The sequence below is a fragment of the Streptomyces graminofaciens genome (genome assembly GCF_030294945.1).
In the GTDB taxonomy this organism is placed as follows: Bacteria; Actinomycetota; Actinomycetes; order Streptomycetales; family Streptomycetaceae; genus Streptomyces; species Streptomyces graminofaciens.
In genome coordinates this window covers 5,745,758-5,976,443 of record NZ_AP018448.1, presented here as the reverse complement: position 1 = coordinate 5,976,443, position 230,686 = coordinate 5,745,758, and the positions used below count along the sequence as shown (strand labels likewise).

Below are 230,686 nucleotides of genomic sequence, written 5' to 3'. Positions count from 1 at the left end.
CGGTGTCCAACTTGTCTACACCACAGGTCTCTTCGACGAGAAAGCGCTGGGACAGTTCCCCCTGATCATCCGGCTGCGTAACGACGCCGACCTGAGGGCCGCGCGCAAGTACCTGGTCGTGGACGAAGTGATCCGGAATCACCTCGACCGTCTCCCTCCCGAAGACGGCACCGGGCGTCTGTCTGCCGCCAGGGTCTTCACCCGCGAGGCGAGAGGTGCCCGAGCGTGACGCAGGAGACACCGGCGGAAGCGACCGGGCCGTCCCGACGGGAACGTGAACTCCTCGCGCGCCTGCGCCAGTGGGCAAAGGACAACAAACGCAGCACCAAAAGCAAGACGCAGATCCCACTGGACGCCGTTCTGCATACCTTTCGGACTGTCCCCAACCGCAACCCTGAAGGGGAGTTCGAGTCGGCCGTACTCGACAACTGCCTGAAGATCCTGGAACGGCATGGCTTGATCAAGGTTTTCCAGGAGAGGACGTCCGAGAAGGTGTCTCTGCCGGTCAAGATCTGGCTCCTGCCCGAGGACCGTCCCGTCCGTGCCGAGGAACCGATGCCACGCTGGCATCACGAACTCAACTGGCTCGCACGGGAATGGCAGCGGGCCACTCCCAAACAGCGGGCCGCCTACACCGCCCTCAACCTGTGGCGCAAAAGCGACCCGGACCTGTTCGCCGTACCTATCCGCGAGCGCGCCCTGGAGATCTTCGGCACCTTTGGCTCCGAGGCCGACTTCCCCATGCCAGAGAAGACCTTCGACGAGCTGAAGTCCGGACCCCTCTTCTCTGATCCGGACCGGCTCGACGAGGTGATCCGAACGTTCCGGCCGCCCCCACCCCTGCTCACCGAAACCTTCCCCCTGGAGGAAACGGACGGCCGGTACTGTCGGGTCGGCACCGGTGACGTCCTGCTCGTCGTCGAGAACTCGACCACCTGGTGGTCCCTCGTCGAATGCCTTCCAGGACAGCACCGTCTCGGATACGTCGCCTGGGGACTTGGCGGCACCTTCAGAGCTTCGGTCCGGGCCATCACCGAGGAACATCGTGTCTCGGATATCCGCTACTTCGGCGACCTCGACCTCAGCGGCGTACGCATCCCGCTGAAGGCCTCCCACACGGCGTCACAGCTCGGCCTGCCTACCGTAAAGCCCACCGAAATGTTGTACGAAGCGCTCTTGGGTCAGGGCCGACCCCGTAACGCCAAGGAGGCTCCGGCCAGCGCGGCGGAAGCCGCACAACTGGCGAACTGGCTTCCCGAACAACTTCGGGCGGACACCGTGGGTCTTCTCATGGAGGGCAAACGACTTGCTCAGGAATGGGTCGGATACCGCTACCTGAAACGGAATACGGACTGGTACACGGACGTTCGTTGACGGGTCCGGAGCCTTCGTCACTCTGACCGGGTTTATTCCAACGAGGGTGATAGCCCGGAGTCCTCTGATGCGTCCGTGGCGCCGCGGAGGTCTGCCAGGATCCGCCGGATGTCCGCGGCCAACGTCGCGGGTGTGACGACCCTGCCGGCTCGAACGGACAGAGCCCCCGGAGCATCAGGCGGATCAGCCTCCACCAGGTACCCCACTTCCGTCAGAATGCCGAACAAGGCCGCGTGGAGATGACGCCGGGCGGCTTCCTGTGCGCGGTCTGCCGGACCCATGGGCCAGCCCCGTAGCTGTTCGTCGGCGGCGGCGCGGCGCAGACTGCGGGAGACGAACCACTCCACGCCGACCGACTCGCCGCGATCGGTCACCACGACGCCATGGGCGCGGTAGCGGTCGTCGTTGTCCGCCTCGGGTAGCCCGGCCGCCGCCAGAAGCGTCCGGATCTCCAACCGCAGCGGTCCGCGGCCTGGCGGCTGGAGCCGATGCTGAGCACTTGTCACGAGGCATACTCCTTGGTTGGGAGAATAGTCATTCGACGAGAGTGATGATGCCGTCAGGAATCCAGCCTTCGATATATCCACGGAGGAACGGGCCGAGCTCGCGCGGGTGTACATCGAATTTCTCGTCCTCGACATTCGACAACGGATGCCAGGCGTAATCGACGGTCGTGACAACACGTGCGCGGGCACGAAGACTGAACGATCGCATTTTGCTGCGACGGACTACAAAGATGCGTGTCGATTCATCCAGCCTGTCTCGCGCCGGTAGCGGGTTGTAACGTCCGACAACCGGAGTACGTGCTAGGAACCAGTGCGAGAAGAGTGAGTCCAGAACATGAATGACAGAGAACGGTGACGGCAGGAGGCGGATTACGCGGGAAGCGACAGGCCGCCACGAGGGGTCACCGTGAACCCTGCACAGCAGTACACGCTCTTCGCGATCAATCACAGCCAGGGCGGTGTGCAGCGACTTATTTCGGAATGCGGTCCTCATGCCCCTGAGCATCGACCGGAACCAGCGCATACGCCCTCGCTGAGCCGGAAAGGAATGAAGCCGAGAAAACGAAGCCATTCATTGAAGTGGGGCGCTTGCAACGACGGCGCCTGGCAGCTGATGCTGCAACGTTGGACGGTGCGACCGAGGACGCGCCCTGACCTGCAGCGATCAGCTGAGCGTTTCCGAATCGACGGGTGTGCGTTCCGGAGCGATCTCCTGGCCAGCCGCTGACCTGCGGCGACGGAGTTTTCTACAAGCCCCACGAAGGCGGGGGCTTGTGGAAACCTTGCTGAAAATCCAGGCGTCGGATTTTCGACGAGGAGCACAAGCCCGCTGGTCAGACGTGGTGCGACGCTATCCGCAGGGTCACCCGAGCGAACAGCGCGACGTACCAACGACCGACCAAGGACAGCCTAGCGGATGCGCGCAAGCGAGAGTCCTCTGTATAGGAGTAGGCGAGTGGAGCGGCACGCGAGACCACATCTGACTGACTGAGTGCCGTTGGACCGTTCTGCTCTCTACGTACGTTTGAGCTGACGGTGCTGTTCACGAGGCCGGGTGGGTCCGGGGTTCGTATCGCGGGCACGGCCCCTGACCGGGCCCTCGCATGTGCATGACGGTGCCTGCCCTGACCGATGCCCGCCCTGACCGGGCCCCTCACATGTGCACGACGGGTGCGGCGTCGGTGTCGGTGGCCGGTACGCCGTGCCGGTGGAGGACGGCGGTGGTGATCAGATGGAGTGGTTGTGCCAAGCGTGCCGTCGGAGGTTTGGCACATGACGAGGCCCCAGGTGAAGTGGTGCGGAGTGAGGGGCAGTTCGGTGTCGAGGGGCGGGACGGCTGCGTTGATGAAGCTCGCGATCGAGGGTGATGACGGTCACCGCCCGGTCGGCGCGGGGCGGCATGGAAGCAATGGCGACGCTTTCTCGGAGACGGGCTGTCATGGGCCTGCTGAGGAGCCGAGCCGAGCGCCGAGCCGTGTCGAGCCGTGCCGTGCCGAGCCGTGCCGTGCCGAGCCGTGCCGAGTCGAGCCATCAGGATGCCTGCCGGGGACGTCAGGGGTGAAGACCCCGGTTCGGGGCGTGGAGTTGGTGACGGGGGATCAGAGGGTCTTGATCATGCCGCCGTCGATGACGTACTCGGCGCCGAGGATGTTGCCGGCGAGGTCGGAGAAGAGGAACGCGATCAGGGCCGCGACTTCGTCGGGTTCGTTGACGCGACCGCTGGTGATGTTGAGGGCCTGTGGCATCTGCTGGAGGAGCTCTGCTTGCTGGTCGATCATGGAGGTGCGGGTCACCCCGGGGGTGACGGTGTTGACGCGCACACCCTGGGGGCCGAACTCTTCGGCCAGGGACTTCCCGAGTGAGGTCAGGGCCGCCTTGGCCGCACCGTAGGGGGCTGGGCCTGCGCCGGGCTGGCGGGCCACGACGGACGAGATGTTGACGATCGCGCCGCGGCGTTCGATCAGGCTGGGCAGTGCGGCCCGGGTGGCGCGGACGGTGCTGAGCAGGTTGAGGTCGAGGAAGCGGGCCCACTGGGTGTCATCGGTCTCGAGGAACCCGGGGACGGCTTCTCCGCCTCCGACGTTTTCACCAGCAGGTCGATGCCGCCCAGTTCCGTGAGGGCGCTGTCCAACAAGGCGGTGACGCCTTCGGCGGTGCTCAGGTCCGCCGAGACCGTGAGCGCCCCGGTTTCCTTCAGTTCGGGCGTGATGGTGCGGGCGGCACCCATGACGCGGACGCCCTCGGGCGATCAGCGTGCGGACGTTGGCCAGTCCGATGCCGCGGCCGGCGCCGGTGACCACTGCCGTCTTGGAGGTGAGATGGAGGTTCACGATGCTCCCTGTCTTGCACTGCCGTACAGACATGGGCGAGGAAGAGTTGCTCGCGGTGGCACGCCGGAGGCGCGAATCGGGGTGGTATCTCTCAGCCGGGGCTGCTCTTGCCGTGCCTCCAGTAGCCGAGGAAGGAGACGTCGGACTTCGGGACGTCCTGTTCCTTGACGAGGTGGCGTCGCAGGCCGGTGGGAAGGCCGCTCTCGCCTGCCACCCAGCAGTAGACGCGTCGGCCCGGGGGGAGCTTCCAGGACGATGTGACCGTCCGCAGGGCCAGTTGTCCCGGGACGGCGGTGTGGTCGTCGCGGGGCAGCCAGTGGACGGTGACTCCGGCGGGTGCCGCGACCGGTCGGATGTCCTCGCCGGTCGGCGCTTCCAGGTAGGCGTCGCCGGTCAGATCGGGTGGTGACTGTTCCAGGATGGACAGGAGGGCCGGTACGGCGCTCTCGTCGCCGACGAGCAGGTGGGACTGGGCGGTCGGCGTGGGGAGGTAGCCGATTCCTTCGGGGAACAGCCCGACCGGGTCTCCGGGGCGGGCGTGGGACGCGAACGCCGATGCGGGGCCCGCGCCGCCGTGGTCTCCGTGGTCTCCGTGGTGGCCGTGCACGACGAACTCGATGTCCATTTCGCGCGCTTCGGGGCGGAACGCGCGCACGGTGTAGAGGCGGACCCAGGGGCGGACGGCCGGCCGCATGAGCATGAACTGGGCCAGCCAGCCGTTGTGGGAGGCGGTCGCCATGGCGAGTTCCCGCTGGCCGTCGCGGCGGAAGAACAGCCGGCAGGCCTGGTCGAAACCCATGGGGTCGAAGTCCGCCAGGTCGTGGCCCTGGATCGTGAGGGTGATGAAGCTCGGGCTGGTCCGTTCGGTGCGGGTGACCTCGGCGCGGAGCATCCTCCGCCGGGTCGGTGACTTGTGTCGGGGCATGGTGGAGCTCCCGGTGGTGTGGGTCAGGCGGGGTGCGCGAAGGCGGGGAGGAGGACTTCGTCCGTCAGGCGTTCGAGGAACCCCTCGGTGACCGGGACGTCCGCCACGAGAATCCGATTGATCAGCACGCCCTGCGCCAGCTCGCTGAGCCAGGACGGGTCCGCGTCGGAGCGCAGCTCACCGCGGCCCTGTGCCGGTCGATGACCCGAGGCGGGCATGCGGCTCCTGGAGCGCTGATCCGGCCCGCCCGCCTCCGGCACGGCACGCCCACGAGGGGAACGTTCCGACGAGGTGGCCGCCATCGACCATCGACGCCCTCGGCACCGGGAAACGAAGTCGCCCTTGTCCTCACCCCCTTGAGGGCGCCGGACCCCGGTATGCACGCGAAGAGGGCCACGACCGGGTGTCGTGGCCCTCTCACGGGGTCTGAGGGGGAGCCCTGCCTCTGCCGGCGTGGCCGGGAGACTCAGCGGGAACCGCCGCTGGTCACGCCTTGCCGAGCAGTCGCCAGATCTGGTTCTTCTTGGTGGTCAGGGCGCTTGCCGCATCGCATGGCCATTGGTGGACGAGGGCGCCGACTGCCGTGGAGATTTCCTTGACGTCGACGCACTTGCCGCTGTTCACGGCGACGAGCTGGTAGTCGTGGCTGTTGCCGAGCGCGGTCACCGGGTTCAGCGTGAACCGCTGGTTGGTGCCCCCGTGGCAGGTCCACTGCTGGACGGCGGCCCCGTTGGCGGTGGAGTAGGCGGAGATGTCGAGGCATTTGCCGCTGGAGTGGTTGACGACGGTGTAGGTGTTCGTGGCGCCGCTGACGGGGTGGAAGTCGAAGATCTGCTCCTGGCCGTTTCCGCAGGTGTCCTGCTGGTACTGGGTACCGTCGGCGGTGGACTTGGCGGGGTCTTCGAGGCAGAGCCCGCTGTGCTGGGCGACGGCCGTGGACGAGAAGCCGGACGAGGCGCCGATGTGCAGGTTCTGGGGCGCGAAGGAGACCTCGTCGAGGTGGGGCGCGGAGCTGGAGCGCATGGGCTGTCCGATGTCGCTGCCGCCGCCGGAGTAGACCAGGCCGATGGTGGTGCCGTCGTAGTTGTAGAGCTGTGAGGCGGTGAACTTGACGGTGTTGGCGCCCTTGGTGAGGGTCACGGGGACGGTGTAGTCGTTGAACTGGTTCCAGTGCAGGGTGCTGGCGAAGTTGACGCGCTTGGCGGCACCGCCGTTGACGCTGACGTCGGCGTGCTCGGCGTACAGGTCGGGGTTGTAGTGGTTGGAGGGCAGTTCCTCGGCGTTGGCGTACCGCATGGTCATGGCGTACGTGCCGGCCTCGGGCGCGTCGACGTCGAGGGTGAGGGAGTTGGCGGTTCCGTTGCCGATGCCGGTGACGACGCCGCCGTTGGCCTGGCTGTAGGTGGTGTCGGCGGCCGCGGTGCCGGCGAGGGTGCCGTCCTCGGCCTGGTAGGTGACGACGTTGCCGGTGGTGACGGCGTCGGTGGCGCTGAACGGAGTGACGGCCAGGCGGTCCAGGGCGAGGGTGCCGCCCGTGCCGGTCACCTTGACCTTGTTGATGCCGCTGTTCAGGTGGACCCGGTTGGTGGAGGTGGACCAGGCACCGGTCGTCGCGCCGGAGAGGGTCTGGTCGTCGGCGGTCTTGCCGTTGACGGTGAGGTCGGCCTGGCCCGTGTTGCGGTAGCGGGCCGTCAGGTCCGCGTAGCCGTCCCGCTCGGAGTAGACCCAGAACGTCGCGGACTTGCCGGAGGTGAGGTTCACCGCGCCCGCGCCGGACTGGCTCTGGGCGGTGTAGGTGGTGGTGCCGTTGTCGGAGAGGTTGGCCTGCTCGGCCTCGTAGAGCGTGGTGCCCTGGACGTCGGCGTCCTTGTACCGGAGGTCGATCTTGTCGACGATCGCGTCGCCGACGGTCTTCGCGCCGTTGTCTCCGGTGGTGGCCAGGGTGATGGTGTGGCTGCCCGCGGTGAGGTGCACGGTGGTGTCGTCGTGCCCCCACACCACCCACTGGAAGCCCACCGGTATGTCGATCCTGCGCGAGGGGCCGCCGTCGACCCGCACGTACACGTTCGTCGGGCCCTTGACGTCGGCGTCCTTGGCGTAGCTGTTGCCGAACACCGACAGGTCGTAGTCGCCGGTCGTGGGGACGGAGACGGGGAAGGAGATCACCGTGGTGGAGCCGGTGCGCAGGCCTCCGACGTCCTTGGTGCCGGAGGTGGCGAACTTGTCGAGTCTGCTGGTGGTGCCCTCGGTGTTGATGTTGTAGCCGCTGCCGCTGAGCGTGGCGTTCTCCGCCTCGTACGAGGCGGACCAGGTGCTGTCGGAGGCGGTGGTGGAGCCGCTGCCGCCCGGGGAGACGATCACCTGGTACGCGGACATCGCGTCGAGGGTGACGGGGACGGTGATCGAACCGTCGGAGCCCACGGCGACGTCGGCGTCGGAGAGCCGGGTCGGGGTGGCCGCCGCGCCGATGTAGCCGCTGTAGCGGTCCTGGAAGACGCTGACGTGCACGGTGCTGCCGAAGACCGCGGGGTCGATGTTCTTGATGACGGTGTCGGAGTCACCGCTGGTGCCGCCCCCGGCGAGGATGACGCGGGCCTGCTTCTTGGCCGTGTCCAGACTTGCCACGCCCTGAAGGGTGTACGCGGCGTTGTCGGCGGCGCCGGTGACCTTGGCGGTGTTGCCGCTCATGGAGCTGTACCAGTTGTAGAGCCACCACTGGGCGTTGGGGGTGTTCTGCGCCGCGGCGGAGTCGCCGAGGTTGCCGTTGATGTTCCAGTACGGCAGGTTGCCGTCGACCTTCTTGTCCTCGATGGCTGCGATCCACTGGACCATCTGGCCGGGGTCGGTCAGGTGGTAGCGGTGGGCGTACTCGTTGAGGTTGACGGTTATCGGGGAGGTGATCCCCGCAGCGGTCTCCACCGCGCGGTAGGAGTCGACGGTGCTGCGGACCTCCGCCGGGCTGCCCAGGGTGTGCCAGGTCACGACGTCGGGCAGGCAGTTGTTGGCCTTGCAGTAGGTGAGGAAGCCGCTGAGGGATGAGGAGCTGTAGCCGGCGGTGTTGGGCCCTGCCAGCCGTGCCTCGGGCCAGAGGCCCTTGATGAAGTTGTAGGTCTGGCGCCACTCGGCGTTGAAGTTGGCCAGCGCGGTCGAGTTGGTGCGCATGCCGCTGAACCAGTTCAGGTCGGGCTCGTTGTAGGGGACGAAGACGATGCGGCTCGCGTACGGGCTGGCCTTCGCCTGCTCGACCTGGGTCTTCATGGTCGCTTGGTAGGCCGAGTAGCCGGCGCGTTCGTAGTTGGCGCGGTACACGTCCGTCATATAGATCAGGATGTCTTTGCCGCCACTGTCCACGAAGGGCTTGGCGATCTCCAGCGCGTCCGAGCCGGGGTGCTGCTGTCCGTCCTGGTACTTGGTGTTGGTGGTCTGGAGCCCCATCCCCTCGATGAGGTTGTTGGTCGGTACGTCCGGGCCGTACAGGCCGTACAGCGCGCCGGAGGCACCGCCGTGGAAGGCTCCGGTGGTGGTGCCCAGGTCGACGGTGAGGGTGGGGGTGGCTGCGGAGGCCTGCGTCGCCATCACGGTGGTGGCGCCGGCTATGACGGTGAGTGAGAGCAGCGACGTGGTGATGCCGTGGAGAAGGCGTCTCCTGGCCGAGCGTCTTTGCCCGATTCTTGGCATGTGGTTCTGTCCCTTCAGGGGTACCGCTGGTTGTTGCCGCGCCGGCCCCCGTGCCGGACGTGTGGGTGGGTTGTCGCTCGCGGGTCAGGCGATTGTGGTGACGGCGGTGACAGTGGTGCCGGTCTCGACGTCCGCGCGGCGGTGGTGGTCGCGGGCGAGCAGCAGATAGCTGCTGGCGGTCCAGGTGTAGGCGCGGTCGCGTAGTCCCTGGCCGGTCAGGGCGTCGAAGTTCTCGGCGAAGCCCGAGGTTTCGCACAGGGCGCGGAAACGGGCGCTGATCTCGTCCGCGAGGTGTTCGTGCCCGGCGCGGCGCAGGCCGTCCTCGATGAGGACGGTGGCCGGGGCCCAGATCGGGCCGCGCCAGTAGCCGTCGGGCTCGTAGTGCGGAGAGCCGGGGTGTTCGGTCGCCAGGCCGAACGAGGTGAGGTGGGTCTCGATCCGTTCGGCCAGCCGGTCGTGGACTTCGCGGGGCAGGCGGTCGCCGAGCACGATCGGCATCAGGTCGAGCAGGCTGGCGCTCCGGGAGGGGGCGCCGCCGTGGGCCGGGCGGCTCAGGAACCGTTCGCCGTCCCACAGCTCGTCCAGCAGGGCCGCCTGGATGGCGTCGGCCGTCTCGGTGCGGCGCCGGGCGTCGTCAGGGAAACCCAGTTCGCCGGCCAGCCGGGCCAGTTCGTCGAGCTGGAGGATCAGCGTCGCGGCGAGGTCGGCGGTGACGGCCACGCGGTCGGGGTCGAACGTGGTGGCGTTGTCCCAGCCGCTGTCGTTGCCGTGCTGGTAGTGGGGCAGGGCGGCGCCGGGTGCGCGCCGTGCGGTGAGCCAGAAGTCCGTCCAGCGGGTCAGTCTGTCGTACGCCTCGGTCAGCTGCGCCGGGGTGAGCGGCTCGGGGAGCCGTCGGCGCAGGTGGCCGAAGGCCCAGCCGTGGATGGGCGGTTTGACGAAGTTGTAGAGGACCTCGGAGTGGGTGACGGAGTCGGGCAGGGACCCGGCCTCGTCCTGGTGGTCGAAGGGCAGCGCGAACTGGTCCCAGGCGAGGCCGGGAGCCCCGGGGGCCAGGGCGAGGGCGTTGAAGCAGTGGTCCCAGCTCCACACCTTGTCCATCCAGTGCTTGGACATCAGTACCGCGGGCCGGGTGACCAGACCCGCCGGGAGCACGGTCGCCGACCACACCACATAGGCGGCGAGTTCGGCGGCCGGGGTGGCGGCCGAGCGCCACGGGGCGGCCGTGTCGACGAACTCGCCGAACGACCGCCGCGCGGCCTCCATGACCTCGCCGAACGTCGACGACGAGCGGAAGGGCAGTCGCGCGCTGTCGAGCTCCTCGACCGCGACCTCCCACGAGCCGTCGGCCTCGGCGGTGACCGTGAGACCGCGCTCCCCCGCGCCCAGGGCCTGCGAACCGGACACGTCGGCGACCGTCCCGGACAGCACGGTGATCCGGTAGCGGCGCCCGGTCTCGTAGGAGGTGAACACATGCGCGTCGTCCACCGGGTCGCGGTAGAAGTAGGTCCCACTGAACGGGGTCAGGGCCTGTGCCGCCGCGCTGATACCGAACCCGAGACCGGTGCCGTGTACGCGTACGGTGTCCGGCGACTCGTAGGCGAGGTCGATGCGCCCGTCCGCGGCGGTCCAGCTGAGCAGGCCCGGTGTAGCCCGGACGGAGGTCTCGGCCCGGTCGCCCGTCGCCGCGTCGAGGGGGACGAGGCGCAGGACGGCGTGCATGCCGTTCTGGTGCGAGACGAGGTGGAGGTCCTCGGCGCGTGTCTTCTCCGCCAGCACGGGAGAGATGCCGAACCAGGATCCGTGCGTGCTGAAGGGGATGTCGTGAACGGAGAAGGCCGGGCCGGACGGTGCGGCGGTCATGGAGGCGGCACTCATTTCTTGAGCGGAGGGGGCGGCGTTCTGCCGGGTGGGGCGGCGGTGCTCGCGCGGCGGCTCATGAGGAGCGCGGCCGCAGGCGGGCGGTCCGGTGTCAGTCCTTGACGGCACCGGCGGTCACGCCGGCGGCGACGTACCGCTGGGCGAGGACGAGGATCACCGCGGCCGGCAGTGAGGCCACGACGGCGGTGGCCATGATGGCGTTCCACTGCTGGTTGTTGTTGCCGATGTAGTGGTAGATGCCGAGGGTGATCGGCTCGTGGGCGCCGCCGTTGACCAGGGTGCTGGCGAAGACGAAGTCGGACCAGGACCACAGGAACGCGAACAGGGACACCGTGACGATCGAGTTGCGGCTCATCGGCAAAACGATCGACCAGAAGGTGCGCAGGGGCCCGGCTCCGTCGGTCTTCGCGGCCTGGAGCAGTTCGCCGGGGATACCGGACATGAACGCGGTGAATATGAGTACGGCGAAGGGGACGGCCAGGGTGGAGTCGGCGACGATCAGGCCGGGAACGGACTGCAGCAGGCCGAGGCTGAGATAGATGGCGTAGAAGCCCATCGCCATGATGATGCCGGGGATCATCTGGGCGGCCAGCAGGACGAAGTTGAGGATGCCGCCGCCGCGCGGGCGCAGCTTGGCCAGCGCGTAGCCGGCGGGTGCGGCCAGCGCCACGGTCAGGGCCACGGTGCCCAGGCCGATGACGAGGCTGGTGCCGAGGTAGGGCAACTGCTGGTCGACGACGGCCCGGTAGCCCTCCAGGGTGGCATGGGCGGGGAACAGGTCCGGCGGGCTCTTGCGCATGTCCTGGTCGGGGGTGAAGGACACGTTCAGCATCCAGTAGACCGGGAAGAGCATGACCGCGGTCAGCAGGAGGCCGATCGCCGTTTTCCCCCAGGTACGGCGGCGCCGGTTCAGGACTGTCTGTGCGCTCGTCATGACAGCGCCTGCTTTCGCTGGACTCGGACGTAGACCAGGCCGAAGACCAGGGCGGCGACGACGAGCAGGTTCCCGACGGCCGCGCCGGGGCCGAAGGCGGGCAGCAGGTTGCCGAAGCCGAGCTGGTAGGACCAGGTGGCGAAGGTGGTGGATGAGTCCGCCGGACCGCCCTTGGTCATGATCCAGATGATGTCGAAGACCTTGAGCGTGTAGACCAGGCCCAGCAGCAGGGTGATCGCGGACACCGGACGCAGCAGCGGGAAGGTGATCCGCCAGAAACGCTGCCACGCGTTCGCTCCGTCGAGCGCGGCGGCCTCGTACAGGCTCGCGGGGATGGACTGCAGCCCGCTGTGGAGCACGACCAGGTTGAAGGGGATGCCGATCCAGATGTTCGCGATGATCACCGAGGCCAGCGACCACGACGGCGAGGTCAGCCAGTTCACCGGGCCGATGCCGACGGCGTGCAGGGTGGCGTTGACGATGCCGGAGTCGCTGTTGAGCATCCACGACCAGGTGGAGGCCGACACGATCAGCGGCAGCAGCCAGGGCACCAGGAACAGGGCCCGCAGGGTGGCGGAGAGCCGGAAGTGCTGGTGGAAGAAGACCGCGAGCGCCAGCCCGATCGCGTACTGGAAGACCAGGCACACGGCGGTGAAGACCACGGTGTGGAGCAGGGCCGGGGCGAAGGTCGGGTCGTCGAAGACGGTCCGGTAGTTCGCCAGGCCTGTGAACGGCGCGTCGCCCCGGACGAAGGAGCGGACGGTGTAGTCGCGCAGGCTCAGGTCGATGTTGCGGTAGAGCGGATAGGCGTAGAAGAGGGCGAGGTAGAGGGTCACCGGGGCGAGGAATCCCCAGGCGGCCCACTGCGGGGAGGTGGGACGGCGCCGGGTCGTGGCGCGGGCCCGGGGCGGGGCGGCGGTCGCCGCCCCGTTCCGGTCGAGCACCGGCCGGCGGTCCGGCAACTGTGTCGTGTGCTTCATCGGCTGGCCGGAGTCCTGGTCACTTGATGGCGGACTGTGCCGAGCCGAGCGCGTCCTTCGGCGACGCCGACCCGCTGAGGGCGGACTGGACGGCCTTCCACAACTGCTCGGAGATCTTCGGGTAGTTGGTGCCCAGGTCGTCGCTGGTGCGTCCCTTGGCCGCCCTGACGGCATGGACCCAGGGCTCCAGCTCGGCGTTCGCGGCCACCTGCTTGTCCTGCACTTCGTTGGTGGGCGCGACGTAGGAGAGGGTGGTGTCGGTGGCGAGGAGGTTGTCGGCGCTGGTCAGGCAGGTCACGAGCTTCTGGGAGGTGGCGTAGCGGCCGGTGTCGCCCTGGACCGGGACGGTGACGAACTCGCCCCCGGTGGGGGCCGCGGCGTTGCCTCCCGAGACGCCGGGGATGGGGATGACCCCGTAGTCGAAGCCCGCCTTCTCGGCGTTGGCGAGCTGCCAGGTGCCGTTCTCGGCGAAGGCGTAGTCGCCGCTCGCGAACTCCTGCCAGCTGGTCGTCTGGGTGTTGTTGATGACCGAGTTGGGGGCGTAGCCCTTGTCCAGCCACTTCTTCCACAGCGACAGCGCGGAGACCGCCTCGGGCGAGTCGACGTCGGTGAGCCGCGCTCCCGAGCCCCAGAACCACGGCAGGAACTGGAAGCTGCCCTCCTCCGTACCGATCGCCGAGAACGTGATGCCCTTCTTGCCGGCCTTCTCGACCTTCGCCAGCGCCGCCGTCAGAGACTTCCAGTCCTTCACCGAGGCGATGTCCACACCGGCCTCCTTGAGCACCTCCTTGTTGTAGTAGAGGGCGAGGGTGTTGGCGCCGATCGGAGTGCCGTACGTCTTCCCGTCCGACTGGCCGGCCCCGAGCAGGTTGGCATCCACCGTCGAGGTGTCGAGCTTGTTGTCATCGGTCGTGGTCAGCACGCCCGCCTCCGCCAGGGTGGACACCACCGGGTTGTCGACGATGAGGACGTCCGCGGAGTTGTCCTGCTGCGCCGCCAGCAGCGCCTTGTTCGTCAGGTCACTGGTGTCGAACGCGGTCCGCTTGATCTTCACCCCGGCCTTGGTGCCGCAGCCGTCCAGCAGCTTCGCCCACGCCGAGCCCTTGTCGAACTGCGGGTACGGGTCCCAGATCGTGTACGTGCCGCCGTCCGCGGCCTTCGTGGAGGTGCCGCCCGAGCCGGAGGAGCAGGCGGTGGCACTGGCGGTGACGGCGACGACGGTCAGGGCTGCGGCGGTGAGACGCCGTCCGGCAGATCTGTTCATGGCGTGTTCCTCATGGTTTTTGGCACAGGTGTGCCCTGGGATCGGCACAGGTGTGCCCGGGGAGGGGTGATCGGGGGCTACTGGGCTCGCCGAACCCGGGCGGCGAGTTGCTCGGCCGGCCGGTGCGGGGTTACGGAGAGTGAAGGGGAGAGTGAAGGGGAGAGGGAAGGGAGGAGGGAAGGGGCGAGGGCGCGGGGTGAGGGTGCGGGGTGACGGTCAGGGGTGCTTGGGGGCGCCGAGGTCCGGAGCGGGGTCGGCGGGCCTGGTGCCGGTGGGCGCGGTGCTCGCCCGCAACGAGATCGGCGGCGCGAGCAGGTGGTGCCGGGCCGGTGTGTCGGGGTGGTCGAGCCGCTCGACCAGCAGGTCGACGGCGAGGCGGCCCATCTGCTCCGCCGGTACGTCCGCCGCGGTGAGCTGCGGCGTCACCGTCTCCGCCCACCGGCTGGCCACCACTCCGGTGACGGAGAAGTCGCGCGGGACGTGGCGGCCGGCCTGGGCCAGCCCCCGGTAGAGGCCGCCGAGCGCGGCCTCGTTCAGGGTGACCAGGGCCGTGGTGGCGGGGTCGTCGTGCAGGATCCGCTCCAGGCAGGCGAGGCCCGAGGCGGCGTCGTCCCCGCAGCAGTACGTCCGGACGGTGAGCCCACGTTCCGCCGCCGCCTTGGTGAACCCGTCCAGGCCCCGGTGGGCGGACTCGTACCCGGCCCGCAGGAGCTGCTCGGGCCGGTTGACGAAGGCCACCCGACGGTGGCCCAGGTCCGCCAGATGGTGCACACAGGCCGCCGCCAGCGCCGTGTGGTCCAGGCCCACCCACCAGCTGCCCTCCGGGTGGGCGGTGCGGCCGATGGCGACGGAGGGGAAGTCCACCGCGGTGAGGTGGTCGATCCGGTCGTCCCGCAGCCGGATCTCCATCAGGATCGCGCCGTCGACCCGCCGCTCACCCAGCAGCCGCTGGAACGAACGGTCGCTGTCCACACCGCTCGGAGAGAGCAGTACGTCGTAGTCGTAGGCCGCGGCGGCCTCGGTGACGCTGCCGATGAAGTCCAGCTGCATGCCGGTGTAGTGGTTCCCGGCCGGCGGGAAGACCAGACCGATGGTGTTGGTCCGGCCGTTGGCAAGGGCCCGCGCACTCGCGTTGGGCTGGTAGCCCAGCTCGTCGATGACCCGCTGGATCTTCTGCCGGGTGTCCTCGGACACCGGGCGCTTCCCGCTCAGGGCGTACGACACGGTGCTCCGCGAGACACCGGCCCGCTTGGCAATCTCACCGATGTTCACGGGCACTCCTTGCTGAGAGCGGTCGAATCGGTTCGATGATTCCAGAGAACGAGATCGGACGGAACGCGATCGTCGAACCGGTTCGCGTGAAGTGAAGGTAGGAGCAACCCGGACGGGTGTCAACGCCTCGTGCCGAATTTCTCGTAACGGGCCGGAAACGTCAGTCGTGGACGTGCGATGCCTGCCGCGACCTGCTCTTTGCCTGACTCTCCAGCAGGTCAAAGGCCAGATGCGACGGGTCGGAAGCACCCTGATCCCCTCCGGGGCGACTGTCCGTGTGCGGCCGGCGGGATCCGTGTCGAGGGTATTGCTGGCCGGTTTCCTCGGTGCTAGCTTCCTCGAACCGGTTCGATGAGTATCGAGGGGTCGGGGCCATGACCGCTATCGAGGCGTCACCCAGACATCGGAGCGTCGCCGCAGCCCTTACCCCCTGTGCAGCCGCCGCCCGAAGCTCCCCCTCCGGGCGGCGGCTGCCACCGAGTGACCGTCGCCCTCGTACGTGGCGGCGGGTGCCTCGCTGATTCGGCACACCACGGACCACCACGGGCCACCACGGACCGGCCCCGTACGTGCGGAACGCATCGGATCCAGCGTCCGAGAAGCCACGGAATCCACGGAGACCTCAGTGCGACAAGGAAAAAGAACGATGGCAGTCGGCACCGCGGTGGCGGCCGTCGTCACCACCATGCTCGCCGTACCGTCCGCCGGCATGGCCCGGGCGGCGGAACCGGAACGGCTCGTCATCGATCTCGCCACTGACACCGGTGCCTTCCACGGGGGTGCCAGCGGCTCGTTGTACGGGGTCTACGGCGACGGAGCGCCGAGCCGCAACCTCATCGAGGGGATGCATCTGCGCACGGTGTCCACCAAAGCGCAGGACGGTCCGCAGCACCCCGGCGCGGACGCGCTGGAGATCCTGCCGCCGTTCGTGGACTCCGGCGGCAAGGACGTCTACATCTACATGACCGACATCTACCGGGGCTTCCCCTACGAGTGGCCCGGCGCGGACGGTCCCGCGAAGCTCGCCGACTTCAAGGAGAAGATCAAGAAGCAGGTCCGGCAGGTCCTGACCACGGGCGACTACAAGGACCACGTCGTCTACGTCCCCTTCAACGAACCCGAAGGGAACATGTTCGGAACCGGCGACTGGAGTTACAACAGGACCTCCTGGCTCGACGACCCGAAGGACTTCTTCGCGGCGTGGAAGGAGACCTACCGGCTCATCAAGAGCCTGGACCCGGACGCCCGGATCGCGGGCCCGAACACCTCCCTCCTCTTCGACCAGGTCAAGGGCTTCCTGCAGTACGCCAAGGCCAACGACGTCGTCCCGGACGTGATGACCTGGCACGAGCTGTCCAGCCCCGCCGCGGTCCGCACGAGCGTGGCCAAGTACCGGCAGTGGGAGCGCGAGGTCGGGATCGATCCGCTGCCGATCAACGTCAACGAGTACGGCCACAACTACCACCTGTCCGTGCCCGGCCAGGTCGTCCAGTGGGTCTCCGCCATCGAGGAGTCGAAGATCGACGCCGACCTGGCGTACTGGAACATCGACGGCAACCTCAACGACTCCGCCGTCGACGCCAACAAGGGCAACGGCCAGTGGTGGCTGTTCAACGCGTACGGGCAGATGTCCGGGCACACGGTGAAGGTGACCGCTCCCCATCCGAACCAGCAGTACACGCTCCAGGGCGTGGCCACGCTCGACGACGAGAAGAAGCAGTCCCGGGCCCTCTTCGGCGGCAAGAGCGGCGACGCGAACGTCGTCTTCGAGAACATCGACCCGAAGCTGTTCGGGAAAACAGTGCACGCCACCGTGCAGGAGATCCCGTGGACCGGACAGGTCGGCGACTCGGCCCAGCCCCTGCGGCTGGCCGAGCAGGAGGTCGCGGTCGGCTCGGACGGCACGGTGACGCTGCCGATGACGGGCATGAACGCCATGTCCGCGTACCAGGTCATCCTCTCCCCGGGCGGAAACGGCGGGAAGCCGGCCACACCCTCGACGAGCTGGCGCACGACGTACGAGGCGGAGAACGCCACCTACACCGGCAGCGGCTACTCCAAGAACGGGCCTGAGGGCAGGCCCTCCGACGTCGGCAAGTTCGCGACGTCCGGCGACTACAACGTCGGCGGTCTGCGCACCGGCTCCGACGGGGTGCTCGCCTTCGACGTGGACGTCCCGAAGGACGGCACGTACGACCTGAGCGTCTTCGCCAACTCCTACAACCTGTACGACCTGGTGAAGGAACAGGGCCCCACCAACGTCTTCCTGCGCGTCGACGGCAAGGACCCGCAGGAACTGCGGCTGCCGCTCGGCTACAAGTGGGTGGTCTGGGGCCACACCGACACCACCGTGAAGCTGACCGCCGGCAAGCACCGGATCACGCTCTCCGCGAAGGACACGGACCTGGGCGTCACCAAGGGCGACGCGATCATCGACAAGATCGACCTGGCCCTGCGCGACGAGCACGTGACCCAGCCGGCGATCTACGAGGCCGAGTACGCCACCCTCACCGGAGCCCGGCCCGGCTACACCTACCCCGGCGCTTCGGGCCCGGGCGCGGTGGCCCTGTCCAAGCGCGCTTCCGCGACCTTCTGGGTCTACTCACCCGCCGACGGCGAGTCGACGGTGTCCGTCGACCACCTAGGCGGTGGCAAGGCGGGCCTGTCGCTCAACGGTGAGGAGCTCGACCTTCCCAAGATCGGAAGCGGTGGGCCGGGTACGGACACGGTCAAGATGTTCCTGTCCGCCGGCATCAACAAGATCACCGTCACCGGCGCCTCCCGCGAGCTGGTGCTCGACCGGCTGCGGGTGTCGCCGTCGAAGGGCACTCTGGTGCCCACCGTGTACCAGGCCGAGGACGGCACACTCTCCGGAGCGGCCAGAACGACCGACCAGTACACCTTCGCCACGAACGGGAAGTCCGTCACGGACATCGGCAACGGCACCGCCAACGCCCTCACGATCGACGTGGTGGCTGCCAGGTCCGGGCGGCACGCGGTCACGATCCGCTACTCCAACGCCGAACAGGCACCGGCCACCCACTACAACCCCGACCCGATCGCCCGCCACGCCGACCTCTCGGTGAACGGCGGCCCGGCCCGCAGGGTGTTGTTCCCGACGACCTTCCACTTCAACGACTTCCGGGATCTGACCGTCCCCCTCACGCTGAAGAAGGGCACGAACCGGATCACCTTCACGGCGGAGGAACTGCCGGACTTCGACGGCGACACCTACAACCGGTACGACCAGCGATCCCCGTACGCACCGGTGATCGACCGGATCGCCGTCACACCGCTGACGAAGGGTTAGTACTCGGCATGCGCGGGGGAACACCAGGCGCCGATCCGGAAACCCCGGTCGGCGCTTGGTGTCCCACGGTCTGCCGGCCGATCTTCCTCGCGGGTTCGCATGTCCGGTCTCCGGGGCGTTCGCATGCCCGGTCTCCGGGGCTTCAAATGCTTGGCCTTCCCGCAGGGGCAAGCCCTAGCATTGCGGCCGCATACCGGATGACGTTCGGGATTTCGAACCGAAGCGCCGGCTGCATACGAGAGCGGGGGGTGAAGCCAATTGTCTGCCGTGATCGAGGCGCGCGGGCTGTCCAAGGTGTTTCACACGACCGTGCGCGGGGCGGGGTTCGCCGGTGCGATGCGGTCGCTCATCAGTCCGGAGCGGGTGGCCAAGGCCGCGGTGCAGGACGTGACATTCAGTGTGGGCGGCGGGCAGTTGCTCGCTTTGCTCGGGCCCAACGGGGCCGGCAAGTCCACCACCATCAAGATGCTCACCGGGATTCTCAGGCCCACGTCCGGTGAGGCGGTCGTCGCCGGCGTCGTTCCCCATCGGGACCGTGAGCGCAACGCCCGTAACATCGGGGCCGTCTTCGGGCAGCGGACGCAGTTGTGGTGGGATCTGCCCGCTCGGGAGTCGTTCGCCATTCTCCGGGACATCTACGGGGTTCCGGAGCAGCGGTTCCGGGCCCGGATGGACGAGTTCGACGGGCTCCTCGAACTCTCCGAGTTCTGGGACACCCGCGTCCGGCATCTGTCCCTCGGCCAGCGCGTGCGGTGCGATCTGGCCGCCTCGCTCCTGCACGATCCTCCCGTCGTCTTTCTCGACGAGCCCACCATCGGCATGGACGTCGTGGTCAAGGAGCAGGTACGGCGGTTCCTGCGGCACCAGGTCGAGGAGCGCGACCGTACCGTCCTGCTCACCACGCACGACATGACCGAGGTCGCCCGGCTCGCCGAGCGCGTCGTGCTCATCAACCACGGGCGGATCGTGCTCGACGGGCCGCTGGAGGAGATACGGCGGCGGTTCGCAAGCGGCACGTGGCAGGTTCGGGTCACGCTCGCCGATCCGGGCGACGCCGAGCATGGCGTCGATCCCGCGGTGCTGCCCGGGTTCGAAGGAATCGCCTTGGTGCGGCAGGAAGGGCCCCGCCTCGTCTTCGGGCCCGACGGGCCGAACGCGCCCACCGTCCACGAGGCGCTCAAGGCGATCATCGCGCGCTTCCAGGTCGCCGACCTCGCCCTGGAGGAGAACGACCTCGAGGACGTCATGCGCGCCGCCTACCTCAGCGAGTTGCCCGCGCAGGACGATCGGGGCGTCGTCGACGCCGCCTCCCAGGGGCGTGGCTGAGCCATGGCCACAGCCACCGCCACCTCTGCCGAAGGCACCGGCACCCGCGTCTCGCGCGCCCTGCGCATCGCCTGGATCACCCCCCGCGGCGAGCTGCTCGCGCCGCCCCGGATGACCGCCACCGCCGTACGGCTGTTCGTGCAGGTGTGTCTCGTCGTCTATCTCTGGCGCGGGCTGTACGCGAACACCAGCAGCAGCGCGGGGCTGGACGAGACCCAGGCCGTCACCTACGCCGTACTGGCCGTACTGGCCTCCCGGATCCGGGGGCTGGACCGCCAGGCGGGGCGCGACATGGTGATCCAGCATCTGCACTTCGGCACGATCGTCTACTGGTACCTACGGCCGATGCGGCCGCGCCGGTACTACGCCCTGCGCGCCCTCGGCGACCAGCTGTACGGCTTCGGCTGGGTCCTCGCCGGATACGTGCTGTCGCTCGCCGTGGGAGTGGTCGCGCCGCCCGGGTCGGTCGCGGTCGCGGGCGTCTTCGCGCTCAGCCTGCTGCTCGGTCAACTCGTCCTGTACTACGTGATGATGCTCGTCGACCTGCTCTGCTTCTGGACGCTGCGCAACGAGGCCGCCCTGCTCATCATCGTGTTCGCGCAGAACCTGCTGTCCGGCGTGTACGCGCCGCTGTGGTACTTCCCCGACTGGTTCATCACCCTCAGCACGTATCTGCCGTTCCAGTCGACGCTCGGCGTACCGCTCTCCATCTACATCGGACGGATCGACATCGGTGACGCCTTCGCGCAGATGGGCATCCAGGCGGTCTGGATCGTGCTGCTCGCCGCGCTGACCCGCCGGCTGTGGGACCGGGCCGGCCGACGCGTCGTGGCGCAGGGAGGCTGAGGAGAACGTGAGTACCGACACGAGTACGCCGTCGCAAGGAGCCATGCACGCCTGGCGGGTCGTCTGGCGCGTCACCAAGCTCAACTTCCGGGCCCGGCTGGAATATCGGGGCGAGTTCCTGATGAACGTCGCGATCGGAGCCATCTGGCAGGTCTCGATCATCGTTTTCGCCTCGGTGCTGCTCACCCGGTTCCCGGGGCTCGGCGGCTGGTCCAGCTCCGACGTGCTGCTCATCGCGAGCATGCGGATGCTCGCGCACGGCCTGTACGTGCTCTTCCTGGGCCGGATCCAGTACATGACCGTCCTCGTCCAGGAGGGGGTCGTCGATCCCTGTCTGATCCGTCCGATGCCGGTGTACCGGCAGGTCCAGCTGACGTTCTTCCCGGTCAACGCCATCGGTGACCTGGTCGTCGCGGTCGGTCTGTTCGTCGCCGCGATCCAGCGGAGCACGCACGACTGGACGGCCGGGCGGATCACGTACGTGGTGGCGGGAGTGATCGGCGGGATGCTGGTCGAGGCCGCGATGTTCACGGCCCTGGCCGCCGCCGCGTTCCACTTCCCGGCCACCTCGTACTGGGCCCAGTGGCTGGAGGAGCTGATGGGGACCTTCGGCAGCTACCCGCTCAGCATCCTGCCGAAGATCGCCTCCGGTGTGTTCACCTTCGTGGTGCCGCTCGCCTTCATCGCCTACTTCCCGGCCGGGGTACTGACCGGGCACGGCGGCACCATGGGCGTCCCGGAGGCGCTCGCCGCGGCCTCGCCGTTCATCGGCCTGGCCGCCTTCGTGCTGTCACGGCTGCTGTGGAACTGGAGCCTGAGCCGCTATACGGGCGTCAACGGGTGAGCGGGCGGGGGGAGTCGGAGTCGCGGCCCTGAACCGGGTCGTGCCCCCGGCTCACGAGGCCGCCGTCACCTGAGGCGCGTCTCCAGCCCGTCCAGCACCCGCTCCAGCCCGTACTGGAACCCCTCGTCCCGGGCCGTCCGGGGATCCGCCCCGCGCTGGTCGGCGTAGCCCTCGCGGAGCAGCGGATAGTCCTGGGCGGCCTCCTCGGCGGCCGGCCACAGGCGTTCGACCGCGGTCCGCTCGTCCTGGCCGCTGCGGGCGAGGACGTTGAGCCAGGCGGCCTCGCTGGTGGCCATGCCGGTGACGTACGCGACGAGCGTGGAGAGCGCCCGGTCGGCCTCGCCGACCGGGAAACCGGCGCCGGTCAGCAGGCGCAGCATGGCCTCGGAGATCCGCATCCAGTTCGGGCCGAGGTACGACATGCCCAGCTCGCCGAGGACGGAGGCGAGCCAGGGATGGCGCAGGATCGTCGCGCGCAGGCTGTGGGCGAGGCGGGCCGTGTCGGTACGCCAGTTCGCCGGGCCGGGGGAGTCGGGGACCTCGATCTCGCCGTAGATCTCGTCCACGGCCAGCTCGATCAGTTCGTCCTTGTTGGTCACGTGGCGGTAGAGCGAGGTGGCGCCGGCGCCCAGGCGGCCGCCGAGCTTGCGCATGCTGAGCGCGTCGATGCCCTCCTCGTCGAGCAGGCGCAGGGCCTCGGCCACGATCTGCTCCCGGCTCAACGCGGGCTGCTCCCGCCCGGTCCGGGGCCGGGTCCACACCGACGGGAACACCTCCCGCTGCTTGGCCTTCGCGGCCGGCTTCTCGGCTGGCATCGCCGGGTCCTCTCCTGTGGGCGGCTGCTGACGATCACCGTAGCGCACGGTATTCGCGGGGTGCGTACGGGTGAGGGGTTCAGCGTACGGTGTTCGCGCGTGTGGGGTTTCGTCGGCGGGTTCGTTCGGCGGGTGCGGGTGCGGGTGCGGGTGCGGGTGCGTCGTGGTTGCTCGCGCAGTTCCCCGCGGCCCTGAGGGGGTGCGGCCCCAACAGGGCTGTTACGCGTCCGCCACCCTTCTGAACCTTCCCGCCACCCTCAGCTCCGCCTCCACGCGGGCCACCGTCGCGCGCAGTTCCGGCAGGACCTCCGTCACGCACTCCTCGACCGTGCGCCGGCTGCTGTGCATCGCCACGTTGACGGCGGCCACGGTGCGGCCGGAGCCGTCCCGTACGGGGACGGCGATCGAGCGGAGCCCCTCCTCCAGTTCGCCGTCGACCAGGGCGTACCCCTCGGCCCGTACGCGCTCCAGGACGCCCACCAGTTCCCCGCGGTCCGTGATCGTGTGCGGGGTCAGCGCGGGCCGGGCCTCCGGGAGGCGGGCCTCCGGGAGGAGGTGCGCCAGCATCACGCGGCCCAGCGACGTCGCGTACGCCGGCAGCCGCGTACCGACCGTGATGTTGACGCTCATGATGCGGCTGGTGGCGACCCGGGCGGTGTACTGGATCTCGTCCCCGGTGAGGACCGCCAGCGACGCCGAGTCCTGGACCCGGGTGGAGAGTTCGGTCAGGTGCGGGGTGGCGATCCGGGGCAGCGGCAGCATCGACAGGGGCGGGAAGCCCAGGGCCAGTACGCGAGGTGTCAGGCTGAACGTCCGGTCGTGCGAGGCGACGTACCCCAGGTGTTCCAGTGTGATCAGGGCCCGGCGGGCCGTCGCCCGGGGGAGCCCGGTGGCCTGGGCGACCTCGGTGAGGGTGAGGTCGGCGCGGCCCTCGTCGAAGGAGGTGACCACCGTCAGTCCCCGGGCGAGGGACTCGATGAACTCCCGGCCCAGTTCCTGCTTGGAGGCCCCGGTCCAGGCGGCCAGACCGGAGGGCGCGCCGGATGCCGCGGCCGGTCCGGTCGCGCGCAGCCGCTGTTCCATCTCCGCCACCGCCGCCCGCAGCCGGGGCAGCAGCGCCGAGCGCAGGGAGTCGACGGTGTGCCTGCTGGTATGGCTCACCACGCTCGCCACGCACGCGACCCGGCCGTCGCGCGGGTCGCGTACCGGCACCGACACCGCCACCAGCCCCGGCTCGATCAACTCGTCGTCCAGCGCCCACCCTTGCGCCCGCGCCTCCTCCGTGCGGGCCTCGAACCCGTCGTACGCCCCGGCGCGCGGCGGTACGGCCGGGAAGCCGTGCCCCTCGGGGTCGGCCGTGCGCCTCTCCCGCCAGCGGGCCCACTGCGCCGGTCCCCACTCGGCGGCGAACAGCGGTCCCGGCGCGGTGCGTTCGGCGGGGAGCAGGTCGCCGATGCGGAAGCTGAGGGACATCGCGCGGCGACGGGTCGCCTGGTGGATGAAGCGGATGCCGTCCTGGTCGCCGACCGCGAGCGAGACCGACTCGTCCAGCTCGTCGGCGAGGGCGTCGGCGTACGCGTCGAGGAGGCGGGGGAGACGGATCGCGGCGAGGTAGGCGTTGCCCAGCTCCATCAGGCGGGGGGCGAGGGACGCGTCCCGGCCGTCCAGCCGTACGTAGCCCATCCGGGCCAGCGTCGCCGTGATCCGGTCGACGGTCGAGCGGGCGAGCCCGGTGGCCTTCTCCAGGCCGCTCAGGCTCAGCGTCCCGTCCGCCTCGGTGAGCCGCCGCAGCACGGTGATGCCCCGTACGAGGGGGGCGACGGCCTCGGGGGGCGCGGAGGCCTGGCGGGTGGCGTTCGGGAGCATGGGGTCACGGTAATCGGTCCGGGTCGGGCGCCCATGAGCTCGGGGGTGGGGTGCGTAGGCGGGTGCGGGTCGCGTGTGGTTGCTCGCGCGGTTCCCCGCGCCCCTCGGAAGCACCGGCCTTCTCTCCGGAGGAGTCACCCCTGGTCCCCGGAGGAGTCATCACCCCTGGTCCCCGGAGGAGTCACCCCTGCTCCCCTGAGGAGTCACCCCTGCCGCGTCACCCGTACCCGGTGGTTCCCCGAGGCGTCCGTCCCCGTCACCGTGATCTCGACGCCCGCCCGTACGTCCCGGAAGGTCTCGCCGGGGACGAAGGGCGCGTCGGACAGTTCGGCGTGCACGTTGGGGCTGCGGGTGCAGCCTCCGCTGTCGTGGCGGGAGTCGTACACCTTGATGGGCCCCTCGCCGGTGTCCACGTCGGCGTCGACCCGGTAGACGAGGACGCCGGGCCGGCACACGGCGGCGTCGTTGCCGGCCCGGGTGCGCAGCTCGACGGCGTACGCGGTACGGGAGGAGAGCGGGACGACGACCAGCTTTGCGCCGCCGGGTTCGGCGAGCGGGGTCAGCGTGTACTCGACGCTCCCGCCGGCGGCCACACAGCTGACCTGCGTCCCGTCCAGCCAGCCGAGCTTCCACTTGTGCCAGCCGAGCAGATCGTTGTCGACCCCCCAGTCCTCGCTCATGATGTCCCAGTGCCCGACCGCGCCCCCGCCCTCGGGTGTGTAGAGGTCGGGCAGCCCGAAGACATGGCCGTTCTCGTGCGGGAGGACGCGGTAGCCGGTCTCCGCGTACGAGCCCGAGCCGTCGTCCTGCCGGCTGTAGACGAACGACGCGTTGGAGATCGGGACCCCGTCCGCGACCGGCGCCTCCCTGTTCCCCGCGAAGGTCACCGACAGGACGGTGTCGAGGGCGGAGGGGCCCGCGTTCGGGGTGACGAGGACATTGACGAGGTCGTACGCCTGGAAGTCCACGACCGGGTCGGCGACCGCCACCATGTCCCGGACGAGCCGCCGGTACCCCGGCTCGAAGGGCGCGCCGCGCTCTATGCCGTACTCCTCGAAGGGGCGGGGCATCCGCAGCCAGTCGGTGACCGGGGCCTCGGGCCGGTAGTCGACACGGCCGTAACTGCTGGTCCTGAACCACTTCTGGGTCTGCGGGGCGAACTCCGCGAAGCGGTCCATGGCGCTGCCCTCGCCGAGTGCGTCGGAGAAGTCGACCATCAGGTTGAGGGCGCGGACCGTGCCGGTGGAACGGGAGTAGCCGGGCGGGGTCGGGATGCCCTCCGACATCTGGGTGCCGAGCCGGCCGCGGATCATGCAGGGACCGAGCGCCGAACCGCGGGCCAGGGCCGTGGCCCCCGCGGCCGTCGTCGTCTCCTTCGCCAACAGATGCCCGGTGCCTGCGGAGGTGCTGACCGCGAGCGTGAGGACGGTGACCGAGGCGAGCGCGACGACGCGGCGCGGGCGTATCCGGCGCCCTACGGACTGTGGCTTTCGCGAGTGCGGCTGCTGCATGCAGGGGCCCTTCGCTCCACGGCAGCCGCCCGTGCAGAGGCTGCGCCCTTCAATCACCCTGTGCCGAAGGGGTGCGGGGGCGCGCGCTGGATGGGCCGAACGTGGGCACCGGTCCACGACCCGACCGGGTGGGACTCAGGACTCCGACGAAGTGGGACTCAGGACTTCAACGAAGTGGGACTCAGGACTTCAATGAGGGGGCCTCAGGACTCCAATGAATGTGACCCAGGTCACGTGAAATCACTTCCGGGCGGGAAATAACCGGGGACCTGTTCCCCGTTTAGACCTGTGTCCGAGCGAAACGGGGACTCCATCCCCGGATGGTCGCCCTGAAGATGGTCGAGAACCGAGGAGTACGCCGTGGAGACCGCCACCCCCGTGCAGCGCAAGGTGTCCCGCCCGCGGGCCGACGCTCTGCGCAACCGGGAGCGGATCGTCACCGCCGCCCGGGAGATGTTCGTCGAGTTCGGCCCCGAGGTGCCGCTCGACGAGATCGCCCGCCGGGCCGGGGTCGGCAACGCCACGCTGTACCGCAACTTCCCGGACCGTGACGCGCTGGTCCGTGAGGTCGTCTGCTCGGTGATGGACCGTACGGGGCTGGCGGCGGAGGTCGCGCTCGCCGAGACCGGCGACGCCTTCGAGGCGCTGTCGCGCTTCGTGCACACCTCGGCCGACGAACGGATCAGCGCGCTCTGTCCGATGGTCCAGAGCACGTTCGACAAGCACCACCCGGATCTGGAGGCGGCGCGCCGGCGGCTGGAGGAGCTGGTCGGCGAGGTCATGGAGCGGGCCCGGGACGCCGGGCAGCTCCGCGCCGACGTCGGTGTCGGGGACCTGATGATCGCCGTCGGCCAGCTCAGCAGACCGCCGGCCGGTGTCGCGTGCGAGGGCGTCGACCGCTTCGTACACCGCCATCTGCAGCTGTTCCTGGACGGTCTGCGGGCCCCGGCCCGCTCCGAACTGCCCGGCACGGCCGTGACCGTGGAGGACCTGCGCCGGGCCTGATCCCGGCCGCCCCTGAACCCACCAAGACAGCGCGCCGGCGCCCCAGCGTCTCGGCGCCCCGGCGCCCCGACCTCCGGCCGTCAACGTCGACGAGTCGTCCCTGACCGTTCCTTGTTCTTGTTCGTCCCTTCTGTTCGCCCTTTCTGTCGCTCTTCCTGCTCGTTCTTTCCATTTCCGCGTTACTTCCGAAGTCCTGAAGTGGGTACCCCCATGTCTGAAACAGTCCGAACCGTCCCCGAGTCGGTGGACGACTCGCACTCCAACCGCTGGAAAGCGCTCGTCTTCATCGCGCTCGCCCAGCTGATGGTCGTGCTCGACGCGACCATCGTGAACATCGCCCTGCCGTCCGCCCAGCAGGACCTCGGGATCTCCGACGGCAACCGCCAGTGGGTCATCACGGCGTACGCGCTGGCCTTCGGCGGCCTGCTGCTCTTCGGTGGTCGTATCTCCGACCTGTGGGGCCGCAAGCGCACCTTCGTCACCGGTTTGATCGGTTTCGCCGGTGCCTCGGCGCTGGGCGGCGCGGCCACCGGTGAGGCGATGATGCTGGGCGCCCGCGCGCTCCAGGGCGCCTTCGGCGCGCTGCTCGCGCCCGCCGCGCTCTCCCTCCTCGCGGTGATGTTCACCGACGCGAAGGAGCGCGCCAAGGCGTTCGGCATCTACGGCGCGATCGCGGGTGGCGGCGGCGCCGTCGGTCTGATCCTCGGCGGCTTCCTCACCGAGTACCTGGACTGGCGCTGGACGTTCTTCGTCAACATCCCGTTCGCGGTGATCGCCGCGGCCGGCGCGTACTTCGTCATCCGTGAGCCGCAGGGCGGCCGCAACCGCTCGCCGCTCGACATCCCCGGCGTGATCCTGTCCACCCTGGGCCTGGTCTCGCTGGTCTACGGCTTCACGCGCGCCGAGTCCGACGGCTGGGGCGACTCGATGACGATCACCCTGTTCATAGCCTCGGCGGTGCTCCTCGCGACGTTCGTGCTCGTCGAGTCCAAGGTCAAGGCCCCGCTGCTGCCGCTGCGCGTGATCACCGAGCGCAACCGCGGCGGTGTCTACCTCTCGCTCGGCCTCGCGATCATCGCGATGTTCGGCCTGTTCCTCTTCCTGACCTACTACCTGCAGATCGTGAAGGGATACTCCCCGGTCAAGACCGGTTTCGCCTTCCTGCCGATGATCGCGGGCATGATCATCGGATCCACCCAGATCGGCACCCGCCTGATGACCCGGGTCCCGCCGCGCCTGCTGATGGCGCCGGGCTTCCTGGTCGCCGGTCTCGGCATGCTCCTGCTGACCCAGATGGAGATCGACTCCTCGTACGCGGGTCTGCTGCTGCCGGCCCAGCTGCTGCTCGGTCTGGGCATGGGTACGGCGTTCATGCCGGCGATGTCACTGGCCACGCACGGGGTCGAGCCGCGGGACGCGGGTGTCGCCTCCGCGATGGTCAACACCTCGCAGCAGGTGGGCGGTGCCATCGGTACGGCCCTGCTGAACACGGTCGCCGCCTCGGCGACGACCGCCTACGTCAAGGACCACATCGCCACGGCCACGTCCAAGCCGGCCGAGCAACTGGTCGAACTGCAGGGCATGGTGCACGGCTACACCAATGCGATCTGGTTCGCCGTCGGCATTCTGTTCGTGTCTGCCACGATTGCGTTCACTCTTGTCAATACGGGTAAACCGGACATGGGTTCGAGTGCGGCGGGCGAGGGTGCGGAGGACGAGCTGAGGGTGCCGGTGGTGGCCCACTGACGTCGCGCCCCATGGGGGCGCCCTAGCGCAGCCATGGCAGGTCCGCACCCGCTTCTTTCGGCTGAAGGCCCTCGGCGATGATCTCCATGATCTCGCCGAGGGCCTTCTGCTGTGCGGGGGTGAGTCGGTCGAAGAGGGCCTGGCGGACGGCGGTCACATGTCCCGGCGCGCTCCTCTCCAGCGTCTCGTAGCCGGCGTCGGTCAGTACGGCGAGCTGCCCCCGCTTGTCGGTCGGGCAGTCCTCGCGCCGCACCCATCCGTTCTTCTCCAGCCGGGCGACGGCGTGCGACAGCCGCGAGCGCGTGATCTTCGTGTGCATGGCCAGCTCGGTCATCCGCAGCCGCCGCTCCGGTACGCCGGAGAGCACCACCAGTAGGTGGTAGTAGAGGTGCGGCATGCCCGCGTCGCGCTGCAGCTGTCGGTCGAGATGGTCGTCGAGAAGGGTCTGGGCCTGCACATATGCGAGCCAGGTGCGCTGTTCGTCGTCGGTGAGCCAGCGGGTTTCGTCGTCGGCGGATGCGGAGTTCATGACCCCACTGTACGAGCACCCTTCTTGAAAATTGAACTATAGAGATGTAAGGTGAAACGAGAAATATTGAGACTTCAATAACTGGGGAGTACTGAGGAGTCTCAAGTGATCCGAAGTATCTGAAGCATCTGAAGTGCCCGAACAGTCGCAAGTGCTCGAAGAGTCTGAAGCGACCGCAGCCGCCCACTGGGGCGTGTGTGAACGCATATGCCGTGTGTGCTGTGAGTGTCGCGTGTATTGAGGGAGTCACCCCTATGTCCGCGTCCGCCGCCGCCACGGTCACCGAGGAAAGCCCCGCCGTGGAACGCATGCCCGCCCTGTACCTGAGCCACGGGGCCCCACCGCTCGCCGACGACCCGATCTGGCCCGGGGAACTGGCCGCCTGGTCCGCGGACCTGCCGCGCCCCCGGGCTATCCTCATGGTCTCCGCCCACTGGGAGGAGGCCCCCCTCGCCCTCGGCGCGGTCGAGACCGTCCCCCTGGTTTACGACTTCTGGGGCTTCCCCGAGCACTACTACAAGGTCCAGTACGGTGCCCCTGGCGCCCCCGAGCTGGCGGCCTCGGTCCGCAAGCTCCTCCGGGCCCCCGGCATCCCCGTCCAGGACATCCCGGACCGGGGCCTGGACCACGGGGCGTACGTCCCCCTCGTCGAGATGTTCCCCGAGGCCGACATCCCGGTCCTCCAGATCTCCATGCCGACCCTGGACCCGGTCCGCCTGATGGACATCGGCCGCAAACTGGCCCCCCTGCGCGACGAGGGCGTCCTGATCGTCGGCTCCGGCTTCTTCACCCACAACCTGTCCGCGCTGCGGCACCCCGGGACCCCGTCCTGGTCGACGGAGTTCGACGACTGGGGCCACCGGGCACTGGAGTCCCGCGACTGGGACGCCCTGCTGGACTTCGCCCGCAAGTCCCCGGCGAGCCAACTGGCCCACCCCCGCACGGAACACTTCGCACCGCTGTTCGTGACCATGGGGGCGGCGGAGGCGGCGGGCGAGCTGGACGCGCAGAAGTCGGTGATCGACGGGTTCTGGGGCGGGCTGGCGAAGCGGTCGGTGCAGTTCGGCTAGCCATGGCCGACCTGCCGCCTTCCCTTTGGGCGCGGGGGAGTTGCTCCTACGCTTGACCGCGTGACGGAGCAGGGCGGGACGCACAACAGCATGGCCGGCGGCGCGATCCACGGCGGGTTGACGCAGGCGCACACGGTGAACAACTACTACGCGGCGCCTCCGCCCCCGGTGGAGGGGGCGGGGGACGCGCCTCACGACTGGGCGCGGGAAGTCGCGGGCTCCCCGCTCTGGGAGCGCGTACCGGAGGGCCGGGACCGTGACCCGGTACGCGCGGCGGCCTGCGACATCGCCTCGGCGCTCGCCGCCCTGCACGACGAAGACGCACGGGAACTGGCCGACGACCCGTGGTGGGACCAGGCGTTCGCCGTCCGGTTCCACGGTCGCGTCAGCCAGTTGGTGCCGGCGACGGCAGCCGCGGCCTGGGACTTCCATCCCGTGGAGGTCGCGCTGCTGACACTCACCCCCTTCCTGTCCCAGACGCTGTGGGTACGCACGGCGGCACGGCGGCTGGACGTACGGCCCACGGACCTGCGGCTCACAGAGGCCAAGGAAGATCGCGGCGCCTTCGAGAAGTTCTTCGACGACGGACACGAGCGCCTGGCACGACGCGCCTCGTACGGCCGGCCGGGAGCGAAGTCCGACATCGGGTGGTGGCTGTTCCACCAGTGGCTCGACCAGGACACCCGTGTCCGCAGGGCCCAGGGAGGCGCGTACAAGGACCTGGTGGCTCAACTGCCTCTGCGCGGTGACTACTTGAAGGATCTGTTCGGCCGGGCTGTCATCGGGCGACTGATCCAGGGCCTGCGTTCACCCCTTTGGGAGGCGTGCGACCGTCTCGGGCAGTTCGAGGACGACTTCACCGTGGGGGGATGGCTGCACGACCCGCAGAAGGTGCGCGTGAGGCGTCTCGCACTGCTGCTGGGCGCCGCCCGGGCCTGCGCCCTGGATCTGCCCGCACTCCCCGAAGACCTCGTGGAGAACCTGGGCATCCCGGAACGGGTCGACCTGCGGGAGCTCCGGGAGACGACCGTGCACCGGGCCGTCTGGAACGACGACCACGGGCCCCTGGTGCTGGTGGCCGACTGCCGGCACGAGGCGGCGGTCGAGGCCCTGCGGCGGCACGTGGCGCACGTCGACGAACTTCTCGGCGACATCCACCGGGCGACGTGGAACGTGGAGACCCTCCAGCCACTGCGCACCCTGCCGCAGCGGGCTTCCGCGGAGCGGGTGAAGCCGGCCCGACGAGAGGACGGCCAGCCCGAGTTCGGGAGTTACGGCAAATTCCATGTCGACCCCCGCCGCGTCCAGAACCTCCTGATGGGCGACCAGCTCTACCGCAGCCCGGGCCTCGCGATCCGCGAGCTCTACCAGAACGCCCTGGACGCCTGCCGCTACCGCAAGGCCCGCACCGACTTCCTCGCGCTGCGGGGCGGCACCGCCCCGGACGACTGGAAGGGCGAGATCGTCTTCGAGCAGGGGGTGGCCGAGGACGGCCGCCCCTACCTCGAGTGCCGTGACAACGGCATCGGCATGGGCGAGGCGGAACTCATGCGCGTCTTCGCACGTGCCGGCACCCGTTTCACCGACCTCACGGACGTACGCAACGAGCGGAGCGAGTGGGAGGACGCGGGGATCCGCATGTATCCCGTGAGCCGCTTCGGTATCGGGGTGCTGAGCTACTTCATGATCGCCGACGAGATCGAGGTCGTCACTCGCAAGCTCGCCGCGAACCTCGACTGGACCGAACCCTGTTTCCAGGTGGCGATCTACGGCCCCAACCACCTCTTCCGGATCCGGGAGTGCCGTGGACGCAAGGAGCCGGGGACGACCATCCGGCTCTATCTGCGTGACAACGCGCCCTCCTGCGTGACGGAATTGACGCGGTTGCTCGGGGTGGCGGAGTTCGACACGAGGGCGGAGCACGGGGCCCGGTCGGAGAGCTGGCCGGCTGGTGTGTACCGGTCCCACGAGGAGGGGCACCACGACCGGGCGATCGAGGCATACGGCCCGCTGGTGCCCGGCCCGCAGGCCGAGGGCGCCGATGTCCCGTCCGTGGTCTGGTGCAATTCCGGCGGCGCGGTGCTGGTCGACGGGATCCTGACCACCCCCGTCGTGAGACGTGCTGCTCTCGCGACCACCTGGGCCGAGAGGCGGATGCATTCGTATACGGGGAGGGGCAAGACGCTGCGCGGTGCCGTGGTGAACCTGACGGGGGAGCGTGTGCCCAAACTGTCCGTCGACCGCCTCCAGATCCTCGGTGATGTGGCTCCGGACGTGGCGGACCTGCTCGGCGCCGCAGTGGGCCACCTGGTCGCCTCCGACTCCGAACTGCTCGATTTCAGCTGGATCGCGCATGTGGCGGAGACTCATCTCAAGGTCGCCGACATCATCGTCGAAGGCGTCATGGCGGCCGACCGAGAGCTGAGGCTGCCGGACGGACGGACTTTCCGGCCCGCGGTGGTGGGGTGCCTGCCCCAGGACGCGGACTTCCTCGGATGGGTCAGGAGCCGGGAACGCCTCTCCCGGCCTGTGCCGGATGCGGTACTGCTGTGGCGCCTTCTGGCCCACGGTGAGGCGGGGCCGCTCATGGAACTCGTCCCGGAACTCGGGGAACCGAACCGTCTGTTGCCGGCCCGGCCGTCGGACGTGGCCGTGTGGGAGGCGTACGACGAGCCCTGGGACCGGCCCGGATATGTCCTGGCGACCGCGGCCGATGTCGGACTGTCCGCTCGCGAGTTCGCCAAGCGCGCCGGTGAACTGGTTGCGGCGGACATCGAGCCCGACCGCTATCCGGTGGACACTCCCGATCCGAACGATCTGGCCGTCCTGAGCCGTGACCTGGACGGCCACGGGCCGTGGCTCTCCCGCACCGACCCGGTGCCCCTGCGGCACTTTCTCCGGGCCCACGTGAAACTCGACCTGGCCATCTCGCAGATCGCCGAACGCCTGGCCAGGTACGGCTTCGTCGTCTCCGCGGCCGACACATTGCCCGACCGTCCGGCCGGCACAGAGCTCCGCCTGCTGCTCGGTCCGGGGCAAGGCGACGGAGCCTGGCCGCAGGGCGACACCGAAGTCCCTCCGGGACATGTGCTGTGGGTGGCCGAGGACACAGGCCTTTCCGTTTCGGAGGTGTGCCACAGGTTGCGGGAGCGCGGTCTGACGGTCGTCGAGCCACCGGAGCGCCACGGGGCTCATGACACGAAACTACTCACCGAGACTCTCGACACGACGTCGCCGCATTGGTTCCGCCTGGGCGACGAGGTGTCCTTCGATCACATCAAGCAGGCTTCGAAGACCTGCCGGATGAGCGTGGACGATGTGATCGCGGTGCTCGGGACCTATGGGCTGCAACTGGTGAAACCACGTCGCACGGAACTGACCCCCCTGGACCGTGAGCTGCTCGGCTTTGCCACCAGCACGGACTTCGAGCACGGGTGGATCCTGCCTGACAATGTGCAATTCAGCGATGTCATGGAGGTGGCGGAGGCCACCGGGCTGTCCTGGGCGGCCACGGCGGACAGACTCCGAGAGCTGGGCGTGGTCTGTCCACTGGTCTTTCCCGAAGAGCTGTCGGCTGAGGACGCGGCCGCCCTCAACGTCAATCTGGATCTCTGGAGGAGCCGCAACACCCGCCAGGTGGACGTCACCACGGTGGATCTGCTCATCACCGCACGCAGGCTGAGGATGCCCGTGGGTGACACCCTCGCGCTCCTCGAGTCGTACGGCCTCAGAGGCCCCGACCACGAACTGCCGGACATCGATGACCTGCACAGCGCCCTCGTTCTGCTGAGCAGGGACCTTGACGGCAGATCGCCCTGGATCTTCCCCGACACACCCGTCCCGTTGAGTCACATCGTCGCCGCATCGAAAACGCTCGGCATCACCGTCCTCCAGGTCGCCGACCGCCTGCGCGGCCTCGGCATCGACGTGCCGGACGTCGCCGAGACAGTGCGCGCCGCCGTGGCGAGACTGCCCCGTTCCGCCGGCTAGCACCCGGGAAGGTCAGAGCTCCTTCTCGTACCAGGCCACATCCCAATACCGCCCGAACTTCCGCCCGACCTCCCGGTACGTCCCCACGTACCGGAACCCGAACCGTTCGTGCAGCCGGGTCGACGCCTCGTTCGGCTGGGCGATCCCCGCGTACGCCCGGTGCAGGTCCTCCCCGGCGAGGGCCTCGAACAGGGCCTTGTACAGGAGCGTGCCCACGCCCCGCCCGCCCGCGTCCGGCGCCAGGTACACCGACACCTCCACCGACGTGTCGTACGCCGGCTTCGCGCGGAACGCGCTGCTCGTGGCGTAGCCAAGAATCCGCTGTGAGTTTGCCGTGGTGGCAACTATCAGGCGATGCCGTCCGTCTTCAAGGTGGGAGAGAAGCCAAGGGCGGCGCTCTTCCGGAGTGAAGACCGCGGTATCGAATGTGATGGGCGTCTCTCGGATGTAGTGGTTGTAGAGGTCGGTGAGGGCATCGAGGTCCGCCTCGACTCCTGCTCTGACCTGCACCTCTGTGAGCTCCAGCGACATCCCGCCTCCTCGTGTGGCGGCACAGGGTACTGCAAGATCATAAAAATAGTGGGACTGCTTGGGAATTCTGTCCTGATTCCAGTCGTTGTTTCCATCGGATGCCGGGCACTCGGGAGAGTGTCCGAGCGGCCACCAGGACCAGTGCAGGACCGGACACGACCCTGCAAGCCCACCATCGCAAGGGAGCACGCATGGCAACCCGTGCCGTCGCCGCTCGTCGTTCGTCCGCCTCCGGCGGGAGCGACGCGGCTCGCAGCGTTCGCGCCTCTGGCGGCGAGATCGCCGACCGCGACCTGGTCGGCATGTACCTCGACGAGATCGCGCGTACACCGTTGCTCGACGCCGCCAGGGAAGTCGAGCTGTCCGAGATCATCGAGGCGGGTGTGTTCGCACGGCAGATCCTCGACGGCGAGGCGGAGGCCAAGGCCGACGCCACCCGCGAGGAACTCGAGGCCCTCTTCGCCGAGAGCGAGCGGGCCAAGGACGTCTTCATACGGTCGAACCTCCGGCTCGTGGTGGCCGTCGCCCGGCGCTATCCGCGCAGCGGACTCCCCCTGCTCGACCTCATCCAGGAGGGCAACGCCGGCCTGGTCCGCGCGGTCGAGAAGTTCGACTACCGCAAGGGCTTCAAGTTCTCGACGTACGCCACCTGGTGGATCCGCCAGGCCATCACCCGCTCGATAGCCGACCAGTCGCGAACCATCCGGCTGCCCGTCCATCTGGTCGAGGAGCTGGGCCGGGTCCGGCGCGTCCAGCGCGAGTTCAACCGCGAGCACGGGCGCGACCCCGAGCCCCAGGAGATCGCGGCCGAGCTCGGCTCCACCCCGGAGCGCGTCAGCGACGTCCTCGACTGGGCCCGCGACCCGGTCTCCCTCAACATGTCGGTCGACGACGAGGGCGAGACACAGTTCGGCGATCTGCTGGAGGACACCTCCGCGGTCTCCCCGGAACAGTCCGTGCTGACGCTGCTGCGCAGCGAGGAGCTGGACACCCTCATCGGGCGCCTCGACCAGCGCACGGCCTCCATCATCAAGATGAGGTACGGCATCGAGGACGGCCGTGAGCGCACCCTCACCGAGGTCGGCAAGGAGCACGGCCTCACCCGTGAGCGGATCCGGCAGATCGAGAAGCACGCCCTGCTCGAACTGAAGAAGCTGGCCCAGAACACCGGATTCGACGCGGCGGCCTGACACCCGCCCGGCGAGCCGTTCAGCAATAGCGAGCCGTTCAGTGGAAGGTGGTCCCAGTCCCGTCGACCGGCCCCCGGGCCGACCGACGGTCGTCCCGACGACCGACCAGACCACCTTCCACGTGGACGCTCGCACGGCACGCGAACCGTCGCACATCAGCCACAACCCGGGCACGGTACGTCCACAGGTTGGCCGTACTACGCCGCTTCAACCCCGCGCTCCGGGGGCACAACACTTCCGGGCCCATGATTCCACCGGGCCCGGAGCCGAGAGGCCCGGGACCCGGAGTTCGAAGAGGGCGTCGGGGCGCCATGCCACAGTTTGTGCAGCCGTACGACGACGTATCAGCCCAGCCCAGCCTCGTTCCGTCCCGTTCCTTTCCGTTTCGTTACGACAGCACCTTCCGGGTCGCGCCCTCGCCGGCCCCACCGAAGCCAAGTCCCGACGCTATCCCCCCAGCGCCGGGACTCTCCCCGAGTCGGGCTTCGGCGCCCTCCCCCCGGCGCCGGAGCCCGACTCCACGTTCGGCCCGGAGCCCGACTCCGCGTTCGACAGCGGCTCTATTCGGCCGCCCCACCCGCCGCCCGCGTCAGCTTCGCCCCCAACTCCCTCACGTACTCGATCAGTTCCGGCGGCTCGTGCACCGTGAATTCGCAGCCCGCCATGGCCAGCCGTACCGCCAGCCACTCCACCGACTCGCTCGCGGTGGCCCGCAGCCGGCAGCTGTGCTCGTCGACGGGGGCGGGCGGACCCAGCCAGGCCGGAATCCGGGTCGCCATGAAGGCCGCCGACGCGGCGAAGGTGACGTCGAACGTGTACGTGTCCTGCCCCCTCCGGTACATCGACTGCTTCAGATACTCCTCCGCGCCCCCCTTCGGCAGCTCGCGCGGCGCGAACCGGGCGCCCGTGGCGGACGGGGCGGCCACCCGGTCGACACGGAAGGTGCGCCAGTCGGCGCGGTCGAGGTCGTATGCGACGAGGTACCAGCGGCGACCGGTCGAGACGAGGCGGTACGGCTCGCAGTGGCGGCGGGTGTCGGCGCCGTCGCCGGAGCGGTAGTCGAAGCGGAGGCGCTCGTGGCCGGCCACCGCCGAGGCCATCACCGTCAACGTCTCGGGCGTGACCGTCGCGCCGTCGCCGCTGGTCAGCGGGGTCGTGGCGGCCTGGAGCGTGGTAACGCGGTGGCGCAGACGGGAGGGGAGGACCTGCTCCAGCTTGGCCAGGGCCCGTACGGAGGCCTCGTCCACGCCCTCGATCGCGTGCCCGGCCCCGGCCCGCAGCCCGACCGCGATCGCCACCGCCTCCTCGTCGTCCAGCACGAGCGGGGGCATGGCCTTTCCGGCCACGAGCCGGTAGCCGCCGTCGGCGCCCTTCGTCGCCTGCACCGGGTAGCCCAGCTCGCGCAGCCGGTCGATGTCCCGGCGGACCGTACGACGCGAGACCCTCAGTCGGTCGGCCAGTTCGCCGCCGGGCCACTCGCGAGGCGTCTGGAGGAGCGAGAGGAGTTGAAGGAGCCGGGCGGGGGTGTCGATCGTCATGGACGCAGCATGGCGCACGACTAGGACATGGTCTGACCTAATGGGCCTCTAGCTTCGACACATGACCTCAAGCGAGCCCATCCGCGAAACGCCGGCCGACAGCCGCGCCCCGAAGGGGCACGGGGAACTGCGCGCCCAGCCACGGACCACCCGCGGCGACGACACGACAACCACATCGACGGCGCCCGACCCGGCCTCCCCGAGCGGAGCGCGATGGTTCGCACTCGCCATCGTCATGACCGCCGCCTTCATGGACCTGGTCGACGTGACGATCGTCAACATCGCCATCCCGTCCATCCAGCGGAGCGCCGGCGCCTCCGTCAGCCAGATCCAGTGGATCACCGCCGGTTACGCCCTCGCCTTCGCCGCCGGGCTCGTCACCGGCGGGCGACTGGGCGACATCCACGGCCGTAAGCGGATCTTCCTCATCGGTATCGGCGGCTTCACCGTCGCCTCCGCGCTGTGCGGCTTCGCCGCGAACCCGGAGATGCTCGTCGCCGCCCGCATCGTGCAGGGCGCCACGGCCGCGCTGATGGTCCCGCAGGTGCTGTCGATCGTGCACGCGACCTTCCCGGCGCACGAACGCGGCAAGGTGTTCGGCCTTTTCGGCGCGATCGTCGGCCTCGCCGCGGTCTCCGGGCCGCTGCTCGGCGCGCTGCTCACCGAATGGAACCTCTTCGGCCTCGAATGGCGTGCGATCTTCCTGATCAACCTGCCCGTCGGCATCGCCGGCCTCATCCTCGGCAGCCGTTTCATCTCCGAGTCCAAGGCCCCGAAGGCCCTACGGCTCGACCTCGTCGGCGTGGCCCTCGTCGTCCTCGCCCTGATGCTGCTGCTCTACCCGCTCATCCGCGGCCGCGAGCTGGACTGGCCGCTGTGGGGGTACGTGGCCATGGCGGGCTCGCTGGTGGTGTTCGCGGCGCTGGTCGCGTACGAGCGGAGGAAGGCCGTCCGCGACGGGTCCCCGCTGGTCGAACTGTCCCTGTTCAAGGTGAAGAGCTTCGCCGCCGGCATCGCCGTGCAGACCGTCTTCAGCGTCGGCCTCGGCGTCTTCTTCCTCGTCTGGACCCTCTACATGCAGAACGGCCTCGGCTGGAGCGCGATGCGGGCCGGTCTGACCGGCGTCCCGTTCTCCATCGCGGTCTCGACGGCCGCCGGACTGTCCGTCCAGAAGCTCGTCCCGCGCTTCGGCCGCAAGGTCCTCCAGGCGGGCGCGCTGCTGATGGCGGCGGGCGTGCTGCTCTACCTCGCGGAGTCCGCGCGCCACGGCCTCGCCATCACCTCCTTGCAGATGGTGTTCCCGCTGGTCGTGATGGGTCTGGGCATGGGTCTGATCGTGGCCCCGCTGACGGACGCGATTCTCTCCGGGGTCCCGCGTGAGCACGCCGGTTCCGCGTCCGGGCTGATCAGCACGGTCCAGCAGACGGGCAACGCGCTGGGGCTCGCCCTGGTCGCCGTCGTCTTCTTCGGCCGGGTGCCCGACCATGTCCTGCCCGCCGAACTCGGCTCCGCCTTCGTAGACGCGTTCGAGTACGCGCTGGGATGGGTCGCGCTGGTGATGGTGGCGATCTTCCTGTTGATGTTCGCGCTGCCGAAGCGGGCGGGGGCGGTCGAGAGCGGGGAGCGCGAGGAGACGGTTCATACCGTCGGTGCGGCCGGTGCGGCCGGTGCGGCCGGTGCCGTCGACGCGTTCGAGGGTGAGAAGGGCGAGCGGGAGTCGCAGCTCGTGCACTGACCGGCAGCTCGTGTGCGGAGGGGTGGTAACGGACGGGCCCGGCACCTGGGATGACAGGGGTGCCGGGCCCGCCGTTTCTCTCCCTGGGCCCGTTTATGTCTGAGTAATGCCCGAACCTGTTTACTTTTTGGAAATCCGGGCGTAGCCTCCAGCCGAAACCACAGAATCGGGCATCGGTCGGAGGCGAACGGACATGTACGCACCGGAGCGGCAGCAGGAGATCCTCCGGCTCGCCCGTGACGGCGGCCGGGTGGACGTGGTGTCGCTGGCGGAGGAGTTCCAGGTCACCGCGGAGACCATCCGGCGCGACCTGAAGGCCCTGGACCGGGCAGGTCTCGTCCAGCGGGTGCACGGCGGCGCGATCCCGGCCGGGCGACTGGACTTCGAGCCCGACCTCGCCGAGCGCGAGGGCACCGCGGCCGACGAGAAGGACCGCATCGCCCACGCCGCCCTCGCCGAACTGCCCACCGACGGCACGGTCGTCCTCGACGCCGGTACGACGGTCGCGCGCCTCGCCGCCGCCATCCCGCTGGAGGCCACGCTCACCGCCGTCACCCACAGCCTGCCGATCGCGGCCCGCCTCGCCGACCACCCGGGCATCCAGCTCCACCTGGTCGGCGGCCGAGTCCGCCACCGTACGCGCGCGGCCGTCGACGCCTGGGCCCTCAGGGCCTACAGCGAAATCCGCGCTGATGTGCTTTTCGTGGCGGCGAACGGTTTTTCCGTCGACCATGGCCTCACCACTCCTGACCTTGCCGAGGCCGCCGTGAAGCGCGCGGCGATGGCCGCGGCCCGCCGTGTGGTGCTGCTCGCCGACTCCGCCAAGCACGGCCAGGAGCACTTCGCCCGCTTCGGCGACCTGAGCGACATCGACCTGCTGATCACCGACAGCGGGCTGAGCCCCGAAGACGCCACCGCGATCGAACGCGGCGGCACGGAAGTGCTGCGGGTCCCGGGCACTGAACCCATCAGCGGCTCCGCCGCGGGCCGGACCACCGGCCGGAAAGACCGCCGATGATCCTCACCGTCACCCCGAACCCCTCCCTCGACCGCACCTACGAGGTCCCCTCCCTCGACCGCGGCGAGGTCATCCGGGCCACCGGCGAACGCATGGACCCGGGCGGCAAGGGCGTCAACGTCTCGCGGGCGGTCGCCGCCGCCGGCCGCCGGACCGTGGCCGTACTGCCGCTGGGCGGGGCACCGGGCGCGCTGGTCGCGGACCTGCTCGACGCGCAGGGCATCGAGGTCGCACGGGTGCCGGTGGCCGGGGCCACCCGATCCAACATCGCGCTCGCCGAGGCCGACGGCGTCCTGACGAAGATCAACGCACCGGGCCCCGAACTGTCCGCCGCCGAACAGGAACTCCTCCTCGAGACCGTGCGCGCCCAGTCCGCCGACGCCTCCTGGATCGCCTGCTGCGGCAGCCTCCCGCGCGGACTCGCCCCGTCCTGGTACGCCGAACTCGTCGCCCGCGCCCACGCCTCGGGCACGCGGATCGCACTGGACACCTCGGGCCCGGCCCTGCTGGCCGCTCTCCGGGAACGCCCGGACGTGGTGAAGCCCAACGCCGAGGAACTGGCCGAAGCCGTGGGCCGCCCGCTCGCCACCGTCGGCGACGCGGTCAAGGCCGCGGAGGAACTGCGGGAGATGGGCGCCGCCGCCGTGCTCGCCAGCCTCGGCGCCGACGGCCAGATCCTCGTCGACGCCTCGGGCGCCTGGTTCGGCAGCGCACGCGTCGGCACCGTACGCAGCAACGTCGGCGCCGGCGACTCCTCCCTCGCCGGCTTCCTGATCGCCGGCGGCAACGGCCCCGAGGCCCTCGCCTCAGCCGTGGCCCACGGCGCGGCTGCCGTCCAACTGCCGGGCAGCGTCATGCCGGCCCCGCAGGACCTGGACCTGGCCGCAGTGACGGTCACGGCTGAGGTGCCGGTGGATCGGGAACTGCGGGAGGCGGTGTTGTGAGCGAGGAGTCGGGAACGAACGTTCGTTTTGCGGATGGGGTTGGCGTGGGGGTCGGTAGCGGGGCCGGGGGTGATAGCGGGGCTGAGGTCAGGGCCGGGGTTAGGGCCGGGGTCAGGGCCGGGGTCAGAGCCGGAGTCTCGCGAACGAACCTTCGTTTTGCCCGGCTCGGCGGCGCTGCGCTCGCGAGTCCGCGAACGAACCTTCGTTTTGCATCACCTTCCCCAGCGGAGCCGGCCCCGAAGCGGCGATACCTCCCCTTATCCGCCGCAGCCAAGGGCAGGCGGGGCTCTCCCCGCCCCGCCTCCGCCCCGCTTCTCCCCGCGCCGGCCCCCATGGCCCGCGCCCCCCACACTTCCGTCCCCACCCCCGCCCACCGCACCCCCCGGGCGATACGCGTGCGAAGGAGCCCGCGATGAGCGAGATGATCACCGCGGACCTGGTCGACCTCGACCTGTCCGCCGACAACAAGGAAGCGGCGGCACGTGCCCTCGCCGAGCGCATGGTGGCCAAGGGCCGGGTCATCGACCTGGACGGTTTCCTCGCCGATGTGGCGGCACGCGAGGCCCAGATGCCGACCGGTCTCGACGGCGGTATCGGCATCCCGCACTGCCGCAGTGAGCACGTCACCGAGCCGACCCTCGCCTTCGGGCGCAGTGCGGCCGGTATCGACTTCGGCGCGGCCGACGGTCCGGCCGACCTGATCTTCCTGATCGCCGCTCCGGCGGGCGCGGACGACGCGCACCTCACGATCCTGTCCTCCCTCGCCCGCCAGCTGATGAACGCCGAGTTCACGGACGCGCTGCGCGCGGTGGACGACGCGGCCCGCGCCGCCGCGCTCATCCGGGGCGAGGACGTGACCGAGGGCACCACAGACTCCGCGGCGGCGTCGGGCGGAACGGCCTCCCCCGACGCCGCCGCGGTCAGCACGAACGCGGCCGAGGCCTCGGCGCCGGAAGCCACGGACGAGCCCGCCTCCGACGCGAGCCGCCCCTTCCATATCGTCGCCGTCACCTCGTGCCCCACCGGCATCGCGCACACCTACATGGCTGCCGAGTCGCTGGAGAACGCGGGCCGGGACGCCGGTGACGTCGAGATCGTCGTCGAGACGCAGGGCTCGGCCGGCTTCACCCGGCTCGACCCGGCGGTCATCGCCGCCGCCGACGGCGTGATCTTCGCCCACGACGTGCCCGTACGCGAGAAGGACCGGTTCGCCGGGAAGCCGACCGTCGACGTCGGCGTGAAGGCGGGCATCAACCGCCCCGCCGAGCTGATCGCCGAGGTCCGCGGCAAGGCCGAGCGCGGCGAGGTCACGGCCGCCGCCCGCCCCGGCTCGCCCGTCGAACGCGCGGGCGAGCCCGGCGAGGGCTACGGCACCAAGCTGCGCAAGTGGCTGATGTCCGGCGTCAGCTACATGGTCCCGTTCGTCGCGGCCGGCGGCCTTCTCATCGCCCTCGGCTTCGCGATCGGTGGCTGGGAGATCAACAAGGCCAAACCGGTCACCGAGCACTTCGACTGGCTCCAGGTCGACAGCTGGGCGGCCTTGCTGTTCCAGATCGGCGCCGTCGCCTTCGGCTTCCTGATCCCCGTCCTCGCCGGTTACATCGCGTACGGCATGGCGGACCGGCCGGGTCTCGTCCCGGGCTTCGTCGGCGGCATGATCGCCGCCAACATCAACGCCGGTTTCCTCGGTGGCCTGGCCGCCGGTCTGATCGCGGGCTCGGTGGTCCTCGCCATCCAGCGGATCAAGATCCCGCCCGTGCTGCGCGGCATCATGCCGGTGGTCGTGATCCCGCTCGTCTCGTCGATGATCGTCGGCTTCCTGATGCTGGTGGTGATCGGCAAGCCCATCGCCGAGGCCCAGAAGGGCATGACGGACTGGCTGAGCGGCCTCTCCGGCAGCAACGCGATCCTGCTCGGCGTCCTCCTCGGCCTGATGATGTGCTTCGACCTGGGCGGACCGGTCAACAAGGTCGCGTACGCCTTCGCCACCGCCGGTATCGCCGTGCAGGACCCGAGCGACTCCGCGATGAAGATCATGGCCGCGGTGATGGCCGCCGGTATGGTCCCGCCGCTGGGTATGGCCCTGGCCACCACGATCCGCAAGAAGCTGTTCACCACCGCCGAGCGCGAGAACGGCAAGGCGGCCTGGGTGCTCGGCGCCTCCTTCATCTCCGAGGGCGCGATCCCGTTCGCCGCCGCCGACCCGCTGAGGGTCATCCCGGCCTCCATGGCGGGCGGCGCGGTCACCGGCGCGCTGACCATGGCGTTCGGCTCGACCCTGCGTGCCCCGCACGGCGGTGTCTGGGTCACCCTGCTGATCGGCAAGCCCGTCCTGTACCTGCTGGCCATCGCCATCGGTACGGCGGTCACGGCCGGCCTGGTCATCGTCCTGAAGGGCATGCGCAAGACCCAGCCCGACGGCGCGGCGGCCGAGTCGGCGCCCGCCGCCAAGGCCGAGAAGAAGGAGCCGGTCGCGGCCTGAACGCCCCCGACCGCGCGGACCGGTCAGGTCACGCCCTGACCCCGCCCCCATGACCGTACGACGGCCGCAGCCCCTCCCCGAGGGACTGCGGCCGTACGCGTTCCCGCAAGCCTCCGCCCGCGTACGCGTTCCCGCTCACCTCCGCGTACGCGCCCCCGCGCACCCTCGCGTACGCGCCCCTGCGCACCTCCGCGTACGAGTGTGACCGCACGCCTGGAACAGCGCCCCCCGCGCCCCCTTGATTACCTTTACAACCCCTGTGAGTTGTACGCCGTACCTGCGAGATACGTCACGATCCGGGCTCAAAGTCCCGTCCGGTGGTGTCTACTGGACGGCATGCCTGAGCACGTGTCGATCCTCCAGCTGGTGGGCGTGGTCGCCCTCGCCCTGGCGGCGGTCATCTGGGTCGCCGTGCTGGTCCGTGTCCTGCGCCGCGATCGTGAGGTGCACCGCGGCCGGTTCGTCGCGATGGCCCGCCGCCGGGGCGGGGGCCTGCGCGCCCTGCCCCATCCGCGCCGGAAGGGCCCGCACGTCGAACATGTGGAACTGACCCCGGCGGAGCAGGACACCTTCGCCCTCCTGGCCCGCCGCCTCAGCGACGACCGGCTGTAGGAGACGTAGGCGCCCTCCAACACTCCGGCGGTTACCCGACACTCCCGGCCCGCCGCTCCATCGCGTCCCGGGCCGCGTCCTCCGTCACATACACCTCGCACATGTGGCGCCCGTCCGGCGTGGCCGTGTGCTCGACCTCCCACAGGGAGATCTCCCGTCCGTCGCTGAGCAGGAACGCGTGTTCGTAGAGCGAGAAGCTCATCCCGGGGCGGCCGCCCCCTGGGGGGCGGTTCGGACGGCCGAAGGCCTGGGTGATCTCGTGTGCGAACGCGGTCCGCAGCAGCAGAGTGGCCAGCTCTCCGTCGGGAGGGTCGGGGTTCTCCGCGCGGCGCAGCAGCCGACGGGCGTGGTCCGCCGAGTCATCCGGCACGTACTCATGGCGGGGCTCGGGGAACGCGGCCAGCTCCACCATGGGCGGCAGTTCGAAGTCGGGCGTGTCCGGCGGCAGTGGAAGCCGTGCGGTGGCGGCGCGCAGCTCCTCCTGGTCCGTGTACACCTCGTGCTGGGTGTCACTGCCGAGGGCCGTGTTGTGCACCAGCTCCCACAGGGTGAGCGCGGAGCCGTCCACGAGGAGCCAGGTGTGGCGGTACGTCGCCCGGTGCAGCCCTGAGCTGTAGTGCGCGGAGTGCAGCGAGCTGTCGTGCGCCAGCGCGCAGTCGAGCTGCCGTATGGTCTCGTCAGGAAGTTCGAAGGAGTTCAGGGCGCGGCCGAGGAGTCGCGCGAGGTGCTCCTCCGGAGACTCGGGCGACTCGGGTGGCTCGTACGCTGCCGTCTCGTACGGAACGCTCAAGGTTTCTCCCGGCGTTGCTGCATGTCACCTTGTGGGTGCATACCGTAGCCCCTCGGTCGGACATCATGTCCGGGAACCGAGAAAACGTACGCCCCTTGAACGCTCGGGCCGCGCGATTCGTTCCCGCGCGGCCCGATGAACTCTCGGAGTCCTGCCCCGCAAACCCGCTTGTCAGTCTTCCGCAAACCCTTGTCAGCCTTGCTGCCAGGCGCTCCACGACAGGTTCCAGCCGTTGAGGCCGTTGTCCGGGGAGACCGTGTCGTCGGGGGAGTTCTTGACGATCACCACATCGCCGACGAGGGAGTTGTCGAAGAACCACTTGGCGATCGTGTCGCCGTTGGCGCCCTGGACGTCCGCGAGTCCGACGCAGCCGTGGCTTGTGCCCTGCTGTCCGAAGGGCGGATTCGACCTGTTGTACCAGTAGTTGCCGTGGATGAAGGTGCCCGATGTGGTCAGTCGCATCGCGTTCGGCACGTCCGCGATGTCGTACTCACCGCCGAAGCCGACCGTCGACCCGTTCATCCGCGTCTGCTTGAACTTCTCCGAGATCACCATCTGCCCGTTGTACGTCGGGTTCTGCTCGCTTCCGGCCGAGATCGGCACGGTCTTGATGGTCTTGCCGTCCCGTACGACCGTCATGGTCTGCGTGTTGACGTCGACCGTGGAGACCTGCGAGCGCCCGACCGTGAAGGTGACCGTCTTGTCCTGCACGCCGTAGAGGCCGTTCGCGCCCTCCACGCCGTCCAGATCGATCTTCATCGTGACCTTGGAGCCGGCCTTCCAGTACTCCTCGGGCCGGAAGTCGAGCCGCTGCTCCCCGAACCAGTGCCCGACCACCTCCTGACCGCTGCTCGACGTCACCGTGATGTGCGACTTCACGGCCTTCTTGTCGGTGATCGCCTTGTCGAAGGTGAACGACACGGGCATGCCGACGCCGACCGTGGTGCCGTTGTCGGGGGTGTACGTCCCGATGAAGCTGTTGGCCGTCGAGACGGTGGTGAAGATGGAATTGGCCGCCGACGTCTTGCCGTCGGGGTTCTTCGCGGTGGCCGAGATCTGGTACTTCGTACCGCGCTCCAGCTGCTCCTTCGGCTTCCAGGACCGCCCGTCCGCCGCTATCTCACCGGGTACGGCCGTGCCGCTCTCGGTCGCGGTCATCTTCACCTCGGTCAGCTTGCCGCCGCCGACCTTCACCCCGGTGGTGTTGATGGACGCGCCCGTCGAACCGTCCTTCGCCGAGATCGTGATCGTCGCCGCCGAGTCCTTGGCGGACTGCCCCTTGCCACCGCTCCTGTTGTCGGCCTTGGCGTCACCGCCGCAGCCGGTGAGGGTCAGCGCACCGACCACCAGGACAGCGCAGGCCACCGTCGCCCGCCGTACCGCAATCTTCGGCCTCGTCACGATCTGCTCCAACTTCTACGCGTCCAGGTGATCTATGCGATCCGCTCCCTTACGTCGGGGAAGAGTGAGCCGTGCCCGAGAGGGTTCCCGCCGGCCACGGCTCAGGGCATCACGTGACAGAACCGGGACAATTGCCGACCGGGGCCCGGGTGGTGCCGGCCGCTGCCGCGCAGCCTGCTCCCCGTTCGGTCTGCTTCCCGGCCGTCTACTCCTCGGCCGTCGCCACGGTCACCGCCGAGACAGGGGCACGGCGACGGCGGCCGGCGGCGGGAAGACACTCACGGTGTGCTGCAGCGTGGCGGCACGACGCCCAGTTCGAAGAACCTGCCATTGAGCCAGCCGCCCAGCGCACTCATCGTTCTCGTTCGCCGCGGGTGCTGCCAGGATCACCTCATGGATCTTTCCGAGGGCTTGGCCGACTGGACGGACTGGGACGGCGCCGCCTTCCTGGTGGGGCGCTCGCTGGGCATCTTCGACGCGTCCGAGACGTTCCCCGAGACCAAGCACGTGTTCTGGACGGACAACCCGCTGGGGAACGCCCTGCACGAGGTGCTCCTCCAACTCGCCGCGGCCGGCGTGCTGGAGCGAAGGGAGGAACCGGACGAGCAGTTCCGCCGGCCCTAGGGCGTGTTTCGAAAGTGGCGTCGTCCGCCCGGAGGGCGGGGCCCGCAGCGTCTGGTGCGGTGCATCGCAAGGCGGAGGGTCGTCCGCGTACTGGGTGTACGCGGACGATCCCGACAACGCGGCGAGGTGCCGTGCCAGGCGTCGCGGGGCAGACGGGACTTTCGAAACACGCCCTAGCCGTACAACTCCCTGTACGACGGCCACACCCCGTCCGGACCCTCCGCCGACTCGGCCGCCCGCACCGCCCGTACGATCGCCCGCGTCACCAAGTCGGCGCCCGCCGCGAGGAGTTCGTTCAGGGCCAGCGGGTTTTTTGATGCCAGCGGTCTGGCCGCGGTCGCCAGGGTGAACACCGTGTCCCCGTCGTTGAGCAGATGCACGGGGCGTACGGCCCGGGCGATGCCGTCGTGTGCGGTGCCGGCGAGTTTCTGGGCCTGGGCGCGGGTTATGTCCGCGTCGGTGGCGACCACGGCCAGCGTGGTGTTCAGCGAGGGCGCGGTGTTCTTCGCGGCGGCCTCGGTGAGGCGTCGCCTCGCGGCCTCGTGCACCTCGGCCGCCGGATACGCCGCCCGGCCCTGGAACAGTTCCCCGTACAACACCCCCGTCTCCGGATCCACCACCGAACCCCGTGCGTTGACCACCACCAGAGCCGCCACCGTGATCCCCGAGTCGAGCACGGTGCTCGCGGTGCCGACGCCGCCCTTGAACTGCCCCGCGACCGCCCCCGTACCGGCGCCCACACACCCCTCCTCGACCGGGGCGCCCGGCCCGCTCGCGGCGGCTGCCTCGACCGCGGCCCGGCCGGTGGCCGCGTCCGGCCTGGCCCGGAAGTCGCCGCCACGGCCCAGGTCGAAGACACAGGCCGCCGGTACGACCGGGACGACATGCGCCGGATCGGGTCCGACCCGAACCCCGCGCCCGCGCTCCTCCAGCCAGGCCATCACCCCCGACGCCGAGTCCAGCCCGTACGCGCTGCCCCCGGTCAGCACGACCGCCTCGACCTTCTGCACCAGGTTCCGCGGGTCGAGCGCGTCCGTCTCCTTGGTGCCGGGGCCGCCGCCGCGCACATCCACGGCCGCGACCGCGCCGCCCTCGGGGGCGAGCACGACCGTGGTGCCGGTGAGCCAGCCCGCGCCGGTCCGGGTGGCGTGGCCGACCCGGAGGCCGGCGACATCTGTCAGAGCGTCGACTGTGACTGTCATGGGGTCAGTGTGATCCGTGCGGGTGGCTGTGGCATCGGGAGCGTCCAGAGCACCCGGGGGCACTGTGAGCCTTGGCTGCCTGCGGGGGCGTCAATCGGCTGCTGTCGCCTCCTTCTCCGCTCCCTCTTCCCTCTGGACCATGCGGGCGGTGAGCGTCGTGCCGGTCGCCACCGTCGCCGTCAGCGCCAGGCCCGCCGCGAGCACCGCCCAGTGGCCCAGGAACGTGCAGGCGATCACCACCAGCGCGGAGGTCGGCAGAACGGCCTGCTGGAGCGTGCCCACCTTGTAGTGGCGGGCGTGCAGCACCCACACGCTGAGGAGATAGAGCGCCGTCGGCAGGGTCACCGCGGCGGACGCGGCCAGCGTGGAGATGTGCGCCTTGTGGACGGCCTGTTCCACCGAGACCTCCAGACCGGCGCCGATCGCGGCTGCCGAGGCGAAGATCAGATAGTGGCCGTAACCCCACAGGAAGCTCTCCTTGCTGGAGCGCAGATGACCGTGGATCGGTACGACGAAGTAGATCCACCACGCCGAGAACACGATCAGCAACCCGCCCACCGCGATCGGCAGCAGCTCGCCCAGCGCGTCGTTCTCGGCCACGGCCGACTTCACCGCGACCGTGGCCGCCAGGATCGTCTCGCCCAGCACGATGATCGTGAACAGGCCGTACCGCTCGGCGATGTGATGCGGATGCCAGGAGGTGGTGTGGTCCTTCTCCGCGTACACCGGGACGCACAGTTCGACGATCGCCATCACCAGGAACAGCCAGGGCCGGCCAGTCTCAGGCAGGACCAGCAGCCCCACCCAGCCGATCTGGCAGAGCAGCACGCCGACCGCGTACCGCAGCGCCATGACGCGCTCCCCGCCCCGCGCGGACCGCGCGGCCCGCAGCCACTGCGAGACCATCGCCAGGCGCATGATCACGTAGCCGAGCCAGACCAGCAGGAAGTCGTGCTCCTCGAAGGCCCGGCTTACGCCGGCTGCCAGCACCAGCACACCGGCTATCTGGACGAGGGTCACGATCCGGTAGAGCACGTCGTCGTTGTCGTAGGCCGAGGCGAACCAGGTGAAGTTCATCCAGGCCCACCAGATCGCGAAGAAGACCATCGCGTAGTTGAGGATGCCCTCGGCCGCGTGCGCCTCGGCGACGGAGTGCACCAGCTGGACGCCGGCCTGGGCGACGGCGACGACGAAGCACAGGTCGAAGAAGAGCTCCAGGGGTGAGGCGACCCGGTGCTCCTCACCGCGTCCCCGCGAGACCAGTTTGCGGAGCGGCCCACCGCCGGGGAGGGGTGTCGGACGGGTGTGTGGCCCCGGGGAGGGAGGAGGCGGTGGGGAACTGGGCGTCATGGGGCCAAGCACACCAGAAAACCTGACGGAATTCTCGCGCAGGTGTTCACAGGCGCGCTTGAGGGGCGGGGCCGGTCGTACCTGGTGGCCGGGGCCGCGAGGCCCGGTTCGCGGCGTGGTGCCGCCCTCTTCGGTGGAGCAGAGGGATCCGGTCGGTGCCGGGCGACGGCTGTCCGCGGGGCCGTACTCTGGAGGCATGAGTACCGCTCCCGCACCCGAGCCGCGTGACCCCAAGGCCGCGCTGGTCTTCGACGACCCGCTGAGCCGGCCGTCCTCCGACGACACCGACCACGGGTGGGGCGAGCGGCCCGGCGGTGACAGCGACAGCGCGGCCGACCTGAAGCGCTTCCTCGACGAGAAGCCGCCGCACCACATCTGAGGCGGCCGGCTCGAACACCACCGCCTCCACCATGCCCGGCATTCTCGGGCGGCCGCTGTGAGTCGCTCGGCTACTCGCGGTCGTGGCCCGAGCCTCGCTGGGCCACCAGGGCGTCGCGGATCTCCTTCAGGACCTCCAGCTCGGTCAGCTCGATGACCTCCTGGGTGCCTTCCTTCGCCTTCCGGCGGGCCTCCTGGCGGGCCAGGTACTTCGACATCGGCAGGACCATCAGGAAGTACACGACGGCCGCGGTGATGACGAAGGTCAGCGTGGCGCCCAGCACCGAGCCCCACAGGATCGGGACGCCCTTTGTCACCGTGCCGTCCGGGGCCACCTCGCACGGGTGCTGCAGACAGGAGCTGTAGCTGTCGAGGTTCTTGGTGCCGATCGCGCCGACCAGTGGGTTGATGACCCCCTTCACCACTGAGTTCACGATGTTCGTGAAGGCCGCGCCGATGACCACGGCCACGGCCAGGTCGACGACGTTCCCCCGCATCAGGAAGGCCTTGAAGCCCTCCAGGATGTTCGGCTTCTTCTTCTCGATCACCACGAGGCCTCTCTGCGCAAGCTGCGGAACAAACGACTCCGCAAACTACGTCAGAGCATGGTCGATGTGTCCAAGGGGGTCCCCCTGATGAAGGACTTGGAGACCCCGCGAGCGCAACTGCCCTGCGGGGGCGGCCTGGTGAGGTCAGCACAGCGTCACCGCCAGACGCGCGGTGGCGCCCGCGCCGGCCAGCCGGGCCGCTGTGGGCCGGGGTACGGACAGGACGACCAGCGCGCCGCTCTCCGTGGCGCTCGCGCGCGGGACGTCGGACACCCGGGCCCCGCGTGCGACCACCCTCGCCTCGCCGCCACCCGGCGTGGACTCGCCGGCCGCGATCACGTCGACGCGGTCGCCGGGGCGCAGCAGCCGTACCGTCGCGCCGTCGGCGATGCGTACTGGTGCCGCCACCATCTCGACGGTGCGGCGCTCGGGGAGCGGGTCGGCCACCGGGTGGCCCCGGACCCGTTCCGCGTCACCCGGCCCCGCGCCCGCCGCCAGCAGTGCCGTCGCGATCACCGCCAGGCCTGCGGCCACGGCTCGCCTCCGGCATCGGACGAGCCGTCGCAGCCGGTGGGCTCCGCCTTGTACCCGTAAGGGGGCGAAGTGCGGTACCTCGGAGGTGGGAGGGGTGTCGGTGCCGGGTGGGCCGGCGGCCCAGGACGGGGTGCGACGTGCTGAGGGTGCGTAGGAGGGGACGTGCGCGGGAGAGAGGGACATGAGGACCACCACCTGGTGCGTGAGATCGGCTTGCGGTCCCACGATGAGGGGGTGCGGCGGATCGTGCTGGAGGCCGTGGACTACTGGCCGGTTGTGGAAAACCTCGCCACTCGAACGACGAATTCCGCCCCCGCCGCCCCTACCCGATCCCGTCCCCTGGGGGCGGCAGCCCCCAGACCCCCGCTGTCGGCCTGAACGGCCTCGTCCTCAAACGCCGGACGGGCTGAGGGGCCTGGGGCGGGTGGATCGTCTGGGGTGGGGGTGGGGTGTTGGCCTTGCGGCCTCGTCCTCAAACGCCGGACGGGCTGAGGGCGCCTGAGGGCGCCCGAGGCGGGGTGGGTTCCGGACGGGGTGATGCCCCCGGCCCCTACGGCAGCGCGAACCCCGGATCCATCCCGCCCAGCGCCTTCGCGCACAGGCAGTCCCGTGGGGCGTCGGCGGGAGGGAGCGCGGCGACCGCGTCGAAGAGGACGCCGCGCAGGCGGTCGACGTTCGCCGCGAAGACCTGCAGGACCTCCTCGTGCGAGACGCCCTCCCCGGTCTCGGCGCCCGCGTCGAGGTCGGTCACGAGGGTCAACGAGGTGTAGCAGAGCTCCAGTTCGCGGGCGAGGATCGCCTCGGGATGCCCGGTCATGCCGATCACGGACCAGCCCTGGCCCCGGTACCACAGCGATTCGGCGCGGGTCGAGAACCGGGGCCCCTCGATGACGACCAGGGTGCCCCCGTCCACCGGCTCCCAGTCCCTGCCGCGCGCGGCCTCCAGGGCGGCCTTGCGGCCGACGGGGCAGTACGGGTCGGCCAGCGAGACGTGGACGACATTGGGGACGGTGCCGTCGGGCCTCGGCAGACCGTCGAAGTACGTCTGCGCCCGTGACTGCGTACGGTCCACCAGCTGGTCCGGTACGAGAAGGGTTCCCGGGCCGTACTCCGGGCGCAGCCCGCCCACCGCGCACGGGGCGAGCACCTGGCGTGCCCCGACCGAGCGCAGTGCCCACAGGTTGGCGCGGTAGTTGATGCGGTGCGGCGGCAGATGGTGGCCACGGCCGTGTCGGGGGAGGAAGGCCACCCGGCGCCCGGCGATCTCGCCGAGGAAGAGGGAGTCGCTGGGCGGACCGTACGGGGTGTCCACCTGTATCTCGGTCACGTCGTCGAGGAAGGAGTAGAACCCCGAACCACCGATGACACCGATCTCGGCCGACCCCGCCGAGGCCCCGGAACCCGCCTGGGCCACCCGCTCCACCTGCTCCGTGTTCGCCATGCCCGCACCCTAGCCGGGCCTCCGCGAACACCGCCCGCGCATTGGCGGAACGACACCCGGCCCCGGCGGAACACCGACCGGCCCCGGGAGACGCCAAAGACCCCGTCGCCTGAAGACGACAGAGTCCCTGAACGGGGTGGCTGACGGAGTGGCTACGCGGCCGAGCTGCTGCTCGTGGAGGAAGAGCCCGAGGACGACGACTTCGAGTCGGACGAGGACGACGAGGACGACGTCGACGAAGTCGAGGACTTCGCGTCCGAGGACGACGACGCCGGCTTCGACGACGCCGGGCTGCTGCTCGACGACGAGCCACGGCTGTCGTTCCGATAGAAGCCGGAGCCCTTGAAGACGATGCCGACCGCGGAGAACACCTTCTTGAGGCGGCCATTGCAGCTGGGGCACTCGGTCAGGGCGTCGTCGGTGAACTTCTGCACCGCTTCGAGGCCCTCACCGCATTCGGTGCACTGGTACTGGTACGTCGGCACTGGTTCTTCCTCCTGGCACTCTCACTCGTTGAGTGCTAACGATCGTCCATGTTAACCCGTGCCGCCAACGAATGGAGTAACGCACGTCACCTGCCACGGGCGGCGGTCGGGGCTTGACCCCCACGAGAGCCTTCTGGCGCAAGTGGGAAGCCGTGTGAGCGGTGGATTCACAGTGACCCGTTCCACGGAGAAGTCACAGGTCACATCTCACCGATCGCGACAGGTTCGCGACGGGCCGCGTGGCGGGTGACCATGCGGGTCACGCGCCGCGGCGCCAGCCGCCCGCGCAGCGCCACCAGGGTCGCCAGCGCCAGTGCCGTACCGGCCATCGGCACCAGGAACCCGGCGCCGTCCCACAGCCGGTCCTCCAGCTGTCCGGCGACCGTCACGGCGGCCGCCTGACCGAGGGCGACCGCGCCGGTGAGCCAGGTGAAGGCCTCCGTGCGGGCGCCGGCGGGGACCAGGGAGTCGACCAGTGTGTAGCCGGTGATCAGGGTGGGCGCGATGCACATGCCTACCAGCAGGCCGAGCGTGGCGAGGACGAGCACCGAGTCGGCGGTCCACAGGGCGGAGGCCACGAGCGCGAGTGCCGTGTAGCCGACGATCAGGCGCCGCTGTGGGGCCACCTTCCAGGCGATCGCGCCGCAGACGATGCCCGAGAGCATGTTGCCGGCCGCGAAGACGCCGTACAGGACGCCGTTCATGCCGGGCTCGCCGATCGACTCGGAGAACGCGGCGAGTGAGACCTGCATACCGCCGAAGACCGCGCCGATGCCGAGGAAGGTGGCGATCAGAACGCGCACCCCGGGGACCGAGAGGGCGGGAGCGTGCTCCACGCGCGCGTGCGGCGCGGTGGCCACCACGGGCTGCGTGCTCTTCTGCGCGGCGAACAGCAGACCGCCGACCAGTGTCAGCGAGGCCTCCGTGACCAGGCCCGCGGCCGGGTGCACGGTGGTGCACAGCGCGGTCGCCACCAGCGGGCCGAGCACGAAGGTCAGCTCGTCGGTGACGGACTCGAAGGCCGCCGCGGTGGTCATCAGGGGCGAGCCCTGGAGCCTCACTCCCCAGCGGGCGCGGACCATGGGCCCGATCTGCGGCACCGAGGCCCCGGTCGGCACGGCGGCGGCGAACAGCGCCCACAGAGGGGCGTCCATCAGCGCAAGCGTGGTCAGGGAGAGGCCCGCGACGCCGTGGACGAGGATCCCGGGGATCAGGACGGCCCGCTGGCCGTGGCGGTCCGCCAGACGGCCGCTGTACGGCGCGAACAGCGCCATCGAGACACCGGTCACGGCGGCGACGGCGCCGGCCGCCCCGTACGAGCCGGTGGTGTGCTGGACGAGCAGCACGAGGGAGATCGTCAGCATCGCGAACGGCTGGCGCGCGGCGAAGCCGGGGAGCAGGAACGTCCAGGCGCCGCGCGTGCGCAGCAGTTGCCCGTATCCCGGGCGGGACGTGTCGGAGGTGACCGTGGATGCCACGGCCCGTGCCTTTCTGCCGCCTGGTAGCGCGCCCGTGCGGGGGGCGCCGAGAGCTGTCCTCTTGCGCTACTGCGGTAGATGCCGGCGCCCCTTCGAAAAGGGCGTCCCGGCCGCCATACGTTCGCGCCAGCTCTGCTTCAGACAGAGTTGGTTCGATCAAGTGCGCCTTCATCGTACAGGGACATGGGGCGGGTGACCTGTGAAAATGAGCACTATGGCGGGCCCCGCCTCTGATTCAGGAGGGTGTGAACGGTACGAACCTGCCGTCGACCCGGTCGCCGGCCCCCTCGCCTAACTCCGCGACGCGCCGTTCCCGGCCCCCAGCCACCCCGCCAGCTTTCCGCCCTGGCCGACGGCCCTCAGCCGCTTCTCCGCGGCGTCCCGGACGGGATCGGTGGCGACCACCAGCAGCTCGTCGCCGCGCCGCAGCACCGTGGACGGCAGGGGGACGAAGGACGTGCCGTCGCGGACGACGAGGGTGACGGCGGCGCCCGCGGGCAGTCGCAGTTCGTTGACCTCGACGCCGTGCATCCGGGACTTCTCCGGGATGGCGACGGACAGGAGATGGCCGCGCAGGCGCTCCAGGGGGGCCGACTCGATGCCGAGGTCGGCGGCCTCCGGGTCGCCGCCCAGGCGGAGCTTGGCGGCCAGCCACGGCAGTGTCGGGCCCTGTAGGAGGGTGTAGACGACGACCAGGACGAAGACGATGTTGAAGATCTGGCGGTTGGCCTCGACGCCCTCGACCATGGGGATCGTCGCCAGGATGATGGGCACCGCGCCGCGCAGTCCGGCCCATGACAGCAGTGTCTGCTCACGCCAGGGCAGCCGGAACGGCAGCAGCGCCACGACGACGCTCAGCGGCCGGGCCACCATGGTCAGCGCCAGGCCGATGACGAGCGCGGGCCAGATGTCGTCGCCCATCTCGTGCGGGGTGACCAGCAGGCCGAGCAGCACGAACATGCCGATCTGGGCGATCCAGCCGAGCCCCTCGGCGAAGCCGCGCGTGGCCGGCCAGTGCGGCAGCTTGGAGTTGCCGAGCACCATGGAGGCCAGGTAGACGGCGAGGAATCCGCTGCCGTGGGCGAGCGCGCCGGCGGCGTACGCGGTGACGGCGATGGCCATGACGGCGATCGGGTAGAGGCCGGAGGCGGGCAGCGCCACATGCCGCATCGCGTAGGCGCCGAGCCAGCCGCTGGCGAGGCCGATCGCCGCGCCGATGGCCAGCTCCAGGGCTATTTTGCCGATCAGGACGTACCAGTGTTCGACCTGCCCCGTCTGGGACAGCGAGACGACGAGGATGACCACCGGGGCGTCGTTGAAGCCGGACTCGGCCTCCAAAGTGCCCGTCACACGCGCGGGGAGGGGGATTTTCCGCAGGACGGAGAAGACCGCGGCGGCGTCCGTGGAGGAGACCACCGCCCCGATGATGAGTGACTGCCGCCACTCCAGCCCGATCAGGTAGTGCGCGCCCGCGGCCGTGACGCCGACGCTCACCGCGACTCCGACCAGCGCCAGCGAGGCGGCGGCAGGCAGAGCCGGTTTGATCTCCTTCCACTTCGTGCCGAGGCCACCCTCCGCCAGGATCACGACGAGGGCCGCGTAGCCGATGACCTGGGTCAGTTCGGCGTTGTCGAACTGGATGTCGCCGATGCCGTCCTGGCCCATCGCGACGCCGATGCCCAGGTAGACGAGCAGGCTGGGGAGCCCGCTGCGCGACGAGATCCGGACCGCGGCCACAGCGACGAGCAGGACGAGCGAGCAGACGAGCAGGAGCTGGTTGAGGTGGTGAACAGTCAGCGGCCGTTCCTTTCTCGCCGATCCGGACCCGCGCGTCAGGGTGCGTGGGTCCGAGCTGTGTATGGGGTTGGAGCGCCGGAACCGAGTCCCCGGGGCGGGGTCCACGCGTGCGTGGACCTGCGAAAGCCGATCACGGAAGCAGGTGTGCTGCGGTTACTTCAGCGCCAACACTTCGTTACCTTACCTAACTCTTGACGATTTCTTGACGCTCCAGAGGGCAAGATCGAACGTCCGTCCGCGCCAGTTCTCGACTCCGCGTCAAGTCGTGTCGGGCCCTGCGCCTATGGTTGCTCCAGCGTTCAGTACAAAGCACAGCCCGACCTGCCGCTCGTGTTAGGACAGCAAGGACAGCGATGCCCCCCAACACCACCGCCTCCTCCGGCCAGCAGTCCGGCAAGTCCGGCAGGAAGAAGGGGCGGAAAGTCCGACTTCTCCTGATCATTCTGGTCCTGGCCATCATCGGAGGCGTCGGTTACGGGGCGTTCTGGTCGGTCAGCACCGTCCGCGCCTCCTTCCCGCAGACCAAGGGTTCGATCACCCTGGACGGCCTGTCCGGGCCGGTCGACGTCAAGCGCGACGGCTACGGCATACCCCAGATCTACGCCTCCTCCGACGAGGACCTGTTCATGGCGCAGGGCTACGTCCAGGCGCAGGACCGGTTCTACGAGATGGACGTGCGCCGCCACCTGACGGCCGGCCGCCTCTCGGAGATGTTCGGTGAGAGCCAGGTCGACAACGACGAGTTCCTGCGCACCCTCGGCTGGGACCGCGTCGCCGAGCAGGAGTACAAGAGCACGCTCTCGGCGGAGACGAAGAAGTACCTCGACGCGTACGCCAAGGGGGTCAACGCCTACCTGTCAGGCAAGGACGGCGAGGACATCTCCCTGGAGTACGCGGCCCTGGGCTTCGTCAACGACTACAAGCCCGAGAAGTGGACCCCGGTCGACTCGGTCGCCTGGCTGAAGGCGATGGCCTGGGACCTGCGCGGCAACATGCAGGACGAGATCGACCGCGCTCTGATGACCAGCCGCCTCGGCCCGAAGCAGATCGCCGATCTGTACCCGGCGTACCCGTACGACCGGAACAAGACGATCGTGCAGACGGGCTCGTACGACGAGCTCACCAAGACCTGGACCGACGGCTCGACGCCGAGCCAGGGCACCGCGGGCACCCCGGGCGCCGCGGGCACGCAGAACGCCACCGGCTCCACGCAGGGCACCGCGGGCACGGGAACGACCGGGAGCACCGCGGGGACCTCCTCGGACTCCTCGGCCGTCACCACCCAGCTGACGGGCCTCTACAAGGTCCTGGAGGACATCCCCGACGCGGTCGGCGTGAACGGCAACGGCATCGGCTCCAACTCCTGGGTCGTCTCCGGCGACCACACCATCACCGGCAAGCCGCTGCTCGCCAACGACCCGCACCTGTCGGCGACGCTGCCGTCGGTCTGGTACCAGATGGGCCTGCACTGCAAGGCCGTCACCAGCAAGTGCCAGTACGACGTCGCCGGCTACACCTTCGCGGGCATGCCCGGCGTGGTCATCGGCCACAACGGGAACATCGCCTGGGGCATGACCAACTCCGGGGTCGACGTCACGGACCTCTACCTGGAGAAGCTCACCGGCGACGGGTACCAGTTCGGCGAGAAGGTGCTGCCGTTCGACACCCGTGAGGAGACCATCAAGGTCGCCGGGGGCGAGTCCAAGAAGATCGTCGTCCGCACCACCAACAACGGCCCCCTGCTGTCCGACCGCAACGACGAGCTCGTCAAGGTCGGCAGGAAGGCCGAGGTCGACCAGGACGCACCCGACCGCGGCGACGGCTACGGCATCGCCCTGCGCTGGACCGCCCTGGAAGCGGGCACCTCCATGGACGCCGTCTTCGCCATGGACAAGGCCGCGAACTGGACCGACTTCCGCAAGGCCGCCGCCCTGTTCGACGTCCCCTCGCAGAACCTGATCTACGCCGACACCAAGGACAACATCGGCTACCAGCTGCCGGGCAAGATCCCCACGCGCGGCAAGGGCGACGGTTCGGTGCCGGCGCCGGGCTGGGACGCGAAGTACCGCTGGACCGGGTACATCGACCAGGACGAACTGCCCTACGAGTACAACCCCAAGCGCGGCTACATCGTCACCGCCAACCAGGCCGTCGTCGACAAGAAGTACCCGTACACCCTCACCACGGACTGGGGCTACGGCACGCGCGCGCAGCGGATCTCCAGCCTGATCGAGTCGAAGATCAAGGACGGCGGCAAGATCTCGTCCGACGACATGCGTCAGATGCAGATGGACAACAGCAGCGAGATCGCCAAGCTGCTGGTGCCCCTGCTGCTCAAGATCGACGTCGACGACAAGCACGTCCGCGAGGCGCAGAAGCTGCTGGAGGGCTGGGACTACACCCAGGACGCCGACTCGGCGGCCGCCGCCTACTTCAACTCGGTGTGGCGCAACATCCTCAAGCTCGCCTTCGGCAACAAGCTGCCCAAGGAGCTGCGGGTCGAGGGCCAGTGCCTGTACGTCGCGCCGGTCGACACCACCGGGCCCGCAGACGCGAACCAGGCCGTGCGCGAGTGCGGTCAGCGTGACGCGGACCAGGCGCAGCCGGACGGCGGCGACCGCTGGTTCGAGGTGGTCCGCCGGATCATCGACGACGAGGACAACAACTGGTGGTCCACGCCGAAGACGCGCACCCAGACGGCCGCCGACACCCGTGACGAGCTGTTCAAGCGGGCCATGCGCGACGCCCGTTGGGAGCTGACCGCCAAGCTCGGCAAGGACATCGACACCTGGAGCTGGGGCCGGCTGCACCGCCTGTTCCTGAAGAACCAGACGCTCGGCACCGAGGGCCCCGACATCGTGCAGTACCTGCTCAACCGCGGCCCCTGGAAGCTGGGCGGCGGCGAGGCCACGGTCAACGCCACCGGCTGGAACGCGGCCGGAGGCTACGAGGTCGTGTGGGTGCCGTCGATGCGGATGGTGGTCAACCTCGGCGACCTCGACAAGTCCAAGTGGATCAACCTCACCGGCGCCTCCGGGCACGCCTACAACGCCCACTACACCGACCAGACGGACGAGTGGGTCAAGGGCGAGCTGCTGACCTGGTCCTTCTCGGAGAAGGCGGTCGACAAGAACACGAGTGACACGCTGCTGCTCAAGCCGTAGCCAGTCACCGGCTGCCGACGGAAACGGCCTCCACGCACGCGTGGGGGCCGTTTTTCATGCGCCGGTCATCTGAAGCGCCGCACCCCCGAAGGCGTCACCACCGCGTGCACCGGACGGTCGTGCGGCTCCTCGGGGACGCGGTCCACGACCTCCGAGTCGTACAGCAGGACCACCAGGGCCGGGTCGGCGCCCGCGCGTTCGAGGCGGGCCAGGACACGGTCGTACGAGCCGCCGCCGCGGCCCAGGCGCATCCCGCGCGCGTCCACGGCGAGGCCCGGCAGCAGGACGGCGTCGGCGCCGGTCACGGCGTCCGGGCCGAGCCGCTCACCGACGGGCTCCAGCAGGGCCATCCGGCCACCGCCGTGCTGCACGCGCGCGAGGGAACCCTCGCCCTCGTACGCGCCCCAGTCGAGGTCGTTGTCCGCCAGCAGGACCGGCAGCAGGACGCGCACCCCGCGCGCGCGGAGCGCGTTGAGGAGCGCGAGCGTGCCGGGCTCGCTCCCCACGGAGACGTACGCCGCGACCGTGCGCCCATGCGCCAGCTCGGGCAGGTCCAGGGCGCGGGCGGCAAGGGCCTCGGCCGTTCTCCGGACGTCATCGGCCGTCAACCTGCCTCTCACCATGAGGAACTCTTTGCGCAACATTCGCTTGGCAGGCTCCGCTCCGGGACCCATCTGACTCACAGGTTGCTCCAGTACCCTTCGTAATCGGCTTATATGAGAGCGAATTAACCGGAACCACAGATTCTTCATAAAGGCACCGGATAAGGTTGCGGGCATGACTGAGGCGAACCCCAGGATCAGCAAGGCTGTCATCCCCGCCGCGGGTCTCGGAACCCGCTTCCTGCCGGCCACCAAAGCCACTCCCAAGGAGATGCTGCCGGTCGTGGACAAGCCGGCGATCCAGTACGTGGTCGAAGAGGCCGCGTCGGCGGGGCTGGACGATGTCCTGATGATCACCGGTCGGAACAAGCGGCCCCTCGAGGACCACTTCGACCGCAACTACGAGCTGGAGTCGGCCCTGCAGAAGAAGGGCGACGCCGGCCGACTGGCCAAGGTCCAGGAGTCCAGCGACCTCGCGACCATCCACTACGTCCGCCAGGGCGACCCCAGGGGCCTCGGGCACGCCGTGCTCTGCGCCGCACCGCACGTCGGCCAGGAGCCCTTCGCCGTCCTCCTCGGCGACGACCTGATCGACCCCCGCGACCCGCTCCTCAAGCGCATGGTCGAGGTCCAGGAGCAGAGCGGCGGCAGCGTCATCGCGCTCATGGAGGTCGCACCCGAGCAGATCCACCTCTACGGCTGCGCGGCCGTGGAGGCCACCGAGGACAGCGACGTCGTCCGGGTGACCGGCCTGGTCGAGAAGCCCGACCCGGCGGACGCCCCGTCCAGCTACGCGGTCATCGGGCGCTACGTCCTCGACCCCAGCATCTTCGGGATACTGCGCAAGACCGAGCCGGGCCGCGGCGGCGAGATCCAGCTCACCGACGCCCTCCAGCAGCTCGCCGCGGACGAGAAGGTCGGCGGTCCCGTGCACGGCGTGGTCTTCAAGGGCCGCCGCTATGACACCGGCGACCGTGGCGACTATCTGCGTGCCATTGTCAGGCTCGCATGCGAACGTGAGGACCTGGGCCCGGACTTCCGGACCTGGCTTCGCAGTTACGTAGCCGAGGAGATGTAGCCACTTTGAGCAGCGCCGCCACCCCCGCCACCGACCCGGACCACCTCTGGTCGGTGACCGAACACCTGGAGGACATCCTCGCCACCGTCCACCCCCTGGAACCCATCGAGCTGCAACTCCTCGACGCCCAGGGCTGCGTCCTGGTCGAGGACGTCACGGTGCCGCTGTCGCTGCCGCCGTTCGACAACAGCTCGATGGACGGGTACGCGGTGCGGGTCGCGGACATCGCGGGCGCGAGCGAGGAGTTCCCGGCCGTGCTCACGGTCGTCGGGGACGTGGCGGCGGGCCAGGCCGAGCAGGTCCAGGTCGGCCCCGGCGAGGCCGCCCGCATCATGACCGGCGCCCCCCTGCCGCCCGGCGCCGAGGCGGTCGTCCCCGTGGAGTGGACCGACGGCGGCCTCGGCGAGGGCCCCGTCTCCGGGATGCGGGCCCGCAGCGCGAGCCCCGAGGGCGCCACCGGCCAGGTCGCCGTCCACCGCGCCGCCGAGGCACGCGCGCACGTACGCGCGAAGGGCAGCGATGTGAAGGCGGGCGACCGCGCCCTCGCCGCCGGCACGATCCTCGGCCCGCCGCAGATCGCCCTGCTGGCCGCCATCGGCCGCGCCTCGGTACGCGTGCGCCCGCGCCCGCGCGTGGTGGTGCTCTCCACCGGCAGCGAACTGATCCCGCCGGGCGGCGAGTTGGCCACCGGCCAGATCTACGACTCCAACAGCTTCGCGCTGACCGCCGCCGCCCGCGACGCCGGGGCGATCGCCTACCGCGTGGGCGCCGTCGCCGACGACGCCGAGACGCTCCGCTCCACCATCGACGACCAGCTCGTCCGCGCCGACCTGGTGGTCACCACGGGAGGCGTGAGCGTCGGGGCGTACGACGTCGTCAAGGAGGCCCTGGAGTCCGTCGGCGACGAGGACGAGGAGGGCGCCGGCATCGAGTTCCGCAAGCTCGCCATGCAGCCCGGCAAGCCCCAGGGCTTCGGCACGATCGGCCCCGACCACATCCCGCTGCTCGCCCTTCCCGGCAACCCCGTGTCGTCGTACGTCTCCTTCGAGATCTTCGTCCGGCCCGCGATCCGTACGCTGATGGGCCTGACGGACGTCCACCGGCCCACGGTCACCGCCACCCTGGACGCGCCCAAGGCACTGACCTCGCCCGCCGGGCGCCGGCAGTATCTGCGGGGTTCGTACGCCGAGGGCAGGGTCACCCCCGTAGGGGGCGCGGGATCGCACCTGGTCGCGGCCCTCGCGCAGGCCGACGCGCTCATCGTGATCCCCGAGGGCGTCGAGTCGGCGGAGCCCGGTACGGAGGTCGAGGTCGTCCTGCTCGGCTGACCGGCCGGGTGCCGGCACGGTGTCGCTCGGCCGACCGGCCGGGGGAGCGGGTGGTCCTGCTCGGCCGAACCGCCGAGGGTGGCGTACCGTGTCGCGCACAACAGGCCGCGCGCCGCACCGCGCCGGGCCCGGACCGGGAGCGCCACACCACCATGAGTACGCCGCAGGACCGACTGACCCACATCGACGAGGCGGGCGCCGCGCGCATGGTCGACGTATCGGGGAAGGACGTGACCGCGCGCACCGCCCGCGCCAGTGGCCGCGTCCTGATCTCGCCCGAGGTGGTCGAACTGCTCCGGGGCGAGGGCGTCCCCAAGGGCGACGCTCTCGCCACCGCGCGTATCGCGGGCATCATGGGTGCCAAGCGCACCCCCGACCTCATCCCGCTCTGCCACCCGCTGTCGGTGTCGGGCGTCAAGCTCGACCTGTCGGTCGCGGACGACGCGGTCGAGATCCTCGCCACCGTGAAGACCACGGACCGCACGGGCGTCGAGATGGAGGCCCTGACCGCGGTCTCCGTCGCCGCGCTCACCGTGATCGACATGGTCAAGGCGGTCGACAAGGGGGCGGTCATCACGGACGTGCGCGTGGAGGAGAAGACGGGCGGCAAGTCCGGCGACTGGAGCCGGTCATGACAACCTCACCGCATCCACCCACCGGGAGCGCGCCGGTCGGCGACGCCCCGGCCTCCCCTTACCGCGCCCTGGTCGTGACCGCCTCCAACCGGGCCGCCGCCGGGGTGTACGAGGACAAGGGCGGGCCCCTGATCGCCCAGGGGCTCTCGGGGTTCGGCTTCGCCGTCGAGGGCCCGCAGGTCGTGCCCGACGGCGACCCGGTGGAGGCGGCGCTGCGGGCGGGCGTCGACGCCGGGTACGACGTGATCGTGACGACCGGCGGTACGGGCGTCTCGCCGACCGACCGCACCCCCGAGGCGACCCGCGCGGTGCTCGACCACGAGGTGCCGGGCATCCCCGAGGCGATCCGCGCGTACGGCCGGGAGAAGGTGCCCACGGCGGCGCTCTCCCGGGGCCTCGCCGGAGTCGCGGGCCGCACCCTGATCGTCAACCTGCCCGGCTCCACCGGCGGGGTGCGGGACGGCCTGGCCGTCCTGGCGCCCCTCCTGATCCACGCCGTCGACCAGATCCGCGGCGGCGACCACCCGAGACCGGCCGTCGGCGAGCGCCCCGCGGCCGACGCTGACCCCTCCGGACCCCATGGGGGTGCGAGCTGAACAGCCCATCCTGGCCTGTCGTGCTGACGGACGGCGAGGTCGTCCTGAGGCCCATAAAGCTGCGCGACCAACGGGCCTGGCGCGAGGTCAACCGGCGCAACCGGGACTGGCTGCGGCCCTGGGAGGCGACGATTCCGCCGCCCACGCCCAGCGGGCCCATAGCGCACCGGCCGACGTACCGTCAGATGGTCCGCCATCTGCGCTCGGAGGCGCACGCGGGCCGGATGCTGCCGTTCGTGGTCGAGTACCAGGGGCGGCTCGTAGGGCAGTTGACGGTCGCCGGGATCACCTGGGGCTCGATGTGCTCCGGGCACGTCGGCTACTGGATCGACGAGTCGGTCGCCGGGCGGGGCGTGATCCCCACGGCGGTCGCGCTCGTCGTCGACCACTGCTTCCGGACCGTCGGGCTGCACCGCATCGAGGTCTGCATTCGCCCCGAGAACCGCCCCAGTCGGCGGGTCGTGGAGAAACTCGGATTCCGCGACGAAGGGATTCGTCCACGATATCTTCACATCGACGGTGCCTGGCGTGACCATCTCGTCTTCGCGCTCACCGCCGAGGAAGTGCCCGAGGGCCTGCTCGGCCGCTGGCAGCGGGAACGGGCGCGGGACGCGGCGCCGGAAGGCCGCAACAACGGTAAATGAAATAAGTGTTCGAAATATTCGTATCATTGGTGATCGAGTCGAAGCGGTCTCGGTGCGTTAATTTCACGCTCTCGGCAGCCTGCTGATCGCATCGGTCACAAAAAAAGCTCGAAATATCAGCCGGATCGTGCGACACACCGGCCCAATTGGCCGATGGCCTCGCGGAAACCCCTCTACGGTGTGAGGCGTGAGCAGCAGCGGCCTCATCTACGCAGTCATCGTCGGGGCCTGGGCCGCCTACTTGGTGCCGATGTGGCTCCGTAGGCAGGACGAGCTGAACGAAGCCCGTCCGACGGAACGCTTCAGCACCGCCATCCGGCTGCTTTCCGGCCGGGCGGGGATGGAGCGCCGATACGCCAAGGACCTGCGGGCGCGCTCCGCCGACGAGGGGGAGCCCAGCGCCGATCCGGACGCCGTCACCGACTCGGTGGACGTCCGGGCCTTCGCCATGCCCCCGTACAGGGCGCAGACGAAGGCCCAACTCCCGGTGGAGCGGGGTGAGCCGTCGCAGCCCGGGGTGTCACCGCAGCAGGGCGCACGCCAGGCGGGCAGGGCGGCAGCGGCGTCGGGTGCGTCAGGTACGTCAGGTGCGTCCGCCGGGTCCGGTGCGGCCCACGCTTCCGCCGCCCAGGCCGCCCAGGCCGCCAGCAAGCCCACGGGCAAGCCCACCGGTAAGTCCGCCGCGAAGCCGGCCGGTAAGTCCGCCGCCAAGCCCGCTCCCGCGAAGCGAGTATCCGGCGCTCGCCGAGGCTCCTCGGCGGAGGCCAAGGCACGGGCCCGGCGCTCGAAGGCGCTCGCGCGCCGACGGCGTACGACCGTGATGCTCTTCATGGCCTTCACGCTCGGCGCGGTCGTCGCGGCGGTCGGCGGGGTCGCGTTCCTGTGGGCGCCCGCCGTACCGGCGGTGCTGCTGAGCGCGTACATCGCGCACCTGCGTGTCCAGGAGCGGCGGCGGTTCGCCTTCACCATGGACCGGCGGCGGGCCGAGGTGGCGGCGCAGCGGCTGAGGGAGAGCCGGCCCCGGCGGCGGCCGCAGCCCGAGCCGGACCTCGACGAGCCGGAGGACGGACCCGAGTCGGAGGAGACCAGGCCCGACCTCACCGCGCTCGCCGCCGACCGCCGTGCCCTCGTCGAGCAGACCGACCACGCCGAGTGGGTCGACCAGCAGCGCGAGCGGCAGCGGCGACCGGGCCACGGCGACAGCTGGGACCCGGTGCCCGTGCCGCTCCCGACGTACGTGACCGCGCCGGTGGCCCCTCGGAGCACGTCCGACGTGGACCTCGGGGCGCCGGACGCGTGGAGTTCCGCGCGGTCGAGTTCGGCCGACCCGAACGGCTCCTCGCGGGAGCCGGAGGAGCCGGAACCCGACGCCGACGAGCACCCGGAGGTGGCCGGCGCCCCCGACGACGGCCGCTCGGACGCCCGCCGCGCGGCCTCCGCCCGGCGCTCCCGTGAGCGGGGCCGCACACCCCTCTTCGACCAGTACGAGGACGGCGACCGGCCCCGGGCGGCGAACGAGTGACCCGGCGTCGCCGTCGGATTTCCTGCTCCGCTGACCAGCCGGGAACGGATTTCCAAGCACCCGGATCGGGATGCTAGAGTTTCACTCGTTGCAAGGGCCTGTGGCGCAGTCCGGTAGCGCACCTCGTTCGCATCGAGGGGGTCTGGGGTTCAAATCCCCACAGGTCCACGCAGCTCGAAGCCCCAGTCGGTGAACACCGACTGGGGCTTCGACGTGTTGGCCGCGGGTTTCTACAGGGCCTTCGCGAAGCAGCGGCTCAGCGGGCTGTCGCGGTAGTAGCCGAACTTGGGGCAGAGTTCGTAGCCGCTGGAGGCGTAGAGGGCGATGGCCTCCGGCTGCTTGTCGCCGGTCTCCAGGACCATGCGGAGGCGGCCGGCCGCGCGGGCGTCCTCCTCCAGGGCGGCCAGGATGCGGCGGGCGAGGCCGAGACCGCGGGCCTGGGGGACGACGAACATGCGCTTGAGCTCGGCGTCGCCGTCCAGATAGCCCTCGGGGTTCGTCTCCTGGGAACGCCAGCCGCCCGTGGCGACGGGGCTCTCCGAGTCGTCGTACGCGATCAGATAGAGGCCCGAGGGCGGGGCGAACATCGCCGGGTCCAGATGGGTCTCGTCGCCGCCGTCGCCGTAGCGCACCGCGTACTCGGCCTGTACCTGGTCGTTGAGCTTCACGGCGTCGGGATGGTCGAACGGGACGGGACGTATATTCATGTTGATTATCGTATATCCATGCGCTCGGCTGTTGTCTGCGCGTCCCAGTGTGCCGGTATCGTGCCGAGGTGCTCACTGTGACCTCTGTAAATGTGAACGGGCTGCGGGCCGCCGCCAAGAAGGGCTTCGTGGAGTGGCTCGCCGACACCTCCGCCGACGCGATCTGTCTGCAGGAGGTGCGCGCCGAGCCGCAGCAGCTGAGCGAGGGGGTGCGGCAGCCCGACGGGTGGCATGTCGTGCACGCCCCGGCCGCCGCCAAGGGGCGCGCGGGGGTCTCCCTCTACACCCGGCGTGAGCCCGACCGGATCCAGGTGGGCTTCGGGTCGGAGGAGTTCGACGACAGCGGGCGCTACGTCGAAGCCGATCTGCCGGGGGTCACGGTCGCCAGCCTCTACCTGCCCTCCGGGGAGGTCGGCACCGAGCGCCAGGACGAGAAGATCCGGTTCATGGGGGAGTTCCTCGCCTACCTGAAGGAGCTGCGGGAGCGGGCCGCCGCGGGCGGACGGGAGGTCGTGGTGTGCGGAGACTGGAACATCGCCCACCGCGAGGCCGACCTCAAGAACTGGCGCGGCAACACCAAGAACTCCGGGTTCCTGCCCGAGGAGCGGGAGTGGCTCGGGAGGGTGTTCGAGCCGGATGACGGGGGGTACGTGGATGTGCTGCGTGCGCTGCATCCGGACGCCGAGGGGCCGTACACCTGGTGGTCTTACCGGGGGCGGGCCTTCGACAACGACAGCGGTTGGCGCATCGACTACCAGGTCGCGACACCGGGGCTCGCCGGCAGGGCGGTCAAGGGGGTCGTGGAGCGGGCGGCCACGCATGGGGAGCGGTGGTCGGATCACGCGCCCGTCACCGTGGTCTACGAGTGATCCGTCACTGACGGGGCGACCAACGTCACAGGTCTGCGACGCACCACGCCGTGCGGCACCGGTTGTTCGATTGCCGTGCGGAAATACTCATCCCCAGGAGGCGGTACTTACCCGTCGGATGGGGGAGACGTGCGGGGGCAGGAACGGGGCGACCACAACGAGCTCAGCGGCGTCGTGCACGGTCCCAGCGTGCAGGCCGCCGTCGTGTACGGCGACGTCCACGTCCGTACCGGCGATCCGGCCGCATCACAGCCGCGCACCCCGCTGCCGTGGCAGCTCCCGCCCCCGGTTCCCCTCACCGCCCGCACGGCCGAAGTCGAGCGCCTGGAACACCACCGGGCCTCCGCCGCCCGCCGGGGCCATCCCGTCCTCGCCACGGTGAGCGGACTGGGCGGGGTGGGCAAGACCGCCCTCGCCCTGTCCTGGCTGCACAGGCTGCGCCCGGATTTCCCGGACGGCCAGTTGTACGCGGACCTGGGCGCCCAGTCGCCGGCCGGGCCCGCAGATCCCGCCGAGGTGCTGAGCGGATTCCTGCGTGGCCTGGGCGTGCCGCCCCGGCAGGTGCCCCACGGTCTGGCGGAACGGGCGGCGCTGTACCGCTCGTTGACCGCCGAGCGCGCCGTCGTGGTCCTGCTCGACGACGCGGCATCGGCGGCCCAGGTGCGGCCGCTGCTGCCGGGCGGCTCGAACGTCACCCTCGTGACCAGCCGTCGGCGGATGTCCGGACTGGCACTCGAGGGCTGCTATCAGATGCAGTTGGAGCCACTCGCCCCGGAAGCGGCGATGGAGCTGCTCGCGGCGACCCTCGCCGACGATCGGGTGGCCACCCAGGCCGACGACGCCCGGGCCCTCGTAGGTCTGTGCGCCGGGCTGCCGCTCGCCGTGCGCGTCGCGGGAGCCCGGCTCGCCGCCCGGCCGGGCAGACGGATCACCACGATGGTGCGGGCCCTTGCCGCCGAGCAGGGGCGGTTGGACGCGCTCGCGATCGACGGCGACCACGGCGTACGCGCCGCGCTCGACCTGTCGTACCGGGGGCTGCCCGAGACGGCGGCCCAGCTCTACCGGCTGCTCGGTGTCCACCCGGGAAGGGAGTTCGGGAGCGCGGTGGCGGCGGCGGTCCTGGGGCGCGGGTCCGCCGCCGACGGGCCGGGGTCCGCCGCCGACGGGCCGGGGTCCGGCGCCGTCCTGCCCGATGTGGAGCGGTCGCTGGAGAACCTGTACGACGCCAATCTGCTGATCGACGTGGGCGAGGACCGCTACCGATTCCACGACCTCGTCCGGTTGCACGCCACCGAGAAGGCCGCGCAGGACGAATCCGAGGCGGGACGGGCCGCCGCGTTCCGCCGTATCGCCGACCACTATCTGGCCACCGCGACCCGGGCGGAGAAGGCCGTCGAGCCGTACCACCCTTTGCGTGAGCGGTCCTACGGTCCCGGTCCGGTGGTCGAGGGGGACCCCGGCCCCGGCCCACGGGCGGCGTTGGACTGGCTGGAGCGGGAGCTGCCCCAGTTGATGGCGGTGATCCGGCACGCCAGGGCGGCGGGCGCGGCGGCCGCCTGCTGGCAGCTCGCCGATGCCATGGGGCCGCTCTTCATCCGCCGCAAGCACTACGACGAGTGGCACGCGGTGTACGAGGAGGGGCTGGTCGCGGCGCACGAGGTGGGCGACACACAGGCCGCGTGCCGGATGCTGACGTCCGGGGGCCAGGGCGAGCTGGGGCGTGGACGGCACGAGCGGGCGCTGGAGATGTTCGAGGAGGCGGCCAGGCTCTTCGCCTCCGTCGGGGACCTCCTCGGCCATGCCCGTACGCTCAACTACCGCGGACTGGCTCATCAGCGCCTGGGGCAACTGGACGAAGCAGCCGTGCTGTTCGACCGCGCGGCCGTCGAACTCCCGAGGCACGGGGACGAGCGGGCGGGTGGGCTCGCCCGGCTCAACGCGGCCGACATCGAGCTCGCCCGCGGCCGGCCTGAGCGGGCCGCCGAAGGTGCCGCCGCGGCACGCGCCGCGTTGGTGGCCGTGGACGACCCCTACAACGCGGCACGTGCCACCACCCTGCTCGGCCGGTCCGCCCTGCTCCGGGGCGGGCTCGACGAGGCGGAGCGGCTGCTCTCCGGAGCACTGGCCGATCTCGGTGCCGTGGGAGCCGATTCGGAGACGGCCCGTGCGCTCCGGGCCCTGGCCGAGGTCGCCGAGGGGCGTGGGCAGCGCGCCCTCGCCCGGCAGCGCTATCACCAGGCGCTCGCCCTGGCCGTCGCGGCGAACCAGCCAAGACAAGCCGACGAACTGCGTGCGCGACTGCGGCTGCTGGGCGAGGACGACGGGGCCGACTGACCGGGCCGACGCGGGACGGCAACCACCGTCGCCCGGCGACCGGGCCTGCGGTACGTGGCGGTTGGACGGTTGTTGCTTGGTGGCTGGGCTGGCGGTCTCTTGCGGTTGGACGGTTGTTGCTTGGTGGCTGGGCTGGCGGTCTCTTGCGGTTGGACGGTTGTTGCTTGGTGGCTGGGCTGGTGGTCTCCTGCGGCTGGACGGTCGTCGCCTGGTGACCGGGCTGCCGAACTTTGGCGTCTGAACCGCCGTCGTCTGGCGACCAGGCTGCTGTACCGCGGGCCCGGACGGCCGTCTCCGGTGACCGAGCCGCCGTCGCCGCAACCGAACCGCGGTAGGGAACCGCCGGCCCCCGTGCCGCGACACCGTGCTGCCGCGGGCACCGTTCACCGTGCGCCCGTCACCAGCCAGGCATACGCCAGTGACGCCCAGACCGGCCACGGGCACACGGCCGCGTGCCGCTCGGTCAGGACCAGCCGTAGCGGCACGCGCCCGTGCGGGCCCACGCGCAGCCAGCAGCTCCCGGCCCCGGTGTGCACCGCCACCACCGCCGCGCCCGGATTGGCGGCGGCGAGCTCGTCGGCCGCACCGTTTCCCGCCCCCGGCGCCACCAGCACGTCGGCGAGGGCGGGCCAGGGCGGCGGGGCGGGCAGTTCCACCCGCAGATGCTCGTCCACGGCCGCCGGACCGCCGTCCGGTCCCGGCGGTGTGACGCGGACGTACCGGGCCCACGGCCCCGGCGCCCGCCGCGCTGCCGTACTCACGGCCTGGCACCCCCCGGCTCGCCGTACCGCAACAGGACCGGCAGTGCCGCTGATTCCGGCGCGGGGCGGGCGACCGGGGCGCGCAGGCGCAGCTTCCGGTACAGCAGGGTGCGCATCCTTCGGGCGAACAGGCCCGGCTCCGAACTGATCCGGGCCGCGACCCGCGCGTACCGGTCCGGGCGGTACGTGGCGGAGCTTCGCCGCAGCTGGCGGAGCAGAGGCCGATCCGCGTCGATCCGGGGTGCCAGCGAGCGCAACTCGGCCATCGGTGAGGAGGGATCGAGGTCGGTGTCCGGGGAGCCGGCGGTCAGCAGGCGGGCGCCCGTCATCGTCCCGTACAGCGACACGGAGCCGTGGTCTCCCACGATGTAGTCGGCCGCGACCAGGGCGCCGCACCACTCCGCGTGCTGGCTGACCAGTCCGACGCCACAGCGGCTCAGCCCGGCGAACGCACTGCGGATGTGCCATTCGCTGTGGGCGTTCCAGACGTTCGAGTGGAGCATGACGACGATGCGGAAGTCCTCCCGGGGGAGTTGGGCGGCCAGCTGCTCCAGCAGGTCCCAGTGGCGGCCGAGAAGCGAATCGGGCCCCCAGGTAGAGCAGACGAGCACCACCTCCTGGCGGGGTGCCGCGCCCAGTGCAGTCCGGTACAGGTCCCGCGCGGACAGGCTCGCCGCGACGCGGTCGTAGCAGGGGTCCCCGACCACCTCGGCCACGGGCAGCGCCTCGGGGCACTCCCGGCCGAGGCGGGTGCGGTCGTCCTCGTGGGCCAGGACGATCGCCGCGGGCACCACCACCCCGTCGCGGACCAGCCACTGCCGGCCCAGCCCGTACACCTCGCGCAGCGCGGGCAGACGGCCGCGGCGGCCGTCGGGCACGGAGATGCGCCGGTTGTACGAGGCGCCGTGCGGGAGCACGATCACCGGCACGTTCAGTTCGTGCAGGCTTCCGTAGCTCGCGGCCAGCGCGAGGTCGAAGCGTGTGTGCACGGCCTGGCCCCACGGCACGACCAGGGCCCTGGTGTCCTCGAGGAACTCGTCCACGCCGTGGTTGAAGACGTCACCGGCCACCGTGAACAGGACCTGCACCCGAGGGTCGCCCTCCAGCAGCCGGACCGCGTCCAGCAACCGCCGGGCGGAGGTCACCGTGTGCACGACCGCGAGCACCCGCTTGCGGATGCGGAAGGTCGCCCAGCGTTCGACATCGAGACGCAGCGGCACGGCAGGGCGCCGGTCGGCGTCCGGCATCAGCAGGCTCATGGGAACTCCCCCGTGTGGCAACCGAGTTGAGGTGTGCGGCCGGTATGTCGTGCGCGGCCACGGCTCAGGTCTCCCCGGGTGTTTGGACGGCGGGCTTGCAGAAAACTTGCACTTCTCGGACGCCGGTCTCCTGCCCGGCTCTGTGCGCCCCTTCGCGCGACTGTGCGCCCTGCTTTACACCTCTGTTCCATCCGTCGAGGTGGCGACAGTGAGACATGAGGTGGACTGGTGTGCGACCCGTCGGGTGCCCCGTGCGGGAACCGCCGACGCGAGAAAAGCGCATCGCCGGGACAGCGGCGCCACACCTGGAAATTCGCGCCCCACCTGAAGAGTCGCGCCCCACCTGAAAAGTCGCGCAACGCCTGGAAGAAGCGGAACCACCTGGGGGAAGTGGTGCACCTTCTCGCGCTCGGGCCGCTCGAACTGTGGCACCGGGGACGGCAGTACCCGCTCGGATCTCTGAAGGAGCGCAGGGTGCTGGCGGTCCTGCTGTACGCCCAAGGGGATCCGGTCGCCTTCGACACGCTCCTCGAGCGCGTCTGGGACGACGACGAAGTGCCCGTGACCGCCGTGGAGACCCTGCACACCTATCTCTCCCGGCTGCGCACCCGGCTGCGCCGCGCCGTCGGTGATCTGGCGCGGCTGGAGCGTCCGTCCCCGCGCCGCTACCGGCTGCGTGTCCAGCACACGGACGACGTGGACTTCGTCCGGCTGCAACGGCTGCGTGCCGAGGCCCGGGCGGCTGCCGGGCGCGGTGACCGGGAGTACGCCGTCGGTCTGCTGCACACCGCCGAGTCGCTGTGGCGGGGGGAGCCGTTCGCGGAGTTCACCGGCGACTGGGCCGCCTCCGCCCGGGCTCGGCTGACCGAGGACCACCGTCGGATCCGGGAGGAGCGCATCCGGCTGGAGCTGGAACTGGGCCGCCACGCCGACCTCCTGGGCGAACTCCACGAGCTCGTCTCCCTGAACCCCTTGGCCCAGCAGGCGGTAGCCGCCCTGATGCTGGCCCTGTACCGGTCCGGCCGGGACGGCGAGGCCCTGGCCCTGTACCGCACCACGCGGCACCGGCTCGGCGAGGAACTCGGCATCGACCCCGGCACAGAACTACAGGAGCTGCAGGTTCGCATCCTCGGCCAGGACCCCGCCCTGCGGGAGCACAGCCCGGCGACCGGTGTGCCGGGGAGCGGCCAGGGGGGTGCCGTGCGGGCGGCGGACCGTGCGGTCGGCCATCCGGGGAGCAGCCTGCCGCGCGACACCAGGGATTTCACCGGCCGCACGAGCGAGCTCGACATCCTGCTCGCCGATCCCGTTCCCGAGGGCAACGGGACGGCGCTGCCGGTCACCGTCGTGCACGGTATGCCCGGGGTGGGCAAGTCCGCGTTGATCGTGCATGCCGCGCACCGGATGCGCGGCCGCTACCCGGACGGTCAGTTCTATGTGGACCTGCGCGCCTACAGCGATCAGCCGCCCTACGATCCCGCGGACGCCCTGGCGTTTCTGCTGCACACCGTCGGCGTCCCCGATCCGCTGCCGGTCACCCTGGACGAGCGGACCGCGCGCTGGCGTGAGTGGACCGCCCAGCACCGGGTGCTGGTCGTGCTCGACAACGCCCGGGACGCCGAACAGATACGGCCGCTGCTGCCCGGCTCGCCGGACTGCCACGCGATCGTGGCCAGCCGCAACCGGCTCTCCGAGCTGGACGGCGCCACCTCGCTGCATCTGGACGTGCTGTCGGTGTCCGAGGCAGGTGCGCTCTTCGCCCGGATCGCGGGGGCGGCCCGGGTCTCCGACACCGGGGTCCTGCGTCGCGTCGTGGAACTGTGCGGCCGTCACCCGCTCACCGTGCAACTGCTCGCGAGCCGGTTCCGCCACCGGGACACCTGGGACCTGGAGTACGTCGCGGACCGGCTGGACGGGGCCACCGACCGGCTGGACGAGTTCGACGAGCGGGTCGCGGCCGCCCTGCAACTGTCGTGCGCCGACCTCGACGTCCCGGCACGAAGACTGTTCCGCAGGCTGGCACTGCATCCGGGTCCCGACATCACCCTGGAGGCCGCGATGGCGCTGTCCGGGGACGTCGAACCGGGCGCGGTGCGCCGAGCGGCGGATGCCCTGCTGGACCGCCACCTCCTCGACGAACGGGTCCGGGACCGCTACCAACTCCATGACCTGGCCCGCGCGTTCGGCGGTCGCCTGGGTCGCCGGGAGGAACTTCCGGCCGAGCGTCGCGCGGCGCTGCGGCGCCTGATGTCGTACTACGTCACGGCCGCGGACCGGGCGGATCGGCTCGCCCACCCCCGGCGCCGCAGGCGACCTGTCCCGCCGGAGCTGACGGCACCGATCACGCCCGGTTTCACCATGGGTCCACACGCCGAGTCCGCCGCCGACGAGGCGTCGGTGTGGTTGACGGTGGAGCGCGGAAATCTGCTGGCCGTGGCGCGTACGGCCGCGGGGGAGTTCCCGGAGTTCGCCGGTCTGTTCCCGCACGTCCTCGCGTACTCCCTGCAGCTCTGGGGCACGCACCGCATCACCGCCGAACTGCACGCCGCCGCCCTCACCGCACTCCGCTCGGGCGAGGACCGGCCGGCGCTCGCCCAGACGTTGGTGGAGCGGGCGAGCGTCCTGGCCCGGGAGAACCACGGCGCCGCCCTCGCCGCCGCGACCGAGGCGCTGAGCCTGTTCGAGGGCCTCGACGATCCCCGGGGCCGTGCCGACGCCCTGTTCGAGATCGGCCGCGCCCATCTGGGGGCGGGCCGAGGTGAGGCGTGCTTGCGGGAACTGGCCCGGGCCCTTGTGCTCTACCGCGCCGTCGACGACCGGCGCGGGGTGGCGGCGACGCTGAACGTGCAGGGTACGGCCAGGGTGCACCGGGCGGAGTACGCCGAGGCGACGCACTGCTTCCGGACCATGCTGGACATCAACCGGGAACTGCGCGACCGCCACGGCGAGGCCCTCGCTTGGAACAACCTGGGGGACATCCGGCTGGCCCTGGGGCTCCACGAGGAGGCCGGCGATCACTACAAGCGCGCTCTGGCGCTGATGCGCGAGGTCGGGGGCAAGAAGGAGCTCGCGATCCTCGACACGAACCTCGGTGCCGTGTACAGCGCCACGGGGCAGCCGGGACGCGCGCTCGCCTGCTTCCGGCGGGCCCTTGCCAGCCACCGGGCCGGCGGGGACGCCATCGGTGAGGTCAACGTCCTCATCTGTCTGGGCGAGACCTGCGCGGGTGCCGGACGCATGGAGGAGGCCCTGGCCCACTTCGGGGCCGCGGAGGAGGTCGCCCGCCGTATTGACAATTCGTATGAGAGGCAAAGGGCTCTCCTCGGAATTGCTGACACGCATTACAGGGAGAGGCGGTTGGGTGCTGCGCTGGACACGTATCGGAACGCGCTTTCTATAGCGCGCGAGCACAGTTATTCGCTGTGTTCGGCGCGGGCGCTGGCCGGTATTTCCCGGGTGCATCTCCGTATGCGCAACTTCCCGTCCGCCCGGGCCCACGCGCAACGCGCGCTGACGGTCTACCGGAGGCTGGGGACGGACGGGGAGGCTGCTGAGCTGCACCGTCTGTTCGACGAGTGGGGTGCTACCGGCTCCTGAGAGCCGCTGGGGCTACCAAATGCACTCGGCGAACGCGGAGGTCATGTTCATGACCGAAATAGCAGCCGTGGCGACGAGGACGGAAAACGTGCGCACTTCTCTCCTGATTAGAGTGGGTGTACGAAGTGAGAGCGTCTGATCGATGATTCGTGGAAACATTAGCCGATGCGAGGGCGTGGCCGAACGATTCTTCTTCCTCGAACGAGTGAATTTGGGCGCCTGCGGCCACCTGCCCTGGCTTTATGTATTTGTCGACTGTTGTAGCCGCCGGTCCAGCGCCATCGACAACTCCGCCTCCGCCACGCTCTTCGCGAGGGGGCGTAGGCGTGCGAGGTCCTCGGTCGTGTGGCCGGGCTGGGTGAGGATCAGGTCGGTGAAGAGGGCGGCCAGGGCGTCGGCGTGTTCGCGTACGCGGTGGGCCGTCGCCAGGACGTCGGCCAGGGGGATGCCCTCGCGGACCAGGGCCGCCGAGACGTCCAGCAGCCGGCGGCTGACGTGGACGATCTCGCCGCCGTCCGTGGCGAGGTAGCCGAGGTCGAGGGCGGCGGAGAGGTTCTCCGAGGTCGCCTGGTCGCCGAAGTGGTCGGCGAGGTCCTCGGGGGAGAGGCGGACGGGGACCTCTTCGGTGGGGGCGCCCAGGCCGAGGAGTTCGGCCACGTTGCGGCCGTGGTCGAAGGCCTCGGCCAGCTCGGCGATGCCGCTCAGGGTGTGGCCGCGCTCCAGCAGGGCGGCGATCGTGCGCAGCCGGGCCAGGTGGGTGGCGTCGTACCAGGCGATACGGCCCTCGCGGCGGGGCGGCGGTATCAGCTTGCGCTCCCGGTAGAAGCGCAGGGTGCGGACGGTGATGCCGGCCTCTCGGGCCAGCTCCTCCATGCGGTACTCGTGTCGCTCGCCGTCTTCTGCCACGTCGGCACCCTATGACGTCGGTGGCCATCTCTACCGCCGGTAACGCCTACCCCCCAACCCCTACCCATCGGTACGGGCCTGCTCTACGCTCCCCATTGCGCCAGCGATCACTGGCAGTTTTGTACGGCAAGGGAGGCGTCGCCAATGGCCGAGGACGAGCGCGAGCATGTGCGGGTCGCCATCGTCGGGTCCGGGTTCGGGGGGCTCGGGGCCGCCGCGCGGCTGCGGCGCGAAGGGGTCACCGACTTCGTCGTGCTGGAGCGGGCCGGCTCCGTGGGCGGCACCTGGCGGGACAACACCTACCCGGGGTGCGCCTGTGACGTGCCGTCGCACCTCTACTCGTTCTCCTTCGCGCCCCACGCCGACTGGCCGCGCACCTTCTCCGGGCAGGAGCACATCCGGGCGTATCTGGAGCAGGTGACGGACCGCTTCGGGCTGCGGCCGCACCTTCGGCTCGACACCGAGGTGAAGCGCATGCGCTGGGACTCGGCACGGCTGTGCTGGGAGATCGAGACCAGCGGCGGACGCCTCTGTGCCGATGTCGTCGTCTCCGCGACCGGCCCCCTCTCCGACCCCAAGGTCCCGGACGTCCCCGGCATCGGCACCTTCCCCGGCAAGGTCTTCCACTCCGCCCGCTGGGACCACGACTACGACCTGCGCGGCAAGCGCGTCGCCATGGTCGGCACCGGCGCGTCGGCGATCCAGATCGTGCCCGCGATCCAGCCCGAGGTCGAACACCTCACCCTCTTCCAGCGGACCCCGCCCTGGGTGCTGCCCCGCGTCGACCGGGACATCAGCGATGTCGAGCGCCGACTGCACCGGACGCTGCCGTTCACCGCGAAGCTCCGGCGCGGCTTGCTGTGGGGCATCCGGGAGGTGCAAGTCCAGGCCTTCACCAAGTATCCGAGCGGACTGGGCCCGGTCGAGCGGATGGCCGAGCGGAACATCGCCCGAGCCGTCAAGGACCCGGCCCTGCGCGCCAGGCTCACCCCCGACTACCGCATCGGCTGCAAGCGGATCCTGCTGTCGAACACGTACTACCCGGCGCTCGCCCGGGAGAACGTGGACGTCCTCGCCTCGGGGCTCGCCGAGATCGACGGGTCCACGCTCGTCGCCGCCGACGGCAGCACCGCCGAGGTCGACGCGATCGTCTTCGGCACCGGCTTCCACGTCACCGACATGCCCATCGCCGAGCGGGTCGTGGGCGCCGACGGCCGTACCCTCGCCCAGGCCTGGGCCGAGACCGGGATGCGGTCGCTGCGGGGCGCCTCGGCCGCCGGGTTCCCGAACTGGCTGACGATCATCGGGCCCAACACGGGCCTCGGGAACTCCAGCATGATCCTGATGATCGAGTCCCAGCTGAACTACATGGCCGACTTCGTACGGCAGTTGGACGTCCTCGGCGGCCGTGCCGCGCTGGACGCCCGCCCCGAGGCCGTACAGGCCTGGAACGACCGGGTGCAGGAAAGGATGAAGCGCACGGTGTGGAACACCGGCGGCTGCACGAGCTGGTACCTGGACGCGAACGGGCGTAACACGACCGTCTGGCCGGGTACGACCACCGAGTTCCGCAGCGCCACGCGGCGCGTGGACCTCGCGGAGTACGAGGTGCTGCGGGTGCGCGGCAGAGACAGCGACGACACGAAGGTGGAGGTCGGAGCGTGACCCGACTGATGCATGTGAAGCACGGGCCCTACGCCCCTCCCGTCCCCGCACGGGAGTTGACGGCCCTCTCCGCCGACGGGGCCCGGCTGCACGTCGAGGTGCACGGCCCGGACGGGGCGCCCGCGGTCGTCCTCGTCCACGGCTGGACCTGCTCGACCGCCTTCTGGGCGGCGCAGCTGCGCGATCTCGCCGCCGACCACCGGGTCATCGCCTACGACCAGCGCGGCCACGGCCGCAGCCCGGCGAGCGAGACGTGCGGCGTGGACGCCCTCGCCGACGATCTGGAGGCGGTGCTCGCGGCCACGCTCGCGCCCGGCGAGAAGGCCGTGCTGGCCGGGCACTCCATGGGCGGCATGACCCTGATGGCGGCCTCGGCGCGACCGGGCTTCCGGGAGCACACGGCGGCGGCGCTGTTGTGCAGCACGGGCAGTTCACGGCTGGTCGCCGAGTCGCTGGTCGTCCCGATGAGGCCCGGGCGGGCACGCACCTGGCTCACCCGGAAGGTGCTCGGTTCGCGGGCGCCGCTCGGGCCGGTCACGCCGATCGCCCGCCGGATCCTCAAGTACGGGACGATGGGCGCCGGTTCGGCGCCGGACATGGTCGAGGCCTGTGCCCGGATCGTGCACGCCTGCCCGACCCGGGTGCGGTACGCCTGGTCGCACGTCCTCGACTCGCTCGACCTCGACCACGGCGTACGGGAGTTGACGGTGCCGACGGCCGTCGTCGTCGGCACGTGTGACCGGCTGACCCCGCCGGTGCACGCGCGGGCGCTGGCCGCCGCCCTGCCCGACTGCGTGGGCCTGACCGAACTGCCGGGCATCGGACACATGTCACCGGTGGAGGCACCCGAGCTGGTCACCAAGCGGATACGGGAGCTGTCGGCCGCGCATCTGACCAGTACGCAAGGCGAGTTGGAGGAGGCAGGGGCATGAGCGCAAGCAGTGCGTTGGAGGGGCGGGTCGCGGTCGTCACCGGGGCAGCGCGGGGCGTCGGCGAGCTGCTCGCCCGGAAGCTGTCCGCGCGCGGGGTGAAGATCGCGCTGGTCGGGCTGGAGGCGGAGGAGCTGAAGCGGGTCTCGGAGCGGCTGTACGGCGGTGGGGGAGCGTACTGGCACGCCGATGTCACCGACCAGGAGGCCATGGCCAGGGTCGCGGAGGAGGTGAAGGAGCGCTTCGGCCGGGTCGACATCGTCGTCGCCAACGCCGGTGTGGCCGGCGGCGGGCCCTTCGCCGAGTCCGACCTCGACTCCTGGCGCCGCGTGATCGAGGTCAACCTCGTGGGGTCGGCCGTGACCGGGCGGGTGTTCCTGCCGGCGCTGATCGAGAGCCGCGGCTATCTGCTCCAGATCGCCTCCCTCGCCGCGATCACCCCGGCGCCGATGATGTCGGCGTACTGCGCCTCCAAGTCGGGCGTCGAGGCGTACGCGCACTGCCTGCGCGCCGAGGTCGGGCACAAGGGGGTCGGCGTAGGGGTCGGGTATCTGTCATGGACCGACACCGACATGGTGCGCGGCGCCGACCAGACCGACGCCATGCGTGAGTTGCGGCAGCGGCTGCCGTGGCCGGCCAACAAGACGTATCCGCTGGGCCCGGCCGTGGACCGGCTCGTCGCCGGCATCGAGCGCCGGTCGAGCCATGTCTACGGCCAGTGGTGGCTGCGCGGGATGCAGGGTGTGCGCGGATATCTGCCGGGGATCATCGGGGCGGTCGGGCCGCGGGAAATGCGGCGGTTCGAGGGGCGGTTGAGCGGGATTCCCAAGGGGCTGGTGGGGGCGGGCGGCGCCGCCGACGAGCGGCAGCGGGGGGCCGGGGTCTGAGTCCGTGCGTCGTGAGCCGCGTACGAGGTTGTCGTGCGCGGCCGATGTGCGGGGCTGTCGTGCGGGGCTGTCGCACGGGGCTGGGGTGTGGGGCAGCCGTGCGTGGCTCGGCTCAGGACACCGCGAACTCGGTGATGTCGCCGGTGGTCACGGGGGCCTCGGTCGCCGGGATCTGCTCGAAGCCGTCCGCGTTGACGGAGAGGTCCTGGTCGGCGACGCGTGGCACGCCGGCCAGGCGCAGCCTGACCTTGCCGCCCGGGGGCAACGCGGCTGGCCGCGCACGTCGGCGGGGCTGTACCCGGGCGCGGTGAGCGCCCCCGTGAACGCTGCGTAATCGATCGAAATGCGAGCTTTGTCCGAGCGTGTTTGTCTGGTCGAAGCCCGATCCCCTCACCCACAACTGGGAGTGAAACCACATGGGCATGAAGGACCAGTTCCAGGACAAGGCCGAGCGGCTGAAGCAGCAGGCCAAGCAGAAGCAGGGCAAGCAGCAGGGCCAGCCGGGCCTGTCCGAGGACGAGCTGCGCGAGCGCGCTCAGCGTGAGCGTGAGCAGGAGACGCAGCGCGGGCGGGAGCCGCAGCGGGAGCCGCAGCGCGGGCGTCAGTCGGAGACTGAGCGGCTGCAGCAGGAGGAGCAGGACCGGTTCGACCAGGACTACGACATCTAGTCGTTGAGCCCTGGCTTCGGCTGGATGACGTGGGGTGCCCTTCATTTGATGGAGGGCACCCTGCGTTTTTGGTCTGCCGTGGGTGTGTTGTCGGGTGCGTGCGGGTCGGCGGGTGCGGGTCGGTGATGCGGCCAGGCGGCGGAGCCGCAGAATCTGATCTGCGGCTCCGCCGCCTGGCTTCAAGCACGCGGCGGCAGCTGTGGCCTTGCCCGGTTCGGTACGTTCTTGTAGTCCGGCGGAGTGGCGACCTCTGTGGAGTCCAGGAGGTCCAGGGCCAGTTGGACCGCCGCCGACAGCTGGGTGTTTCTGCCTTCCGCCCAGTCCAGGGGTGTGCGCAGGACCTCCAGGTCCGGGGTCACGCCTCGGTTCTCGATGGACCAGCCGTACGCGTCGAACCAGGCCGCGTTCATCGGGACCGTGATCACCGTGCCGTCGCCGAGGCTGTGGCGGCCGGTCATGCCGACGACGCCGCCCCAGGTGCGCAGGCCCACGACCGGGCCCAGCTTCAGCAGCTTGAACGCCGCCGTGATCATGTCGCCGTCGGAGGAGGTCGCCTCGTCGGCCAGGGCGACCACCGGGCCGCGCGGCGCGTTGGAGGTGTACGACACCGGCTGGGCGTTGCGTGTGAGGTCCCAGCCGAGGATCGTGCGGGTCAGCTTCTCCACCACCAGCTCGCTGATGTGGCCGCCCGCGTTGCCGCGTACGTCGACGATCAGGGCGGGCCGGGACACCTCCAGCCGCAGGTCGCGGTTGAACTGGGCCCAGCCCGAGCCGCCCATGTCCGGGATGTGGAGGTAGCCGCAGCGGCCGCCGCTCAACTCCCGTACGACCGCCCGGCGTTTGGCCACCCAGTCCTGGTAGCGCAGCGGGCGTTCGTCGATCAGGGGGACCACGGCCACGCGCCGCGACCTGCCCTCGCTCTCCTTCTGCGTGAACGTCAGCTCCACCGTCGTACCGCCCGCGCCCGCCAGTAGCGGATACGGGCCCGCGACCGGGTCCACCGGGCGGCCGTCCACATGGGTCAGGACGGCGCCCTCTCTGATGCCCGTGCCGGCGAGGGGCGAGCGGGCCTTGGAGTCCGAGGCGTCGCCGGGGAGGACGCGGCGGACCGTCCACCCCTCCTCCCGGTGGACGAAGTTGGCGCCCAGCAGGCCCTGGCGGCGCTGGTAGTGGGGCGGGCCCTCGTTGCGGCGGGCGGGGGACACATAGGCGTGCGAGGTGCCCAGTTCGCCCAGGACCTCCCTGAGCAGGTCCGCGAACTCGTCCGGGGACGCGACCCGTTCGACCAGCGGGCGGTACTGGTCGAGGACCGCGTCCCAGTCGATGCCGCTCATGCCCGGGTCCCAGAAGTACGCGCGGATGAGGCGCCCGGCCTCCTCGTACGACTGCCGCCACTCCGCCGCCGGGTCGGCCTCGTGCAGGATGCGCCGCAGGTCCAGCCAGACGATCGTGTCGCTGTCGCCCGACTCGGTGGACGGGACGGCCCGCAGGTCGCCCTCGTCGACCACGACCAGCCGCGTTCCGTCGCCGCTCACCGCGAACCAGTCCAGATGCCCGACCAGATCGGACTTCTTCGCCTTGCCGATGGTGAAGTGTTCGAGGGTCGGCCGCCCGGTCATGTCGTCCGGGTTGGCGAACGTCTCGCCGAGCGCGCCCGAGATCGGCCAGCGCAGCCAGACCAGACCGCCGCCCGCGACCGGGTGCAGCGCCGAGTACTTGGAGGCGGTGACCGGGAAGGGCGTGACCCGGTTCTCCAGGCCCTCGATCTCGACGATCACCGTGCCGCCGTCCGCGCTCTCCTCGTCCTCCAGCGGGTCCAGGCCCCCGGCCGCCGGACGCCCCTCCGGGTTCAGCGCGAAGGGGGAGGGCGTGGCCGAGGAGAGCGGCACCAAGTAGGGCCTGCAGCCCAGCGGGAAGGACAGGTCGCCGGTGTGGACGTCGTACACCGGGTCGAAGCCCCGCCACGACAAGAACGCCAGATATCTGCCGTCGCGGGTGAACACCGGGTTCTCGTCCTCGAAGCGGCCATTGGTGACGTCGACGATGAGACGGTCCTTTATGCGCGCCATCTTGATCTGACGGAGGGAACGGCCGATACCCGGATGCGACCAGGTCAGCCAGGCGCCGTCGGGCGAGAAGGCGAGGTCGCGCACGGGCCCGTTGACGGACGCGATCAGCTCGATGACCTCGCTCCCACCGTTCTGGCCGTCCCCGGCCTCGTTCCCGTCCGCGTTCCCCTCCCCCTCTCCGTCCCCCTCCCCCTCCCCGGCCTCGTTCCCGGCCGCTTCCCTCGTGTCGAGGACGAGCAGGCGGCCGTCGTCCGCCGCGACGGCGAGGCGTTCGCCGCCCGGGTCCGACACCAGTTCCAGTACGCGGCCCAGCGCGCCGGAGGCGAGGCGGCGGGGCTCGCGGTGGCCGCTGGCCCGGGGGAGGTGGGCGATCTCGATCGCGTCCTCGCCGTCCGCGTCGGTCACGTACGCCACCTGGCCGCCGGAGCCCAGCATCTCGGGGAGGCGGACGCGTACGCCGGGGGTGTCGGCGATGGTCCGGGCCGGGCCGTCGCGGTGCGTGAGCCAGTACAGGCTCCCGCGTACGACGACGGCGCTCGCCCGGCCCGTCTCGTCGACGGAGATGCCGTCCACGTGCTGGGCGGCCGGGACCTGGTACGGCCGCCGGCCGGTGCGTGGGCCGCCGAGCGTCACGTCGAGGCGGCGGGGGACGGCGTCCGGGGAGAGGTCGTCGACGATCCACAGGTCGCCCGCGCACTGGTACACCACCCGGGTGCCGTCGCCGGCCGCGTGCCGGGCGTAGAAGGCGTCGTGATCGGTGTGGCGGCGCAGGTCGGAGCCGTCGTACGCGCAGGAGTAGAGGTTGCCGACGCCCTCGTGGTCGGAGAGGAAGGCGATCCGGCCGCCGACGAACATGGGGGAGCTGATGTGTCCGTCGAGATCGGCCAGCAGGCGTTCCCCGTGCAGCCAGAGGCGGCCCATGGCGCCGCCCCGGTAGCGCTTCCAGGAGGCCGGTTCGTGGGGCGGGGTGCCGGTGAGGAGGAGCGTGCGGCGCTCGCCGTCGATCTCGGCGGTCTGGATGTCGGCGACCGGGCCCCACGGCAGCTTGCGGCCGGGTTCGCCGTCGAGGCGGAGCTTGTAGGCCCAGGTGAAGTACGAGAAGGGCTCGCCGTGGGAGGCGACCGCCAGGATCTGCCCCTCGGGAGTCCAGCCGCAGACCTGGGTGTCCGGGCTGCCCCAGTGGGTGAGCCGGCGGGCCGGGCTGTCGCCGTCCACCGGCGCGAGATGGATCTCGGGGACGAGGTTGCGCCAGCTCGTGTACGCGATGTGGCCGCCGTCGGGCGAGAAGCGCGGATGGGCGACCTTCGTACGGTCGGCGGTCAGCCGCCAGGCGCGGCCCCGGCCGTCGAGCGGGGCCAGCCAGAGGTCGTCCTCGGCGACGAAGCAGAGGCGGTCGCCGCTGAGGTGGGGGAAGCGGAGGTAGCCGGGGTTTCCGGGGTTGCCGGTGGGGGTGGTGCCGGTGGGGGTCTCGTGCGGGTCGCTCACCCTCCTCATGGTTTTCCGGGCCGGAGGCACCGGCAACTTGTGGAACTGGGTGGGGGGTGCTCGCGTGACCTGCTTTCCCCCCGTGACCCAGGTCACGGAGGCGTGGCGAACGAAACCGTTTCGTTTCGTAGACTCCCGGGGTATCTTTGTGAACGTACGAAACAGTTTCGTTCGCGGGGCTGGGTCGTCCGGAAGCCCGTGCCCCTGGCGTGCGACCGGTAGCCTGGTCACCTCGAACGTGCAGACGGAGTAGGGGGAGTGGGATGACTGAGACCGCGACGGTGCGCCGCAGTCGGCTCACCCCCGAGCGCGAGGCCGAGCTGTACGCGGCCGTGCTCGACCTGCTCCGCGAGGTCGGCTACGACGCCCTGACCATGGACGCCGTGGCCGCCCGCACCCGCTCCAGCAAGGCCACCCTCTACCGCCAGTGGGGCGGCAAGGCCGAACTGGTGGCGAAGGCGATCCGGTCCGGCAAGCCGGGCAACATCTCCGACGTCGACACCGGGTCCCTGCGCGGCGATCTGCACGCCCTCGTCGCCCGCGAGGACGACTGCGCCATGGAACAGAACTCCGCCCTGATGCGTGGGCTGTTCATGGTGGTGCACGGCAACCCCGACCTCCTGGCGGCGTTCCGGGAGCATCTGGTCAACCCGGAGATGTACGAGTTCCGGCGGGTCGTCCAGCGGGCGGTCGACCGCGGGGAGGTCCAGGCGGACAACCCGGCGATCGATTTCACCGTGCACATGCTGTTGGGCGCGTTCGCCACGCGGACCATCCTCGAGGAGCGCCCGCCCACGCAGGCCTACCTCCGTTCGTACATCGACGCCGTGGTCCTCCCAGCCCTCGGTGTACCGACCGACTGACGTCCACATCGCCGCGTAGCCACCACCACCCGGGTGGCTGAGCCGTACCTGACGCGACCGCTCACGTCGTCGGGCCGATCACCCCTGCCCTTCCCCATCACCCCTGGCACGGGCTGATCACTCCTGCCCTCGCGCACGTCCACGATCTGAACGGGAGTACGCCTCCGTGGCCACATTCCTCTACAAACTGGGCCGAACGGCCTTCCGGCGACGACACTTCGTAGCCCTGGTCTGGGTGGCGCTGCTGACCCTCGCGGGTGTCGGCGCCGCCTCCGCGCCCTCCGCGGGCTCGACCTCCTTCTCCATCCCCGGCACCGAGGCCCAGAAGGCCTTCGACCTGCTGGACCAGCGCTTCCCCGGCACCAGTGCCGACGGCGCGACCGCACGCGTCGTCTTCAAGGCGCCCGACGGGCAGAAGATGAGGGACGCGGGCAACAAGGCGGCCGTCGAGCAGACCGTCAAGGAACTGCGGACCGGCTCCGAGGTCGTCTCCGCCACCGACCCGTACAAGACCAAGTCGGTCTCGAAGGACGGCACGATCGCGTACGCCCAGGTGCGCTACGAGGTCTCCGGCATGGAGCTGGAGGACGCCTCGAAGGACGCCCTGGAGGACGCGGCGGCGGGCGCCCGCGACACCGGGATGACCGTCGAGATCGGCGGTGACGCCCTCCAGGCCGTGCCGCACACCGGCTCCACGGAGATCATCGGCATCGCGGTCGCGGCGGTCGTCCTCGTCATCACCTTCGGCTCACTGGTCTCCGCCGGGCTGCCGCTGCTGACGGCGCTCATCGGCGTGGGCATCGGCGTCTCGGCGATCACGGCACTGGCGAGCACGCTGGACCTGGGCTCGACGACCTCCACCCTGGCCATGATGATCGGCCTCGCGGTCGGTATCGACTACGCCCTGTTCATCGTCTCCCGCTACCGCGCCGAACTGGCCGAGGGCCGCGACCGCGAGGAGGCGGCGGGCCGCGCCACCGGCACGGCGGGCTCGGCGGTGGTCTTCGCGGGCCTCACGGTCGTGATCGCGCTGGTCGGCCTCTCGGTGGTGAACATCCCGATGCTGACGAAGATGGGCATCGCGGCGGCGGGCACGGTCGCCATCGCCGTACTGATCGCCCTCACCATGGTCCCGGCGCTGCTCGGCTACGCGGGCAAGAAGGTGCAGCCGACAGGGCACAAGGCCAGGTGGATGGGCGGCGGCAGGCGGGCGGAGCAGGTTTCTGTCGAGAAGCAGGCGGCGAAGCCCAACCTGGGCACGCGCTGGGCGAGCTTCGTGGTCCGCAGGCCCCTCGCCGTCCTCCTCGTCGGCATCGTGGGCCTCGGCGCGGCGGCCATCCCGGCCTCCTCGCTCGAACTGGGCCTGGGCGACGACGGCACCCAGCCGACCTCCACCACCCAGCGCCGCGCCTACGACCTCCTCTCGGAGGGCTTCGGCCCAGGCTTCAACGGCCCGCTGATGGTCGTGGTGGACGCGAAGAACGCGGACGACCCGAAGGCCGCCGCGACGGACGTCGCCGACGAGATCAAGGACATGAAGGGCGTCGCCTCGGTCACCCCGGCGACGTTCAACAAGGCCGGCGACACGGCGATGATCACCGTGATCCCCGACTCCAAGCCGTCCTCGGTGGCGACGGAGGACGTGGTCCACGAGATCCGCGACGCGGGCGCCGAGATCAAGACGGACACGGACGCGAACGTCCTGGTCACCGGCGCGACCGCGATGAACATCGACGTCTCGCAGAAACTGAACGACGCACTGGTCCCGTACCTGGTCCTGGTGGTGGGCCTGGCGTTCCTGCTCCTGATCGTGGTCTTCCGCTCGATCCTGGTCCCGCTGAAGGCGGCCCTGGGCTTCCTGCTCTCGGTCATGGCGGCGCTGGGCGCGGTCGTCGCGGTCTTCCAGTGGGGCTGGCTGGCGAATGTGCTGGGCGTCGAGGAGACCGGCCCGATCATGTCGATGATGCCGATCTTCATGGTGGGCGTGGTCTTCGGCCTGGCCATGGACTACGAGGTCTTCCTCGTGACGCGCATGCGCGAGGCGTACGTCCACGGCGAGACCCCCGGCCAGGCCGTGGTCACCGGCTTCAAGCACGGGGCGAGGGTGGTGACGGCCGCGGCGGTCATCATGATGGCGGTGTTCGCGGGCTTCATCGGTTCGAGCGAGTCGATGGTGAAGATGATCGGCTTCGGTCTGGCCATCGCGGTCTTCTTCGACGCCTTCGTCGTCCGCATGGCCATCGTGCCCGCGGTCCTCGCACTGCTCGGCAAGAAGGCCTGGTGGCTCCCCAAGTGGCTGGACCGCGCGCTCCCGAACGTGGACGTCGAGGGCGAGGGTCTGCGCACGAAGGACGAGGTGGAGGAGAGGGAGCTGGTACGCGCCTGAGGCGGACCCGACTCCTGATCAGAACGGCCGGTGAGGGCCCCGTGGGGACGGGGAGCCCTCACCGGCTCTTTTCGTACTTGCGTAGGAAACTGATCGTCTGCCCGACGACCCTTCCGACGAGGAGTGCACCAGTGGCCGACGACAACCGCGTTGGACCGCCGAACTTCGGCACCGAACGCGAGATGCTGCGCGCGTTCCTCGACTACCACCGGGCGACGCTGGCGATGAAGTGCGAGGGCCTCACGGACGAGGAGCTGAGACAGCGGTCGATGCCCCCGTCGACGCTTTCTCTGCTGGGCCTGGTGAGGCACATGGCGGAGGTGGAACGGGCTTGGTTCCGCCGGGTCTTCGAGGACGGAGACGCCCCGATGGTCTGGTCGGACGAGATCGGCTTCCAGGCGGCGTACGACGCGAGCGCCTCTACCCGGGCGGAGGCCTTCGGGGCGTGGGAGGCGGAGGCGGAGAACTCACGCCGAATCGAACGGGAGGCGGACTCCCTGGACTTGGCGGGCCACCAGCCGAGATGGGGTGAGGACGTCTCGCTGAGGATGGTCATGATCCACGTACTCCTGGAGTACGGCCGCCACAACGGCCACGCCGACTTCTTGAGGGAGGGGGTGGACGGAACGGTGGGGGCGTGAGCGGGCCGGATGAAACCCTGTTGTCGATGGGGCGGCGGCTGGATAGGAAGAGGCCATGACTGGACTCGGAGCCGTGTTCCGCCCCCAACTGCCCCCCGAACGCATGCGCGAGGTCGCCCGCCTCGCGGACGAGACGGGCCTGGAAGAACTCTGGCTGTGGGAGGACTGCTTCAGAGAAGGCGGCATCTCGGCAGCGGCGGCCGCCCTCGCCTGGACGGAACGGGTGCGGATCGGAGTGGGCCTCCTGCCCGTCCCCCTCCGCAACGTGGCGATCACCGCGATGGAAGTGGCGACGCTGGAGCGCATGTTCCCGGGCCGGGCGATCGTGGGGGTAGGACACGGAGTACAGGACTGGATGGCGCAGGTAGGAGCGCGCCCGGAATCCCCCCTGACCCTGCTTCGCGAGCACCTCACCGCACTACGCGCCCTGCTGAACGGCGACCGGATCACGACGACCGGCAGATACGTGACCTTGGACGACGTGGCTCTCGACTGGCCCCCGAAAGGCGAGGTCAAGCTCCTGGCCGGCGCGACGGGCCCCCGCACCCTGCGCCTCTCCGGCGAGGCAGCGGACGGCACCATCCTCCACGCGGGCACGCCCCCGGAGGGCGTACGCAGAGCGCGCCGACTCATCGACGAGGGCCGAAAGTCGGCGACCCGCACGGACCCCCACAAGGTGGTCGTCTACCTCCTGACGGCGACGGGCCCGGACGCGGTCACCCGCTTGCGAGCCGAGCTGACCGCCGAGGGCCTGTCCTCGGTCCCGAACCTGGGAGTCTCCGGGGACGCGGCGGCGGTGGCGAAGGCCGTGGAGCGACTGACGGACGCCGGCGCCGACACGGTGATCCTCCAGCCGACGGGCGACGAACCGGACCCGGAGGGGTTCGTACGGTGGGTGGCGGAGGAGGTACGGCCGCTGGTGGTGTGACGTCGGGGTCGGTTCCGCCTACTTCTGCGGGTAGCGCGGCAGCCCATCCGTCGAGATCGTCCAGTCGCCGATGGTGACGTCCTCGCCATGGACGAAGTCCTTGCGGGTGGCCCAGCGGGGGCCGTCCGGGGTGGAGTGCATGTCGGTGAGGACGGCGCCTTCGCCGGTGCGGGGGTCGAAGATCGCGTAGATGGGGATGCCGAGCAGGGGGTAGTCGCGCAGCTTGGTGACCCAGTCGTCGTCGGGGTTGGAGCGGGAGACGACCTCGGCGGCGTAGATCGTGCGGGGATCGAAGGTTCCTTCGACCTCCATGTCGGCTTCAGCGATCACCATCACCTCGGGGCGTCGCATGATGCCTTCGGACTCGCCTTCCACGTCCGGCTCACCGGTATGGGCCACGATCTCTTCCGGCATCACCTTTTCCAGGCGCTTCCGAAGGCGCAGCACGGTGAGCTCGTGCGGCCCGATGGGCGACATCATGTCGTGGACGATCCCTTCCTTGGTGATCTCGAACTTGCCGGGGAGGGTGTCGTCCATCGACTGAACGAAGTCCCGCATGGCCCGGTACTGGTAGGTAGGCCCTCGGGTGGGAGGTCGGTGGTGAGGGCGTGGCGTACGGCCGTCGGGCCGACGTCGCGTTGCAGCCAGGCCGCGACGCCCGGGGCGAGGTGGTTGGTGTCGCAGGCGGAGAGGAACAGACGGGGGTCTCGGTGGCGGAGGTCCGCGAGCAGGTCGGTGGCTGTCCGGAGCAGGGTGGGGGAGGGATAGGCGGGTTGGGGTACGGGGGGTAGGGGCTTGCGGGGTACGCGCTCGCGCTTCTTCGGGGCGGGCGGGTGCGTCGGTGTGGGTGTGGGTGTGGGTGTGGGTGCGGGTGCGGGGCGTACCGGGTCTGCGCTCGGCTCGGTTTCTACGTCGGCCTCCGCCCTGCGGCCCGGCTGGTTGCAGGAGGTCGTCCGGGTGATGATCTGGCCGTTGGGGGTGCGTACGTGTTCGCGGCGCAGGTAGCCGTGGGTTTCCAGTTCGCGCAGGGCGGCGGCGACGCGCGCCCTGCTCTCCGGGAAGCGGTCCGCGAGGGTCCTGATGTCGACGTGGGAGTTCTGCGGAAGCGACTGGATGTGCACACCCAGTCCGATCGCCAGGCCGGACAGTTCCGGGTGCTGGGCCAGATGGTTGCCGACCACCGTGAAGCGGGTGGTGTGGCGGGTGTGGTCGTGGATCAGACCGCCCCCGGAGTGGCCGGAGTGGGGCCGCCGGTGCGGGTGGTTGTTGCCCGCAACGCGGGACCGGGCGCGCGAGGGCGCGCTAGGGTGCTGCGTATCCATCGGGAAGCTCCTACTTCCTCGGTGGTCAGGCCCTCGCATTGGGATTGCCGTCCCGGCGGGGGCCGTCGCATGTCTGCGGTTGTTTGTGGGGGTTGTGCTGCGCTGAGCGTAGAGGTATCAACCGACCCGAAATCCAGCCGAGTTGGCGATGTTCACCCGCGAGGGTGAGTTTGCGCTCGGCGGGGCGGGATGGGGTGGGGCTTGGTCGGGTTCTCTCACTCCGGTAGTCCTTTGGCTTTGATCGCCCACGGCACCGGAGCCCGGGTTTCCGGCTTCCGGTGGCAGAACGATTTCCGCCCAGACCGTCTTGCGCGGCCGCAACCCCTCCGCCAGGCCCCAGCGATGGGCCAGCGCGTCCACGATGACCAGACCCCGGCCCGTCTCGCTGTCCGGTTCCGCGTCGTGTCGGACCTGTGGCAGCCGGTCGTCACGGGTGTCCGTGAGTTCTACGCGCAGGGTGTCGGCGATGACGTAGAGGGTGAGGCGGAAGTCGCGTCCGGGTACGCGGCCGTGGGTCGCCGCGTTCGCCGCCAGCTCGGCCACGATGTGCTCCGCCGGGTCCAGCGGCAGCCCCCAGGTGCGGAGTTGCTCCGTCGCCAGCAGACGGGCGAGGCGGGCGCCGCGCGGTGTGGGGGACAGCAGCACGCTGAAGGTGGGGATGGGGGTTTCCTGGTTCACATCACTCAGCGTGGCCGACTCCGCCTGCGGTGACCTGCCGTGACGCCTGTGCGTACGGGAACTGTCCGGGCTTTGTCCCGCCTTGTCTCGGCTGTCCTGGGTGTCGTACGGGTACGGGTGCGCGTTGGAGGTGGACATGAACGACGTTGCGGAAGAAGCGGGTTGGGATGTCGAGCCGGGGGACGAGATCGCGTCCCTTGTGGAAGCCGTGGGGCGCCTGATGCGGCACTTCCGCGAGGCCGCAGGCCTGCGGGCGGCCGACTTCGCCGAGGCACTCGGGTACGGCGAGGATCAGGTCCGGAAGATGGAGCGCGGGGTACGCATTCCCCGGCCGGAGACCCTGGACAAGGCGGACGAGGTGCTGGGCGCGCGGGGAAGCCTCAAGGCGTTCAAGGAGGACATGAGGAGGGCGCGCTACCCGAAGAAGGTTCGGGAGCTGAAGGCTCTGGAGGATCGGGCGGTCGAGGTGCTGCTCTACAGCAACCACAACATGCATGGCTTGTTGCAGACGCAGGAGTACGCGCGGGTGTTGTTCGAGATGTGGCAGCCCGCGTACTCGCCGGACGTTGTGGAGCGAGAGACCGCCGCACGCATCGCCCGTAAGTCGATCTTCGAACGAGAGCCCGCACCAACGCTCAGCTTCGTCCAGGAACAGGTGACACTGGAACGCCCCTACGGTGGGAAAATGGTGCTACGCCGACAACTCGAACACCTGCTGGAGGTGGCGCGGTTGCGGAACGTCACGTTGCAGGTCATGCCGACCGACCGTGAGGAACACGCCGGGACGCACCCCAAGGACCTTCATACCCTTGAGTTGCGGTATGGCATGATCCGAGCCCAGGCTCTCCCCCCCTAGGGAGTCGCTGGACTTCATCGAGCAAGCGCTGGGGAGACTATGAGCGCCACTGAACTCCACTGGTTCAAGAGCAGCTACAGCAGCTCAGGCGAGGCCGGCGACTGCGTCGAAGTAGCCATAGCCCCCACCAGCATCCACATCCGCGACTCGAAGAACCCCGCCTCCCCCCACCTCACCCTCACCCCCACCCCCTGGGCCCTCTTCCTCAAGAACCTCTCGGTGGACTGAAAGCAATCGCACAGCAATCGCTCATAGCATCTGGCGCATTCCATGACGGGAACCCGAAGAGAACGCGCAGGCACACCATGAGCGAGAAGACCCGCAGTCACAGCCACGGCCACCATCACGACGACGAGCACGAGATCGACGGGGGGCTCGCCCACGACATCCCCATGTTCGCCCGCCGCCGCATGATCAGACTGCTGGCGGGCGCGAGCATGGCCCCGCTGTTGGTGGCCTGCGGTTCGGATTCGGATGACTCGGCGTCGTCCTCCTCGGGCTCGTCCTCATCGGGTTCGTCCTCGTCCGGCTCGGACTGTGAGGTCATCCCGACGGAGACGGCCGGCCCGTACCCCGGTGACGGTTCGAACGGCCCGAACGTGCTCAAGGAGAGCGGAGTCGTCCGCAAGGACATCACGAAGAGCTTCGGTTCGGCGAGCGGTGTCGCCGAGGGCATCCCGCTGACGGTCACGCTGACCGTCGTCGACCAGGCCTCCGGCTGCGACACCCCGAAGGAGGGCGCGGCCGTCTACCTCTGGCACTGCGACCGCGAGGGCCGGTACTCCCTCTACTCCGAGGGCGTCACCGAGGAGAACTACCTGCGCGGCGTCCAGGAGACGGACGAGAAGGGCCAGGTCACGTTCACCTCGATCTTCCCGGCCTGCTACACGGGCCGCTGGCCGCACATCCACTTCGAGGTGTACGGCAGCCTGGACGACGCCACCGCCGCCCAGAACATCGTGGCGACCTCGCAGCTCGCGTTCCCGAAGGACGTCTGCGACACGGTCTACGCGACGGACGGCTACAGCCAGAGCGTCAGCAACCTGGGCCAGCTCTCCCTGGAGACCGACAACATCTTCAGCGACGGCTACGACCAGCAGCTCGCCACCCTCAAGGGCGACACCGACAAGGGGTACACGGCCACGCTGACCGTCCCCGTGTAGCCCTGGCGACCGGTGTCAGCCCCTGACCGGCGTCGCCATGTACGTCCGCCGCAAGAAGCGGATCAGCGTCTTCGAGTCGAACTGCATCACCGCGACGCCCTGCGCCGAGTGCAGTTCCATGACCGCCTGGACGCGGCCCAGGGGCCAGATGCGTACGTCTCCGGTGCCGGTCGGGGTGCGCAGGCCGCGTTCGAGGAGGTCACGGGAGAAGGTCCACTCCTGGGAGCCGGGCAGGTCGACGTGGACGGCGGCGGGCTGGGCGTCGTCGGGGTCGTAGCGGAAGAGGACCGGGACGGTGTCCTGGGCCTCGGGCGAGTCCGTGACGACATGGGCCCGGGCGTACTGCTCGACGACTACAGACATCGATCGGCTCCTCACGCTGCGTTACCCGAGCAGGGGGCGGAAGCTATGCGTCCGCTATCCGCTTTGTCTCTAATGTCGCATATTTTCGTTCGTTCGCTTCCGGAGCGTTCCCGGGTGCCGTTCCGGCAAGCCGGTCGCTAATCGGCAACTACGCGCTCTTGCGAAGGGATTGCAACAAGGCTCTATCATCGTAAGGTTCCAGCCAGCCGTGGCTTGGCCCCGACCGAGGAGAGCGAGCCCTCCATGCACGTGCCCGACGGATTCATCAACGCACCCGTCTCGGCGGTCGCCGGAGTCGTCGCCGTCGGTGCCGTCGCCGTGAGTCTGCGCGGGGCGCGGCGCGAGCTGGACGAGCGGACGGCGCCGCTGGCCGGGCTCGTCGCCGCCTTCATCTTCGCCGTGCAGATGCTGAACTTCCCGGTCGCCGCCGGGACGAGCGGGCATCTGCTGGGCGGGGCACTGGCCGCGATACTCGTGGGGCCGTACACGGGTGTCCTGTGCGTGTCCGTCGTGCTGCTGATGCAGGGGATCCTCTTCGCGGACGGCGGCCTCACCGCGCTCGGTGTCAACATCACCGTCATGGCGGTCGTGACATCCGTCGTCGCCTACGCCGTCTTCCGAGGACTGGTCATGGTGCTGCCGAGGACCCGGCGCTCCGTCACCGTCTCCGCCTTCGTGGCCGCGCTGCTCTCCGTGCCGGCCGCCGCCGTCGCCTTCACGCTCGTCTACGCGATCGGCGGCACGACCGACGTACCGATCGGGTCCGTTCTCACCGCCATGGTCGGTGTGCATGTGCTGATCGGCATCGGCGAGGCCGTGATCACCGCGCTGACCGTCGGCGCCGTCATCGCCGTACGGCCCGATCTCGTGCACGGGGCCCGTGGGCTCACCGCGCCGCTGAAGCTGCGGGTCGGCGGCGAACTCGTCGACGCGCCAACAGCGCGGCCCACCCCCGTCGCCGCCCGCTCCCCCCGCAAACTGCTGCTCGCCGGGCTCGGTGTCTCCCTCCTCCTCGCCGGGTTCGTCAGCTTCTACGCCTCCGCCAACCCCGACGGGCTGGAGAAGGTGGCAGCCGACAAGGGCATCGACGCCAAGGTCGAGGACCACGCCGCCGCCGACTCCCCCCTCGCCGACTACGGCGTCGAGGGGCTGACCGACGCCCGGCTCTCCAGCGGTCTCGCGGGCGTGATCGGCGTCGGCGTCACCGTCGTCGCCGGCACCGGCGTCTTCTGGGCCGTACGCAAACGCCGTACCGACCAGGCCGCCGCCACGCCCACCTCCGTGCCCAAGAGCGTCGCCTGAGGTGGGCGCGGGTCACGCACACAAGCTCTACCGGCACGCGCACTCGCCCGTGCACGGTCTGCCGCCGCACACCAAACTCGCGGCCGTCTTCGCCTTCGTCGTGGTGGTCGTCTCCACGCCCCGGGAGGCGGTCTGGGCGTTCGGGTTCTACGCCGTACTGCTGGGCGCGGTCGCGTACGTGGCCCGCGTGCCCGCCGGGTTCGTGCTCCGGCGGCTGCTCATCGAGATCCCGTTCGTCGGGTTCGCCGTGCTCATGCCGTTCGTGGCGCAGGGCGAGCGCGTCGAGGTCATGGGGCTGTCCCTCAGCGTCAGCGGGCTGTGGGGCGCCTGGAACGTCCTCGCCAAGGGCACGCTCGGCGTCGCCGCCTCCGTACTCCTCGCCGCCACCACCGAACTGCGCGAACTCCTCCTCGGCCTGCAACGCCTCAAACTGCCGCCGCTCCTCGTCCAGATCGCGTCCTTCATGATCCGGTACGGAGACGTCATCACCGACGAGATGCGGCGGATGCGGATCGCCCGCGAGTCGCGCGGCTTCGAGGCGAGCGGCGTACGGCACTGGGGCGTGCTCGCCAAGTCGGCCGGGGCGCTGTTCATCCGCTCCTACGAGCGGGGGGAGCGCGTGCATCTGGCCATGATCAGCCGGGGGTACGCCGGTGCCATGCCCGTCATCGACGAGGTGACCGCGTCCCGGGCCCAGTGGTCGTACGCCCTCACCCTTCCGTTCGCCGCGCTCCTCGTATGTCTGTTGGGATGGACCCTGTGACCGCCACGACCTCCGCCTCGCCTGAGGGCCCCTCACTCGAAGTCGCCGGGCTCGCCTTCGCCTATCCCGACGGCCACCAGGCCCTCTTCGGCGTCGACTTCACCATCGGGCGCGGTGAGCGGGTCGCGCTGCTCGGGCCCAACGGCGCCGGCAAGACGACCCTCGTGCTGCACCTCAACGGCATCCTCACCGGCGGTGCGGGCACGGTGACCGTCGCCGGGCTGCCCGTCGGCAAGCGGCACATGGCGGAGATCCGGCGGAAGGTCGGCATCGTCTTCCAGGACCCGGACGATCAGCTCTTCATGCCGACCGTGCGGGAGGACGTGGCCTTCGGCCCGGCCGCGGCGGGAATCAAGGGCCCCGAGCTGGAAGCGCGCGTGGACAAGGCCCTCGGGCAGGTCGGCATGGCCGAGTTCAAGGAGCGGCCGCCGCACCACCTCTCCTTCGGTCAGCGGCGCCGGGTGGCCGTGGCGACCGTGCTCGCCATGGAGCCGGAGATCCTCGTCCTCGACGAACCCTCGTCCAACCTCGACCCGGCCTCGCGCCGCGAACTCGCCGACATCCTGCGCTCGTTGGACGTCACCGTCCTCATGGTCACGCACGACCTGCCGTACGCCCTCGAACTGTGCCCGCGCGCACTGATCCTCAGCGAGGGCGTGATCGCGGCCGACGGGACGACCGGTGATCTGCTCGCCGACGACGTGCTGATGCGGGCGCACCGCCTTGAACTGCCATTCGGCTTCGACCCGCGCTCGGTCACGACGAGTCGCTGACGACAGGTAGGTGTTCACTTCGGTAACCGGTAAAACCGGTTACCGAAGTGAACCAGGGTAGATGCCGACCGGTGGGCCGTCGCGGACGGCGTCCGTGACAATGTGGGGCCGTGACGAATCAAGAGGACGCCGCGTGGCGCGGGTCGCTGCTCCTCGACGAGCAGTTGTGCTTCGCGTTGTACGCGGCCCAGCGTGCGGTCACCGCCGCATACCGCCCGCTGCTCGACGAACTCGGCCTCACCTACCCGCAGTACCTGGTGATGATGGCCCTCTGGGAGCGCGGCGAGAGCACGGTCAAGGAGCTGGCGGGCGCCCTGCGGCTCGACTACGGCACGGTGTCGCCGCTGCTGAAACGGCTGGAGGCGGCGGGGCTGCTGAGCAGGGAGCGGTCGGCCCGCGACGAGCGCTCGGTGCAGGTCACGCTCACCGGGCGCGGTGAGCAGCTCCGCGAGCGCGCGGTCACCGTCCCCGGCACGCTGTTCGCGGCCACCGGGCTGCACGGCGGCGAGGTGGCCCGGCTGCGCGAGGAGCTGTGGCGGCTGGCGGAGCGGGCGGCGGAGGCGGCCGGACGCTGACCGCCCACCGTGGGTTACCCGCGGTTACTACCCCCCGGTAATGAATAACTGCCTACCGCTCGGTACCTTGTGCACGATGTACTTGCGTGCGCTTGTTTCTGGGGGAGGCCGATCATGACCGACGACGCCGTAGCTGACACCCGTCCCACGAAAATCATGTACGTCGCGGAGGCCACCGCGCACGGCGGCCGCGACGGCTACATCACCAGCCAGGACGGCCAGATCGAGCTGAAGGTCGCGATGCCCCCGCAGATGGGCGGCGACGGCAACGGCACCAACCCCGAGCAGCTGTTCGCCGCCGGGTACAGCTCCTGCTTCCACAACGCGCTCGTCCTGGTCGGCCGCCGCGAGGGCTACGACCTGACCGGCTCCACGGTCGCCGCGAAGGTCGGCATCGGCCCCAACAAGCAGCGCGGCTACGGACTCGCCGTCGCCCTCAGCGTCTCCCTCCCGGTCATCGACCAGGGCATCGCGGCCAAGCTCGTCGACGCGGCCCACCAGGTCTGCCCGTACTCGAACGCGACCCGCGACAACATCGACGTCACGATCCTGCTGGGCTGAGGAATCGAAGGTCTCGTACCCGTGTTGCACTCGATGTCGTGAGTGCGAGCAGGCAGGGAGTACGGGCGTGGTGGACGTGAGCGGCCTGGTGGCCGACGGTTTCGAGCCGGTCAGGGACGCGTTCGTACGCAACTTCGACACGCTCGGCGAACGGGGCGCGGCGGTCGCCGTCTACCGCCAGGGCCGCAAGGTCGTCGATCTGTGGGCGGGCACGCGGGACTTCGACGGGGACCTGAAGGACGGTGGCGCGCCCTGGGAACAGGACACCGCGCAGATCGTCCGCTCGGCGACCAAGGGTGTCGCCGCCGCCGTACTCCTGCTGCTGCGCCGACGCGGGGAGCTGGACCTGGACGCGCCGGTCGGGGAGTACTGGCCGGAGTACAAGACGGCGGGCAAGGAACGGACGCTGGTGCGCCACCTGCTCTCCCACCGGGCCGGCGTCCCGGTCCTGGACCGGCCGCTGACCCCGGCGGAGGCGGCCGACCCGGCGCTCGGCGCGGCGGCGGTCGCCGCGCAGGCCCCCGTCTGGGAGCCGGGCACGGACCACGGCTATCACGCGCAGACGTTCAGCTGGCTCACCGGCGAACTGGTCAGGCGGGTCTCCGGGCGCGCGATCGGCGACTGGATCGCGGACGAGATCGCCGAGCCGCTGGGCCTGGACCTGTGGGTAGGGCTGCCCGCGGAGGAGGCGGGCCGGGTGGGCCGGGTCGGCCAGGTCGAGGCGCCGGTGGCGGCGGGCGCCCTGAAGACCCGCCCCAAGCGGTCGGTCTCCGAGGCCTACAAGGACCCCGGCTCCCTCACCCGCCGCGCCTTCGCCGCGATCACACCACTCCCGGACGAGAACGACCCGGCGTACCGCGCCGCCGCCCTGCCCGCCTCCAACGGCATCGCCACGGCCGCCTCCCTGGCCCGCTTCTACGCCGCGCTGATCGGCGAAGTCGAGGGCGGGACACGGCTGTTCGACCCCGAGACCGTCGAACTGGCCCGGACCGAGCAGTCCGCCGGCGCCGACCGCGTCCTCGTCGTCCACACCCGCTTCGGCCTCGGCTACATGCTCCACGGCACGGCCTCGCCCCTGCTGTCCCCCACGTCCTTCGGCCACCCCGGCCGAGGTGGTGCCCTCGGCTTCGCCGACCCCGAGTCGGGCCTCGCCTTCGGATACGTGACGAACGGCTTCCGCAAGAGCGTGACGGCGGACGCACGGGCGCAGGCGCTGGTGCGGGCGCTGCGGGAGTCTCGCGTCTAGAGAGGGCGCGCCCCTGGGATCAGAAGAGGCGCGCCCCCGAGGGAGGTGGGGGCGCGCCCCGTGAAGGGCGAGGGGAACCGCGCGAGCAGCCACATACGGCCCGCAGTCGCCGTATCGCAGTCCCCACCGAGTCATAAGGCGCCCGGTCCCCCTGCGGAGCTTCCGGCGGAGCGTCCGGCGGCCGGATCGGGCCAGGGCTCCCCCGAGTGTCCTGGCCCGTTCCTCCTGATCCGGACGACCGCCTTCCGAAGCGGCGAACACCAGCATGCGTCGCAGACCGGCGCATGTCGTTGCCTCTCGCTACACAGCTACTTGGCGGAGAGTGAACGATTCACGGAGAAGGAACCGGGCGGGGGAGACCCGGACAGTCGGCAGCCCGGGGCCGCGCCCCGGGCCCCGGGCTGGACACATGGGATCGGTCAGAGCGCTATCGAGTGCGACGTCCTGCCCGAGGCGTCGTCGATCTCGCCGTGTGCCTTGGTGAGCAGTTTCATCGCCAGCTCGTTGAGGGCCCTCGCCCCCGCTATCTCCTCGCCGACCCGCGGCTGATTGGAGTCGGAGCGGTGGCGGCTGGCGTAGCCGTTGGCCCGTACCTCGTTCCCGTCGGGAAGCCGTACGAGGGCCGCCGCCCGTGTGCGCTGTTCGTCCTCCTCGAATTCCAGCTCGACATGCCATCCGACAGCGGTGTGCATCATGACGATCACCTCCGGAACCGCTTCTTCCAGAGTGCTCCTCCGGGCCCGCCGACGCACGGGCAGGAGGAGGGGAGAACCCGGCGTACTCACGTCTACCCGGCCCGCAGCATCAGGCCGATCCCCACCACCAGCAACCCCGCCGCCACGATCCGGGGAGCCCCGAACCGCTCCTTGAAGAACACCGCACCGATCGCCGCGCCCACGATGATCGACGACTCGCGCAGCGCCGCGACGGGCGCCAGCTCCGCCTTCGTCTGCGCCCACAGGACGAGGCCGTACGCCCCCACGGACAGCGCGGCGCCCAGCAACCCCACCGCCGCGTACGGCCGCAGCCGCGCGACCGTCCCGCCCCGCCAGCGCCAGAGCGCGTACGCCGGGATCGCCAGCCCCTCCAGCGCCATCAGCCAGGCGATGTAGCCCGGGGCGGACCCCGAGGCCCGTACGCCCAGACCGTCCACCACCGTGTACGCCGCGATCGACAGGCCGGTGGCCAGCGCCGCCCCGATCGCCGCCCAGTGCGGCCTGCTGCCGCGCATGCCCCACAGCGCGACCCCGGTCAGCCCGGCGCAGCTCACCGCGATGCCGGCGGCCGCCAGGCCGTTCGGTACCTCGTGCGCGAAGACGGCGGCGAGGACGGTCACGACGAGGGGCGCGGAGCCGCGGGCGAGGGGGTACGCCTGCCCGAAGTCGCCGAGCCGGAACGACGTCATCAGGAGGATGTAGTAGCCGAGGTGGATCACCGCGGAGGCGATCAGATACGGCCACGCGCCGGCCGCCGGTACCGGTACGAACGGGATGGCGACGAACCCGATGAGCGCGCCGCCGCCCGCGATCAGCGTGAAGCCGACCAGCTTGTCCGTGATGCGGTGGGCTATCGCGTTCCAGCCGGCGTGGGTGACCGCGGCGAGCAGCACCGCCGCGGTGACGACGGGCGTCACGCGCTCTGCTCGCGCACGTCCACGAGGTTGCCGTCGGCGTGCGCGATCAGCGACTTGGGGTCCATGGGGAAGACGGTGTACGGCGTACCGGCCGCGGCCCACACCACGTCGTGCTCCAGCAGCGAACGGTCGGCCAGTACGCGGGTCTTCGTCCGGTGGCCGAAGGGCGGGACACCGCCGATCGCGTACCCGGTCGTCTCCCGTACGACGTCGGCCCTGGGCCGGGTCACCTTGTCGGCGCCGAGCTCCTGCCGGACGCGCTCGACATCGACGCGGGAGGCGCCGTCCATCAGGACCAGAACCGGGACGCCGTCCGCCGCGAAGATCAGGGACTTGCAGATCTGGCTCAGCTCGCAGCCGATCGCCGCGGCGGCCTCGGTGGCGGTCCGGGTCGCCTCCGGGAAGCGCCGGACCTCACCGAGCAACATCCCCAGCCCCAGCGTGTCGAGTGCCTCGGCGAAACGGGGGTGGGCTCCGGAGTCGGCGGTGTCCTGCGAGGGGTTCGTGGTCATGCCGGGCACGCTAGCGGTGGGGGCGGTGAGGAGGCGACCGAGTTCCGCGTGCGCGACAAGCCCGCACCTGCCCGCAGCCGATGAACCGGCCCCCCTCTCAACCACAGAGACGGCACTGGACCAATCTGATCCATCTCGCCCACCATCGGCGCATGACAGTCAACGACCGCGCCTTCCTCATCCTCCACGGCTGGCAGAACCACCGCCCGGCCACCCACTGGCAGCACTGGTTGGCAGACCGGCTCAGTGATCTGGGCCACGAGGTCGCCTACCCGCAGCTCCCGGAACCCGACGACCCCGACCTGGAGCGATGGCTCGCCGAACTCGACGCACTGCTGGGCGAGTTGGAGGGCAGATCCATCACCGTGCTCTGCCACAGCCTGGCCTGCCTGCTGTGGCTGCACGCGGTCGCCCGTGAGGACGTCCTGCCCGGCCGGAACATAGACCGCGTCCTCCTCATCGCCCCACCCTCCGCCGACGTCGCGCACCGGAACCCGGAGATCGCCGAGTTCGCCCCGCCCCCGCTGACGCCCGCCCGACTCGCCGAGGCCGCCGCGTACACCCGCGTCGTGGGCAGCGACAACGACCCGTACTGCCCGCGCGGCGCGGCCACCGAGTACGCCGAACCCCTGGGCCTGCCCGCCGACGTAATCCCGGGCCAGGCCCACCTCAACCCCGACGCGGGCTACGGCGACTGGCCGTCACTGCTCGACTGGTGCCTGGAGCCGTCGGCGGAGACGTACGAGAAGGCGGCCGTCGAGGGCCGCGGCTGACGACGGTCAGCCGCCCGCGCGCAGCAGCGCCGCCACGATCGGCCCCGCCGACTCACTGCCGTGGCCGCCCTCCTGGACCACCCCGGCGGAGGCCAGATCGCCCTTCCAGGCCGTGAACCAGCCGTTGGGCTCCTCCTGGCCGTCGACCTCGGCGGAACCGGTCTTGGCGCCGTAGTCGGGGCCGAGACCGGACATGGCCTCGGCGGCCGTGCCGTACGCCGCCGTGTACCGCAGGAGTTCGGTCAGCTGGGAGCGGACCGTGGCCGACAGGGGACGGGAGGCGGTCGCGAGGGCGCGGCCGTCGACCGACGGGGAGACGAGATACGGCTGCTTGAAGACGCCCGTCTTGGCCGTCGATACGACGGACGCCATGTTCAGCGGGTTCATCCGCACCCCGCCCTGGCCGATCAGCGACGCCGCCATCGGGGCCGCGCTCTGCACCGGCACGGAGCCGTCGAAGGTCGGCACGCCGATGGCCCAGTTGTTCATACCGAGGCCGAAGACCTGCTGGGCCTCCAGGGTCAGGGAGTTGTCGTCGAGTTTCTTCGCCTGCGAGATGAAGGCCGTGTTGCAGGACCGGGCGAAACTCGCCTTGAACGAGCCGTTCTTGATCTCGAACTTGTCGTCGTTCTGGAACTTCCAGCCGCCGTACGAGGAGTACTTCGGGCACGGGTGGACCTTGTCCGCCGAGGCCAGCCCCTTGTCGATGAGCAGCGCGGACGACACGATCTTCATGGTCGAGCCGGGGGCGAGGGAGCCCTGGAAGGCCGTGTTGAAGTTCGGGTTGGAGTTCGCGACGGCCAGGATCTCGCCGGTCGAGGGGCGCATCACGACGACCGAGGCCCGCTCGGTGGCGCCGACCCGCTTCTCGGCCTCGGCCTGGAGGGTGGGGCTGAGCGTGGTTCTGACGGTGCCCGGCGTGCCCTCGCTCAGCTCCAGCAGCGTCTTGTCGGCGGTCTTCTTCTTGCCCTTCTCGGCCTTGGCGCGCACGACCCGCAGCTCGATGCCCGCCTTGCCGCCCGCCTTCTCACCGAACTTCTCCCGCAGCCCGTCCAGCACCGTGCCGAGCGAGGGGTACTTCTTCGTCGTCATCTCGCCGCCGTCCCGGTCGAGGGCCTTCACCGGAGGCGTGCCCGCCTCGCCGGTCACCAGCCGGTCGCCCTCGGCCAGCGCGGGATGGACGACGGACGGCTGCCAGCTCACCACCGGCTCGCCGTCCTTCCTCGCCCGTACGACAGTGAGGGAGGACTCGTAGGCGAGCGGCTTGCTCGTGCCCTTGTAGGCGACCGTGCCCTTGACGGAGAAGGCGACCTCGTCGCCGGCGCGCTTGCCGCGGGTCAGCTTCACGTCCTTGACGTGCGCGTCCTTGGTGAAGCCGGTCAGCGCGGTCTTCGCCGCCGCCGAGTCGTCGGTCGCGGCGGCGGCCTTGGCGGGGCTGCCGCCCTGCCAGGCGGTGAGGAAGGCGGTGGCGGCCGTACGGACCTCGGAGGCGGACAGCGGGCCGGTCTTCACGGCCTTGGCGTCACCGGCTGAACCGACCTCGGCGACCGCGCCGCCGCCGAACACGTAGTACACGGCGAACGCGCCACCGCCGAGCACCGCGGCGGCCATCCCGCCCAGTGCGAGCGGCCGCTTCGACTTCGCCGCCGACGTCCGCTCGGCGACCCGCCTTCTCTTACCCACGCTCCCGACCTTCCACTGCCCCCGACCGCCCCACACGCCTCCAACGAGGCTCCCCACAGTAGAGTCCCGCACCGACAGGGGTGACGTGAGCCACGGAAGTCTCATATGCCGGGCAGAGGAGGGCGCCTTTCGAACGGACATGGCAACAGCGCCCTCCAGAACAGGTCATCCCGCCCGCAGCACATCCACGACAACGGGCCCGGCAGCCTCGCCCCCGCGCCCACCGCCCTCCACCATCGCGGCGGCGGCCACATCCCCCCGGAACCCGGTGAACCAACTGTCCGCCGACGCCTGCCCATCCACCTCCGCGGAGCCGGTCTTCGCCCCGATGTCGCCAGTCAGCTTGGACATCACCGGCTGAGCGGTCCCCTGCGTCGCCGTAAGCCGCATCATCTGCTTGAGCTGCGCGGACGTGCTCTGCTTCAGTCCCTTCGCCGTGGCCAGATCACGATCGTCCAGCTCCCGCGAGACGAGATACGGCTGCCGGAACTGCCCCGTGATCGCGGTCGCCGTCACCGACGCCATGTTCAGCGGGTTCATCTGCACCTCGCCCTGCCCGATGGCGTTGGCGGCACGGTTCGGCCCGGTGGAGGGCGGCACGCTGCCGTCGAAGGAGGTGATGCCGGTCTGCCAGTTGTCCTTGCCGAGCCCGAATCGTTCCTGGGCCTCCTTCGTCAGCGAGGCGTCGTCCAGCGGCTTCTCGTCGATGAGCTTGATGAAGGCGGTGTTGCAGGAGCGCATGAAGCTGTTGGCGAGGGTGGCCTTCGGGGTCTCGTCGGCCTTCAGGCCCGGGAGGTTGTGGAAGGTCTGGCTCTGCCACATGGCGGTGTCCGGGCAGGGCGCGGGGCCGTTCATCGAGGTCACGCCGTTGTCGATGAGCATCGCGGCGGTGATGATCTTCATGGTGGAGCCGGGGGCGACCTTCCCCTCGAAGGCCGCGTTGAAGGCGTCCTTCGTACGGTTGTTGGCGACGGCCAGCACCTGGCCGGTGCTGGGCTGCACGGCGACGACCGACGAGTCGGCGTACTTCTTCACGGCCTTCTCGGCGGCGGCCTGCGCCTTGGCGCTGATGGTGGTGGGCAGCTTGCCGGTCTTGCCCTTGGCGAGGGTGAGGAGCGTGGTGTCCGCGGCCTCGGTCGTGGTGTGCTGGATCGCCAGCTCGATGCCGGGGGTGCCGCCCGCCTTGTCGCCGTATCGCTCGCGCAGGGTGTCGAGGACCGGCCCGAGGGAGGGGTACTTCTCCTTGGTCAGTTCGGCGCCGTCACGGTCCACCGGCTCGATGGGCGGGGCGGCGGCCTCCCCCGTGAACAGCACGTCGCCCTTCTTCAACTCGGGGTGCAGGACGGACGGTTGCCAGTCCACCAGCGCCCGCCCGGTGGTCTTCCCGCGCACGACGGTGAGGGACGACTTGTACGTGAGCGCCGCGCTCTTGCCCTTGTACGCCACGGTGGCCTTGACGGAGAACGGAACGGTCCGCTTGCCGGCGCCGGTGGGCGCACCCGCCTCGATCTTCACGTCGTCGATGCGCGCGGTGTCGAAGTAGCCGGTGAACATCCTTCCGGCGTCACCGGCGTTGTTCGTGTACGAGGACGCCGTGACCGAGTCGCCCTTCTCCCAGGCCGCGAAGAACTTCTCGGTGGTCTCCTCGACCTCGTCGCCACTGGGTGGCCCGGTCCGTTTCTCCGCACTCGTACCACCGTCGCCGAGCGCGTCCACGAAGTTGTACGCCCCGTACCCGGCGCCCCCCACCAGCGCCACGAGCACCCCGCCGACGATGGCGATCTTGACTCCCTTGCGCATCTCGCGATTCCTCCCCGTTGCTTCCCCGTTGGTGCCCTTGCGGACGGTTTCCGAGTATTTTGAACACGTTCAGAAATGCTCGATCGGGGTCACTGTAGGCAGGGGAGGTGAACGTGGGGGCGGGTGTTCGCTGTGTGTTCCCCGATTGTTAGATCAGCATGGGGCGACCGGGTCGGGATGCGACCTGTGTGGCCGAAGCGCACGGTGGTACCAAAGGTGCGTTTTTGGGAGGTGATGATTATGCGACGCTTGTTCACCAGTGCGACCTTGGTCGCCTCGCTCGTCCTGGTGGGAGGCGTGGGAGGCGTGGGAGGCACGGCCGCCGCGGCGCCCCAGGGCCCCGTCACACACGGCAGCCGGGACATCTGCAACTTCACCATCAGCCGGCCGACCCTCAAACTCGGCTCCTCGGGCCCCGCCGTCCGGCAGGCCCAGTGCTACCTGAACCACTCCCTGACGGGCCCCGACCTCACCCTGGACGGCGTCTTCGGCCCGGTCACCGACGCGGCCACGAAACGCTTCCAGGCCTGCGCGGGCATAGTCCGCGACGGTGTCGTCGGCGCCCAGACCTGGTCCTTCCTCGTCTTCTGGGCCAACTCGACGGCGTTCGCGTGCTGATGCCCGGCTGTCGCCAGGGATCGCCCGGCCCGGGCCGGTCACCGCGCTGCCGCGGTCACGACTTCTCCTTCTTCGCCGGAGGGTAGGGGCAGTTCCAAACACCGGTGCTCTGGACTCGGATGGACTCGATCGGCTTGGTGCCGGGCAAGGTCTCCTTGAAGCCCGGAGCGTCGCCCAGCAAGTTCTGCAGCACTGTGTCCGAGGATCGCGGCAGCAGGAAGACGTGGATCCAGAAGTACGTGCCCTTGTGCTTCTGCCCTTCCCCCACACCGAACACCGGGGTGTGCCACGTGGCCTGCCCCTTGGTCTGAACCACCCGCTGCAGGTTGTAGAGGTTCGCCGGGTCGGCCTCGCCGTCGATGTCGAAGTTGTTGGCCACCCATAGCTGGTATCCCTTGGGCATCTTGCCGACGCCGGACACGGCGATGCATGCCTTGATCTTCTCGGTGTCCGGTCCGGGGACGGTGTCTCCGACCTTCGTGACGTCGATGCCCTTCGTGGGGTCGCCGCTGGGCTTCGCGTCCGCCTGTGTGGGCTTGGGGCCGGGCCAGACGAGGACGGCGACGACGCCGGTCAACGCCGCCAGCAGACCGATGACGAGTCGGTGCAGCAGCGTGGAGTGCGAGGCGGGGGACAGCCATCGCCAGGCTCCGAGGGCGAGGGCTCCGCCGATCACGAGGGCGCCCGCTGTTCCGAACCAGTCGGGGAGGGTCGCGTAGTGGTCCGCGACCAAGGCTCCGGCGCCGAGTACGACCCCGGTGACGCTGGCGATCGCGTTGATCTTGTCAGCTGTTGATGTGCTCACACGTGAGTCTTAGCGTTCGCTGTGGGGTGTTCACACAGCTTGTGCGTGGCTGTGGCGCGCGTGTGACGTTTTCACTACTGATCATCTTTTGGCGGTCGGCCGGGGCGGCCAAGGAGGACCCGGCCGGATGCCAGGCCCCCTTGGTGTGACCGCCCGGCTAGACCCACGTATCCAGCCACATCCGCGACCGCCACGAGTCGATCGGGATCGGCTGGCCCGTGTACAGCGGCCAGAAGTAGATGAAGTTCCAGGCGATCAGGAGGACCAGGACGCCCGCGCCCGCCGCTCCCGCCACTCGGCGGCGTTCCGTCGCGCCGGGTGGGCCCAGGATGGCGCCGATCATCATCGTGACCGCCAGGCAGAGGAAGGGGAGGAAGACGACGGCGTAGAAGTAGAAGATCGTGCGTTCCTGGTACATGAACCAGGGGAGGTAGCCGGCCGCGACGCCGCAGGCGATGGCGCCGGCGCGCCAGTCGCGGCGGAAGAACCAGCGCCACAGGACGTAGAGGATCGCGAAGGCCGCCGCCCACCACAGCAGCGGAGTGCCGAGGGCGAGGACCTCGCGGGCGCACTTGTCGGCCGTGCCGGTCGGGCAGCCGTCCTTGCCGGGCGCCGGGGCCTCGTAGAAGAACGAGACCGGGCGGCCCATGACGATCCAGCTCCACGGGTTCGACTGGTAGTTGTGCGGGGACGACAGGCCCACGTGGAACTGGTAGACCTCGTACTCGTAGTGCCACAGGCTGCGCAGCCAGTCGGGCAGCCAGGTGAAGCTGCCGCCCTTGCCGTCGGTCGCCGCCCAGTTGCGGAAGTAGCCGCCCGTGCCGTCGTCCGGGGAGAGGATCCAGCCGGTCCAGGAGACCAGGTAGGTCGTGATCACCACGGGGACCGTGGAGAGGAACGCGAGGCCCAGATCGCGCTGGAGCGTCGCGATCAGCGGCTGGCGGGCACCGGCGATCTTGCGCGCCGAGTAGTCCCACAGGACCGTCATGATGCCGAAGAACACCAGGAAGTACAGGGCGTTCCACTTGGTGCCGAAGGCCAGGCCCAGACAGAGGCCAGCCAGCCAGCGGTACGGGCGCCAGCCGAGGCGTGCCGTCTCGGCGATCAGGGAGTTGGGGCGTACGACTCCGTCCGCGTCCACGGGCAGCGCCGCCGCCAGCCGTTCCCTCGCCTTGTCGCGGTCGATCAGCAGACAGCCGAACGCGGCGAGCACGAAGAACATCAGCACCTGGTCCAGCAGCGCCGTGCGGCTCATCACGAAGTGCAGGCCGTCCAGCGTCATCAGCAGGCCGGCCACACAGCCGAGGAACGTCGAGCGGAAGAGCCGGGCGCCGATCAGGCAGAGCATCCACACCGACAGCACACCGAGAAGGGCCGTCATGAAGCGCCAGCCGATCGGGTCGAAGCCGAACATCAGCTCGCCCAGCCCGATGACGTACTTGCCGACCGGCGGGTGGACCACATACGCCGCGTCCGTCGGGATCGGCACGTCCCCGTTGTTCTGGAGGATCAGCTGGTTGGCGTTCTTGGCCCAGTTGACCTCGTACCCGCGGTGGACGATCGCCCACGCGTCCTTGGCGTAGTACGTCTCGTCGAATATCACCGCCTTCGGGCTGCCCAGGTTCCAGAACCGCGTCAGCGCCGCGACGATCGTGACCAGGACGGGGCCCGCCCAGGACGCCCAGTGGCTGATCGCGCGGCCGGAGATCTCCGGACTCAGGCCGAACATCGCCCAGACACGTGAGCTGGGCAGGGCGTACGGCGGCACCAGGCGGTCGCGGACATCGCTTCTCGGCGGCGCCGTGTAACCGAATCGGCGCAGCCGCTGCTGCCACGACGGCCGCTGCTCTTCGGGGGCCTGGCCCTGCCGGGTGTCCGTGGAGGACGCGGTACTCGTCACCGCGCCATCGTAGGGAACAGCGCTGTGGGAGTCCCGTGCATGGGCTTTGTGGGGGACAGATGGGCACCCCTGGGAGGATGGGGGCGTGACAGGAACCCTTGTGTTGGCAGGCACCCCCATCGGCGACGTCGCGGACGCCCCGCCCCGGCTCACGCAGGAGCTGGCGGCCGCGGACGTGATCGCCGCCGAGGACACCCGGCGGCTGCGCCGGCTCACCCAGGCGCTGGGCGTCCAGCCGGGCGGGCGGGTGGTGTCGTACTTCGAGGGCAACGAGGCGGCGCGTACGCCGGAGCTGGTCGAGGCGCTGGTGGAGGGGGCGCGGGTGCTGCTGGTGACCGACGCCGGGATGCCGTCGGTGTCCGACCCCGGGTACCGGCTGGTGGCCGCGGCCGTGGAGAAGGACATCCGGGTCACGGCGGTTCCCGGACCCTCTGCCGTGCTGACGGCTCTGGCTCTGTCCGGGCTGCCCGTCGACCGGTTCTGTTTCGAGGGGTTCCTGCCGCGCAAGGCGGGGGAGCGGCTGTCGCGGCTGCGGGAGGTCTCCGACGAGCGGCGGACTCTTGTGTACTTCGAGGCTCCGCATCGGCTCGACGACACGCTCGCGGCGATGGCAGAGGTCTTCGGCCGTGAGCGGCGGGCCGCGGTGTGCCGGGAGCTGACCAAGACCTATGAGGAGGTCAAGCGGGGGGCTCTCGCGGAGTTGGCCGAGTGGGCCGCTGAGGGCGTGCGGGGCGAGATCACCGTCGTCGTGGAGGGCGCCCCCGAGCGGGGTCCTCAGGAACTCGACGCGGAGGAGTTGGTGCGGCGGGTTCGGGTGCGGGAGGAAGCGGGGGAGCGGCGTAAAGAGGCGATTGCTGCGGTGGCTGTTGAGGCGGGGGTGCCGAAGAGGCAAGTTTTTGATGCTGTGGTCGCTTCTAAACACTCTGCGTCGTAGGGGTTGTGCGGCGTTTTCGCGTGCGGTTTGTTTGTGGTTGCTCGCGCAGTTCCCCGCACTCCTAAAGGGGTGCTCATCTGCGCCTATTGCCGCTCAATGCGCCCCATGGCGTGGTAAAGCAAAACCGAGAAAGGCAAAGGCCGGACCTCGTATATGAGGGCTTCCCACAAGGGAATTCCAAATCGGCTTCAACAGTCGGCAGGTCGCGTGCGCTCGCCTCCCGAGAGGCGTCCACTGGGTGATGAGGGCGCAGTCGTCCTCGTCCAGCGGACAAGAGGAGCTGGGATGACCGAGATCGCAGAGCGGGCCGTACTCCGGGAAACCGCCACCGCCGTCGTCCACGAGTCGTATTCCTTCGCCTGCATGCGCTGCGGGCACGGCTGGGAGCAGTCGTACGAGATAGAGCACCACAACGACGCCCAGGGGCGCGACTTCGTGATGTACGTGGCCGAGGGCCATGTCGTGCCGTCCCCGCTTTCCCGGCCGACCTGCGAGAACTGCGACGGCCATGTCGTGCGCATCATGCGGGCGGGACAGGTGTCGCATGTGCGTGAGGCCGCCGCCCGGCCGCGCCCCGTACCCAAGCCGCGCGTGGCCGGGACCGAGGCCGGTGCCGAGACCGACACGGCCCAGGTGCCCAAGGAGCACCACCACTGGCACCTGTCCGACCTCCTCCACCCGTTCCACCGCAAGGCGAGCTGAGCACCTCCGCCGGTCGTGACGGCATGCCCCGTTCGTAGGATCGGGGCATGCCTTCGAACGACCAGAGCGGTAAGAGCGCCACCGACAAGAACGCCGCGCCCCCGCCGCCCGAACCCCTCCGCGTGCCCGTCGCCGACTCGCACACCCACCTCGACATGCAGTCCGGCACGGTGGCGGAGGGGCTCGCCAAAGCGGCCTCCGTCGGGGTGGCGACGGTTGTGCAGGTCGGCTGCGACCTCAAGGGCTCCCGGTGGGCCGCCGAGACGGCCGCCGCGTACGACGCCGTCCACGCGACCGTCGCGCTGCACCCCAACGAGGCCCCGCGCATCGTGCACGGCGACCCGGACGGCTGGTCCCGGCAGGGCGCGCGCGAGCCGGGCGGCGACGCCGCGCTGGACGAGGCCCTCGCCGAGATCGACCGGCTGGCCGCGCTGCCGCAGGTCAAGGGCGTCGGCGAGACCGGGCTCGACTACTTCCGTACGGGGCCCGAGGGCAAGGCCGCCCAGGAGCGGTCCTTCCGCGCGCACATCGAGATCGCCAAGCGGCACGGCAAGGCGCTGGTCATCCACGACCGTGACGCCCACGAGGACGTGCTGAGGGTGCTGGAGGAGGAGGGCGCCCCCGAGCGGACGGTCTTCCACTGCTACTCCGGGGACGCGGAGATGGCCAAGGTGTGCGCGGCGAACGGGTACTTCATGTCCTTCGCCGGCAACGTCACCTTCAAGAACGCCCAGCATCTGCGGGACGCGCTCGCCGTGGCCCCGCTCGAACTCGTGCTCGTCGAGACCGACGCGCCGTTCCTGACGCCGGCGCCGTACCGCGGACGGCCCAACGCCCCCTATCTCATTCCGGTCACGGTCCGCGCGATGGCGGCCGTACGGGGCCTCGACGAAGACGCGCTGGCGACGGCGATCGCGGCGAACACGGCGAGGGCGTTCGATTACTGAGGGGTCACGGCCGGGTCGTCTCCACTGCGCCGTTCGAGGGGCGCAAAAAGATGATCAGTGGCCCGTGTCGCGACACAGGGTGACCACGTTGCTTGGGAGGGTGACGACCGTCCGCTAGGTTCACGTCGCCCGACCCGGATCCCCCTGGAGCGTGTCGTCGTGAGCAACGTGCAGTCTTCGCAGTACGAGGCTTTTGGCCCCGATGTGCAGCAGGTCTACGGCGGGGAGGAACCGCACAGGAGTCCGCACAGCGCCGAGACGCTGCCCTACGGGGTGACGACCGGGGCGTCCAGAGGCCACGAGGGCACGTACGAGGACACGTACCGGCCCGCCTACGAGAGCGCCGTCCTCCCCGAGCAGAACGGCAGAGGTGGTGGCCGCCGGGCGGCCGGGCGGCGCAGACGGGCCGCCGCCGAGCGGCCCACCGCCCTGCGACGGCTGGTGCCGCAGGCCCTGGTCGTGGCGTTCCTCGCGGGCGGGACCTCCGCGTTCGTGGCGAAGGACAAGGCGATCGAGCTGATCGTCGACGGCAGGCCGCGCACGCTGCACACCTTCGCCGACGACGTGAGCGAACTCCTCGCCGACGAGGGCGTTGCCTTCGGCGCCCATGACGTCGTGGCACCCGCCCCCGGCACCGCCCTCGCCAGCGGCGACGAGGTCGCCGTCCGCTACGGCCGTCCCGTGTACCTCACCCTCGACGGCCATCGGCGCCAGGTGTGGACGACGGCCGGGACGGTGGACGGGGCGCTGCACCAGCTCGGGGTGCGTGCGGAGGGCGCGTATGTGTCGACCTCCCGCTCCCGGCGGATCGGGCGGGACGGGCTGGAGCTGGACGTCCGTACCGAGCGGACCGTCACGGTCATGGCGGACGGGCGGGCGCGGACGATCCGGACGAACGCGGCGACCGTGGGTGAGGCCGTGGAGCAGGCCGGGGTCACCCTGCGTGGGCAGGACACGACCTCCGTGGACCGGGCGGGCTTTCCCCGGGACGGGCAGACGGTGACCGTGCTGCGGGTGGTCGGATCGCGCGAGGTGCTGGAGGAGCCGATTCCGTTCGAGGTGCGGCGGGAGGACGATCCCTCGCTGTTCAAGGGCACGGAGGTCGTGGAGCAGGCCGGGCGGAACGGGGTGCGGAGGATCACGTACGCGCTGCGGACCGTCAACGGGGTGAAGCAGAAGCCGCGGCGCATCCGGACCGAGGTGGTGCGGGAGCCTCGGGAGCAGGTGGTGAAGGTGGGGACGAAGGCGATGCCGACGTCGGTGGCCGGGGCGGACGGGTTGAACTGGTCGGGGCTGGCTGCCTGCGAGTCGGGGGGCCGGGCGAACGCGACGGATCCCTCCGGGACGTACGGCGGGCTCTACCAGTTCGACACCCAGACCTGGCAGAGCCTCGGCGGGAGGGGGCGGCCCCAGGACGCGCCGGCCGCGGAACAGACGTTCCGCGCGAAGAAGCTGTATGCGCAGCGGGGGGCGAGCCCTTGGCCGCACTGCGGAAGGCGGCTGCACGACTGAGGGGCCTCGGGTGGGGGTGCCTACGAGGTGTGGGGTGCCTACGAGCTCGGGTGGCCTGGGGACGTCGGCGGGTGCGGGTTCGTCGTGGTTGCTCGCGCAGTTCCCCGCGCCCTTGAAAAGCGCGGGGCGCGGCCCCGGCTTCCAAGGGCGCGGGGAACTGCGCGACCAGGCCCCACCCACCCGCACTCGGCGACGCACCCGAGCCACCGGAGCTCTCCCCCGCCCCCGTACCCTGGTCCCGTGAGCAGCCCCTCCCCAAGCCCCTCCCCAAGCCCCTCCCCAAGCCCCTCCCCAAGCCCCTCCTCCGACGCCCTTCTGGGGCCCGCCGACGTCCGTGAACTCGCGGCAGCGCTCGGCGTGCGCCCCACCAAGCAGCGTGGCCAGAACTTCGTCATCGACGCGAACACGGTCAGGCGGATCGTACGGACCGCCGACGTTCGCCCGGACGACGTGGTCGTCGAGGTCGGCCCGGGGCTCGGCTCCCTCACCCTCGCCCTGCTGGAGGTGGCGGACAGGGTCACCGCCGTGGAGATCGACGACACCCTCGCCGCCGCCCTCCCGGCCACCATCGGCGCCCGTATGCCCGACCGCGCCGACCGCTTCGCCCTCGTGCACTCCGACGCCATGCACATCACGGAACTCCCCGGCCCGGCCCCGACCGCCCTCGTCGCCAACCTCCCGTACAACGTCGCCGTCCCCGTCCTCCTCCACATGCTCGACCACTTCCCGAGCATCGAGCGCACGCTGGTGATGGTCCAGGCGGAGGTCGCCGACCGGCTCGCCGCCGGACCCGGTTCGAAGGTGTACGGCGTGCCGTCGGTCAAGGCGAACTGGTACGCCGAGGTCAAGCGCGCCGGCGCCATCGGCCGCACCGTCTTCTGGCCCGCGCCCAACGTCGACAGCGGGCTCGTCTCGCTCGTGCGCCGTACCGAGCCGGTCAAGACCACCGCCACCAGGGCCGAGGTCTTCGCCGTCGTCGACGCCGCCTTCGCCCAGCGGCGCAAGACCCTGCGCGCCGCCCTCGCCGGGTGGGCGGGATCGGCGGCCGCCGCCGAGGCCGCCCTCGTCGCCGCGGGCGTCTCCCCGCAGGCCCGCGGCGAGGCCCTCACCGTCGAGGAGTTCGCCGCCATCGCCGAGGCGGTACCTTCTCGGGGGACATCCCCCGAACCCCCGAAGGAGCCCACCCGCTCGTGAGCGTCACCGTCCGCGTCCCCGCCAAGGTCAACGTCCAGCTCGCGGTCGGCGCCGCCCGCCCCGACGGCTTCCACGACCTGGCCAACGTCTTCCTCGCCGTGGGCCTGTACGACGAGGTCACCGCGACCCCGGCCGGGGAACTGACCGTCACCTGCGAGGGGCCGGGTGCGGGTCAGGTGCCCCTGGACCGGACGAACCTCGCCGCCCGGGCCGCGATCGCGCTGGCCGCGCGGCACGGGATCGAACCGGACGTCCATCTCCACATCGCCAAGGACATCCCCGTCGCCGGCGGCATGGCCGGCGGCAGCGCGGACGCGGCCGGCGCCCTGCTCGCCTGCGACGCGCTCTGGGGCACGGACGCCTCCCGCGAGGAACTCCTCGACATCTGCGCCGAGTTGGGCAGTGATGTGCCGTTCAGCCTGGTGGGCGGGGCCGCCCTCGGCACGGGACGGGGCGAGCAGCTCCGCGTGCTCGATGTCGGCGGGGAGTTCCACTGGGTCTTCGCCGTCGCCGACGGCGGGCTCTCCACGCCCGCGGTCTACCGGGAGTTCGACCGGCTCAACGCGCACACCGACGTGCCCGAGCCCGTCGCCTCCCAGCGACTCCTCGACGCCCTCGCCAAGGGGGACGTGGACGGCCTCGCGAGCCTCCTCCCGGACTCCAACGGGCTTCAGCCCGCCGCCCTCTCCCTGTTCCCCGAGCTCACCGACACCCTCGCCGCGGGCCGCGCCGCGGGTGCGCTCGCCGCGCTCGTCTCCGGGTCGGGGCCGACCACGGCCTTCCTGACCGGGGACGCGGAGTCGGCGCACACGGTCGCCGAGGGACTCCTCGCCTCCGGGACCTGCCGGGCGGCCCGCGTGGCCGCCTCACCCGCGCCGGGGGCGACCGTCGTCTCGTGAGGCCCGCGAACCCCGGGTACTCAGACATGGGTTGAGTACGTGCGCGCTGACGGCAGGCCCGCTGTCGGCGCGACCGTACTCCCATGACCGCAAGCGTGAGCGACCTCGCCGCCGCCACCCCGTCCACCCGTGACCGGTATGTCGACCTGCTCCGGGTCGCCTCCCTCGGCACCGTCGTCCTCGGCCACTGGCTGATGGCCGCCGTGACGACCGGCGGTGACGGAAAGGTCGAGGTGGGCAATCTCCTCGCCGTCGAGCCGGGGTTGCAGATCCTCACCTGGGCGCTGCAGATCATGCCGGTGTTCTTCTTCGTCGGCGGTTTCTCGCACGCCCTGTCGTATCGGTCGCTCAGCCGGAAGTCCGGCGACGGCCACGCCCTCTACCCGGCCTTCCTCCGCGCCCGGCTCCAGCGGCTGCTGCGGCCCACCATGGTGTTCATCGGGGTGTGGGGTGCCGCCGCACTGCTGCTGCAACTCCTCGGCGCGGGCGGCGGGTTGCTCGACGTGGCGCTGCGGCTCGTGGCGCAGCCGCTGTGGTTCATCGGGATCTATCTCGCGATGGTCGCCTTCACTCCGCCGCTGCTCAGGCTGCACGAAAGGTACGGGTGGGGCGCGTTCGGCGGGCTCGTCGCGGCGGCCGCCGCCGTCGATCTCCTCCGCTTCGCGCTCGATGTGCCCTTCGTGGAGTTCCTCAACTTCGCCTTCGTCTGGCTCGCGATCCATCAGCTCGGGTTCCTGCGTGCCGACGGGCGGTTGACCCGGCCGTACCTCCTCGCGGGGGCCGGGCTCGCGGGGGCCGCGCTGCTGGTGGCGTACGGGCCGTATCCGCTGTCGATGGTCGGGATGCCCGGCGAGAAGGTGTCGAACATGGCGCCGCCGACCTTCGCGCTGCTGTGCCACGGGATGTGGCTGGTCGGCGCGGTGGAGTGGGTGCGCGGGCCGGTCGCGCGATGGCTGGAGCGGCCCAAGGTGTGGCGGGCGGTCGTGGCGGCCAACGGTGTCTCGATGACGGCGTTTCTATGGCATCTTTCGGCCATGCTCGGGGTGTACGGCGTGCTGCTCGCCTTCGACATCCCGCTGCCGGTGCCCGCGTCGGCGGGCTGGTGGGTCCAACTGCCGCTGCGGATCGTGTGCGCGGCCGTGCTCACCGCCGTACTCGTGGCCGCCTTCCGGGGGTTCGAACGGCCTGCCGCGCATCGGCGTCCGGCCAGTTCAGCGGCGCATTCGGGGCCTGCAGCCGCTCTCGGTGTCACCCTCTGCCTGTTCGGTGTGCTCGGGCTGTCGATGGTCGGTTTCGGCGGGCTGCTGGAGGGGCGTACGGCTCTGCTGATCGCCGTGCGGGTGACCGCGCCGGCGGCCGTGGCGATGACGCTCGTGGGGTGGCTGCTGGTCGAACGGGCCGGGCGCGCGGGGCGGTCGAGGGTGTGAAAGCGCGTCCCGCTTTCGCCCCGCGTTCGGGCGACGCGCATCTCGTGCATGTCCGGGTACGCGGGGGCGGGGTCCCTCACGCCGCCGGGTTTCCGGTCGGGCCTGGGCGGTCCGTTGCTTGTGGGCCCGCGCGTCGAATTGCGGCCCTCACCCGACGGAGGCGTCGCCGCAGCCGTCCGCCGAGTAGAGGGCGTGGCTTGATCGGCGGGACCGTCAGCCGGTCGTGCCGCTACCGCGAGGGTCTGGCCCGGGGTCCGGGCCCGGTTCTGGATCTGGCCTCGGTTCTGGGTCCGGCTCCGGTTCTGGGTCCGGCTCCGGCTCTGGTTCTGGCTCCGGTTCTGGGTCCGGCTCCGGGTCCGGCTCCGGTTCTGGGTCCGGCTCGTGTTCTGGCTCGTCGTCCTGGGGCTCCGGGCGGAGCAGCTGCCATGAGTAGTGAAGGGCCAGGACGAGGGCCGGGAGCATGAGGGCCGCCGGTGCGAGGCTCCACCATCCCAACCCCATGGTGGACAGGATGATGGTCACGACGCCGAACGCGAGCGAGGCGACGGCGGTGACGCTCAGATGCGACAGAATCCGCTCGCGCGGCCGGGCCAGGTCGGCCTCCACGTGGCGGCGTGCCTCAGTGAGGGCGGCACGGTACGCATCCTCGTGTGCCCTCAGCAGAGCCCAGTCACTGTCGCTGACGCGCGGCATCGACCGGGGCATGGGAGGTTCACCGGATCGCCCGCGTGACCAGGGCAGTCGCGCCATCGAAAGCCTCCCTACCCCAGCGCGTAGGACGCCGCGAGAATGTTGGCCAGCGACTCCATGAGTGGGACGTGGTGATCGATGAAGTCCGAGTAGCTGGGTGCGTCGACCGAGAGTATGCCTATCTCCTTGGTCCCATGGATGACGGGAACGGCGATGACCGCCTTGTATCCCGTACCTGCGGGGACCAAGTAGGAGTGGTCCACCTGGATGCCGTCGATCCGGAAGGTCTTGCCGCCTCCGCCCAGGATTTCGTTCTTCATGTGCGCCGCGCCGGTAGGGTCGATGGTCGTCCGAGGAGTCCGGTACCCGGGAAACGTGCCCTCCAGTGTGAAACCACCCGTCGTGGCGTCATACAGATAGAAGCTGCACCGGGCCCGAGGGATGAAGCTCGGGCCCACCGGCGGAGCGGTGAGGGTGACTGCCCCGGCCAGGACCTGATCAAGGATTTCCTTACGCCTCTGCCGGAGGTCGGAGGCTGTCTGGGAAGGTACGGAGGAAGGCAGCGGGGCTGCGGTCGCGTAGAGCTCGGTCAGCTCTTTGAGCGTGTCGCTCAGTGGGCGAAGCCTTGTGGAGTACAGCTGAGTCATGTCCGCCTCTGCCCGGATGGCGCGATCCTCGGCCCGCTCCTTGCCCTTCTCCACCAGGCGTTTCTCGAAGTGCGTGATGAGGACGACGCCGAAGGCGGAGATGCCGGCTATGAAAGCCCAATCCTTCTTGTCGCTTCCTGTGGCCCCATCCGCCCACACGGAGACGACGGCAACGGCCACACCGAGGGCTGCGGAGAAAAGGAGGAAAAGATACTGAATGCCTCGCTTGGCCAACCATTGCTTCATTCGTGCCTGCAACTCCACGATCGTCAAGGGTCTGCGCTGCAGAATCCCACAGTCCCTGTACGAGTGCCCGGAGTTGACTCCTGGAACTGCCTGCCGACAACATCTCCAGCGCACCGACGACGCCTCTGTCGGCGTAGCCCGGCGCGGCTGCCGAGAACCCGGCGTCCACGGTATGACTGAGGCCCGTCCGCTACAGCGCGGACGGGCCATCACGGCGATGGCGCCGGGCGCCGTTTCCCCGAAAGGCGGGCTATCGGTTGGCCAGCCGGTCGAGGTCCTCCTGGGTGCCGTTGAAGACGTCCGCGGTGACCGGGGCCTTGATGCCGTCGAAGAGCGCGGAGGCGGTGTACTGCCACATCAGCCAGGTGCTCGAGCCGTTCGGCAGCGGGGGCGCGGTGATCGACGTACGGTAATCGGCCAACTGGAGCGGATACGCGGCCAACGCGGGGGTCGACCCCATGCAGGCGTCCAGGAACGACTTCTGGGTGTAGATGATCGGTTTCCGGCCGAACGCCGCCTCCACCTTGTCCAGCCAGGCCGTCACATCGCCGACCGTGGCGTAGGGCGGACAACTGGCGGTGCCGTCGTCCGTGCGCTCCAGGTCGAAGACCGGCGGCAGATCACCGGGGCGCTGCCCGGTGTAACCGGTCGCGCGCACGGCCTCGATGAACCGGTCGGCCTGGGCGGCACCCGTGTCCGGGGCCGTGCCGGTGTAGAAGTGGTACGGCGCGACGGCGAGGCCCGCCGCCCTGGCGCCGTCCAGGTCGCTCGCGAGGTACTCGTCGGTGACATTCAGGCCACGGGTGGCCTTGACGGTCGCGAACTCGACGCCGGCGTCGCGCAGGGAGTTCCAGTCGATCGGGGCGCCGCCGGGGTGCTGGTACTTGGCGGTGTCCACGCCGTCGATGGCGTAGCCCGCCGGGCGGGGCGGCTCGCAGTACGTGTTCCGGCTCGACCAGTCGACGAGTTTCGCCCACGTGTTGGGCCCGATGATGCCGTCCGCGGTCAGGTTGGCGCACAGCTGGAACTCGACGACCCGGTTCTCGGTGCCGCCGCCGAAGTCACCGTCGATCTGCAGCGGCGGGTAGTGCCCGGGCTCCATCGCCAGGTTCAGGCGGCACTGCGCCTCCTTGACGTCGACGCCGTTCGCGCCCCGGCGCAGGGTCGGACGCGCGCTGGAGTGCCCGCACACCGACGCGTTCGGGGTCTCCGCGACCCCCTCGGACACACAGGGCTCGGGGTGGGCCGCCCGGCGGTTCAGGGCGGCCCAGGTCTGCACACCCATGATCCCGTCGACGGGGAGCCCCGCACACCGCTGGAAGTCCACGACCCGTCTCCCGGTGGCCTGCCCGAAGGAGCCGTCCACCTGGCCCGGTGTGTACTTGCCCGGCTTGGTCGCCAGGTTGAACTGACACTGGGCCTCACGCACCGCCGGGCCGGTGGATCCCTGCACCAGCGCCGGCTGCGAGGCGCTGTGGCCGCAGACGGCGACCCCGGCCACGGCCGCGGCGTCGCTCCCGGCCGCGTCGGCCGTCGCCGTGCCCAGCAGCATCAGAGCCAGCGTGCCGGTGAGGGCGAGTCCCTGTCGTAGTGTCCTGCGTCTCATCGATCTCTCCCAGGTTGTCTCATTGCTCTCTTCCCTGCCTGCCGTGACACACGACGCTGCTGCCAAACCTCCTTGCCCGTAAGGCCACTTGTGGCACATTGATGGCGACGGAACGCCGACCACGTTCCGACCCGGCAGGGGGGATCGCGATGACCCGCTATGAGGAGGCCGAGCGGTTCGCCGCCCGACTGCGCGCGCTCAGGGAGAGAGCCAACTACAGCTACGAAGCACTCGCACAGAAGACCGGCATCAGCCGGTCCAGCCTGCATCGGTACTGCGCGGGCTCATCGGTCCCGCAGGACTACGGAGTGGCCCACCGCATCGCCACGGTCTGCGGGGCGACCCCCGCGGAACTGCGCGAGCTGCACCGGCTCTGGGCCCTGTCCGACGCGGAACGGGCGACGAGCGACGCCCAGGTCACTCCAGCCACGGAGGAACCGGAGCCCGACGAGCCGCCCCAGGAACCGGTCACCGGGGAAACGCGCCCCGCGGCGGAGACGGAAACCGACGAAGAGCGCCCCGAGACGACCGAACCGGCCCCGTCACCAGAGCCCCCGGCCCCCCGCAGGACGTGGCTGCCGAGGGGCCGTCGGCTCACCGTCGTCACGGCCGTCGTCACCGTCGTCGTCCTCGGGATCGTGGCATGGGGGATGTCCATGGTCTCCTCGCACGGCAAGAAGGCGGAGGCCGACGACGACCGGGTGCTGTTCTCGGCCGCCTGTCGGCCCGTGATCGGCATGGGCCAGCAGGACGAGTGCGTCAAGGAGACCCAACAGCTGCTCCGGCGGCGGGGCGCCACCATCGGCGTGGACGGCATGTTCGGCCCCGAGACACTGCGCCGGGTGACGGCCTTCCAGGTGCTCGCGGGCATCACCGTGAACGGCGTCGTCGGCGACCCCACGAAGAAGGCCCTCTACGACTCCAAGGTCCGCCTCGACACCTGGTCGCCGGAGAAGGCCCGTAAGCGCATCCGCGAGGTGTTCACCGAGGTGCCGGACGACGCCGTCGCCATCGCCGACTGCCAGTCCTTCCTGGACCCGCTGCACATCCTGCCGAACACCAACGGCACCAGGAACTGGGGCCTGTTCCAGATCTCCGACACCCGGCTGCGGGAGCTGGGCGGCACCCCGCGCAAGGCGCTGGACCCCGAGTGGAACATCCAGGCCGCCAAGAAGCTGTGGAGCCGCGACCACGACTTCCACGACTGGCCCCACTGCGAGCGGGCCCTGCACCAGCCGTCGCCGTCACCGTCGAAGTCCTGAGCGTCGGGCGGACACGCGCCCGCCCGACGCTCAGGGCCGGTCCCCCGCACCGGCCCTTACAGGTTCTAGAAGTTCGCCACGCACCAGTTGGCGAACCGCGCGAACGCGGCCTTGGAGCCCGAGCCGAAGTCGCCGTCGATCGCGCCGGTGTAGCCCCAGCTCTCCTTCAGGAAGCGCTGCAGCGCCCTCTTCGTGCCGTCGCCGGGGTCGCCGTCGATCCCGGCGGTGTAGCCGTGGTACTCCGCGAGGAAGCGCTGCATGGCCTTCCAGCTGTTGGTGCCCAGCTCCCCGTCGATCGCGCCGGTGTAGCCCCAGTACAGCTTCAGCCAGCGCTGGACGCCCTTGGCCTGGTTCGCGGTCAGACCGAAGTTCTGCGTCGCGAGGATGGTGGCGTCCTGGGCGGCGGCCGCCGCCGGCTTGGCGGCCGCGCTCTCCGAGGCCGCGAAGCTGGTGCTCGCGGTGGCGAGGCCGCCGGCCGCGATCCCGATGATGGCGGTGACGCTGACGAGGGACCTCGTCAAGATGCTCGGTCGCATGTGCATTCCCCTCTGGGTCGGTCGTGGGACGTCGTCCCGTTGAAGCCGGGCCAGACGCTGGCAGAGCGCTCCGACCCCGGGCAACGAAAACCCGTCCCGCTGGGACGGCGGGACACCGTCGACCCCGTGAGCTGGGCACTTCCCCGACCTGCTGGGACGCCGGTGGGACGGACGGGACCGAAGCCCCTGCGGGGTGACGGCTCGACGGCCGGACGCCCCCGCCACGTACCCTGGAGGGTCGATCGTCCCCGTGGCAGGAGAGAAATGGCCGTCAACCTGGTCAATGTCGAGAACGTCAGCAAGGTGTACGGCACCCGTGCCCTGCTCGACGGCGTCTCCCTCGGCGTCTCCGAAGGGGACCGCATCGGAGTCGTGGGCCGCAACGGCGACGGCAAGACCACCCTCATCCGGATGCTGGCCAAGCTGGAGGACGCCGACACCGGGCGCGTCACCCACTCCGGCGGCATCCACGTCGGCGTGCTCACCCAGCACGACTCCCTGGACCCGGCCGCCACCGTCCGGCACGAGGTCATCCGGGACCTCGCCGACCACGAGTGGGCGGGCAACGCCAAGATCCGCGACGTACTCACCGGGCTTTTCGGCGGCCTCGACCTGCCCGGCTTCCCGCAGGGCCTCGACACCGTCATCGGCCCGCTCTCCGGTGGCGAGCGCCGCCGTATCGCGCTGGCCAAGCTGCTCATCGAGGAGCAGGACCTGATCGTCCTCGACGAGCCGACCAACCACCTCGACGTCGAGGGCATCTCCTGGCTCGCGAACCATCTGCGCGAGCGGCGCTCCGCGCTCGTCTGCGTCACCCACGACCGCTGGTTCCTCGACCAGGTCTGCACCCGTATGTGGGACGTGCAGAAGGGCGCGGTCTACGAGTACGAGGGCGGCTACTCCGACTACGTCTTCGCCCGCGCCGAGCGTGAGCGCATCGCCGCCACGGAGGAGGTCAAGCGGCAGAACCTGGTCAGGAAGGAGCTGGCCTGGCTGCGCCGCGGCGCCCCCGCCCGTACGTCGAAGCCGCGCTTCCGCGTCGAGGCCGCCAACGAGCTGATCAAGGACGTGCCGCCGCCGCGCGACACGAGCGAGCTGATGAAGTTCGCCTCCTCCCGGCTCGGCAGGACCGTCTTCGACCTGGAGGGCGTCACCATCCAGGCCGGACCCAAGGTGCTGCTCAAGCACCTGACCTGGCAGCTCGGCCCCGGCGACCGGATCGGCCTGGTCGGCGTCAACGGCGCCGGCAAGACCTCCCTGCTGCGCGCCATGGCCGAGGCCGCGCGCAGCGAGGGCGAGCGGCAGCCGGTCGCCGGGCGCATCGTCACCGGCAAGACCGTCAAGCTCGCGTACCTCTCCCAGGAGGTCGCCGAGCTCGACCCCACCTGGCGGGTCCTCCAGGCCGTGCAGCAGGTCCGCGACCGCGTCGACCTCGGCAAGGGGCGCGAGATGACCGCCGGGCAGCTCTGCGAGACCTTCGGCTTCAACAAGGAGAAGCAGTGGACGCCGGTCGGCGACCTGTCCGGCGGTGAGCGCCGCCGCCTGCAGATCCTGCGCCTGCTCATGGACGAGCCGAACGTCCTCTTCCTCGACGAGCCCACCAACGACCTCGACATCGAGACCCTCACCCAGTTGGAGGACCTCCTCGACGGCTGGCCCGGGTCGATGGTCGTCATCTCCCACGACCGGTTCTTCGTCGAGCGCACGACCGACCGGGTGTTCGCGCTGCTCGGCGACGGCACGCTGCGGATGCTGCCGCGCGGGATCGACGAGTACATCGAGCGTCGGCACAAGATGGAGGAGGCCGCGGCCGCCTCGTCGGCGGTCGCCGTGAAGCCCGTCGCGGAGAACGCGGTCTCGGCGGCCGACGCCCGGGCCGCGAAGAAGGAACTCCAGAAGATCGAGCGGCAGTTGGACAAGATCTCCGAGAAGGAGACGAAGCTGCACGACCGGATCGCCGCGAACGCGACGGACTTCGCGAAGGTCGCGGAACTGGACGCCGAGCTGCGGGCGTTGGCCGGTGAGCGGGAGGAACTGGAGCTGCGCTGGCTCGAACTGGCCGAGGACGCGTGAGCGATTCCGCGTATCCCCAAAGGGGGCGCGCACGTCTCGTGAAGGGGGCGTGAAGGAGCGTAACGGAGGCATTACGGGGCGGTTCTCCCTTGGGAACAGGGGAGCGACCGGCCCCGTGCGGGGGCGCGTCACAGTGATAGAAAGAGCCGTCTGAGAACAGTCTGACGAGTCTGACAAGCTTCACCACGCGTGACCACGGGTGGCTCGAAAGCAGCGAACAGGGGGAAACGCGCTGATGACTCAGCCACCCGAACAGCCGCCGCACGGGGGCTACGGCGGCTACGGAGCTCCGCAGAACCCACCCCCGGCACAGCATCCACAACAGCCGTACGGCTACCCGCAGACCCCGCCCCCGCAGCAGCCCCAGCCCGGCTACGGCCATTCGCAGCAGGGCCATCCGCAGCAGCCCGGACCCTACGGCCAGCCGGCCCAGCCGGGGCCGTACGCCCAGCCCGGCCCGTACACCCCGCCGCCGCAGCCCGGTTACGGCTACCCGCAGGGCCAGTACGCGGGCGCGCCCACTCCGCCGCCGCCCGCACCCGGTGGCTCCAAGAGCCCCTTCACGGGCCGGACCGCGGCCGTCATCGCAGCGAGCGTGGCCGCGCTGATCGTCGCCGGTGTGACGGTGTTCGCCGTGACCCGTGGCGGTGACGACGAGAGCAAGAAGAAGCCGGTCGCCGAGAAGAGCGACGGTCAGGACGAGGAAAAGGCCTCCGACGATCCCTCCACGCCCGTCAACCAGGGTGACGGCAAGGGCGACGGCGCCGATGAGAACGTCGACGTCCGCGAGTACAACGCGGACCGCAAGGCCGGCGAGGCGAAGATCCTCATGTACAAGAGCGCGCCGGACGCGCCCGGTGCGGGTGCCAACGCCCCCGGCATGTGGGTCACCGACAAGGTCGTGGTGAAGCCGGCGTACAAGCAGCTCTTCGCGTACAACGTCGTCGACGGCGACCCCGCCTGGGACCCGATCGAGTTCACCGGCAAGATCTGCGACGTCACCGCGGACGCCACCGCCGACGGCCATGTCGTCGTCGCCTACCAGCACGGCACCGGGGACAACGCCAAGTGCAACCAGCTCCAGGAGATCGACCTCGCCACGGGGGAGAAGGGCTGGAGCATCGAGGTCGAGGAGGGCGGGTTCCTCGACAGCACCTACAGCGTGGCGCTGGTCCGCACCGGCGACACCCTGCTCGTGGGCCGCTCGCAGTCGGCCACCGCGTACGACGTGACCACCGGCAAGAAGCTGTGGGACAAGAAGGAGTACGGCCAGTCCTGCTACCCCGACGGGTTCGCGGGCGGCACCCGGCTGGTCGTGGTCTCCTCCTGCGCGGTGACCAGCGACAAGGAGCACGACGAGGTCCAGGAGCTGGACCCGAAAACGGGCAAGGCCAAGTGGACGCGGAAGATCCCCAAGGGCTGGAAGGTCGAGCGCGCCCTGTCGGTCGACCCGCTCGTTCTCTACCTCACCAACGAGGAGGAGAACACCTGGAACATCTCCGCGTTGACGAGCGACGGCCGGACCCGCTCGCAGGTCAAGATCGACGACTCGCTCGCCGAGACGTGCGAGAACTATCTCCTGGAGCGCAACCTCGTGGGCTGCCCGGGCGTGACGGCCGATGCCGGCACCCTGTACCTGCCCACCGCGGAGAAGAACGACGCGAACGAGATCGTCGCGGTCGACCTCTCCACCGGCAAGGAGAAGTGGCGGGTCAAGTCCCCGGCCGGCGCTCCGCTGGAGGCGATCCGCGTCGAGGGTTCGCAGCTGATCGCCTACGCGCAGGCGGGGAACGACGCGGGCGGCCGGGTCGTGTCCGTGCCGACGACCGGTTCCGGCCACAAGGCGACGACGCTGCTTCAGATGCCGGAGAGCACCGCGAAGATCGAGAGCGACTTCTACTCGAAGGCGATCGACTACGTGGACGGGCGCTTCTACATCTCCACCACCTACCTGTCGGGCGACGACGAGTCGAAGGAGAAGTTGATGCTGGCCTACGGCAAGTGACGCGCCTGGCTCACGCGGCGCCCCGCTTGGTTCACGTGCCGCACCTGGTCCAAGTGGCGCACCACCGCCTGGCGGAGGTGCCGCGCCACCAGGCTCAGGTGCCGCACCACCGGGCGCACGTGCCGCGCACGGCCCAGTGGCGCGTCCGGCTCAAGTGACCGCCGCGGGCCGCCGCTTGGGCTTTCCCGTCTCCGTCCCCGCACTCCACCCTTTCGCCGAGATCCGCTCCGAGGTATCCACGTCATGACCCAGCCGCCGCCCCCGCCGAACCAGCCGCCGGGCCCGCCCCCGCAGCAGCCCCCGGCCCAGCCGCCCGCCCAGCCCCCGGCCCAGGAACAGCCTCCGGCCCAGGGACAGACCCCGGCCCAGGCGCAGCCCCCGCAGGACGCCCCGCCGCCGGGCGGCTTCGGCGCGCCCACCCCGCCGCCGCCCGGCGGCTACGGCGCCCCCACGCCCCCGCCGCCCGCACAGGGCCCGGGCTACGGCTACCCGCAGGCACCGCAGGCACCGCAGGCCCCTCAGCCGACCGCCCCCACGCCCCCGCCCCCGGCGCAGGGCCCCGGCTACGGCTACCCGCAGACCCCGCCCCCGCAGCAGCCCCAGCCCGGCTACGGCTACCCGGGCCAGCCGGGGCAGCCCGGCCAGCCGGGTCAGCCGGGCCCGTACGGGCAGCCCGCGCAGGCCCCCTACGGCCAGCAGCCGGGCCCCTACGGCCAGCCCCCGCAGGCGCCCTACGGGCAGCAGCCGTACGGCCAGCAGGGACAGCAGCCCTACGGCTATCCGCAGCAGACCGTGCCGATGCAGCCGCAGGTCGGGCAGGTCCCGCCCGGCAAGGGCAAGAAGCTGAACTCCACGGCGGTCATCATCACCGCGGCGGTCGCCGTGATCGCGCTGATCGTCGGCGGCGGTGTCTTCTACGCCAAGTCCCAGGGCAAGGACGACGACAAGAACAACACCGCCAGCTCCGAGGGCACGACCGGCGGCAAGGACGACCCCAAGGGCGACGACGGCGGCACGTCCTCGTCCGGCGGCGGCTCGTCGACCGGCGGGGTCGAGGTGCCGACCGACGCGCAGGAGAAGGTGCCGTCCAGCACCAGCGGCAAGGTCCTCTTCCAGGTGCCCGCGCACGAGATCAAGCAAAAGGGCCAGATCGACACGGTCAAGGGCTCCTGGCTCACGGACACCACCTACGCCAAGGCCGCCGTCAACAAGATCATCGGTTACGAGCCGGGCACCGGTAAGACCAAGTGGACGCTGGACCTGGCCGGCCAGACCTGCGCGGGCTCCCGTGAGATCACCACCGAGAAGATCGCGGTGGTGGTGACCGAGGAGGCCAAGCGCAAGAACAAGGACGACCGCCACCCGTGCACGGTGGTCACCGCGTTCAACGTGGAGACCGGCAAGGAGGTGTGGTCGAAGAGCGCCGAGGTGAGCGGTACGAAGGTGCCGTTCGGCGAGGTCACCATCTCCTCGACCACGGTCGCCGCGGCCGGCGGCTTCTCCGGCGGCGCCGCCTTCGACGTCAACACCGGCAAGGTGCTGTGGTCCCCGAAGGTCAACGGGTGCGAGGACGTCGGCTACGCGGGCGGCGCCCAGCTCGTCGCGGTCCGCAAGTGCGGCGACTACGGCGAGGAGAAGTACGAGGTCCAGCTGCTCGACCCGAAGACGGGCAGCGTGAAGTGGACGTACAAGCTGCCCGCGGGCATCGACAACGCCAAGATCATCTCCACCCAGCCGGTGGTCTTCGGTGTGGACTCGACCGACGACGCCTACCTGACCGGTACGAGCGACATCTTCTCCCTCGACGACAAGGGCAAGCTGCGTACGAAGATCGCGCTCCCGGAGAAGAAGTACGAGCACACCTGCACGGACCGGGGCGTGTGGAGCTGCAAGGGCGTCGTCGTCGGCAGCGACAAGGTGTACCTGCCGACCAAGGAGCACGACGGCACCGGCACCTACAGCACCACCAACGAGATCGTCTCCTTCTCGCTGGCCACCGGTAAGTCCACGGGCGACCGTGTCGACGCGGGCGACGACTACGAGCTGTGGCCCATCCGCATGGACGGGCCGAACATCATCGCCTACAAGGACGCCCCGTACGACAAGGGTCCGCAGGTCGTCTCCATCGACGCCAAGACCCTGAAGCAGACCGAGCTGTTGGAGACCCCGGCCTCCGAGACGGTCCGCCGCGCGATCAGCGCCATGGTCCCGAAGATGAGCGAACTGCGTTACACGGACGGGCGGCTCTTCATGGGCACCGAACTCGTCGCCGAACCATTCTCGGACGACGAAAAGACGTACACGGCGCTCGGTTTCGGAGCCAAGTGACCCCACGCGCCCCCCTGGCCTCGTGCGACGGCCCCGTCCCTGCTCAGGGGCGGGGCCGTGCACGTATCCCGCATCACTCTCGAATCGGCGGGAATTTCGGTAATCCGGGGCACTTCTCACCGATAGGGGGAGCGCAACGTCGAACAAGCGTGTAGCTTCCGGGGGCATGACAGCGGGGGATCAGACGGGGAAGTCGGGGGGCTTCTGTCCGTGAGGACCAGTGGGCAGCCATAGTTGGCAACCATTGGGGGGACTGGGGGGTGGCTGGCTCGATGGGAGTGCGGCTCATGGTGGTCGACGACCACCGATTGCTGGCCGAGGCGCTGGCCTCGGCGTTGAAGCTGCGTGGGCACCGCGTGCTCGCCGCGGCGGCGCCCGCCGCGGGCGCGGCGGAGCTGGTGATCACAAGGGCACCCGAGGTGTGCCTGCTCGGCACGGCGACACCCGCCGAGCCGGGAATCTTCGACCCGGTGGTCAGGATCAAGCGGGAGCGGCCACAGGTGGCGGTGCTGGTCCTCGGACCGGTGCCCAACCCGCGCGGCATCGCGGCCGCGTTCGCCGCGGGCGCGTCGGGTTATGTACGGCAGGACGAGCGCATCGAGGGTGTGGAGCGGGCCATCATGAAGGCCCGCGCCGGAGAGGCCGCGGTGGCGCCGCAGCTGCTCCAGAGCGCGTTCAGCGAACTGCTGAACCCGGCGGCCCAGCCGGACGACGAGGGCCAGCGGCTGCTCCAGATGCTGACCCCTCGCGAGGTCGAGGTCCTGGTCCGCGTCGCGGACGGCGAGGACACGAGACTGATCGCGGCGGGCATGGGCATCGCCCCCTCGACGGCCCGCACCCACGTCCAACGGGTCCTGATGAAGCTGGGCGTCGGCTCCCGCCTGGAGGCAGCGGCGCTGGCGGCCCGCACGGGCTTGCTGGACCGGGCGGGCCCACCGCGCTGATCACCCTCGACGTGGACGGAACCTGCCGGAGGCTATGACGCGGAGGAGGTGGGCGACGGGGGCCGGGGTGGTGGTGAGGACGGTGGCTGGGGTGTCGGATTCGCGGAGGTGGAGGGTGGGGGGTGCTGCGGCGAGTTCGACGCAGGCGTTGCCTTCGGCGCCACCGGAGAAGGTGGACTTCTGCCAGATCAAGGCTTGAGCCACGAGGCGCCTCACAGTTCCTTCGACAAGCGGTGGATGAAGTCCCGGGACGTGGTGGGGGCCAGCGTCGCCTCCTCCACCTTACGAAAAAGCGTTCGAAGCGTGCTCAGTTGAGATTCCGCATCGATGAACGCGGTGCCCGTGGCGGCTTCCCGTAGCCCGGTGTCGAGTTGGGGGACGGGGCCTCCCATGTACATCATCGAGGCTCCGGCACCGCCGAAGCCGTCCTGGTCGACCGGGATGACGCGTACGGTCACGTGCTCCTGGTCGGTCTGATCCAGGATCTGCCGGAGTTGGGCACGGGAGACGTGCCGGTCGGCCACGCGGATGCGCAGGGCGAATTCGTGGACGATCGCCTCGTACGAGGTGGGGGCGTCACCCTCGATGACAGTGCGCCGCCGCATGCGGTGTTCCACCCGGGGTGTCAGCTCGCTGTCGGGAAGCTCCGGGCGCATGTACCCGAAGACCGCTCGGGCGTAGTCCGGGGTCTGGAGCAGTCCGGGAACGTAAGTGATGACGACCTCGCGCAGGAACGCCGCATGGTGCTCCGCCTCGGCCAGGTCCAGGTTCACCGGGGGCAGTACTCCCCGGTACTCCTCCCACCAGCCCCGCGTGCGGTCGGTCGCCATCGCCGCCAGAGCCTCGATCAACCCCTCGTCCGTACAGGCGTAGTGAGCGGCGAGGCGCCGTACCCGAGCGGCGCTCACGCCCGCGACCCCGGACTCGATCTGGCTCATCTGGACCGAGTCGGCTCCCAGGAGCACCGCGGCCTCCCGCGCCTTCATGCCCGTCGCCTCACGCAGTTTGCGCAGCTCGGAGCCCAGCCGCACTCTGCGGGCCGTGAGATGCCTCTTAGGCGGCACCGGAGCCTCCTCGTCCCAACTGCCCTGTGGGCGTCCCTCGTTCGGGGGTCAGAATACGGCAGCGGCTTGCGACTTCCTAAAGTTAGGAAATACCGTCAGTCACGCGCCGCACACGCTGCGGAACCCCGGGACCCCGGAAGCGCACCACTCCGTCACGCCACGACGGCTGAGGCAATGCCACCGCGCGCACCCCAACCCCCCACCCCCGAACGGAGTTCACCCATGCCCGAAACGGCACCCGAACCCTGGGAGTACGTCCTCCTCATCCCCCACGACCCCCGAGCCGTCACCGTCTCCCGCCACACCCTCCGCTTGATCCTGACGACGCACGGCCTGGCCGCCCTCGTGGACACCGCCGAACTGCTGGCGACGGAGCTGATGACCAACGCCGTACTCCACACCAAGGGCCCCGCGGCCCTGCGTCTGCGCTGGACGGCCGGCGCGCTGTGGATCGGCGCGTGGGACGCCGACCCCGAACCACCGGAACCCCCGGGGCGGCCGACGGAGCCGACCGAGTCGGAGAACGGCCGCGGCCTCGCCCTCGTGCGGGCCTGCACCGAGGCGTGGGGCTGGCAGCCGTCGTCCCGGTTCGGGCACCGGGGCAAATACGTGTGGTGCGAACTGCTGTGTGACCTGGTCGCGGCCTGACTCGTTGATCACCCCGAAAGAAAGGAGGAAGAGCCGATGGTCAGCTCGCCGCACGAGGCGCTGCACCGAATCTTCCAGAAGGATCCCGCGCTGCTCACCCGCACCCTGCAGCGCGTATTACACGTGCCTTTCCCCGAGCCGTACGAGTTCGCCGCCATGAACGTCGACCTCACGGAGATCGAACCGGTCGAGCGGCGCGTGGACACGCTGCTGCGGGCGGAGACCGACGAGGGGACGTATCTCCTGGTCGTCGAGTCGCAGGGGAAGAAGGACGAGGGCAAGCGCCGTAGTTGGCCGTACTACCTCAGCTACCTGTACGCGAAGTACCACTGCGACCCGGTGCTCATCGTGATCACCCAGAGCAAGGCCACGGCCCGCTGGGCGGCGGAGCCCATTCATCTCGGGGTGGTCGGCCGCCCCTCGTTGACGGTACGACCACTCGTGCTGGGCCCGGACAACGTACCGGTGATCGCGGACGAGCGAACGGCCGAACGGGACGTGCCCCTGGCGGTGCTCTCGGCGATGACTCATGGCAAGGGGCGCGGGGCCGCCGCCATACTGGAAGCCCTGGTAGCCGCCCTGCGGAACACGGACGCGGAGAGCGCCGCGGTCTTCGTGCAGTTCGTCGACTCGTGCCTGACAGACCCCGAGGCACGGAAGATCTGGAGGGACCTGATGACGGATACGCAGTACTTCTGGCGACACCCGCTCGCCGAGCAGACGCGGGAGGAGGGTCGTGAGGAGGGCCGGGAGCAGGGTCGGATGGAGGGCCGCGCCGAGATGATCCTCGAGATTCTCGAGTTGCGGGGCATCCCGGTACCGGCTCAGGTCCGTGAGCGCGTCACCGCCTGCGCGGACCGGGCCCAGCTCACGGTCTGGGCGGAACGGGCGAGCCACGTGACCGACGCCGAGGGTCTGTTCCGTGCCGCCGGGACCTGAGGCCGACGGAGTTGCCGAAATCGACTCGGCCCTGCACAAAGTGCCCGTTCGGAGGAACTGCTCTTCACCTGGCTGACCCGAGCGTTCGAGGCGAGTACGGCCGCCGAGGTTTTCGCCGCTGAGTAGCCCACCACCCGCACAGCCCGAGCACCCCTACGGGGCCGGGGATCACCCAGTGACCCCCGGCCCCGTACGTGTGAGAACGGTCGACGTACCCCTTCGTTTGAAGTTGGTGCACTTTGTTTGGTTGTGATGGTGACGAGCGTGGGAGTTTGTGCTTTGATGTGTTCGGTTCTGTTTGGTGAGCTAAAGCCTTGACGGCTTGATCGCATTGCTGCGGTACGGATGGGGAGACCAGCGTGAAGAAGACCTCGACCCGGCTGGCCGACGGTCGTGAGCTGATCTACTACGACCTGCGCGACGACCGTGTGCGCGACGCGGTGGACAAGCGGCCCCTGGAGCGCACCGTCACCACGTCCGAGGTGCGGCGAGACCCGCTCCTCGGCGACTCCGTGGCGATCGCCTCGCACCGCCAGGGCCGCACCTACCACCCCCCGGCGAACGAGTGCCCGCTCTGCCCCTCCGAGGACGGTCGGCTCAGCGAGATACCCGACTCCTCGTACGACGTGGTCGTGTTCGAGAACCGCTTCCCCTCGCTCGCCGGCGACTCCGGCCGCTGCGAGGTCGTCTGCTTCACCTCCGACCACAACGCCGCCTTCGCCGACCTGAGCGAGGAGCAGGCCCGCCTGGTCCTGGAGGCCTGGACCGACCGCACCGCCGAGCTGTCCCACCTCCCCTCCGTCGAACAGGTCTTCTGTTTCGAGAACCGGGGCGCCGAGATCGGCGTGACACTCGGCCACCCCCACGGCCAGATCTACGCCTACCCCTTCACCACCCCCCGCACCGCCCTGATGCTGCGCTCACTGGCCGCCCACAAGGACGCGACCGGCGGGGAGAACCTCTTCGACGCCGTCCTGGAGCGGGAGCTCGCCGACGAGCGTGTCGTGCTTCAGACCGAGCACTGGGTCGCCTTCGTGCCGTACGCGGCGCACTGGCCGTACGAGATCCACCTGTACCCGAAGAACCGCGTGCCCGACCTGCTCGCCCTCGACGAGGACGCGCGCACAGAGTTCCCCAAGGTCTATCTGGAACTCTTGAGGCGCTTCGACCGGATCTTCGGCGAGGGTGAGCCGCCGACGCCGTACATCGCGGCCTGGCACCAGGCCCCGTTCGGCGCGCTGGAGGAGTTCGAGGGCGTCAACCGTGACGACTTCGCGCTCCACCTCGAGCTTTTCACCATCCGCCGCACTTCCGGCAAGCTGAAGTTCCTCGCGGGTTCCGAGTCCGGCATGAACGTGTTCATCAACGACGTGCCGCCGGAGCACGCGGCCGAGCGACTGCGAGAGGTAGCGAGTTCATGAGCGGGAAGTACCTGGTCACCGGGGGCGCGGGCTATGTCGGCGGCGTGGTCGCCCAGCATCTGCTGGAGGCGGGCCACGAGGTCGTCGTGCTCGACAACCTCTCGACGGGTGTGCGCGAGGGTGTCCCGGCGGGCGCGTCGTTCGTGGAGGGTGACATCAAGGACTCCGCCAAATGGCTGGATTCCTCCTTCGACGCCGTCCTCCACTTCGCCGCGTTCTCGCAGGTCGGCGAATCGGTCGTGAAGCCCGAGAAGTACTGGGACAACAACGTCGGCGGCACGATGGCGCTGCTCGGCGCGATGCGCGAGGCGGACGTCCGCAAGCTGGTCTTCTCCTCCACGGCCGCCACGTACGGCGAGCCGGAGACGACCCCGATCGTCGAGTCCGCGCCGACGAAGCCGACCAACCCCTACGGCGCCTCCAAGCTCGCCGTCGACCACATGATCACCGGCGAGGCGGCGGCCCACGGCCTGGGCGCGGTGTCGCTGCGCTACTTCAACGTGGCGGGCGCGTACGGCGCGCAGGGCGAGCGCCACGACCCCGAGTCGCACCTGATCCCCCTGGTCCTCCAGGTCGCGCAGGGCAGGCGGGACGCCATCTCGGTCTTCGGCGACGACTACCCGACCCCCGACGGCACGTGCATCCGCGACTACATCCACGTGGCCGACCTCGCGGAGGCGCACCTGCTGGCGGTCGAGGCAGCCGTGCCCGGCGAACACCTCATCTGCAACCTCGGCAACGGCAACGGCTTCTCGGTCCGCGAGGTCATCGAGACGGTCCGCCGGGTGACGGGCCACCCGATCCCCGAGGTGGTCGCCCCCCGCCGAGGCGGCGACCCGGCGATCCTGGTCGCCTCGGCCGCCACGGCCCGCGAGCGACTGGGCTGGAACCCGTCCCGCGCGGACCTCGCGGGAATCGTCGCGGACGCGTGGGAATTCGCGCAGCGACGCGACAAGTAGTGTGCTGGCGCAGCCAGTTCGGCAGGTAAGCAGCCGGTTCGGCAGGTAAGTACGGAAAGGTCAGGGTCAGCTGATGAGCGAGGCTGTCGTCGCCGAGCAGTTCAAGGAGCTGTACGGGGTTGAGCCGGAGGGGGTGTGGGCGGCGCCGGGCCGGGTGAACCTGATCGGCGAACACACCGACTACAACGACGGCTTCGTCATGCCCTTCGCGCTCCCGCACACGACGATCGCGGCGGTCTCGCGCCGCGAGGACGGCGTCCTGCGCCTGCACTCGTCGGACGTCGAGGGCGGAGTCATTGAGCTGGAGCTGTCCGCGCTGGCCCCCGAGTCGGACCGCGGCTGGACGGCGTACGCGGCGGGCGTCGTCTGGGCCCTGCGCGAGGCGGGCCACACCGAGATCACCGGCGCGGACATCCACCTGGCCTCGACGGTCCCGGCGGGCGCGGGCCTGTCGTCGTCGGCGGCGCTGGAGGTGGTGGTGGCCCTGGCCCTGAACGACCTGTTCGACCTGGGCCTGAAGGGCTGGCAGCTGGCCCGCCTGTGCCAGCGCGCGGAGAACGTCTACGTGGGCGCCCCGACGGGCATCATGGACCAGACGGCCTCGGCGTGCTGCGAGCACGGCCACGCGCTCTTCCTCGACACCCGGGACCTCTCGCAGAAGCAGATCCCCTTCGACCTGGCGGCGGAGGGCATGCGCCTGCTGGTGGTGGACACCCAGGTCAAGCACTCCCACAGCGAGGGCGAGTACGGCAAGCGCCGCGCGGGCTGCGAGAAGGGCGCGGCCCTGCTGGGCGTCGACGCCCTGCGCGACGTGGCGTACGACGAGCTGGACGCGGCCCTGTCCCGCCTCGACGACGAGGAGGAGGTCCGCCGCCTGGTCCGCCACGTGGTGACGGAGGACCAGAGGGTGGAGAAGGTCATCTCCCTGCTGGAATCGGGGCAGCCGCGCGCCATCGGCCCGGTGCTGGTGGAGGGCCATGTCTCCCTGCGCGACGACTTCCGCATCTCCTGCCCCGAGCTGGACCTGGTCGTCGACACGGCCCTCACGGCGGGAGCCCTGGGCGCCCGCATGACGGGCGGCGGCTTCGGCGGCTCAGCCATCGTCCTGGTCGAGGAGGCGGACGCGGACACGGTCACGAAGGCCGTGGAGGAGGCGTTCGCCGCGGCCGGCTTCACGGCTCCACGGGTGTTCGCGGCGGTGCCTTCGGCGGGGGCGCGGCGGGTTTTGTGACCTGTGAGATCGCGTGACATGGCTGGTGCTTGACGAAGCTGACGCTTCGTCAAGCACCAGCCTTTTCTGTCAGCTTTTCTGTCAGCCTTTTCTGCCACTTGAACCCCACGCCTGAGTACGAACACTCATGCGCCCGCTCGCCCCACCCACGACACTGTCACAATGGGTAGCCAGAGTTACCTGTGTGGTCGTCGTCTTTACGGGGAGGGCAGTGATGTCGAGCGGCGCTTCAGGCGGATCGAGCGGATCGTCGTGGGCGTCCGGCATGTTCGACACCGCGCGGGACGCCGTCGGCGACCTGGTCACCGAGCTCTCCTCCTTCACGGCCTTCCAGAAGCGCGTCGACCAGCTGATCCGCGACCTCAAGGACTCCGACGCCGCCCCCGGCAAGGTGAGCCAGGAGCAGCTCGTACGCGGCCAGTTCGGCGGTGGGAACGGCGAATGGGCCGAGGCGGCCGGCCTCCACACCGCGTACGAGACGGTCGTCACCGAGCTGGAGAACCTCTCGAAGCTCCTGTCGGACTCCATGGAGGGCATGGCCATCGCGGTCCTGGCCTCGCACAAGGGCTACGAGAACATCGACCTCGACATCCGCGACCGCATGGCGGCGATCAGCGCGGAGACGACGGAACACTACGGCGGGGCGTACGACCCGGGGCTGCCGAAGCAGGGCGGCACCGGCGGTGACGCGGGCGGGCCGGAGCAGGCACCGTCGGACGGCGGCGACTCGGGAGGCACGATCTGATGGCCGGCGGCACCCCCTTCGACAACATGAGCCACGAGCAGATGCTCCAGTGGCTCGACCAGGCCAACAGCGGCACGGTGCAGTCGGCCGCCGACCGCCTGGCATCCGCGGCCGAGGAGATCCACAAGATCGCCGAAGAGCTCAAGGTCCGCCCCCAGTGGGTGGAATGGAAGGGCCAGGGCGCCGACGCCTTCCGCGCCTGGACCGCCGACCTGGCCAACTCCACCTTGCGATTGGGCGACTTCAGCGAGAGCTCGGCGAAATGGCTCGCCCAGGCTTCGGACGCGATCGCACGGGCCCAGGCCTCGATGCCGCGCACGACGGAGAGCGCCCAGGCCAACCTGGACGCGGCGGCGTCCACCCCCAACGACCCTGACGCGGACGCGGTCTCCGCCAAGTCACGGTCCGAGCTTGCGGCGTTGGCGGCGAGCAAGGAGAAGGTGCGGCAGGAGGCCGCCGCGGAGATGGTGAAGCTGGGGCAGGCGTACGAGTTCTCGGCTGTGCAGCTGAACGGGTTGGAGAGGCCGAAGTTCGCGCCACCGCCGGAGGCGATTGTGCCGACCCCATTCGGCGGACAGAATTCTGACCTGGCACGTCCGCAGGCTTCCGCACAGGGCACTGCTTCACCCGGCGAAGTCGCTTCGCCGTATTCGCGCCGGAGCCGGGAAGTCACTTCCGATACTTCTGACACGAGGCGGTCGCTGGGCACCCGCTCTCCAGAGCGTGTAGAACCAATGGAAAACGAGCCCCCGACCCGGATGGGCATCGACTCCGTGGAAACGCTGCTTCCGGACAAGCAGACGGCAACGGGTCCGCCGAGCAGTCCGCCCGGTGCCGGACGGCCGGACGGATCCACTCCGCACACGGGATGGATTCCCCAGGTGCCTGGCAGGGAGAGTGTGCCCTCTGGAGGAATCCCGGGACAGGGGCGGCCAACGGTGAACGGCCGTATGCCTCAGTTGCCCGGCCAGGGGTTGCATTCTCCGAACGCTGGCCGTGCGGGCGGTACTGGCATTGTCGGCGGTCGTCCGGTCAGTTCGCCGGTGGGCAGGCCGACGGGTGCGATTCATCGAGGGACGGTGGTGGGGGCACCGGGCACAGTCGGCCGTGCTCCGGCCGGTCCCATCACTGGCACGACGACCCCAGCCGGACGGGCGGCCGGTCAGCAGAGCCAGACGCCTGGCCGTCGTCTCCCGTTGCCGAACGGTGGTGTCATCGGAGGTACTCCGCAGCAGGTGGGCCGTGCGGCGCCCGGCTCTGGCAGCTCGGGTACGAACCCCAGCGGCGCGGCGCGAGGCGTCTTGGGTGGCGCCTCCAGTGCAGGTCGCCCAGGGGAATCCAAAGGCGCAGGAACTTCCCAGGTATCTCAGCCAACTTCGTCAACGAGCACGGACAACAGGAACAGGCGGTCGAGCCGTGCGGCCGAGGACGAGAAGACCTGGCGGCAGGGCAACGGCCGTACCGTGCCGCCGGTCATCGACTGACGCGTATCCCGAAACGGAGACAGCGAACCTCATGCGCACCACCAGCACCCGACACGGGCGCCATCGTGCCGTGGCATCGGTGATACTCGGCCTGCTCCTGATGGGTGTCATGGGAGGGCCTGCCCATGCCGCGTCAACCCGGGAGCAGCAGTGGTTCCTTGACGCGATGAAGGCCGAGCAGATGTGGCAGACCAGCACGGGCAAGGGCATCACGGTTGCTGTCATCGACACTGGAGTCGATCCGGATAATCCCGATTTGGAAGGGCAGGTGCTCGACGGGAAGGACTTCGCGCCCTCAAGCCGTGCAGGCGACGAACACACGGATTACGACGGTCATGGCACCGGAATGGCCGGGCTCATCGCTGGCACGGGGGCATATGGAGGCGGAAAGGGCGCGTTCGGGCTCGCCCCTGGGTCCAAAATCCTTCCTATCCGGATGCCTCATTCCGACGAGATGGGCGCTTTTGACGGGTCTGGGTATTTCAGCAAAAGTATTCGTTACGCGGCTGATTCCGGAGCCCAGGTCATCAACATCTCAATGGGTGGCGGTTACAGGAATCCCGAGCTGACCGAGGCGGTCAGGTATGCCCTGGACAAGGGTTCGCTGGTTTTCGCGGGGGTTGGCAACGACGCGGAAAAGGTGCACCAGATCAGCGAGCTGGCTGCCACGCCCGGTGTAGTTGCTGTGGCAGCGGTGGGCAAGGACCTGCGGCGGGCGTCCTTGTCCCAGTACGGCCCCGAGGTGGACATTGCCGCCCCTGGTGTGGACATGGTCCATGCCTGTGGTGGCAAGACGGGCCTCTGCAAGACCAGCGGCACCAGCGACGCCACCGCACTAGCCTCCGCCAGCGCCGCCCTGATCTGGTCCAAGCACCCGACCTGGACGAACAACCAGGTCCTCCGCGTCATGCTCAACACCATCGGCGCCCCCACCGACGGCGCCAAACGCAACGACTCCATCGGCTACGGCATCGTCCGCCCCCGCATCGCCCTCCAGAACCCCGGCAACCCCGGCCCCGCCGACGAATACCCACTCCCGGACCTGGCGGCCGCGGCCTCCGCGTCGCCGTCCCCCGAACCGTCCGCAACCGATGCCGCCGATTCGCCGGCCCGGGAGAAGCGCACCGAGACGGCAGCCCCCGCGCCCGAGGACGGCACCCTGGTGTGGCTCGTAGGGGGAGGCGTTGCCGCCGCACTCCTCGGTGGGGGATTTGTGATCGCTCGGAAACGCGGCGCTGCGAAAGCCGCACTCTCGGCCCCGGCGACTACGCACTACACCCAGAGTCAACCTCGGTACCCGTCACCGCAGAATCAGCCTCCTCCGTACGCGCCTCCCAGCACGCCCCACACCGATGTCGCTCCTGGCCGAGGTCCTGGTGTCGGCTGAGCCGCAGCACTTCCTGTCTTCAGGAATCCTCAGAATTCCTGCTGCTTGGCGTCGGGCGGGAGGAGACAGGGAGTGCTCACAACCAGGGTGAGCAACTCATCGGTCACGTCTCCCGCCGAGACGAACTGATGATCTGTCGGGTGCTTGGCATCCACTAGATTGGCTGGCTTCTGCTTGGAGTCGGATCGGTACCCGACGATCTCGAAGCCCTGCTTCTTGAGCGCGTCCCGGATCGCCCGGATGGCCTCCGCGTGCTGCTTCTTGGGAAGCTTGACGCGAGCGTTGTAGCTGAGTGTGAATCGGCCGTCATCAGCTGATTCGTTCTTCTTGCCCAGGCAGTTGGTGAAGTTCGCTGTGGCTGTACCGGGGGCGATTTCCGCCTTGGCGGTACGGGCCATGGACTCGGTCCAGTGCTTGGCCCAGGCCTCAGCTTTCTCCTTGGTCATACGAGGAAGGGGAGCGTTGGCTTCCTTGTCGCTCTGACCGGACATGCAACCTCCTAGCAGCAGAACGAGAGTCAGGGCGAGGGGTACCCTGCGGAACATGGGCATGGGCCCGAAACTCCTTGAGGTCATGGGCGGGGGGTGTTGTCGGGTGTCAGCCCGGCGATGATGCGCCCTTGGTTGTTCAGGCTCTGGCTGCTGTCGTCCCAGTAGCCGCTGTGCCCATCGGTGTCGACATACATCCGCTGGGCCCCGAAATCGGCCTCCTTGGGATCTGCGCCAAGAGTCTTGTCCGCAGTCCAGTTGACGACACCGTCGTTGGAGGCGGCACCCACGTAAAGATGCTTGGGATCGACGTGGAGTTGATCGGCCCTGTCGACTGTCAGGCCCGGGCTGCCGACAACCACCAGGTCATCCGTGTCCAGCCCTCGGCCTCCGGCGTCGGCGGCGCCAGCCGTCGTGGAGCCGTAGCTGTGGGCGAGGACGGTGAGGTGGCCACGTTCTCCCTCGTGAGCCGCGCGGAGGCCATGGGTGAAGTTCCGAAGATCCCCAGCCCCATCCTGGGCCCGCCCATCAGTGGCGATACCGAGGTTCAGTTCCGGATCGTCGGCAGTGAAGTTGGCTTCCGGAGCGTTGTAGTCGAGCCAACTGATCACGGCGACATCCTTGCCTTGGCCCTCGCTCCACGCACCTGCCGAGTCCTGCAGCTTGTTGACTCTGTCGATCTGACTGCCCACGTTGTCCAGCTGGTTGCTGGTACCCGGCACCATGACAGCAGTGTGCTTGGCAGTGTCCGGGTTGCCTACGGCGACGATCGCGCGGCCGTCACCCTCCGTGCTGAAACCGAGCAGATGCAACTGCTTATGGGCGGGGGCCGTATCGCTTTCGTCCAGCCTGTCCTTGAGAGCACTCAGTGATCGGTAGCTGTACCGGTCGTGGTAACCGAGGTCGCCCTCGCGTAGTGCGTAGTCGTTGAGGCGCATGTCCAACACGGTCCGGTTGGCTTGGTCCCGGGTGGGGGCGGGCAGTCCGTCCAGCGCACCAAGCTGGTCAGGGAAGGCGGCGAGGTAAAGGTGCTGTTTCTCCGCACCCAGATCGGCCCACCACTCCGCCGCACGCTTGGGATCCTTGCCGTCCGGGATGTCCTTCTTGTTGATTCCCGCGAACTCGGCGACTCGAGCCGCGTCCTCCTGGGCGTGGGCACCGCCGTACCGTTTGTCGAGGTCGAAGGGATCGATCTGGTACAGGATTCCGGCGGCCTCGTCGCTCACCGTAGTCGCTTCTGAGACCGCCGCTTCGATACGAGCGCGGAAGTCACCGAGACCGGCGTTGGCCTGCTGCTGGATCCCCGCGTAGTCCGGGTCGTTGTGATACTTGGGGTCGACAGCCTGCTTCGGCTCCACCCAACCATCGTCATCCCGTACTTTATGTCCGGCTTCCTCGGCGTCCGCGACAGCGCTGCGCAACTTCCGCTGGGCGCCTTGCAGTTTGGTATTAAGGGTGTCCAGGGTCGTGGCAATCAGTTGGGCGTTGGCATTGGCTGTGCCGAGTTTGCTCTCGGTGGCCTCCATCGCGTCGAAACCGTAATGCGCGCTGACGCCTGACCAGCCTGCTTTGTGGAGCGGCCCAGTCACCCGCTTGCCGCTGCCGGTCTGCGTATCGGCCAGAGCCTTGGCCAGCTTCTGCCAAGATGACGCGGCAGCGGTCAGATCTGAGAAGTCCTGCTTGAACAGTTGGGCGAACAACTCTGACATCTCGGTGCATCACCAGCCGCGGAAGCATGCGATGACATCCTGTTCCAGGATGTCGCGACCATCAGCCAGCAACCGCAGGCCCTCACCGTGTTCGGAGAGGTTGTCCCGCAAAGTGCCGAGCGCTGAGCCCCAGCTCTCGCCGGTCCCTTGCATCCGGGGCCCGACGGCCCATGCCTTGAAGGCGGTTGCAGCGGAAGCCAAATCATTGATCGCCTTGTCCAGCACCGGCTGAAGGTCGGTGACAAGGGCGTCCGCAGCTCCGGCCGAAGCCCTCAGCTCGCCCGCGTCGATGTTGAGATCGTGCTGTCCCACAGGTTCCTTCCCCACCGCGGCAACTGCTCGTGATCGTCACTCAGAGGGGCTTTGGGACCCCGACCTGAGCACTCGGGATGACGTTAGCCGAAGGCCTCACGACGCGTGCAAGAGCAAAGCGGGATGTGTGTGCTTCGCGGAACCCAGCGCTTAACAGGTGTCTCGCGCCTACGCAAGGGTGATCCGGCTTATTTGTGACCGGGAGCGACCTCAAGAACAGCTGTTCCTGATGAGCCTCTCGGGTATGTGTCAACGGTCAGTTCGTTTCCCGGAGACGGTCCGAGCGGGCCGGTAGCTGTCACCCTGGGTGACCCCGACGTGAGTACGATGAAAGAGCGCACGCTGTCGCAGCTACGTGATGTCCTTCAGGAATGCGGTGAAGGAGACTGCCGACAGGGTGAGGGCGGCCCCACGGGGAGCCTTCGAGTCCCGTACGCGAACCTCGGTCCGGAGGGTTGCGATCTCGACGCACTCGTTGCCCTCGCCGCCGCTGTAGCTGCTCTTGAACCAAGCCACAGCGCTCGGTTCGGTAGAGGGAGCAGCTATGTCGGTCATGGGGACGACTCCTAAGGGCTGTCCCGTAACTGCTGGTCACGGATGAGATGATCTTGTCGTGTCTGGTGTGATCACGGCGTCGGAGCCGTCCTGGATAGCCCCGTTCACCGGGCTGAGCCCGCGTCAGTTCGGCAAGCTAATCACCGCGCTGCGGCGCGAAAGCGCGGATCCGGTCCGCAGGGGCCGCCCGTGGAGCCTGCCTCTGGAGGACCGGGTCCTGCTGGTCGCCGCGTACTGGCGGACCAACCTGACCCTGCGCCAACTGGCGCCGTTGTTCGGGGTGTCCAAGTCCGCGGCCGACCGGATCGTCGATCACCTCGGCCCGGCGCTGGCACTGCAGCCACGTAAACGGTTCCGCCGTGACGCCGTGCTGATCGTTGACGGCACCCTCGTCCCCACTCGCGACCACACGGTCGCCGAGCAGTCGAAGAACTATCGGTACTCGACCAACCACCAGGTCGTCATCGACGCCGATACCCGGCTGGTCGTAGCAGTTGGACGGCCGTTGCCGGGCAACCGCAACGACTGCAAGGCATGGGAGTTGTCCGGCGCGAAGGACGCCGTCGGCCGCGCCACGGTGATCGCGGACGGCGGCTACCGGGGCACCGGCCTGATCATCCCGCACCGCCGCGAACCCGGCCAGACCGAACTCCCCACCTGGAAAGAGGAACACAACACCTCCCACCGCAAGGTCCGTGCCCGCGTCGAGCACGCCTTCGCCCGCATGAAGACCTGGAAGATCCTCCGCGACTGCCGACTCAAGGGCGACGGCGTCCACCACGCCATGCTCGGCATCGCCCGCCTGCACAACCTCACCCTCGCCGGCTGACGCAGAAGCAGGCAGGTCAACAAACACGTCGTAGATCATTTACGGGACAACGCTTAGCGCGCGTCGGCGATGAGCAGCAACGAAGCTGCCGTGTCGGTGGCTTGCGAACGAAGGTAGTCGAACGTCAACTTGTAGGCACCCACGTCTTACGGGTCCTCCAGATACAGGCCGCGCCGACGCATCTCGATGTAGACGATCCCCATGGAATTGAGGGGTTCACGCTCGTTGTCGTGTCCAAGGACCACGAAATGTCCGGCTCCCGCGGCATGTGCTCCCGCACTGAACGGCAGTACCTGAATATCGATGTTGGGGTACTGGGCTGCTTCGTGGAGGTGCTTGAGCTGCCGGGCCATGATCTCGGTGTCTCCGACCGTTCGACGAAGAACCGCCTCGTCCAGGACCACCCACAGATGCAGAGCCGAGTCGCCGCGCAGGATGTCCTGGCGCTTGATGCGTGCTCCCACCATCCGCTCGATCTCTTCGTTCGAGCTGCGTACCTCGCGCCTGGTGAATGGCGAGGGCATATTCCTCGGTTTGGAGCAGACCAGGAATCACCGTGTTCGCGAAGACATGCTCGTAGCCTGCCGCATATTCGAAGGGGACGAGGGGATCCATCCACTCCGGCACGGCACTGTTGCCGACCCACCACCCGTCGGCCTGTGACTTGGCGATGCTCACGAGGGCTTCCCGCTCCTGCGCGGTGGCTTCGCAGGCGTCGGCCAAGGCCTTGACCGTGGCTCACCGGATGCGGGCGCGGTCCTGCCATGCCTCGTAGCGGCTGACGGTGGTGGTGCTGACGCCGGCCCGTTCGGCTACTTGAGTCTGCGTCAGCCCGCAGCGCTCGCGGATGGAGACCAGCCCGCGTGCGATCTGCATACGTCCAGCCGGGCCCGTGTGTGTAGCGGTCACGTTCCAGATCCCTTCTCGCGCAGCGGACTACTCCGCCGACGTCACTCCACCCTCGCGACCGCCGACTCCAAGGAGCGCCTGGATCCTTCGGACACGATTCAGAAACCAGTCACCCACATCGGTGAATTCCCATAGTGGGTAATTCCACCATGGGGTTCCCGTGGCAGTGTTCCCGTAGACATCCGATCGGTCTCCGAGGTGTTGAGAGCATGTGCGAATTCATGAAGCGCATCGCGCATTGGCTGAGGTGAGCGTCTGCCCCGACCGGCCGACATCGCGCAGGATGTTCACTAACCTCGATCTTTCTTGACGGTCCGCCGACGGAGTCGGTGGACCGTTTTCGTGCCGTGGACTGAGCTTGCGCAGGCCGAAGGCCCGAGTGCCGCCTCGGGATGGCGCCGGATTCCACTGCTCCGGGTGTTGAGGTGCTGTCGAAGGGACGGGGAATCCGCTGGTCAGCCAGGGTCGGGCAGGTGGGTGAGCCTGTCGAGGGCTGCGGTGATGTGGCCGGTCCAGGGCCAGTGCCGGGCAAGGCGGAGGATCCGTCGGCGGCCGGTGGTCACGAGTTGTCCGGCCGCGGTGAACAAGCGGAGGCGTAGTCGGCGGGGTTCCCAGAGCCTGGCTTTGCCGGTCAGGGCGAGCATCGGTATCCAGGCCAGCAGGTCGAGAGCGATCTGCACGATCTCCAGCCAGATCCGGTTCTGGGCGGTGCGGTGCAGGGGCAGGTTGCGCAGGCCGGTGGCCCGGGCGGCGCGGATGCGGTCCTCGGCCCGGGCCCGCAGTCGGTGGCGGAGCTCGAGCTCGGCGATCGGCCGGCCCAAGGTGTTGGTGGCGAAACAGGTCAGCCGCATACCGTCCGCATCCGTGAGCCGCAACTGGGCCCCGGGGTGCGGTCGTTCCTTCCTGACGATCAGCCGTATGCCCTCCGGCCAGCCGTCCAGAACGTCGCCGGTGAGTTCAGCGACCCAGGCGCCGTCGCGGATCTCGCCGTCCGCCTCGACGGCCGCCGTCCAGGCCGATGCCGGAACGCTCAGCACGTGCTGGTGGATCGCCTCGGTGATCACCATGCCGACCGAGTAGGACAGCCACCGTCCCCGCCGGGCGAGCCAGGCGACGAAGTCGTGGGTGCCGCCCGCGGAGTCGGTGCGGATCAGGGTCCGGCGTCCGCGCCGGTACTTCTTCGGCAGCTGAGCCAGGGCCAGTTGGGCGGCGGTGATGTGGTCAGCGGCCGTGTTCGATCCCGCGTTGCCTGCTCTGAGCAGGGCCGCGACCGGTTCACCCGTGCCGCCCGGTCCGTGGTCGACGAACCCCATCAGCGGGTGGTGGCCGTAGGTTCGCTTCCACGTGGGTGCGGCGTCCTCCTTGTCCGAGTGCGCGATCACCAGCACCCCGTCGAGGTCCACGGTCACCGTCCCGCCCGCGTCAGGCGCTTCCCGGTCGGCCAACCGCCAGACGTGTCGGCGGACTTCAGCCCGCGCGGCACGGATGGCCCGCAGGGCCTTCTCCCCGGAGGTGGCCAGGGCCTCGACGAGACGAGAGACCGTCGGGTCGGAGGCCACCGGCCCGAACACGGCCGGCTCGGCCCGCAGCATGGCGACATCCGCGAGGCAGTCCCCGCCCAGCGCGACCGCCAGGGCCACGTCCAGCAGGGTCTTGCCCGGATCGTGCACCGCCCGAGCTTTCCGCCACGGCGTCAGCGCCGCTGATATCGCGGTGTCCAGGCCGGCCTTGCGGACGGTCTCGACCAGCAGCACGCCCCCGGCCTGCGAGACCACCGCCCGGCCGCCGCCCTCGATGCGGACACGCGGGTACGACCCGATACGCTTCTTCACCTGGAGAGTGCTTCTTTCCGTGCAGCCAACAGGACCCTAGACAAGTCCCATCGTTGCAGGTCAGGAGCACTCTCCGCTTATTTGATCAAGCCTCGGACACCCCGCCTCGTGAAAGCGCGAGGCTAACGCCTCGCTAGTCGACGCCACTTGAGTCCACACAGGTTCAAGCCCTCATCGCCCCCACCGTCCGCGCCTGGTACGAGCCCATCGACGGCGCCATCACCCGCCTCGTCCGCTCCTACCTCGCCGCGCATGATTCCGCGGAGAAGGCCCGGTTGCAGCGGTTGCGACGCGACATCCTGTGGTGTGCCACGTACGGCGTCGACCTGGACACGCGTGACGTCCACGCCTGCCTGGGGGTGGCTTCATGAGTGGCATGGGCGACGACGAGGTGAACCGCGTACGGCTCCTCCCTTGGACCGGTACCCATGGTCGGGCCTGTCTGCTCCTTACGGACGGCGACGGCACTGTCTCTCGGTTCGCCGACAGGGTCGAGGACGTGCAACTCGGTCTGGGGGAGCGGCTCCTCAGCCGACTGCGGGACGCGCTCCCCGTGGGGCATGTGAATGTCGGGGAATTCGACGCGCTGGCAACTCAGTTGGCCGACGCGCTCGGGGACGCGTTGCTCATCGCCAGGTCTCGGGGTGCTCGTCTCGGTGGAGCGAAGCGGGACCGCTCGGGCCGAGCTCCTGCCGTGACGTCGGCAGAGGAGATTTCCCTCGGCCTGTCGGCTTCCCGGCCGTCCAAACCCCGGGCGCGCGGCCTGATGTCCTTTCCCGGTCACGACCTCGCCTCCGCGCCCGCCGCTCGCCGATACGTTCGCGACACGGTCAGCTTGTGGGGCCTGCGGTGTGAGGGGCGACGTGGAGAAACCGTACGAGAACCGCCTCACCCGCACCGGAGGTCTCCGTGAGCGCCCAGCCCGACGGCTCGTACGGGCCACTGATCCCCATGCCCGAGCCGACCCCCGACGCGCTGCGGGCGGCGGTCGCGCGGATCACGCCGAGCCGGGTGCCTGCCCTGACCCAGCACCTGTTCGAGGCTACGACGAACGCCCAGCAGACGCAGAGCCTCGCCCCGCTGCGGGCCTTCGTGCACTCGTGGGCCGTCTTCGTCGCGATCGAACGGCACCCGCAGCGGGCCGTCCGGCTGCGCGAACTGGAGCGGATCGTCGACGGCGGGGAGCAGGACCCGGCCGACGTGATCGCCGAGATCCGGCGCATCCGGGAGGCGGCGGAGGCAGAGGCGGGTCTGTGAGCGACTGGACCTGGGACTAAAACGAGCGAGGAGTACGTCACTGGAGGGCTTCCTCCCGGCGTCGTCGCCGAGGTCGATCGGCTCGCCACCGAGTTCGCTGCCCTCGGACCCGATTCTGTGCAGGTCGGCCGCCCCACGGACAAGGAAGGTGGCCTGCGCGAGTTCGACCTTCTCCGCGGGAGGCTTCATTTGCTTCCTCGCCGTGTCGCGCCATGAGTGCGTCTACGTCTGCAACATCACCTGGTACGGCTGAGTTCACCGCCCAGGAGCCCGAGCCGTCAGCCGCGAAGCTGGGTCGGTGCCCGCTGCGCAGGAAGTTTCGGCATGCCCAAGTCGTCCAGCAGAGTGCCCGACGGGTAGCGGGCGCATGCGGCGTACGCGGAGACCGTCAGCAGGCCCCGCGGGTATGTGCTGATCCGGACCGAGTCGACGGAACCCGGGGGCCGCACAACCAGGTCGATCATGTCCTTGATACGGCTGTACCGGGTGACCTGCCACCCCTGGGCGTTCAGTGCCTTTCGAGCTCGCCGCAGAGCCGCCTGCACCTCGGCTGTGGAATTGCCCTTAACTGCCCATTCATTGCTGACGTCGACCACGCCCGGAACGCTCGGAGGGGTGCTCGGCAATTGCTTGAACAAGTTTCGCAGCCCTCTGTAGTGGCAGCCGTATCCGTTTCCGTCGTTGCCGTAGCCCGACTTCAATTCGGCGTTCGGCAGACCGAGCACGTCGTACACGGCCTGGGTATGACGGTCCAGACGCTGAGCCGTGGCCGCTGGATCCGCGACCGGGTAGGGGGCGCCGCTCCAGATCCGGTCGGCCAGCCGCAGCAGCCCCACAGCCCCGATCAGGCCGAACACTGTGGCCAGAGTCAGGAGCGTCTTCGAGAGTGGTCTGAGATGGCGGGGTCGCTGTGGCATGTGTGGAATCGTGCTACACGCATCGGATGGCAAACATGAGTGCCCGTACTCAACCACCGTCCAATGGTGACCCGGTGAGGCCACTGAGTATCGGAGCCTGCCTCGACCACGATGCCGAGTGCGTGACTTCTATGGGATCTCCCGAACGGCGCCGGCGCCGGGCCGCTCAGCCCCGCCCGACGGGCTCAGTCCTGCCACCACCAACATCAAGACGTCCTCCCTCCGCAGCACCCCTCTCCCCCAGCCATCCGCCGCTCGAAGACCAGCCCATCGACGCAGGTCAACAGGGTGATGGCGCGCCCCGCAGGGTCGGTCACACCCTGGGCCGCCAGGAACGTCCGTACCACCGCGTGTTTACGGGGGCTGGGCACGGGTGGCGGAACCCCTGATCTCGGATGTCCGTCAAAGCGGATCGAGCCCACGGGCGCCCTCGACGACGCGGGCGCCGGGATCTCCCTGGCAGCCAACGGCATGCGTGCCCTGGACGCCCGCGCAGCCAGGCCGTAGCCCGTGCCGCCCGCCGAGCCGGACGCATGGGGCAGCGATTGGACCGCCCCCCGCCATCGCCGTACACAACGCGGCGCTCGGCCTGGCCCCGGACAGCGTCACCGTCCGCACGATCCTCCGCCACGCGGCCTGGACCTCGCCGCGACTGCTCAGCTGAGCTTTTTCGTCAGCGTGTACTCCGTGATCCCGGGCGGATAGTCCGGAATCACGCACACCACCTCGTACCCGAGCCGCTGGTAGAACTCCGGTGCTTGGAAGTCCCAGGTCTCCAGGCGGGCCGCCCGGCAGCCCCGCTCGGCGACGGCCAATCGTTCCGCCTCCGAAAGCAGTTGCGAACCGAGACCCGCTCCCCGGTGCCGTTCGTCGACCCACAGACAGGTCACATGGAGCCAGCCGGCCCAGGTGTGGCCGACCAGCCCGCCCACCAGGCCACCCGCTCCGTCCAGCGCCCACACCTGGAGCGGAGCTTCCCGTTCAGCAGGGGTTCCGCGCAGGGAGCGGAGGATCGGCGAGGCCGCCGTGTCGCTGTCCCGCAACCGGGAACGCAGCAATTGGGCTCGCACTTTGTCGACTTCTGTCTCGATACGAAACATGCGGCACACCATAAACGCGCTGGCCAACCAGTTCTGCAAATTACCTTCCGCTCCTGCCGCCCGGCCGTACCCTGATGAACAGCATCGGTGGGGGCCGGTGCTGATCAGGGGGCGAGACAGTTCGGGTACGACGCCCGGAGTGGGGGTAGCGGTTCAGCACGGCGGCGGCCGTGCGGCTGCGGCAGCCCCGTCCCAGGTGTGAAGCCGGGGACCACTCCGCGCGCCGTACCCGCGCCGGTTGTCCCCCGACCAGTGGGGGTTTCAGTGGTTCGCATCCGAGTCCTGGTCGTCGACGACCACCGCATCTTCGCCGAGTCGCTCGCCGCGGCCCTCGCCGCCGAGCCGGACGTCGACGTGTCCGCGGCCGGCAGCGGCCCCGCCGCGCTGCGCTGCCTGGAACGCGCGGCGGCGGAGGGCCGCAAGTTCGACGTACTGCTCGTCGACGCCGACCTCGGGTGTCATGCCCCCGGCGCGCGTCCCGCCGCGATAGGCATACAGGCCGTGCAGGAAGGCAGCGAGGACGGCCTCGTCGACGGCATCTCGCTCGTCGCCGGGGTGCGCCAGGGGCAGCCCAGCGTACGGACCGTCGTCCTCGCCGAGAAGGACGATCCACGCCGGGCCGCGCTCGCGTTGCAGGCCGGGGCCTGCGGCTGGGTCGCCAAGGACTGCTCGCTGTCCCGGTTGCTCACGGTCATCCGAGGCGTGCTGCGGGATGAGACGCATCTGCCGCCCGCGCTTCTCACGGGTGTGCTGCGTGAGTTGACCGCCGCCCGCAAACACCGCACGGAGAGTGAGCGGCTTGTTGAGTCACTCACTCCGCGTGAGCGGGAAGTCCTGCGATGCATGGTGGCGGGGCTGGGGCGCAAGGCCGTCGCCGAGCGCCTGTTCCTCTCCCCGCACACCGTCCGTACCCATATGCAGAACGTCCTCGGGAAGCTGGGCGTCCACAGCACCCTCGCCGCCGTGGCGCTCGCGCGCCGCGCCGGGGTCGGACCGGTCGACTTGGGGCCCGCCGGGCGGATCCTGCCGGAGGAAAGCAGCAGCGCCTGATAGCCGCCGGTGATTGAGGGAGTGGCAACCTACGACAACGCCACAGATGTGCGTGCCAGGCCCCGGCGTCTGCAGATGTGCGTGCCACCCCGCCTCTCTGGCGGGATCCGCCCGGCAGGCCCTTAACCGGGGATGTTGTCGAACGGTGCGGTCAACTGGCGTAGCAGGGCCGCCAGTTCGCCCCTCTGGGACCGGGACAGCTCGGCCAGGATCGCCCGCTCCTGGTCGAGGAGTCCGGCGAGCGCCTGGTCCGCCCGGTCCCGGCCCTCGTCCGTCAGCCGGACCAGCACACCGCGCCGGTCGCTGGGGTCGGGCAGCCGCTCGACCAGGCCCTTCTTCGCCAGCCGGTCGATACGGTTCGTCATCGTGCCCGAGGTCACCAGCGTCTGCGTGAGCAGCTGACCGGGCGAGAGCTGATATGGCGACCCGGCGCGCCTCAGCGCCGTCAGTACGTCGAACTCCCAGGGCTCCAGTTGATGCTCGGAGAACGCCAGCCTGCGCGCGCGATCCAGATGCCGGGCGAGTCTGCTCACCCGGCTCAGTACTTCCAGCGGCTCCACGTCGAGGTCGGGGCGCTCCCGGCGCCACGCTGCGACCAGCCGATCGACCTCGTCCTCCATGACGATCAGTGTAATGGTTGTGTCGACATGAAGTCTCTTGGCATCAAGCTTCTTGTCGTAAAGACTCTTGGAATAAAGACTCTTGATGTGAAGACACTTGGGATGAAGTCTCTTGACATCGAGATAAAGGACGCGGGAAGGTGGTTGCCATGACCACTTGGGACCCCGCCCAGTACCTCCGCCACGCCGGCCACCGTGCCCGCCCCTTCGCCGACCTCCTCGCCCGCGTCCCGGACCCGCCCGGCGACCGGCCCCGCATCGCCGACCTCGGCTGCGGCCCCGGCAACGTCACCCGGCTGCTCGCCGACCGCTGGCCCACCGCTCACATCACCGGTTACGACAACTCGCCCGAGATGCTCGACAAGGCCCACGTCGACCACGAAGGGCCCACCCCGGGCGGCGGCCGCATCGACTTCGCCCCGGCCGACGTCCGCACCTGGGTACCCCCGGAGCCGTACGACCTGATCGTCAGCAACGCCACCCTCCAATGGGTGCCCGGTCATGTCGAGCGGCTCCCCGTCTGGGTGGACGCGCTCGCTCCCGGCGGCACCCTCGCCTTCCAGGTGCCGGGCAACTTCGACTCGCCCAGCCACCGCCTCATGCGCGAACTCGCCCACTCCGCCCGCTGGCGGGACCGCCTCGGACGGACGCTCAGGCATGAGGACGCAGTGCGCACCCCCGCCGCCTACCTCGGCGTCCTCGCGGGCCTCGGCTGCGCGGTCGACGCCTGGGAGACGACGTACATCCATGTGCTCCAGGGCGAGGACCCCGTCCTGGACTGGGTGAAGGGGACGGGCCTCAGGCCCGTGCTCACCGAGCTCGGCGAGGACGCCGGGCCGTTCGTCGCCGAGTACCGGGCCCTGCTGCGCGAGGCCTATCCGGCCGGCGCGCACGGCACGGTCTTCCCGTTCCGGCGCATCTTCGTCGTCGCCCGCAAGGAGGTCGCCTGATGGTCGTCGCCGTCGACCATGTCCAGCTCGCCGCGCCGCCGGGCTCCGAGGGCGAACTGCGCGCGTACTACGTCGGTGTCCTCGGGATGACCGAGGTCCCGAAGCCGCCGGTCCTCGCGGCGCGCGGCGGCTGCTGGTTCCAGGCCGGGGCCGTGCACCTGCATCTGGGGGTCGAGATCCGCTTTCGGCCGGCGAAGAAGGCCCACCCCGGGCTGCGGGTTCGTGGCATCGAGACGTACGCGGCCCGGCTCGCCGCGCGCGGGGCGCCCGTCACCTGGGACGACGACCTCCCGGGCCACCGCCGCTTCTACTCCGAGGACCCGGTGGGCAACCGGCTGGAGTTCCTGGAACCCCGCTGAGGCGTCGACGACGACCCCGAGTCGATGTTGTGCAAAATATTGACGGCAGGCATGAAGGCGCCTACCTTCACGGTGTCCCTCCCTCCTCCCCCCTCCGCTCAAGGGAGACCGCGATGCCTTCGTCCCCCGTCGCATCACCACCCCCGAACCCCGCCGCCGAAGCCGAACAGACACAGCGCACACGGCAGTTGAGGCGGGTCGCCCTGTCCGGGCTGCTCGGCACGGCCGTGGAGTTCTACGACTTCCTCGTCTACGGCACCGTCGCCGCCCTCGTCTTCGGCGAACTCTTCTTCCCCGGCGCCGACCCGGCCGTGGGCACCATCGCCGCGTTCGGCACCTTCGCCGCCGGCTATCTCGCCCGCCCGCTCGGCGGCATCGTCTTCGGCCACTTCGGCGACCGCCTCGGCCGTAAATCCATGCTTCTGCTCACCATGGGCCTCATGGGCGGCGCCAGCTTCCTCATCGGCCTGCTGCCTACCTACGAGACCATCGGGGTCTGGGCTCCCGTCCTGCTGATCACCCTGCGCGTCGTCCAGGGCATCGCGATCGGCGGTGAGTGGGGCGGCGCCACCCTCATGGTCGTCGAACACGCCGGCGAGAAGCGCCGTGGCCTGTGGTCCAGCTTCACGCAGATGGGAGCACCGCTCGGCTCCCTGCTCTCCTCCGTGGTGGTCACCCTGGTCGTCGCCATGCCGCGCGACCAGTTCACCGCCTGGGGCTGGCGCGTCCCGTTCCTGCTGAGCGTCGTCCTGCTGGGCGTCGGTCTGTTCGTGCGGCTCAAGGTCGTCGAGAGCCCGCTGTTCGCCAAGGTCAAGGACGAGCGGGCGGAGGCCCGGCTGCCGCTGGTCGACGTGCTGCGCCGGCCGCGCGCGCTGCTGCTCGCCGCCTGCGTCGGCATCGGCGCCTTCACCGCCCAGTCCCTGCTGACCAGCTACCTCATCGCCTACGCCACCGGGATCGGCTACCCCCGCCCCCAGGTGCTGACCGCCCTGACCTGCTCCGCCGCCGTCGCCCTCGTGGTCCTGCCGTGCGCATCCGCGCTCTCGGACCGCGTCGGACGCCGCCCCGTCGTCCTGACCGGAGCCATCGCCTCCGCCGCCCTCGCCTTCCCCGTCCTGGCCCTGGTCGACTCCAAGTCGCCCGGGCTGCTGATCCTCGCCGTGATCCTCGGCCACGGCATCGCCCAGTCGGTCATGTACGGGCCGCTCGGCGCGCTGCTCACCGAGATGTTCGGCACCCGGGTCCGCTACACCGGCGCCTCCCTCGGCTACCAGCTCGCCACCCTCATCGGCGCCGGGTTCTCCCCGCTGATCGCCCAGAGCCTCGTAGGCGGAAGCGGCGACAGCACCCCCGTCGCCCTCCTCCTGTGCGGTGGCGCCGCCGTCACCGCCGTCACCGTCTGGTTCGTACGCGAGACCCACCAGGACTCGCTGGGCGACACCACCGCCGTGCCCTCCGCCGGGCGAACCGGCGTACTGCGGCCGTGATGCGGCTGCGGGCCGTCCTTGGTTGCTCGCGCCCACGCGGCGGAGCCGCACATCGATACAGACCCGCGCCCCTTCAGGGCGCGGGTCGCGCCGTAGGCTGTCACCGTGGAGGACGAGATTCTGGAAGCCTCGGAAGCCCTTGACGCCGGGGCTGTCTCCGCCCCCCAGCTACGACCCCAGTCACTCGTGCTCGCCTTCTTCGGCAACCACGTGCTGGAACGCGGCGAGGGCGGCCTCGGCGTCTACTCCGGCAGCATCATCGACGTACTCGGCCGGGTCGGCACCGGCGAACAGGCGGTGCGGTCCACCCTCACCCGCATGGTCAACCGGGGGCTGCTGCGGCGCCAGCGCGAGGGCCGGAAGATGTTCTTCGGCCTCACCGCGCCCGCCCGCTCCGTCCTGCGCGACGGCGGACAGCGCATCTGGCGCGACGGCGCGGTCAACGAGGACTGGGACGGCACCTGGACCCTCCTCGGCTTCTCCCTCCCCGAGTCCTGGCAGCGCCAGCGGCACGATCTGCGCTCCCGGCTCGGCTGGTCCGGGTTCGGGGCGCTCTACAGCGGTCTGTGGATCGCTCCGGGGCGGGTCGACGTCCGGGACATCGTGTCCGAGCTGGGGCTCGACGCACATGTGAAGGTGTTCCACGCGCGCGCCGAGGAGTTCACCGACGTGGGGCTGATGATCCGGGAGAGCTGGGACCTGGAGGCGCTCGCGGCGCGCTACGTCGCCTTCGACAAGCGTTGGACCACCGAGACGACCCCCGACGCCGACCCCATCGCCACCCGGCTCCGCCTGGTCACCGAATGGCTCCGCATCATCCGCAACGACCCCCGGCTGCCGGTCCAGCACCTGCCGGAGGGGTGGCCCGCCCTGCAGGCCCAGGAGACGTTCCGGAGAATCGCGGAACAGACGGAGGGGCCGGCGGTGCGGATGGCGGACGAACTGCTGGAGACGACACGGCTGCGCTCCGCCTGAGGGCGGTGGCCCGCGGCCGATGTTCAGGCCGTGCGGCCCAGGTGGGTGACGAGGATGTGGATCACGTCGTCTTCGATGACGTACAGGACCCGGTAGTCGCCGATGCGCAGGCGGCGGAGGTCCGGTGAGCCGTACGGAGTCGATCCTGCCGGACGCGGATCGTCGGCCAGTTTGTCGATGGTGTCCAGAACCAGGGCGAGGCCGCTTGGGTCCTCTTGAAGGAACCGGGCCGCGGAGTTGAGGGCGTGCGGCTCGAAGCTGATCTCGTAGGTCACTTCTGCTCGAGCCCCAGTCGCCTGCGTACCTCTGCCATGGGGATGCCGGGTTCAAGCGTGCCCTCGGCCTTGCGTCGCTGGTAGTCCGCGACTGCGAGGGCGTCTTCGAGATCCTCTATCACCTGGGGCGAGACGAGCAGCGCGGCCACGTGACCATGATCGGTGAGGGCGATGGTCTCGCGGCCGTGCGCCGCCCGGCGGACCAAGTCGCCGAGCTGGGAACGGGCCGCGCTGATCGTGATCTCAGTCATGCGCACATGATGCCACAAGGTGAACCTTGTGCGCGGATGGTTCAGCTCTTCCGATGCCCGATCAACCGCGGCTTCTGTGCCATCCCGTCCAGCCCGTGCCACGCCAGGTTCACCAGATGCGCGGCGACCTCGGCCTTCTTCGGGCGGCGTACGTCCAGCCACCACTGGCCGGTCAGGGCGACCATGCCGACCAGGGCCTGGGCGTACAGCGGCGCCAGCTTGGGGTCGAAGCCGCGGCTCTTGAACTCGCGGCCCAGGATGTCCTCCACCTGGGTGGCGATGTCTGAGATCAGCGAGGCGAAGGAACCCGTCGACTGAGGGATCGGGGAGTCGCGGACCAGGATGCGGAACCCGTCCGTGTACTCCTCGATGTAGTCCAGGAGCGCGAACGCCGCCTGCTCGCAGAGTTCGCGGGGGTGCCCGGCAGTGAGGGAGCTGGTCACCATGTCCAGCAGGCGCCGCATCTCGCGGTCCACGACCACCGCGTACAGGCCCTCCTTGCCGCCGAAGTGCTCGTAGACGACGGGCTTGGAGACGCCGGCCTTCGCCGCGATCTCCTCGACGCTCGTCGCCTCGAAGCCCTTCGCGGCGAACAGCGTGCGACCGATCTCCAGCAGCTGTGCTCGGCGCTCGGCCCCCGTCATCCGGGTGCGGCGCACACGCCGCGGCTTGTCATTGCTCGGGGTGCTGCTGGAGTCGGTCGCCACGCCGTCAATCATGCCGCGTCAGCGGTCTCCTTCCGGCGCTGGGAGCCGTCCTCAGCCGTGTTGCGCCTGGAATCGATACGTGAGCGTGACGGCCAGCGGACATCGGACGCCCAACCGAGCTGTTCGAACCACCGGATCAGGCGAGCGGAGGAGTCCAGCTGGCCCCGTTCGACGCCGTGCCGCGCGGAGGTCGGGTCGGCGTGGTGGAGGTTGTGCCACGACTCGCCGCACGACAGCACCGCCAGCCACCACACATTGCCGGAGCGGTCGCGGGACTTGAACGGGCGCTTGCCGACCGCGTGGCAGATCGAGTTGATCGACCAGGTGACGTGGTGCAGCAGCGCCACCCGGACGAGCGAGCCCCAGAAGAACGCCGTGAACGCGCCCCACCAGGACATCGTCACCAGTCCGCCGATCAGGGGAGGCAGGGCGAGGGAGAGAGCCGTCCAGAGGATGAACTGGCGGGAGATCGCCCGGAGCGTCCTGTCCTTGATCAGGTCCGGGGCGTACTTCTCCTGCGAGGTCTGCTCCTCGTCGAACATCCAGCCGATGTGGGCCCACCACAGGCCCTTCATCAGCGCCGGAACGGTCTCGCCGAACCGCCACGGCGAGTGCGGGTCGCCCTCCGCGTCGGAGAACTTGTGGTGCTTGCGGTGATCGGCCACCCAGCGCACGAGCGGGCCCTCGACGGCCATCGAACCCGCGATGGCCAGCGCGATCTTCAGCGGCCGCTTCGCCTTGAACGAACCGTGCGTGAAGTGGCGGTGGAAACCGATCGTGATGCCGTGGCACCCGAGGTAGTAGAAGAACACCAGCAGGCCGAGATCCAGCCAGCTCACTCCCCATCCCCAGGCCATCGGGACCGCCGCGAGCAGTGCCACGAACGGGACGGTGATGAAGAGGAGCAGCGTGATCTGCTCGATCGAACGCTTCTGCTCGCCGCCCAGTGTCGCCGAGGGGGTGGGGGCGTCGGCGGCCGTTCCCCCGTCTGGGGAGTCGGCCGCCTTGCGGGCGTCTTCGATCACATCGGACCTTGTGCTCATGGGCGTCCCCTGTGGGGTCGAGGGTGGAGAGAGGGGGGAGGTGCCTGCGGCAACAGCGTGCGAGGGGTGCCTGTCGGCATTCCCTACGGTTCCGTAACCTACGGCATCGTAAGTATGTCAGCGCGGTGCCGGGCGGCAAGAGCGGGAGGCTCTGCGCGTCCGGGCGGGCCGATCGGGCGGTGGACGGATCTGGGCGGACGGATCTGGGTGGACGGGATCGAGGCGGACGGATCTTGGGACGGACCGTTCGGGGGCGGACGGATCGGGGACGGACGATTCTGGGTCGGACGGTTCTGGGCTGGATCGGCCAGGGACCGAACCGACCTGCGCCGGACCAACCACGACCCGCCACGACCCGCCGGGACCCACCGGTACCGACCAGAACCGACCGCTACCGACCGGTACCGGACCGGCCGGAGCCGACCAGGGCCGACCGGCTCGGTGAACACATGGCACTCCGTGCCACCATGGGGGCACCTACCGGCCTGTGCGGCCGGATGGACACCTATTCTGGGAGTCGGTCGGACAGCGCGGTCCGCTCTGAATCCTGCCCGGATGCCAAGCCCACGAAGCGGATGCGGCGCCGGGCCGCCCGGCGACACACCCCGGGTTCCCTCCCAGACGAGCTTCAACACTGCAAGGAGCCGCACCTGTGAGCAGTGCCGACGACCAGACCACGACCGTCAGCAGCGAGCTGCGCGCCGACATCCGGCGCCTCGGCGATCTGCTGGGCGAGACCCTCGTACGGCAGGAGGGCCCCGAACTCCTGGAACTGGTCGAGCGTGTCCGCCGCCTGACCCGCGAGGACGGCGAGGCCGCCGCCGAGCTGCTGCGCGGCACCGAACTGGAGACCGCCGCCAAGCTCGTACGAGCCTTCTCCACCTACTTCCACCTCGCCAACGTCACCGAGCAGGTCCACCGAGGCCGGGAACTGCGCGCCAAGCGCGCCGCCGAGGGCGGCCTCCTCGCCCGGACGGCCGACCGCCTCAAGGACGCCGACCCCGAGCACCTGCGCGAGTCGGTCAAGAACCTCAATGTGCGCCCCGTCTTCACCGCCCACCCCACCGAGGCCGCCCGCCGCTCGGTGCTGAACAAGCTCCGGCGCATCGCCGCGCTCCTCGAAACCCCGGTGATCGAGTCAGACCGTCGCCGCTACGACACCCGGCTGGCCGAGAACATCGACCTCGTCTGGCAGACCGACGAGCTGCGTGTCGTACGCCCGGAGCCCGCCGACGAGGCCCGCAACGCCATCTACTACCTGGACGAGCTGCACGCGGGCGCCGTCGGCGACGTCCTGGAGGACCTGACCGCCGAGCTGGAGCGGGTCGGCGTGACGCTCCCCGACGCCACCCGCCCCCTCACCTTCGGCACCTGGATCGGCGGCGACCGCGACGGCAACCCCAATGTCACCCCCCAGGTGACCTGGGACGTCCTCATCCTCCAGCACGAGCACGGCATCAACGACGCCCTCGAACTGATCGACGAACTGCGCGGCTTCCTCTCCAACTCCATCCGCTACACGGGTGCCACGGAAGAGCTGCTGTCGTCGCTGCAGGCCGACCTGGAGACGCTGCCCGAGATCAGCCCCCGCTACAAGCGCCTCAACGCCGAGGAGCCCTACCGCCTCAAGGCCACCTGCATCCGGCAGAAGCTGGAGAACACCAAGCAGCGCTTGGCGAAGGGCATCCCGCACGAGACCGGCCGGGACTACCTGGGCACCGCCGAGCTGATCCGCGACCTGACGCTGATCCAGACCTCGCTGCGCGAGCACCGCGGCGGCCTCTTCGCCGAGGGCCGGATGAACCGCACCATCCGCACGCTCTCCGCCTTCGGCCTCCAGCTCGCCACCATGGACGTCCGCGAACACGCCGACGCCCATCACCACGCCCTCGGTCAGCTGTTCGACCGCCTCGGCGAGGAGTCCTGGCGCTACGAGGACATGCCGCGCGAGTACCGCCACAAGCTCCTCGCCCGTGAGCTGCGCTCCCGCCGCCCCCTGGCCCCGACCCCCGCGCCGCTGGACGCCGGCGGCGCCAAGACCCTCGGTGTGTTCGAGACCGTCAAGAAGGCGCTCGCCGTCTTCGGCGCCGAGGTCATCGAGTCGTACATCATCTCCATGTGCCAGGGCGCCGACGACGTCTTCGCCGCGACCGTCCTGGCCCGCGAGGCCGGGCTCATCGACCTGCACGCCGGCTGGGCCAAGATCGGCATCGTCCCGCTGCTGGAGACCACCGACGAGCTCAAGGCCGCCGACACGATCCTGGAGGACATGCTCGCCGACCCCTCCTACCGGCGGCTCGTCGCCCTGCGCGGCGACGTCCAGGAGGTCATGCTCGGCTACTCCGACTCCTCGAAGTTCGGCGGCATCACGACCTCCCAGTGGGAGATCCACCGGGCACAGCGCCGCCTGCGCGACGTCGCCCACCGGTACGGCGTACGACTGCGGCTCTTCCACGGCCGGGGCGGCACCGTCGGCCGCGGCGGCGGCCCCTCCCACGACGCGATCCTCGCCCAGCCCTGGGGCACCCTGGAGGGCGAGATCAAGGTCACCGAGCAGGGCGAGGTCATCTCCGACAAGTACCTCGTCCCCTCGCTGGCCCGCGAGAACCTGGAACTGACCGTCGCCGCCACCCTCCAGGCCTCCGCCCTGCACACCGCCCCCCGCCAGTCCGTCGAAGCCCTGGCCCGCTGGGACGCCGCCATGGACGTCGTCTCCGACGCCGCCGAGGCCGCCTACCGCCGCCTCGTCGAGGACCCCGATCTCCCGGCGTACTTCTTCGCCTCCACCCCCGTCGACCAGCTCGCCGACCTGCACCTCGGATCCCGGCCCTCGCGCCGCCCCGACTCCGGCGCCGGACTCGACGGCCTGCGCGCCATCCCGTGGGTCTTCGGCTGGACCCAGTCACGGCAGATCGTGCCCGGCTGGTTCGGCGTCGGCTCCGGCCTCAAGGCGCTGCGCGAAGCCGGCCTCGACACGGTCCTGGAAGAGATGCACGAACAGTGGCACTTCTTCCGCAACTTCCTCTCCAACGTCGAGATGACGCTGTCCAAGACCGACCTGCGGATCGCCCAGCACTACGTCGACACCCTCGTCCCCGACGAGCTCAAGCACGTCTTCGCCACCATCCAGGCCGAACACGAGCTGACCGTCCGCGAGGTGCTGCGCATCACCGGCGAGGACAAGCTGCTCGACGCGCACCCCGTCCTCCAGCAGACCTTCGCCATCCGCGACGCCTACCTCGACCCCATCTCCTACCTCCAGGTCGCCCTCCTCAAGCGCCAGCGCGACGCCGCCGCCGCCGGGGAGACCCCCGATCCCCTTCTCGCCCGAGCCCTGCTCCTCACGGTGAACGGCGTCGCGGCCGGCCTGCGCAACACCGGCTGACCACCCGCACACACGAAGGTGCCCCCACGGTCGTACGACCGTGGGGGCACCGTTCGTATCCATGAGGCCCGGCTCAGAGCGCCACCCAGGCCGCCGTGATCAGCGCGATCCCCGCGCCGCCCAGCACCCACGCCGACCGGCTCATCCGCAGACCACCCGCCACGATCACCGAGGCCAGCATCAGGGCCCCGCCCATCGGAACCCAGGCGTGCAGCATCCCCGCGGGCCCCGTCCGCACCACCTCACGGCTCCCCGGCTTCACCACGACCGTGTACGTCTCGCCGGTCCGCACCGCCGCCGAGTTCTCGATGTCGACCCGCGCCCGCGGCTCGTACCCCTTCGACGCCGGCTCGTACGGCCCCCAGCAGGTCTCCCCGTCGCACCGGGTCACCTTCATCGTCCCCTGCTCGCGCCCCTTGCTCAGCAGCAGATGCTGGGCGCCGCCCCAGGAACCCCATACCCCCGCGACCAGGATCACCAGCGCGACCGCGCCCATCACCCCGAGCCGCCCGTACCGCAGCGCGCCGGACACACCGGGGCGCGCGACGCGCGGCGCGCGCTTCGCACGCTTCGCGTGGGCGGCGGTGGTGGCAGGCATGGCCGGGATCATTGGTCATAGCCCAGCGGTCGGTCAACCCTCGCAGGCCACGGCCATGAACCACCGACCGCGGAACAGCCTCGGGAGCCGGCAGGAAGTCCGCCTCAGGAGCCGAGCGAACGACCACCTCAGGAGTCGACCGACGATCACTTCAGGAGTCGACCGAACGACCACCTCACGAGTCGTACGTCAGGAGTTGTACGTCCCCTGCGCCCGCTCCAGCCCCTCGATCACCAGACACTCCACCGCGTCCGCCGCCCGGTCCGCGAAGTAGTCCAGCTCCTTGCGCTCGGCGGAGGAGAAGTCCTTCAGCACGAAATCGGCCACCTGCATACGCCCCGGAGGCCGCCCGATCCCGAACCGCACCCGGTGATAGTCCGGCCCGAACGCCTTCGTCATCGACTTCAGCCCGTTGTGCCCGTTGTCCCCGCCACCGATCTTGAGCCGCAGGGCCCCGTAGTCGATGTCCAGCTCGTCGTGAACGGCGACGATGTTCGAGACCGGCACCTTGTAGAAGTCCTTGAGCGCGTTCACCGGCCCACCCGACAGGTTCATGAACGACATCGGCTTGGCCAGGATCACCCGACGGTTCGCCGGCCCCGGCGGCCCGATCCGCCCCTCCACGACCTGCGCCTGCGCCTTCCCGGCCCGCTTGAACCTCCCCCCGATCTGCTCGGCCAGCAGATCGGCCACCATGAAGCCGACATTGTGCCGGTTGCCCGCGTACTCGGGCCCGGGGTTGCCCAGGCCCACGATGAGCCAGGGCGCGGTGGCATCGGTCGTCACGTGCATGTCTCCATTCATACGCGAACCAGCCGCCGCTTCCCCGTGAAGGAAGCGGCGGCTGGGACGACTACGGCTGAACCGCGGATCAGGCCTCGGCGGCCTCGTCGCCCGCGGCCTCTTCGGCCGGCTCCTCCGCCTGCGCGGCCAGCACCTGCAGGACCACGGCGTCGGGCTCGACGGCCAGGGTGACACCCTTGGGCAGCGTGATGTCCTTGGCGAGGATGGAGGCACCGGCCTCCAGGCCCGCCACGGAGACCGTGAGGGCCTCGGGGATGTGTGTGGCCTCGGCCTCGACCGGCAGCGCGTTGAGCACGTGCTCCAGCAGGTTGCCACCCGACTTCAGTTCACCCTCGGCGTGCACCGGGATCTCGACGGTGACCGTCTCGCCGCGCTTGACCAGCTGCAGGTCGACGTGCTCCAGGAAACCCTTGATCGGGTCACGCTGCACGGACTTCGGGATGGCCAGCTCGTTGGTCTTGCCGTCGATGTCCAGGGAGATCAGGACGTTCGACGTACGCAGCGCGAGCAGCAGTTCATGGCCCGGAAGGGTCAGGTGGATCGGGTCGGAACCGTGACCGTAGAGAACACCGGGAACCTTGGCGTCACGGCGGATGCGACGGGCCGCACCCTTGCCGAACTCGCTGCGGGTCTCGGCGGAGATCTTGACCTCGGACATGATCACTCCTCGTAGAGGTAGGACGGACGTGGTCACCCGGCCACGAACGGCCTGCTACGAAGAGCGCGTCGATAACGGACCGCCGTATCCACCGTCGTAGGACGGGAAACGGCCTCCCTCGCCGAGCAACTCAAGGAGTCTACTCGGAGAAGAAGGCCGTACCCAAAACGATCTCTACTGAGCGCTACCGAGCGGTCTTCACTGCTCGTCGAACAGGCTCGTCACCGAACCGTCCTCGAACACCTCGCGCACCGCGCTCGCGATCGTCGGCGCGATCGACAGGACCGTGATCTTGTCCAGCTCCAGCTCGCCCGGCGTGGGCAGGGTGTTCGTGAACACGAACTCGCTCACCTTCGAGTTCTTCAGCCGGTCCGCCGCCGGACCCGACAGCACACCGTGGGTCGCGGTCACGATCACATCCTCCGCACCGTGCGCGAACAGCGCGTCGGCGGCGGCACAGATCGTCCCACCCGTGTCGATCATGTCGTCGACGAGGACGCACACGCGCCCCTTCACCTCACCGACCACCTCGTGCACGGTGACCTGGTTGGCGACGTCCTTGTCACGCCGCTTGTGCACGATCGCCAGCGGCGCGCCCAGCCGGTCGCACCAGCGGTCGGCCACCCGCACACGACCCGCGTCCGGCGAGACGACGGTGAGCTTGTTGCGGTCCACCTTGTCGCCCACGTAGTCGGCGAGCAGCGGCAGCGCGAACAGGTGGTCCACCGGTCCGTCGAAGAAACCCTGGATCTGGTCCGTGTGCAGATCCACGGCCAGAATCCGGTCCGCGCCCGCCGTCTTCATCAGATCGGCCACCAGGCGCGCCGAGATCGGTTCACGCCCACGGTGCTTCTTGTCCTGACGGGCGTAACCGTAGAACGGCACGATCACCGTGATGGAGCGGGCCGACGCGCGCTTCAGCGCGTCGATCATGATCAGCTGCTCCATGACCCATTTGTTGATCGGCGCCGTGTGGCTCTGGATCAGGAAGCAGTCCGCACCACGCGCCGACTCCTCGTAGCGGACGTAGATCTCGCCATTGGCGAAGTCGAAGGCCTTCGTCGGGACGACCCCGACACCCAGCTGTTGGGCGACCTCCTCGGCAAGCTCGGGGTGTGCGCGGCCGGAGAAGAACATCATCTTCTTCTCGCCGGTCGTCTTGTTCCCGGTCACAGCACTGTCTCCTCAGAGGTTTCTCAGCTGGGCATGGCGAAACGGCTCAGCTGGGGTGCGGGTGTGCACTTATCACAGTACGTCGTCCTTGACGCACCCGTTCCCGGTCAGCTTTCGCTCTCCGCCTCCCGGGAAGCCGCCTCGGCCGCCTTCGCGGCCGCGCTCCCCGGGCGCTTTCGAGCCACCCAACCCTCGATATTCCGCTGCTGGCCACGGGCCACGGCCAGCGAACCGGGCGGCACGTCCTTCGTGATGACCGAACCCGCCGCGGTGTAGGCGCCGTCCCCGACCGTGACAGGCGCCACAAACATGTTGTCCGAACCGGTACGGCAGTGCGACCCGACGGTGGTGTGGTGCTTCTCCTGCCCGTCGTAGTTCACGAACACGCTCGCGGCACCGATGTTGGAGTACTCGCCGATCGTCGCGTCCCCGACATAGGAGAGGTGCGGAATCTTCGTCCCCTCCCCGATCGACGCGTTCTTCGTCTCGACGTACGTCCCGATCTTGCCCTTGGCGCCGAGACGGGTGCCGGGACGGAGATAGGCGTACGGTCCGACGGACGACTGCGGCCCGATGTCGGCGCTGTCGGAGACCGTGTTGTCGACACGGGCGCCGGCGCCGACCCGGGTGTCCTTCAGCTTGCAGTTCGGCCCGACCTCCGCGCCCTCCGCGAGGTGCGTGGCGCCCAGGAGCTGGGTGCCCGGGTGGACGAGGGCGTCCTGCTCGAAGGTCACGGTGACGTCGATCCAGGTGGTGGCGGGGTCGACGACGGTCACACCGGCGAGCATGGCGTCGGTGAGCAGCCGGTCGTTGAGGATGCGACGGGCCTCGGCGAGCTGTACGCGGTTGTTGATCCCCGCGATCTCACGGTGGTCGCCGGCGACACAGGCGCCGACCCGGTGCCCGGCCTCGCGCAGGATCCCGAGCACGTCGGTCAGGTACTCCTCGCCCTGGCTGTTGTCCGTCCGGACCTTCCCGAGGGCGTCGGTGAGCAGCCGGCCGTCGAAGGCGAAGACACCGGAGTTGATCTCACGGACGGCGCGCTGCGACTCGGTGGCGTCCTTGTGCTCGACGATGGCCGTCACGGCACCGGAGACGTCGTCGCGCACGATACGGCCGTAGCCGGTGGCGTCCGGGACCTCGGCGGTCAGCACGGTGACGGCGTTGCCGTCCGTGGTGTGGGTGGCGGCGAGGGCCTGAAGGGTGGCGCCGGTGAGGAGGGGGGTGTCACCACAGACGACGACCACGGTCCCGTCGACGGTCCCGCCCAGCTCCTCCAGCCCCATCCGGACGGCGTGGCCGGTGCCGTTCTGCTCCGCCTGGACCGCCGTACGGACGGCGGGGTCGATCTCGGAGAGGTGCGCGGTCACCTGCTCGCGGGCGTGTCCCACGACCACGACCAGGTTCTCCGGGTCCAACTCGCGGGCGGCGGCGAGTACATGGCCGACCAGGGAGCGGCCGCAGATGCTGTGCAGAACCTTGGGTGTGGCCGACTTCATACGGGTGCCCTCACCCGCTGCGAGTACGACGACGGCGGCCGGGCGATTGGCGCTCACGGGGATGCCCTTCGGCTTTGGACGGGTGGGGACATCCGCAGGATACCGGGGTGTTGTTGGGGGGAAATGTGAACGGGCCCCGACCCGTAGGCCAGGACCCGAACCAAGCGAAGCTCCCCCGCCAGGACTCGAACCCGGACAGATGGCACCAAAAGCCACAGTGCTGCCAATTACACCACGGGGGATTGAAGTCGACCGAACCGGACATTCGGCCTGATCGCTGAGTGGCGCTTCCTACTATGCCGTACCGGGCGCCTTCCACGCGACGGTGTAGATCCGCGCTGTGTTGAACGCGGTTCGTCGACGCCGACTCGGCAGTTCGAGGGACAGCGGGTGGTTTCGCTTCCGTTCGCATGCCGGGGGTGGTGCGGGCCAGTACGGGAAACTCGCCGGAAAAGCGGGGGCGGCCGAACGTAGGCTGGAGTCATGACCACGACGGGGGAAGTCCGTACCGAGGCCGGGGGCAGGGCCGGGCCCTGGTGGTGGGATCGGTGGCGGGGGGCCGTGCTCGACTGGGGGCTCGCGCTGGCGTCGGCGGTCGAGTGCGCGGTGGAGGGCGTGTCGTTCGCGGAGCGGGCCGCGCTGCCGCTGGGCGTGGGGGTCGTGTTCGGGGCGGGCGCGGGGTCGGTGTTGTTGGTGCGGCGGATGTGGCCCGTCGCCGTCGTGCTGGTGTTCATCGCCGTCGCGCCCGCTCAGATGGGGTATCTGATGGGCGTCGTCGGGCTGTACACGCTGGCCGCGTCGGAGGCGCCCCGGCGGATCATCGGGGCGCTGTCGGGGATGTCGTTCGCGGCGGTGTTCATCGTCTGGTTCGTGGAGACGACGCAGGGCAATGTGCGGGCGGACTCGGCGGTGACCGGGGACTGGTTCGCGCCCTTCATGGCTTTGACGATGGCGATAGGCACCACGGCGCCTCCTGTGCTGCTGGGCCTGTACGTGGGGGCGCGGCGGCGGTTGATGGAGAGCTTGCGGGAGCGGGCGGATTCGCTGGAGCGGGAGCTTCAGTTGCTCGCGGAGCGGGCGGAGGAGCGGGCGGAGTGGGCCCGGGGGGAGGAGCGGACCCGGATCGCGCGCGAGATGCACGACGTGGTCGCGCATCGGGTGTCGTTGATGGTGGTGCACGCGGCCGCTCTGCAGGCGGTGGCTCGGAAGGATCCTGAGAAGGCCGTCAGGAACGCCGCGTTGGTGGGGGACATGGGGCGGCAGGCGTTGACCGAGTTGCGGGAGATGCTCGGGGTGTTGCGGTCGGGGGAGGAGTTCTCGTCCCAGCGGCGGGTGGAGCCGGTGCCGTTGGCCGCGGTGGGGGCTGCCGCCGCGGCTGCCGCTGCGGCTTCGCGGGCCGAGGACGAATCGGGGGAGGGCCCTTGTCTCGCCGAGCTGGAGGAGTTGGTCGGGCAGTCGGCGGCCGCGGGGATGGTGGTCGATCTGTCGGTCGAGGGGGAGGTGCGGTCGTATGCGGCGGAGGTGGAGCAGACGGCGTACCGGGTGGTGCAGGAGGCGTTGACGAACGTGCACAAGCATGCGGCGGGGGCGAAGACGCATGTGCGGCTCGCGCACCGGGCGGCGGAGATCGCGATGCAGGTGGAGAACGAACCGCCGCCGGAGCCTGGGGCGGCGGGGGCTGCGCGGTTGCCGAGCGGGGGGAACGGGTTGCTGGGGATGAAGGAGCGGGTGGCCGAGCTGGGGGGCGTGTTCGTGTCGGGGTCGACCGAGGCGGGCGGGTTCCGGGTGTCGGCGGTGATCCCGGCGTAGGCCTCCGGCGGGGCGGGGGTGTGCGGCGCCCGGCGGCTTCGGTCGGGCGGGGGTAGGTCGCGCGGCCCGGCGCTCACGGGGTGCCGCTGCGCCCACCCGTGCCGCCCTGCCTCCACGGAGATCCAGCAGGAGGGCTCTGGCGGCACGAACGCCCGCAGCTACGACAGGTTGAGCCCCGCCGCTGCCGGGTGGCTGCCGCCTCAGCGGCGCGATTGCCCACAGCCACGGCAGGTCCCGGCGTGGTGGCCCACAGCCACGGCAGGTCCCGGCGTGGTGGCCCGCAGGCGCGACAAGTTCCGGCGTGATGGCCCACAGCTGTGTACGGCTCGGCGGCGCGGTTGCCCCGCAGGCGGGCGAGAGTACGCGCCCGGATCTTCCGGGGGCGCGGGGACCTGCGCGATCAGCCACAACCTGCCCGCACCCGCGACACGACCCGCGGCCCCGAGCTGTCAGGCGCCCACGCTCAGCCCGCGGCCATCCGTACCGGCTCGATGCCGGACAACAACGTCGTCAGCGCGGCGTCGACCGTGGGGCCCAGGTACCAGTCACCGGTGTGGTCGAGGGCGTAGGCGCGGCCCTCGGTGTCGATGGCGAGGAGGGACCGGGTGTCCGTCTCGTGGCCGAGGGGGCAGACCTCGGTGTCCAGGGCGCGGCCGAGGTCGCCGAGGGTGCGGGCCATGTGGAGGCCGTGCAGGGGGTCGAGATGGAGGCCGACGGGGGCCAGGCGGCGGCCGGGGCCCTGGGCGGTGAGGCGGAGGCCGCCGAATTCCGCCCATGCCTCGACCGCCGCCGGGAAGACCGCGTGGCGGTGGCCGGCGGGGGAGGCGTGGTCGCGCAGGGTGTCGGCCCAGATCTCCGCCTGCTTTATGTCCCAGCGGCCGGGCTGCCAGCCGGCGGCGCGCAGGGCGACGTCCACGGGGACGGAGAAGCGGGTGGTGGAGGTGCGGTCGGTGTGCATCTGCCCTTCGTTCGTCGTGGGTTGGGACATCGGCGGGGACGCGTTCACAGGTGCACGCGTATACGCGTACGTGAACGGGCCGTGCGTCGCTCAGTGGGCTCACCGGGCCTACCGGGTTCAGTGGGCTCGGCGTCGCTCAGCCGGCTGCGCGTCCTGCCGTCTTGCCGTGGTGCGGGATGGAAGACGTGCTGCGGTGCCGTCAGGGTTCCTGCGTCGGGTCGACGACGCGTACGCCGAAGTGGGCGCTGAGCGCCGTGCAGGAGCGGCAGGGGGTGGCGAAGGCGCCGTGCAGGGGGTCGCCGTCCTCGCGGATGTGGCGGGTGGTGAGCTTGGCCTGTTTGAGGGCCTTGCGGGCCTCGCCGTTGGTCATGGGCTTGCGGAGGGCACGTCTGCTGCGGGCGGCGTCGGCGGCGGTGATGTGCCGGGAGATGAGGATGGCCTCGGCGCAGCGGCCGGTGAAACGGTCGCGCTGGGCGGTCGCGAGGGAGTCGAGGAATTCCTGGACCAGGGGGTGCAGGGGCGGGGCCTGGTCGCCTCTGGCGGCGGTGCCGGTGAGGGTTTCGCCGCGTACGGACAGGGCGGCGGCGACGGTGGGCAGAATGCCGTCGCGGCGATGGAGGAGGGCCGGTGCGTGGGGCTGTTCCGTGGTGCTCCAGCCGATGCGGGGATCACCCGAGGTGTTCGCCTGAGTCCCGTTCATGATCGTCGTCCCCTCCTGTTACATCCCCCGTCAGCGGACACAGAGTGCCAAACGCCGTGGCCGGTGCGGAAGCTGGGGCTGTGCGACACGCCCGGGCTTCGGCGCACGGTGAGGGTGGTGTGACGGCTGGTCACGGAAGCGGAGGCCCGGTGACCGGTGTCGTCGTACCGCATAGGCTGTCGATGACCGCGACCCGTACGGGGACCTTACGAGGACCGTGCGGGAGAGCGGTCGAGGGCAGTCGGAGCGGGCCGGGAACGGGCCGTCCAGCCGGCTGTCCGGCCGGTCGTTCCGCCAGTTCGACCAGTTCAGCCAGTTCCGCCAAGACAGCCACACAGAGAACGCCGCAGGGGGCTACCGCCATGACGACAGGTCGGCTCGGGCAGCAAGCCGCGCCGCCGAACGCGGCCTACGCCGGGCAGGTCGTGCAGTTTCCGGACCCGGTCCGGGCCGCGCGTCATCCGAGGGGCGTACGTGTCGACGCGCACGGCTACCCGGACTTCTCGCCCTACGCGCGTGCCGCGGCGGAGATCGCGGATCCCCCGGAGGGGTTCGGCGTCGATGAGCTGCGGTTGACGGACTACGTGTCCGCGAACGCGGCGCTGGCGGCCTCCGGGCACGACCTGTGGGACACGATCCCGGCGGTGGCGACGCCGCACGGGTGGACGTGGCACCACGTCGTGGGGAGCCGGCGGCTGGAGCTGGTGCCGGTCGAGGTGAAGGCGTTGCTGCGGCACCACGGCGGTATCGCGACGGCTCGGGTGGAGCAGCACAAGCGGGGCACGCGGCCGTTGCAGGAGACGCGGCCGGCGCACTTCGGGCTGCCGAAGACCTCCGCGGTGGCGGTGACCGAGTCGCAGGTGCTGGGTGTCGAGGAGGACCTCGGGTACCGGCTGCCGGGGGCGTACCGCTCGTTCCTCAAGGCCGCGGGCGGCTGTGCTCCGGTCGGGGCGGCGCTGGACGCGGAGTTGGGGCTGCTGGTCGACCAGCCGTTCTTCACGGTGCGTGACGAGGCCGCGGTCAATGACCTGGTGTATGTGAACAAGTGCCTGCGGGACCACCTGACCAAGGACTATCTGGGGGTGGCGTTCGTACAGGGCGGGCTGCTCGCGGTGAAGGTGAAGGGCGACCGGATCGGTTCGGTGTGGTTCTGCGCGTACGACGACGCCCGTGACGTCGATCCCTCGTGGGCCCCGGCGGATCGGGTGGAGCGGCTGCTGATGCCGTGCGGCGAGGACTTCGACGTGTTCCTGTCCCGGCTGGCGGGCAATCCGCCGGAGTTGGAGACGGTGGCGAACCTGATGGTGGACGGTGGCTTCGCGCGTGCCGTGCCGGTCGCGTCGGCGTCCTCGGCGTCCTCGGTGGGGGAGTGAGTTTTCGATGGTGACGTTCGCACAGGCGCAGCAGCGCGCCGAGGAGTGGATCAACGGGGACGTGCCCGGCTACCAGCACCGTGAGGTGCGGGTGCGGGAGTTCGAGCTCGGGTTCGTGGTGTGGGCCGAGGACCGGGCCGAGGGCCCGCGCTCCGACGGTGGCGCACAGCGGCTGGTCATCGCGCGGGACAGCGGGGAGGCCACGCTGTGGCCGTCGCTGCCGGTGGGCGAGGTGATCCGGCTGTTCGAGGAGGAGTACGGCCGCAGCGACGCGGTCCCGGCGCCCGCGCCGGCGCCTCCGGCGCGGGTGGATCTGAACCAGACGTCGTTCCTGCTGACTCCGCCGGAGTGGCTGCAGGAGGCGGCGGACAAGCTGGGGATCCCGGATCACCGGACGGGGGCGGCGGACGACGCCGGGGACTCCGTCGGCGCCGATGGGGCGGCCCGGGGCGATGGGGCGGCCGGGGGCGGTGGTTCGCTGTCCGAGACGATGCCCGGGCCGGTGACCACGCCCGAGACGCTGGCGGGGCCGGGGGTGCCCGAGACGCTGCCGGGCCCGGTGGTCGCGGACGCGGCTCCCGTGCCTTCGGCGAGCCCCGGCGCCACGCCCGCCGATGCCACGCCGTGGCCGGCGGCGGCGTCGGTGGAGGACGAGGTGCGGGACGCGGTGCCGCTGCCGAGGGACGCCGAGCCGCATGACGCGGTGCCGGCCGGGGCGACCCCCTGGGCCGGGACGGACACCAACGCGGACGCCGAGGACGACCGTTCGGTGGCGTTGCCGCAGACCGTGTTCGCGCCGCCGCTGACGGATGTGGACGACGTCGAGGACGGCACGCCGTCCTCCGGTGTGCTGCCGGACGACAGGACCGCGCTGATGTCCGGCGGCAGCCAGCTGCCGCGGACGGCGGTGTCCCCGGCGGTGGGCGGTGCCGGTCCGAACCTCGGTGTGTCCGGCGGGCCGGCGGGCCCGGGTACGCCGCCTCCGGGTGTTCCGACGGGACCCGGCGGGGCGTCGTACGGGTATCCGCAGGGGCCGGGCGGTCCTGGTACGCCGCCTCCCGGTGTTCCGGGCGGTCCCGGTGGTCCGGTTGCGCCTTCGTACGGCTATCCGCAGGGTTCCGACACGCCCGCGCCGGGGCGTCCGTTGCCGCCCCACGCGGGTGACATCGCCGACGCCGCGACGAGCAAGGCGAGTCCGCCGCCGCGCCGGGGTGGCCGGGGCGCGGGTCCGGGTACGCCGCCGCCTCCGGCTCCGCCGGGCACCCCGGGGACGCCGGGCGCGCGGCCGGGTGCGACGCCGCCGCCCGCGCCGGGTGTGCCCGGGGGCTCGTACGCGCCGACGCAGTTGGTGTCGCAGCTGGGGCCGGACGGGCCCGAGAGCCTGGGCGGTCCTGGGGCGCCGGGCCGGCCCGGGGTTCCTGGCCAGCCGGGGGTGCCTGGCGCTCCGGGTCAGCCGGGGGTGCCGAATCCGCCCGGTGGCACGCCCGCCGGTGGCATGCACCACGCGGCGACGATGCTGGCGGGGCCGGCGATCGGCGGTCCCGGTGCGCCGCAGCCGCCCGGGCCTCCTGGGGCTCCGGGGCAGCCCGGTGTGCCCGGTGCTCCCGGTCAGCCCGGCGTCCCGCACCCGCCCGGCGGTACGCCCGCCGGTGGCGTCCACCACGCGGCGACCATGCTGGCCGGGCCCGCGATCGGTGGTCCGGGGGCTCCGCAGCCGCCGGGCGCGCCCGGGATTCCCGGTGCTCCGGGGCAGCCGGGTGTGCCCGGTGGTCCCGCGCCCGTGCACCACGCCGAGACGATGCTGGCCGGGCCTCCGCTGGGCGGTCCCGGCGGTGGCCCCGTCGGCGGTCCTGGAATGCCGCCGGGTGCGCCCGGTCACCCCGGCCAGCCTGGTCATCCCGTTCATCCGGGCCACCCGGGTCAGCCGATGGGCGGTCCGGTCGGGCCGGGTGGTCCGGGTGCGCCCGCGTACGGCTATCCGCAGCAGCCCGGCGGTCAGCCGACCGTCGGACCCGGCTACCAGGCCGTCCTGCGCTTCCGGGCGCCCGACGGCTCCGAGCAGCAGGTGATCCGGCGGTCCGCGCCGGGCACGCCGCACCCGGAATGGCAGATCTTCCACGAGCTGCGCGGGATGAACATCCCGCCGGAGGCGGTCCTCGAACTCCACACGGAGCTGGAGTCCTGCGAGCTGCCGGGCGCGTACTGCGCGCGGATGATCCGCGAGCAGTGGCCGAACGCCCGCATCACGTCCATCGCCCCGTACGGCAAGGACCATGCGAGCCGACAGCAGGGCATGGCCCAACTCCTCGCCCACCAGGGTGAGTTGCACCAGGTCGCGGACGGTCCGGCGCGGCCCGCCCCGGTGCGGGCGCCGTTGCCGCCGGTGCAGCCGACGCCGCCGATCCCGCCGGAGGGGATCGCGCAGGAGCTGGCGGCGGCGTTCGGGCCGGGTGTGTTCCGGTTCGACCAGCAGGCGGTGTCGCGGCAGGGGGTCCCGCCGATCGTGGCGCACACCCTGGTGGTGGCCGGACTGCCGGTGGACATGGGCCCGTTCTTCTGGGCGCAGGCCCAGCCGGGCCGTCCCGTACCGACGCTGGCCGAGCTCGCGGCCGAGCGCGGGGTGCAGCCGGCGGCCGACGCGGGCTCGTACCTCGTCATGGGCAGCGACTTCGGCAAGGCGCTCTGTGTGCAGTACGGCACGGCGAACATCGTGGCGGTGCCGGTGGAGGCGGGGCCGGGCGGCGCGCCCGTACCGCCGCAGTTCGTGAACACCGGTCTGCCGGAGTTCGCGCGCTGCCTGGCGCTGCTCGGCCGGATGTGGCGGCTGCGGTTCGGCCTGAACCAGGAGCAGGCGGGCCGCTGGACCGTCGACTTCCAGGCCCAGCTCGCCGCCCTCGACCCGGCGGCCCTCGCCTCGCCGGAGAGCTGGTGGTCGGTGCTGCTGGAGCAGATGTGGGACGGCTTGCTGTGACCCGTCGCGGCTGAACACACACGAAAGAGGGCCGGGCCCGGTCGTACGACCGGGCCCGGCCCTTCGCGTTCCCCGGAACCAGCACGCCGTGACCCTTGCCCGGAGTGTCGCGTTATGAACACTTCCACCCGATACCTCAAGATATGCGCGAAATCATCATTTCGTGTGCGTCCGGCGGAGAGGGTCCCAGCATGAACAGCGCACCGACGACGCCCCACGATCAGGACCGCGGCTACGGCTACGACATCGTCCGGCGTGGCTACCGTCCGGACCGGGTCGACGCGTACACGGCGGCTCTCTCCGAGGACCGTGACGCGGCGTGGGAGCGGGCCGCCCGGCTGACCGTGCTGGCCAGGGACATGGAGGCGGAACTGGCCGAACTGCGGGAGCGGGTCGCGCGGCTGGCCCCGCAGACGTACGAGACACTCGGCGCGCGGGCGCGCGAGCTGTTCGAGCTGGGCGTCGAGGAGGCCGAGGCCGTGCGCGAGGGCGGCCGCCTGGAGGCCCGGCGGATCGTCGAGGACGCCGAGACGGCCGGACAGCACGTGCGGGAGGCCGCGCAGGCGTACGCCGACGAGGTGCGCGAGGAGGCCGACGAACGGGCCCGGCAGCGGCTGCTGGCCGCCCGGGCCGAGGCCGACGAGGTACGGATCGGAGCGCGGCGCGAGGTGAAGGAGGGCCGGGGCGAGGCGCTGGCCGCACTGCGGGAGGTACGGCAGCGGACCGAGGGGATGCTCGCCGAGCAGGCCAAGGAGTACGCCGAACGGTGGGAAGGCATCGAGCGGGAGGCCGCCGAGCGGGCGGCGGTGTCCGACGCCGAACACGCCGAGCGGGTCGCCCGCGCGGAGGCGGCGGTGGCGGAGGCCGAACAGGCCCTTGTCGACGCCGAGCACGCCGCCGTCCTGGTCCAGAGCGAGGCGGAGGCACGGGCCGCCGAACTCCTCGCGCAGGCGCGCCTCCGCGAGGAGCGTGTCGCCCGGGACACCGAACGCGTCCTGCGCGAACACGTGGAGCGGGAGGAGGGCGTACGGGCACAGATGGACTACGTCCGCGACAGCCTCTCGACACTGACCGACTAGGGCCGCCCCTCCCGGGTCGCCTCGGCCGGACCGGCGCCGCGGAGCTGATACGCCACCCCCGGCTGCCCCATCACCGTCACATCCCCCACCAGGGTGAACCCGTTGCGCTCCAGCACGGTCCTGGACGCGGTGTTGTCGACCGTCGTCACCGCCGTGAGGGACGTGAGCCCGTATCGTTCGGCCGCCACTCGCCACACCATCCCCACCGCGGCCGTGGCGACCCCCTTGCCCGCCGCCCGTTCGCCCACCCGGTAGCCGAGTTCCGCCGAGCCGTCGGGGGTCACATCGACGAGGTTGACGCGGGCGATCAGCTCGCCCTTGTCATCGAGGACGACGTGGAAGTGGCAGGCGCCGGTCTCCTGTTCGTCGAGCAGGGCCTGGTGGCGGGCGGCGAAATCCGTGAAGTACGCGTCACCGCGGTCCGAGATCGAGCGGGCGAAGTATGCGCGGTTCTCCGTCTCGAAGGCCAACAAGGCGTCCGCGTGGTCGGGGGTCAGGCGCTCCAGCTTCAGCATGCCCGGAACAATACGTACGGCTCAGTCCCTCAGCACCGGGAATTTGCGCGGGGCCAGGAGCAGCAGGACGACGAACGCCACCGCCGCCGCGCACGCCGCGCCGAGGTACACCGCGTGCACCGCGTCCGCCACCGCCCGGCGTACCGGCTCGACCACCGGGCCCGCGTCCAGCGCGCGGGTCACCGAGTCGAGGTCGCCTGCGCCGCCCAGTCGCGCGGCGAGCACGCCGTTGGCCACCGCGCCGAAGACCGCCGCGCCCACCGTCTGGCCGGTCTGGCGGCAGAAGAGGATGGACGCCGTGGCCGTGCCGCGTTCCGACCACTCCACCGTCGACTGGACGCCGATGATGAGGGGGAGTTGGAAGAGGCCCAGTGCGCCGCCGAGGAGCAGCATCAGCACCGTCGGCTGCCAGGCCGCGCCCGGGTAGGGGAGGAACGGGAACGCCAGCAGGGTCAGTGACGCCGCGAACGCGCCCAGCATCGCCGTGTTGCGGAAGCCGATCCTGCGGTACACGTGCTGGCTGAGCGCCGCCGACACCGGCCAGCTCAGGGTCCAGACGGAGAGGACGAAGCCCGCCGTGATCGGGTCCAGGTCGAGCACTGACTGGGCGTAGGTCGGCAGGAAGACCGTGGGGGCGATCATCAGCAGGCCCAGTGCCGCCAGCGCCAGGTTCACCGCCGCGATCGTGCGGCGGCGCCACACCCAGCCCGGCATGATCGGTTCGGCGGCCCGGCGTTCGACCAGGACCACCACCGCGATCAGTACGACTCCCGTGCCCAGCAGGGCGATCGAGGGCCAGGAGAACCAGGGCCAGGCCACCCCGCCCTGCACCAGGGCCGTGAGCAGCACACCCCCGCAGGCGAACACGGCCAGCGCGCCCGCCCAGTCGACACGGGGCCGGGGGGCGACCGACTCCCGCTGCGGCTCGTGCAGATGGCGGACCAGCAGCCATACCGCCACCGCGCCGACGGGGAGGTTGACGAGGAAGATCCAGCGCCAGTCCGCGTACGCGGCCAACAGGCCTCCCACCGCCGGGCCGGCGACCGCCGACACCGCCCACACCGTGGACAGCTTCGACTGGATCTTCGGGCGTTCCTCCAGGGGGTAGAGGTCGGCGGCCAGCGTCTGGACCGTGCCCTGCAACGCCCCGCCGCCCAGGCCCTGCACGATCCGGAAGGCGATCAGCGCGGCCATGTTCCAGGCCAGGGCGCACAGCAGCGAGCCCAGCAGGAAGAGGGCCGCGCCCGCGATCAGCACCGGCTTGCGGCCGAAGGTGTCCGACAGCTTGCCGTAGACGGGGAGCGTGACCGTCACGGCCAGCAGATAGCCCGAGAACAGCCAGGAGAAGATCGAGAATCCGCCGAGGTCGGCGACGATCTGCGGTACGGCGGTCGACACGATCGTGGAGTCCAGCGCGGCCAGGCCCATGGCCAGCATCAGGGCGGCCACGACCGCTCCTCGCCGGTCGGTTCCGGTGCGCCGTCCCCCCGAGTCGTCCGTGTCGTCCGTGCCGCGTATCGCGGGTCGCGCGTCGCCCACCGGATTCCTTCCCCTTGCATCTATCTGCCGCCGACCACTCTCCCACTTGTGCCTCACGCCACGGCAGGGTGCAGCCTGGGTGCGCCGGAGGGAGGACCTGGACCCCGAGGCCCACTGCATCCTTCGGTGTAGATCCCCTAGGGGTACCTCCGTACTGCGGCCCGGGGTGGGTTCGTACCGCTGGAGGAGGAGAAAGGGGCGGCTCGCTTCCTAATCTGGCTCTACGCCGCTGGGGAGCGGGCGGAGGGCGAAAGGGGAGCACTTCGCCCGGCGGTCGGGACGTACGGGGGTCGTACGGACCGCAGTACCAGGGGTGGGGTTTTCCCCAGGAGAAGACGGGGTCGCGCACCAGCGCGCCACACCGCCCTCCGCCACCAGACTCATCGAAGCAGCACATCCTGCGACTCATCCACTGACCGACATAGGAGACTTACCGTGACATCGGCTGTGACCATCACCAGGCACGGGGGCACTGGAGGGCGTACGGCCGTTGCCGCGCGGGCGCGACAGGTCGTGAAGGCGTACGGGTCGGGGGAGACCCGCGTCGTCGCCCTGGACCACGTCGACGTGGACATCGCGCGGGGCCGGTTCACCGCGATCATGGGGCCCTCGGGGTCCGGCAAGTCCACGTTGATGCACTGCCTCGCCGGGCTCGACACCGTGACGGGTGGGCAGATATACCTCGACGAGACCGAGATCACCGGGCTGAAGGACAAGAAGCTCACCCAGCTGCGCCGGGACCGGATCGGGTTCATCTTCCAGGCGTTCAACCTGCTGCCGACGCTGAACGCGCTGGAGAACATCACGCTTCCCATGGACATCGCGGGGCGGAAGCCGGACAGGGAGTGGCTGGGGCGGGTCGTCGACACCGTCGGGCTGTCCGACCGGCTGAGGCACCGGCCCACGCAGCTCTCCGGCGGTCAGCAGCAGCGGGTCGCCGTGGCGCGTGCCCTGGCCGCCCGGCCCGAGATCATCTTCGGTGACGAGCCGACCGGAAACCTGGACTCCCGTGCGGGCGCAGAGGTGTTGGGCTTCCTGCGACGGTCCGTCGACGAGCTCGGCCAGACCATCGTCATGGTCACCCACGACCCCGTGGCCGCCTCGTACGCGGACCGGGTGCTGTACCTCGCCGACGGCCGGATCGTCGACGAGATGTACAAGCCGACCGCCGACGCCGTCCTCGACCGGATGAAGGACTTCGACGCCCGGGGGCGTACGTCATGACCGTCATGAAGACCTCGATGCGCAACTTCTTCGCGCACAAGGGGCGGATGGCCCTCTCGGCCGTGGCCGTCCTGCTGTCGGTGGCGTTCGTGAGCGGCACGCTCGTCTTCACGGACACCATGGGCACGACGTTCGACAAGCTCTTCTCCGCCACCGCCTCCGATGTGACGGTCTCCGCCGACACGGGCAAGGAGGACGACGAGGTCTCGCGGACGGGGCGGCCCGAGTCGCTGCCCGCCTCACTCGTCGAGTCCGTCGCGAAGACGGACGGGGCCAAGTCGGCCGAGGGCGCGGTCAGTTCGATGGACGTGACCGTCGTCGACAGCGAGAACGAGAACATGGGGTCCACGACCGGCGCCCCGACCATCGCGGGCAACTGGACGAAGAACGACCTGCGTTCGATGGAGATCACCTCCGGGCACGCGCCGCGCGGCCCGACCGAGGTGATGGTCGACGCGGACACCGCCGACAAGCACGGGCTGAAGCTCGGCGACGAGCTGCGCACCATCGCCGGCTCCGGTGACATCAAGGCCCGGATCGTCGGCATCGCCTCCTTCAAGGTGACCAACCCCGGTGCCGCCGTCGTCTTCTTCGACACGGCCACCGCGCAAGCCGGACTGCTGGGCGCCACCGGCCGGTTCACCCAGATCAACGTGACGGGCGCCGAGGGCGTCAGCGACACGCAGCTCAAGAAGAACGTCGTCGCCGCACTGGACGACAGCAAGGCGTACCAGGTCCGTACGCAGCAGGAGACCGCGGACGCCAACCGCAGCGACGTCGACGAGTTCATGAACGTCATCCGCTACGGCATGCTCGGCTTCGCCGGGATCGCGTTCCTCGTCGGCATCTTCCTCATCATCAACACCTTCTCCATGCTGGTCGCCCAGCGCACCCGCGAGATCGGCCTGATGCGGGCGATCGGCTCCTCCCGGGGCCAGGTCAACCGGTCGGTCCTCGTCGAGGCGACCCTGCTGGGCGTCGTCGGCTCGGTCCTCGGTGTCGGTGCGGGCGTCGGCCTCGCCGTCGGGCTGATGAAGCTGATGTCGGCCGCCGGGATGGAACTGAACACCCGTGATCTGACCGTCGCCTGGACCACCCCGACGATCGGCCTGCTGCTCGGCGTCGTCGTCACCGTCCTCGCCGCCTATGTGCCCGCCCGCCGCGCCGGCAAGGTCTCCCCGATGGCCGCGCTGCGCGACGCCGGCACCCCCGGCGACCGCAAGGCCGGTCTCGTACGGGGCCTCATCGGCCTCACCCTCACCGGCGCCGGAGGCTTCGCGCTCTACCTGACGGCCACCGCCGACAAGGCGCGCGAGGGCGCGCTGATGCTGGGCGCGGGCATCGTCCTCACGCTCATCGGCTTCGTCATCATCGGCCCGCTGCTCGCGGGCGGGGTCGTCCGGGTGCTGAGCGCGGTACTGCTGCGGGCCTTCGGCTCCGTCGGGCGGATGGCCGAGCGCAACGCGCTGCGCAACCCGCGCCGTACGGGCGCCACGGGCGCGGCCCTGATGATCGGCCTGGCCCTGGTCGCCTGCCTCTCCGTGGTCGGCTCCTCCATGGTGGCCTCGGCCACCGACGAACTGGACAAGTCCGTCGGCGCCGACTACATCGTCACCGCCGGTGACGGCGGCAAGCCCCTCAACCCGGCGGCCGTCAAGGCCGTGGAGGACGTGCCGGGCCTCGGCCACGTCACCCGGCTGAAGGAGATGCCGGCCACCGTGTCCGCGCCCGACGGCACGGACCAGAAGGGCCAGCTGCTCGCGGCCGAGCGCAGCTACACCGAGGACCTGCGCCGCGAGACCCTCTCCGGCGACCTCTCGGCCGCTTACGGCGACAACGCGATGTCCGTCGGCTCCGAGTTCGCGAAGAAGGCCGGCGTCAAGGTCGGCGACACGTTGTCGGTCGCCTTCGAGGGGGGCCGTACGGCGAAGCTGCGGCTCGCCGCGATCACCGACGACGACACCGGGCTCGACCAGGGCGCGATGTACACCAGCATCACCACCGCCGAGCGGTACGTCCCGGCCGACAAGCTGCCCCTGGACACCGCGCTCCTCGCCACCGCCAAGGACGGCGGCGACCAGGACCGCACGTATGAGGCGCTCAAGGCCGCCGTGGCCGACGACCCCACGGTCAAGGTCATGGACCAGACCGACTACAAGCAGGCCCTGAAGGACCAGATCGGCCAGCTGCTCTACATGGTCTACGGCCTGCTCGCCCTGGCGATCATCGTCGCGGTCCTCGGTGTGGTGAACACCCTGGCCCTGTCGGTGGTCGAGCGCACCCGGGAGATCGGCCTGATGCGGGCCATCGGCCTCTCCCGCCGCCAGCTGCGCCGCATGATCCGGCTGGAGTCGGTCGTGATCGCCCTGTTCGGCGCGCTGCTCGGGCTCGGCCTGGGGATGGGCTGGGGCGCCACCGCCCAGCAGCTCCTCGCCCTGGAGGGCCTGAAGATCCTGGAGATCCCGTGGCCGACCATCCTCACGGTGTTCGTCGGCTCGGCCTTCGTGGGCCTGTTCGCCGCGCTGGTCCCGGCGTTCCGGGCGGGCCGGATGAACGTGCTCAACGCGATCGCCACGGATTAGTGGAGGAAACGGGGGAGTGGTCGGGGAAACCCGAACGGCGGGGCGTGGGGGGTGCATCCCACGCCCCGCCGTCGTTCACCGTGCCGCCGCCGGGCTCGAGCGGCGGCACGGGAGGTCTTGCCCTTTGAGCCAGGATGAGCCAGGACTGTTAGTCGATGGCGCGGACAGCCCCGTAGTACTTCTTCGCTGTGGACAGGCAGGCCGCCTTCGCCTTCTTCCGCTGGGTCGGTGTCATCGTGTCGGCCCAGAACTTCCGGCCGCAGACGCGGTTCATGTCACCGAGGAACGCCTGGTCGATCCGGAGTTTGTGGTCCCGCTTGAACACGGCCTTGCCCGCGATCGTCTTGTAGTTGCGGTAACCGAAGTCATGCCGGTGACACGGGAACGAGAAGTCGTACCCACCCGGGATCTTCTCCGGCGCCTTGGTGCAGTAGTTGGTGTTCCAGTTGAATCCGTACTGCTTGATCGCCGGCTTGTTCTGCCGGTGCTGCCCGAGCGCCGTGAACCAGTTGTTCTGGGAGCCTGCCGAGTTCCCCGTGAGGGTCTTCAACTTTGCGAGCTTCTGCGCTTTGGTGACGGTGGCTGCCTGGGGTACGGATTCGGCGGCCTGTGCGGAAACCGCTCCGCCGGTGATGAGGAGAACGGCCGAAAGAGTGGCACCGGGAATGGTCGTACGCAACGTTCTCAAGTTGCTGTCCTTTTCGGTCCGGGTGCTGAAGGTTTCCTGCTGGATACCTGTTGGGTGTCGGCAACGCTGGCACGCCCGGGTCCCGGCGGGCAATTGGCCTTTTGGGCAGTGCGGTCCTTTCATAGCAGCTCTGCTATATGTGCCCCGTGATATGTGCGATCGGAGAGCGGACCCGGATGGACAGGCGGCGGTGCTGCTTGAGACAGAACTGATACACGCCCGCATCGGAACCGGTAGAACCGGTACCGGACTGGACTGGAACTCACGTCCGAACGGGGTCAGGCTGGACGACGGCTCACAGGAGGGGCTGGTGGTGCTCTCGAGCCGGAAGCCCACCTGTGAGCAGACCTGCAAGCCGACCTGGAAACCGATCCGAAGATCGACCTGGAAAAGATCTAGAAAGAAATCTTGGGCACAACTCAACATCCTGGAGTGATGGTGGGCCGTTATCCACGGGGGACGAGCCGGGAGCATCCGGGTGACAGAACACTTCGCAGAGAACCATCGAGAGAACCATCGAGGGAACCGTCGAGGGAGCCGTTGGAGGAATCCCTGGGGAGGGCCGTGCGGACCCGCCGCACGGAGATCGGAATGACGCAGACGCGTCTCGCCGAACTCTCCGGGATGACGCAGGCGGCGATATCCAGACTGGAGCACGGGAAGTGCATGCCGACATTTCCGTTACTGGAACGCATCGCCTCGGCGTTCGGCTCCCCGCTGCTCGTCTCCATCGAACCCGGACGCGGTGTAACGGCTTCGTTCGGAGGTATGGGCGAATCGGAGGAGAGGACGATGGGCGGTATGGGAGGCCCCGGAGAAAGGGGTATGAGAGGACCATTGCAAGGGGGCGTGCCCGGCCCGCGCGAAAGGGGAATGACCGTCCCTCAGCAGGGGCGCATGGTCTCCCGGCCGCTGTACGGCTGGAACCCTACGCGCTGAGTTCGGCGCACGACCGCATAACGGGTGGAACCCGCAGAAAGAAACCCGCAAAACCGGTAGAACCCGCAGAAGGAAGCAAAAAAGTCAGTACCTGTAACACCAGGTAATACCCGAAGTAACCGCAACATCCCGCGCAGACCGGCGAGCCCTGGCGTCTCCCATAACTTCGCACCCGCGTACCACCGCCCAGTCATCCCCTGATCGGCGGCGTGCAGCGTCAAGAGGTGCGGTCATGGTCCCCAAGACGACGCCGAGGCCCGGTCCGCAAGACCCCGGGTCCGATCAAGGACCCGGGGTCCCAGGGCCCCGTGCCCCCCTTCCGACCCTCGCCCGTAAGGCGCGATGTCAGTGTCGAGTCGTAGGCTGGGCACCCCCGGCCCGTGAGACGTGTCGGGTGGTTCGCGTTGCCCTCTCTCCGGGATGGAAGCCCTTCATGAGCCTGCACGGTCTGCTCGACGTCGTCGTCAAGGACGCGGCCCTCGCGGAAGCGATCAGGGCGGCCGCCGACGGCAACCGCACCCACGTCGACCTGGTCGGCCCCCCGGCGGCCCGCCCCTTCGCGGTGGCGGCGCTGGCCCGGGACGCGGGCAGACCCGTACTCGCCGTGACGGCGACCGGCCGCGAGGCCGAGGACCTGGCGGCCGCCCTCAGATCCCTCCTCCCGCCGGACGGCGTCGTGGAGTACCCGGCCTGGGAGACCCTCCCGCACGAGCGGCTCAGCCCGCGCAGCGACACCGTCGGCCGCCGTCTCGCCGTGCTGCGCCGCCTCACCCACCCGAGCCCCGACGACCCCGAGACCGGCCCGGTCTCCGTGGTCGTCGCGCCCGTACGATCCGTCCTTCAGCCCCAGGTCAAGGGCCTCGGCGAGCTGGAGCCGGTGGCCCTGCGGGCCGGGCGGACCGCCGACCTGAACGAGGTCGTGGAAGCGCTGGCGGCAGCGGCGTACTCCCGGGTCGAGCTGGTCGAGAAGCGCGGTGAGTTCGCCGTACGCGGCGGCATCCTGGATGTCTTCCCGCCCACCGAGGAACACCCCCTAAGGGTGGAGTTCTGGGGCGACGACGTCGAGGAGATCCGCTACTTCAAGGTCGCCGACCAGCGCTCCCTCGAAGTCGCCGAGCACGGGCTGTGGGCCCCGCCCTGCCGTGAACTTCTGTTGACGGAAGACGTCCGTACACGCGCGCGTGCCCTCGCCGAACGCCACCCCGAGCTGGGCGAACTGCTCGGGAAGATCGCCGAGGGCATCGCCGTCGAGGGCATGGAGTCGCTGGCTCCGGTCCTCGTCGACGACATGGAGCTGCTCGTCGACGTACTCCCGAAGGGCGCCATGGCCGTCGTGTGCGACCCGGAGCGGGTGCGCACGCGAGCGGCGGATCTGGTGGCCACCTCGCAGGAGTTCCTCCAGGCCTCATGGGCGGCCACGGCCGGTGGCGGCGAGGCGCCCATCGACGTCGGCGCGGCCTCGCTGTGGTCCATCGCGGACGTCCGGAACCGGGCCCGTGAGCTGGACATGATGTGGTGGTCGGTCTCGCCGTTCGCGGCCGACGAGGAGCTGGACGCGGACACCCTCAAGCTCGGCATGCACGCGCCCGAGACATATCGCGGGGACACCGCCAAGGCGCTGGCGGACACCAAGGGGTGGCTGGCCGGCGGCTGGCGCACGGTGTTCGTGACCGAGGCGCACGGCCCTGCCGCCCGTACGGTCGAGGTGCTCGGCAGCGAGGGCATCGCGGCCCGCCTGGAGGCCGACCTCGCGGAGATCTCCCCGTCGGTCGTGCACGTGGCGTGCGGTTCGATCGACTACGGCTTCGTGGACCCGGCGCTCCAGCTGGCCGTTCTGACCGAGACCGACCTCTCCGGGCAGAAGGCGGCCGGCAAGGACGGCGCCCGGATGCCGGCCCGCCGCCGCAAGACCATCGACCCGCTCACCCTCGAACCCGGCGACTACATCGTCCACGAACAGCACGGCGTCGGCCGCTACATCGAGATGGTCCAGCGGACCGTCCAGGGCGCTACCCGCGAGTACCTGGTCGTCGAGTACGCCCCCGCCAAGCGCGGCCAGCCCGGAGACCGTCTCTACATCCCCACCGACCAGCTGGAACAGATCACCAAGTACGTCGGTGGCGAGGCCCCGACCCTGCACCGCCTGGGCGGCGCCGACTGGACGAAGACCAAGGCGCGGGCGAAGAAGGCCGTCAAGGAGATCGCCGCCGACCTGATCAAGCTGTACAGCGCGCGGATGGCGGCCCCCGGACACGCGTTCGGCACGGACACCCCCTGGCAGCGCGAGCTGGAGGACGCCTTCCCGTACGCGGAGACGCCCGACCAGCTGACGACGATCGCCGAGGTCAAGGAAGACATGGAGAAGACGGTTCCGATGGACCGTCTGATCTGCGGCGACGTGGGTTACGGCAAGACGGAGATCGCGGTCCGTGCCGCCTTCAAGGCGGTCCAGGACGGCAAGCAGGTGGCGGTCCTCGTGCCGACGACGCTGCTGGTGCAGCAGCACTTCGGCACGTTCAGCGAGCGGTACTCGCAGTTCCCGGTGAACGTCCGCGCCCTGTCCCGCTTCCAGACCGACACCGAGGCCAAGGGCACGCTGGAGGGTCTGCGCGAGGGCGCGGTCGACATCGTCATCGGCACGCACCGCCTGTTCTCCTCCGAGACCAAGTTCAAGGACCTCGGCCTGGTCATCGTCGACGAGGAGCAGCGCTTCGGCGTCGAACACAAGGAGCAGCTGAAGAAGCTGCGCGCGAACGTGGACGTCCTGACGATGTCCGCGACCCCGATCCCGCGCACGCTGGAGATGGCGGTCACGGGCATCCGCGAGATGTCGACGATCACGACACCCCCGGAGGAGCGCCACCCGGTCCTGACCTTCGTCGGCCCCTACGAGGAGAAGCAGATCGGCGCGGCCGTCCGCCGCGAACTGCTGCGCGAGGGCCAGGTCTTCTACATCCACAACAGGGTGGAGTCGATCGACCGGGCGGCGGCCCGGCTGCGCGAGATCATCCCCGAGGCGCGGATCGCGACGGCCCACGGCCAGATGTCCGAGCAGGCGCTGGAGCAGGTCGTCGTCGACTTCTGGGAGAAGAAGTTCGACGTGCTCGTCTCGACGACGATCGTGGAGTCGGGCATCGACATCTCCAACGCCAACACGCTGATCGTCGAGCGCGGCGACACCTTCGGGCTGTCGCAGTTGCACCAGCTGAGGGGGCGTGTGGGGCGTGGCCGGGAGCGCGGCTACGCCTACTTCCTCTACCCGCCGGAGAAGCCCCTGACGGAGACCGCGCACGAGCGCCTCGCGACCATCGCCCAGCACACGGAGATGGGCGCGGGCATGTACGTGGCGATGAAGGACCTGGAGATCCGCGGCGCGGGCAATCTGCTGGGCGGCGAACAGTCCGGCCACATCGCGGGTGTCGGCTTCGACCTGTACGTCCGCATGGTCGGCGAGGCCGTCGCGGACTACCGGCGGCAGCTGGAGACCGGCGAGATCGAGGAGGAGCCGCCGCTCGACGTCAAGATCGAACTGCCGGTCGACGCGCACGTCCCGCACGACTACGCGCCCGGTGAGCGGCTGCGGTTGCAGGCGTACCGCGCGATCGCCTCCATCAACAACGAGGCTGACGTCGCCGCCGTGCGCGAAGAACTCGTCGACCGCTACGGCAAGCTGCCCGAGCCGGTGGAGAACCTGCTGCTGGTGGCGGGCCTGCGGATGCTCGCGCGGGCCTGCGGGGTCGGCGAGATCGTCCTTCAGGGCACCAATATCCGCTTCGCGCCGGTGGAGTTGCGCGAGTCGCAGGAGCTGCGCCTGAAGCGGCTGTATCCGGGGACGGTCATCAAGCCGGCGGCGCACCAGGTGCTGGTACCGCGCCCGAAGACGGCGAAGGTGGGCGGAAAGCCGCTGGTCGGGCGGGAGCTGCTGGGGTGGACCGGGGAGTTCCTGGCTTCGATTCTGGGGTCGTAGGACGAGCGGGGGCGCGCGGGCGGGGTGCGGAAGCGCTCGGGCTCGCGCGCCGGGGGTGGTGATGGCCTCTGCCGGGGAGGGCTTCGCGGGCCTGGGGCGATGGGCCTTTGCGCCGGGGGAGCCCGGCGTCGGGATCACCGGGCCGGGAACAGCAGTTCCGTAGCCGTGCGGAAGACGTCCTCCGGCTCCTGGTCGCCGACCACCGCGTCCAGATTGTGGCTGAGCAGCAGCGTGGCGAAGCCGTGGGAGAGGGCCCAGGCGGCGATGCCGGCCAGCCGGGGGTCGGCATCGCCGCCGAACTCCGGTCGCGCGGTGGTGACGGCGGTCCGCAACTGTTCGCTCGACAGGGCGCGGGCGGTGGTGAGTTCGAGATCGTCCGCCCGCAGCAGCTCCGGGCGGAACATCACCTGGAAGTGTGCGGGATGCTCGCGCGCGAAGCGCACGTAGCGCACGCCCGTGTCCCGCAGGTCCTCGGCCTCCGCCAGCGCGGCCGCCAGCAGGCCGTGCCCCTCCGCCGCGATCGCGGTGAGCAGACCCGTGCGGTCCTTGAAGTGATGGGCGGGCGCCGCGTGCGAGACGCCCGCGCGCCGGGCCAGATCGCGCAGGCTGAGCGCGGACGGCCCGTCGGCGGCGATCACGTCGAGCGCGGCACTGAGGATCGCGCGGCGCAGGTCGCCATGGTGGTAGGGGCGTTCGGCCGTGGTGCTTCGAGGCATGGCCACAGCGTACGCCCAATCTAGTCATTGACAAGTTCGGGCGGCTCGGGCAATCTAGTCAATGTCAAGTTCTGGCTGGTGTCAGACGGCTGGGTAGCGACTACGGCAAGGGGGATGTGCCATGTCCGAGAACGTCACCGAGGGCGGTGCGGGCGTACGGGAAGTGCGGGTGGCGGAGGGCGCGCAAGGCGTGCAAGACGCGCAAGGCGAAGGCGCGGGTGAGTCGGGCGGGCCGGTTGACGCCGTGGCGCCGGGTGAGGTGCGCCGGATGTGGCATCTGCTGGAGCCGCTGCACGCCGTTCTCTACTACGCGCCGGAGGCCTTCGAGGAGGCGGCCGCGCTCGGATACGGGACGAAGGAGCGCTGGCCGAGCTACTTCCCCTTCCGCGCGGCGCCGTTGGGGGCGGTGGGCGCCGAGCGCGTGGCATCCGCCTTCTACAGCTTCAGTCCCCGCATGGTCGCCGAACACATCGAGCCGGCCTGGCGGACGTCGAGCCCGGCGGCCGTGCTGGGGGCGCGGGACCGCGCGATCGACCGGGCCTACCGATCGATACTGGGCGACCGCGTTGACAGCCCCGAGCTGGCCGAGGCCGCCGCCCTCGCCCGCCGCGCCGCCGAGGCGGCGAACACCGCCGGCCGCCCTCTCGCCGCCGCCAACGCCGAGTTGCCCTGGCCGCAGCCCGCGCACCTCCAGCTCTGGCGGGCGGCCACGATCCTGCGCGAGCATCGCGGCGACGGTCACCTCGCGGCCCTGCTGATCGCGGGCCTCGACCCTGCCGAATCCCTTGTCTCCTTCGCCGCGATAGGCGCCGCCTCCGTGGAGCGTTTCGAGAGCCGTGGGTGGAGCGGTGCGGAATGGAGGGCCGCGCGCGAGCGCCTGGCCGCCCGGGGCTTGGTGGACTCGGCCGGTACGGCCACGGACGCGGGCCGGAGCCTGCGCCGACAGGTCGAGCGGCACACCGACCAACTGGCCGCCGCACCCTGGCAGTTGCTCGGCCCGGACGACACGGCCCGCCTCGCGGATCTGCTGGGCGAGTTCTGGGTCGCCGTGATCGGCTCGGGCCTGCTGCCGTCGGAGACGACGCTGGGAATCGGAAAGGTGTGAGGGAAGCGGGGAAGCGGGAGAGGGGGCGGGAGGGAGCGGCGAAGCCGCCCGCAGGGGTGCCGAGCCTCACGGACGGCCTCGGTGTCACGGTGGTTCGCGGTGGTTCGCGGTGATGGTGGGTGCGGTCGTTCAGCTGAAGTGCGTCAGGGGCCGTTTCATCGCGTGACGTGCTTCGTGTGAAGTGTTCCTCGTGCTTGCCGCCGGTCTTCTCGTCGCTTCGCTCTCCAGGCCGTCGGACACGCTCTTGGCCCTGCTCCGGGCCTGATGCCTGAAGCGGTCGAAGATGCCCATGCGGAACTCCTTCCGGAGGGGAGTCGCCACCGACGAGACGCCCGGCGTGCACCACTTGCCTGCTGGGTGGTGTTATGGCCGAACGGCGTGGTCGCTACGGTGTTGCGCAGGCCGGAAAGGCCCGGCGTCGCAGGCAGAAGACCGGCGCTGACGGGAACAGAGCCAAGGGAGGGGTGTCGCGTGGTGCGTCGACACAGGGGTGGGATCGCGGTCGTCGCCCTCGTACTGGTCGCGGTCAGTGGCTGCGAGCTGGACACGGACGGGTCCGCAGGGCCACAGGACACGGCCGGAGCGGGCGGTGCCGCGCTCGCCGCCGTGGACTCGCTGACCGTCAAGGGCCGGGCGCCCAAGACCGGATACGACCGCGACAAGTTCGGCAGCCCCTGGGCCGACACGGACTCCAACCGGTGCGACACCCGCGACGACATACTCAAACGCGATCTGGAGGACGTGAAGTTCCGGGGCGGGGACTGCACGGTGGCCTCCGGAACCCTCGACCCCGACCCGTACACCGGCAAGGACGTCACCTTCCAACGCGGCCGCAGCCAGGTCGACATAGACCACATCGTGGCCCTGTCCGACGCCTGGCAGAAGGGTGCCCAGAAATGGGACCCCAGCAAGCGCATAGCCCTGGCCAACGACCCGCTCAACCTTCTCGCGGTCGACGCGGGCACCAATCGGGGCAAGGGCGACGGCGACACGGCGACCTGGCTCCCGCCCAACAAGGGGTACCGCTGCACCTATGTGGCCGCCCAGGTCGCCGTGAAGAAGAAGTACGGCCTGTGGGTCACCAAGGCGGAGCAGTCCGCGATGAAACGCGTCCTGTCCGCCTGCCCCGACCAGAACCTCCCCGCGGGCGGCAACCCGACCAAGGCACCGGAGAGGTTCCACGCGGACTGAGGGGGCGGAGGCCCCGAAGGGCTCAGGGCCTGTCCCGCCAGTGCCCTCGGTAGGGGGGCCTGTCCCGCCAGTGTGCTCGGTCCTCGGCTCCGCTCGTCAGCTCAACTCCTTGTCCAGGTCGAGCACGTCCCCCTTGGGAGCCTCGGCCGGGACCGGCTTCTCGTAGTCGGTGAAGGTGATGTCGCCGGGCTCGTCGGCGGACTTGCTGACGACACGCAGCAGGTACGGCTTGCCCTCGGTGGCGACGTACAGGGTGTAACGGTCCTTGCCGTCGCGCTCGGTGAGGGTGATCGCGGAAGTGCCGTCGACGGTGGTGGTCTTGCCGCGCTCGGCGTCGGAGTTCGTGTCCTCGACGTCGGAGAGGACGGTGTCGAGGTCGCAGAAGCTCGCGATGTCCTTGGAGTCCTCGGCGGTCGCGGACGTCTTGGTCCACTTGCCGGCGAGCATGTCGACGACCATGTCGGTCTCCTCCTTGGAGGAGTCCTTGGACTGGGCGCGCAGGAACGCCTCGTCGTACTTCATGTAGATGGTGTCGCCACTCTTGATCAGCTCGGCCTTGCCCTGGCCGCCGATGCTCATCGTGCCGGCGCAGTCGCCCTTCTTGTTCATGGCCATGTCGATCTCGACCTTGCCGCCGGCGCTGTCGTCCTGGATCTCGCCCTTCATACGGAGCGAGGTGGCGTTCGAGGTGGCCTTCACGGCCTTGTCGGCGATCTCGCCGCCGCTGAGTCCGGCGAACGGGCCCTTCGGCTTGTCGTCCCCGCCGGGCAGGCAGCCGGTGAGCGTGACGGTGGCCGCGGCGGCGATGCAGAGAGCGGCGAGAGCGGTGCGACGCATGGGAGTTCCCCCCTGGGATCCGGTGAATTGAGCGGTGTCGTCGTGCGGGTGAGCGGTGAGCGGTGAGCGGTGAGCGGTGCGCGGGCCGGTGGCGGTGGCGGTGGACGCGCTTGTGGGCGCGGTGTGCCGTGGCGCCGGGCCGGGCGCTCGGGTGTCAGTAGGTGCGGGTGTCGAGCGCTTCGCCGGCGGAGTCGTAGACCGTGACGCGGCCTCGCTCGTCGTGCTTCCACTCGGCGAAGGCGGCGGCGATCAGCCGGGCCGGGCGGGTACCACCGCCCGGTGGGCCGCCGGTGAAGTCGGTGTGGACGTCGGCGGCATCGCTGCCGCCGGTGAGCAGCGCGGGTCTGTGAACCTCGGTGACATGGGAGACGGCGGCTCGCTGAGCCGAGCTGCCATGGCTGTTCACAAACGCCTTGAACTGGTCGGCGGAGCCGGGGCCGTACCCGGCGGTGCCGCTCCCGGCGTTCGCCGAGACCACGCCGATGACGAGAAGACCGACCGCTGTGTTGACTGCGAGCTGGGCTTTCATCCCCATGACCGGCCTCCTCCCTTGGCGTGCGACTGACCTGCGACCGGTGTGTACGGATGCCGTGCACGGCCGAGCCGCCGACGTGTGACCACCCGAGTGGGGCGGCCTTTCGTTCGATGGGTTAATCACAGCAGAGCTTGTGAACCGAGTCAACACGGTTCACAAGACTGGCCATGTGCACGGTGTGTATGGGTAGATCTTGCGTGCGTCGGTATGCTCGACGCCACACACCAGGACGAGGGGAGGCCGGGCGCGTGCAGGACAACGGGACAGAGGTGACCGCGGCGGACATCGCGAGGCTCGCCGGGGTCGGTCGGGCCGCCGTCAGCAACTGGCGCCGGCGTCACGCCGACTTCCCCAAACCGGTCGGCGGCACCGAGACCAGCCCCTCCTTCGCGCTCACCGAGATCGAGGACTGGCTCCGCAAGCAGGGCAAGGTCGCCGAGGTCTCCCTCAAGGAGCGGGTCTGGCAGCAGATCGCCGGCCACCCCGAGGGCCCCGTCGCGGCCCTGGTGCACGCGGGCTGCGTCCTCCTGCTGCTCCACGACCGCCCGCTCGTCTGGCTGGAACTGAGCGCCCACTCCGACGACCGACTGGCCCACGCCCTGCCCGACCCCCTCCGGCAGGTCCTCACCCCCCGCTTCGGCCCGGACCGCGCACCCGCCGTGCCCTGCCCGACCCCCGAGGAGTTCCGCCCCTCCGTCCCGCTGCTGCGCGGCGCCACCGAACTCGCGGCCGACCTCGGCGCCCGGCAGACCTTCGAGTTCCTGCTCGCCCGGCACCTCGACGCCAACCCGCGCCAGTACACGCTCACCCCCGCCGACCTTGCCGAGCTGATGGCCGAACTCGCCGGTCCCGCCCGCTCGGTGCTCGACCCGGCCTGCGGCACCGGCGCCCTCCTGCGCGCCGTCGCCGCCAAACCCGGCCAGGAGCTGTTCGCCCAGGACAGCGCCCCCGAGCTGGCCGCCCTCACCGCGCTCCGCCTCGCCCTGCGCACCGGGAGCACCATCCGCAGCGCCCCCGGCGACAGCCTGCGCGCCGACGCCCACGAGCAGCTCAGGGCCGAGGCCGTGCTGTGCCACCCGCCGTTCAACGAGCGCAACTGGGGCCACGACGAACTCGCCTACGACCCCCGCTGGGAGTACGGCTTCCCGGCCCGCACGGAGTCCGAGCTCGCCTGGGTGCAGCACGCCCTGGCCCGGCTGGAGGAGGGCGGAACCGCCGTCCTGCTGATGCCGCCGGCCGTCGCGAGCCGCCGCTCCGGGCGCCGTATCCGCGCCGACCTGCTGCGCCGGGGTGCCCTGCGCGCCGTGATCGCCCTGCCCGTCGGCGCGGCACCCCCGTACAGCATCCCGCTGCACCTGTGGGTGCTCCGGCGGCCCGGAAAGGCGGCCGTGCGGCCCGAGTTGCTGCTGGTCGACACCGGGCGGCTCGGTGCCGAGGGCCGGGGCGGGCTCGACTGGGCCGCCCTGCGCACCGCCGTACTCGACGCCTGGCGGCCCTTCGACCGCGTGGGCGAGGCCGAGGAGCGGCCGGGACTCAGCCGCTCGGTGCCGGTCATCGACCTCCTCGACGACGACGTGGACCTGGCCCCCGCCCGCCATCTGCCGCCCCCGGCCGCGGGCGGCGGCGCCAAGGAGCTGACCGCCGTACGCGAACGCCTCGGCGAGACCCTGCGGCTGACCGCCGACCTCGCGCCTCCGGTCACCGACGAGGGACAGCCCGCGCGCTGGCCGCTCACCACGGTCGGCGAACTCGCGCGCGGCGGCGCCCTGTTGCTGCGCACAGGGGGAAACGGCCCCCACACGCGCGTGCTCACCGATCACGACGTCCTGTCCGGAACGGCACCCTCGGGGACCCTTCCCGAGACCGGCGAGGCCTCCGTGCTCGTCGAGGCGGGCGACGTCGTCGTGCCCGTCCTGGGCGGCGGTTCCGTGGCGCGCGTGATCGACGACGAGACCGCGGGCGCCGCCCTCGGCCGCAACCTCACCCTCCTGCGGCCCGATCCGGGCGCGCTCGACGCGTGGTTCGTCGCCGGTTTCCTGCGCGGCACCGCCAACAACCGCCAGGCCAGCAGCTATGCCTCCACCGCCACCCGCCTCGACGTACGCCGCCTCCAACTGCCCCGGCTCCCCCTGGACCAGCAGCGCCGCTACGGCGAAAGGTTCCGCGCCCTCGCCGCGTTCGAGGACGCGCTCCGCCGGGCGGGCCGCCTCGGCGAACAGCTCGTGCGCGGCATGTACGACGGATTGACGGACGGCACGGTCGCCCCGGAGTGACATCCGCCGTCCCCCGGCCGAACCGCCAACAAGCGCTTCCCGCCCACCTTCCGGAGGGAACCACTCCGTCTCGGGTGACGTGACCAGCACCAAAGCCGCAACGGTTGTCCACAACCCTGGACCGCATGTCGTGGTCGACCTATACCCTCGGAACGACATCGAACGTCCGCTCTCACCAGGCCCTCAGGAGCAGCCATGCACGGCCACGGCTACGCGCCGACACCGCCCCCCGGCCCCGATCAGGGGGGCCAGGTCACACTGCGTGTGATCTTCGTGGTGGTCGCGGTCATGAGCTGCGGCGTACTCGCCTGGGCATGCCTGCTGCGGCTGGCCTCGGTGACCCGCAGAGCACTCGACTGGTGGCTGTTCGCCCTGGCGATCGTCCACATCATCGCGACGCTGTACATCATCGGCACCGACCCGGGCGAGGAGGAGTTCACCACCTGGCGCGGCGACGTCGGCATGTCGATGCTGCTCGGCGGCCTGGTGGCGATCGTCGCGTACTACCTGGCCGCGGACATACGCCACTTCAACCGCGCACGCCTCGTCCCGCCGGCGTACACGCAGACGACCGCGTACTCCCCGCAGCAGACCGTGTACGGCTACCCTCCGGCCCCCGCCCCGCAGCCGCAGCCCTACGCGCCGCCGCCGGTCCAGCACCACCAGACCCCGGTTCCGCAGCCGCCGCAGCAGCAGCCGCAACCCCAGCCGGCGCCGGAGGCCCAGCGACCCGCGCCCGCCCGCATCGACCAGGTGCGCGCCGAGCTCGACGAACTCAGCGACTATCTCCGCAAGCATGAAGGAGACAGGTGACCCAGGGCACCGGCCGCCTGATCACCGGCCGCTACGAACTGTCCACGCTCATCGGACAGGGCGGCATGGGCCAGGTGTGGACGGCGTACGACCAGCGTCTCGACCGGCGGGTGGCGGTGAAGCTGCTGCGCCCGGACAAGGTCGCCGGCCAGGAGGCCGACGAGCTGCGCCGCCGCTTCGTCCGCGAGTGCCGGGTGACGGCCCAGGTCGACCACCCCGGCCTGGTCACGGTCCATGACGCGGGCAGCGAGGGCGAGGAGCTGTTCCTCGTCATGCAGTACGTCGACGGGGCCGACCTCTCCGACCACCTCGCCGAGCACGACCCGTACCCGTGGCAGTGGACGGTCTCGGTCGCCGCCCAGCTGTGCGCCGTGCTGTCCGCCGTGCACGCGGTGCCGATCATCCACCGCGACCTCAAACCGCGGAACGTGATGGTCAAGCAGGACGGCACGGTCACCGTCCTCGACCTGGGCGTCGCCTCCGTCATGGACACCGACACCACCCGCCTGACGCACACCGGCTCACCCATCGGCAGCCCCGCCTACATGGCCCCCGAACAGGCCATGGGCGGCGCGGTCGGCCCGTACACCGACCTGTACGCGCTGGGCGTGCTCATACACGAACTGCTCAGCGGGAACGTTCCGTTCACGGGCTCGACGGCCCTCGGCGTCCTCCACCGCCACCTCTACGAGCCGCCGGTCCCCGTCCGCCGACTGCGCCCCGAGGTGCCCGAGGCCCTGGAGGCGCTGGTACTGCGCCTGCTCTCCAAGGACCCGCAGCACCGCCCGTCCTCCGCGCAGGAGACATACGAACAGCTCCTCCCGCTGCTCCCCGCGCGCGGGATGCCCACCGGCTCCCCGCTCGACCCCACCCGCCCCTTCCTGCGCCCGCACGCCCCCTGGCCGGACCGTGCCCGCATCCCCGCGCCCCAGCCGCAGGCGGCGGCGCCGGTCGACGACAAGCCGGACGTGGTGGGAGCCGTCGACGAGGTCAAGCGGCTCCTCGGCGAGGGCCGGATCACCCAGGCCGTCGACATTCTCGGCGCGATCCTCCCGGCCGCCGCCGCCCAGCACGGCGAGCACTCACCCGTCGTCCGCACCCTGCGCAAGCAGTACGCGGCCACGCTCATGGACGACGGCCAGTACCGCCGCGCCCTGCCCGAGCTGCGCCGCCTCGCCGACGAGCGCGCCGCCGAGGCCGGCCAGGCCGACCCCCAGTCCCTGCGCTTCCGCTACGAGTCCGCGCAGTGCCTCGAACAGCTCGGCGAACCGGCGGCGGCCCTCGCCGAGTACCGCTCCCTGCTGCCGTACTTCGAGAACCAGTACGTCGGCGGCGACCCCGAACTGTCCCTGGACGTCCGCCGCCGCATAGGCCTGCTGCTCCTCGCCCTCGGCGACCGCGGCGCCGCCCACGAGACCCTGGGCCGCCTGCTGCTCGACGTGGAGCGACTGCGGGGCCCCGGCCACCCGCTGGCCACGGAGGTCCGGCGGACGCTGCAGTGGCTGGGGCAGGTACGCGGCTAGACGGTTTTGCGTCACCTTGGCTGAATCTTGTGGCGATCCAGGGACGGGGTTTCCCGAACACGGAGACGTCACCGCTTAGCTGTTCGCACATCACAGCGACCAAAGGGTGGGGCCCACGCATGTCCAGCACGTCCAGCGCATCCGGCGCGCCCGGCAAGTCCGCCGCTTCCGGCCACCGGCGGTCGAAGAAGCTCAGATACGCCGCCTGGGCCGCCGCCGGAGCCGCCGTGCTCGCCGGAGCCGGCCTCACCGCGCAGAACTCCCTGGCCACGACCACCGCCTGGCCGTCCGCCAAGGTCTACACGGGCCGCGCCTTCGACGCCTGCACGGCACCCTCCCTGTCCGCGATGAAGGCCTGGAACACCGGCTTCTACGGCGCGGCCGCCGTCTACGTGGGCGGCAAGAACCGCGGCTGCTCCCAGCCCAACCTCACCGCGTCCTGGGTGAAGTCCGTGAGCTCCCTCGGCTGGAAGCTCGTCCCGCTCTACGTCGGCGCCCAGCCGCCCTGCCAGACCGGCTCCAGCCCCGAGGTGATCACCGCCTCCACCGCCGCCTCCCAGGGCGCCGCCGACGGAGCCGACGCCGTGGCCAAGGCCTCAGCCCTCGGCATGAAGCCCGGCAGCGCGCTCTACCTCGACATGGAGGCCTACGACACCACGAACAAGGCCTGCGACGACGCCGTCCTCACCTACATCCGCGGCTGGCAGAAGGCCGTCCACGGCAAGACGTACCGCACCGGCTTCTACGGCTTCAGCAGCTCCAGCGCCAAGGCCGTCGCCACCGCCACCGACCGCACCAACCTGCCGGGCAACCTCTGGTACGCCAAGTGGGACAAGGTCAACACGACGACCTCCGACTGGCCGTTCGACCCGACGCTGTACACCGGGCACCACCGCGCCCATCAGTACATGGTCAACAGCAAGGAGTCGCGCGGCGGCTACACGATCACCGTGGACCGCAACGCCTGGGACGCGCCTGTGGCGATCGTCGGATGAGAACGGTGTCGGATGAGAACGGTGTCGGATGAGAACAGTGTTGAGGACGGGCTGAGGCCGGCCGGCGCGGGGCGGTGCCGGAAGTCGATGTGAATCGTTGGTCGAATGGCTGGCCGAGAGCAGGGCCACTGCCTACCATCGATCACCGCAAGACTTTGTGCACCGCCGCACAATCTCCTCGGGAGGCCCACTTGCACCGCCGCCGTCGCACCGCGCTCCTCCTCTCCGCCGCGCTCGTCGCCGCGGCCCCGCTCCTCGCCGCCTGCGGAAACGACGCGCATCCCGGCGCGGCGGCCGTCGTCGGCGGCGAGCGCATCACGATCGCGCAACTGGAGAACCGGGTGAACCAGGTGCGCGAAGCCCAGCGGGACGCCTCCTCCGACGAGGCCCAGTACGAGCAGATCACCGCCAAGACCGGCAACCTCACCCGCCAGACCCTGCACGGCATGGTCCTGGAACGGGTCCTCGACAGAGCCGCCGAGGACGCCGGGGTGACGGTCACCCGCAGGGACGTCCAGCAGTACCGCGCCTCCCTGGAGAAGGAGCTCGGCGGCGCCGAAGGCCTGGAGCTGAACTGGCTGCAGCGGTACAACGTGGCCCCCGAGCAGCTGGAGGAGAGCCTGCGCAGCGACGTGGAGGTGCAGAAGCTCGCCACCACGCTCGGCGCCGACCTCAACACGGAACAGGGCAGCGACACCTTCTGGGCGGCCCTGGCCGACGCGTCGAAGAAGCTGAACATCGACCTGAACCCCCGCTACGGCGCCTGGGACGTCAAGGAGCCGGGCCGGGTGGACGCGAAGACACCGTGGGTGCGGGAGGTCACGGCGACGGGCAGCGAATCGGCGTAGCGCCGGAGCCTGTGGACAACTTCGGGGGCCGTCGGTGACGTGGGTTACGTTCGTGGTGTGAACGCAAACCGCCCCGACGGCCCCTCCGACACCGCGGCCCCCGCCCCCGGCCTCGTCGTCCTGCTGACCACCAGCCACCGAGTCGCCCCCGGCCTGCTGTCCTGGCCCGCCTGGCAGGCCCTCCACGACGCGGACCGGGTCGTCTGCGCGGACGACACACACCCACAGCTGCCGTACCTCCGCGAGGCGGGCATAACGGTCCAGCAGGCGTCCCCGACGGCCGAGGAACTGGTGGCCGAGTGCGCCGGCGACCGCACGGTGGTGGTCGTCGCGACCGCCGAGGGCGAGCCCGCCCTCACCGACGGCCTGGCGCGCCTGGCGGGCTCCGGCCGCGTGCAGATGCCGTCACTGGAGCTGCTCCCCGCCTCCTACGACCTCCCCGGCGCCCGCCTCCTCGACCTCGTCCAGGTCATGGACCGCATCCGCGCCGAGTGCCCCTGGTCCTCCCAGCAGACCCACAAGGGCCTGGCCAAGTACGGCATCGAGGAGGCGTACGAGCTGGTGGAGGCGATCGAGGAGGGCGACAGGGACGAACTCCGCGAGGAACTGGGCGACGTCCTGCTCCAGGTCGTCTTCCACGCCCGTATCGCCGAGGAGGATCCGGACGCCTCCTTCTCCATCGACGACGTCGCCGCCGGCATCGTCGCCAAGCTCATCCACCGCCACCCGCATGTCTTCGGCGACGAGACGGCCACGACCCCGGAGGAGGTCAAGGCGCACTGGCTGCGCACCAAGGCGATGGAGAAGCGCCGTGAGTCGGTGACGGACGGCATACCTCTCGGCCAGCCGGGCCTCGCGCTGGCGTCGAAGCTGGGCTCACGGGTGCGCACGGCGGGCCTGGACGTACCGCTGCCGACCGGCGAGGGCCCCGGCTACGAGCTGCTGGTGATGGCGGTACGGGCGGAGGCGGCCGGGGTAGACCCCGAAGCGGCGCTACGGGCCGCGGCACGGGCGTACCGGGACGCGGTGCGGGCCGCTGAGGGGCTTGACTCTTAGTACCGTTGTCCTTACGGATGGTTGCGAGGGGCGGGGGCTTCTGTGGAGCAGGAGTGGGAGTGGCTGGTACGAGTGTTATTGGCGCTGCCGGCCGGGGAACGGCGTTCCCTCATCCCCTCCGGATACATGCGCGACCCAGAGACCTTGCGTGCCCACGTGCGCGCCCTCCAGACGCAGTCGCCTGAGCATTACCAGGATCTCGTGGCCAAGGTACGGCGGCTGCACCGCGCTCGAGCCGAGGTCGCCAACACCATTACGGGCGGCACCTTCCAAGGCCCTGTCATCCAGGCCGGCACCATCGACTCCGTCTCCACCGGCGACCGCCACACCGGCGACCGCTTCGACTTCGGCGGCGCCACCTTCAACGGCCCCGTGACGGTCAAGCAGGAGGCCCAGGGCGACGGCCCGCCCCCGGCCGAGGGCCGGCCGGTCGGCGACGTCGAGCCCTGGGAGTTCGGCGTGCACGCCACCCGGCCGATACCCGGGCTGGCCGACGTACCGCCGTACGTCCCACGCGACTGCGACGAGGCGCTGTGGGCCGAGCTGAAGAACGGCGGCCTGGTGCTGATCCTGGGGGAGCGGTACGCGGGGAAGTCGTACACGGCGTGGCAGGGCGTGCGGTCGCTGAAGGGGCATCGACTGTACGCGCCCGATCGGGGCGAGGACCTGAGGGAACTGCCGACCGAGCTGAAGGGCGAGCCGGGAACATACGTCGTGTGGTTGGACGAGTTGACCGACCACCTCGGCGAAGGCGGCCTGAACCTGAAGCTGTTGGGGAAGCTCGGTGGCCTCGGGGCGGTCGTGCTCGCCACCATGCGCCCCGACGAGTACTACCGGCGCAGGGCGCGGACAGCCCCCGCCGACCGGGTCGTGGCCAGGGCGCGCACAGTGCTGCTGCCACGCGAGTGGAGCGAGGCCGAACTCCGGCGACTGGCGGAGCTCGACGACCCGCGCGCGTACCCGGCGTACATGTGGAGCGGCAGGGAAGGCCCGGCGTCGTACTTCGCGATCGGGCACCTGCTGTTCGACGAGTGGCGACGCGAGGGGACACGGTCGGCGCACCCGCTCGGGCAACTGCTGGTCCGGGCGGCGGTGGAGCTGCCGCGCTGCGGGGTGCAGGCAGCCGTGCCGGTCGAACTGCTGAGGAGAGTCCAGGAGCAGTACGGGACAGAGGGCCACGAGTCGTTCGAGGACGCTTTCGAGTGGGCCACGACACCCATGTTCGGCGCCTCCGGAATGCTTGTGCAAGGCACGGACGGCACCTGCCGGGCGTACGGCGCGCTGGTCGCGGAGGCGCTGCGGGCGGAGGATCTGGAGCCCGTGCCCGACGGGGTGTGGTGGACCCTGCTGGACGAGGCGGAGGCGGGAGCCCCGATCGACCGCGAAGCCGTGCTCGACGCGGCCCGAGCAGCACTCCAGCCCCGGTTCGAGGCGGGGGACGCGGACCTGATGTTCGCGTTCGCGGGCCGCGTCGGTGGCGAGACACACCGGGAGCTGATACGCCGAGCGGCCGAAGCAGGACATGAGGCGGCGGCCGAGGAGTGGGCCGCGCACCTGGTGAGCATCGGAGACGAGACGGGCGCGCTCCGGCATCTGGAGGCGGCGGCGGAGTGCGGAAGCGCCCGCGCGGCGCGCGAGGCCGGTTTGCTGCACCGCGCCCGCAGCGAGCGATGGCTGCGGGCGGCGGCCGAGAAAGGGGACGGGCACGCCGCGTACGAACTGGGCAATATGCAGAGCGCCGTCAGCAGCGTCGAAGCACTCCGGTGGTACATGACGGCGATCGAGGCCGGCTACGACAGGGCAGCCGTTCGCCTGGGCAGGGAGCTCTACAACATGGGGGACAAGCAGGCCGCGGAGAGCTGGTTCCGTTACGGGGTCGCCCAGGGGGATCCCTTGGCCATGAACGACCTCGCGGCTCTTCTGTACATCGAGGACAACAATGCCGAAGAGGCCGAGCAGATGCTCCGCGCGGCCATGGCGGCAGGCCAGCCGGACGCACTGCGGAACCTCGGACGTCTCCTCATCAACACCGGCTCCGTGGACGAGGGCGAAAGCATGCTCCGGAGGGCCACCAAGAGAGGTGACGGCCAAGCCGCTCACTGGCTCGGGATCCACCTGAAACAGAAGGGCAGAGGCCGAGCGGCCGAGCAATGGCTCAGCAGAGCCGATGAGCTGGGCCACCTCGATCTGCACCGCTCCCGCATGACCGTCTTTCTCACCGAGGGGACCGCGAGCGCAGACCCCGCCCCCGGTACCGTCGACGAGTGACCAACCAGCCCGACCCCGGCCCCGCCGCCACCTCCATCGGCACCCCCGACTCCACCCCCACCGGACCCGCCGCCCCAGAACTCTTCACCTGGGAATTCGCCACCAACCCCTACCCCGCCTACGCCTGGCTCCGCGACCACGCCCCCGTGCACCGCACCAAGCTGCCCAGCGGAGTCGAGGCCTGGCTGGTCACCCGTTACGCCGACGCCAAGCAGGCCCTCGCCGACCAACGTCTCTCCAAGAACCCGGCGCACCACGACGAACCGGCCCACGCCAAGGGCAAGACCGGCATCCCCGGTGAGCGCAAGGCCGAGTTGATGACCCATCTGCTGAACATCGACCCGCCGGACCACACCCGCCTGCGCCGCCTCGTCTCCAAGGCGTTCACACCCCGCCGGGTCGCCGAGTTCGCCCCCCGCGTCCAGGAACTCACCGACGACCTCATCGACCGGTTCGCGGCCAAGGGCGAAGCCGACCTCATCCACGACTTCGCCTTCCCTCTCCCCATCTACGCCATCTGCGACCTGCTCGGCGTCCCCCGCGAGGACCAGGACGACTTCCGGGACTGGGCGGGGATGATGATCCGGCACGGCGGCGGCCCCCGAGGCGGCGTGGCCCGCTCGGTGAAGAAGATGCGCGGCTACCTGCTGGAACTCATCCACCGCAAGCGCGAAGAACTCCCCGCCGAAGCCACCCCCGGCGAGGACCTCATCTCCGGCCTCATCCGCGCCTCCGACCACGGCGAGCACCTCACCGAGAACGAGGCCGCGGCCATGGCGTTCATCCTGCTCTTCGCCGGGTTCGAGACGACCGTCAACCTGATCGGCAACGGCACGTACGCCCTTCTCACCCACCCCGAACAACGCGCCCGCCTCCAGGCCTCCCTGACCGCCGGCGAAACCGAACTGCTCGAAACGGGCGTCGAGGAACTCCTCCGCTACGACGGCCCCGTCGAACTCGCCACCTGGCGCTTCGCGACCCGGCCCCTCACCATCGGCGGGCAGGACATCGCGCCCGGCGACCCCGTTCTCGTGGTGCTCGCCGCCGCCGACCGTGACCCGGCGCGCTTCGACGACCCCGACACGCTCGACCTCTCCCGCCGGGACAACCAGCACCTCGGTTACGGCCACGGCATCCACTACTGCCTCGGCGCACCCCTCGCCCGGCTGGAGGGCCAGACCGCACTGGCGACTCTCCTCACCCGTCTTCCCGATCTGCAACTCGCGGTGGATTCAGCCGATCTGCGGTGGCGCGGCGGGCTCATTATGCGTGGATTGCGCACCCTGCCCGTGGAGTTCACGCCCCTTCACAAGTGACTCGGCGCCCCACCCGAAGCACTCTCCGTGGGCGGGTAAACGTGACATTCCCTCAACTCTGTGATCTTCACGTGATCTGCGCTGCATTGACTTGTGACAAGTGATCGACTGCCGATACGTTCACACGTCAGTGCGAAGGGTTTACACAGCCCACGCACCGGTCACTGCTGTCACGCGAAAGGCAACCGCATGCTCTCCGGGAACGGTCGACACCGTCGCCCCCGTCAGGCTCCGGCCCTCCTCGTCGCGGCCGGCGTGGCCGGCTCGGCCATCGCCATCCCCCTCCTTGGCGCCACCGGCGCGAGCGCGGCCAGCGGAACGACCTGGGACCAGGTGGCGGAGTGCGAGAGTGGCGGCTCCTGGAGCGCCGACACCGGCAACGGGTACTACGGCGGCCTCCAGATCTCCCAGAAGAACTGGGAGAAGTACGGCGGCCTCGACTACGCGATGAGCCCCGACCAGGCGAGCCGTTCGCAGCAGATAGCCGTGGCCGAGAAGGTCCTCGCCGACCAGGGTGTCGGCGTCTGGTCCACCTGCGGACTCCTGCACGGCCTCGGCGACGACTCGACCCCGGACAAGGTGGATACGGGCGTCGCGGACGAATCGTCGGGTTCGAGCAATTCAGGTGATTCGAGCGATTCGAGCAGCTCGGATGGTTCCGGCGATTCATCCGATAATTCCGATTCGTCCAGTTCCTCCGACTCCTCCTCCGGCTCCTCCTCCGGCTCCTCCTCGGGCGACACCGAAGGCTCGACCGAGTCCCACACCGACTCGACCGACTCCGGCAAGGCTGATTCGCAGGGAGCCGGAAGCTCGTCCACAGAGGACACCGAGGGCGGAAACCAGACCGACAAGTCGGATAACTCAACCCAGAACGGCAACTCTTCGGTCGACGCGGACAGCGAATCCAGCACCGGCCGCCATCGCGGTGGCAGCGCCGACGAGAGCGCCGCGGACGCCCGTACCGACTCGGAGTCCCCCGACGGTTCCTCCGGTCGGCATGCCTCCCGTGGTGGCGACGCGGCCCGCGAAGCCGTCGACGGCTCGTACGTCGTCCGCGTCGGGGACAACCTGACGGCCATCGCCGACTCTCTTGGCCTCGACGGCGGATGGCGGGTGCTCTACGCCGAGAACGAGTCCACCGTCGGAACTGATCCGGACCTTATCCTCCCCGGTCAGACCCTCGAAGTAGGTGCCGAAACGGGCGAAAAGCAACGGTAGTTGGCGTCATGGTTCGCCCGTTAATGCCCGTTTTGATCTCAGTGGGACATGAATCACAGAAGTCCTGATCGTCTTTGAATTTCCCCCAATCGCATGTCTACGGTCGTGACCGCTCGCCACAGCGGGCCCCTGCGGTCGAAACGCCGAATCCTGCCACCGGCCGTACGGGAACAGTCGTCGCGTCAAGCGCCGTAGGCAGGAGCGGGGGACCCAAGGTAAGCGCCGGGCCCAGCACTTGAGGCTGGACTCGGCTTGGGGTGAAGCCGTGTCTCTTTCGGGAGGCGCGGCCGGGCAACTCAACCGGCCCGAACCCGACAGCTCACCTCGCAGGCGTCGGTGAGGGGATCACTCCATGCTGTTTTCCGGCCAGGGCAAGCACCGCCGCCCGTCCAAGACCGCTCGCGCCATCGCCGCCGTCGGTGTCACCGGCGCCGCCGCCATCGCCGCCCCGCTCATGGTGGCCGGCAGCGCCTCGGCCGCCACCACGTCCGAGTGGGACGCCGTCGCCCAGTGCGAGTCCGGCGGCAACTGGTCCATCAACACCGGCAACGGCTACTACGGCGGCCTGCAGTTCTCCGCCTCCACCTGGGCCGCGTACGGCGGCACGCAGTACGCCTCCAGCGCCGACCAGGCCAGCAAGGCCCAGCAGATCGAGATAGCCGAGAAGGTCCTCGCGGGCCAGGGCAAGGGCGCCTGGCCGGTCTGCGGCACGGGTCTGTCCGGCGCCGCGTACGACGGTGCCGCCGCCGACAGCGGCAGCTCGGACTCCGGTTCCTCCAGCTCCTCGCAGGAGAGCACGCAGGAGAGCACGCAGAACACCACCGAGGAGACCCGCGCCTCGCGCTCCTCCGACCGTGCCACCGTCGAGACCCCGACCGGCAAGAAGGTCAAGAAGGGCGACGGCGAGTACAAGGTCGTCAAGGGCGACACCCTCAGCGGGATCGCCGCGAAGAAGAACGTCAAGGGTGGCTGGCACAAGCTCTACGAGCTGAACAAGGACATCATCGACGACGCCGACTTCATCTACCCCGGCCAGCAGCTCCACCTGAGCTGATCCCGGCCGCTCGGAAGCTGGGAAAAAGAGAGCCGCTCCTCAGCTGAACCACGGTGCCTCCACAGCCGTGTCCCCCATTGTGAAGGCACCGTGAGGGTCGTCCCCCCGTCCCCACGGGCTCCCCGCCTCGGTGCGCATTCCCCCGTACGCACCGGGGCGGGGCTCTTTCTTTTTCTCTTTCGCCCCATTTCTTGTTCACCCCCTCTTTGTTCCGGACGGGAACAATGGGTACCGTCTGTCTGTCCACGGGACGGTCGGTCGGCTGCCGACGGCCCCGGGGCGGTTAGGCTCTAGTCGCATGGCCCACGCGGCCGCGCACTATCGCGTCACATCCCAAGAAGGAGATGCTCGTGCCGTCCATCGACGTCGTCGTAGCCCGGGAAATCCTGGACTCCCGAGGCAACCCCACGGTCGAGGTCGAGGTCGGCCTCGACGACGGCAGCACCGGTCGTGCCGCCGTCCCGTCCGGCGCCTCCACCGGTGCCTTCGAGGCCGTCGAGCTGCGTGACGGCGACCCCGACCGCTACCTCGGCAAGGGCGTCGAGAAGGCCGTCCTCGCCGTGATCGAGCAGATCGGCCCGGAGCTCGTCGGCTACGACGCCACCGAGCAGCGCCTGATCGACCAGGCGATGTTCGACCTGGACGCCACCGACAACAAGGGCTCCCTCGGCGCCAACGCCATTCTCGGCGTCTCCCTCGCCGTCGCCCACGCCGCCTCCGAGGCGTCCGACCTGCCGCTCTTCCGCTACCTGGGCGGCCCGAACGCGCACCTGCTGCCCGTTCCGATGATGAACATCCTGAACGGCGGCTCGCACGCCGACTCCAACGTGGACATCCAGGAGTTCATGATCGCCCCCATCGGCGCGGAGTCCTTCTCCGAGGCCCTGCGCTGGGGCGCCGAGGTCTACCACACCCTCAAGAAGGTGCTGAAGACCAAGGGCCTGTCCACCGGCCTCGGCGACGAGGGCGGCTTCGCCCCGAACCTGGAGTCCAACCGCGCCGCCCTCGACCTCATCCTCGAGGCCATCAAGGAGGCTGGCTACACCCCCGGCGAGCAGATCGCCCTGGCGCTCGACGTCGCCGCCTCCGAGTTCTACAAGGACGGCGTCTACACCTTCGAGGGCAAGGAGCGCTCCGCCGCCGAGATGACGGACTACTACGCCGAGCTCGTCGCGGCGTACCCGCTCGTCTCCATCGAGGACCCGCTGTTCGAGGACGACTGGGACGGCTGGAAGACCATCACCGAGCGTCTCGGCGACAAGGTCCAGATCGTCGGCGACGACCTCTTCGTCACCAACCCCGAGCGTCTCGCCCGCGGCATCGAGGAGGGCGCGGCCAACGCGCTGCTCGTCAAGGTCAACCAGATCGGCTCGCTGACCGAGACCCTGGACGCCGTCGAGCTGGCCCAGCGCAACGGCTTCAAGTGCATGATGTCCCACCGCTCCGGTGAGACCGAGGACGTCACCATCGCCGACCTCGCCGTCGCCGTGAACTGCGGCCAGATCAAGACCGGCGCCCCGGCCCGCTCGGACCGCGTCGCCAAGTACAACCAGCTGCTGCGCATCGAGGAGATCCTCGACGACGCCGCGGTGTACGCCGGCCGCAGCGCCTTCCCCCGCTTCAAGGGCTGAGCCCCCAACCAGGGGTAAGGCTTAGCCAGTCGTACGTACGTCCCCGTACGCGGTCCCGTACCGTGTGCGGGGACGTACGCACGTGTGCAAGGGGAGGCGGAGAGCCAGATGGCCGTGAAGGACCGGGACCGTTTCTCCACCGCGACCCGGCTGAAGCTGCTCGGCGAGCAGACGGCGGCCCGGGTCTACCGCTCCCAGACCAAACGCCAGGCCCGCCGCTCCCGGCTCACCGGCCGCGCCGCGCTGCTCGCCCTCGTCTTCTGCTCGCTGATCGTGGCCCTCGCGTACCCCATAAGGGAGTACGTCTCCCAGCGTGCCGAGATCGCCGACATGGAGCGGCAGCGCGAGCAGGCCCGGCAGCGGGTCGAGGAGCTGCGTGACCTCAAGGCCCGCTGGCAGGACGACGCGTACGCCGAGCAGCGCATCCGGGAGCGGCTGCACTACGTCATGCCCGGCGAGACCGGCTATGTCGTGATCGACCCGGACGCGGCCAAGCAGTCCCGTACGACGCAGGGCGCGGCCGACCGCCCCTGGTACGCCAATGTCTGGGACGGGGTCGACAAGGCCGACGCCACCGACCAGTGAACCGACCAGAGCTCTAGAGAGACTTACGTACAGGTATGGAAACCCCTCCGCCGCCCACCCCGCGCACCGAGCCGACCGACGCGGACGTCGAGGCCTTCAAGCAGCAGCTCGGGCGTCCGCCGCGCGGGCTGCGCGCGATCGCGCACCGCTGCCCCTGCGGGCAGCCGGACGTCGTCGAGACGGCCCCCCGTCTGCCGGACGGCACGCCCTTCCCCACGACGTACTACCTGACGTGCCCTCGGGCCGCCTCCGCGATCGGCACGCTGGAGGCGAACGGCGTGATGAAGGAGATGACGGAGCGGCTCGGGACCGACCCCGAGCTGGCCGCGTCCTATCGCGCCGCCCATGAGGACTACATCGCCCGCCGTGACGCGATCGAGGTCCTGGAGGGATTCCCGAGCGCGGGCGGCATGCCGGACCGCGTGAAGTGCCTGCACGTCCTCGTGGGGCACTCCCTGGCCGCCGGGCCGGGCGTCAACCCGCTGGGCGACGAGGCGATCGCGATGCTGCCGGAGTGGTGGGCGAAGGGCCCGTGCGTGGTGCCCTCGACGCCGCCCGAGGGCTGGCAGGTCGACGCGAGCGAGTCCGGATACTTCGCCTTCAAGCCGGTCGACGCCGACAAGCCCGAGGAGGACGGCGAGTGACCCGCGTCGCCGCCATCGACTGCGGTACGAACTCCATCCGCCTCCTCGTCGCCGACGCCGACCCCGAAAGGGGCGAACTGGTCGACCTGGACCGGCGGATGACGATCGTTCGGCTCGGCCAGGGCGTCGACCGTACGGGCCGGCTCGCCCCCGAGGCGCTGGAGCGGACCTTCGCCGCGTGCCGCGAGTACGCGGCGCTCATCAAGGAGCACGGCGCCGAGCGGCTCCGCTTCGTCGCGACCTCCGCGTCCCGCGACGCCGAGAACCGCGACGAGTTCGTACGCGGCGTCCTGGACATCCTCGGCGTCGAGCCCGAGGTGATCTCCGGCGACCAGGAGGCCGAGTTCTCCTTCACGGGCGCCACGAAGGAACTGCTCGGCAGGGACGACCTCGCCAAGCCGTTCCTCGTCGTGGACATCGGCGGCGGCTCGACCGAGTTCGTCGTCGGCGACGACCATGTGCGTGGCGCCCGCTCGGTCGACATCGGCTGTGTACGGATGACCGAGCGGCACCTCGTACGGGACGGCGTCGTCGTCGATCCGCCCGGGCCGGAGCAGATCGCGGCCATCCGGGCCGACATCGAGGCCGCCCTCGACCTCGCGGAGCGGAGCGTGCCGCTGCGCGAGGCGCACACGCTCGTCGGACTGGCCGGCTCGGTCACGACCCTCTCCGCCATCGCCCAGGACCTGCCCGAGTACGACTCGCGGGCCATCCACCACTCCCGGATCTCGCACGGCCGCGTCCGCGAGATCACCGAGTGGCTGCTGCGCTCCACCCACGCCGAGCGCGCGGCGGTCCCCTCGATGCATCCCGGGCGGGTCGACGTGATCGCGGCGGGCGCCCTCGTGCTCCTCGCGATCATGGAGCGGATCGGCGCGGAGGAGGTCGTGGTGAGCGAGCACGACATCCTGGACGGAATCACCTGGTCCATCACTCGATGAGGCATTTGGCCCGTCGGATTTCGGGCGTTCTCCCGGTCCGGCGGGCACGCTTGTGAGCAAGTGTTTGCTACTCGTCGGTAGTCTCGCTTGAGCAGGTCGGATAACGTCTGAGCGCGTCCGAGGGGCGCCTCGGCACCCCTCGATGACGTGCCGTCGAGAAACTTCGTGAAGTTCTTCACAAGAGAATCGGCCCTGTTGGGCGACGTTTTGAGCCTGCGGTGAGCCTTCGGGGCCTCCGGGGCGAGTCGAGGGGTCCCGCGCGGGCGTTTCGGAGGGGTCGCGTCCGTGTGAAAACACGGCCCGGTCGGAGGCGTTCGCAAGGGGTCCGGAAGCTCGGAAGAGCAGTTCACGCGGCATTGACAACGCCCCGCCACGCAGGGTGGTTCCCCGCTCGTGCCCTGACCTTGATCTCGAGGGCCGCGCAGTGTATCAGAGGGGCTGTGGAAGCTTGTGAAGGGGCGCACGAGCGACCCCCGGATGGCGGGTACATACTCGATGGCATGAGCACCACGGAGCGTCCCAGGATCCTCGTAGTAGGCGGTGGGTACGTAGGCCTGTACGCAGCTCGGCGCATCCTCAAGAAGATGCGCTACGGCGAGGCGACCGTCACGGTCGTCGACCCCCGGTCGTACATGACCTACCAGCCCTTCCTCCCCGAAGCCGCCGCCGGCAGCATCTCCCCCCGGCACGTCGTCGTCCCGCTGCGACGCGTGCTGCCGAAGGCGGAGGTCCTCACCGGTCGGGTCACCACCATCGACCAGGACCGCAAGGTCGCCACGATCGCCCCGCTGGTCGGCGAGGCGTACGAGCTGCCCTTCGACTACCTGGTGATCGCGCTCGGCGCGGTCTCCCGCACCTTCCCGATCCCCGGCCTCGCCGAGCAGGGCATCGGCATGAAGGGCATCGAGGAGGCCATCGGCCTGCGCAACCACGTCCTCGAGCAGCTCGACAAGGCCGACTCCACGACCGACGAGGACGTCCGCCGCAAGGCGCTGACCTTCGTCTTCGTGGGCGGTGGCTTCGCCGGCGCGGAGACCATCGGCGAGGTCGAGGACATGGCCCGCGACGCCGCGAAGTACTACAAGAACGTGTCCCGCGAGGACATGCGCTTCGTGCTCGTCGACGCCGCCGACAAGATCCTCCCCGAGGTCGGCCCGAAGCTCGGCCTGTACGGCAAGGAGCACCTGGAGGGCCGTGGGGTCGAGGTCTACCTCAACACCTCCATGGACTCCTGCGTCGACGGCCACGTGGTGCTGAAGAACGGCCTCGAGGTCGACTCCAACACGATCGTCTGGACCGCCGGCGTCAAGCCGAACCCGGTTCTCTCGCGCTACGGCCTGCCGCTCGGCCCCCGTGGCCACGTCGACACCCAGCCGACCCTCCAGGTCCAGGGCACCGACTACATCTGGGCCGCCGGCGACAACGCCCAGGTGCCCGACGTCGCCGCCCGCAAGGCCGGTGTCGAGAACGCCTGGTGCCCGCCGAACGCACAGCACGCGCTGCGTCAGGCCCGGGTCCTCGGCGACAACGTGGTCTCCGGTATGCGGGGCTTCCCGCAGAAGGAGTACGCGCACTCCAACAAGGGTGCGGTGGCGGGCCTCGGCCTCCACAAGGGCGTCGCGATGATCGTCATGGGCAAGATGAAGATCAAGCTCAAGGGCCGCCTGGCGTGGTACATGCACCGTGGCTACCACGGTCTGGCCATGCCGACCTGGAACCGCAAGATCCGCGTCTTCGCCGACTGGACCCTCGCGATGTTCCTCAAGCGCGAGGTCGTCTCCCTCGGTGCCATCGAGACTCCCCGTGAGGAGTTCTACGAGGCCGCGAAGCCGGCGCCGGTCGCTGCCGTGACGAAGACCGAGGAAAAGGCCAAGGCCTCCTGACCTCCGGTCGCCCCTGATCGACCCGAAGGACCTCCCGCCATCCGTGGTGCGGGAGGTCCTTCGGCGTGCCGGGGGCCGCGCGAGCAACCACGACGATCCTGCGCCCGCCGGTGAACCCCATCACCCGCCCTCTGGGCGAAATCGACTTGTAACGCCCATGGGGGACTGCGGCCGGGCTCTGTAGGTGTTACCTCTGTGTTGGACATTCCGGGATCTCTCGTCACGGAGGTGTGCGCCATGCAGGACGCCGCGTCGCGGCTGAACACCCTGTTCGAACAGGTGTTGGGAACCTCGCTCCCGGTCCGGATCCGGGCGTGGGACGGCTCGGAGGCCGGCCCCCCGGAGGCCCCCGTACTGGTCGTACGCAACCGCAGGGCCTTGCGCCGACTGCTCTGGAAACCCGGCGAACTGGGCCTCGCCCGCGCCTGGGTCGCCGGCGACCTCGGTGTCGACGGCGACCTCTACGCCGTCCTCGACCTGATGGCCACCCACGTCTGGGAGCGTGAGGAGGGCGCCCGTGGGCTCGCCGAAACCCTGCGCGACCCCACCGCGCGCTCCGCCGTCCGGGGGCTGCTCAGACTCGCCGGCCCCGCCGTCCTCCTCCCGCCCGCACCGCCCCCGGAGGAGATCCGCGACCCGCTGCGCCACCGCCACACCAAACACACCGACAAACGCGCCATCAGCCACCACTACGACGTGGGCAACGACTTCTACGAGCTCGTCCTCGGCCCCTCGATGGTGTACTCCTGCGCCTACTGGCCATCGGGCTCCCCCGATGCCGATGCCGATGCCGATGTCGATGCCGAGGCCACCCTCGAGACCGCCCAGCACGACAAGCTCGACCTCATCTGCCGCAAGCTCGCCCTCGCGCCCGGACAGCGCCTCCTGGACGTCGGCTGCGGCTGGGGCTCCATGGCCGTCCACGCGGCCCGCGACCACGGCGTACACGTCGTCGGCATCACGCTCTCGCAGGAACAGGCCGTGTACGCACGCAAGCGTGTCGCCGACGAGGGACTGACCGACCGGGTGGAGATCCGCGTCCAGGACTACCGCGACGTCACCGACGGGCCCTACGACGCCATCTCCTCCATCGGCATGGCCGAACACGTCGGCGCCGACAAGTACCTGGAGTACGCGGAAAATCTTCACCGACTCCTCGCACCCGGCGGTCGGCTCCTCAACCACCAGATCTCACGCCGTCCGCGACGCGACGAGTCCGCGTACTCCATCGACGGGTTCATCGACGCGTACGTCTTCCCGGACGGCGAACTCGCCCCCGTCGGCACCACCGTCACCCAGCTCGAACGCGCCGGGTTCGAGGTCCGCGACGTCGAGTCCCTCCGCGAGCACTACGGCCTCACCCTGCGCGCCTGGGTCGCGAACCTCGACGCCGCATGGGCCCGCGCCGTCGCCCTCACCAGCCCCGGCCGCGCCCGCGTCTGGCTCCTCTACATGGCCGCCTGCGCCGTCGGCTTCGAACGCAACCGCCTCGGCGTCAACCAGGTGCTGGCCGTCAGAACACCCGAAGGGGGTGCTTCCGGGATGCCGCTCAGGGCCCGTGTGTGGGGTGGGTGACGTCCGTAGGTACACGAAGGGGCCCCGTTCCGCCACGGAACGGGGCCCCTTCGTGCAGGCAGGCAGGCGTCGCTACTCCGCCTTGATCGCCTCCAGCATGTTCAGCTTCGCCGCGCGGCGGGCCGGCCAGAGCGCGGCCAGGATGCCGACCGTGGCGGCCAGCAGGAGGAAGACGGCCAGGCGGGCCCAGGGCAGGACCAGTTCGTACGTCGCCATCTTGCTGGCGAGCAGTTCACCGGCCGCCCAGCCGAAGAAGATGCCGAGGCCGATGCCGAGGAACCCGCCGAACAGGGAGATCACCAGGGACTCCAGGCGGACCATCCGCTTCACGGCCCGGCGGTCGAGGCCGATCGCGCGGAGCATGCCGATCTCCTGCGAGCGCTCGAAGACGGACATCGCGAGGGTGTTGATCACACCGAGGACGGCGACGATCACAGCCATGGCCAGCAGGCCGTAGAGCATGTTCAGCATCAGCGTGAAGATCTGCGCGATGCCGTCGGAGATGTCCTGGCGGTCCTGGACCCGGATGCCCGGGTTGTCGCCGAGGGCCTTCTCCAACCGGCTCTTGGTGGCGTCGGAGGCACCGGCCGAGGTCTTGACCATGACCTGCATGTCCGCCGGGTCGGAGGGGACCTTGAGATGCGGGGTGAGCGTCGCGTTGTCCAGGAGGACGCCCCGCATGATCTCGTTGCCCGCGTAGACGCCGGCGACCGTCAGCTTCTGCTTCGCCCCGTCCTCGTACGCGACCGTGAAGGACGAACCCGCCTTCCAGCCGTGGTACTTGGCGGTCCCCTCGTCCACGACGATGTTCGTCCCGCCGACCTCGAAAGCGCCGTCCTCGATCGTCAGGTCGGTCAGCCTGCCGATGGTGGAGCCGTTGACTCCGGTCAGGTACTCGGTCTCGCCCTCGATGCGGGAGGGGGAGTTGCGCAGCGGGGAGGTGGCGGTGACGCCCTCGGTGGCGGCGAGCTTCTTGTCCACGTCCGGGACGAGGAGGTTGCCGTTGGCCATCGAGACGACGTAGTCCGCCTTGATCGAGGAGGCCGCCATCTTGTCGATGGACGTCTGCAGACTGCCCGCCATCACCGTCATACCGGTGATCAGCGTCAGGCCGATCATCAGCGCGGAGGCGGTGGCGGCGGTCCGGCGCGGATTGCGTACGGAGTTCTGCCGGGCGAGCTTGCCGGAGACGCCGAAGACGCGCAGCACGGGCGACGCGGCCGCGATGAGCGGGCGGGAGAGCAGCGGGGTGAGGACGAAGACGCCGATGATCAGCAGAACCGCGCCGAGCCCCATCGGGGCCTGGCCGTCGGAGCCGTCCAGGGTGGTGGCGTAGAGGACGACGGCCGCGCCCCCGCCGGCGAGGATCGCGCCGATGACGTTCCGTACGACGAGCGACCTGGTCGTCGCCTGCGCGTGGACGCTGCTCATCGCGGCGACCGGCGGGATCTTCGCGGCGCGGCGCCCGGGCAGCCAGGCGGCCAGCATCGTGATCAGTACGCCGACGAGGAGGGCGGTGGCGGCCGTGCCGGGCGTCACGACCAGCGGGCCGTCCGGGATGGCCGCACCGACCATGCCGATCAGGGCTCGCATGGCGGCGCCGATACCGACCCCGACCGCGAGCCCGCCGACCGCCGCGACCGCGCCCACGAAGAACGCCTCGACCAGCACCGAACGCGTCACCTGACGGCGCGAGGCACCCACCGCGCGCAGCAGCGCCAGCTCCTTGGTGCGCTGGGCGACCAGCATGGTGAAGGTGTTGGCGATGATGAAGGTGCCGACGAACAGGGCGATCCCGGCGAAGACCAGCAGGCCGTTCTTCAGGCCGCTCATGTTGGCGGCGATCATCTCGGCCTGGTCGTCGGCGAGTTGCCTGCCGGTGATCGTGGACGCGACATCGGCCGGTACGACCTTGTCGAGGGCCGTGCGGAGTTGGGCCTGGCTGGTGCCGGCTGCCGCCTTCACGTCGATCTCGTCGTACTCGCCCTGCTTGTGGAACAGCTTTTGGGCAGTCGCCGTGTCGAAGAGGGCGAGGCTGCCGCCGGCGGCGACATTGCCGTCGTCCGTGGTGAAGATTCCGGTGATGGTGGGGGTGACGACGGGCCCGTCGACGGACACCGGGATCGTGTCGCCGACCTTGTACCCGGCCCGCTCGGCGGTCTCGGAGTCAATGGCGATCTCGTCGGCTCCCCTGGGAGCACGACCGCCCTCCCGGATCGGATACCGGGGGTCGTGGCTCCCCCAGTAGTTCCCGCCCTGCGACTGGAAGCCGCCGCCGATGAGCTTGCCGTCCTTGTCACCGAGGGCGGTGAAACCACCGACGACACCGAGGGCGGACTTGGCGCCGGGCACGGACTCGGCCTTCTCCAGCAGCGCGTGCGTCAGCTTCCGCCGCTCGCCGACCTTGTCGCCCTCGCCCTCCCGGTACTCCGGCTGGATCGCGACGTCCACTTGGTCGAAGCCCTTGGCCGAGCTCTTCTGGTACGCCTCCGAGATGGTGTTGGTGAAGACCAGCGTGCCCGAGACGAAGGCCACGCCGAGCATCACGGCGAGCACGGTCATGAGCAGCCTCGCCTTGTGCGCGAGCACGTTGCGCAGGGCGGTACGGAACATAGGGGTCTCTGTTCGGGGTTGTGGATGTTCGGCCCGTCCGGCGTCGAGGACGCGGCCGAAGGCCGATGGGGGTCTGGGGGCGCGGCCCAGGGGTCGCCGGGGCGAACGGCCCTAGCTCGTACGCCCCTTGGAGTCGAACCGCTTCATCCGGTCCAGGACGGAGTCCGCCGTCGGCCCACTCATCTCGTCCACGATCCGCCCGTCGGCGAGGAAGACGACCCGGTCCGCGTACGCCGCCGCCACCGGGTCGTGCGTCACCATCACCACCGTCTGCCCCAACTCCCGTACGGAGTTGCGCAGGAAGCCCAACACCTCCGCGCCCGAGCGGGAGTCGAGGTTTCCGGTCGGTTCGTCGCCGAAGATGATGTCCGGCCGGGAGGCGAGCGCCCGGGCGACGGCCACGCGCTGCTGCTGACCGCCGGAGAGCTGGGCGGGCCGGTGGCTGAGCCGCGCGGAGAGTCCGATCATCCCGATCACGTTGTCGAGCCACGCCTTGTCGGGCTTACGGCCGGCGATGTCCATCGGAAGGGTGATGTTCTCCAGGGCGGTCAGGGTCGGCAGCAGATTGAACGCCTGGAAGATGAAGCCGATCTTGTCGCGTCGCAACTTGGTGAGCTGCTTGTCCTTGAGCGAGCCCAGCTCGGTGTCGCCGATGCGTACGGATCCGGAGGAGAACGTGTCCAGACCGGCCACGCAGTGCATCAGCGTGGACTTTCCCGAGCCCGAGGGGCCCATGATCGCGGTGAACTCGGCCTGGCGGAAGTCGACGGTCACCCGGTCCAGGGCGACCACCTGGGTCTCGCCCTGCCCGTAGACCTTCGACAGTTCCGTGGCGCGGGCGGCGACGGTGGTGGCCCGGTCGGCGAGGGGGGTGGTGGTCACGGGTGGGAACTCCTGTCGGGACGACGACGGTTCTGAGGCTTCCGTCTTTTCGGGGGATGCCTCCATCGTCGCGATCGACGGTCGCCGTGTAGTCAGTCGCAGTCCTGGTTCCGGGGGCAGACTTCTGACGGACGAGCGGGCGTCGCGTCATACCTGGGTATGACGGCGTCCAGTTGGACCGTGTCTGTGTCCTCCGTCGCACCCGGCGTGAGCGACACGATTCACCACGCACCGCCCCCCGAATCGTCGTCGACGCGACGCGTCATCACCGGGCGCCTGGGTGCGGCCGCTCGTTCGGGCGGTGAAATTCCGTCATTCCCCACACGCTCGGGCCTGCCGTCCGAAAGGCTATTGGCAAGTGCGGATGGCCTGTTCCGTGGGCTGATGCACCCTCAGACGTCAATAAAATAAGACAACATCGGTCTGCTCTTCCGCTGTTCGAGGGAAGGGTCCCGATAGGCTCGGCACCTCAGCGCGGAGCCCATGGCCTGCCCGGATGGTGGAATGCAGACACGGCGAGCTTAAACCTCGCTGCCCCTCGCGGGCGTACCGGTTCAAGTCCGGTTCCGGGCACCTCCGACCCACATCGAACAATATCCCCCAGGGTCCGACACGGGGGGTGTTCCTCGACCGGCATGCGCGCGCCGACTGGCGCCCGCTGCCGACCCTCGGGCGGGCCCTTGTCGACCGGCTACCCGATGACGACACCTCGAAGCGTGCCACCTGAGACGGCTGGTGGTTGATTTCTGGACGATCTCGGGTGTGTACCGAGATGGTCCGGGGTTGGGGCGGCCGGGGCGGGGAATCACGCAGACGCGTAGCGTGTTCGATGTCAGGGCAAGGGAAAGATCCTCCCCAAGCACTAGGGTCAATCCTTTGCCTACCTATTACTCTTGAGGCCAAGGCCACGCACGGTGGCCATGGAGGAGTGAAATGAGGAGCAGCAACCCGGTCTTCTCGCGACGGGGGTTCAGCCGCGACAACGGCTACGCGGGCTTCAACACCGCGCCGCAGGCCGGGGGAGCAGCTGTCGGCACCCAGGGCAACCCCTACGCCCAGCAGGGCGGCAACCCCTACGCGACGAACCCGTACGCCCAGCAGGGCGTACAGCACGGCGCCCCGCCGCAGGCCCCGGTCCGCACCGGCGGCATGACGATGGACGACGTCGTCGTCCGCTCGGCCATGACGCTCGGCACGGTCGTGGTCGGTGCCATCCTGGCGTGGGCCCTCCTGCCCGTCACGTCCAAGAGCTTCGGCCTGGCCATCGGCGCCGCGCTCATCGCCTTCGTCCTGGCGATGGTGCAGTCCTTCAAGCGCAAGGCCTCGCCCGCGCTGATCCTGGCCTACGCCGCCTTCGAGGGCGTCTTCCTCGGCGTGCTCAGCGAGATGTACAACTCGGTCTGGGACGGCGCGCCCTTCCAGGCGGTGCTCGGCACCATGGCCGTCTCCGGCGCCACCCTGCTCGTCTACAAGGCGGGCTGGATCCGGGTCACCGCACGGTACGCCCGCATCGGCATGACGATCGCGATCGCCTTCGTCCTCGTCATGGCGGTCAACCTGCTGCTGGTCGTCTTCGGCCTCGCGCCCGACGGCGGACTGCGCAGCATGGGCCCGATCGGCGCGATCGTCGGCATCCTCGCGATCCTGCTCGGCGCCTTCTTCCTCACCCTCGACTTCAAGCAGATCGAGGACGGCATCGCCTACGGCGCCCCCCGCGAGGAGGCCTGGCTGGCCGCGTTCGGCCTGACCATGACCCTCGTGTGGATCTACGTGGAGATGCTGCGGCTGGTCGCCATCTTCAGCGGCGACGACTGACCGAACCAGTAGTACCTGGCGCAGCGCGCCGAAGGGCCCCGGGAGCTTCCGCTTCCCGGGGCCCTTCCTCGTCTGCGGGGTGGGTGGGTCGGTCGGGGATCCTGCGTGCGCGCCTAGAGCAGTTTGCGCGCGGCCCTCCTCAGGTCGTACTCGTGGATGAGTGCCTTGGCGTGGCCGTACGCGAGGTCGTACTCGTGCCGGAGCCAGCTGACCTTCTCCTCGAAGTTGAAGAGAGCAGGTCCTTCGTCGACTTTCCGAAGCCAGTCGGAGACTTCACGACCGGTGCAATGGGGGATGCGGGCGAGCAGGTTGCGATGGGTCTCCTCTGAGAAGACTTGGGACATCGGCGCCTCCGGACGAAAGGGAACGTAAGCCGGTCCTTCAGGCCACGGTGCCTGAGCGTTCGCGTGTTGGCAACACTCCGGCGAAGACGCGTAGTCTCGCGGCGTGCTTGATACGACGCCACTGACCCGGGCCGTGGACCATTTCGCCGACCGGCTGCGGGCCGCTCCGCAGAGCCGGCTGCAACGGGGCGCCGCCGCGGAGGCACTGGGACTGGCCAGGGCGTTGGCACGCAGTGCCCAGCGGCTGGAGGGGGTCACGCCGCGGGAGATGCCCGATGCCGGGATGTTCGCGGCGGCTGATCAGATCACCGTTGCCGCGCATGATCTGGCGCTGGTCCTGGGGGACGAGGGTGAGCTGGCGGAGGCCTTGGCGCTGGTGGAGGAGGCGCAGCGGCGGGCGGGGGTGTGAGCGTGGGTGCCCGGGAGCTCCGAATGCCTGTGGCGTCGTGGCGACTGCGGGCCGTCCTGGGTTTGCTCGCGCAGTCCCCGCGCCCCTGACGGGGCGCTACAGCGACGCGATGACCCTGTCCGCCAGGATGTAGACCGTTTCCTCGCCGCATTCGAAGGTCAGGGTGTACGCACCCGAGATGCCCGAGCCGCCCAGGAGGACGGGGGTGTCGCCGGTGCGCAGGGCCGCGGAGAGGCGTTCGGCGGTTTCGCGGTGGCCGGGGGTCATGCACAGGGTGGTGCCGTCGGCGAAGACGTACACGTCGAGCGTGCCGAGCGGGCCCGGGCGGACGTCTGCCAGCTCGGTGCGGGAGGCGGCCAGCTCCTCCAGGCAGGCGACCGTGCGCTCGTGGTCGCCCGTGACCGGGGACTGCACGGGCACGAAGTCGGGGTGCGAGGGGTGACGCCGACGGGCCGCGGCCAGCTCGGCGGACTCCATGGCCGTACCCCCCTGGACGAAGTCCTTCGGGGAGAACTCGTCGCCCTCGATGCTCGGCTCGGTCACCGGCTCAAGGTGCTCCAGACCCGCGAAATCGGACTGTCGGGGCAGGAACAGCTCGCTGTCGGGCAGACCCAGCAGAGACGGCGCGTCGGAGGCGTCACGGGCCTCCTGGGCGGCCCAGAAGGCGCGCGCCTCGGCCAGCTCACGCTCCCGTTCCTCCGCGAGGGCCTCGGCCACGGCGGCGCGTATCTCCTCCGTGTCGGCGGCCGGGCGGGCGGCCGGCACCGGCGCGCGCACACCGGCGGCGCGGCTCGCGGCCAGCTCGGCGTGCAGGGCGGCGACCTCTCGGCGCAGACCCGTGAGGGTGCGCAGGACGACGACACCCACGGCGGCGGTGGCCGCCGTGGTGAGCAGCAAGGCGATCGGCATGGCGCTCACTGACGTACTCCCGGTTCAAAGTCGACCCCCGACTTCCTACATCAGCTTGAAGGGCGGACTAACCAGCTGTCAGTGCGTAACGTCACGAATCGGGCAGGACCTTCGTGCCGATGTTTCGTCGTGAAGCGCTTCTGAGCTGCGGAAACCGCTCTCCGGGGGAGATAGGTCACATCCTGGGGGAGATTGGATCACAAATCGGCCCAGAGTCCCGGAGCCTCCGGGATTCTGGGCCATTGCATCACAGTGGGTTTCCGTAGGGGTACGGGGCGGGGGCGCTCCGGGTCAGCTGAGGCGCTCGATGACCATGGCCATGCCCTGGCCGCCGCCGACGCACATCGTCTCCAGGCCGAACTGCTTGTCGTGGAACTGGAGGGAGTTGATCAGCGTGCCGGTGATGCGGGCGCCGGTCATGCCGAAGGGGTGGCCGACGGCGATGGCACCGCCGTTCACGTTCAGCTTGTCCAGCGGGATGTTCAGGTCGCGGTAGGAGGGGATCACCTGGGCGGCGAAGGCCTCGTTGATCTCGAACAGGTCGATGTCGTCGACGGTGAGGCCGGCGCGGGACAGGGCCTGCTTCGACGCCTCGACCGGGCCATAGCCCATGATCTCGGGGGAGAGGCCCGAGACGCCGGTGGAGACGATCCGGGCGAGGGGGGTCAGCCCCAGCTCGCGGGCCTTCGTGTCGGACATGATCACGAGGGCGGCGGCGCCGTCGTTGAGCGGGCAGCAGTTGCCGGCCGTGACCAGGCCGTCCGGGCGGAAGACCGGCTTCAGGCCCTGGACGGCCTCCAGGGTGACGCCCGCGCGCGGGCCGTCGTCCGCGCTGACGACCGTGCCGTCGGGGAGCGTGACCGGGGTGATCTCGCGCTCCCAGAAGCCCTTCTTGATGGCTTCCTCGGCGAGGTTCTGCGAGCGGACGCCGAACTCGTCCATGTCCTGGCGGGTCACGCCCCACTGGCGGGCCAGGTTCTCGGCGGTCTGGCCCATCGCGATGTACGGGTCGGGGAGCAGGCCGTCCTCGCGCGGGTCGCGCCAGCCGGCGCCCTCGGACTTGGAGACGGCCTCCGTGCGGGCCTCGGCCTCCGCGAAGAGGGGGTTGTGGGTGTCGGGCAGGCCGTCGCTCGTGCCCTTCACGCTGCGCGAGACCGTCTCGACACCGGCCGAGATGAAGACGTCGCCCTCGCCGGCCTTGATGGCGTGCAGGGCCATGCGGCTCGTCTGGAGCGAGGAGGAACAGTAACGGGTGATCGTGCAGCCCGGGAGGTGGTCCATGCCCAGCTGTACCGCGACGATACGGCCGAGGTTGTGGCCCGCCTCGCCGCCGGGGAGGCCGCAGCCGAGCATCAGGTCGTCGATGTCCCTGGGGTCCAGCGCCGGGATCTTGTCGAGCGCCGCCCGGACGATCGTGGCGGTGAGGTCGTCGGGGCGCAGGTCCTTGAGGGAGCCCTTGAACGCGCGGCCGATGGGGGAGCGGGCGGCTGAGACGATCACGGCTTCGGGCATTACGGCTCCATTGGCTTGTGCGGGCGGGGGCTGTTGGGGAAGTTACCCGTACGTATGGGTTGGGTCACGGGGGTGGGGGTGTGACTCCGGCCGCACTTTTCTAAGCGCTTGCTTTTTGGGTGGGGTGCCCAGGCGCTCGGGGGCGCAGCCCCGGCTTTTCAGGGGCGCGGGGAACTGCGCGACAAGCCCCCACGCACCCCCACCCGCACCCGCTCAAGCGCCTGTACCCCCGAGCTCCTAGGCGGACGGTTCCGCCGCGGTCGTCGGGGTCGGGTCCGTCGCCGGGACCCGGCGCCGACGGCGGCGCTTGAGGAGGGCCCAGGGGCCGCGCGGGCCCGTGGGCATCGCGGCCGTGACCTCCGTGCCCGCCTCGGAGGCGGCTTCCGCGGCCGCTCTCGCCACCGGGAGGAAGCCCTCGCGGCGGGAGACGTCCGGGCGCTCCTCCTCCGCCGGCCACAGACCCAGTGCCGCGCACACCGTCGGCAGGACCGCCATCGCCGCGGTCGCGTACCCCTCCGCCGAGGGGTGGTAGTTGTCGGGGCCGAACAGCTCCCGGGGGTTCGCTTCGAACTCGGGGCCCAGCATGTCGCCCAGCGACACCGTGCGGCCGCCCTGCTCGACCGTGCCGATCGTCTGCGCCGCCGCCAGCTGCCGCGAGGCCCGGCGGGCCAGCCACCGCAGGGGCTGCTGCACGAGTTCGATGGTGCCGAGGTCGGGACAGGTGCCGACGACGACCTCGGCCCCGGCCGTCCGTAGCCGCCGTACGGCCGAGGAGAGATGGCGGACCGAGCGCGTCGGAGGCATGCGGTGCGTCACGTCGTTCGCGCCGATCATGATCACGCAGACGTCCGGGACCCGCGTCGGGTTCTCCAGGGCCAGCGCCACCTGGCGGTCCAGATCATCCGACTGGGCGCCGGGCAGCGCCACGTTCCGCAGCTCCACCGGGCGCTCCGCGACCGCCGCGAGCCCCGAGGCGATGAGGGCGCCCGGGGTCTGGCGGGCCCGGTGGACACCCTGGCCGGCGGCCGTGGAGTCACCGAGCATGGTCAGCCGGAGCGGGGGGTCGTCAGTGACGCCCCCGTACGGTGCCCCGTACGTCCGTCTGTTGTACGGGGCGCCGTACGAGCGGCCGTACAGGCCCTCCGCGCTCGGCGGATGCGGGCTGTGGCCGTTGCCCACGACGCGCTTGGCCATCCGGAGCTCGGCCAGCACCAAGCCGACGGCCGCCGCACCGACCAGCCCGATGCCACCGCCGCCGAACGCCGCGCCCGCCGCGATGCGCCGGGCCACCCTCGCCCTCGACATGCTCGTCATCCGTCGCCGCCACCTCCTCGTGGGGACCGCTCCTCCGGATCAGGCGAGGCCGGCCCCTAGCCGTACAACCACTCCTTGCCCCGTACCGACCGTCGGCCAATCTCAACACCGCGTGAACGCATGACAGGGGGCTTAGGCTGGCGGGACATCAAGACCATCCCTTTTTGCAGCTACCGGAGACAACGGTGCAATTCCACGACTCGATGATCAGCCTCGTCGGGAACACCCCGCTCGTGAGGCTCAACAGTGTGACCGAGGGTATCCAGGCGACCGTTCTGGCCAAGGTTGAGTACTTCAACCCGGGCGGTTCCGTGAAGGACCGCATCGCCCTGCGCATGATCGAGGCGGCGGAGAAGAGCGGCGAGCTGCAGCCCGGCGGCACGATCGTCGAGCCGACCAGCGGAAACACAGGCGTGGGGCTCGCCATCGTCGCGCAGCAGAAGGGGTACAAGTGCATCTTCGTGTGCCCCGACAAGGTGAGCACCGACAAGATCAACGTGCTTCGGGCGTACGGGGCCGAGGTCGTCGTGTGCCCCACCGCCGTGGACCCCGAGCACCCCGACTCGTACTACAACGTGTCCGACCGGCTGGTGCGCGAGACGCCGGGCGCCTGGAAGCCCGACCAGTACTCCAACCCCCACAACCCGCTCTCCCACTACCACTCGACCGGCCCCGAACTGTGGGAGCAGACCGAGGGGAAGATCACCCATTTCGTGGCGGGTGTGGGGACCGGCGGCACCATCTCCGGTACGGGCCGCTATCTGAAGGACGCCAGCGAGGGCCGCGTCCAGGTCGTCGGCGCCGACCCCGAGGGGTCCGTGTACTCGGGCGGCTCCGGGCGGCCGTACCTCGTCGAGGGCGTCGGTGAGGACTTCTGGCCGACCGCCTACGACCGGACCGTCGCGGACGAGATCGTCGCCGTGTCCGACAAGGACTCCTTCCAGATGACCCGCCGGCTGGCCAAGGAGGAGGGGCTGCTGGTGGGCGGGTCGTGCGGCATGGCCGTCGTCGCCGCGCTGCGGGTCGCCGAGCGGCTCGGGCCGGACGACGTCGTCGTCGTGCTGCTGCCCGACAGCGGCCGTGGCTACCTCTCGAAGATCTTCAACGACGAGTGGATGGCCGACTACGGCTTCCTGGAGGACGAGGGGCCGTCCGCGCGCGTCGGGGACGTGCTCAACGACAAGGAGCACGGGGCCATCCCGTCCCTCGTCCACATGCACCCGGACGAGACGGTCGGCCAGGCGATCGAGGTCCTGCGCGAGTACGGCGTCTCACAGATGCCGATCGTGAAGCCGGGCGCGGGCCACCCGGACGTCATGGCCGCCGAGGTCGTCGGGTCCGTCGTCGAACGCGAACTGCTGGACGCGCTGTTCACCCAGCGGGCCTCGCTCGACGACCCGCTGGAGAAGCACATGTCGGCGCCGCTGCCGCAGGTCGGCTCCGGTGAACCGGTCGGGGACCTGATGTCCGTGCTCGGTACGGCCGACGCGGCGATCGTGCTCGTCGAGGGCAAGCCGAAGGGCGTCGTCAGCCGCCAGGACCTGCTCGCGTTCCTCGCCAAGGGCGGGGTGAAGCAGTAGGGAAGCCGGCGGTATCCAGGAGGAATCGGCCCCAAGCGGCCTCGGAGTCGAAGATTTGCGCGAGGCGAGCGTTCGACTTCGCAGAAGTGGTACGAGGGCGTCACGTCCGCGCAGCACCCTCTTAACACGGGTCCGGCACATTAGTGGGTGTCGGCAGGGCGGGAGCGGCTCCCCGCCCAGGCCGGCACCAAAACGGCGTCACGGACCTCCGGAGCGGCTCCCGGACCTCCACCGACGCCTAGGACGCGCAAGCCCGGCCTGACCCGGCCCGCGTCCCTCGCGGGGACCGCCGTCGTCCCGCCCCCCGACAACGGGGGTGCGGCGGTCCCCGCGCATATTTCTTCCGGGTGCCCCGGGGCTACTTTCTTCCGGGTGCTCCTGGGCTACTTCTCCCGGTCCGAGTCGGCCGACTTGTTCTCCCCGCGCCTGCCGAAGCCCGGTTCCGGGCGGGAGCGCAGCACCCAGGCCATGTTCACGCCGACGATGCCCGTCCAGGTGACGAGCAGGCCCGAGAAGCCCGCGACGCCGCCGCCGATGCCGGAGAGCGGGATGGCGAGGACGAGGGAGACGATGCCGAAGCCGAAGCGGTCGCCCCAGGAGTCGTTCGACTTCGGGGAGCGCGAGCCACGGGCCACGACCATCTGCTGCTCGGCGACCTGCCGCCGCACCCGGCGGTCCACCGCGCCGTCGATGCGCTGGTCGACCTTCTCCAGGAACGACTCGACGAGCGCGGACTCGTAGTCCTCGCCCAGCTCTCTGCGGGCGTGCAGGGTGGCCGCGAGTTCCTTGTTCAACTCGTCGTCCCGGGGCGTGGCATTCAGGCGTTCGGCGTCGCGGGCATCCATTCCGGTCATGCCTCTCAAGGTAGGCAGCGGGGGGCCGCTCGGCACTGGGGTTAGCCCCCCTGTCGCCGTTGCGCCGGACCCCCGAATGCGGCGGCGGCCGGTTCCGGCGGTTGCCGGAAGATGAGACGTCCCTTGCCCGGCCTGTATAACGTCATGCAGAGTTCATGGTGGCTGAATATGTGCTCGACGGGTTGAGGCGAGAGGGGCCTGCGTGTGATGTCGTCCCGGATCGTGGAAGCGCCGGGTGTCGCGGCGACCGGCGCCTCGTCGCCCGGTCCCGTCGTCCTCGACGGGCGCGGGCTCGACGTCGCCGACGTCGTACGCCTCGCCGACGGGACCGCCCGGCCCGCCCCCGGCCCGGACGCCCTGCGGCGGGTCGAGGAGTCCTGGGAGGCGGCCCGGCACATCGCGCTCGCCGGCCGGGTCTACGGCCGCTCCACCGGTGTCGGTGCCAACCGCGACGAGGCCGTGCCGACCGAAGCGGCCGCCGAGCACGGACTGCGCCTGCTGCGCAGCCACGCGGGGGCCATCGGCGAGGAGGTGCCCGCCCGGCAGGTCCGCGCCATGCTGGCCGTACGCGCGAACCAGCTGCTCGCGGGCGGCGCCGGGCTCCGCCCGACCGTGGTCACCGCGCTGTGCGAGGCGCTGGCGAGCGGGGCGTACCCCGTGGTGAACGAGTTCGGGTCGGTGGGCACCGGGGACATCGCGGCGCTGGCACAGGTCGGGCTGGCGCTCGCCGGGGAACATCCCTGGGCCGGAGCGGGCGCCCCCGAGGCCCAGCAGCTCGACAACAACGACGCCCTCGCGCTGATCAGCAGCAACGCCCTCACCCTCGGTCAGGCCGCCCTCGCACTCGACGAGTTGCGCGGGCTGATCGCCGCCACACAGGTCGTCGCCGCGCTCTCGCTGCTCGCCGTGGACGGCTCGCACGAGGCGTACGCGGCGCCCGTGCACCTCGCGCGCCCCCACCGGGGCTCGCGGGAGGTGGCCCGCCGTATGCGCGCGCTGATCGGCGCCGCCGACCGGCCGACGCCCCCGCTCGGGCGGATCCAGGACCCGTACGGCTTCCGCTGTCTTCCGCAGATCCACGGACCCGCGCTGGACGCGGCGGACGCCCTGCGGGGCGTGCTGGAGGTGGAGATCAACGCGGCCGCCGAGAACCCGCTGATATGCCCCGAGGACATGGCGGCGTACCACCACGGAGGCTTCTACCAGGCCCAGCTCACCCTGGCCCTGGACCACTTCAGGCTGGCCGTGATGCAGGTCGCGCGACTGTCGACCTCCCGGCTGTCCTCGCTCAACGAGCCCGCCTACACCCGGCTGCGGCCCTTCCTCGCCGACCAGGAGCCCGCGTCGTCGGGGGTGATGATCCTCGAGTACGCGGCCGGGGCCGCCCTCGGCGACCTGCGCGCCTTCGCCGCGCCCGCCTCGCTCGGCCACGCCGTACTCTCCCGGGGGGTCGAGGAACAGGCCAGTTTCGCCTCTCTCGCCGCACGTCAGACACTGCGGGCCTGCGGCGCGTACCGTCTCGTCGTCGGCTGCGAACTCGTCGCGGCGGTACGGGCGCTGCGGCAGCGCGAGCTGCGGCCGGAGCCGGGGCTGCCGGCCGCGCGGGCGCTGGAACTGGCCGAGTCGGTGCTCGACCCGGACCCGGCCGACCGGCCGCTCACGGACGACGTACGGGCGGCGGCCGCGCTGCTGGACCGGTTCACGGACGTCTGGACGGACGCCGGGACGGTCGTGGGGACCGATGTGCAGAGGGGAAGCGGGACATGAGCGCGGGTGCGGGTGGGGGTACGGGTGTGGACCGGGGCACGGGTGCGGGTGGGGGTACGGGTGTGGACCGGGGCACGGGTGCGGGTGGGGGTACGGGTGTGGACCGGGGCACGGGTGCGGTCGAGAGTTCTGCCGCGCGGCTGCAGGCGCTCTTCGAAGGGCACCGGCTGACGCCCACCCAGCGGCGGATCGCGCACAGCATGGTGCGGCGGGCCGCCGACGTGCCGTTCCTGTCCAGCGTCGAACTGGCCGAGCTGGCCGGGGTCAGCCAGCCCTCGGTGACCCGCTTCGCCGTGGCGCTCGGCTTCGACGGCTACCCGGCGCTGCGCAGGCATCTGCGCGAGGTCGCGCCCGCGGAGCCGGCGGCGGACACCGCGTCGTACAACGAGTACCAGCAGGCCGTCGAGGCCGAGATCGAGAATCTGCGGCATCTGGCGGAGGTGCTCGCCGACCCTGCGCCGGTCGCGCGCGCGGGGCGCCTGCTCGCGGCCTCGCGCCCCCTGCCCGTGCTCGGCCTGCGGGCCGCGGCCTCCCAGGCGTACGGCTTCTCGTACTTCGCGGCCAAGGTCCACCCGGACGTACGGCTGCTGCACGAGGGCGGGACCGTCCTCCACGACCGTATCGACGCGGCCGTACGGGCCGGGGCGACGGCCCTGCTCTGCTTCGCGCTGCCCCGGCACCCGCGGGAGGTCGTGGACGCACTGGCGTACGCGAAGGAGGCCGGGCTGACGGTGGTCACGGTCGCCGACTCGGTGTTCGCGCCCGTGGCCAAGGTGTCCGACCTGCTGCTGCCGGCCGCCGTCGGGACGGGCCTCGCCTTCGACACGGTCTGCGCGCCGATGCTGCTCGGGCGGGTGCTGCTGGAGGCGATGTGCGACGACCTGCCGGACGCGCAGGCACGGCTGGAGGAGTTCGACGCGCGGGCGGCGGCGCGGGGTCTGTTCGTGGAGTAGAGGCTTCTCAGACGCGTTTCACCTTCGGTGGCTAAGGTGCCCGCCTACTGTCGTACGACGTCGGGAGGCGGGCACGTGGCACGCGGAGGACATGGGCTGGCCCGGGTGGCCGTGGTGGTGCGGGCCGGGGCGGCACCGCTGTGGTGGTTCGGGGTGCTCGCGGCGGGGGTCGGCGTGGTGCCGCCAGGGGTGACCGGGCGGCGGATCGGCGTGCTGGGCGGGGCGGCGCTGTTCGTCGTCGCGGCCGCGGTGGTGGCGTGTGCGAGGCGCGGGCGGTATGTGGCGCTGGGGCGCGCGGCCTCCAAGGCCGGCAAGTACGACGTCCTCCGGGACCGCGCCGTGACCGTCCGGGACTGGCGCCGGGGTCACCGGTGGTGGCTGCTGCTGGGGTTCGCCGCCGCGCTGGGCTCGTCGTTCGTGGTTCCGGCGGCCGGCGGGCTGCTGCTGGCCGGTGTCGGCACCGGGCTGTGGCTGAAGGCGCTCTGGCTCGGGCGGCGGGAACGGGCGGAGTCCGCCCTGTACTGGATCCGGGTGGACTGGCTGTCGGGCCGGGCCGGCGGCCCCGTCGCCAAGCGGGTGGCCGGATTCCGGGTGACCGGGGTCGGGGCGGGGGACGCGGGGCCGGGGGGTGGGCGGGTGGGGTGAGGTAGGGGCGGCGGGGGCGCTGTTACTCGCCCCGCACTCGCAGCACCACCTTGTTCACCTCCCACAGACCGACCCCGATCGCCGGCAGAACCCCCGCGCGGACGTACACACCAGTCGGCCGCTCGGCCGGCGGGCTCGCCAGGATCACGGCCGTCAACGCCCCGAGGACCGGCAGAACCGTCGGCGTCCGGAAATGCGCATGGTGGACGCGATCCCGCCGCAGGACAAGCACCGCGATATTGACCACGGCGAAGGCGAGCCCGCACGCGGTTCGCGGCGCACGGGTGGGGCTCGCGGGGGTCACGCGATGCGCAGGGTCTGCTTCGCGAGGGCGTACGCCGGAAGCATTTCCTCGTGCTCGTCGGAGTCGAAGCCTCCGAGGTGGACGAGGACCGGCCCCTCGGGGGTCGTGACGGCGAACGCCCGCTCCTTCTTCGTCTCGTCCAGGGCCTTGCTGGTGTAGAGGTACTCGACTTCGGCGCCCGAGCCCTCGGAGTCTTCGGGGGAGAAATCGGTGTACTTCACCTTGCTCGTGTCGTCCTCGGCCGCCACGAACTCCTTCAGCAGCGTGCGCGCGTCCTTGCTCGTGGTCGCGCCGGTCCAGATCCGGATGAATCCGATGTGCCCGGCGGGCTTGGCGTCGATCTCGCACGCCATGGTGAAGGGGCCCTGGTGGAGCAGGGAGTCGGCGAGCTCCGCCAGTTCCTCCGTGGGCTCGTCGTCGGGGTCGGCCTCGACGGCCTCCGCCTTCCACGACTTGGCGGTGTCGAAGGTGACCGGCAGCTCGCAGGCGGAGCCGGGGGCGCCAAGGGTGCCGCCGCGCTCGGCGACGTCGCCCGTCGAGCCGGCCTCTTCGGAGGAGCTTCTCCCGGACGCGCTGGTCGAGGGCTTGGCCGCGGTGTCGTCGTCCTGGTCGGCCGACTCCGAGCACGCCGTCAACAGTCCGGCCAGCAGGGCCACCTGGACCAGCACCGGTCCCCGTACCGCCCCAGCCGCTCTTCCCGTTCTTCGCAACGCCACCGTCTCCGTCATCGTCTGCTGCTTCCGCTTCCGCAGATGTTTCTGTCTCTGTTTCTGCTTGGGCTTCTGCAGAGTTTCTGCTTCTTCTGGTCTTCTTTCGCCTCTGGCCGGATCACGGTAACGGCGTGCCGGGCGGCGCTCCCCGGTGGGGTGCGCCGCCCGGCGGGTACGGATGCCTTGCGCGGGGCTACACCTCCAGTTCCGCCTCGATCTTCTTCAGCTGGTGCCTGGCCATGGCCAGGTTGGCCCGCTTGGAGTCGAGGACCAGGTACAGGAAGAGGCCGTTGCCGCCACGGCCGGTGAGCAGCCGGATCAGGTGGTAGGCGTCGGACAGGGTGATCAGGATGTCCTCGATCTCGCCCTTGAGGCCGAGGTGCTCCATGGTGCGCAGCTTGGCGCGTACGACGTCGGTGTTGCCGGCGGCGGCGACGGTGAGGTCGAAGCCCTTGCTGCCGCCGATCGTGCCCAGCGCCATACCGCTGGTGTAGTCGACGAGGGCGGCGCCGGTCGCACCCTCGATGGACGCGAGGGCCTCTTTGAGCGCGGTCTCGGTGTTGGCCATGATGTGCGGTGTCCTCTCAGTTCTCCGTGGCGGAACGGGTGTTCGGGGTGATGCGGGGGGTGGTGGTGCGTGGGGTCGGGGCGCGGGGCGTACGGACCTGGGGCGGCGTGGACCTGACCGTGGTCTTGGCGGGTGGTGGTGCGGGGGCTGGTGCTGGATCGGGTTGCTGTGCCTGGGCCGGGTTCGGCGCCTGCGACGTCGGTCGGATGGGCAGCGCAGACCCGTTCCGCGCGGAAGCCGCGGAAGCCGCAGAAGCCGCAGACGAAGCGGGACCAGCGGCACCAGCCGTGGTCGCGGACGCCTCGCCGGCCCGGGTGTTCACGGACGGCTCGGTGCCGGTCGGGCGCTCGGCGGGGTCGGCGCGGGGCCCGACCGCGTCGACCAGCTCCCCGATGCGGCTGCCCGCGCGGCGGCCCTCCAGGTGCAGCCGGCCGACGTTGACCCGGTCCTGGGCCAGCAGCGTCAGCACCGCGGACGAGCCCGCCGCGTACGTCGCCACATAGCCCTGTTCGCCGCGCAGGAGCAGCTCGCGCAGGTCGCCCCGGCCGGTGGCGTCCGTCAGCCGCAGTGCCACGCCCAGCGCGGCGGCGGTCAGTGCCGCGAGGCTCTCCGGCTCGGTGCCGGGGGTGTCGTGGGCGAGTACGAGCCCGTCCACACTGGCCGCGAGCGCACCGGTCAGCTGGGGTACACGGGCCCTCAACCGGCGCAGTTCGTCGAGGACTTCGGCCTCCGCGGCCATGAGCAGTCTCCTCTCGGCGGGGCGTTGCCGCTGCCGCTCAAAGGGCCTCCAGCGCATCCCTGAGCCTTTGCAGTAGCGCGATGTCGGGGTCGGTGGTGATGAACGGCGACGGTCCGGCGGGGGCCGATGTCCTGTCCTCGACCACGGGCGGCCCGGCCGTGCCCACCGGTGCCGCCTCGCGGTACGCGTGGGGCGCTATCAGGCCCGCTGCCGCCAGACGCCGTATGTCCACCAGGGTGTGGAAGGTGGGCCGCCCCAGGGTCACGGAGATGTCCGCCGCCGTGCGGGAGCCGTCCACCTGGTCGAGCACCGCCCCCTGGCGGGCCGGGACCGAGGACGGGGCGCGGTGGCCGGCGCGGACGAGTGGGCCGTCGTCCGTCGCAGGGTCGGGCCAGATGCGGTGCAGCAGGTCGCGGCGGCGCAGGGTCTCCCGCTCCACCACGGCCACCGGCACCGGGCGGATCGGCCCGAGCCAGTGCGCGGCCCCGTACCGGAAGCTGGCCGGCGCGCTGCTCGGCCCGAGCACGAAGTACGCCGCGTCGAACAGCGCGCCCGCGTGGCACAGCTCCAGCGAGCCCCTGCTGACCCGGCCGCTGTCGACCAGGAACCGCCCGACCCGCAGCCCGGCCCCGGCCCTGTCGACCGCCTCCCGCCAGCCGTCGCCGTCGATGATCCCGCCGGTGGTGAGCAGCACGTCGAGGCTCGGCGAGCGGGGGCTCTCGGCGTGCACGACCTCGCCCTCGGAGAGGTAGAGCGTGCCGAGCTCGCGCAGCAGTACGCCGGTGGCCCGCTCGGCGGCGAGCCGGTTCAGCATCGGGGAGACACCGGGGCCCGGCACTCTGTCGCGCAACGGCAGCAGCGGAGCGGGTTTCCTGACCGCGATCATCCGAGCACCAGCCGTCCCGCCATCTCGCCGAGCCGGATCCGGGCCAGCGCGAGATTGCCGTCCGTACGGGCCAGCCACAGATGCAGGAACACGCTGCTGTCGAACGTCGTCTGCACGAACCGCAGCACGTGGTACGTGTCGCGGTTGCTGACGATCAGGTCCTCGACCGGGAGATCGGCCCCGGACCAGTCGGAACCGTCCTCCGGCGCGAACGCCCGGTGCTCCGCCGCGATCCGCGCCAGCTCGGCCGCCTCCGCAGCGGTGGTCTCGTGGTCACCGCCGGGTGCTTCCCCGACCGTGCCCAGCGCCAGTCCGCTGGTCCAGTCGACCACCGCGGCGCCCAGCGCACCGGGCAGCCTCATGGCCTCCACCAGACACTCGTCGATTCCGGGCACCGTGGCTCCCCTCCTGCCTGCGGTTCGGCTGAGTGACGTAGACGCTACGCAACGTATGCGCGAGGAGTGAGAGATCTGGCATTTTCCAGTGGAACATGCCTACGGGACGCTAGTGTGGGTCAACTTGCCTGGATTTCGGCCCTGTTGAGGGCAGGATGGGGCCGCAGCGCGCTGAGGTGGGGCTATGCGGCCGAACCGCATGGCGGGGGCGCGACGCGGCGCCCGGCGACCATCATTTCGAGTGGCGCGAGAGGCGTGCGGATGGGAGCGCACGGCCCTGCGGTACGCCCCTGAGGGGCGCGGGGACTGCGCGAGCAACCACGAACAACCCGCGCGTCGCACCGCGGTTCCCGCCCCCCCGAGTCATCAGGCGTCCGGCAGGGCCTCAAGCGTGCCCATCACAGCTCCAACAACACCGACCGCTGCCCCCCACCCGACTCCGCCACGATCTCCTCCACCGTCTGCGGCCCACGCACCACCGCGAAACGCACGTCCCTCTCGCCCGCGCCGGGCGCGTATCCGTAGATCCCGGGCCGAGGCAGCGAGTTGTACGCGTAGTGGTGCGCGAAGCAGTACGCCCCGGTGTCCAACGCGGCCGCGTAGTCCCCCTGCTCGAGCAGCGGCAGCGACCGCCCCTCGGCAAGCAGGTCACCCGCGAAACAGGCGGGCCCGGCCACGTCCTGCACGACCTCCGGCCCCGCCTTCGGCCTCCCCTTCGCGTCGTACGCGGCGATCCTCAGCGGCCACGCCCCCGGCGCGTACACCGTGCGGGTCGCCACCTGCACCCCAGCGTGCGTGACCGCGATCGGCCGGCCCCCGGCCCGCTTGGCGTACTCCACCCGCGCCACGACCGTCCCGTGCTTGGCGAGCAGCGAGCGCCCGAACTCGGTGACCAGCCCGTACCGCCCCCCGAACAGCCCCGGCACCGCCTCCGCCAGCAGCCGCGCGTACTGCGCGTACGTCGGGGTCGCCGCCTCCGACGCGAAGTTCACCGGCAGCCCGCCGCCGATGTCGATCGTGTCGATCTGCTGCCGGCCGATCCGCCGGTTGATCTCCTCGGCCAGCTCGTACGTCTCCCTGATGCCCTGTGTCATCAGGGAGAGCGGCATGCCCTGCGACCCGGTGTGCGCGTGCAGCCGGGACAGCCAGGGGCGGTCCGCGTACGCCTGGACGACCCACTCCCGGGCGCCCTCGTCGCGCAACGCCACCCCGAACTTCGAGGTGGCCGTCGCCGTGGACAGCGCGTCGATGGAACCGCCGCCGAGCTGCGGATTCACCCGGATGCCGAGCGGTGAGCGGGTGGTGGCCGACCGGACGAGGACGTCGATGCGGTCCAGCTCCTGCGGATTGTCCGCGTTGACCGCGATCCCCAGGGCCAGCGCCTCCCGCAGCTCCGCCGGGGTCTTGGCGGGGGAGTCGAGCACGGTCTCCTTCGGCGGGGCCCCGGCCGCCCGCGCCAGGGCCAGCTCGCCGGCGCTCGCCACCTCCGCACCGATGCCCGCCTCGCGCAGCAGTCGCAGTACCGGCACGAGTGGCGTCGCCTTCACCGCGAACGCGTGCAGCACCGGAGTGCCGGGCGCCGTCACCGCGTCGAACGCCTCCCGCAGCGCCGCCGCCGAGGCCCGGATCCCGCGCACGTCGAGCAGCCCCACGACCGGGCTCGCGGGCCCGAGCAGCCCCTGCTCCACCGCCGCCCGCACGGCCTCGTCCCGCCGGGCGGCCCGCGCACCGCCGGTGTCGTCGCCCTGGCCGACGCCGTACGGCCTCCCGTTCCCGCCGGCCCCGATCGTCGCGTCTCCCATCTCTTCCCCCGCCGTCCCGTCGATGTCCGAGCTCATACGTCCAGTCTGTCCAGCCAAACATCAGTGGCGTGTCGGCGCTGGCGTACGGCCGTATTGACTAGTTCTATTCATCAGGCCAGGATGTGAATAGTTGCTGTATAGCGAGGAGGCAGACCGTGTCAGGACCCCGCCCCGTTCGAGCATCACGCGGTACGGAGCTGAGCGCCCTTGGCTGGCAGCAGGAAGCCGCCCTGCGGATGCTGCAGAACAACCTCGACCCCGAGGTCGCCGAGCACCCCGACAAGCTCGTCGTCTACGGCGGCACCGGCAAGGCCGCCCGCGACTGGCGCTCCTTCGACGCCATGGTCCGCACCCTGCAGACCCTCAAGCAGGACGAGACCATGCTCGTCCAGTCCGGCCGCCCCGTCGGTGTCATGCAGACCCACGAGTGGGCCCCGCGCGTCCTCATCGCCAACTCCAACCTCGTCGGCGACTGGGCCAACTGGGAGGAGTTCCGCCGTCTGGAACAGCTCGGCCTGACCATGTACGGCCAGATGACCGCCGGTTCCTGGATCTACATCGGCACCCAGGGCATCCTCCAGGGCACCTACGAGACCTTCTCCGCCGTCGCCGCGAAGAGCTTCGGCGGGACCCTGGCCGGGACGATCACCCTCACCGCCGGCCTCGGCGGCATGGGCGGCGCCCAGCCGCTCGCCGTGACCATGAACGACGGCGTCGCGATCTGTATCGACTGCGACCCGCGCGCGATCGAGCGCCGCATCGAGCACCGGTACCTGGACGTGCGGGCCGACTCCCTCGACCACGCCCTCCAGCTGGCCGTCGAGGCCCGTGAC

Annotated in this window: 195 protein-coding genes, 3 tRNA genes, 4 pseudogenes and 1 riboswitch (2 of these 203 cut by a window edge); of the genes and pseudogenes, 110 read left to right on the top strand and 92 right to left on the bottom strand. The window is 70.3% G+C overall.

All coding sequences use genetic code 11. From position 1 onward, the window contains the following. Together SGFS_RS25540 and SGFS_RS25535 are read left to right on the top strand one after the other, a co-directional pair. Positions 1-229: the 3' portion of a hypothetical protein gene (locus SGFS_RS25540; protein WP_286253730.1), read on the top strand. Its footprint begins 4,166 nt before the window's first position; 229 of the gene's 4,395 nt are visible here — the last part of the coding sequence; its start codon lies off the left edge, out of view; it ends in the stop codon at positions 227-229. Then, entirely contained in the window at positions 226-1,374 is a 1,149-nt protein-coding gene (locus SGFS_RS25535) for a Wadjet anti-phage system protein JetD domain-containing protein (protein ID WP_286253729.1), read from the top strand. The genes SGFS_RS25540 and SGFS_RS25535 overlap by 4 nt, the downstream gene beginning before the upstream one ends. Before the next feature lie 32 nt (positions 1,375-1,406). Here the strand turns inward: SGFS_RS25535 and SGFS_RS25530 are convergent, their stop codons facing one another. The 11 genes and pseudogenes from SGFS_RS25530 to SGFS_RS25480 all read right to left on the bottom strand — a co-directional run bounded on the left by SGFS_RS25530 (position 1,407) and on the right by SGFS_RS25480 (position 15,141). Continuing rightward, a complete protein-coding gene (locus SGFS_RS25530) occupies positions 1,407-1,829 on the bottom strand; it encodes a hypothetical protein (protein WP_286253728.1) in 423 nt (140 codons plus the stop codon). Between the two features lie 79 nt (positions 1,830-1,908). Next, positions 1,909-2,373 (bottom strand): hypothetical protein, encoded by a 465-nt coding sequence (locus SGFS_RS25525; protein WP_286253726.1) that lies wholly within the window; start codon positions 2,371-2,373, stop codon positions 1,909-1,911. Between the two features lie 1,105 nt (positions 2,374-3,478). Next, positions 3,479-4,210 (bottom strand): annotated as a pseudogene (locus tag SGFS_RS25520) (SDR family NAD(P)-dependent oxidoreductase). A 91-nt stretch (positions 4,211-4,301) separates the two neighbouring features. Beyond that, positions 4,302-5,135 carry a siderophore-interacting protein gene (locus SGFS_RS25515; RefSeq protein WP_286253725.1) on the bottom strand — a complete coding sequence of 278 codons (834 nt, stop codon included), beginning with the start codon at positions 5,133-5,135 and terminating at the stop codon, positions 4,302-4,304. A gap of 23 nt (positions 5,136-5,158) precedes the next feature. After that, complete coding sequence (locus tag SGFS_RS25510; RefSeq protein WP_286253723.1) at positions 5,159-5,353, bottom strand: TetR/AcrR family transcriptional regulator C-terminal ligand-binding domain-containing protein; 195 nt, start codon at positions 5,351-5,353, stop codon at positions 5,159-5,161. Positions 5,354-5,621: 268 nt separating this feature from the next. Then, positions 5,622-8,813: an RICIN domain-containing protein gene (locus tag SGFS_RS25505; RefSeq protein WP_286253721.1), complete on the bottom strand. Its 3,192-nt coding sequence runs from the start codon at positions 8,811-8,813 to the stop codon at positions 5,622-5,624. 84 nt (positions 8,814-8,897) lie between these two features. Further along, a complete protein-coding gene (locus tag SGFS_RS25500) occupies positions 8,898-10,673 on the bottom strand; it encodes an amylo-alpha-1,6-glucosidase (RefSeq protein ID WP_286253720.1) in 1,776 nt (591 codons plus the stop codon). Between the two features lie 109 nt (positions 10,674-10,782). After that, positions 10,783-11,625, bottom strand: coding sequence for a carbohydrate ABC transporter permease (locus tag SGFS_RS25495; protein WP_286253718.1), 843 nt, complete (start codon positions 11,623-11,625; stop codon positions 10,783-10,785). Beyond that, complete coding sequence (locus SGFS_RS25490) at positions 11,622-12,605, bottom strand: carbohydrate ABC transporter permease (protein WP_286253717.1); 984 nt, start codon at positions 12,603-12,605, stop codon at positions 11,622-11,624. Before SGFS_RS25490 ends, SGFS_RS25495 begins: the two co-directional genes overlap by 4 nt. A 19-nt stretch (positions 12,606-12,624) precedes the next feature. Continuing rightward, positions 12,625-13,869: a sugar ABC transporter substrate-binding protein gene (locus tag SGFS_RS25485; RefSeq protein WP_286253715.1), complete on the bottom strand. Its 1,245-nt coding sequence runs from the start codon at positions 13,867-13,869 to the stop codon at positions 12,625-12,627. Positions 13,870-14,085: 216 nt separating this feature from the next. Then, a complete protein-coding gene (locus SGFS_RS25480; protein WP_286253714.1) occupies positions 14,086-15,141 on the bottom strand; it encodes a LacI family DNA-binding transcriptional regulator in 1,056 nt (351 codons plus the stop codon). 646 nt (positions 15,142-15,787) lie between these two features. Here SGFS_RS25480 and SGFS_RS25475 point away from each other — a divergent pair. From SGFS_RS25475 to SGFS_RS25460, 4 genes are all read left to right on the top strand, one after another. Further along, positions 15,788-18,451, top strand: a complete 2,664-nt coding sequence (locus tag SGFS_RS25475) for a cellulosome protein (RefSeq protein ID WP_286253713.1) — start codon at positions 15,788-15,790, stop codon at positions 18,449-18,451. 258 nt (positions 18,452-18,709) lie between these two features. Continuing rightward, positions 18,710-19,777 carry an ABC transporter ATP-binding protein gene (locus tag SGFS_RS25470; RefSeq protein ID WP_286253710.1) on the top strand — a complete coding sequence of 356 codons (1,068 nt, stop codon included), beginning with the start codon at positions 18,710-18,712 and terminating at the stop codon, positions 19,775-19,777. 3 nt (positions 19,778-19,780) lie between these two features. Next, positions 19,781-20,623 carry an ABC transporter permease gene (locus tag SGFS_RS25465; RefSeq protein WP_286253708.1) on the top strand — a complete coding sequence of 281 codons (843 nt, stop codon included), beginning with the start codon at positions 19,781-19,783 and terminating at the stop codon, positions 20,621-20,623. A gap of 43 nt (positions 20,624-20,666) precedes the next feature. Further along, complete coding sequence (locus SGFS_RS25460) at positions 20,667-21,467, top strand: ABC transporter permease (RefSeq protein WP_286260056.1); 801 nt, start codon at positions 20,667-20,669, stop codon at positions 21,465-21,467. 65 nt (positions 21,468-21,532) lie between these two features. Here SGFS_RS25460 and SGFS_RS25455 read toward each other — a convergent pair whose 3' ends face one another. The 3 genes from SGFS_RS25455 to SGFS_RS25445 all read right to left on the bottom strand — a co-directional run bounded on the left by SGFS_RS25455 (position 21,533) and on the right by SGFS_RS25445 (position 25,659). Continuing rightward, positions 21,533-22,282, bottom strand: a complete 750-nt coding sequence (locus SGFS_RS25455) for a TetR/AcrR family transcriptional regulator (protein WP_286253707.1) — start codon at positions 22,280-22,282, stop codon at positions 21,533-21,535. Between the two features lie 219 nt (positions 22,283-22,501). After that, positions 22,502-24,148 carry an IclR family transcriptional regulator domain-containing protein gene (locus SGFS_RS25450; protein ID WP_286253706.1) on the bottom strand — a complete coding sequence of 549 codons (1,647 nt, stop codon included), beginning with the start codon at positions 24,146-24,148 and terminating at the stop codon, positions 22,502-22,504. A 203-nt stretch (positions 24,149-24,351) separates the two neighbouring features. Continuing rightward, on the bottom strand, positions 24,352-25,659 hold the full coding sequence (locus tag SGFS_RS25445) for a M6 family metalloprotease domain-containing protein (protein WP_286253705.1): 1,308 nt from the start codon (positions 25,657-25,659) through the stop codon (positions 24,352-24,354). Positions 25,660-26,019: 360 nt separating this feature from the next. Between SGFS_RS25445 and SGFS_RS25440 the strand changes: the two genes are divergently transcribed. Next, positions 26,020-26,664 (top strand): TetR/AcrR family transcriptional regulator, encoded by a 645-nt coding sequence (locus SGFS_RS25440; RefSeq protein ID WP_286253704.1) that lies wholly within the window; start codon positions 26,020-26,022, stop codon positions 26,662-26,664. 210 nt (positions 26,665-26,874) lie between these two features. Then, positions 26,875-28,410 (top strand): MFS transporter, encoded by a 1,536-nt coding sequence (locus SGFS_RS25435; protein WP_286253703.1) that lies wholly within the window; start codon positions 26,875-26,877, stop codon positions 28,408-28,410. Positions 28,411-28,432: 22 nt separating this feature from the next. Here SGFS_RS25435 and SGFS_RS25430 read toward each other — a convergent pair whose 3' ends face one another. Next, the gene (locus tag SGFS_RS25430; RefSeq protein ID WP_286253702.1) at positions 28,433-28,939 is read right to left on the bottom strand and encodes a MarR family winged helix-turn-helix transcriptional regulator; all 507 of its coding nucleotides are present in this window, start codon (positions 28,937-28,939) and stop codon (positions 28,433-28,435) included. 254 nt (positions 28,940-29,193) lie between these two features. Between SGFS_RS25430 and SGFS_RS25425 the strand changes: the two genes are divergently transcribed. Together SGFS_RS25425 and SGFS_RS25420 are read left to right on the top strand one after the other, a co-directional pair. Further along, positions 29,194-30,009: a dioxygenase family protein gene (locus tag SGFS_RS25425; RefSeq protein WP_286253701.1), complete on the top strand. Its 816-nt coding sequence runs from the start codon at positions 29,194-29,196 to the stop codon at positions 30,007-30,009. Positions 30,010-30,069: 60 nt separating this feature from the next. Beyond that, positions 30,070-33,999, top strand: a complete 3,930-nt coding sequence (locus SGFS_RS25420) for a wHTH domain-containing protein (protein WP_286253700.1) — start codon at positions 30,070-30,072, stop codon at positions 33,997-33,999. Positions 34,000-34,011: 12 nt separating this feature from the next. Here the strand turns inward: SGFS_RS25420 and SGFS_RS25415 are convergent, their stop codons facing one another. Next, complete coding sequence (locus SGFS_RS25415; protein ID WP_286253699.1) at positions 34,012-34,530, bottom strand: GNAT family N-acetyltransferase; 519 nt, start codon at positions 34,528-34,530, stop codon at positions 34,012-34,014. Between the two features lie 191 nt (positions 34,531-34,721). Here SGFS_RS25415 and SGFS_RS25410 point away from each other — a divergent pair, with 191 nt between their 5' ends. Continuing rightward, on the top strand, positions 34,722-35,720 hold the full coding sequence (locus SGFS_RS25410; protein WP_286253698.1) for a sigma-70 family RNA polymerase sigma factor: 999 nt from the start codon (positions 34,722-34,724) through the stop codon (positions 35,718-35,720). A 560-nt stretch (positions 35,721-36,280) separates the two neighbouring features. Here SGFS_RS25410 and SGFS_RS25405 read toward each other — a convergent pair. Continuing rightward, positions 36,281-37,258, bottom strand: coding sequence for a helix-turn-helix transcriptional regulator (locus SGFS_RS25405; protein WP_286253697.1), 978 nt, complete (start codon positions 37,256-37,258; stop codon positions 36,281-36,283). A 235-nt stretch (positions 37,259-37,493) separates the two neighbouring features. Here SGFS_RS25405 and SGFS_RS25400 point away from each other — a divergent pair, with 235 nt between their 5' ends. The 5 genes from SGFS_RS25400 (at position 37,494) to SGFS_RS25380 (ending at position 44,049) form a co-directional block, all read left to right on the top strand. Beyond that, positions 37,494-38,993, top strand: coding sequence for an MFS transporter (locus SGFS_RS25400; RefSeq protein ID WP_286260055.1), 1,500 nt, complete (start codon positions 37,494-37,496; stop codon positions 38,991-38,993). Positions 38,994-39,186: 193 nt separating this feature from the next. Then, complete coding sequence (locus tag SGFS_RS25395) at positions 39,187-40,011, top strand: DeoR/GlpR family DNA-binding transcription regulator (RefSeq protein WP_286253696.1); 825 nt, start codon at positions 39,187-39,189, stop codon at positions 40,009-40,011. After that, on the top strand, positions 40,008-40,955 hold the full coding sequence (pfkB, locus tag SGFS_RS25390) for a 1-phosphofructokinase (RefSeq protein ID WP_286253695.1): 948 nt from the start codon (positions 40,008-40,010) through the stop codon (positions 40,953-40,955). The genes SGFS_RS25395 and pfkB overlap by 4 nt, the downstream gene beginning before the upstream one ends. Before the next feature lie 412 nt (positions 40,956-41,367). Then, the gene (locus tag SGFS_RS25385; protein ID WP_286253694.1) at positions 41,368-43,437 is read left to right on the top strand and encodes a PTS fructose transporter subunit IIABC; all 2,070 of its coding nucleotides are present in this window, start codon (positions 41,368-41,370) and stop codon (positions 43,435-43,437) included. Between the two features lie 336 nt (positions 43,438-43,773). After that, positions 43,774-44,049, top strand: a complete 276-nt coding sequence (locus tag SGFS_RS25380; protein ID WP_286253693.1) for a hypothetical protein — start codon at positions 43,774-43,776, stop codon at positions 44,047-44,049. Positions 44,050-44,080: 31 nt separating this feature from the next. On the opposite strand, the gene SGFS_RS25375 is transcribed toward SGFS_RS25380, so the two are convergent. After that, complete coding sequence (locus SGFS_RS25375; RefSeq protein ID WP_286253692.1) at positions 44,081-44,839, bottom strand: DUF6227 family protein; 759 nt, start codon at positions 44,837-44,839, stop codon at positions 44,081-44,083. A gap of 192 nt (positions 44,840-45,031) precedes the next feature. Continuing rightward, on the bottom strand, positions 45,032-46,240 hold the full coding sequence (locus tag SGFS_RS25370; protein WP_286253691.1) for a L,D-transpeptidase: 1,209 nt from the start codon (positions 46,238-46,240) through the stop codon (positions 45,032-45,034). A gap of 393 nt (positions 46,241-46,633) precedes the next feature. On the opposite strand from SGFS_RS25370, the gene SGFS_RS25365 reads away from it, so the two are divergent. Continuing rightward, on the top strand, positions 46,634-46,864 hold the full coding sequence (locus SGFS_RS25365) for a hypothetical protein (RefSeq protein WP_286253690.1): 231 nt from the start codon (positions 46,634-46,636) through the stop codon (positions 46,862-46,864). 173 nt (positions 46,865-47,037) lie between these two features. Here the strand turns inward: SGFS_RS25365 and SGFS_RS25360 are convergent, their stop codons facing one another. Together SGFS_RS25360 and SGFS_RS25355 are read right to left on the bottom strand one after the other, a co-directional pair. Further along, on the bottom strand, positions 47,038-48,066 hold the full coding sequence (locus tag SGFS_RS25360) for a P1 family peptidase (protein ID WP_286253689.1): 1,029 nt from the start codon (positions 48,064-48,066) through the stop codon (positions 47,038-47,040). 90 nt (positions 48,067-48,156) lie between these two features. After that, positions 48,157-49,416: a low temperature requirement protein A gene (locus SGFS_RS25355; RefSeq protein WP_286253688.1), complete on the bottom strand. Its 1,260-nt coding sequence runs from the start codon at positions 49,414-49,416 to the stop codon at positions 48,157-48,159. A 196-nt stretch (positions 49,417-49,612) separates the two neighbouring features. Here SGFS_RS25355 and SGFS_RS25350 point away from each other — a divergent pair, with 196 nt between their 5' ends. Continuing rightward, positions 49,613-49,795, top strand: coding sequence for a hypothetical protein (locus SGFS_RS25350; protein ID WP_286253687.1), 183 nt, complete (start codon positions 49,613-49,615; stop codon positions 49,793-49,795). Between the two features lie 70 nt (positions 49,796-49,865). On the opposite strand, the gene mscL is transcribed toward SGFS_RS25350, so the two are convergent. The 6 genes from mscL to SGFS_RS25320 form a co-directional block, all read right to left on the bottom strand. After that, positions 49,866-50,342, bottom strand: coding sequence for a large conductance mechanosensitive channel protein MscL (gene mscL, locus SGFS_RS25345; RefSeq protein WP_434028213.1), 477 nt, complete (start codon positions 50,340-50,342; stop codon positions 49,866-49,868). 144 nt (positions 50,343-50,486) lie between these two features. Beyond that, the gene (locus tag SGFS_RS25340; RefSeq protein WP_286253685.1) at positions 50,487-51,059 is read right to left on the bottom strand and encodes a CpaB family protein; all 573 of its coding nucleotides are present in this window, start codon (positions 51,057-51,059) and stop codon (positions 50,487-50,489) included. Between the two features lie 367 nt (positions 51,060-51,426). Next, a complete protein-coding gene (locus SGFS_RS25335) occupies positions 51,427-52,317 on the bottom strand; it encodes an S-methyl-5'-thioadenosine phosphorylase (RefSeq protein WP_286253684.1) in 891 nt (296 codons plus the stop codon). Positions 52,318-52,469: 152 nt separating this feature from the next. Next, complete coding sequence (locus SGFS_RS25330; protein ID WP_286253683.1) at positions 52,470-52,802, bottom strand: FmdB family zinc ribbon protein; 333 nt, start codon at positions 52,800-52,802, stop codon at positions 52,470-52,472. A gap of 200 nt (positions 52,803-53,002) precedes the next feature. Next, positions 53,003-54,280 (bottom strand): MFS transporter, encoded by a 1,278-nt coding sequence (locus SGFS_RS25325; protein ID WP_286253682.1) that lies wholly within the window; start codon positions 54,278-54,280, stop codon positions 53,003-53,005. A 291-nt stretch (positions 54,281-54,571) separates the two neighbouring features. Then, on the bottom strand, positions 54,572-56,140 hold the full coding sequence (locus SGFS_RS25320) for a potassium/proton antiporter (protein WP_434028212.1): 1,569 nt from the start codon (positions 56,138-56,140) through the stop codon (positions 54,572-54,574). A 290-nt stretch (positions 56,141-56,430) separates the two neighbouring features. Between SGFS_RS25320 and SGFS_RS25315 the strand changes: the two genes are divergently transcribed. Next, positions 56,431-59,241 (top strand): penicillin acylase family protein, encoded by a 2,811-nt coding sequence (locus SGFS_RS25315; RefSeq protein WP_286253681.1) that lies wholly within the window; start codon positions 56,431-56,433, stop codon positions 59,239-59,241. Positions 59,242-59,306: 65 nt separating this feature from the next. Here the strand turns inward: SGFS_RS25315 and SGFS_RS25310 are convergent, their stop codons facing one another. Then, complete coding sequence (locus SGFS_RS25310) at positions 59,307-59,864, bottom strand: 5-formyltetrahydrofolate cyclo-ligase (protein WP_286253680.1); 558 nt, start codon at positions 59,862-59,864, stop codon at positions 59,307-59,309. A 154-nt stretch (positions 59,865-60,018) separates the two neighbouring features. Between SGFS_RS25310 and galU the strand changes: the two genes are divergently transcribed. The 7 genes from galU (at position 60,019) to SGFS_RS25275 (ending at position 65,814) form a co-directional block, all read left to right on the top strand. After that, on the top strand, positions 60,019-60,921 hold the full coding sequence (gene galU, locus SGFS_RS25305; protein ID WP_286253679.1) for a UTP--glucose-1-phosphate uridylyltransferase GalU: 903 nt from the start codon (positions 60,019-60,021) through the stop codon (positions 60,919-60,921). Between the two features lie 5 nt (positions 60,922-60,926). Continuing rightward, complete coding sequence (gene glp / locus SGFS_RS25300; RefSeq protein ID WP_286253678.1) at positions 60,927-62,249, top strand: molybdotransferase-like divisome protein Glp; 1,323 nt, start codon at positions 60,927-60,929, stop codon at positions 62,247-62,249. A gap of 152 nt (positions 62,250-62,401) precedes the next feature. Beyond that, positions 62,402-62,884 (top strand): cyclic pyranopterin monophosphate synthase MoaC, encoded by a 483-nt coding sequence (moaC, locus tag SGFS_RS25295; protein WP_286253677.1) that lies wholly within the window; start codon positions 62,402-62,404, stop codon positions 62,882-62,884. Continuing rightward, positions 62,881-63,480, top strand: coding sequence for a MogA/MoaB family molybdenum cofactor biosynthesis protein (locus tag SGFS_RS25290; protein WP_286253676.1), 600 nt, complete (start codon positions 62,881-62,883; stop codon positions 63,478-63,480). Before moaC ends, SGFS_RS25290 begins: the two co-directional genes overlap by 4 nt. A gap of 20 nt (positions 63,481-63,500) precedes the next feature. Continuing rightward, on the top strand, positions 63,501-64,124 hold the full coding sequence (locus SGFS_RS25285; RefSeq protein ID WP_286253675.1) for a GNAT family N-acetyltransferase: 624 nt from the start codon (positions 63,501-63,503) through the stop codon (positions 64,122-64,124). Between the two features lie 187 nt (positions 64,125-64,311). Continuing rightward, on the top strand, positions 64,312-65,646 hold the full coding sequence (sepX, locus tag SGFS_RS25280; RefSeq protein ID WP_286253674.1) for a divisome protein SepX/GlpR: 1,335 nt from the start codon (positions 64,312-64,314) through the stop codon (positions 65,644-65,646). A 94-nt stretch (positions 65,647-65,740) separates the two neighbouring features. Next, positions 65,741-65,814, top strand: a tRNA-Ala gene (locus tag SGFS_RS25275). 62 nt (positions 65,815-65,876) lie between these two features. On the opposite strand, the gene SGFS_RS25270 is transcribed toward SGFS_RS25275, so the two are convergent. Continuing rightward, entirely contained in the window at positions 65,877-66,353 is a 477-nt protein-coding gene (locus tag SGFS_RS25270; RefSeq protein WP_286253673.1) for a GNAT family N-acetyltransferase, read from the bottom strand. Positions 66,354-66,430: 77 nt separating this feature from the next. Here SGFS_RS25270 and SGFS_RS25265 point away from each other — a divergent pair, with 77 nt between their 5' ends. Both SGFS_RS25265 and SGFS_RS25260 read left to right on the top strand, forming a co-directional pair. Beyond that, positions 66,431-67,222 (top strand): exodeoxyribonuclease III, encoded by a 792-nt coding sequence (locus tag SGFS_RS25265; RefSeq protein WP_286260052.1) that lies wholly within the window; start codon positions 66,431-66,433, stop codon positions 67,220-67,222. A 129-nt stretch (positions 67,223-67,351) separates the two neighbouring features. Next, the gene (locus SGFS_RS25260; protein ID WP_286253672.1) at positions 67,352-69,556 is read left to right on the top strand and encodes an ATP-binding protein; all 2,205 of its coding nucleotides are present in this window, start codon (positions 67,352-67,354) and stop codon (positions 69,554-69,556) included. Positions 69,557-69,939: 383 nt separating this feature from the next. Here SGFS_RS25260 and SGFS_RS25255 read toward each other — a convergent pair whose 3' ends face one another. Then, complete coding sequence (locus SGFS_RS25255; protein ID WP_286253671.1) at positions 69,940-70,317, bottom strand: hypothetical protein; 378 nt, start codon at positions 70,315-70,317, stop codon at positions 69,940-69,942. Further along, a complete protein-coding gene (locus SGFS_RS25250; protein WP_286253670.1) occupies positions 70,314-71,576 on the bottom strand; it encodes a hypothetical protein in 1,263 nt (420 codons plus the stop codon). The genes SGFS_RS25255 and SGFS_RS25250 overlap by 4 nt, the downstream gene beginning before the upstream one ends. A 390-nt stretch (positions 71,577-71,966) precedes the next feature. Between SGFS_RS25250 and SGFS_RS25245 the strand changes: the two genes are divergently transcribed. Then, the gene (locus tag SGFS_RS25245) at positions 71,967-75,173 is read left to right on the top strand and encodes an AfsR/SARP family transcriptional regulator (protein ID WP_286253669.1); all 3,207 of its coding nucleotides are present in this window, start codon (positions 71,967-71,969) and stop codon (positions 75,171-75,173) included. 240 nt (positions 75,174-75,413) lie between these two features. Here SGFS_RS25245 and SGFS_RS25240 read toward each other — a convergent pair whose 3' ends face one another. Next, a complete protein-coding gene (locus SGFS_RS25240) occupies positions 75,414-76,046 on the bottom strand; it encodes a MerR family transcriptional regulator (protein WP_434028211.1) in 633 nt (210 codons plus the stop codon). Between the two features lie 177 nt (positions 76,047-76,223). On the opposite strand from SGFS_RS25240, the gene SGFS_RS25235 reads away from it, so the two are divergent. From SGFS_RS25235 to SGFS_RS25220, 4 genes are all read left to right on the top strand, one after another. Further along, a complete protein-coding gene (locus tag SGFS_RS25235; RefSeq protein WP_286253667.1) occupies positions 76,224-77,744 on the top strand; it encodes a flavin-containing monooxygenase in 1,521 nt (506 codons plus the stop codon). Further along, positions 77,741-78,676 carry an alpha/beta fold hydrolase gene (locus SGFS_RS25230; RefSeq protein WP_286253666.1) on the top strand — a complete coding sequence of 312 codons (936 nt, stop codon included), beginning with the start codon at positions 77,741-77,743 and terminating at the stop codon, positions 78,674-78,676. Before SGFS_RS25235 ends, SGFS_RS25230 begins: the two co-directional genes overlap by 4 nt. Further along, positions 78,673-79,560 (top strand): SDR family oxidoreductase, encoded by an 888-nt coding sequence (locus SGFS_RS25225; RefSeq protein ID WP_286253664.1) that lies wholly within the window; start codon positions 78,673-78,675, stop codon positions 79,558-79,560. The genes SGFS_RS25230 and SGFS_RS25225 overlap by 4 nt, the downstream gene beginning before the upstream one ends. Before the next feature lie 416 nt (positions 79,561-79,976). Continuing rightward, the gene (locus tag SGFS_RS25220; protein ID WP_286253663.1) at positions 79,977-80,228 is read left to right on the top strand and encodes a hypothetical protein; all 252 of its coding nucleotides are present in this window, start codon (positions 79,977-79,979) and stop codon (positions 80,226-80,228) included. Between the two features lie 179 nt (positions 80,229-80,407). Here SGFS_RS25220 and SGFS_RS25215 read toward each other — a convergent pair whose 3' ends face one another. Then, positions 80,408-83,791: a S41 family peptidase gene (locus tag SGFS_RS25215; RefSeq protein WP_434028067.1), complete on the bottom strand. Its 3,384-nt coding sequence runs from the start codon at positions 83,789-83,791 to the stop codon at positions 80,408-80,410. A gap of 254 nt (positions 83,792-84,045) precedes the next feature. Here SGFS_RS25215 and SGFS_RS25210 point away from each other — a divergent pair, with 254 nt between their 5' ends. From SGFS_RS25210 to SGFS_RS25195, 4 genes are all read left to right on the top strand, one after another. After that, positions 84,046-84,645: a TetR/AcrR family transcriptional regulator gene (locus tag SGFS_RS25210; protein ID WP_286253661.1), complete on the top strand. Its 600-nt coding sequence runs from the start codon at positions 84,046-84,048 to the stop codon at positions 84,643-84,645. Positions 84,646-84,811: 166 nt separating this feature from the next. Then, positions 84,812-87,031, top strand: coding sequence for an MMPL family transporter (locus SGFS_RS25205; RefSeq protein WP_286253660.1), 2,220 nt, complete (start codon positions 84,812-84,814; stop codon positions 87,029-87,031). 131 nt (positions 87,032-87,162) lie between these two features. Next, positions 87,163-87,672 (top strand): DinB family protein, encoded by a 510-nt coding sequence (locus tag SGFS_RS25200; RefSeq protein WP_286253659.1) that lies wholly within the window; start codon positions 87,163-87,165, stop codon positions 87,670-87,672. Between the two features lie 55 nt (positions 87,673-87,727). Further along, positions 87,728-88,600, top strand: coding sequence for an LLM class flavin-dependent oxidoreductase (locus tag SGFS_RS25195; protein WP_286253658.1), 873 nt, complete (start codon positions 87,728-87,730; stop codon positions 88,598-88,600). Positions 88,601-88,618: 18 nt separating this feature from the next. Here SGFS_RS25195 and SGFS_RS25190 read toward each other — a convergent pair whose 3' ends face one another. The 3 genes from SGFS_RS25190 to SGFS_RS25180 form a co-directional block, all read right to left on the bottom strand. After that, positions 88,619-89,137: a Uma2 family endonuclease gene (locus SGFS_RS25190; protein WP_286253657.1), complete on the bottom strand. Its 519-nt coding sequence runs from the start codon at positions 89,135-89,137 to the stop codon at positions 88,619-88,621. Then, entirely contained in the window at positions 89,077-89,922 is an 846-nt protein-coding gene (locus SGFS_RS25185) for a helix-turn-helix domain-containing protein (RefSeq protein ID WP_286253656.1), read from the bottom strand. Before SGFS_RS25185 ends, SGFS_RS25190 begins: the two co-directional genes overlap by 61 nt. A gap of 117 nt (positions 89,923-90,039) precedes the next feature. Beyond that, positions 90,040-90,600, bottom strand: a complete 561-nt coding sequence (locus SGFS_RS25180) for an ATP-binding protein (RefSeq protein ID WP_286260051.1) — start codon at positions 90,598-90,600, stop codon at positions 90,040-90,042. Positions 90,601-90,736: 136 nt separating this feature from the next. Here SGFS_RS25180 and SGFS_RS25175 point away from each other — a divergent pair. From SGFS_RS25175 to SGFS_RS25165, 3 genes and pseudogenes are all read left to right on the top strand, one after another. After that, positions 90,737-91,499: pseudogene (locus tag SGFS_RS25175) on the top strand (helix-turn-helix domain-containing protein). Then, positions 91,496-91,684, top strand: coding sequence for a DUF397 domain-containing protein (locus SGFS_RS25170; RefSeq protein WP_286253655.1), 189 nt, complete (start codon positions 91,496-91,498; stop codon positions 91,682-91,684). The pseudogene SGFS_RS25175 and the gene SGFS_RS25170 overlap by 4 nt, the downstream one beginning before the upstream one ends. 77 nt (positions 91,685-91,761) lie before the next feature. Beyond that, positions 91,762-92,619, top strand: coding sequence for an intradiol ring-cleavage dioxygenase (locus SGFS_RS25165; RefSeq protein WP_286253653.1), 858 nt, complete (start codon positions 91,762-91,764; stop codon positions 92,617-92,619). 15 nt (positions 92,620-92,634) lie between these two features. On the opposite strand, the gene SGFS_RS25160 is transcribed toward SGFS_RS25165, so the two are convergent. Beyond that, positions 92,635-92,982 (bottom strand): SsgA family sporulation/cell division regulator, encoded by a 348-nt coding sequence (locus tag SGFS_RS25160; protein WP_286253651.1) that lies wholly within the window; start codon positions 92,980-92,982, stop codon positions 92,635-92,637. 243 nt (positions 92,983-93,225) lie between these two features. On the opposite strand from SGFS_RS25160, the gene SGFS_RS25155 reads away from it, so the two are divergent. The 6 genes from SGFS_RS25155 to SGFS_RS25130 all read left to right on the top strand — a co-directional run bounded on the left by SGFS_RS25155 (position 93,226) and on the right by SGFS_RS25130 (position 98,202). Continuing rightward, positions 93,226-94,284, top strand: a complete 1,059-nt coding sequence (locus SGFS_RS25155; RefSeq protein ID WP_286253650.1) for an energy-coupling factor ABC transporter permease — start codon at positions 93,226-93,228, stop codon at positions 94,282-94,284. Between the two features lies 1 nt (position 94,285). Beyond that, positions 94,286-95,047 carry a cobalt ECF transporter T component CbiQ gene (gene cbiQ / locus SGFS_RS25150; RefSeq protein WP_286253648.1) on the top strand — a complete coding sequence of 254 codons (762 nt, stop codon included), beginning with the start codon at positions 94,286-94,288 and terminating at the stop codon, positions 95,045-95,047. Beyond that, positions 95,035-95,820 carry an energy-coupling factor ABC transporter ATP-binding protein gene (locus tag SGFS_RS25145; RefSeq protein ID WP_286253646.1) on the top strand — a complete coding sequence of 262 codons (786 nt, stop codon included), beginning with the start codon at positions 95,035-95,037 and terminating at the stop codon, positions 95,818-95,820. Before cbiQ ends, SGFS_RS25145 begins: the two co-directional genes overlap by 13 nt. A gap of 110 nt (positions 95,821-95,930) precedes the next feature. Continuing rightward, complete coding sequence (locus SGFS_RS25140) at positions 95,931-96,395, top strand: MarR family winged helix-turn-helix transcriptional regulator (RefSeq protein ID WP_286253645.1); 465 nt, start codon at positions 95,931-95,933, stop codon at positions 96,393-96,395. 114 nt (positions 96,396-96,509) lie between these two features. Beyond that, entirely contained in the window at positions 96,510-96,956 is a 447-nt protein-coding gene (locus tag SGFS_RS25135; protein WP_286253643.1) for an organic hydroperoxide resistance protein, read from the top strand. Between the two features lie 70 nt (positions 96,957-97,026). Further along, entirely contained in the window at positions 97,027-98,202 is a 1,176-nt protein-coding gene (locus tag SGFS_RS25130; protein ID WP_286260050.1) for a serine hydrolase domain-containing protein, read from the top strand. Between the two features lie 419 nt (positions 98,203-98,621). On the opposite strand, the gene SGFS_RS25125 is transcribed toward SGFS_RS25130, so the two are convergent. The 3 genes from SGFS_RS25125 to SGFS_RS25115 form a co-directional block, all read right to left on the bottom strand. Next, entirely contained in the window at positions 98,622-98,897 is a 276-nt protein-coding gene (locus SGFS_RS25125) for a DUF1876 domain-containing protein (RefSeq protein WP_286253641.1), read from the bottom strand. Positions 98,898-98,989: 92 nt separating this feature from the next. After that, positions 98,990-99,835 carry an EamA family transporter gene (locus tag SGFS_RS25120; protein WP_286253640.1) on the bottom strand — a complete coding sequence of 282 codons (846 nt, stop codon included), beginning with the start codon at positions 99,833-99,835 and terminating at the stop codon, positions 98,990-98,992. Beyond that, positions 99,832-100,347: a YbaK/EbsC family protein gene (locus tag SGFS_RS25115; RefSeq protein ID WP_286253639.1), complete on the bottom strand. Its 516-nt coding sequence runs from the start codon at positions 100,345-100,347 to the stop codon at positions 99,832-99,834. Before SGFS_RS25115 ends, SGFS_RS25120 begins: the two co-directional genes overlap by 4 nt. Positions 100,348-100,499: 152 nt before the next feature. Here SGFS_RS25115 and SGFS_RS25110 point away from each other — a divergent pair, with 152 nt between their 5' ends. After that, positions 100,500-101,120: an RBBP9/YdeN family alpha/beta hydrolase gene (locus SGFS_RS25110; RefSeq protein WP_286253638.1), complete on the top strand. Its 621-nt coding sequence runs from the start codon at positions 100,500-100,502 to the stop codon at positions 101,118-101,120. A 6-nt stretch (positions 101,121-101,126) separates the two neighbouring features. Here the strand turns inward: SGFS_RS25110 and SGFS_RS25105 are convergent, their stop codons facing one another. Together SGFS_RS25105 and SGFS_RS25100 are read right to left on the bottom strand one after the other, a co-directional pair. After that, entirely contained in the window at positions 101,127-102,803 is a 1,677-nt protein-coding gene (locus SGFS_RS25105; RefSeq protein ID WP_286253627.1) for a penicillin-binding transpeptidase domain-containing protein, read from the bottom strand. Positions 102,804-102,968: 165 nt separating this feature from the next. After that, positions 102,969-104,603, bottom strand: a complete 1,635-nt coding sequence (locus SGFS_RS25100; protein ID WP_286253626.1) for a penicillin-binding transpeptidase domain-containing protein — start codon at positions 104,601-104,603, stop codon at positions 102,969-102,971. Positions 104,604-104,852: 249 nt separating this feature from the next. Here SGFS_RS25100 and SGFS_RS25095 point away from each other — a divergent pair, with 249 nt between their 5' ends. After that, positions 104,853-105,221 (top strand): peptidoglycan-binding domain-containing protein, encoded by a 369-nt coding sequence (locus SGFS_RS25095; RefSeq protein WP_286253624.1) that lies wholly within the window; start codon positions 104,853-104,855, stop codon positions 105,219-105,221. Positions 105,222-105,276: 55 nt separating this feature from the next. Here the strand turns inward: SGFS_RS25095 and SGFS_RS25090 are convergent, their stop codons facing one another. Together SGFS_RS25090 and SGFS_RS25085 are read right to left on the bottom strand one after the other, a co-directional pair. Further along, positions 105,277-106,026, bottom strand: coding sequence for a hypothetical protein (locus SGFS_RS25090; protein ID WP_286253622.1), 750 nt, complete (start codon positions 106,024-106,026; stop codon positions 105,277-105,279). Positions 106,027-106,183: 157 nt separating this feature from the next. Further along, entirely contained in the window at positions 106,184-107,926 is a 1,743-nt protein-coding gene (locus SGFS_RS25085; RefSeq protein ID WP_286253621.1) for a dolichyl-phosphate-mannose--protein mannosyltransferase, read from the bottom strand. Between the two features lie 85 nt (positions 107,927-108,011). Here SGFS_RS25085 and rsmI point away from each other — a divergent pair, with 85 nt between their 5' ends. The 7 genes from rsmI (at position 108,012) to SGFS_RS25050 (ending at position 115,541) form a co-directional block, all read left to right on the top strand. Beyond that, a complete protein-coding gene (rsmI, locus tag SGFS_RS25080) occupies positions 108,012-108,860 on the top strand; it encodes a 16S rRNA (cytidine(1402)-2'-O)-methyltransferase (RefSeq protein ID WP_286253619.1) in 849 nt (282 codons plus the stop codon). A gap of 285 nt (positions 108,861-109,145) precedes the next feature. Next, a complete protein-coding gene (locus SGFS_RS25075) occupies positions 109,146-109,562 on the top strand; it encodes a hypothetical protein (protein WP_286253618.1) in 417 nt (138 codons plus the stop codon). Between the two features lie 47 nt (positions 109,563-109,609). After that, a complete protein-coding gene (locus tag SGFS_RS25070) occupies positions 109,610-110,509 on the top strand; it encodes a TatD family hydrolase (protein WP_286253617.1) in 900 nt (299 codons plus the stop codon). Between the two features lie 159 nt (positions 110,510-110,668). Then, positions 110,669-112,021 (top strand): resuscitation-promoting factor, encoded by a 1,353-nt coding sequence (locus tag SGFS_RS25065; protein ID WP_286253616.1) that lies wholly within the window; start codon positions 110,669-110,671, stop codon positions 112,019-112,021. A gap of 240 nt (positions 112,022-112,261) precedes the next feature. Continuing rightward, a complete protein-coding gene (rsmA, locus tag SGFS_RS25060; RefSeq protein WP_286253615.1) occupies positions 112,262-113,215 on the top strand; it encodes a 16S rRNA (adenine(1518)-N(6)/adenine(1519)-N(6))-dimethyltransferase RsmA in 954 nt (317 codons plus the stop codon). Next, positions 113,212-114,114 (top strand): 4-(cytidine 5'-diphospho)-2-C-methyl-D-erythritol kinase, encoded by a 903-nt coding sequence (locus SGFS_RS25055; protein ID WP_286253613.1) that lies wholly within the window; start codon positions 113,212-113,214, stop codon positions 114,112-114,114. The genes rsmA and SGFS_RS25055 overlap by 4 nt, the downstream gene beginning before the upstream one ends. A gap of 83 nt (positions 114,115-114,197) precedes the next feature. Then, the gene (locus SGFS_RS25050; protein WP_286253612.1) at positions 114,198-115,541 is read left to right on the top strand and encodes an acyltransferase family protein; all 1,344 of its coding nucleotides are present in this window, start codon (positions 114,198-114,200) and stop codon (positions 115,539-115,541) included. Positions 115,542-116,302: 761 nt separating this feature from the next. On the opposite strand, the gene SGFS_RS25045 is transcribed toward SGFS_RS25050, so the two are convergent. Both SGFS_RS25045 and SGFS_RS25040 read right to left on the bottom strand, forming a co-directional pair. Beyond that, positions 116,303-117,142, bottom strand: coding sequence for a GAF domain-containing protein (locus SGFS_RS25045; RefSeq protein WP_350284091.1), 840 nt, complete (start codon positions 117,140-117,142; stop codon positions 116,303-116,305). 232 nt (positions 117,143-117,374) lie between these two features. Then, entirely contained in the window at positions 117,375-118,730 is a 1,356-nt protein-coding gene (locus tag SGFS_RS25040) for a GH25 family lysozyme (protein ID WP_286253609.1), read from the bottom strand. A 149-nt stretch (positions 118,731-118,879) separates the two neighbouring features. Here SGFS_RS25040 and SGFS_RS25035 point away from each other — a divergent pair, with 149 nt between their 5' ends. Then, positions 118,880-119,992, top strand: coding sequence for a helix-turn-helix domain-containing protein (locus tag SGFS_RS25035; protein ID WP_286253607.1), 1,113 nt, complete (start codon positions 118,880-118,882; stop codon positions 119,990-119,992). A 65-nt stretch (positions 119,993-120,057) separates the two neighbouring features. On the opposite strand, the gene SGFS_RS25030 is transcribed toward SGFS_RS25035, so the two are convergent. Then, positions 120,058-120,528 carry a peptidoglycan-binding domain-containing protein gene (locus SGFS_RS25030; protein ID WP_286253606.1) on the bottom strand — a complete coding sequence of 157 codons (471 nt, stop codon included), beginning with the start codon at positions 120,526-120,528 and terminating at the stop codon, positions 120,058-120,060. A 264-nt stretch (positions 120,529-120,792) separates the two neighbouring features. Between SGFS_RS25030 and SGFS_RS25025 the strand changes: the two genes are divergently transcribed. The 4 genes from SGFS_RS25025 to SGFS_RS25010 all read left to right on the top strand — a co-directional run bounded on the left by SGFS_RS25025 (position 120,793) and on the right by SGFS_RS25010 (position 127,878). Then, positions 120,793-122,601 (top strand): ABC-F family ATP-binding cassette domain-containing protein, encoded by a 1,809-nt coding sequence (locus SGFS_RS25025; RefSeq protein WP_286253605.1) that lies wholly within the window; start codon positions 120,793-120,795, stop codon positions 122,599-122,601. Between the two features lie 235 nt (positions 122,602-122,836). Continuing rightward, positions 122,837-124,606, top strand: a complete 1,770-nt coding sequence (locus SGFS_RS25020; protein WP_286253604.1) for an outer membrane protein assembly factor BamB family protein — start codon at positions 122,837-122,839, stop codon at positions 124,604-124,606. Positions 124,607-124,849: 243 nt separating this feature from the next. Continuing rightward, the gene (locus SGFS_RS25015) at positions 124,850-126,934 is read left to right on the top strand and encodes an outer membrane protein assembly factor BamB family protein (RefSeq protein ID WP_286253603.1); all 2,085 of its coding nucleotides are present in this window, start codon (positions 124,850-124,852) and stop codon (positions 126,932-126,934) included. Positions 126,935-127,206: 272 nt separating this feature from the next. Next, positions 127,207-127,878: a helix-turn-helix transcriptional regulator gene (locus tag SGFS_RS25010; RefSeq protein ID WP_286253602.1), complete on the top strand. Its 672-nt coding sequence runs from the start codon at positions 127,207-127,209 to the stop codon at positions 127,876-127,878. Here SGFS_RS25010 and SGFS_RS25005 read toward each other — a convergent pair whose 3' ends face one another. After that, positions 127,879-128,082, bottom strand: coding sequence for a DUF397 domain-containing protein (locus SGFS_RS25005; RefSeq protein ID WP_286253599.1), 204 nt, complete (start codon positions 128,080-128,082; stop codon positions 127,879-127,881). 8 nt (positions 128,083-128,090) lie between these two features. Continuing rightward, positions 128,091-128,942, bottom strand: coding sequence for a helix-turn-helix domain-containing protein (locus SGFS_RS25000; RefSeq protein WP_286253597.1), 852 nt, complete (start codon positions 128,940-128,942; stop codon positions 128,091-128,093). 222 nt (positions 128,943-129,164) lie between these two features. Here SGFS_RS25000 and SGFS_RS24995 point away from each other — a divergent pair, with 222 nt between their 5' ends. From SGFS_RS24995 to mycP, 8 genes are all read left to right on the top strand, one after another. Next, the gene (locus tag SGFS_RS24995) at positions 129,165-129,590 is read left to right on the top strand and encodes an ATP-binding protein (RefSeq protein ID WP_286253595.1); all 426 of its coding nucleotides are present in this window, start codon (positions 129,165-129,167) and stop codon (positions 129,588-129,590) included. Between the two features lie 36 nt (positions 129,591-129,626). Beyond that, complete coding sequence (locus SGFS_RS24990; RefSeq protein WP_286253593.1) at positions 129,627-130,529, top strand: hypothetical protein; 903 nt, start codon at positions 129,627-129,629, stop codon at positions 130,527-130,529. A gap of 359 nt (positions 130,530-130,888) precedes the next feature. Beyond that, positions 130,889-131,950: a galactose-1-phosphate uridylyltransferase gene (galT, locus tag SGFS_RS24985; protein WP_286253591.1), complete on the top strand. Its 1,062-nt coding sequence runs from the start codon at positions 130,889-130,891 to the stop codon at positions 131,948-131,950. Next, complete coding sequence (galE, locus tag SGFS_RS24980) at positions 131,947-132,909, top strand: UDP-glucose 4-epimerase GalE (RefSeq protein WP_286253589.1); 963 nt, start codon at positions 131,947-131,949, stop codon at positions 132,907-132,909. The genes galT and galE overlap by 4 nt, the downstream gene beginning before the upstream one ends. A 73-nt stretch (positions 132,910-132,982) precedes the next feature. Further along, positions 132,983-134,140, top strand: a complete 1,158-nt coding sequence (gene galK / locus SGFS_RS24975) for a galactokinase (RefSeq protein ID WP_286253586.1) — start codon at positions 132,983-132,985, stop codon at positions 134,138-134,140. A 265-nt stretch (positions 134,141-134,405) separates the two neighbouring features. Next, on the top strand, positions 134,406-134,885 hold the full coding sequence (locus SGFS_RS24970) for a hypothetical protein (RefSeq protein WP_286253584.1): 480 nt from the start codon (positions 134,406-134,408) through the stop codon (positions 134,883-134,885). Then, positions 134,885-136,369, top strand: coding sequence for a WXG100 family type VII secretion target (locus tag SGFS_RS24965; protein ID WP_286253582.1), 1,485 nt, complete (start codon positions 134,885-134,887; stop codon positions 136,367-136,369). The genes SGFS_RS24970 and SGFS_RS24965 overlap by 1 nt, the downstream gene beginning before the upstream one ends. A 31-nt stretch (positions 136,370-136,400) precedes the next feature. Beyond that, positions 136,401-137,756, top strand: a complete 1,356-nt coding sequence (gene mycP / locus SGFS_RS24960; RefSeq protein WP_286253581.1) for a type VII secretion-associated serine protease mycosin — start codon at positions 136,401-136,403, stop codon at positions 137,754-137,756. Positions 137,757-137,785: 29 nt separating this feature from the next. On the opposite strand, the gene SGFS_RS24955 is transcribed toward mycP, so the two are convergent. The 4 genes from SGFS_RS24955 to SGFS_RS24940 all read right to left on the bottom strand — a co-directional run bounded on the left by SGFS_RS24955 (position 137,786) and on the right by SGFS_RS24940 (position 140,820). Beyond that, on the bottom strand, positions 137,786-138,247 hold the full coding sequence (locus tag SGFS_RS24955) for a hypothetical protein (RefSeq protein ID WP_286253580.1): 462 nt from the start codon (positions 138,245-138,247) through the stop codon (positions 137,786-137,788). A gap of 80 nt (positions 138,248-138,327) precedes the next feature. Then, positions 138,328-139,953 carry an alpha/beta hydrolase gene (locus SGFS_RS24950; protein ID WP_286253578.1) on the bottom strand — a complete coding sequence of 542 codons (1,626 nt, stop codon included), beginning with the start codon at positions 139,951-139,953 and terminating at the stop codon, positions 138,328-138,330. 9 nt (positions 139,954-139,962) lie between these two features. Next, positions 139,963-140,265: a hypothetical protein gene (locus SGFS_RS24945; RefSeq protein WP_286253576.1), complete on the bottom strand. Its 303-nt coding sequence runs from the start codon at positions 140,263-140,265 to the stop codon at positions 139,963-139,965. Between the two features lie 351 nt (positions 140,266-140,616). After that, entirely contained in the window at positions 140,617-140,820 is a 204-nt protein-coding gene (locus SGFS_RS24940) for a DUF397 domain-containing protein (protein ID WP_286253575.1), read from the bottom strand. 58 nt (positions 140,821-140,878) lie between these two features. On the opposite strand from SGFS_RS24940, the gene SGFS_RS24935 reads away from it, so the two are divergent. Beyond that, positions 140,879-141,649, top strand: coding sequence for a transposase (locus tag SGFS_RS24935; RefSeq protein WP_286251627.1), 771 nt, complete (start codon positions 140,879-140,881; stop codon positions 141,647-141,649). 146 nt (positions 141,650-141,795) lie between these two features. On the opposite strand, the gene SGFS_RS24930 is transcribed toward SGFS_RS24935, so the two are convergent. The 4 genes and pseudogenes from SGFS_RS24930 to SGFS_RS24915 form a co-directional block, all read right to left on the bottom strand. After that, entirely contained in the window at positions 141,796-142,173 is a 378-nt protein-coding gene (locus SGFS_RS24930; RefSeq protein ID WP_286253573.1) for a DUF5753 domain-containing protein, read from the bottom strand. 25 nt (positions 142,174-142,198) lie between these two features. Continuing rightward, a pseudogene (locus SGFS_RS24925) lies at positions 142,199-142,264 on the bottom strand (hypothetical protein); the annotation flags it as partial. 123 nt (positions 142,265-142,387) lie between these two features. Continuing rightward, the gene (locus SGFS_RS24920; RefSeq protein WP_286253571.1) at positions 142,388-142,525 is read right to left on the bottom strand and encodes a helix-turn-helix domain-containing protein; all 138 of its coding nucleotides are present in this window, start codon (positions 142,523-142,525) and stop codon (positions 142,388-142,390) included. 488 nt (positions 142,526-143,013) lie between these two features. Beyond that, positions 143,014-144,390, bottom strand: coding sequence for an IS1380 family transposase (locus SGFS_RS24915; RefSeq protein ID WP_286253570.1), 1,377 nt, complete (start codon positions 144,388-144,390; stop codon positions 143,014-143,016). A 909-nt stretch (positions 144,391-145,299) separates the two neighbouring features. Between SGFS_RS24915 and SGFS_RS24910 the strand changes: the two genes are divergently transcribed. Further along, positions 145,300-145,647, top strand: coding sequence for a DUF6247 family protein (locus SGFS_RS24910; protein WP_286253569.1), 348 nt, complete (start codon positions 145,300-145,302; stop codon positions 145,645-145,647). A 278-nt stretch (positions 145,648-145,925) separates the two neighbouring features. Here the strand turns inward: SGFS_RS24910 and SGFS_RS24905 are convergent, their stop codons facing one another. Then, a complete protein-coding gene (locus SGFS_RS24905; RefSeq protein WP_286253567.1) occupies positions 145,926-146,504 on the bottom strand; it encodes a hypothetical protein in 579 nt (192 codons plus the stop codon). A 716-nt stretch (positions 146,505-147,220) separates the two neighbouring features. Continuing rightward, entirely contained in the window at positions 147,221-147,676 is a 456-nt protein-coding gene (locus SGFS_RS24890) for a GNAT family N-acetyltransferase (RefSeq protein ID WP_286260049.1), read from the bottom strand. A 252-nt stretch (positions 147,677-147,928) separates the two neighbouring features. On the opposite strand from SGFS_RS24890, the gene SGFS_RS24885 reads away from it, so the two are divergent. After that, positions 147,929-148,714 carry a LuxR C-terminal-related transcriptional regulator gene (locus SGFS_RS24885; RefSeq protein WP_286253566.1) on the top strand — a complete coding sequence of 262 codons (786 nt, stop codon included), beginning with the start codon at positions 147,929-147,931 and terminating at the stop codon, positions 148,712-148,714. Positions 148,715-148,836: 122 nt separating this feature from the next. Here SGFS_RS24885 and tamR read toward each other — a convergent pair whose 3' ends face one another. After that, positions 148,837-149,334, bottom strand: a complete 498-nt coding sequence (gene tamR / locus SGFS_RS24880) for a MarR family transcriptional regulator TamR (protein ID WP_286253565.1) — start codon at positions 149,332-149,334, stop codon at positions 148,837-148,839. Between the two features lie 149 nt (positions 149,335-149,483). Here tamR and SGFS_RS24875 point away from each other — a divergent pair, with 149 nt between their 5' ends. From SGFS_RS24875 to SGFS_RS24860, 4 genes are all read left to right on the top strand, one after another. Continuing rightward, entirely contained in the window at positions 149,484-150,284 is an 801-nt protein-coding gene (locus SGFS_RS24875; protein WP_286253563.1) for a trans-aconitate 2-methyltransferase, read from the top strand. Further along, on the top strand, positions 150,284-150,643 hold the full coding sequence (locus SGFS_RS24870) for a VOC family protein (protein ID WP_286253561.1): 360 nt from the start codon (positions 150,284-150,286) through the stop codon (positions 150,641-150,643). Before SGFS_RS24875 ends, SGFS_RS24870 begins: the two co-directional genes overlap by 1 nt. Before the next feature lie 113 nt (positions 150,644-150,756). Next, a complete protein-coding gene (locus SGFS_RS24865) occupies positions 150,757-152,130 on the top strand; it encodes an MFS transporter (protein ID WP_286253560.1) in 1,374 nt (457 codons plus the stop codon). Between the two features lie 105 nt (positions 152,131-152,235). Further along, complete coding sequence (locus SGFS_RS24860) at positions 152,236-153,105, top strand: PaaX family transcriptional regulator (protein WP_286253559.1); 870 nt, start codon at positions 152,236-152,238, stop codon at positions 153,103-153,105. Between the two features lie 23 nt (positions 153,106-153,128). Here the strand turns inward: SGFS_RS24860 and SGFS_RS24855 are convergent, their stop codons facing one another. From SGFS_RS24855 to SGFS_RS24840, 4 genes are read right to left on the bottom strand one after another with little or no spacing between them, the layout of a single operon-like run. Further along, positions 153,129-153,380 (bottom strand): type II toxin-antitoxin system RelE family toxin, encoded by a 252-nt coding sequence (locus SGFS_RS24855; RefSeq protein WP_286253558.1) that lies wholly within the window; start codon positions 153,378-153,380, stop codon positions 153,129-153,131. Continuing rightward, a complete protein-coding gene (locus SGFS_RS24850; RefSeq protein WP_286253557.1) occupies positions 153,377-153,631 on the bottom strand; it encodes a type II toxin-antitoxin system Phd/YefM family antitoxin in 255 nt (84 codons plus the stop codon). The genes SGFS_RS24855 and SGFS_RS24850 overlap by 4 nt, the downstream gene beginning before the upstream one ends. A gap of 41 nt (positions 153,632-153,672) precedes the next feature. Next, the gene (locus tag SGFS_RS24845) at positions 153,673-154,350 is read right to left on the bottom strand and encodes a TetR/AcrR family transcriptional regulator (RefSeq protein WP_286253555.1); all 678 of its coding nucleotides are present in this window, start codon (positions 154,348-154,350) and stop codon (positions 153,673-153,675) included. Next, complete coding sequence (locus SGFS_RS24840; protein ID WP_286253553.1) at positions 154,347-155,381, bottom strand: acyl-CoA desaturase; 1,035 nt, start codon at positions 155,379-155,381, stop codon at positions 154,347-154,349. The genes SGFS_RS24845 and SGFS_RS24840 overlap by 4 nt, the downstream gene beginning before the upstream one ends. Before the next feature lie 652 nt (positions 155,382-156,033). On the opposite strand from SGFS_RS24840, the gene ppc reads away from it, so the two are divergent. After that, a complete protein-coding gene (gene ppc, locus SGFS_RS24835) occupies positions 156,034-158,766 on the top strand; it encodes a phosphoenolpyruvate carboxylase (RefSeq protein WP_286253552.1) in 2,733 nt (910 codons plus the stop codon). Positions 158,767-158,839: 73 nt separating this feature from the next. On the opposite strand, the gene SGFS_RS24830 is transcribed toward ppc, so the two are convergent. From SGFS_RS24830 to SGFS_RS24805, 6 genes are all read right to left on the bottom strand, one after another. Then, on the bottom strand, positions 158,840-159,364 hold the full coding sequence (locus SGFS_RS24830) for a hypothetical protein (protein WP_286253550.1): 525 nt from the start codon (positions 159,362-159,364) through the stop codon (positions 158,840-158,842). Between the two features lie 189 nt (positions 159,365-159,553). Beyond that, complete coding sequence (gene pth, locus SGFS_RS24825) at positions 159,554-160,156, bottom strand: aminoacyl-tRNA hydrolase (RefSeq protein ID WP_286253549.1); 603 nt, start codon at positions 160,154-160,156, stop codon at positions 159,554-159,556. Between the two features lie 79 nt (positions 160,157-160,235). Beyond that, positions 160,236-160,826 carry a 50S ribosomal protein L25/general stress protein Ctc gene (locus SGFS_RS24820; protein WP_286253548.1) on the bottom strand — a complete coding sequence of 197 codons (591 nt, stop codon included), beginning with the start codon at positions 160,824-160,826 and terminating at the stop codon, positions 160,236-160,238. Positions 160,827-161,024: 198 nt separating this feature from the next. After that, complete coding sequence (locus SGFS_RS24815; RefSeq protein WP_286253547.1) at positions 161,025-161,999, bottom strand: ribose-phosphate diphosphokinase; 975 nt, start codon at positions 161,997-161,999, stop codon at positions 161,025-161,027. Between the two features lie 107 nt (positions 162,000-162,106). Further along, the gene (gene glmU, locus SGFS_RS24810; protein WP_286253546.1) at positions 162,107-163,555 is read right to left on the bottom strand and encodes a bifunctional UDP-N-acetylglucosamine diphosphorylase/glucosamine-1-phosphate N-acetyltransferase GlmU; all 1,449 of its coding nucleotides are present in this window, start codon (positions 163,553-163,555) and stop codon (positions 162,107-162,109) included. Between the two features lie 113 nt (positions 163,556-163,668). Beyond that, positions 163,669-163,740: transfer RNA gene (locus SGFS_RS24805), tRNA-Gln, on the bottom strand. Positions 163,741-163,981: 241 nt separating this feature from the next. On the opposite strand from SGFS_RS24805, the gene SGFS_RS24800 reads away from it, so the two are divergent. Then, positions 163,982-165,307, top strand: a complete 1,326-nt coding sequence (locus tag SGFS_RS24800; protein WP_286253544.1) for a sensor histidine kinase — start codon at positions 163,982-163,984, stop codon at positions 165,305-165,307. A 463-nt stretch (positions 165,308-165,770) separates the two neighbouring features. Here SGFS_RS24800 and SGFS_RS24795 read toward each other — a convergent pair whose 3' ends face one another. Next, positions 165,771-166,265, bottom strand: a complete 495-nt coding sequence (locus SGFS_RS24795) for an SUKH-3 domain-containing protein (protein ID WP_286253543.1) — start codon at positions 166,263-166,265, stop codon at positions 165,771-165,773. Positions 166,266-166,464: 199 nt separating this feature from the next. Continuing rightward, positions 166,465-166,965: a YwqJ-related putative deaminase gene (locus tag SGFS_RS24790; RefSeq protein WP_286253540.1), complete on the bottom strand. Its 501-nt coding sequence runs from the start codon at positions 166,963-166,965 to the stop codon at positions 166,465-166,467. A gap of 362 nt (positions 166,966-167,327) precedes the next feature. Between SGFS_RS24790 and SGFS_RS24785 the strand changes: the two genes are divergently transcribed. The 3 genes from SGFS_RS24785 (at position 167,328) to SGFS_RS24775 (ending at position 172,388) form a co-directional block, all read left to right on the top strand. Further along, entirely contained in the window at positions 167,328-168,338 is a 1,011-nt protein-coding gene (locus tag SGFS_RS24785; protein WP_286253539.1) for an SMI1/KNR4 family protein, read from the top strand. 7 nt (positions 168,339-168,345) lie between these two features. After that, positions 168,346-171,309 carry an SUKH-4 family immunity protein gene (locus SGFS_RS24780; protein ID WP_286253537.1) on the top strand — a complete coding sequence of 988 codons (2,964 nt, stop codon included), beginning with the start codon at positions 168,346-168,348 and terminating at the stop codon, positions 171,307-171,309. Positions 171,310-171,500: 191 nt separating this feature from the next. Continuing rightward, positions 171,501-172,388, top strand: a complete 888-nt coding sequence (locus tag SGFS_RS24775; protein WP_286253536.1) for a coiled-coil domain-containing protein — start codon at positions 171,501-171,503, stop codon at positions 172,386-172,388. On the opposite strand, the gene SGFS_RS24770 is transcribed toward SGFS_RS24775, so the two are convergent. Further along, on the bottom strand, positions 172,385-172,903 hold the full coding sequence (locus SGFS_RS24770) for a GNAT family N-acetyltransferase (RefSeq protein ID WP_286253535.1): 519 nt from the start codon (positions 172,901-172,903) through the stop codon (positions 172,385-172,387). The two genes, SGFS_RS24775 and SGFS_RS24770, sit on opposite strands and share 4 nt — an antisense overlap. A gap of 21 nt (positions 172,904-172,924) precedes the next feature. Next, the gene (locus SGFS_RS24765; protein WP_434028048.1) at positions 172,925-174,442 is read right to left on the bottom strand and encodes an MFS transporter; all 1,518 of its coding nucleotides are present in this window, start codon (positions 174,440-174,442) and stop codon (positions 172,925-172,927) included. Between the two features lie 435 nt (positions 174,443-174,877). Here SGFS_RS24765 and SGFS_RS24760 point away from each other — a divergent pair, with 435 nt between their 5' ends. Both SGFS_RS24760 and SGFS_RS24755 read left to right on the top strand, forming a co-directional pair. Further along, entirely contained in the window at positions 174,878-175,666 is a 789-nt protein-coding gene (locus SGFS_RS24760; RefSeq protein WP_286253534.1) for an ABC transporter ATP-binding protein, read from the top strand. Next, positions 175,663-178,248 (top strand): ABC transporter permease, encoded by a 2,586-nt coding sequence (locus tag SGFS_RS24755; protein WP_286253533.1) that lies wholly within the window; start codon positions 175,663-175,665, stop codon positions 178,246-178,248. Before SGFS_RS24760 ends, SGFS_RS24755 begins: the two co-directional genes overlap by 4 nt. A gap of 148 nt (positions 178,249-178,396) precedes the next feature. Here the strand turns inward: SGFS_RS24755 and SGFS_RS24750 are convergent, their stop codons facing one another. Then, positions 178,397-178,936: a phospholipase A2 gene (locus tag SGFS_RS24750; RefSeq protein WP_286253532.1), complete on the bottom strand. Its 540-nt coding sequence runs from the start codon at positions 178,934-178,936 to the stop codon at positions 178,397-178,399. 435 nt (positions 178,937-179,371) lie between these two features. On the opposite strand from SGFS_RS24750, the gene SGFS_RS24745 reads away from it, so the two are divergent. Both SGFS_RS24745 and mfd read left to right on the top strand, forming a co-directional pair. Further along, the gene (locus tag SGFS_RS24745) at positions 179,372-179,875 is read left to right on the top strand and encodes a helix-turn-helix domain-containing protein (RefSeq protein ID WP_286253531.1); all 504 of its coding nucleotides are present in this window, start codon (positions 179,372-179,374) and stop codon (positions 179,873-179,875) included. A gap of 433 nt (positions 179,876-180,308) precedes the next feature. After that, positions 180,309-183,842, top strand: a complete 3,534-nt coding sequence (gene mfd, locus SGFS_RS24740) for a transcription-repair coupling factor (protein ID WP_286253530.1) — start codon at positions 180,309-180,311, stop codon at positions 183,840-183,842. Between the two features lie 134 nt (positions 183,843-183,976). Here the strand turns inward: mfd and SGFS_RS24735 are convergent, their stop codons facing one another. Further along, positions 183,977-184,558, bottom strand: a complete 582-nt coding sequence (locus SGFS_RS24735) for a TetR/AcrR family transcriptional regulator (RefSeq protein ID WP_286253529.1) — start codon at positions 184,556-184,558, stop codon at positions 183,977-183,979. 268 nt (positions 184,559-184,826) lie between these two features. Between SGFS_RS24735 and SGFS_RS24730 the strand changes: the two genes are divergently transcribed. Continuing rightward, positions 184,827-185,663 (top strand): SCO6745 family protein, encoded by an 837-nt coding sequence (locus SGFS_RS24730; protein WP_286260047.1) that lies wholly within the window; start codon positions 184,827-184,829, stop codon positions 185,661-185,663. A 474-nt stretch (positions 185,664-186,137) separates the two neighbouring features. Next, a complete protein-coding gene (locus SGFS_RS24725) occupies positions 186,138-186,854 on the top strand; it encodes an HNH endonuclease family protein (protein WP_286260045.1) in 717 nt (238 codons plus the stop codon). Positions 186,855-186,950: 96 nt separating this feature from the next. On the opposite strand, the gene SGFS_RS24720 is transcribed toward SGFS_RS24725, so the two are convergent. Both SGFS_RS24720 and SGFS_RS24715 read right to left on the bottom strand, forming a co-directional pair. Beyond that, positions 186,951-187,691, bottom strand: a complete 741-nt coding sequence (locus SGFS_RS24720) for a hypothetical protein (RefSeq protein ID WP_286253528.1) — start codon at positions 187,689-187,691, stop codon at positions 186,951-186,953. A gap of 154 nt (positions 187,692-187,845) precedes the next feature. Continuing rightward, positions 187,846-188,226: a hypothetical protein gene (locus SGFS_RS24715; RefSeq protein ID WP_286253527.1), complete on the bottom strand. Its 381-nt coding sequence runs from the start codon at positions 188,224-188,226 to the stop codon at positions 187,846-187,848. A gap of 248 nt (positions 188,227-188,474) precedes the next feature. Here SGFS_RS24715 and SGFS_RS24710 point away from each other — a divergent pair, with 248 nt between their 5' ends. The 16 genes from SGFS_RS24710 to SGFS_RS24635 all read left to right on the top strand — a co-directional run bounded on the left by SGFS_RS24710 (position 188,475) and on the right by SGFS_RS24635 (position 208,852). Further along, positions 188,475-190,499: an N-6 DNA methylase gene (locus tag SGFS_RS24710; protein WP_286253526.1), complete on the top strand. Its 2,025-nt coding sequence runs from the start codon at positions 188,475-188,477 to the stop codon at positions 190,497-190,499. A 195-nt stretch (positions 190,500-190,694) separates the two neighbouring features. Next, complete coding sequence (locus SGFS_RS24705) at positions 190,695-191,312, top strand: hypothetical protein (protein WP_286253525.1); 618 nt, start codon at positions 190,695-190,697, stop codon at positions 191,310-191,312. A 38-nt stretch (positions 191,313-191,350) separates the two neighbouring features. Further along, entirely contained in the window at positions 191,351-192,835 is a 1,485-nt protein-coding gene (locus SGFS_RS24700) for a serine/threonine-protein kinase (RefSeq protein ID WP_286260044.1), read from the top strand. A gap of 119 nt (positions 192,836-192,954) precedes the next feature. Then, positions 192,955-193,830 carry a glycoside hydrolase domain-containing protein gene (locus SGFS_RS24695; RefSeq protein WP_286253524.1) on the top strand — a complete coding sequence of 292 codons (876 nt, stop codon included), beginning with the start codon at positions 192,955-192,957 and terminating at the stop codon, positions 193,828-193,830. A gap of 191 nt (positions 193,831-194,021) precedes the next feature. After that, positions 194,022-194,678 (top strand): SurA N-terminal domain-containing protein, encoded by a 657-nt coding sequence (locus SGFS_RS24690; RefSeq protein ID WP_286253523.1) that lies wholly within the window; start codon positions 194,022-194,024, stop codon positions 194,676-194,678. Positions 194,679-194,735: 57 nt separating this feature from the next. Then, complete coding sequence (locus tag SGFS_RS24685) at positions 194,736-195,734, top strand: nucleoside triphosphate pyrophosphohydrolase (protein ID WP_286253522.1); 999 nt, start codon at positions 194,736-194,738, stop codon at positions 195,732-195,734. Positions 195,735-195,860: 126 nt separating this feature from the next. Next, a complete protein-coding gene (locus SGFS_RS24680; RefSeq protein ID WP_286253521.1) occupies positions 195,861-198,002 on the top strand; it encodes a tetratricopeptide repeat protein in 2,142 nt (713 codons plus the stop codon). Then, positions 197,999-199,318 carry a cytochrome P450 family protein gene (locus tag SGFS_RS24675; RefSeq protein WP_434028039.1) on the top strand — a complete coding sequence of 440 codons (1,320 nt, stop codon included), beginning with the start codon at positions 197,999-198,001 and terminating at the stop codon, positions 199,316-199,318. Before SGFS_RS24680 ends, SGFS_RS24675 begins: the two co-directional genes overlap by 4 nt. A 189-nt stretch (positions 199,319-199,507) precedes the next feature. After that, positions 199,508-200,539, top strand: coding sequence for a LysM peptidoglycan-binding domain-containing protein (locus SGFS_RS24670; protein ID WP_286253520.1), 1,032 nt, complete (start codon positions 199,508-199,510; stop codon positions 200,537-200,539). A 177-nt stretch (positions 200,540-200,716) separates the two neighbouring features. Continuing rightward, positions 200,717-200,887: riboswitch (cyclic di-AMP (ydaO/yuaA leader) on the top strand. Between the two features lie 4 nt (positions 200,888-200,891). Continuing rightward, a complete protein-coding gene (locus tag SGFS_RS24665; protein ID WP_286253518.1) occupies positions 200,892-201,593 on the top strand; it encodes a LysM peptidoglycan-binding domain-containing protein in 702 nt (233 codons plus the stop codon). A 350-nt stretch (positions 201,594-201,943) separates the two neighbouring features. Further along, positions 201,944-203,224 carry a phosphopyruvate hydratase gene (gene eno, locus SGFS_RS24660; protein ID WP_286253516.1) on the top strand — a complete coding sequence of 427 codons (1,281 nt, stop codon included), beginning with the start codon at positions 201,944-201,946 and terminating at the stop codon, positions 203,222-203,224. A 108-nt stretch (positions 203,225-203,332) separates the two neighbouring features. After that, positions 203,333-203,809, top strand: a complete 477-nt coding sequence (locus SGFS_RS24655) for an FtsB family cell division protein (protein WP_286253514.1) — start codon at positions 203,333-203,335, stop codon at positions 203,807-203,809. 35 nt (positions 203,810-203,844) lie between these two features. Beyond that, complete coding sequence (locus SGFS_RS24650) at positions 203,845-204,453, top strand: DUF501 domain-containing protein (protein WP_286253512.1); 609 nt, start codon at positions 203,845-203,847, stop codon at positions 204,451-204,453. Beyond that, positions 204,450-205,394 carry a Ppx/GppA phosphatase family protein gene (locus SGFS_RS24645; RefSeq protein WP_286253510.1) on the top strand — a complete coding sequence of 315 codons (945 nt, stop codon included), beginning with the start codon at positions 204,450-204,452 and terminating at the stop codon, positions 205,392-205,394. Before SGFS_RS24650 ends, SGFS_RS24645 begins: the two co-directional genes overlap by 4 nt. A gap of 500 nt (positions 205,395-205,894) precedes the next feature. Beyond that, a complete protein-coding gene (locus SGFS_RS24640) occupies positions 205,895-207,277 on the top strand; it encodes an NAD(P)/FAD-dependent oxidoreductase (protein ID WP_286253509.1) in 1,383 nt (460 codons plus the stop codon). Positions 207,278-207,514: 237 nt separating this feature from the next. Then, positions 207,515-208,852, top strand: coding sequence for an SAM-dependent methyltransferase (locus SGFS_RS24635; protein WP_286253508.1), 1,338 nt, complete (start codon positions 207,515-207,517; stop codon positions 208,850-208,852). A gap of 72 nt (positions 208,853-208,924) precedes the next feature. Here the strand turns inward: SGFS_RS24635 and SGFS_RS24630 are convergent, their stop codons facing one another. Both SGFS_RS24630 and SGFS_RS24625 read right to left on the bottom strand, forming a co-directional pair. Next, positions 208,925-211,465 (bottom strand): ABC transporter permease, encoded by a 2,541-nt coding sequence (locus SGFS_RS24630; protein WP_286253506.1) that lies wholly within the window; start codon positions 211,463-211,465, stop codon positions 208,925-208,927. Positions 211,466-211,576: 111 nt separating this feature from the next. Continuing rightward, entirely contained in the window at positions 211,577-212,347 is a 771-nt protein-coding gene (locus SGFS_RS24625; protein WP_286253505.1) for an ABC transporter ATP-binding protein, read from the bottom strand. 490 nt (positions 212,348-212,837) lie between these two features. Between SGFS_RS24625 and SGFS_RS24620 the strand changes: the two genes are divergently transcribed. Both SGFS_RS24620 and SGFS_RS24615 read left to right on the top strand, forming a co-directional pair. Then, a tRNA-Leu gene (locus SGFS_RS24620) sits at positions 212,838-212,920 on the top strand. Between the two features lie 360 nt (positions 212,921-213,280). Continuing rightward, entirely contained in the window at positions 213,281-214,162 is an 882-nt protein-coding gene (locus SGFS_RS24615) for a Bax inhibitor-1/YccA family protein (RefSeq protein WP_286253504.1), read from the top strand. 113 nt (positions 214,163-214,275) lie between these two features. Here the strand turns inward: SGFS_RS24615 and SGFS_RS24610 are convergent, their stop codons facing one another. After that, complete coding sequence (locus SGFS_RS24610; RefSeq protein WP_286253502.1) at positions 214,276-214,506, bottom strand: DUF4287 domain-containing protein; 231 nt, start codon at positions 214,504-214,506, stop codon at positions 214,276-214,278. A 103-nt stretch (positions 214,507-214,609) separates the two neighbouring features. Here SGFS_RS24610 and SGFS_RS24605 point away from each other — a divergent pair, with 103 nt between their 5' ends. Beyond that, entirely contained in the window at positions 214,610-214,915 is a 306-nt protein-coding gene (locus tag SGFS_RS24605) for a hypothetical protein (RefSeq protein ID WP_286253499.1), read from the top strand. A 96-nt stretch (positions 214,916-215,011) separates the two neighbouring features. On the opposite strand, the gene SGFS_RS24600 is transcribed toward SGFS_RS24605, so the two are convergent. The 3 genes from SGFS_RS24600 to SGFS_RS24590 all read right to left on the bottom strand — a co-directional run bounded on the left by SGFS_RS24600 (position 215,012) and on the right by SGFS_RS24590 (position 218,650). Continuing rightward, positions 215,012-215,824 carry a hypothetical protein gene (locus SGFS_RS24600; RefSeq protein ID WP_286260040.1) on the bottom strand — a complete coding sequence of 271 codons (813 nt, stop codon included), beginning with the start codon at positions 215,822-215,824 and terminating at the stop codon, positions 215,012-215,014. Positions 215,825-216,115: 291 nt separating this feature from the next. Further along, a complete protein-coding gene (locus tag SGFS_RS24595; RefSeq protein WP_286253497.1) occupies positions 216,116-217,336 on the bottom strand; it encodes an acetyl-CoA C-acetyltransferase in 1,221 nt (406 codons plus the stop codon). A 237-nt stretch (positions 217,337-217,573) separates the two neighbouring features. Further along, complete coding sequence (locus tag SGFS_RS24590; protein WP_286253495.1) at positions 217,574-218,650, bottom strand: SGNH/GDSL hydrolase family protein; 1,077 nt, start codon at positions 218,648-218,650, stop codon at positions 217,574-217,576. A 185-nt stretch (positions 218,651-218,835) separates the two neighbouring features. Between SGFS_RS24590 and SGFS_RS24585 the strand changes: the two genes are divergently transcribed. Further along, positions 218,836-220,230 carry a cystathionine beta-synthase gene (locus tag SGFS_RS24585; RefSeq protein ID WP_286253494.1) on the top strand — a complete coding sequence of 465 codons (1,395 nt, stop codon included), beginning with the start codon at positions 218,836-218,838 and terminating at the stop codon, positions 220,228-220,230. 383 nt (positions 220,231-220,613) lie between these two features. Here the strand turns inward: SGFS_RS24585 and SGFS_RS24580 are convergent, their stop codons facing one another. Next, the gene (locus SGFS_RS24580; protein WP_286253491.1) at positions 220,614-221,084 is read right to left on the bottom strand and encodes a hypothetical protein; all 471 of its coding nucleotides are present in this window, start codon (positions 221,082-221,084) and stop codon (positions 220,614-220,616) included. A gap of 207 nt (positions 221,085-221,291) precedes the next feature. Between SGFS_RS24580 and SGFS_RS24575 the strand changes: the two genes are divergently transcribed. The 3 genes from SGFS_RS24575 to SGFS_RS24565 all read left to right on the top strand — a co-directional run bounded on the left by SGFS_RS24575 (position 221,292) and on the right by SGFS_RS24565 (position 224,449). Next, complete coding sequence (locus SGFS_RS24575; RefSeq protein ID WP_286253490.1) at positions 221,292-222,851, top strand: aromatic amino acid ammonia-lyase; 1,560 nt, start codon at positions 221,292-221,294, stop codon at positions 222,849-222,851. After that, positions 222,848-223,804 (top strand): MurR/RpiR family transcriptional regulator, encoded by a 957-nt coding sequence (locus tag SGFS_RS24570; RefSeq protein WP_286253489.1) that lies wholly within the window; start codon positions 222,848-222,850, stop codon positions 223,802-223,804. Before SGFS_RS24575 ends, SGFS_RS24570 begins: the two co-directional genes overlap by 4 nt. A gap of 75 nt (positions 223,805-223,879) precedes the next feature. Continuing rightward, entirely contained in the window at positions 223,880-224,449 is a 570-nt protein-coding gene (locus SGFS_RS24565) for a hypothetical protein (RefSeq protein ID WP_286253488.1), read from the top strand. Between the two features lie 22 nt (positions 224,450-224,471). On the opposite strand, the pseudogene SGFS_RS24560 reads toward SGFS_RS24565, so the two are convergent. The 7 genes and pseudogenes from SGFS_RS24560 to SGFS_RS24530 all read right to left on the bottom strand — a co-directional run. Continuing rightward, positions 224,472-224,702 (bottom strand): annotated as a pseudogene (locus tag SGFS_RS24560) (amino acid permease); the annotation flags it as partial. 47 nt (positions 224,703-224,749) lie between these two features. Continuing rightward, complete coding sequence (locus SGFS_RS24555) at positions 224,750-225,481, bottom strand: lipoprotein (RefSeq protein ID WP_286253487.1); 732 nt, start codon at positions 225,479-225,481, stop codon at positions 224,750-224,752. Between the two features lie 175 nt (positions 225,482-225,656). Continuing rightward, positions 225,657-226,031 carry a roadblock/LC7 domain-containing protein gene (locus SGFS_RS24550; protein WP_286253486.1) on the bottom strand — a complete coding sequence of 125 codons (375 nt, stop codon included), beginning with the start codon at positions 226,029-226,031 and terminating at the stop codon, positions 225,657-225,659. Between the two features lie 16 nt (positions 226,032-226,047). Next, the gene (locus SGFS_RS51850) at positions 226,048-226,770 is read right to left on the bottom strand and encodes a roadblock/LC7 domain-containing protein (RefSeq protein WP_434028028.1); all 723 of its coding nucleotides are present in this window, start codon (positions 226,768-226,770) and stop codon (positions 226,048-226,050) included. 37 nt (positions 226,771-226,807) lie between these two features. Further along, on the bottom strand, positions 226,808-227,656 hold the full coding sequence (locus SGFS_RS24540; RefSeq protein ID WP_286253485.1) for a hypothetical protein: 849 nt from the start codon (positions 227,654-227,656) through the stop codon (positions 226,808-226,810). Next, positions 227,653-228,051 carry a hypothetical protein gene (locus tag SGFS_RS24535; protein ID WP_286253484.1) on the bottom strand — a complete coding sequence of 133 codons (399 nt, stop codon included), beginning with the start codon at positions 228,049-228,051 and terminating at the stop codon, positions 227,653-227,655. Before SGFS_RS24535 ends, SGFS_RS24540 begins: the two co-directional genes overlap by 4 nt. 398 nt (positions 228,052-228,449) lie before the next feature. Then, positions 228,450-229,889, bottom strand: coding sequence for a type III PLP-dependent enzyme domain-containing protein (locus SGFS_RS24530; protein ID WP_286253481.1), 1,440 nt, complete (start codon positions 229,887-229,889; stop codon positions 228,450-228,452). A gap of 119 nt (positions 229,890-230,008) precedes the next feature. Between SGFS_RS24530 and hutU the strand changes: the two genes are divergently transcribed. After that, positions 230,009-230,686: the 5' end (the start) of a urocanate hydratase gene (hutU, locus tag SGFS_RS24525; RefSeq protein ID WP_286253479.1), read on the top strand. The gene runs 987 nt beyond the window's last position; 678 of the gene's 1,665 nt are visible here — the first part of the coding sequence; the start codon lies at positions 230,009-230,011; its stop codon lies beyond the right edge, outside the window.

Bases quoted from the DNA above. Each gene is read 5' to 3' on its own strand.
- SGFS_RS25525 (WP_286253726.1), bottom strand. From the start codon at position 2,373: ATGAGGACCGCATTCCGAAATAAGTCGCTGCACACCGCCCTGGCTGTG.
- SGFS_RS25515 (WP_286253725.1), bottom strand. From the start codon at position 5,135: ATGCCCCGACACAAGTCACCGACCCGGCGGAGGATGCTCCGCGCCGAG.
- SGFS_RS25510 (WP_286253723.1), bottom strand. From the start codon at position 5,353: ATGCCCGCCTCGGGTCATCGACCGGCACAGGGCCGCGGTGAGCTGCGC.
- SGFS_RS25505 (WP_286253721.1), bottom strand. From the start codon at position 8,813: ATGCCAAGAATCGGGCAAAGACGCTCGGCCAGGAGACGCCTTCTCCAC.
- SGFS_RS25500 (WP_286253720.1), bottom strand. From the start codon at position 10,673: ATGACCGCCGCACCGTCCGGCCCGGCCTTCTCCGTTCACGACATCCCC.
- SGFS_RS25495 (WP_286253718.1), bottom strand. From the start codon at position 11,625: ATGACGAGCGCACAGACAGTCCTGAACCGGCGCCGCCGTACCTGGGGG.
- SGFS_RS25490 (WP_286253717.1), bottom strand. From the start codon at position 12,605: ATGAAGCACACGACACAGTTGCCGGACCGCCGGCCGGTGCTCGACCGG.
- SGFS_RS25485 (WP_286253715.1), bottom strand. From the start codon at position 13,869: ATGAACAGATCTGCCGGACGGCGTCTCACCGCCGCAGCCCTGACCGTC.
- SGFS_RS25475 (WP_286253713.1), top strand. From the start codon at position 15,788: ATGGCAGTCGGCACCGCGGTGGCGGCCGTCGTCACCACCATGCTCGCC.
- SGFS_RS25465 (WP_286253708.1), top strand. From the start codon at position 19,781: ATGGCCACAGCCACCGCCACCTCTGCCGAAGGCACCGGCACCCGCGTC.
- SGFS_RS25460 (WP_286260056.1), top strand. From the start codon at position 20,667: ATGCACGCCTGGCGGGTCGTCTGGCGCGTCACCAAGCTCAACTTCCGG.
- SGFS_RS25455 (WP_286253707.1), bottom strand. From the start codon at position 22,282: ATGCCAGCCGAGAAGCCGGCCGCGAAGGCCAAGCAGCGGGAGGTGTTC.
- SGFS_RS25450 (WP_286253706.1), bottom strand. From the start codon at position 24,148: ATGCTCCCGAACGCCACCCGCCAGGCCTCCGCGCCCCCCGAGGCCGTC.
- SGFS_RS25445 (WP_286253705.1), bottom strand. From the start codon at position 25,659: ATGCAGCAGCCGCACTCGCGAAAGCCACAGTCCGTAGGGCGCCGGATA.
- SGFS_RS25435 (WP_286253703.1), top strand. From the start codon at position 26,875: ATGTCTGAAACAGTCCGAACCGTCCCCGAGTCGGTGGACGACTCGCAC.
- SGFS_RS25430 (WP_286253702.1), bottom strand. From the start codon at position 28,939: ATGAACTCCGCATCCGCCGACGACGAAACCCGCTGGCTCACCGACGAC.
- SGFS_RS25425 (WP_286253701.1), top strand. From the start codon at position 29,194: ATGTCCGCGTCCGCCGCCGCCACGGTCACCGAGGAAAGCCCCGCCGTG.
- SGFS_RS25415 (WP_286253699.1), bottom strand. From the start codon at position 34,530: ATGTCGCTGGAGCTCACAGAGGTGCAGGTCAGAGCAGGAGTCGAGGCG.
- SGFS_RS25410 (WP_286253698.1), top strand. From the start codon at position 34,722: ATGGCAACCCGTGCCGTCGCCGCTCGTCGTTCGTCCGCCTCCGGCGGG.
- SGFS_RS25405 (WP_286253697.1), bottom strand. From the start codon at position 37,258: ATGACGATCGACACCCCCGCCCGGCTCCTTCAACTCCTCTCGCTCCTC.
- SGFS_RS25400 (WP_286260055.1), top strand. From the start codon at position 37,494: ATGACCGCCGCCTTCATGGACCTGGTCGACGTGACGATCGTCAACATC.
- SGFS_RS25395 (WP_286253696.1), top strand. From the start codon at position 39,187: ATGTACGCACCGGAGCGGCAGCAGGAGATCCTCCGGCTCGCCCGTGAC.
- pfkB (WP_286253695.1), top strand. From the start codon at position 40,008: ATGATCCTCACCGTCACCCCGAACCCCTCCCTCGACCGCACCTACGAG.
- SGFS_RS25385 (WP_286253694.1), top strand. From the start codon at position 41,368: ATGAGCGAGATGATCACCGCGGACCTGGTCGACCTCGACCTGTCCGCC.
- SGFS_RS25380 (WP_286253693.1), top strand. From the start codon at position 43,774: ATGCCTGAGCACGTGTCGATCCTCCAGCTGGTGGGCGTGGTCGCCCTC.
- SGFS_RS25365 (WP_286253690.1), top strand. From the start codon at position 46,634: ATGGATCTTTCCGAGGGCTTGGCCGACTGGACGGACTGGGACGGCGCC.
- SGFS_RS25360 (WP_286253689.1), bottom strand. From the start codon at position 48,066: ATGACAGTCACAGTCGACGCTCTGACAGATGTCGCCGGCCTCCGGGTC.
- SGFS_RS25355 (WP_286253688.1), bottom strand. From the start codon at position 49,416: ATGACGCCCAGTTCCCCACCGCCTCCTCCCTCCCCGGGGCCACACACC.
- SGFS_RS25350 (WP_286253687.1), top strand. From the start codon at position 49,613: ATGAGTACCGCTCCCGCACCCGAGCCGCGTGACCCCAAGGCCGCGCTG.
- SGFS_RS25340 (WP_286253685.1), bottom strand. From the start codon at position 51,059: ATGTCCCTCTCTCCCGCGCACGTCCCCTCCTACGCACCCTCAGCACGT.
- SGFS_RS25335 (WP_286253684.1), bottom strand. From the start codon at position 52,317: ATGGCGAACACGGAGCAGGTGGAGCGGGTGGCCCAGGCGGGTTCCGGG.
- SGFS_RS25315 (WP_286253681.1), top strand. From the start codon at position 56,431: ATGCCCCCCAACACCACCGCCTCCTCCGGCCAGCAGTCCGGCAAGTCC.
- SGFS_RS25310 (WP_286253680.1), bottom strand. From the start codon at position 59,864: ATGGTGAGAGGCAGGTTGACGGCCGATGACGTCCGGAGAACGGCCGAG.
- galU (WP_286253679.1), top strand. From the start codon at position 60,019: ATGACTGAGGCGAACCCCAGGATCAGCAAGGCTGTCATCCCCGCCGCG.
- moaC (WP_286253677.1), top strand. From the start codon at position 62,402: ATGAGTACGCCGCAGGACCGACTGACCCACATCGACGAGGCGGGCGCC.
- SGFS_RS25290 (WP_286253676.1), top strand. From the start codon at position 62,881: ATGACAACCTCACCGCATCCACCCACCGGGAGCGCGCCGGTCGGCGAC.
- SGFS_RS25270 (WP_286253673.1), bottom strand. From the start codon at position 66,353: ATGAATATACGTCCCGTCCCGTTCGACCATCCCGACGCCGTGAAGCTC.
- SGFS_RS25250 (WP_286253670.1), bottom strand. From the start codon at position 71,576: ATGAGCCTGCTGATGCCGGACGCCGACCGGCGCCCTGCCGTGCCGCTG.
- SGFS_RS25240 (WP_434028211.1), bottom strand. From the start codon at position 76,046: ATGGAGGAGCTGGCCCGAGAGGCCGGCATCACCGTCCGCACCCTGCGC.
- SGFS_RS25235 (WP_286253667.1), top strand. From the start codon at position 76,224: ATGGCCGAGGACGAGCGCGAGCATGTGCGGGTCGCCATCGTCGGGTCC.
- SGFS_RS25225 (WP_286253664.1), top strand. From the start codon at position 78,673: ATGAGCGCAAGCAGTGCGTTGGAGGGGCGGGTCGCGGTCGTCACCGGG.
- SGFS_RS25220 (WP_286253663.1), top strand. From the start codon at position 79,977: ATGGGCATGAAGGACCAGTTCCAGGACAAGGCCGAGCGGCTGAAGCAG.
- SGFS_RS25215 (WP_434028067.1), bottom strand. From the start codon at position 83,791: ATGAGGAGGGTGAGCGACCCGCACGAGACCCCCACCGGCACCACCCCC.
- SGFS_RS25210 (WP_286253661.1), top strand. From the start codon at position 84,046: ATGACTGAGACCGCGACGGTGCGCCGCAGTCGGCTCACCCCCGAGCGC.
- SGFS_RS25195 (WP_286253658.1), top strand. From the start codon at position 87,728: ATGACTGGACTCGGAGCCGTGTTCCGCCCCCAACTGCCCCCCGAACGC.
- SGFS_RS25190 (WP_286253657.1), bottom strand. From the start codon at position 89,137: ATGGACGACACCCTCCCCGGCAAGTTCGAGATCACCAAGGAAGGGATC.
- SGFS_RS25185 (WP_286253656.1), bottom strand. From the start codon at position 89,922: ATGGATACGCAGCACCCTAGCGCGCCCTCGCGCGCCCGGTCCCGCGTT.
- SGFS_RS25170 (WP_286253655.1), top strand. From the start codon at position 91,496: ATGAGCGCCACTGAACTCCACTGGTTCAAGAGCAGCTACAGCAGCTCA.
- SGFS_RS25165 (WP_286253653.1), top strand. From the start codon at position 91,762: ATGAGCGAGAAGACCCGCAGTCACAGCCACGGCCACCATCACGACGAC.
- SGFS_RS25160 (WP_286253651.1), bottom strand. From the start codon at position 92,982: ATGTCTGTAGTCGTCGAGCAGTACGCCCGGGCCCATGTCGTCACGGAC.
- SGFS_RS25155 (WP_286253650.1), top strand. From the start codon at position 93,226: ATGCACGTGCCCGACGGATTCATCAACGCACCCGTCTCGGCGGTCGCC.
- SGFS_RS25145 (WP_286253646.1), top strand. From the start codon at position 95,035: ATGGACCCTGTGACCGCCACGACCTCCGCCTCGCCTGAGGGCCCCTCA.
- SGFS_RS25135 (WP_286253643.1), top strand. From the start codon at position 96,510: ATGACCGACGACGCCGTAGCTGACACCCGTCCCACGAAAATCATGTAC.
- SGFS_RS25125 (WP_286253641.1), bottom strand. From the start codon at position 98,897: ATGATGCACACCGCTGTCGGATGGCATGTCGAGCTGGAATTCGAGGAG.
- SGFS_RS25115 (WP_286253639.1), bottom strand. From the start codon at position 100,347: ATGACCACGAACCCCTCGCAGGACACCGCCGACTCCGGAGCCCACCCC.
- SGFS_RS25110 (WP_286253638.1), top strand. From the start codon at position 100,500: ATGACAGTCAACGACCGCGCCTTCCTCATCCTCCACGGCTGGCAGAAC.
- SGFS_RS25100 (WP_286253626.1), bottom strand. From the start codon at position 104,603: ATGCGCAAGGGAGTCAAGATCGCCATCGTCGGCGGGGTGCTCGTGGCG.
- SGFS_RS25075 (WP_286253618.1), top strand. From the start codon at position 109,146: ATGACCGAGATCGCAGAGCGGGCCGTACTCCGGGAAACCGCCACCGCC.
- SGFS_RS25070 (WP_286253617.1), top strand. From the start codon at position 109,610: ATGCCTTCGAACGACCAGAGCGGTAAGAGCGCCACCGACAAGAACGCC.
- SGFS_RS25050 (WP_286253612.1), top strand. From the start codon at position 114,198: ATGACCGCAAGCGTGAGCGACCTCGCCGCCGCCACCCCGTCCACCCGT.
- SGFS_RS25040 (WP_286253609.1), bottom strand. From the start codon at position 118,730: ATGAGACGCAGGACACTACGACAGGGACTCGCCCTCACCGGCACGCTG.
- SGFS_RS25035 (WP_286253607.1), top strand. From the start codon at position 118,880: ATGACCCGCTATGAGGAGGCCGAGCGGTTCGCCGCCCGACTGCGCGCG.
- SGFS_RS25030 (WP_286253606.1), bottom strand. From the start codon at position 120,528: ATGCGACCGAGCATCTTGACGAGGTCCCTCGTCAGCGTCACCGCCATC.
- SGFS_RS25025 (WP_286253605.1), top strand. From the start codon at position 120,793: ATGGCCGTCAACCTGGTCAATGTCGAGAACGTCAGCAAGGTGTACGGC.
- SGFS_RS25020 (WP_286253604.1), top strand. From the start codon at position 122,837: ATGACTCAGCCACCCGAACAGCCGCCGCACGGGGGCTACGGCGGCTAC.
- SGFS_RS25015 (WP_286253603.1), top strand. From the start codon at position 124,850: ATGACCCAGCCGCCGCCCCCGCCGAACCAGCCGCCGGGCCCGCCCCCG.
- SGFS_RS25010 (WP_286253602.1), top strand. From the start codon at position 127,207: ATGGGAGTGCGGCTCATGGTGGTCGACGACCACCGATTGCTGGCCGAG.
- SGFS_RS24995 (WP_286253595.1), top strand. From the start codon at position 129,165: ATGCCCGAAACGGCACCCGAACCCTGGGAGTACGTCCTCCTCATCCCC.
- SGFS_RS24990 (WP_286253593.1), top strand. From the start codon at position 129,627: ATGGTCAGCTCGCCGCACGAGGCGCTGCACCGAATCTTCCAGAAGGAT.
- galE (WP_286253589.1), top strand. From the start codon at position 131,947: ATGAGCGGGAAGTACCTGGTCACCGGGGGCGCGGGCTATGTCGGCGGC.
- galK (WP_286253586.1), top strand. From the start codon at position 132,983: ATGAGCGAGGCTGTCGTCGCCGAGCAGTTCAAGGAGCTGTACGGGGTT.
- SGFS_RS24970 (WP_286253584.1), top strand. From the start codon at position 134,406: ATGTTCGACACCGCGCGGGACGCCGTCGGCGACCTGGTCACCGAGCTC.
- SGFS_RS24965 (WP_286253582.1), top strand. From the start codon at position 134,885: ATGGCCGGCGGCACCCCCTTCGACAACATGAGCCACGAGCAGATGCTC.
- mycP (WP_286253581.1), top strand. From the start codon at position 136,401: ATGCGCACCACCAGCACCCGACACGGGCGCCATCGTGCCGTGGCATCG.
- SGFS_RS24955 (WP_286253580.1), bottom strand. From the start codon at position 138,247: ATGTCCGGTCAGAGCGACAAGGAAGCCAACGCTCCCCTTCCTCGTATG.
- SGFS_RS24950 (WP_286253578.1), bottom strand. From the start codon at position 139,953: ATGTCAGAGTTGTTCGCCCAACTGTTCAAGCAGGACTTCTCAGATCTG.
- SGFS_RS24940 (WP_286253575.1), bottom strand. From the start codon at position 140,820: ATGACCGACATAGCTGCTCCCTCTACCGAACCGAGCGCTGTGGCTTGG.
- SGFS_RS24930 (WP_286253573.1), bottom strand. From the start codon at position 142,173: ATGCCCTCGCCATTCACCAGGCGCGAGGTACGCAGCTCGAACGAAGAG.
- SGFS_RS24920 (WP_286253571.1), bottom strand. From the start codon at position 142,525: ATGCAGATCGCACGCGGGCTGGTCTCCATCCGCGAGCGCTGCGGGCTG.
- SGFS_RS24890 (WP_286260049.1), bottom strand. From the start codon at position 147,676: ATGGTGTGCCGCATGTTTCGTATCGAGACAGAAGTCGACAAAGTGCGA.
- tamR (WP_286253565.1), bottom strand. From the start codon at position 149,334: ATGGAGGACGAGGTCGATCGGCTGGTCGCAGCGTGGCGCCGGGAGCGC.
- SGFS_RS24875 (WP_286253563.1), top strand. From the start codon at position 149,484: ATGACCACTTGGGACCCCGCCCAGTACCTCCGCCACGCCGGCCACCGT.
- SGFS_RS24870 (WP_286253561.1), top strand. From the start codon at position 150,284: ATGGTCGTCGCCGTCGACCATGTCCAGCTCGCCGCGCCGCCGGGCTCC.
- SGFS_RS24865 (WP_286253560.1), top strand. From the start codon at position 150,757: ATGCCTTCGTCCCCCGTCGCATCACCACCCCCGAACCCCGCCGCCGAA.
- SGFS_RS24850 (WP_286253557.1), bottom strand. From the start codon at position 153,631: ATGACTGAGATCACGATCAGCGCGGCCCGTTCCCAGCTCGGCGACTTG.
- SGFS_RS24845 (WP_286253555.1), bottom strand. From the start codon at position 154,350: ATGATTGACGGCGTGGCGACCGACTCCAGCAGCACCCCGAGCAATGAC.
- SGFS_RS24840 (WP_286253553.1), bottom strand. From the start codon at position 155,381: ATGAGCACAAGGTCCGATGTGATCGAAGACGCCCGCAAGGCGGCCGAC.
- SGFS_RS24830 (WP_286253550.1), bottom strand. From the start codon at position 159,364: ATGCCTGCCACCACCGCCGCCCACGCGAAGCGTGCGAAGCGCGCGCCG.
- pth (WP_286253549.1), bottom strand. From the start codon at position 160,156: ATGCACGTGACGACCGATGCCACCGCGCCCTGGCTCATCGTGGGCCTG.
- SGFS_RS24820 (WP_286253548.1), bottom strand. From the start codon at position 160,826: ATGTCCGAGGTCAAGATCTCCGCCGAGACCCGCAGCGAGTTCGGCAAG.
- SGFS_RS24800 (WP_286253544.1), top strand. From the start codon at position 163,982: ATGACCACGACGGGGGAAGTCCGTACCGAGGCCGGGGGCAGGGCCGGG.
- SGFS_RS24795 (WP_286253543.1), bottom strand. From the start codon at position 166,265: ATGCACACCGACCGCACCTCCACCACCCGCTTCTCCGTCCCCGTGGAC.
- SGFS_RS24790 (WP_286253540.1), bottom strand. From the start codon at position 166,965: ATGAACGGGACTCAGGCGAACACCTCGGGTGATCCCCGCATCGGCTGG.
- SGFS_RS24785 (WP_286253539.1), top strand. From the start codon at position 167,328: ATGACGACAGGTCGGCTCGGGCAGCAAGCCGCGCCGCCGAACGCGGCC.
- SGFS_RS24780 (WP_286253537.1), top strand. From the start codon at position 168,346: ATGGTGACGTTCGCACAGGCGCAGCAGCGCGCCGAGGAGTGGATCAAC.
- SGFS_RS24775 (WP_286253536.1), top strand. From the start codon at position 171,501: ATGAACAGCGCACCGACGACGCCCCACGATCAGGACCGCGGCTACGGC.
- SGFS_RS24770 (WP_286253535.1), bottom strand. From the start codon at position 172,903: ATGCTGAAGCTGGAGCGCCTGACCCCCGACCACGCGGACGCCTTGTTG.
- SGFS_RS24755 (WP_286253533.1), top strand. From the start codon at position 175,663: ATGACCGTCATGAAGACCTCGATGCGCAACTTCTTCGCGCACAAGGGG.
- SGFS_RS24745 (WP_286253531.1), top strand. From the start codon at position 179,372: ATGGTGGGCCGTTATCCACGGGGGACGAGCCGGGAGCATCCGGGTGAC.
- mfd (WP_286253530.1), top strand. From the start codon at position 180,309: ATGAGCCTGCACGGTCTGCTCGACGTCGTCGTCAAGGACGCGGCCCTC.
- SGFS_RS24735 (WP_286253529.1), bottom strand. From the start codon at position 184,558: ATGCCTCGAAGCACCACGGCCGAACGCCCCTACCACCATGGCGACCTG.
- SGFS_RS24730 (WP_286260047.1), top strand. From the start codon at position 184,827: ATGTGGCATCTGCTGGAGCCGCTGCACGCCGTTCTCTACTACGCGCCG.
- SGFS_RS24720 (WP_286253528.1), bottom strand. From the start codon at position 187,691: ATGCGTCGCACCGCTCTCGCCGCTCTCTGCATCGCCGCCGCGGCCACC.
- SGFS_RS24715 (WP_286253527.1), bottom strand. From the start codon at position 188,226: ATGGGGATGAAAGCCCAGCTCGCAGTCAACACAGCGGTCGGTCTTCTC.
- SGFS_RS24705 (WP_286253525.1), top strand. From the start codon at position 190,695: ATGCACGGCCACGGCTACGCGCCGACACCGCCCCCCGGCCCCGATCAG.
- SGFS_RS24695 (WP_286253524.1), top strand. From the start codon at position 192,955: ATGTCCAGCACGTCCAGCGCATCCGGCGCGCCCGGCAAGTCCGCCGCT.
- SGFS_RS24680 (WP_286253521.1), top strand. From the start codon at position 195,861: ATGCGCGACCCAGAGACCTTGCGTGCCCACGTGCGCGCCCTCCAGACG.
- SGFS_RS24670 (WP_286253520.1), top strand. From the start codon at position 199,508: ATGCTCTCCGGGAACGGTCGACACCGTCGCCCCCGTCAGGCTCCGGCC.
- SGFS_RS24665 (WP_286253518.1), top strand. From the start codon at position 200,892: ATGCTGTTTTCCGGCCAGGGCAAGCACCGCCGCCCGTCCAAGACCGCT.
- SGFS_RS24655 (WP_286253514.1), top strand. From the start codon at position 203,333: ATGGCCGTGAAGGACCGGGACCGTTTCTCCACCGCGACCCGGCTGAAG.
- SGFS_RS24650 (WP_286253512.1), top strand. From the start codon at position 203,845: ATGGAAACCCCTCCGCCGCCCACCCCGCGCACCGAGCCGACCGACGCG.
- SGFS_RS24640 (WP_286253509.1), top strand. From the start codon at position 205,895: ATGAGCACCACGGAGCGTCCCAGGATCCTCGTAGTAGGCGGTGGGTAC.
- SGFS_RS24635 (WP_286253508.1), top strand. From the start codon at position 207,515: ATGCAGGACGCCGCGTCGCGGCTGAACACCCTGTTCGAACAGGTGTTG.
- SGFS_RS24630 (WP_286253506.1), bottom strand. From the start codon at position 211,465: ATGTTCCGTACCGCCCTGCGCAACGTGCTCGCGCACAAGGCGAGGCTG.
- SGFS_RS24615 (WP_286253504.1), top strand. From the start codon at position 213,281: ATGAGGAGCAGCAACCCGGTCTTCTCGCGACGGGGGTTCAGCCGCGAC.
- SGFS_RS24610 (WP_286253502.1), bottom strand. From the start codon at position 214,506: ATGTCCCAAGTCTTCTCAGAGGAGACCCATCGCAACCTGCTCGCCCGC.
- SGFS_RS24600 (WP_286260040.1), bottom strand. From the start codon at position 215,824: ATGCCGATCGCCTTGCTGCTCACCACGGCGGCCACCGCCGCCGTGGGT.
- SGFS_RS24595 (WP_286253497.1), bottom strand. From the start codon at position 217,336: ATGCCCGAAGCCGTGATCGTCTCAGCCGCCCGCTCCCCCATCGGCCGC.
- SGFS_RS24590 (WP_286253495.1), bottom strand. From the start codon at position 218,650: ATGACGAGCATGTCGAGGGCGAGGGTGGCCCGGCGCATCGCGGCGGGC.
- SGFS_RS24580 (WP_286253491.1), bottom strand. From the start codon at position 221,084: ATGACCGGAATGGATGCCCGCGACGCCGAACGCCTGAATGCCACGCCC.
- SGFS_RS24575 (WP_286253490.1), top strand. From the start codon at position 221,292: ATGTCGTCCCGGATCGTGGAAGCGCCGGGTGTCGCGGCGACCGGCGCC.
- SGFS_RS24570 (WP_286253489.1), top strand. From the start codon at position 222,848: ATGAGCGCGGGTGCGGGTGGGGGTACGGGTGTGGACCGGGGCACGGGT.
- SGFS_RS24555 (WP_286253487.1), bottom strand. From the start codon at position 225,481: ATGACGGAGACGGTGGCGTTGCGAAGAACGGGAAGAGCGGCTGGGGCG.
- SGFS_RS24550 (WP_286253486.1), bottom strand. From the start codon at position 226,031: ATGGCCAACACCGAGACCGCGCTCAAAGAGGCCCTCGCGTCCATCGAG.
- SGFS_RS51850 (WP_434028028.1), bottom strand. From the start codon at position 226,770: ATGGCCGCGGAGGCCGAAGTCCTCGACGAACTGCGCCGGTTGAGGGCC.
- SGFS_RS24540 (WP_286253485.1), bottom strand. From the start codon at position 227,656: ATGATCGCGGTCAGGAAACCCGCTCCGCTGCTGCCGTTGCGCGACAGA.
- SGFS_RS24530 (WP_286253481.1), bottom strand. From the start codon at position 229,889: ATGAGCTCGGACATCGACGGGACGGCGGGGGAAGAGATGGGAGACGCG.